This window comes from Rhodococcus sp. 15-725-2-2b (assembly GCF_002259075.1).
Lineage (GTDB): Bacteria > Actinomycetota > Actinomycetes > Mycobacteriales > Mycobacteriaceae > Rhodococcoides.
The window spans coordinates 56,442-287,127 of the sequence record NZ_NPFL01000004.1 but is presented as its reverse complement, the minus strand read 5'-3'; the positions used below and the strand labels follow the sequence as shown (position 1 = coordinate 287,127).

Below are 230,686 nucleotides of genomic sequence, written 5' to 3'. Positions count from 1 at the left end.
ACCACCTCGATCTGAGTTTGCGGTCGAGGCAGTCCCGCGTTCATGAGAGCCAGTCTGGTGCGTGTCTCCTGTGGTGATTCCGCACCAGCGTCGACCAGGGCGAGCACGGCCCTGAGCTGAACGATGCCGCGGGCACCTCGATGGTTCTCGGCAAGCCGGGCGATGTCGTGAACGCCGACTCCGGTGGCGCGGCACAGTGCATCCAGCCGTCCGACGGCGGTTCCGAACGGCCTGCGTCGGCCGAGGTCGTATGCAGTTCGCGCCGCTGTGGTGACGACCAAGCCGTCGACAGTCTCGGATTCTTCGGGCAACAGCTCGTCGAAGCCGATCCGAAGCCCGCCCAACTTCTGTCGATGTTCGGCCCAGATGAGCTCGGCATCGTGGTCTGCGGAGATCCAGCCCGATCCGTGCACCGCCGCGGCACTCAGGCCGGAGACCACTGCCTTGCCTCGCGAGTACAACCACGCTGCCCTTGCCTTGGTCGGCGCATCCAGTTCGGAACCCGGGTCGATGTAGACGTCACGATAGATTCGACGAAAGTGCTGCCGGAGCTGCTGGCGGGTGACCAACCCGTTTGCCAGTGCCTCGGATCCGACGAACGGTGCGCTGTCCATTCATGCACAGTGGCATCGGATTCAGGCGAATAGTGGGCCGAGCGCCGGCTGTGGATGAACAAAATTGTTGTCCACAGTTATGCCGCTGTGATCAATATCGGTCCGAGATGTGTATCGGCTGCCGAGCTCGAAGTTGTGGACAAAATTCGCCCGATTTTCGTCCATAACTTCGAGCTCGGCAGAACGGGTGTTCGTCACTGCATGGCAGCATCGGCCAAACGCTCGTAGCGTGGAGAAGTGACCTCTACCAAACCTGGCATCTCCACACTCGGCGAACTCAAGGCATCCGGACATCGGCAGCGGTCGATCAAGGAAGAGCTGCGGGAAAATCTTCTGAAGGCATTGCGTGACGGCACCGATCCGTGGCCGGGGATCGTCGGTTTCGGATCGACGGTGTTGCCGCAGTTCGAGCGCGCGATTCTGGCCGGTCACGATGTTGTGCTGCTCGGCGAACGCGGTCAGGGCAAGACGCGTCTGCTGCGCACCCTGAATCTTCTGCTCGACGAGTGGGTGCCGGTGATCGCCGGAGCGGAACTGGGCGAGCATCCGTACGAGCCGATCACCCCCGCCAGCATTCGCAAGGCCACCGAACTCGGCGACGACCTGCCTGTCGAGTGGCGTCATCGCAGCGAGCGGTACGCCGAGAAGCTCGCGACCCCGGATACCTCGGTGGCGGACCTCGTCGGCGACGTCGATCCCGTCAAGGTGGCCGAGGGCCGCAGCCTCGGCGATCCCGAGACGATCCACTTCGGACTCGTGCCCCGCAGCCACCGTGGCATCGTGGCGATCAACGAGCTGCCCGACCTCGCCGAGCGCATTCAGGTCTCGCTGCTCAACGTCATGGAGGAGCGCGACATCCAGGTCCGCGGCTACACGCTGCGTCTGCCTCTCGACGTCATGCTGGTGGCGAGCGCGAACCCCGAGGACTACACCAATCGCGGACGCATCATCACCCCGCTCAAGGATCGCTTCGGCGCGGAGATCAGGACGCACTACCCCCTCGAACTCGATGCCGAAGTGGCCGTCATCGACCAGGAAGCGGAGCTGCAGGCAACTGTTCCCACCTATCTGCTCGAGGTGCTGGCTCGATTCACCCGGCTGCTGCGCGAGTCGCCGTCGGTCGATCAGCGGTCCGGCGTCTCCGCTCGCTTCGCTATCGCAGCGGCCGAAACCATCGCTGCCGCAGCCGTTCACCGAGCGGCGATACTCGGCGAGGCCGAGCCCGTGGCGCGGCCGGTCGATCTCGGCACCATCATCGAGGTGCTGCGCGGCAAGGTCGAGTTCGAGTCGGGTGAGGAAGGCCGCGAAATCGAGGTCCTCGAGCACATGTTGCGCCGGGCGACTGCCGACACCGTTCGAGCTCACCTCGGCGGAATCAACCTCGCAGCGCTGGTGACGGCGGTCGAGACGGGTGAACCCATCGTCACCGGCGACCGCATCACCGCCAAGGCGTTGCTCGACGAGTTGCCCGACGTCGAGGTGATCGGCGACATCCACGAGCGACTGAACGCCACCTCGGACGGCGAGAAGGCCGCCGCGGTCGAACTCGCACTCGAAGGGCTGTACCTGGCGCGACGGATCTCCAAGGATCCCGACGACGACGGTCAGACGGTGTACAGCTGATGCGTCGCTCCAGATACGGGCGCTATCACGACGGACCGGATCCCCTTGCGCCACCAGTGGATCTGCGCGAGGCACTCGACGCCATCGGTGAGGACGTGCTCGAGGGCGCGTCGCCCCGTCGGGCACTGCAGGAGATGCTGCGCCGCGGGACCAAGAACATGCGAGGGCTCGACGACCTGGCAGCCCAGGCCGCCAAGCGTCGACGAGACCTGTTGAAGAAGAACAACCTCGACGGCACCCTGCAGGAAGTGCGGGAGTTGCTGGACAAGGCAGTGCTCGAGGAGCGCAAGGCCTTGGCGCGCGCTCTCGACGACGACGCACGGTTCCAGGAGATGCAGATCGGTGACCTGTCACCGTCCACAGCGCAAGCAGTGCAGGAGCTTTCGGACTACGACTGGCGTTCGTCGGAGGCACGCGAGAACTACGAGAAGATCAAGGATCTGCTCGGACGCGAGATGCTGGACCAGCGTTTCGCGGGTATGAAGCAGGCCCTCGAAGGTGCTACCGACGAGGACCGTCAGGCCATCAGCGAGATGCTGAAAGACCTCAACGAGTTACTCGACGCCCACAACAAGGGCGAGGACACCGATGAGCAGTTCGAGCAGTTCATGGACAAGCACGGGCAGCACTTCCCGGAGAATCCGTCGAGCGTCGAGGAGCTGTTGGACTCCCTGGCCCAGCGAGCCGCGGCCGCCCAGCGGCTCCGTAATTCGCTGAGTCCCGAGCAGCGGGCAGAGCTCGATGCGTTGGCGCAGCAGGCCTTCGGGGACTCGAACCTTCTCAGCCAGCTCGATCAGCTCGATCAGAATCTGCAGCAGGCCCGGCCCGGTGAGGATTGGGACGGCTCGCAGAACTTCCGCGGCGAGAACGGGATGGGACTCGGCGACGGCACCGGTGCACTCCAGGACATCGCGGACCTCGAGAACCTGGGGAATCAACTCTCACAGCAGTACAACGGGGCTGCCCTGGACGACATCGACGCCGATGCGTTGCTGAAGCAACTGGGGCCGGAGGCCGCGGCCGATGCGCGGATGCTCTCCGAGCTCGAAAAGGCGCTGCAGCAGCAAGGTTTCATGGACAAGGGTGCCGACGGTCAATGGCGTCTGTCGCCGAAGGCGATGCGGCAGTTGGGGCAGTCGGCGCTGAAGGATGTGGCGGGAAAGCTGTCCCGACGCGGCGGCGAGCGAGACACGCGCAAGGCAGGCGCGATGGGTGAGCCCACCGGTGCGTCGCGGGCGTGGGAGTTCGGTGACACCGAGCCGTGGGACGTCACCCGCACGGTCAACAATGCGGTACTGCGTTCAGCAGCAACAGGATCCGGTTTCCCGGTGCAGTTGCAAGTGACCGATGTCGAGATCAGCGAGACCGAGACGCGAACGCAGGCTGCCGTGGCACTGCTGGTCGACACGTCGTTCTCGATGGTGATGGACGGTCGTTGGGTGCCCATGAAGCGCACGGCACTTGCACTCAATCACCTGGTGAGCACTCGATTTCGCGGAGACGATCTGCAACTGATCGGATTCGGCAGGCACGCACAGACATTGACGGCCTCCGAGCTGGCCGGGTTGGACGGTGCCTACGACCAGGGCACCAATCTGCACCACGCGCTGATGCTTGCGGTTCGGCATCTGCGACGTCATCCCAATGCGCAACCGGTGGTGTTGATCGTGACCGACGGTGAGCCGACGGCGCATCTCGAGCCCGACGGCCACGCGTACTTCGACTATCCGCCGTCGTCGAAGACCCTCGGGTTGACCGTCCGCGAACTCGATACCGTCGCGAAACTCGGTGCGCAGGTAACGATCTTCCGGCTCGGCGACGATCCAGGCCTCGCGCGAGTGGTGGACAAGATGGCCGAGCGGGTGGGCGGACGCGTCATCGCGCCGGATCTCGATGGACTCGGTGCTGCGGTGGTGACCGACTACCTCAAGCGTCGGCGATCGTAGCTACTTCTCCGCTGCCTTGATCTCCACCGACACGCCACCCCAGAAGGCGAAACCGGTGATGATCACGCGCGGCGCGCCGGGGTGCGTCGCGCTGACGTGTTCGAAGCCGCCCATGATGCCCATGCCGCGGACTTCGACGCTCACTCCGGGTGGCACGGTGACCTCGATGCCGCCCATGATGGCGACGCAGTTGATGGTGGTTTCTTCTGCGGCGAACGACGCGCGGCGTAGGTCGAGTTCGATACCGCCCCAGAAGGCGAACGCGTCGATGCGCGCCGCGGGGGTCCACTGTCCTTTCCGCACGGCACCGCTCATGATCGCGATCACGCGGTCGTTCGAGGAGCCACCGGGCGGTGCGGCCGCAGGGGGAGGCGAGAGAACCAGGTCGCCGGTCAGCAGGTCGAGTTCTCCGTAGGTCTTCGCCTGGTACACCGCGGCGGTGCGCTCGTCGTATTCGCTCACGGTCAGTTGGCCGTTCGCGAAAGCGTCGCTCAGCAACTGCGCGACGAGGTTCCTGTCCGCATCGGCTGCGCGAATCCGGCTCCGATCTCGGTCGGGGAGATGATCGCTCACTGGCCGGACACTACCGAAGCCTGGGTCAGGCCGCATTCAGGATGGTGCGGCTCCCGAGGGGTGACGCGAGAGTTATCTGCATGGTGGCGTAGACGGCAACCATGATGCAGGACTTGTCCGCGGCATCGGGCCGGGTGCCGGTACGCAGTTCGATGGTGACGGTGGTGTCGGTCTCGGTGACCGACGCGTCGGCTCCGTAGCACTCGGGAGTGCCGGTGACGAAGTGGACCGCGATGGTGTTGGGGGAGATCTGGCTCCACGACTCGAACGGGGTGGTGGTGGCGCGGATCAGATCGGCCGTCGGCTCGAACATCGTGCCGACGTCGCCGACGGGCACCTCGTGCGGAACCGGAGGGGCGCTGGGTTGCTGGGCGAACCCCACAGGGGAGGTGGAACCGACTGTCGGGGTTGTGTCCTCGTCGCCACCGGAGGCGGTGCTGCAGCCGACCAGCAGCAGGCACAACATGACACCTGCAGCGAGAAACCTCATGAATCCAACGTAGCGCCGGGAGCTGAGGAGAACCTTTGTGTTCGGCTCATGCGAGGAAGACCGTCACGAGCGCTATGACGGGGATCGAGACGAGTGTGGTCACGAACGCGGTGTCTCGGGCGAGCACAACACCGCGCTGGTAGCGGCTGGCGAAGACGAACACGTTCTGCGCTGTCGGTAGTGCCGACACCACGACGATGGCGAACAGATCGTGCCCGTCCAGACCGAAGACGAACCGGGCCATGAGGTAGCCGAGCAGGGGCTGGAGTGCCATCTTGAAGACCGTGGCCAGAGCGACGTCCCGCCGCGGGCTGATGCCCTTCTGCAGCACCCGGGCACCGTAGAGGGACAGGCCGAAGGCGAGCAACGCGCCGGGGACCGACGCATTCCCGACGAGTTGGAACGGCTGCATCAGTGCCTCGGGCAGCTGGAGTCCGGTGATCGACAGCACCAGTCCCGCTGCGCCGGCCAACACGATCGGGTTCCGGAACGGCGTCGTGACGGTCTTGAACAGGGAAACCTTGTCGACCTTGGTGGAGATGTCGAGAATCGTCACCGCGATCGGGGTGTAGATCATGATCTGGAACAGCAGCAGAGGAGCCACGAAGTTCGCGTCGCCCAGCACGAACACGGCGATCGGGATGCCCAGGTTGGCGGCGTTGACATACGAACTTGCCAGTGCGCCGACGGTCGCGTCGGGCACGGTCCGTTTCAGGGCGAGCTTGGCTATGACGAAATAGATCGCTCCGACGAGCAGTGCCGTGGAACCGGCGACGGCCAACACGGGCGAGAGGATGACCGACAGGTCCGAGTTCGCCAACGTGACGAACAGCAACGCAGGGGTCGCGACGAAGAAGACGAGACGGCTGAGGACGAACTGGCCGTGCTCGCCGAGCACCTTCAAGTGGGCGAGGAGGTAGCCCAGGGCGATGACGACGAAGATGACGGTGAAGCCCTCGAGGACGCCGGACATCTACGGACTGCTCATCTCTGGATCGGGAACGACAGAGAGGCCACGTAGCCGATGGCTACGTGGCCTCTCCGAAAGAAAGTGTGGATCAGCGGCTGGTGAACGGCAGCAATGCCATTTCACGAGCGTTCTTCACCGCGACAGCGACCTGGCGCTGCTGCTGCGGGGTGAGCCCGGTGACCCGACGGCTGCGGATCTTGCCGCGGTCCGAGATGAACTGACGAAGGAGGTTGATGTCCTTGTAGTCCACCGTGGTCACCTTGGCGGCGTTCAACGGGTTCTTCTTCGGTCGACGGCCTGCCTCTGCGCGGACCTTCTTCGACGGTGCTCTCTTGACTGCCATCTGAAACCTTTTCCCTTTACCAGCTCGACTTGTGGACGCCTGGCAGTTCCCCGCGGTGAGCCATCTCGCGCACTTTCACGCGGGACAGCCCGAATTTCCGAAGGTAACCGCGCGGACGTCCATCCGCAGCGTCACGATTGCGTAATCGTACCGGACTCGAATCGCGCGGCAGACGCTGCAGTGCTGCTCGAGCCTGCGCACGCTCGGAGTCGCTGCTCGAGGGCTTGCGGATGGTGTCTTTGAGCTCTGCTCGACGCGTTGCCCACCGGGCGACGACGATCTTGCGTTGCTCGTTCTTCGCGATCTTCGACTTCTTCGCCACTGTCTACCGCTCCTCTCGGAAATCCACGTGCTTGCGCACGACCGGGTCGTACTTCTTCATCACCAGTCGGTCGGGATCGTTGCGACGGTTCTTGCGGGTGACGTAGGTGTAGCCGGTACCGGAGGTCGACTTCAGCTTGACGATCGGACGAACGTCCGTGCTCTTGCCCATCAGATCTTCTCCCCGCGTGCGCGCAGTCTTGCCACCACGGCGTCGATGCCGTCGCGGTCGATGGTCTTGATGCCCTTGGTCGAGAGCGTGAGGGTGACGCGTCGGCCCAGGCTCGGCGCGTAGTAGGTCTTGCGCTGGATGTTCGGGTCCCACCTGCGGCTGGTTCGCACGTGAGAGTGCGAGACCGATTTTCCGAATCCGGGGGTGCGGCCGGTGACTTGGCAGTGCGCTGACATGAGCACTCCTTTCTTGCCGTTATGACAATCGCTTTCGACAAAGCGTGTTCTCGAATGTAGCGTGCATTCGCAGGTAATGACAATCGTTGTCGAGAAGAAGGGTGCTCGTGAACAACTCACCGGACGATCGAACCCCGATGGTCCTCGTCTCCGGCTGGACCGGAGCCATGGACGCGGTCGTGACATCACTGCTCGCGCCGGGCACCGTCGCGGTCCGCCACGATCTGAGCCGCGTCGCCGAAGGAGTCGTGCGTCGCACACTGTCCGTACTGGGGGAGGAACCGCGCGAGAGCATTCTGGAGCTGGCGCACGGCTGCGTCTCGTGCACCCTTCGGGAGGATCTACTGCCACTGTTGCGGGCACTGTCGACGCGCAGCAACGTCGATCGCATCGTGCTCGCTATGGACCCCGCGCTCGAGCCCGAGGCACTGTGCTGGGCCGTGGACAACGTCGTCGTCGCGGGTGTCGTCGGGCGGATCGACGGCCCCGCCTCGCGTGACGTTCGCATCGAGGCAGTGGTCGACTGCCTCGATGCCGCAACCTGGCTGGCCGACGCCACCGGCGACGACGCGATGGCCGACCGAGGCGTCGTCGCCAGTGGCGACGATGATCGAACCGTCGCACAATTGGTGGTCGGGCAGGTCGACTACGCCGATGCACTCGTCGTGACCGCGGGTTCCGACGTCGACGCGTGGGAACGCGCCCGACTCGCCGCAGTCCTGGCGCGGTTGGCCCCGAATGCTCCTGTCGTCTGGGTGTCCCAGGACGCACTGGTCGATGCCCCGACACTTCTCGCGAGTGTCCCTGCCGATGCGCGACGCGGTGCGATCAGCGACGCGCACTCACCGCTGTTGCGCGGACAGCCGCCACTGACCGTCGATTGCGGCATCACCCTGGTCGAGTTCACCGCCACGCGGCCGTTCCATCCCGAGCGGTTCCACGAGGCGATCGACGTATTGCTCGACGGCGTCGTCACCGCACGGGGGCGGGCGTGGGTGGCCACTCAGCCCGACGAAGCTCTGTGGATCGAATCGGCAGGCGGCGGCCTTCGCGTCGCCAGCGCCGGAAAGTGGCTTGCCACAATGACTCCGGAGCAGCAGGACCGCGTCGACGCCACCCGTCGGGCAATGTCGGCGCTGCGGTGGGACGAGAAGTTCGGTGATCGAGACACGTCGCTGGTCATCCTCGTCCACGAGGCCGACCCCACCGAGATCGACCGAACCCTGCAGTGGGCGTTGGTGTCCGACGACGAAATGGCAGACCCTGCGGCCTGGTCCACCTGGAACGACCCATTCGGTCATTGGCACGAAGACCCCTGCGAGAGCAGCGAATCCCCGTACGCAGAACAATCACGAGAGGCAACAGAATGAAATCAGGCATCCACCCCGACTACCACCCGGTCGTGTTCCAGGACTCGAGTACCGGCAACAAATTCCTCACCAGATCCACCGTCACGTCCGCCCGCGAGACCGAGTGGGAAGACGGCAACACCTACCCGCTGATCGTCGTCGACGTCTCGTCGGAATCACACCCGTTCTGGACCGGAGCCGCCCGCGTGATGGACACCCAGGGACGCGTCGAGAAGTTCGAGAAGCGATACGGCCGACGAAGCCGAAAGGACTCCTGAATCATGGCTGTTCCGAAGAGAAAGATGTCGCGCTCGAACACTCGGAGCCGTCGCGCGCAATGGAAAGCCGTTGCTCCCGATCTGGTGACCGTGCGTTTTCAGGGCCGAGAGTTCAGGGTGCCGCGGAGATTGGTCAAAGCAGTGCAGACCGGGGTGTACGACCCGAGCTGACTCGCGACGGGTCTATCTTCACTTTCATGAACGATGGACCCAGTGCGCGAGATGTGAAGCGGTGGCGCCAGTACCTCGCCGACGAGCGAGCCGAGGCCGCCGTCTATCGCGATCTGGCAGGCCGACGCACCGGCGAGGAGCGCGAGATCCTGCTCGCACTCGCCGATGCGGAGGGCCGCCACGAGCAGCATTGGCGAAATCTGCTCGGTGATCGGGTCGGAATGCCGCTCAAAGGTGACATCCGCACCCGCATCCTCGGGGTGTTGGCACGTCGCTTCGGTTCGGTGTTCGTACTCGCGCTGGCCCAACGAGCGGAAACCCGTTCGCCGTACGCCACCGACGCCGACGCGACGGAGGCGATGACGGCCGACGAGCAGATCCACGCGGAGGTCATCAGGGCACTGGCGGCCCGCGGCCGCAATCGATTGTCCGGAACGTTCCGGGCCGCGGTGTTCGGTGCCAACGACGGACTGGTGAGCAACCTCGCTCTCGTTCTGGGTATCAGCGGCTCCGGGGTGTCCAATCAGATCGTCCTGGTCACCGGCCTCGCGGGACTGCTCGCCGGCGCGCTGTCGATGGGGGCGGGCGAATACGTCTCTGTCCGTTCACAACGCGAGTTGCTCGAGGCGTCGTCGCCGGACAGTGGGGCGCGCGACGCAGTCCAACACCTCGACGTGGACGCCAACGAACTGGCCCTGGTCTACCGAGCCCGAGGGATGACCCACGAGGAGGCCGACGCCAAAGCGGCGGAAGTGCTGCGAGTACTCCCTGCCGACGAGATGGCCCCCGACGTCGACCAGCACGAGTCCATCGGAACCGGCCTCGGTGCCGCCGGCGCCAGCTTCTGCTTCTTCGCCTCCGGTGCCGTCATCCCGGTGTTGCCGTATCTGTTCGGCCTCGAAGGCTTTGTGGCCCTTGCCGTTGCCGCCGTCCTCGTCGGAATCGCGTTGATCTGCACGGGCCTGGTGGTGGGACTGCTCAGCGGTGGGCCGCCGGTCAAACGCGCTCTGCGACAACTGGCAATCGGCTACGGCGCAGCCGGGGCGACGTATCTGTTGGGCTTGGCATTCGGTGGTGGTGTGTAGGGCCCGGCGTTCTGAGTAATTCGCTCGCGTGGACGAGGGATCGATCGATAGGGTTCCGGTCATGCGTGCAACCGTTCTGTCCGGTGCCGCTCTCGACACGAGAGTCGGTGTGAGCCTTGTGCTGCGCGCGTATTCACCGGAGCGATGCGCCGCTCTTTGCGGCAAACAAGCTCGGCTCGTGAATCGACCCATCGAATAGCGCCCTCTTGTGCAAGGGGGCAGGAAGGAACATCATGCCCCCGAACAAGGTGGGCTTGCGTTTGCTCAATTGGGCTTCACAGCTCGAGGACAAGACTCTCGAGCAGGCCCGTGAAACATCGTCGATGCCGTTCGTGCATCCGCACGTCGCGCTGATGCCCGACGCTCACAGCGGTATGGGAAGCGCAGTGGGAACGGTGATTCCTACGCTGGGCGCTGTCATTCCGGCCGCCGTCGGCGTCGACATAGGTTGCGGAATGATCGGCGTACGAACAGAATTCACACTCGACGACGTCGACGGCCGTAATCTGACTGACCTGCGACTCGCCATCGAGGCAAGCATCCCGCTGTCGCCGGGCAACTACAACGTCGGCGTCGACCGGTGGAATTTCACCGCTCCGAAGCTACTCGAACTCGAGGAGTTGGCGGCCACGGACGGTGTCGAGCTGAATCATTCACCGCAGTGGCGCGAGCAGCTCGGTTCGTTAGGCGGCGGCAACCATTACATCGAACTGTGCCTCGACGAAACCGATCGGGTATGGCTGTTTCTGCACAGTGGGTCGAGGGGCGTCGGCAACAAGATCGCCAAGAAGCACATCGCGATCGCACAGCGATTGTGCGCGCAGTGGTGGATTCCGTTGCCCAACAAGGACCTGGCATACCTGCCCGAGAGCTCCCGTGAATTCGGGCAGTACCTCCGAGAATTGAAGTGGGCGCAGCGGTTCGCATACCTGAACAGGGCCGAGATGATGGACCGGTTCAGTGCGGTATTCGCCGAGTGGATGGGAACCGACGACCATCGCGAGGTCGAACGGATCAATTGCCATCACAACTACACGGTGAAGGAGAACCACTTTCAGAAGGACGTGTGGCTCACCCGAAAGGGCGCGGTCGACGCACACGAGGGTGTCAAGGCGATCATTCCCGGGTCGATGGGAACTCGTTCGTACGTGGTCGTCGGCAAGGGCTCGAAGGCGGGGTTGTGCTCGGCGCCTCACGGTGCCGGTCGACAGTTCTCTCGGACCGAGGCCAGGAAGCGGTTCACTCACGAGAACCTGCGGGAGCGGATGGTAGGGATCGAATTTCGCGACAGTGCAGACTTCATCGACGAGATTCCCGACGCCTACAAGCCGATCGATGTCGTGATGGAGGACGCCCGCGACCTGGTGAGCATCGAGCACGAACTGCGGCAGATCCTCAACGTCAAGGGGACCTAGATCGACCTCCCGTCGTGTATGGAAATTCGTAGTGGGTTACGAAGATCCGTGCACGACGGGATTGTCCGCGTTCGTCCCGTTGTGCATCGGTGTTCTCGTGTTGTTCACCCAACAACTTCGCTTGGTTAACGGATAGAGAGAGCGTCACCGTCACCATCGAGGCATGACGCTCAATCCCGCAGGCGAAACCGTCGCGACCGGAATCCCGGGCACGCTCGCCGAGAACATGACCATGGCCGAGCAGCACGATTGGCATCGGTCGTTCCTGCGGCGGCACCCCGTCAGTCGACGCAACTTCCTGGTGGGAGCCGCCGCGACGGCCGCCGCGGTAGGCGTCGGGAACTCGGTGTTCGCGCGAACCGCGTACGCGCAGGACGCCCCGCTGGCCGTGGCCGGACGGCACATGGGCTTCGGAAACGACCCGGCGACGCAACTGCGGTTCTCGGCACAGCTCTCTCGTAATCCCGGGCTCACCGGTGTCTTCCTCGATCACGGCCCCACGCCCGCACTCGGCGCTACGACGTCGGCCGAGGTACGAAACCTGATCAGTCAGGTTCCACAGACCGACGGCGGAATTCTGTCGGCGGAGCAGTACTACGTACATGTGCCCGTCGACAATCTGACGCCCAAGCTGCCGCACTACTATCGCTGGCGCACCGCCGACGGCTTCGTCAGTGACATTCGGAGTGCGTCCCCGGCCCTGCCGACCGGTCGCATCGCACCGTTCCGGTTCACGATGATGGGCGATCAGGGCGTAGACGAAACACCCTCGCAGCCGCCAGGTTTGGTTGCCGGCGACTACGACGACCAGTACTACAAGGCGGACAACGAGCCGTCGGTCAAGCACGCGCGCAACATCAATCGGCAGATCGAGGCCTCGCACCCGGACTTCCACATCCTCGCCGGCGACATCGCGTACGCGGACCCGTCGGGTGCCGGTCTGCCGCCGCAGTTCGCGAAGCACGGTCAGACCCCACCGAAGGGATTCGACAAGTTCAACCCGTTCGTCTGGGACGGCTATTTCCAGGCGATCGAGGCCAGTGCATCGACCGCGCCGTGGTTGTTCGCCACCGGTAACCACGACATGGAAGCGCTGTACAGCCCCAACGGCTACGGCGGACATGCCGCGCGGCTCGATCAGCCGACCAACGGACCCACGGGATGCCCGTCGGCGTACTCGTTCGTCTACGGCAACACTGCCGTTCTCTCGCTCGACGCGAACGACGTCAGCTACGAGATCAAGGCCAACACCGGTTACAGCGGTGGAGCCCAGAACACCTGGGTGGAACAGACATTGGCGAAGTACCGTGCCGATCCGAACATCGACTTCATCGTCTGCTTCTTCCACCACTGCGCGTATTCGACCACGTCGACGCACGCGAGCGACGGCGGCGTCCGCGACGCGTGGGTTGCGCTGTTCGACAAGTACCAGGTGGATGTAGTGCTTCAAGCCCACAATCACGTCTTCGAGCGCACCGATCCCATTCGTGGCAACCGTGCGACGCGGGTCGCCGGTGACAACGCAACGGTCAACGGAAAGACCGACGGCACCGTGTATTACACAGTCGGCGGTGGTGGTCGTCCACGCTATACGTTCCAGGACGGTGAGGGCGTGAGCTACCGCGGCAACGAGTTGCCCGACACGGCAGTTCCGAACAGTTACGTATGGGCGCCGGACGGCACCAAGTCGGCCGAGTCCATCACCTGGTCTCGGGTGCGATTCCTCAACTACTCGTTCGTCAGAGTCGATGTGGTGCCGGGTATTCCGGGCATCACCGCCAGCAGGATGACGATCGGTGCAATCGACGAATACGGTAACGAGTTCGACCGTCTGACCTTCGAGCGAGACATCCCTGTGGGTCCGGTGTTCGGTTCGTCCTAGTGCCTGCGGCAGTGGTGTGGCTGAGTGCCGTGGAGGGCACCTAACCGCACCACTGCGCGGAGCGCACTACAACCACTTCTGACGCTTGAACACCACGAACAGTGCAGTGGAGCAGATCACCATGGCGATCAGAGCCATCGGATAGCCGAGCTGCCACGTCAGTTCCGGCATGTCCTCGAAGTTCATACCGTAGATGGCGGCGATCAGCGAGGGCGCGAAAAGTATTGCGCCCCAGGATGAAATCCGTTTGACCTGTTCGTTCTGCTCCAGGCTGGCCACCGTCATGTTGCGCATCTCCTCGTTCTGCTGCTGCGCAACGATGGTCGAGTGCACGGTCAACGCATTCTGCAGGTTGGAGCGGAAGGACTCGATGCGGTCGGACACGCGGATCGCGTGATCGTGCACGTCGCGCAGGTATCGCTGCAGTTCCACGTCGACGTTGTACTTGTCCGAACCGCGCTTGAGTGATTCGATCATCTCGACGAGTGGTTTTGCGGCACGGTCGAATTCGGACACCTCACGGAGCAGTGAGTAGATGCGACGCGATACCGACGGGTCGCCGGTGAACAGCTGATCCTCGATCTCGTCGATGTCGTTCTGCAATCCGGTCACCACCCGGACGTACTCGTCGACCACTTGATCGAGGATGCCGTAGAGGATCGCCTCGGGGCCGAGTTGGAGCAGTTCGGGAGATCCTTCGAGCCGCTTGCGCACCATTGCCAGATCGGGGGATTCGGCATGGCGAATGGTGACGACGAAATCGGGTCCGAGGAATATGTGCAATTCGCCGAATTCGACCTTTTCGGTCTCGTCGATGTATCGAGCGGGTCGGAGAACGACGAACAGTTGCTCGGCGTACCGTTCCAGTTTCGGTCGCTGATGGGCTGCAATGGCATCTTCCACGGCGAGGCGGTGCAGACCGAACTCGCCTGCTACAGCATTGATTTCGCTGATCTCGGGGCGGTACAGGCCGATCCAGGCCATGCCGTGCCGCTCGCGCATCAACTCGAACGTGATGTCGAGGCTCTCGGGATTGGCAGTGCGTTTGCCGTCGACGTAGACGGCATTGTCGATGATCGGCACCTGTTCGTTCACCTCGGCTCGAGAAGGAAATGTGCCGGACGGCATCACGACCGAGACTATCTCCTGCGAAAATGGGGCGGTGTTTTTCGGCGCAGCCATCACCGCGGGTGCGACGCCGATCACGACGCCGCATCCCTCATCGGCCGCCGGTTGTCACGCTCAGGTGGCAGACCCCAACGGGGTGATCCGGGAATCTGCCACACCTCGAGGTGGCCGTGCGGCTGGTCTAGTCGCTTATGACGATCACTTTGATCTCCGCGTTCTCGCTGACCTTCACCCCGACCGGGAAGTTGAGGCCGATCACGCGGGCGTCGGGGCGGTCGTAATTGACGGTGACGTTGTCGAAGCCTGCGTCCTCCAGGGCCGCGATGGCCGCAGATTGGGACATTCCGATCACGTCTGGAATTCTTTCGCGATCCGGAGCAGCTTGAGCGACTGCGCCGCCACCGAGCGCGATGGCTCCCGTCAATGCAACAGTGGCGACGGCTTTCTTGAATTCGATACGCATGATGTTCTCCTCGGGTGAGCCGGAATCTTCGAACACGACGGTGCCCCTCGATTCTAGGTCCGACCTCGGGTTTTGCTGTGAGGTTTCTGTCAGCACCATGACATGCTGATCCGATGCTTCTCGACGTACTCGGTTTGATCGGTATCGCGGCCTTTGCGGCGTCGGGTGCGTTGATCGGAGTGCATCGCCGGTTGGATCTGTTCGGGGTCTGCGTCGTCGGAATCACGACGGGCATCGGCGGCGGAATCATTCGCGATCTGCTGCTCGGCATCCACCCACCGACGTCCCTGGACACGTGGCCGAACCTCACGGTCGGCTTGTTCGCCTCGCTGGTCGTGTTCGTTGCGCACCGACAGATGGGCAAGGTCCGGCGCGGTGTTCTGGTGCTCGACGCCTTCGGGATGGGCCTGTTCGCATCGACCGGTGCGACGATCGCGTTGGCTGCCGGCGGTAGCGCGTTGGCGGGAGCTCTCATCGGCACCACGACGGCGGTGGCAGGCGGGGTGATCCGAGACGTGCTGGTCAACGAAGTTCCCCTGCTGCTGCATCGGGACCTGTATGCCCTGCCGGCCATGCTCGGTGCGACGGCCGTCGTGTTGGCCGATGCCGCGACCCTGCCGGAGAACGTGGGTCTGGTCGCGGGAACCCTGCTCGCGACGGGGTTGCGCCTGCTCGCGCTGTGGCGAAAGTGGAACCTCCCGCTGGCGAAGCACCTACCGACGCTCTAGGTCGAAATCCGCACCCCTCTCAGACATATCTCAGTCGACCAGGACAAACTGTACGAATGCGGATATTGGTGGTCGACGACGATCGGGCAGTGCGTGAGTCGCTGCGCAGGTCGCTGACATTCAACGGGTACACCGTGGACCTGGCGGTCGACGGGCTCGACGCGCTCGAGCAGGTCGCGGCGGCACGTCCCGACGCCCTGGTGCTCGACGTGATGATGCCTCGCCTCGACGGCCTGGAGGTGTGCCGTCGATTGCGCAGTGTCGGTGACGACCTGCCGATTCTGGTGTTGACGGCACGGGACTCGGTGTCCGAGCGTGTTGCCGGCCTCGACGCCGGTGCCGACGACTACCTGCCCAAGCCGTTTGCGCTCGAGGAGCTGCTGGCTCGCCTGCGCGCTCTGCTCCGGCGTACCGCGATGGAAGCGGGCATCGACTCGGAGACCATGACGTTCGCGGACCTGTCGTTGGACCCGGTCACTCGTGAGGTCTCGCGCGCCGAACGCTCGATAAGCCTCACCCGGACCGAATTCTCGTTGCTCGAAATGCTGATGACCAATCCGCGTCGAGTCCTCACCAGAAGTCGCATCCTCGAGGAAGTCTGGGGTTACGACTTCCCGACGTCGGGCAACGCGCTCGAGGTGTACGTCGGGTACCTGCGGCGCAAGACCGAGGCGGAGGGGGAGTCGCGGCTGATCCACACCGTTCGCGGTGTCGGGTACGTCCTGCGCGAGACGCCCCCGTGATGGTCGCTTCGTTCGGGCGCAAGTCGGCCGACAATGTCGGCTCCTCGCCGACTGCGATGCGGCCACCGATGCCACTGACACGGTCGGTGTCGCTGCGGTGGCGGGTGACCTTGCTCGCGGCCTCGGTCGTCGCAATTGCGGTGGCGGTCATGGCCATTGCCGCGTACACGGTGGTATCCCGAGCACTGTACGGCGATGTGGACACTCAATTGCGTTCGCGTGCTTCGGCTCTGGCGGAGTCCAGTCTGGTGTCCTACGACCCGCGGTTCGTCGCTGGGGCAACGTTGTACAGCACCGATGTCAGTGTCGCGCTGATCTATCCGGACATGTCCAGCTACAACCCGCCCGGGCCCAAGGTGCCGATCGGCGATGCCGAACTCGCTGTGGTGAGCGGAGAGCAGGAATCGTCGCTACGCACACTCGACGATCAGCGGGTACTGGCGCTACGCACCAAGGACGGCAGCACTCTCGTCGTCGCACAGAGACTATTGCCGACCGGAAAAGTACTCGACCGTCTGGCGTGGGTGCTGCTGATCGTCGGTGCCTGCGGCGTGGTGCTGGCGGCTGGAGCAGGTATGGCCGTGGGGCGCACCGGTTTACGCCCGATCGCCCGACTGACCGCGGCTGCCGAACGGGTGGCACGCACCGACGACCTGACGCCGATCCCGGTGACCGGCGACGACGAGTTGGCGCGTCTGACCGAGAGTTTCAACACGATGCTCCGGGCACTTGCCGAATCTCGCGGCAGGCAGAGCAGATTGGTCGCCGACGCGGGCCACGAACTTCGCACCCCGTTGACTTCGCTGCGGACCAACATGGAGTTGCTCATCGCGGCGGGACGCCCAGGAGCGCCGTCCATCCCGGACGAGGACATGGCCGAGTTGCGGACCGACGTGGTGGCGCAGATTCAGGAATTGTCCACCTTGGTGGGTGATTTGGTCGATCTGGCGCGAGAGGACGCGCCGGAGACGGTGTTCGAGCGAGTCGATCTCGCCGATGCCGTCGAACGCAGTCTCGAACGAGCACGCCGCCGTCGCAACGAGATCGACTTCGAAGCGACGTTGATGCCGTGGTTCGTCTACGGCGATCAAGCAGGACTCTCGAGAGCCGTGCTGAATGTGCTCGACAACGCGGCCAAATGGAGTCCCAGCGGTGGTGAGGTGCGAATCGCGATGCGGCAGATCGGCGATGGCCTGCTGGAATTGACGGTCGACGACGCGGGCCCCGGTATCCCCGAGGAAGATCGCGAGCTGGTGTTCGAGCGCTTCTATCGCTCGACGGCGTCGCGTTCGATGCCCGGATCCGGTCTGGGACTTGCCATCGTGCGGCAAGTGGTCGTCAAGCACGGCGGCACCATCGGAGTGGAGGTGTCCGAGCGGGGCGGCGCGCTGATACGAATCGTGTTGCCCGGCGAGGGTGCTCCTGATCCCACCACACTCTCGGCAAACTGATAGCCGGATCTCAGCGCGCTCTCAGTCCCGCCCTGCACAGTGAGTAGCAAGAAGGCGGGCGGACCTCGGATACCGAGGTCTCTACTGAAGGAAGCAGCAACGATGAGCGACGACCGTAACGAATCCGAACAGAGCGGACAGGGTGCCGGTGGCGAGCAGCATCCGGCGGACCGGGCTTCGCGCGGCGACGAGCAGAACTACTCGGCCCAGCAGCATCCGACTCAGCAGCATCCGACTCAGCAGTTCCCGCCGCAGCAGGGTTACCCCCAGCAGTACGCCGGCTACGGACAGGGGGCCTACCAGCCCGGCTACGGCCCGTACGGTCAGCAGGGCGATCCGCAGCACACCCAGGCTCACCACGCACAGCCCCAGCACGTTGCGCCGCAGTCCGATTCGGCACCGACTGCGGTGAAGTCCCGCCCGGGTCGGTCGGTACTGGTGGCCGGAGCCATCGCGCTCGTTCTGGTCGGTGGCGGAATCGGCGGCGCGGTCGGTGCGATCGCCACCAACAATGCCAACGGCAACGGCGGGGGAGTGACCAACTCACTGAATTCCACGGTCACTGCAGCTCAGCCTGCCGCCAATTTCCCCGACGGCTCGATTCAGGCAGTAGCGAACAAGGTTCTGCCGAGCGTCGTGCAGATTCAGGTGAAGGGCTCTCAGGAAGAGGGTGAGGGCTCTGGCGTCATTCTCAGCAGCGACGGCCTGATCCTGACCAACAATCACGTCGCGACGGGTGCGGGTGCCAACGGCAAGCTCACCGTCGCGTTCTCGGACGGATCGGTGGCCGACGCGACGATCGTCGGTGCCGACTCGGTCTCGGACATGGCCGTCATCAAGGCCGAGGGCAAGTCGAACCTGACGCCGATCGAACTCGGATCGTCCTCGAACCTCGAAGTGGGCCAGCAGGTCATCGCGATCGGCTCCCCTCTGGGCCTGGCCGGCACGGTCACTACGGGCATCGTCTCCTCGCTGAACCGGCCCGTGTCGACGTCCGGCGAGTCCGGCAATCAGAACTCGGTGATCGACGCCATCCAGACCGACGCTGCGATCAACCCGGGTAACTCCGGGGGCGCACTCGTCAACACCGACGGACAGCTGATCGGCATCAACACTGCGATAGCCACGCTCGGCGGAAGTCAGGGGTCCGCGCAGAGCGGCTCCATCGGGCTCGGGTTCGCCATCCCGGTGGATCAGGCCAAGCGCATCGCCGACGAATTGACCACGACGGGCAAGGCGACCCAGGCCATGATCGGCGTTCAGGTGCCGTCGCAGGACGACGCCAACGGAGCAACCGTCGTCGAGGTCACCGAGGGAGGACCGGCAGCAGCTGCGGGCATACCGAAGGGTGCGGTGATCACCAAGGTCGACGATCGCATCGTCGCCAGCGGTGACGCGTTGATCGCAGCGGTGCGGTCACACGCACCGGGCGATTCGGTCACCATCACCTACACCGACGGCGGCAGCGAGAAGACCGCGACCGTGACGCTCGGCACCGCCGAGCCCGCAGCGGCGCAGCCACAGACTCAGCAGCAGGAACAGCAATTGCCGTTCCAGGTCCCGTCGTTCCCCGGTGGTCGCTGATGTTCGGAGAAGCGGGCAGACAGAGCACGGTTGCAACGATTTACGCACAGCGTGAGCCGGGTGGAGGCCTTACTACTACGGTGAGCGGTATGGAACTCGACGCACCACTGGCAGGGCGCGCGTTGGTCGTCATCGTTGACGACCGAACAGCGCACAGCACCGAGAAGGATTCGAAGGGCCCACTCGTCACGGAGCTGCTGACCGAGGCAGGCTTTCTGGTCGACGGTGTCGTCGCAGTGACGGCGGACGAAGTGGACGTGCGCAACGCACTCAACACCGCGGTGATCGGCGGCGTCGATCTGGTGGTCTCCATCGGTGGCACGGGCGTCTCACCGCGCGATGTCACTCCGGACGTCACCGCGGAGGTCCTCGACCGTGAGATTCCGGGCATCAGTGAGGCACTGCGATCGTCGGGGCTGGCAGCAGGTTCGTTGGACGCAGGTCTGTCCCGCGGGCTGGTCGGTGTGTCCGGAAGCACCCTGGTGGTGAATCTGGCCTCGTCGCGGGCTGCGATTCGAGACGGAATGGCGACGCTGACGCCACTGGCGAGTCAGGTCATCGCCGAGCTGTCTGGATTGGACGCATAGCGATACCCATGAGCGACGAGCCGAACGACGATCGATCGGCCGAAGACGACGCGAGCCGGGCCCGAGCAGAACGGGCCCGGCTCGCTCGCATCTTCGGTGAGGTGCTGCCGGAGACGACCGGAGACGAACGGGGTGAGGGTTCGGGTGTCGAGAACGGCGGGTCGGCGTCGGACGAATGGTTGAAGCAACAGCGACCACCCCATTACTTCTGATGTGATCCACGACACATTTATTTGGCCTGAATGACAGGTCTGTTAGTTACTCGTTTACCTGCCGTTAGCGACGCGCGACCGGGGTGCGGGTGGTTGGGGGACCGCACTGCTTCCGCTCAGTGTGGCGTGAGAAGTGACGATTCGCCCGTAACGGGCGGGCCGGTCCGAGCGTCTTCCCACATCAGAGCGGTTTTGCGGATTTGCGCAATGTGTAACGGTCTGGTCACGTAACCGGATAGTGTGACGCGCATTACCACCTAATAGGGTGTGAAAGTTGTTCACGCCGTTGAAACACATCACGCCGAGGCAACGATGTGGTCCCGATCGTAGGGATTGTCACGATCGGGCAACTCCTCTAATGTTCCCCTCAGCTTCCAGAGACCAGAGCGTGGGACCAACCGGTTCCGCGCTCTTGACCTCGGAACAGTGTGATCAAGGATGTGGCCTTCGCGGCCACATCCGGCTCGGGCTCGCACACATCGTTGAGTGCGATCTAGTTCGAGGGTGAAAGCCACAAGCTTCCCCGTGCGACACCGCGCTGGGACTGAACATGATGAGGAATAAATGACGGAGATCCAGAAGTCGCGGCGCAGCCGGGGACTCAAGTCCATGAGCGTTGCAGTTGCTGCCAGCGCTTCGGTAGTCGGCCTGGTGCTCGGTACCGGAACGGCTTCCGCCGCTGTCGACAGCTCCAACTCGGTTGTCGACGCCGACGGCAACACCATCACGGTGACGCTGTCCGACACCTTCATCAACGGTGTCGCTCCGCTCGACGGCAACCCGCTCACCCGTGAGTGGTTCGCCAACGGCCGGGCTTCCTACGACGTCCAGGGCCCCTCGGCCGACGACTTCGAGGGCACCCTCAAGATCGGTTACCAGATCGGCTACCCGATGAGCCTCAACGGTGGCGTCGAGATCTCCTGGTCCTCGCCTTCGGCTGAGTTCAACCTCGGCTCGGGCAACGAGTCCACCGTGACCGGTACGTTCCCTGTTCTGCCCGGTGGAGACCCCGAGATCGAGCTCGGTGGCGTTGGCACCTCCAGCACCGGCCTCGATGTCGGCGTTCAGCTGATCCCGCAGGCCACCGGCACGATCGCACTGGCCAACGGCCCCGGCGTCGTCCAGTCCGAGAGCGCATACGCAGTGCTCAACGAAGAGGCCGACATCACCTCTTCCGAGGGTGACGCAGCGGGCACCAGCGGATCCATCCAGGTCGCGAACCTGCACGGCACCGCCACCGGCATCCTGGGCAACGTCACGATCCGTCCGTACGTTTCGCTGACCAGCGGAACGGGCGACACGGCCATCACCTACGGCGTCCCGGTTCGCCTCAACTGATTTCCGAATCGGTTGTAGCTCGGTGACGTAACGTCACCTGCTGAAATTCGAGACAAGTTCAGGCCCGTACGGATAACTCCGTACGGGCCTGAACTATGTTCTGCACAGAAGTAGTTCGACGTACACAGAGAGGCACTGAACCGAAGATGCACTCGAAAGCCCGTTTCACGGTCGTCGCCGCGGGAGCGCTCGTTGCTCTCGGCCTCGCCGCCGGTTGTAGCAGCGACGAGTCCGCGGCCTCCGGCGAGAACACGGATGTCTGCAATACCTTTGCCGCCGACCACAACGCGTTCGTCGGACTGGCGGCAGCAGGACCCGGATCGGCCGAGAACATCGACAAGTGGACCGCCGACAAGCAGGCAGCTGTCGACAAGCTGAAGGCGCTGCCCGGCACCGCCTCCGGTGATGTCGCCAGTTCGTTGACGACATTCGTCGATGCGTTGCCCGCGGATACGCTGGAGCTCTCGACCACCGACAGTGAGGCCGGCAAGGCCTTCGTCGACAACGGGGCGGCCGTTGCCTCGGCGTGCGAGGCAGACGGCACGACGATCACGCTCGACGCGCTTCCGCTCTCGACGTTCACCAACTGAGTGGGGCCGGCCGTGTCTCGGCCCTCCCCCCTGAACGAATGAATGCGCCATTCACGCTGTCAGACAGCGTGAATGGCGCATTCATTCGATAGGTGACCCGACTGGCTCGGGTGAGCGAATCAGTCCTTGGAGTGCTTGCCGAGATCCGGTGCCGCGTCGATTGCCTCGCCGCTACCGCCGGTGGTGTCGGCTGAAGTCGAAAGCTTCTGTCCCGCTTCGGTTCCCCCCGCGAGGATGTCGCGAATCTGAACCAGCACGTCGACGTCGCTCAGTTCCTTCTCCGGCTGACTGACGAAGCGCTTCTTGGCCGTGTTCACCGGGAGAATCAGTACGAAGTAGACCGCTGCCGCGATGATGACGAAATTGATGACCGCGGTGATGACTGCGCCGACGTTGACGAACGATTCCGGCGACGACGTGATCTGAAACCCGAAGCCGTATTCGTTGCTGCCACCGAGCGCTGCGACAAGGGGGTTGATGACGTTCGTCGTGAATGCGGTGACGATGGCGGTGAAAGCCGCGCCGACGACGACCGCGACTGCGAGATCCACGACATTGCCGCGGAGTAGAAAGTCCTTGAAGCCCTTCAGCATGAGCCCTTCTCCCAACGTTCGGTTTGTTCTGTCTCGACAGACGTTAGTGCAGGGTGACGGTGATTGCGCTGACCAACGAGGCGGCCGCAACCGTTGTTGCATCGTTCGTCGGTAGAGCCAGTAGTACGACGCGGTCTCGCTGCCTGCTGCCACCGGCGTCGGCGGAGACGAGCACGACCATCGCTCCCGACGCGAGAACCCGGGCCGCGGGGACTGCATCGGGGTTCTCCTGAGACTCGACCGTCAACACGTCGACGCGGTCGCCTTCCCGCAGCAGGTCGGTCACCGCGGCATCGGCCAGATGCACCGGTACGACGCGTGCCTCGGTCCCCAGGGCCGTCGTGGCGGTCCGAGATCCGAGTAGGCGTACGTCGGTGAGCAATTCACCCGACCGGACCGGTCCGGTGAGTGTTCGACCGTTCACGGCCTCGGACTCGACGAGTGCGCCCTCGGGGACGTTCGCCCGGTCCCACTCGGCCGCCGCCACATCGGCGGAGGTGAGTACGGTGCCGGGTGTCAGGTCGCGCCCGGCCGTGATCACTCGTACGCGGTCGTCACCGGCGGTGTCGTCGACGAACAGAACGGCGGCAACGGCGACCAGAACTCCCGCTGCGATCCGTCTGAATTTCGTGGATCCGACCCACGCCGGACGCACGGTGATGCGATCGAGCAGCGTCGAGTCGAGTCGATTCTTGCCGGCAGCCATGGCCGAAACGCTATCGGTGGGAGTTCCGGTACAGGCACCGAAAAGGCCGGGCTGTGGATAACGGCCCGGCCTGTGGATGAAGCGGAAAGTTACTGGCTGGCAGCAGCTTTCGTGGTGGACGAGGAAGACGAAGAGTTCGACGACGACGAATCGGAAGATTTCTTCTCTGCGGGCTTGGACTCGGACTTCGAGTCCGACTTCGCAGCGGCCGCATCGGACTTCTTCTCGCCCGCGCCCTCGCTGGAGGTGCCCCCGCCGCCGCGGCTGTCGGTGCGGTAGAAGCCGCTGCCCTTGAAGACGATGCCGACGGAGTTGAACAGCTTGCGGAGCTTGCCCGAGCACGCGGGGCACACCGTCAGTGTGTCGTCGGTGAAGGACTGAACGATGTCGAAGCGGTTGTCGCACTCGGTGCATGCGTATGAGTAAGTGGGCATCGTGTTTCCTCCGCGCTGGTCACCGAGGAAATTCGCCACTCTGCTGGCCGAGGTCGAACACCGCCGGTGTCTTGTCTGTTCGTCGAAACTGTCGAAACTGGGGAGAGCATTAGCACTCTACAGTCAGGAGTGCCAACGAATCGAATCGTAGCGTTATTCCGTACCCAAGCGTAGGAGTCCGCTGCCGGGGGTCAACACGTGCGTCACCGGTCTGTCGTGCGGTTCGGCGGGTAGGCGATCGACCAGTTCGTTCTCACGCACCACCGCGACCAGCATGGCGTCGCGCCTGCACAGATCGAGGGTGCGGTCGTAGAAGCCCGCGCCTCGGCCCAACCGGGTTCCGCGCCGGTCTACGGCCAGCGCCGGAATCAGCACCAGTGAGCAACCCGACACCGCATCGGGATCGAGCGTCGGTCCGCCCGGTTCCAACAGCCCGAACGGGGCCGTCACCAACGACTCTCGTCCGGCGTACCGAGCCCAGCGCAACGGACCCGGCTCGTGTGCACTCGGAAGCAGAACGGTCGACCCGGCCGCGGCCATGGCGTCGAGCATCTCGATCGAACCGGGCTCCCGGCCGACGGGAACATATGCGGCGATCACCGAGTGTTCGGCCGCCAATTCGCCCAGGACGTGACAGAGTGCGGAGGACTCCATTGCGCGTTGCGCACCGTCGAGCAGTCGGCGTTCGGCGAGAACATGCTTTCGCCATCGATCCTTGGACGTGTTCTCCGTGAATTCGGGAACGGTCACAACGGTTCGTCCTCCCTTCCTGTGCTGTCCTTCAACGATATGCACTCGGGGGTAAAACGCAGCACACGGCAAGCAGATCACCAGAAACCATGGATAGGGTGAGCACCATGACAGAAGCCGTTACAGCGACGACCGCCGCCACGCCCGTGCATTTCCGCACGGCCATCGTTCCCGCAGCGGGCATGGGTACCCGGTTCCTGCCGGCCACGAAAACCGTTCCGAAAGAACTGCTTCCGGTGGTCGACACTCCCGGCATCGAGCTAGTCGCAGGCGAAGCAGCAGATTCCGGCGCGCAGCGACTCGTGATCGTCACGTCCCCCGGCAAGGACGGCGTCGTCGCCCACTTCGTCGAGGACCTCGTCCTCGAGAACAAGCTCGAGGCCAGCGGCAAGCTCGAGATGCTCGAGAAGGTTCGAGTTGCCCCCGGTCTGCTCGACGTCCAGTCGGTCATTCAGCACGAGCCGCTCGGACTCGGACATGCCGTCGCCTGTGCCGAAGAAGTCCTCGACGACGACGAGGATTCCGTTGCCGTTCTGCTTCCCGACGATCTCGTGATGCCCCGCGGTGTGCTCGACGTCATGGCCCGCGTGCGCGCCAAGCGCGGAGGCTCGGTGCTGTGCGCCATCGAGGTCCCCGACGACAAGGTCTCCTCCTACGGCGTCTTCTCCGTCGAGATCGTGCCCGACGCGGTCAACCCGAACGTCCTCAAGGTCACCGGTATGGTCGAAAAGCCCAAGCGGGAGGACGCCCCGTCCAACCTCGCTGCCGCGGGCCGCTATCTGCTCGACCGGGCGATCTTCGACGCCCTGCGCCGGATAAAGCCCGGTGCAGGCGGCGAGCTGCAGCTGACCGACGCCATTGCGCTGCTCATCGAAGAAGGCCATCCCGTGCACGTGGTGGTGCACCGTGGATCGAGACACGACCTCGGAAATCCCGGGGGATACCTGCGCGCTGCGGTTGACTTTGCTCTACAACGTGACGACTACGGTCCGGCGCTGCGCGAATGGCTGAACGAACGCTTGAGCGACAGCTGGGCACCGGAACTGACCACGTACGAATAGCATCGCGGGTCGATGCATAGAGGAAGGGCCAGATGCGCTCGGTCGAAGATCAGCAGACCAGGGTGACCGCCGCGGCGGTGGCTCCACGGCCTGTCCGGGTCGCCATCTCGGAAGCACAGGGCCTGCTGTGTGCAGAAGAAGTGGTCACCGAGCGTCCCCTTCCCGGTTTCGACCAGGCAGCGATCGACGGCTACGCGGTACGGAGCGTCGATGTGGCGGCCGCGGGCACCGACCTGCGCAACGAGGACGACGAACGCATCGATCTGACGCTTCCCGTCGTCGGCGAGGTGTCCGCCGGATCGCGTCAACCCATCCGGTTGCAACCGCGTCAGGCGGTACGAGTCGACACCGGCGCGCCGCTGCCCACACTGGCCGACGCCGTGTTGCCCCTGGATCGAACCGACAGCGGTCGTGCCCGCGTCAAGGTGTTCCGTCCGGTGCGGTCGGGTGACTACGTCCGCAAGATCGGCGACGACGTGCAGCCCGGTGACGTCGCGGTTCGCGCAGGCACGATCATCGGCGCGGCTCAGGTGGGGCTGCTCGCCGCCGTCGGGCGCGACAAGGTGCTGGTGCATCCTCGGCCGCGACTGTCGGTGATCTCCGTCGGTGGGGAACTGGTCGACACCGATCGGACCCCGGGGCCTGGTCAGGTGTACGACGTCAACTCCTACGCGCTCGCCGCCGCAGCGCGCGACGCCGGGGCCGACGTCAACCGAGTCGGGATCGTCAGCACCGATCCCAAGCGACTACGCGAGGTGGTCGAGGGCCAGCTCATTCGATCCGAGATCGTCGTCATCGCCGGAGCGGTAGGCGGCGGCGCATCGGACGGTGTGCGCGAGGCGCTCGGCGAACTCGGCGACATGGAAGTGGAACGAGTTGCCATGCACCCCGGGTCCGTCCAGGGCTTCGGTCAACTCGGACGCGACGAAGTACCCACCTTCCTGTTGCCTGCCAACCCCGTCAGCGCGTTGGTGGTGTTCGAGGTCATGGTGCGTCCGCTGATTCGGATCGCTCTGGGCCGACGGCAGCCGATGCGACGGACCGTGACCGCTCGAACCGTCGCGCCGATCACCTCGATCGAGGACCGTAAAGGATTTCTGCGCGGCCAGCTCATGCGCGACGAGGGAACCGGTGAATACCTGGTGCAGGCGCTCGGCGGCGCACCAGGATCGTCCTCGCACCTACTCGCGACACTCGCCGAGGCGAATTGCCTGGTCGTCATCGATCCCGAGGTCACCGAAATCCGCACCGGCGAAGAAGTGAAGGTCTCGTTCCTCGCTCAGAGAGGCTGACGCCATGTGAGCGGTAGTTCGTAGTGGGCTACGAGTTTCCGCTCACCTGCGCGTAGCGCATAACATCGACGGATGCCGCGAACGTGGTCGAGCCACCCAGGTTGGCCGGCGAAATTGGGTCCAGTGAGAGTCGCCGCCGGAACCGTCACCGTGCGGCCGGTACGGATGCGCGACGCGGCCGCGTGGAGCCGGATTCGCACGGAGGATCGCGCCCACCTCGAACCCTGGGAGCCCAGCGGAGAGGGCAGCTGGAATTCGCGGCATCACATCTCCTCGTGGCCGACGCTGTGCTCGGGCCTGAAGTCCGAGGCGCGCAAGGGGCACATGCTGCCGATGGTGATCGAAGTCGACGGTGAATTCTGTGGCCAGATCACCACCGGAAACATCGTGCGGGGAGCACTTCGATCGGCCTGGATCGGGTACTGGGTGTCCAAGGAGGTCAATGGCAAGGGTGTGGCCACCGCGGCCTTGGCGCTCGGGCTCGACCACTGCTTCGGTCCGGTCGGACTGCATCGCGTCGAAGCGACGGTGCGACCGGAGAACCTGGCCAGTCAGGCAGTGCTGCGCAACGTCGGCTTTCGTGAAGAGGGGCTGCTCTACAAGTACCTCGATGTCGACGGCGAATGGCGCGATCACAAGCTCGTCGCGATCACCTCGGGTGAGGTGCAGGGAACCGTCGTCGAGCGGTTGGTTCGCGCGGGCCGGGCTGCGTGGGCGTGATCTTCGCGGCCGCGGCGCGAGTACTCGTGTTGTCAAAGTGACAGGAGTGTAATTCGGGTCGGCGCGTCTGCGTCGTTCTCGTTCTTCCTCCGCATAGCCTGAGGACGTCTTTCACTGTCGCCGTCGTCCAAGGGGAGGAGAACAACGCCGATGCCGAACTCGATCATCTGGATCGGTCTCGTAGCCGTCTGGCTCTTCGTTCTTCTGCCCATGCTCATGACCAAGCGTCCGCAGATCATGCAGACCACGGACGCTGCCCTCGCCACCCGCGTGCTGCATCGGGGTGGCACCCAGCGAAAGCAGCGCGGCCCCGCGACCGGGCATCGCAGCGATCCCGACTGGCGACCGGAAGACGACCTGCGAGTCTCCGCGCCGGCCCGAGAGATCTTCGGTGCCGCGATCGCGACCGTTCGTCCAGACTCACCCGATCTACCCGGTACCGCGGAGGACCCGATGGACACTCACGCTGCAGACAGCGACCTCGACAGCGAGGCACCGGACACGGAAGCACCGCGCGGAGGTTCGCCCGCGCACGAACCCGGTGTCGTCGACGACGATTTCGTTCCTCGCCGACGTGGACGCGGTGGTTTCGATCCCGAGGCCGATGCGATCGCCAGGGCCGCGCGGTACGCATTCCGACAGCGCGCCGTCCTCGGCCTGGTCTTCGCGGCGATCACCACCGCAGCCCTGGCCTTCATCATCTCCCCGGCGGTCTGGTGGCTGTGCGGACTGTCCGTCGCTGTCCTCGTCGGTTACCTGTACTACCTGCGTCGTCAGGTGCAGATCGAGGAGGAGGTGCGCAGGCGTCGGCTCACTCGGATGGGCCGATCACGTCTCGGCGTGGAATCGGAAACCGACGAAGAGTTGGAGCTCGTCCCGCAGCGACTGCGTCGCCCCGGCGCGGTGGTGCTCGAGATCGACGACGAGGATCCCGAATTCGAGCACCTCGACCACTACGAGGAGCCGTTCCAGGCCCGTCGTGACGACGACCGGGACCTGCGCAGAGCCCAGGGCGCGTAACCGACACCCGAAGCGGCTTTGCTAGAGTTACTTAGCCGGTCGGCATGACGGCAAAGGGGCTGTGGCGCAGTTGGTAGCGCGTCTCGTTCGCATCGAGAAGGTCAGGGGTTCGATTCCCCTCAGCTCCACCGACACGAAGAACCGTCACTCACGCGAGTGGCGGTTTTTTCGTGGTCCCGGCAACTGCGGAGGCACGTGTTACTGCGAAGTGAATTCGAGATGGATTCATATCGAACGAATTGGGTGATCGGTTCGGGATTCGATTTCAGAAGGCTGTTTCGCAAACTGCAGTTGCACAATTGCCGCACAAAACCGTCGATTCGATTGTTTGAAGCGATGCGACCCGACCGAACGAACCTTTCGAGCCAGTGAGCTGCGGATATGCAATTCGGGGCAGCTTTAGGCAATTCTTGGAACATGTCGTAAGTTCGAATTCGTGGCTGAGCTGTATTCAATGTCCGAATTTGTCAGGGGATCGCGATGAACACTCTCAGTGTGGTAATTCCGGTGCTCGACGAGGTCGATCATCTGGGTGAATGTCTGACGCTGCTGCTCGATCAGGGCGACGACATCGACCGCATCGTCGTGGTGGACAACGGGTCGACCGACGGCACGCTTCGGTTGGTGAACGACATCCGGGCGGTCACGAACAAGGTCATGTTGGTCCACGAGCCCAACCGCGGCGTGGTCCACGCTCGCAACACCGGATTCGACCTGGTGGACTCGTCGATCATCGGTCGAATCGACGCCGATACCCGTGTTCGGCCCGGGTGGGCGCGCTCGATCGTCGACTTCTTCGACGAGCATGCCTCCGTCGCCGCCACCGGTGGCCGGACGTTCCTCTACGAATCACCCTGGGCTCGGCCCCTGGCGTGGATGCATTCGCGCGCCGAACGACGTGAGCCGGCGGTGCGCGCCGCCCTGGCGGTATCGGGCAACAACTTCGCGATTCGCGCATCAGCCTGGCGCACGGTTCGCGATGCGGTCAGTGAGCGAACCTGTGTCCACGAAGACATCGATCTGTGCCTGTGCCTGGCTGCCGAGCGCTTGCCTGTTGCCCAGAACGGGTCGATGAAGGCCGCAGTGTCCGGTAGGCGCGCAACGACATCGCCGGTGAAATACGTCCACTATGCGTTGGCGGGCTACCGCTCCTACCAGGAGCACGGTCTGGCGTCGCGCAAGCTCGGACGCATCGTGGCGATGGATTGGCTGATGCACACACTGCGGTGGCCGATCTCGCGACTGTTCGCCGCAGTACCGTGCCGGGCATTGCCGGTCGACGATCGTGCCGAGTCCGACGAACGGATGCGAGCCGCCGCGTGACGGCCGGCTCGCGTGTCCGCGACTGGATGCGCAATCCGTCGGACGTCCGCTGGGCCCTCGCTCAGATGCGTCAGGCGACTGTCGTCTCGTTGGCGAATGTGCCCTTCTTACCCGCCGTGCTGCGCGCATCGGTTCTACGCCCTGCGGGTCTACGGACGACCGGTCCGTGCCTGATGTACGGCGGTTCCATGATTCAGGGGCAAGCATCGGTTCGATTGGGCACCGGCGTGTTCGTGAACTTCGGCTGCTACTTCGACACCGTTGCCGACATCGTGATCGGTGATCACGTCTTCATCGCGGATCACGTTCGGATCCTCACCAGTACCCACGAGACCGGGCCCTCGCGGCATCGCGCAGGCGCCCTGCGGGGAGAGTCGGTGGTGATCGGTCCGGGAACGTGGATCGGGTCCGGCGTGGTCGTGATGCCGGGCGTGCACATCGGGGCCGGCTGCATCATCGGGGCGAACTCGCTGGTGACGGCAGATTGCGAACCGGACGGTGTGTACGTCGGGTCTCCGGCGCGCCGTCGCCGAGAGTTGAACGACCTTCCCGCAGCGCAGCAGTGGATCGGGGAGAAGGCCGATTTTCGTGATCGGGAAGCAATGCACAGATTGGTAATTCCTCCGAATTCCGAATTCTGATTCATAAAGTCCGAATAATTCGACGGGTTCTTTTCTTGAAGTAATGATGTAGCATCGTCAACGTCAGCGGCTCGAATTCAAATGCGTTCAGCGCCAATGGGTATCGAGCTACACGATTGCCAAAAATATGTCAGGGGTTGGCGTTGTGAATACTCTTTCCATTGTTGTGCCTGCGTTCGACGAGTCGGCTCACATGCGCGAATGCCTGGATGCATTGCTCGTTCAACGCGAACGCATTCACGAAATCATTGTCGTCGACAACAATTCGACCGACGACACCGCGGCCATCGTCGCGGAATACGCGCGGCGATTTCCGCAGGTGGTGCTGCTGCGGGAGTCCGAGCGCGGCGTCGTGCACGCACGCAACACCGGTTTCGATCACGCCCACGGATCGGTCATCGGCCGCATCGACGCCGATACCCGTGTCCAGGCCGGCTGGGTCGACTCGGTACTGGATTTCTTCGATCGCCGACTCGACTATGGTGCAGTCACCGGCCCGATCTACCTCTACGACTCTCCGTGGGCGCGCCCGTACCGGGCATTCGTCAACCGTTCCGTGCGGAACAGGCCTGCTGAGCAGTGGGTTTCTGCCGCATCGGGCAACAACTTCGCTATCCGCAGATCCGCGTGGGAAGCCGTTCGCGACAGTACGAGCCTGCGAACCGACCTGCACGAGGACATCGATCTGTCGCTGTGTCTGAACAAGGTCGGTCTGCGGATCGCGCAGATCGAGCCGATGCGCGTCGAGGTGTCCGGCCGTCGGTTACTGACGCCGCCGCTCGAGTATCGGCATTACGTCCGGAGCTCGTATCGCACGTGGGCCCATCACGGTCTGGCCAGCGGCTGGTTGCGCAGATTACTGATTTCGGACCTGGTTCTGCACACGGTGCATTGGCCCCTGACGCGAATTCTGTCGTCGTGCGAATCTCGGATTCTCCCGGTCTCGCATTCCGGAGCGAGCAACACGCCTGTGCGTGATCTGTCGGATATTCACGGCGAGAGTTACGTTGCCGCAGCGCACGGAAAGTAGATACTTCGGCGCTGTGTTCGTCCTCCTTCTTGCGTGAGGAATGCGGGCAGGGTCGCCGAAGCAGGTCCTTCGAGTACGGACGGTCCGTGCCGGATTCGTGTCGGCGATCGACCGGAGCCGGCGCGGCCCGCAGAACCGGGGGATCGAGCACGCACGGGTGGGCCGCAGTGACCGATGCGATGCAGGGGGTCCTGAGCTTCGAGGCAGAAACTGTCGGCAGCTGTTGCGGCGATCGAGACGGGTGCGAAGTTCGGTTGATCGTTCGACGATCCACCTACCAGTCGCGCCGGTAGATTGACGGGCGATATTGTGATCGGGCCGGTTCCGAACACAGGATCTGCCCCTGCAACTTCTCTACGGAGTGTGAATGTCGTTCGAGATCGTCGACCTTGACGAAACGTGGGTCGCTGGTCTTCCAGTTCGCAGCCCCAAACGGGCGCTCGGTCGCCTCAACGACCCGGCGCTCGATCAAGCATGGTCCGCTGTTCTCAATCAGGAGACCTCCGGTCCGCTCGCTTCCATTTATACGGACTACGCCCCCGGTATCGGTTCGTACAATACACAGGTAGTCGGTTATCTGTGTTCTTCACTCGGTCAGGTCGAGCGTGGACATCTGGTTGCGAAAGTGCCCGCGGCCAAATACGCGCGTTTTTCCGCGGTGGGGTATTTCCCCGAGGTTCTCACTCGATTGTGGACTCAGATCGATCATGCCGAAGAGCAGGGCGAGATCGTGCGATCGTTCACCGGCGACTACGAGTGCTATCCGCACGCGTACAAGATCGATCTCTATCTGGCGATCACTGCGCCCGGCGGTTCGTGATGACCTTCCGTGTCACGGCACGCAGCGCGGAGCTGTTCAGTGGGTTGGTGGCACCGCGGGTGGAGCCCGGCGCGGAATCGAGCGGTAGCGAGTGGATGCGATTCCTGCGAGATCGTGTGCGCGAGAAGCACATCGACGCAACCCAGGTGAGCACGGTGTACGTTCCGGATCCGCACGGCACGGTCAATGCGGTGGTCGCGGTCTCGGTGGACTCGCCGAGTGATGTGGCTGTGGGCGATGTGTTCGTTTCGATACCGACCGGTGTGTTCGCAGTATTCACGCCCAGTGGCGCACTGGCGGATCCGATCGAGGACGTATGGGCTCAGGTCGACGAGTGCGTTTTGTCCGGATCGATATTTCGCGCCTACAAAGAGGAAGTCGAAGTCGTTACAAATGCCGGAGAGGTGGAACTTTTCATTTCAATCGTTTTGTAAACGAGCCGTTCTTCATGTAATTGTCACTTTCGAATCACAAAGTCGCCACCGGACCGGTTACTATTGTCCAGCGCTGGCAGCTCGATATGGCGAAGTGAATTCCACGTTCACCTCGATCGGCCGACGGGCAGGCAGCGCGCACAGAGCGTCGATGTCATGGCAAGGTCGACAGAGCAGGGGTGTTCCAACATGGTGAGACAACTCAGAGCAGAAGCCACACGAGCGGCCGCACTGCGCGCTGCAGCAGACCTCTTTCTCGAGGTGGGGCACGCGAATGCCACGCTGAGTCAGGTGTCGGCGCAGTCGGGCGTGACCAAGGGCGCGCTGTATTTCCACTTCGCATCGAAGGAGGAACTGGCCCGCGCGATCGTCGACGAGGGTCATGAGCGCGTGTCCACGGCGTGCGCGGGCATGGTCGACAGCCGCAGTCCGGCTCTCGAGTCGGTCATCGGAATCTCGTACTCGGTACTCGAGCTGGCCGCCTCGGACCCTCTGGTGCGCGTCATGTACCGGTTGCAGATGGAGATCGACGGATCCGACACCGCCCGCGGCAGCGTGTTCGGTACCTGGGGAAACATCTTCGAGCATCTCTTCGAGCGAGCCATCGAGCACGGTGATGTCGCCGACCATCTGGACGCGGGCAACGCGGCGCTGTTGATCTGCGAGATGCTGGCTGGCGTTCTGATGGTGTCCGAGGCACAATCCCGTCTCGAAGACGCGCCGTCGCGCATGGAGAAGGTCTGGAACACGGTCCTTCCCTCGCTGGTGCCGATCGACAAGCTCGCCTACTTCCGTGAGTTCGCGGCGCGAAGTCTGTCCAGTTTCGTACGCGAGAACATCACGTCGGGGTCCGTCACCGTCTGATCGTGTTCGTGATCTCGATGTGCTTGCCGCGCTTCGGGCCGCCGGGCACACTGTGTGACATGGAACACATCACGCACGATCGAAAGATGTCGGACAACGAGCTCCGGAAAGCGATCGGCACCCTGCAGCAACGCGCGGACGATGCCCGCAAGCGGGGTGCCGCCGATGACGCTGCCCGCATAGAGCGCACCATCGCGGACTATCGAGACGAGATGTCGCAAAGATTGTGACGCCCCTCTCGGTCGTCACCGCGTAGGGTCGAAATCGAACTGACACGTGTCGACCGGTGGGGGATACAGGTTTCGATGGCTACATACGATCTGCGCGGCAAGAAGACGTTGATCACCGGAGCGGGCAGCGGAATCGGTCGGGCAACGGCCGTCGCTGCCGCCGAGGTGGGAGCCGAGCTCTTCCTCACCGACATCAACGCCACCGGTTTGGCGGAGACGGTGGACATGGTGGGTCGCGCGGGCGGCACCGTCAGCCACTCGTTGCCGTTCGATGTGTCCGACTTCGAGGCGGTCACCGCCTTCGCGGACGACATCCATGCCGAGTTCGGCAGTCTCGACGTCGTGATGAACGTCGCGGGAATCTCTGCCTGGGGAACCGTCGAGAACCTCGAGCATCGGCACTGGAAGTCGATGGTCGACGTCAATCTGATGGGCCCGATCCACGTCATCGAGAAGTTTCTGCCGCCGATGATCGAGGCCGGTCGCGGTGGTCATCTGGTCAATGTCTCGTCTGCTGCCGGTCTGATCCCACTGCCGTGGCACGCTGCCTACAGCGCCAGCAAGTACGGGCTGCGCGGAGTGTCCGAGGTACTCAAGTACGACCTCAAGCGCCACGGAATCGGTGTCAGTCTCGTGGTGCCCGGTGGCGTGAAGACCGGATTGGTGCAGACGCTTCAGATCGCCGGCATCGATCGTGACGATCCGCGCGTACAGAAGTTGCAACACCGATTCGAAAAGCGCGCCGTGGAACCGTCGGTCGTCGCCGATGCCATTCTCGCCGGCATCGCCAAACGCAAATACCTCGTCTACTCCTCCAACGACATTCGCTTCGGGTACTGGGTCGCGCGAAAGTTCGCCCCGCCCTACGAGTTCGTGCTGCAGAAGGCGAACGATCAGTTCTCCAAACTGCTCGAGCCGCGTCGAGTCGAGGGTTCGTCGAAATCGACATCCAGCGTGCGCGCACCCGGCCCCGAATAGGACAGCTCGTCGTGCGGATTGGCCAGCGCACAGCCGGCCAACGAAAGACAACCGCACCCGATGCACCCGGTCAAGTTGTCCCGAAGTCGGATCAATTGTTCTATCCGAGAATCGAGTTCGCGATGCCACCGCGTCGAGAGCCTGGCCCAGTCCTCGCGCGTCGGCGTCCGCTCGTCCGGTAGTTCGCTCAATGCCTGACGTATGGTCGCCAGCGGGATCCCCACCTTCTGCGAGATCCGGATGAAGGCGACCCGTCGCAGAGTTTCGCGATGGAATCTGCGTTGGTTACCCGAGGTGCGGCGACTGCTGATCAGCCCCTGCTTCTCGTAGAAGTGCAACGCCGAGACCGCAACTCCACTGCGCTCGGACAGCTGGCCGGGGGTCAATTCGCGGACGTTCCACTCGGGCATCGGCACGACCTCGACAATACTTCAGGTCCTGATGCCGGCGGCGACCGACGAATGGGTTTACCGTTCGTTCATGAGTGTCGATGCGGCTGCAGGCCCGTTGGGTGCCGACTCGGAGGTGGGGGTGCTGCGCACCGTCATGCTGCACCGGCCGGGCGACGAGCTTCGACGCCTCACGCCGCGAAACAACGACCAGCTGCTGTTCGACGGTCTGCCGTGGGTGGATCGCGCACAGGACGAGCACGACGCGTTCGCCGATCTGCTGCGTGGTCGCGGGGTGACGGTGCTGCTCCTCGGCGAGCTTCTCACCGAGGCCATGACGGTCAGCGGCGCAGCGCGAATGCAAGGTATCTCCGCCGCTGTCGATGCCCGACGGCTCGGCCGGTCGCTCGCCGAGGACCTCGCCCAACACCTGCGGGGTGTCCCCGCGGCCGAATTGGCGCAGATCCTGATGGCGGGCATGACATTCGACGAACTGCTCGAGGCGGAGACGGGGGAGCCGCAGCTCAGTGGGGCATCGCTGGTTCGGCGGATGCATCACGGTGGGGACTTCGTCATCGATCCGCTGCCGAATTTGTTGTTCACTCGCGACTCGTCGTTCTGGATAGACGATCGAGTGGCGATCACCTCGTTGGCTCTGCCTGCCCGGGTGCGGGAGACATCGTTGACCGATCTGATCTACGCGTTCCATCCGATGTTTCGGGGTGTGCGGCGCGCGTACGAGTCGCGGACCGCACCGGTCGAGGGCGGTGACGTGTTGCTGCTCGCTCCCGGTGTGGTGGCTGTCGGAGTGGGGGAGCGCACCACGCCCGCCGGTGCAGAAGCGCTGGCGCGCAGCCTGTTCGAGGACGGTCTGGCACACAGTGTGTTGGTGGTGCCGATCGCGCAGGAGCGCGCGTCGATGCATCTGGACACGGTGTGCACCATGGTCGATACCGATGCGGTGGTGATGTATCCGGCCATTCAGGACACGTTGTCCGCCTTCACCATTCGCCGCGAGGACACGGGAGTCAGTATTCGAGGTGCCGACCCGTTTCTCGAGGCGGCCGCCGCTGCGATGGGAATCGGCAAGCTGCGGTTGATCGATACCGGACTCGACCACGTCACCGCCGAGCGCGAACAATGGGACGACGGTAACAACACGCTGGCCATCGCGCCGGGAGTCGTCGTCGCGTACGAGCGCAACGTCGAAACGAACGCACGACTCGAGGCGTCGGGCATCGAGGTGTTGCGGATTTCCGGATCGGAACTCCGCTCGGGACGCGGCGGTCCGCGGTGTATGTCGTGCCCGGTGTCCCGCGAGAGGTTGTAGCGCTCTACAGGACGGTGTTCACCTTGTCGGCCGGTCGGGCGAGCACAGTGCCCTTGTCGGTCACAACGATCGGGCGTTCGATGAGAATCGGATGCTCGGTCATCGCGGCGATCAACGTGTCGGCGTTCGCGCCCGCGAGCCCCAGTTCCTTGTAGATGCTCTCGCGAGTCCGGATGGCCTGACGGGGTTCGAGACCGGCATCGGCGAGAAGTGTGCGGAGTTCGTCCTCGGTCGGAGGCGACTCGAGGTACCGGATCACACGTGGAACCACACCGGCTTCCTCGATCAGTTTCAGCGCTGTGCGAGAGGTGTTGCACCGCGGATTGTGGTAGATGGTCGCCGAGCCCGATGGGTCGTTCCGCAGGCTCCTCTCCCCAGGGACGGTCATGTTTGCAATCTTGCCACGCGGGTAGCCAACCCGACAGATTCACGTCAGGAACGGAGTATTCGATATGACCGACAAGCGCATTGTCATTGCAGGTGGCCACGGCCAGATCGCCCAACATCTGACTCAGGTGCTCACCGCCCACGGAGACCGCGCGGTGTCGCTGATTCGCAACAGCGACCACGTCGATGCCGTCACTGCGCTCGGCGCGTTGCCGCAGGTGATCGATCTCGAATCGGCTTCGGTCGACGATGTGGCCGCAGTGTTGGCCGGTGCCGACGCCGTCGTGTTCGCGGCGGGTGCGGGCCCCAACAGCGGTCCCGAGCGCAAGGACACTGTGGACCGCGCGGGCGCGGTGCTGCTGGCCGATGCCGCCGAGAGGGCCGGTGTCCGCCGCTACGTGCTGATCAGCTCGTTCGGTGCGGGCGAGCCGGTCGCCGAGGATCTCGACGACGGTTGGAAGGCCTACATCAAGGCCAAAACTGCTGCAGAAGAAGATGTTTCGGCCCGAGATGGACTGGACTGGACGATTCTGCGTCCGGGCAAGTTGACCGACGAGGACCCGACGAACTCGGTGGCACTGACCGAACCGCCGATGGACTCGGGTGAGGTCACCCGGGCCGACGTGGCCGCAGTGATCGCGCAGCTGCTCGACACCGGCGCGGCTGTACGCAAGACTTTGATGCTCACGTCCGGCTCGACGTCGATCGTCGACGCAGTCGACGCTCTCGGATAAGGCACCTACTGTGCGCGTGCATATCGATTCGTCGAACACGACCCCTGTGTTCGAGCAATTGCGGATGCAAATTCTCGGGTTGGTGCGATCGGGCGATCTCATTGCCGGGACCAAGATCCCGACGGTTCGCGGCTTGGCCGAGGAGCTGAAGATCGCGCCGAACACGGTCGCGAAGACCTACCGCGAGCTCGAGCAGCAGGGCATCATCGAGACGCGAGGTCGGTCCGGGTCGTTCGTCGCGTCGGGCGGTGACCCGTCGCGTGACATCGCGGCCCGGGCAGCGACGGAGTTCGTCAGAACCGTGCGATCCATCGGTCTGGACGACGACCAGGCCCGTTCGTTTCTCGAATCCGCGCTCAAGGGTGCCAGCGGCAACTGAGTTGACGCTTCAACCTACTTCTGTCAGGGTGGTGCTGCCCGTACCGCCCTGCCAGAAGGATGTGTCATGAATTCCACCGTCGTCCGCGACGCCGTCGCCCTCGTTGCTCGAATCGGACTGGGAGTCGTCTTCATCGCCCACGGGTGGCAGAAGCTCAACACCTACGGTCTCGATGGTGCCGCCGCGAGCTTCGAGGCGATGAACATTCCGCTGCCCACCGCGTCCGCGTATTTCGCGACGTTCGTCGAACTCATCGGTGGCGGAGCGCTCGTGCTCGGGATCTTCACCCCGATCGCTGGGCTGCTGCTGTTCCTGGACATGCTCGGTGCTGCCGTCTTCGTCCACTTCGAGAACGGCGTCTTCGCTGCGGACAACGGTTACGAACTGGTCGTCGCGCTCGGCGTCGGTTCGCTCCTGCTCGCTGCATTCGGTGCCGGACGCATCAGCATCGACGGCGTCACCAAGGGCAAGACGGCACTGCTGGCATAGGTCGTTCCGCAGGCTCTGCTTCGGCCTGGCCCGACCGCCCTACCGCCAGCTCGGTAACCACAACTGCTCCTGCCACATCTGTGGCGTGATCGGCATTGCGGTGAGAATCGGCCAGAGCCAGACGAAGTTCGCTATCACCACGGCGAGGTACAGGGACACCAGCAGTAGTCCGGTACCTCGCCGTTCGGCCGATGCGGTGGCCTTGCCGATGATGTCGCCCAACACCAACGCGAAGCCCATCACCATGAACGGGGCCAGTGCCACCGCGTAGAAGTAGTACATCTGCCGGTCGAGCGTGGTGAACCAGGGCAACAAGGCTGCGGAATAGCCGACGAGCACGGTGGCGTAACGCCAATCGCGTCGGACGAGCACCGACCAGATCACCCAGGCCAGCATCGGCAGTGCCAACCACCACATCGCGGGAGTGCCGATCAGCATGATCGCCTTCACGCACGAGGACGCCGAGCACCCGGATACGCTCTCGCCGTCGGCGAAGTAGTACAGCATCGGCCGAAGGCCCATCGGCCAGGTCCACGGCTTCGATTCCCACGGGTGCCGATTGCCTGCCGAATTGGTCAGGCCCTCATGGAATTCCAGTACGTTGCCGCTGTAGTACCAGAGCGAACGCAGCGCTTCGGGAAGGAACGAGAACGGCCCGCCTGCACCGATTCCGTTGCCGACCTCGTGCCGGTCCACGCCGGTCTCGGAGGTGAACCACGCCCAGTAGGTCATCAGATACACCGCGATCGGAACGACCACCAGCGCGTACAGCGCAGGGCCGATGTCGCGCAACGCCGTTCCCCGCCACGGGCGTCCGACGCCGTACGAGCGCCGCGCCGCCACATCGAATGCCACGCTCAGCAATCCGAGGAACGCGATGAAGTACAGACCCGACCACTTGGTGCCGCAGGCGAGACCCAGCATCACGCCCGCCCCGAATCTCCACCAGCGCACCCCCATTCGTGGCCCCAGAACGCTGGCGTCCATTCGGCCGTCGGCGCGTACTCTCGACAGTCGCCGCCGCATGTCGTCGCGGTCGACTACCAAGCAGCCCAGTGCCGCGGTGACGAACAAAGCGAGAAAGATGTCCAGCATGCCGATCCGGCTGCTGACGAACGTCACGCCGTCGACGGTCAGCAGAATTCCCGCGATCGCACCGACGAGTGTCGAGCGAGCGAGCCGGCGCACGATCCGAATGACCAGCAGTACCAACAGGGTTCCGGCCACGGCCGAGGAGAAACGCCAACCCCACCCGTTGTAGCCGAACAACGCCTCTCCGACGGCGATCAGCTGCTTGCCGACCGGTGGATGCACCACCAGCCCGTACGCCGGATTGTCCTCGAGCCCGCCGCCGGTGAAAACCTGATACCCCTGAGGCGCGTAGTGCTTCTCGTCGAAGACCGGGGTTCCTGCATCGGTGGGGTACCGCAACATCGTGAAGCGCGTGATGGCGCAGATGACGGTGATGACGACGGTGACGATCCAACCGCGGCGGACATCGGTGTCGTGGAACCAGTCGCGCGCGGCAACGGTCGGCCCGGGACTGACCATCGACCGGTCGCCGGAGCGCTCAGAGGTCAGCAAGGTCACGTACCGATCGTAGGCGTTGATCGGTAGTGCCCGACAAACCGCTGCACCGCGTACGGGACACTGGAGCCATGCTCATCCTTGCCGCCACCCCGATGGGCGACGTCGGTGACGCCTCGCAGCGCCTGCGCGACGCCCTCGGCAGTGCCGATGTCGTCGCCGCCGAGGACACCCGGCGCACCAAGCAACTCGCCTCCTCGCTCGGCGTGGTGATCTCGGGCAGGGTCGTCAGTTTCTACGATCAGGTCGAGACGACTCGCCTGCCGGCGCTGGTCGAGGCCGTGGCAGAGGGCAAGACGGTGCTGTTGGTCACCGACGCCGGGATGCCGTCGGTCAGCGATCCCGGCTACCGCCTCGTCGCGGCGTGCGTCGACGCCGATCTGCCGGTGACCTGTCTGCCCGGTCCGTCCGCCGTGACGACCGCACTCGCACTGTCCGGTCTGCCCGTCGAACGGTTCTGCTTCGACGGGTTCGCGCCACGCAAGCAGGGGCAGCGTCGCAGCTACTTCCAGTCGGTGCTCGCCGAACCACGCGCCATCGTCTTCTTCGAGGCACCGCACCGCCTCGTCGCATGCCTCGAGGACGCCGTCCACGTGCTCGGTTCCGACCGCCGCGCCGCGGTGTGCCGGGAGCTGACCAAGACCTACGAGGAAGTCCGACGCGGTGGCCTCGGCGAGTTGCTCGAATGGTCGAGGGCAGGCGTACGCGGCGAGATCACCGTCGTGCTCGAAGGAGCCGTCGCCGTCGCCGAGGAGCCCGAGGATCTCGTTGCCGACGTGGAAGCGCTGGTGGCGTCGGGCATGCGGTTGAAGGACGCCTGTGCCCAGGTGGCGGTCGACGGCGTCTCCAAGCGTGAGGTCTACGAGGCAGTGCTCGCTGCGCGCAAGGAGCAGTAGCGCGTCAGCCGACGACCTGCTGACGCAGGCCTTCCGTGGCGGCCTCGAGGATCGTCTTGGTTCCCTTCTTCACCAGGAATCCGGGAAGCGGGACCTTCGGGTCGACGGTCAGCTCGAATTCGACGTGGGTGGCGTCGCCCTTCGGAGTCAGGGTGTACCGGCCGTCCTGGGCCTTCTGTTGGGTGCTCTCCACGAGAGTCCAGGACACCTCGTTGTCCGACCACGTGTACTCGACGAGCTGTTCGTCGTTAACTCCGATGATCGAGACCTGCATCTTCACGTGGTGCGGCTTGCCGTCGTCGAACCGATCGACGACCTCGCACTTCTTGTGTACCGGGGACCACGAGGGAATGCCCTCGACGTCGGCGAGAACCTCGAGTACTGCCGCTGCATCCGCGTCGATGTCGACGGACTTGTTCACTGTGACTGCCATGGGGAGAACGTATCTCAGCTTTCTCTGCGGGGGCTGACGTTCCGCGCGAACTCGCCGATGGCTCTGAGCGCGCGGCGGGCCTCGGGGACGAAATCGGCTGCCTGGAACACATGAACCTGGTCCTCGTACACCTGCAACTCGCAGTCCACTCCGGCGACGGCGAGTCGCTGAGCCATGAGTTCGGCGTCGGCATAGACCATTTCGGTCGAACCGACCTGGATCAGCACCGGCGGAAGGCCGGTCAGATCTCCGTCGACCGGTGACACCCGCGGACCCACGTCGCCGTCGACGACGATGCGCGCATCGACGCGATCGGCCAGTGCAGTGAGTGCGGGAACCGCATTGGACGGGAAGACCGAACACTTCGACGCGTTCTCGTGGTCGAGTTTGCGGGTGGGGTCCATGTCGGTCAGGGGGGACATGGTGAAGATTCCTCCGGGCGCGGGCAAGTCGACGGTGCGCAGCGCCAGGGTGACCATGAACGCGAGGTATCCGCCTGCCGAGTCGCCGCCCAGGATGATCTGCTCCGGCCGGTATCCGGAATCGAGAAGGAAGCGGTACGCGTCGACACCGTCCTCGACCGCGTGGCTGATCGGATTGCGCGGCATCATGCGGTAGTTCACCGACAGCACCGCTCCGTCGACGTGTTTCGACACTCGCGAGGTCATTCGCCGATGGGTGCGCAGCCCGCAGCAGACGAAGGCACCGCCGTGCAGGTAGAGCACCACGCGATCGGACCCGGTGCCCTCGGCTCTGATCCATTCGGCGTCGCACTCGGCGAGCATGACGCGGCTGCGGGTGGTGCCGCTGATCTGGGGGACGAGCAGTCCGGCGTAATCGACCAACCCCATGGGCCACGGAAGTGACGGTGTCTGCGCCCAGATCGTCAGGAACGGTCGGACAGTGAGCTGTAGGCCCTTGGACAGAATCTGCGACTGCAGGCTTGCGCCGCGGACGTAATGCCTGCGTGCGGTGACTGCTGGGTCGGTCGATTTCACTACGGTGAGCGCCGGATTCATAGCCGTCGCCTCCATCCCCGTCGTCGGTGCACGGCGCATCTGCGCCGTGCGTCGGAACCCCGCTCTTGTTGGAACCCCTGGTAACGGACAATAGCGGGTAGCTTTTCGTGACCGGACGTAAGGTCGTGTTCTGAGTCACATTCGGTGCCGTACCGTGACCGAAAACAAATGGAAAAGGGACAGCTCATGGCACTCATGCCCATCACGGAATCGATGTTTCTGATCGCCGAGTCACGGGAGCACCCGATGCACGTGGGCGGTCTGGAGTTGTTCGTCCCGCCCGGTGATCCGCACGACTTCGCCGAGGAGGTACACCGCAAGTTCACCACCGGTGAGGTGCACGAGCTCTTCCGTAAGCGCCCTGCGCGTCCGGTGCAGATCATGGGAAATCTGGCCTGGGCCTTCGATCCGGACGTGGATTTCGAGTACCACGTTCGCCGCACTGTGCTGCCTGCTCCCGGTCGGATTCGCGAGCTGTTCCAATTCCTCTCGCTCAATCACAGTGCACCGCTGGATCGGTATCGACCGATGTGGGAGCTGCACATCATCGAGGGTCTGGCGGACGGCCGAATCGCGTTGTACACCAAGGTGCATCACTCGCTGGTCGACGGCGTCAGCGCATTGAAACTGATGCAGCGCACGCTCTCCACCGATCCCGACGACCGAAGCGGAGTCGCCACCTGGGACCCGTCACTGTTCGGTAAGCGCAAGAAGCAGGGCGTCGAGGAGCAGCCGGGACGGCTTGCTCAGCTGGGCAGTGGGCTCTCGCTGGGACGCAAGATCGCGGGCGACCTCGTCGATTTCGCTCCGGCCTCAGCACGAATCGGATTGCGCGCGTTGAAGAAAGAAGGGGCTCAGCTGCCGTTGCAGGCACCGCGCACCATGTTCAACGTGCCCATCGGCGGCGCGCGCCGCTTCGCTGCCGAGAGCTGGTCGATCGAGCGGATCCGCACGGTCGGAACGGCTCTGGACGCCACGCTCAACGACATGGTGCTCGCGATGTGCGCCGGGGCTCTGCGCGCGTACCTCATCGATCGCAACGCGCTGCCCGAGGAACCGCTGATCGCGATGGTTCCGGTGTCGCTCCGCAAGGAGGGGGACGGCAAGGACGCCGGGAATTCGGTGACGACCATCCTGTGCAATCTCGCCACGGACGAATCCGATCCGCTCGTGCGGCTGGAACGAATCAAGGATTCGACCGTCAAGGGCAAGCAGATGATGAGCGAGCTCAACACCCTCGAAGCGCTCGCCGTGGGAGCAGTCACCATGGCTCCGTTGCTGTTCGGGCCGGTGCCGGGATTCGTCGACTACACCCCGCCGCCCTTCAACGTCATCATCTCCAACGTTCCCGGATCCAAGGAGGATCTGTACTGGAACGGCGCGAAACTGGACGGCATCTACCCGGCGTCCATCGTGGCCGACGGGCAGGCTCTCAACATCACGGTCGCCAGCAACGGCGACTCGCTGAACTTCGGACTCATCGGATGCCGACGCAGTGTGCCGCACCTGCAGCGAATGCTGACGCATCTGGAGAACACGTTGGAGGAACTCGAGAAGACCTTGTGAGTGCGGCTTCGCCGCATGTGAGCGAAACTTCGTAGCCCACTACGAAGTTTCGCTCACATGCGTGGAGCGCTCTACTCGTACTTGGGGAACACCGGCGTCGGGGTCGGTAGTGCAGTGCCGGGCGCCGAACGTGTTGCGATGTCGGTGAATTCGCGGTTCTGTACGCCGAGCAGGTCGAGGATGCGCGACGCGGAATCGGGCATGACGGGCTGCGTCAGGATGCTCACGATGCGCAGCACCTCGATCGTCACGTACAGCACGGTGGCCATGCGATCGGGATCGGTCTTGCGCAGTACCCACGGCTGCTGCAGCGAGAAGTAACGGTTGGTCTCACCGAGCACCGACCAGATCGCTTCGAGCGCGGAATGGATTGCCTGCACGTCGAATTCGCGTCGGCAGAGCTCGAGGAGTGCATCGGCGCGGGCCAGCATCGCGTCGTCCTCGGCGGTGAATTCTCCCGGTGTCGGGAGAGCTCCGTCGAGGTTCTTGGCGACCATCGTCAGCGAACGCTGCGCGAGGTTGCCGAGTTCGTTGGACAGGTCGGCGTTGACGCGGGCGACGATGGCCTCGTGGCTGTAGCTGCCGTCCTGACCGAACGAGACCTCGCGGAGGAAGAAGAAGCGCACCGGGTCGAGGCCGTAGTTCTCGACCAACGATTTCGGGTCCAGAACGTTGCCGAGAGACTTGGACATCTTCTCGCCCTTGACGTTCAGGAACCCGTGCACGAACACTCGCTTGGGCAGTTCGATGCCCGCGGACATCAGGAACGCCGGCCAGTAGACGGTGTGGAAGCGGGTGATGTCCTTGCCGATGATGTGCAGATCGGCAGGCCAGAATTTCCGGAACGACTCCGACTCGACGTCGGGATAGCCGGCACCGGTGAGGTAGTTGGTGAGCGCGTCGACCCACACGTACATCACGTGCGCCGGATCGCCGGGCACCGGTACGCCCCAATCGAACGTCGTTCGAGAGATCGACAGGTCGCGCAGGCCGCCCTTGACGAAGTTCACGATCTCGTTGCGACGGGTGCCGGGCGCGATGAAGTCCGGCGACGCGTCGTACAGCTCGAGCAGTTTGTCCTGGTACTGCGACAGCTTGAAGAAGTACGACGACTCCTCGGTCCACTCGACCGGAGTGTTCGTCTCCGTCGCGACGCGTGAGCCGTCCTCGGCGAGGGTGGTCTCGGCCTCGGTGTAGAACGCCTCGTCTCGTACCGAGTACCAGCCGGAGTAGGAGTCGAGATAGATGTCGCCGTTCGCTTCCATCCGCTTCCACAGTTCTTGGCTGGCGGCATGGTGATCGGCATCGGTGGTGCGGATGAAGCGTCCGTAGGAGATCTTCAGCAGGTCCTGAGCGGTCTGGAATGCGTCGGAGTTGCGCGCGGCGAGCTCACGGACGTCCACGCCCTCGGTCTGGGCGGTCTGCTGCATCTTCAGGCCGTGCTCGTCGGTACCCGTCAGGAATCGCACGTCGTAGCCGTCGAGGCGTTTGAAGCGCGCGATGGTGTCGGTGGCGATGTACTCGTAGGCGTGTCCGATGTGCGGAGCGCCGTTGGGGTACGCAATCGCCGTGGTGACGTAGAACGGTGGCCGTGGGGCATCAGCTGGCGCAGTCATGGTGCGCCTACTCTAACCAGCGTGAGCAGAGACCGTCCCGCACCACCGTTGCCCGAGTCCGTCGGCACTCTCGTCGACGCGCACACCCACCTCGATGCGTGTGGGGCGACCGACGCGGCGAGTGTGGCCGCGATCGTGGACAAGGCCGAGTCCGTCGGTGTCACGCGGGTGGTCACGATCGCCGACGACCTCGATGCCGCGCGCTTCGCCGTCGACGCGGCGTCCTGGGATCCGCGGGTGTGGGCCGCGGTGGCGATTCATCCCACCCGCGCGAACGTGCTCGACGACGACGCCAAGGCCGAGATCGAGCGGTTGGCGTCCGATCCTCGCGTGGTGGCGGTCGGGGAGACCGGACTGGACTACTACTGGCCGGGCAAGCTCGACGGGTGCGCCACGGTGGCCGAGCAACACGAGGGATTTCGCTGGCACATCGACCTCGCGAAGCGCCTGGGCAAGCCGTTGATGATTCACAATCGCGAGGCCGACGAGGATTTGCTGGCCGTTCTGACGGCGGAAGGTGCGCCCGAGACGGTGATCTTCCACTGCTTTTCCGGTGGTCCCGAGACCGCCAAGGCCTGCGTCGACGCCGGTTACGTTCTCAGCTTTTCGGGGACCGTCAGTTTCAAGAATGCGCACGCGTTACGGGAGGCCGCGGTTCTGGTACCGGACGAGCTCGTGCTGGTGGAGACCGACGCGCCGTTCCTGACGCCGCATCCGTATCGAGGTGCACCCAACGAGCCGTACTGCCTGCCGTACACCGCGCGGGCTTTGGCCGAGGTTCGCGGCCAGGATCCCGCAGCGCTCGCTGCTCACGCCACTGCCAATGCGGAGCGGGTGTACGGCCTCTAGCTGCCGAAGTTGCGACGTGGGTGCTAATTCGTTACCGTACCGTGACCGAACTCGGGCGTTTCGACGCCGAAGTCACGCTCGCAACCGCCAGGAATACGAAACTTGTCGACTATCAGACGCCTCAACTCCGCCCGCTCGACCACTCTCTACCTGGTCATCGCGGCCCTGTTGATGACGCTCGTCGCCGGTGGTGTGATGGCCGTGAGCCGTCACAAGACCGTGACCATCGACGTCGACGGCGACATGATCTCGCTGAGCACGATGAAAACCGACGTCAGCAGTGCGTTGGCCGACGCCGGTTATGCCCCGTCGGACAAGGATCTGGTCGTTCCCGCTCCCGACTCCGGCCTGAGCGACGGCGACACCGTTGTCCTTCGCCGCGCCCGCGAGATCACACTGAACGTCGACGGCAAGCCCGAGGAGATCTGGACCACCGCACTGACCGTCGAGGAAGCACTGCAGCAGACCGGCCTCGCCGAGGACGTGCACGTCTCCGCCTCGCGCTCGGAGCGACTGCCGCTCGACGGCACCGAGTTGGACGTCGCACTGCCCAAGCAGGTCTCGCTCGTCGACGGCGGAGCCCCCGCCACCCCGATCACCCTGGCCGCACCGACCGTGCGCGAATTCCTCGATGCAGCAGGCGCGCCGCTCGAAGAAGCCGACACCGTCAGCCCCGATCCCGACGCGACCGTGACCGACGGCGCCGAGATCGTCGTCACGCGTGACCGCACCGTCACCAAGACCGAGACCACCGATACCGATGCGCCGGAGCAGCGCATCGAAGATCCGACGATGAACATGAGCCGCACCGTCGTCGAGAACCCCGGTGCCCCGGGCGTCTCCGACATCACCTGGAAGATCAACATGGTCAACGGCGTCGAGGTCGGTCGCGAGAAGGTCGACGAGAAGGTGCAGGTACCCGCGCAGCCGAAGACCGTCCGCGTCGGAGCAAAGCCCGGCACCGAGGTGCCGCCGGTGGAGAACGGTGCGATCTGGGACGCGCTCGCACAGTGCGAGGCAACCGGCAACTGGGCGATCAACACGGGTAACGGCTTCTACGGTGGCGTGCAGTTCGACCAGAACACCTGGGAACGTCAGGGCGGCCTCAAGTACGCACCGCGCGCCGACCTCGCCACCCGCGAAGAGCAGATCGCAATCGCATCGGTGACGCAGAAATCGCAGGGCTGGGGCGCATGGCCCGCCTGCACCTCGCGCCTGGGTTATCGCTGACTGCCTTGGGTCATTCCGCAGGCTCCACTCCTGCCTTCCTGGGTCATTCCGCAGGCTCCACTCCTGCCTTCCTGGGTCCTTCCGCAGGCTCCACTCCTGCCCACGTAGAGTTTCCGCCGTGTCCGAACATGTGAGGGGATCCGCGGCTCTGCTCGGTCCCGCCGAGGTCCGCTCCCTTGCAGCCGAGCTCGACGTGCGGCCCACCAAGCAGCTCGGACAGAACTTCGTGCACGACGCAAACACTGTTCGACGCATCGTCGCCTCCGCAGGCGTCGGCCCTCAGGACACGGTCCTCGAGGTCGGCCCCGGCCTCGGTTCGCTGACTCTGGCGTTGCTCGACGTGGCCGAATCCGTCATCGCCGTCGAGATCGATCCCAAGCTCGCAAACCGCTTGCCCACCACGGTGGCCGACCGAGCCCCGACCCTGGCCGATCGGCTGACGGTGATCGAGGCCGACGCGCTTCGCGTCCGAGCGGCGGACATCGCGGGGGAGCCGACTGCACTGGTGGCCAACCTCCCCTACAACGTCGCCGTTCCCGTGCTGATTTATCTGTTCTCGGAATTGCCGAGCCTCCGTGTCGCGGTGGTGATGGTCCAAGCCGAGGTGGCCGATCGACTCGCCGCGGTACCGGGCAGCAAGATCTACGGCATCCCCAGCGTCAAGGCCAGGTTCTTCGGTGACGTCAAAAGGGCCGGCGCGGTGGGCCGTTCGGTGTTCTGGCCGGTGCCCAAGGTCGAGTCGGGCCTGGTGCGTATCGATCGGTACGCCGAGCCGCCGTGGCCCACCGACACCGCGCATCGCAAGGCCGTCTTCGCGGTGATCGATGCCGCATTCGCGCAGCGACGAAAGACCCTGCGAGCGGCCCTCGCCGTCTGGGCCGGCTCCCCGGTGGCGGCCGAACGCCGGTTGCGTGAGGCCGGAATCGACCCGACGGCGCGAGGCGAAACCATCGACGCCGCAGCCTTCGTCCGCTTGGCCGCTACCGAAGCCTGAGGCCCCTCTACAGGTGGATGTCCGACAGTCGCGTCAGCTCGGTCCACTTCGACGCCTCCGCACGAGCGGCAGCCACCGGTGCATAGCGATCGGCTTCGATCAACACACCCAGCTCCAGGCCGGTCATCGACGCGATGTCGGCCACCGGAACCTGGTACGTCCGATACGGGCCGAGGGGCGGGGGATCGGTCTCGAGTCGTAACGGCTTGTCGAGGATCGGATCGAGGGACGGCGACTGGTCGAGAACGTATCCGGTGCATGCGGGAGTCGAATCCTGCGACCATGCCGCGATCTTGAAGAACTGCCGCGGAATGGCGACACCGCGGTAGATCGGATCGTCGTCGGCGAAGATGCAACCGCTGAACACCGAGAGCTTTCGGTCGTACTGCTCGGCGTTTCCCAGCACGTAGTCCTCCAGCCCCAGCCACAGCGTCTTCGACTGATTCAGGGTGGCCGTCTGTGGCGCGCACACGGTGTAATGGAACGTGTCCTCGTTGGCGCGCTCGGCCACCGCACGCTCACCCCACACCGGATCTCGCCTGCGAACCAGATGCCCGCGATCGAGGTCGTTGTTCTTGTACAGATCGTTGCCGGCCTGCTGCGCAGCCGGTAGCCGATCGTCGAGTCGCCAGTTGTCTCCCCGCCCGACATCCTGCAGGCTCGCGCCGTCGATGTTCACGCCGGTGACCGCGGCGAGGCGTCGGGCAGGGTCGATGGACACCGAGAAGTGCGTGTACGCAAGCACCACCACGTCGGCGCGATCGGGCAACGGAACGTCGATGTCGGCCAGGAATTTCGGGTCGAAACCGAGTGGTGTCGTCATCTGCCCATTGACTCACGGACCGGTTACCGGAGGGTGAACCGCCGCGAGGTATCGCTCGTTCAGCCTCGCGTGCCGCTCGGCCACGATGCGGCATTCCTCGCGCAGTTCCGGTGGATCGAGCACCGTGAAATCGGTGTCGAACGCCGCCAGCCACCGTGCGATCGAGGGCAGCGAATCCCCGGCCAACACCACCGCGCAGGTGCGGTCGTCGATGGATTCGAGTGTGCCCCACTGCTCGTCGATCATCGGCGCGATCGTCTCGATCGGGGCGTGCAACGCGATCCGCGCCTGAACTCTGGCGAACGCACGATCGATTCCCTTCGAGACGAACGACGCCGCGCCGCCCGGCGGCAGCGCCCGGGGCGTGAACCGCGGACCCGTCGGAATCTTCGGAGTCAGACGATCAACCCGATACGACCGCCAATCCTCCCGCAGTACATCCCAACCCAGCAGGTACCAGCGCGCTCCCGCCCGCACCAGGCTGTACGGCTCCACCTCGCGCCTGGACTCGGAACCGTCGTGCTTGCGGTAGTCGAACCGCAACCGCTCGTGTCCGTGGCAGACCGCTGCCACCGTGGACAGCACCGACGCATCCACCGCCGAACGGGGTGTCTTCTCCACCACGTCGATGCGCAACGCGTCGAGCCGATGCTGGATGCGCGAGGGCATCACCTGCCGCAACTTCGTCAACGCCCGCAACGACGCCTCCCCGATACCCGCGACCGAGCCCCCGGCGGCGGACTGCAACCCGAAGGCCACCGCCAGAGCCTCGTCGTCGTCGAGCAGCAGCGGAGGCATCTCCGCGCCGGGACCGAGCTGGTACCCACCGCCGACACCCGGCGTCGCATTGACCGGATAACCGATGTCGCGCAGCTTGTCCACGTCGCGCCGCAACGTGCGAGGAGTGACGTCGAGTCGCTCTGCCAATTCCGCGCCCGCCCAATCACGACGCGTCTGCAGCAGAGACAACAGTCGCAACAACCGAGCCGATGTTTCCTTCATGGGCCCACGATGCCACCGAATGCGGACATATTCGGTCCGCATCGCCCGATCATCCCCGCCCCCGAAGTCCACTGAATGTGACATCGACCGCCCAAAAGTCCACTGAACGTCACATCGAGTACCCACCGGAGGCCGCCCTGGTGGTGAACTCGGGCGTTGTTTCTCCACTACTGTGGTTACTCGTGCTGTCTGTCGTTCCCACACCCGTCGTCGTTCGGGCCCCGTCGAAGGTGAATCTGCATCTGTCGGTCGGTGACCTGCGTCCCGATGGCTTTCACGAGCTGACGACGGTGTTTCAGGCGCTCTCGCTCTCGGACGAACTGTCGGTGATTCCGGCCAAGACGCTCTCGGTTCGGGTGCGCGGTGACGACGCGAGGGTGGTTCCCACCGATTCGCGGAATCTGGTGTGGAAGGCCGCCGAGTTGCTGGGGCGTCGGGTCGGGCGAGAGCCGTCGGTGGAGATCACCATCGACAAGGGGATTCCGGTGGCCGGTGGGATGGCAGGTGGAAGTGCCGACGCTGCCGCGACCCTGGTGGCACTGAACGCGATGTGGCATCTCGATCTCTCGCGTGACGAGCTCGACGAGGTGGCGGCTCAACTCGGGAGCGACGTGCCCTTCTCATTGCACGGCGGGACCGCGGTCGGAACCGGTCGCGGGGAGAAGCTGCTTCCGGTGCTCTCGCGCAACAGTTTTCACTGGGTGCTGGCGTTGGCGAAGGGCGGTCTGCAAACGCCTGCCGTGTACAACGAACTCGACGAGTTGCGGGCCAAGGGCGATCCGCCTCGCCTCGGCGGCACCGAGGATCTGATGCATGCGCTGGCGTCCGGCGATGCGCGCGCGCTCGCGCCGTTGCTCGGCAACGACCTGCAGGCCGCTGCGGTCTCGCTGATGCCGCAGTTGCGTCGCACACTGCGAGCGGGAGTCACCGCCGGGGCATTGGCGGGCATCGTGTCCGGCTCGGGCCCCACCTGCGCGTTTCTGTGCGCCGACGCCGACGCGGCGGTGTCGGTGAGCGCTGAATTGTCCGGTGCCGGTGTGTGCCGCACCGTCCGTGTTGCGAGTGGACCGGTTCCCGGTGCTCGTGTTGTCACTAGTGAATCGATTGGTTTTTCCTGATGGTCAATCTCGTCAATCTCGAAAACGTCAGCAAGTCCTTCGGCGTCAAGCCACTGCTCGACGGCGTCTCGCTCGGCGTGCAGGAGGGCGAACGCATCGGCATGGTCGGTCTCAACGGCGGCGGTAAGACCACCACCCTCGAGGTTCTCGCCGGCATCGAACCGCCCGATTCGGGACGTGTCAGCCGGGTCAACGGCCTGCGCATGGCTGTCGTCACCCAGCGCGGCGTGTTGCCTCCGGGGTCGACCGTCGGCCAGGTGGTCCTCGACCCACTCGGAATGGCCGAGCACGAGTGGGCGGGTGACTCTCGGGTGCGAAACATCTTGACCGGCATCGGTATTGCCGACCTCGGGCCTGCGGGGAGTTCGGGACTCGACGCGTCGATCGACAACCTCTCGGGCGGCGAGCGTCGACGAGTTGCGTTGGCAGCGGCTCTGGTTCAGGATCTCGATCTGCTGGTGCTCGACGAGCCGACCAACCACCTCGACGTCGAGGGCGTGCAGTGGTTGGCCGCGCACCTGGTCAGCCGTCGCAGTGCGCTGGTGGTCGTCACCCACGATCGCTGGTTCCTCGACACGGTCGCCAATCGCACATGGGAAGTGGTCGGCGGCGGCGTCGAGGCCTACGAGGGCGGCTACAACGACTGGGTGTTCGCGCGCGCCGAGCGGTCCCGTCAGGCCGACGCGTCCGAGGAGCGTCGACGCAACCTCGCGCGCAAGGAGTTGGCGTGGCTGCGCCGCGGTGCCCCGGCTCGTACCTCCAAGCCGAAGTACCGCATCGAGGCGGCCGAGGCTCTGATCGCCGACGTTCCGGCTCCGCGTGACTCCGTCGCGTTGTCCTCGTTCGCTCAGCGTCGTCTCGGCAAGGTCGTCATCGAACTCGAGGACGCGCGCCTGGAGACTCCCGACGGCCGAGAACTGGTGAAGGACTTCACCTGGCGTCTGGCTCCCGGTGAGCGCGTCGGCCTGGTCGGCGTCAACGGTTCGGGCAAGACCACGATGCTCCGCACGCTCGCTGGTGAACTGCAGCCTGCTGCGGGTAAGCGCATCCAGGGCCAGACGGTCAAGATCGGTTGGCTCAAGCAGGAATTGGACGACCTACCCAAGAAGCTGCGTGTTCTCGATGCGGTCAAGGAAGTGGCCGAGCGGATCACGTTGGGTGACCGTGAGATCTCGGCCGGGCAGCTCGCGGAGCGGCTCGGCTTCACCCCGGCGCGTCAGCGCACCCCCGTCGGAGATCTCTCCGGCGGTGAGCGTCGTCGGCTCCAGCTGACGCGCGTGTTGATGGCCGAGCCGAACGTGCTGTTGCTCGACGAGCCCACCAACGATCTCGACATCGACACCCTGCAGCAGCTCGAGGACATCCTCGACGGCTGGGCGGGCACCCTCGTCGTCATCAGTCACGATCGGTACCTGATCGAGCGCATCTGTGATTCCACCTGGGCACTGTTCGGCGACGGCAAGCTCACCAATCTGCCCGGCGGGATCGACGAGTACCTGCGTCGCCGGTCGGTTCTCGCGGCCGAGGCCACTCCGGATTCGTTGACCACCGGCGCGGTGCCGAAGAAGGCGACCCGGGATGCGGCGTCCGAGCGCGCGGCCCGTAAGGAACTGAGCAAGCTCGAAAAGCTCGTCCTTCGGCTCTCCAAGCGTGAGGTCGAGTTGCATGCCGAACTCGTCGACGCGTCCACCGAGCAGGGCAAGCTCGTCGCCCTCGACACCGAGCTCAAGCAGGTCCTCGCGGACAAGGATGTCGCCGAGGAACGATGGATGGAACTGGCCGCCGAGCTGGAGTAGAGCCTGCGGCACGTGAACGGTAATTCGTAATCTGCTACGAAGTTTCGCTCACCTGCGCGCAGCGCATACTGGAGTCATGACATCGGTCGTCGCGAAAGTACTCGGTTCGGACTTTGCCCGTCTGCATCCCAAGGTTCAGTGGCGCTTCGGATTGCAGTCCTCGGACGATCTCGCCCAGTTCGGGGTTGGCGTGATGGAGGAGATGACGCATTCTCGGCTCGTGCCGCCGCCGTTGCTGTGGGCCGGCCGCAAGCGTGGACTCTTTCCCGCGGGTGTGGGCAAGGACGTGCCGTTCACCATCGCCAACTATGCGTATGTCGACGAACTGGGCCGCGAGACAATGTCTTTCGTGCGGCGTTTCGCTTTCGCCGGTCGCCCGCAGGGAATGAACTCGGTGATGGTGTCCTCCGCCGAGTCCGACGCGTATGCCTTGGACTACCTGGGTTTCTCGTCGGACATGGTGGTGCACACCAGGTGTGAGGTCGATGCCGATGGTGGACTGGTGCTCGAGAGCGAGGTTCCGCGATTCCTGCTCGGCCCTCTTGCGCCGAAGTTGCCGAAGCCGGCGTCGGCGGTGACGATCGGTCGCGAGTGGTGGGATGCGGCCGAGGAACGGCATCGCATCGAGATCGAGGTGAAGAGCCCGGTGCTCGGGCAGCTGTTTCTCTATCGTGGATGGTTCACTGCCGAGGAGCGGCCGTGTCCTCCCGCCGACATTCCCGCTGACGCGCGTCCACGGTCGGTCGAGTCTCGCGAATAGCGCTACTGTTACGCGTCGAACGAGGTGCGTGTGAAGGAGTCAACAGTGGCCGTTGTCGAAGCCGAGACCGTGGGCGGAGTGGGGCATATCGTCCTGAACCGGCCGGAGGCTCTGAACTCGTTGAACGGTGCGATGATCGACGGGATCCGCGCCGCACTCGATGCGTGGCGAGACGACGATGCGGTCACTTCTGTTCTGGTGACGAGCAGTTCACCTCGGGCGTTCTGCGCCGGCGGTGACATCAAGGCGATTCGGCAGGCCGTCGTCGACGGTGACCACGAGGCGGGCCCGGCGTACTTCGCGGCGGAGTACGACCTCGACGAGGTGATTGCCGGCTACCCCAAGCCGTACGTCGCCGTCATCGAAGCGGCGGCTTTCGGTGGTGGCCTGGGAATTTCGATTCACGGCAGCGTCCGCATCGTCACCGAGAACGCCGTGTTGGCGATGCCGGAGACGGCGATCGGTTTCGTGCCGGATGTGGGGTCGAGCTACTTTCTCTCGCGCCTGCCGGGCCATGCCGGACGGTACCTGGCGCTGACGGGAACTCGTATCACCGGAACCGATGCGCTCGCACTGGGATTGGCGACGCATTTCTGCCCGAGCGAGGTCGTGTCCGATCTGAAGGCGGACATTCTCGCAGGCATGGATCTCGACGAGGTATTGGATCGATACACCACTGCGCCGTCGACCACCGAACTGTCGTTCGACGCCGAGGCGGTGGCTGCAGTGTTCGAGAGGAGCTCACTGGTCGACATCATCGATGCGCTGGTGTGCGACACGCCCTGGTCGCGGACGACGAAGACTCAGTTGGCGACGCTGTCGCCCACGTCCCTGATGGCAACCGACGCGCTGATCACACGCGGGGCCGACAGCACGTTGCGTGAATGCCTCGATCGGGAGTTGCGGATGGCGACGTGGATCATCACCGAACCGGACTTCGCCGAGGGCGTTCGTGCGGTGCTGGTCGACAAGGACCGTGCGCCGCAATGGAAGCCTCTGGTACTCGAGATGGTGCGACCAGAGGCATTCCAGCAGCTGTTGTGACCGGTAGGGGTCAGCGGTAGCCCTTGGCGGGGTTCTGCAGGTCCAGCACGATGGTCTGGCCGTTGGAGCGAACGTGGATCTCGGGGTTCTGCAGGCCACCCGAGACGAGGTATTCGCCGAGGAGCTGGAGCAGCTCGTCGGGACCGACGGAGGTGTCGGGGGTGCGGATGTCGCCGGTGCGGCTGCCGAGCTCGTTCTGGGTCAGGCGGCCTGCGATGCGTACCGAGGCGACGCCCATGGCGGTACGACGGTCCGGTCCCTGGCCGCGACCGAGCGACGGCGAGGAGCTGGAGCCGTGAGACGTGGAGCGGCCGTTGGTGGGCAGGCCGTGTTCTGAGATCTGATCGCTTGTAGTCACTTCAACCTCGTTCGATTCCGTGGCGGGCTTCTCTGGACGACGTCGATCCGCGCGGGGGGTCGTTGAATCCGTGACGGACGACGTTGCTGGTGCAGGCGTTGTTGCGGACGCCTTATCGGTGGACGTGGCCACTGCCTCCGAATTCTCGGTGGTAGAGGTCTCGGCCGCCTTCTCGGCGGGCGCTGCCGCCGAAGAATCGGTGCGGCCACCGGCGGGTGAAGTGGAGTCGGACTTCGGCGGCGTCGCCAAACGATGCGCAGGAACGCCACCGACCTTGATCCCGGCCAATGGGTAGTTCGATCCCTTAGTCATGTCGTTTTCCACTTCATCGTGATCCCAGGTGGTTCCGCGCCGAGATGTCACGATCGGGCATCGATCAGGACGGGCTACTCGGCGTCGAGCACGCAGAAACGTACTCGAAGTTTGTTCGGACACGCTGAGAGTATCATCACGATTGTTTACGACGCCATTTTTTGACCGAAGTTCTTGTTCTGAACTCTGAACCACACGGCAAAACCCCAGGCCACGAACGCGGCATACACCAGGTAGAGAACCGCGGAGGGATAGAACCCGGCGACGATCAGCAGCGGAACGCCCACGATGTCCACCGCGATCCAGATCAGCCAGAACTCGGTGAGTCCACGAGCCATTCCGAAGGTCGCCAGCATGGATCCGGTGAAGATCCACGCGTCGGCCCACTTGCCGAACGAGCCGAGGTAGCCGAACAGTTGCGCGAACAGCACCGTGCCGACGATCGCGACGACGATCATCGCGGTCCGCTCCCGCGCCGTGCCCCACCGCGGTAGAACCGCTGCCCCCGACCGTTTGGAGTCCCGCAGCCAACGCATCAACCCGTAGACGCTCACCGCGATGAACATCAGTTGTCGCCCGGCCTGGCCGTACAGATCGAGAGCCTGCGGAGTGTGGAACACGCCGCCGAGGAAGACCGTGAACAGCAGCGCATTGCCGATGATCCCCACCGGCCACGCCCATACGACGCGCCGCATCCCGCCGATCGCCGAGAGCAAGCCGAAACCGTTGCCGACCACCTCACGCCACAGAATCGGGTGCCCCAGTACGGAGAACTCTGCGTCGAGCAGATCGATCAGCACGCCGGTGCTACTGATCACCCGCGGCGACGAGTGGTTCGAGAGTCAGCTCGGGCATCTCCTTCTGGATGTACTGCAGACGCCACTTGTCGCTCACCAGTGCCAGCAGCGCACCGTCGGTGCGGGTGAAGACCTCGACTCCGCGCTGGCGACCCAACTCGACGGCCGAGGCCGCGTCGGTGCGTCGGGCAAGGGAGTATCCGAGCGGTTCCATTCGGGCGTCGACGCCGAACTCGGTCTTCATTCGTGCGGTGACCACCTCGAACTGCATGGGTCCGACGGCGGCGAGCACGGGGGAGGCGTCGCCGCGAATGTCGTTGCGCAGCACCTGAACCACACCTTCGGAGTCGAGTTGCTCGACGGCCCGGCGGAACTTCTTGTACTTGTCGGCGCTGTCGACCCGCAGTGCCGAGAAGTGCTCGGGCGCGAACGACGGAATGGGCGGGAACTCGACCTTCTTGTCGGTGTAGAGCGTGTGCCCGGGGGCGAGTGCGGTCGCGTTGACGAGGCCGACGATGTCTCCCGGATAGGCGTTCTCGACGGTCGTACGATCGCGACCGAACACCGTCAACGCGTACTTGGTGGTGAACGGCTTCTTGGTTTGCGAGTGGGTGACGACCATGCCGCGCTCGAACACTCCGGAGACCACGCGCATGAACGCCAGGCGGTCGCGGTGCGCGGTGTCCATGCCTGCCTGCACCTTGAACACGACGGCGCTGAACGGATCGGTGACCTCGCGTACCCCGCCCGAGACGTCGTCGCGCGCGCCGGGGGCGGGTGCCAGAGCGACGAGGGTGTCGAGAATCTGCCGGACGCCGAAGTTGAGCATCGCGGAGCCGAAGATCACCGGCGACGTCTGACCGGCCAGGAACATCTCCTGATCGTGCTGCTGACCGCTCGAGATCAGCAGATCACTTTCCTCGACGGCGGTGTCCCAGTCGACGCCCTCACGTTCGGCGGCGGCCTCGGCCGTCATGAATTCCTCGGGCGCGATGGTGGCACCGCCGGCAGTACGGGTGAACCGGATGTAGCTGCCGTCCTGTACGTCGAGCAGGCCGCGGAAGTCGCCGGCGATCCCGACGGGCCAGTAGAGAGGCGTCGGAGTCAGGCCGATCCGCGACTCGATCTCGTCGAGCAGCTCGAGCGGCGACTGACCCGGGCGGTCCCACTTGTTGATGACGGTGATGACCGGGATGCCGAACTGGCGGCACACCTGGAACAGCTTGAGGGTCTGCGGCTCCAGACCCTTGGCGGCGTCGATCAGCATCACGGCCGCGTCGACGGCGGTGAGCACGCGGTAGGTGTCCTCGGAGAAGTCGGCGTGGCCGGGGGTGTCGACGAGGTTGATGACGTTGGTGATCTCCGCGTCGGGGGAGGTCTGGTAATTGAACTGCAGCGCAGTCGAACTCACCGAGATGCCACGGGCCTTCTCCATCTCCATCCAGTCGGAAACGGTGGAGCGACGGCCGGCTTTGCCGTGGATGGCTCCGGCCTCGGAGATGACGCGTGCATGCAGGGCGAGGGCCTCGGTGAGCGTCGACTTGCCGGCGTCGGGGTGCGAGATCACCGCGAATGTTCGACGCCTCGCGACCTCGGTCTCGAGCTCTGTGGCCCGGCTGCGGGTGGTTCCGGACTCGTCGAGCGCTGCCGGTCCGGACCCGTCGATCGTGGCGTCGACGTCGGGGGTACTGGACGGGGTGCTCACGAAAACCTCATTCTCCTAGCAAGGGCGGCACCGAATCGGGCGCCGGGGCAGAAATCAAGGATACGCGGCCTGTTGCACCCTTCGGTCGGGGCGGGACTGCCTACTGTGGACGGTGGGCCGGGATTCCCTCACGAGGAGACGCGCGTTGAGCAAGTTCACCGAAGAGATGTTCGAGACCGCGAGCACCAGCAAGCACGGTCTGATCACCGGCGAGCCCGACGAGGCATTGCGACAGTCCTGGGGTGAAATCCACGAGCAGGCGCGTCGGATGGCCGGTGCGTTGGCCGACGCAGGCGTCGAACACGGAGATGCGATCGGCATCCTGGCCGGTCAGCCGGTCGACATCGCTCCGGCGTGCCAGGCGACCTGGATGCGCGGGGGATCGGTGACGATGCTGCATCAGCCGACACCGCGGACCGACCTCGCCGTCTGGGGTGAGGACACCGAGACCGTCGTGCGGATGATCGAGGCCAAGGCCGTGATCCTCGGGGCCCCGTTCGACATCGCCGCACCCGTGCTCGAGGAGCGCGGCATCACCGTGCTGAAGATCGAGGACATGAAGACCGGTCGCGACATCGATCCGGTGCCCACGTCCGAGTCCGATATCGCGCTGCAGCAGCTCACCTCCGGATCGACCGGTTCGCCGAAGGCCGTACGGATCACGCACGAGAACTTCTACGTCAATGCCTACGCCATGATCGACCGCATCGAATTCGATGTCGAAACCGATGTGATGGTCAGTTGGCTGCCGCTGTTCCACGACATGGGCATGGTGGGCTTCCTGTCGGTGCCCATGCAGGTCGGTGCCGAGGTCGTCAGTATCACTCCGCTGGACTTCCTGCGCTCGCCGCTGTTGTGGGCCAAGCTGATTCACAAGTACCGCGGAACCGTTACGGCAGCACCCAATTTCGCCTACTCGCTGCTGGCGCGGCGGCTCGGTCAGGCGGAGGACGACCTGGACCTCGACCTGTCGACTCTGCGCTACGCCTGGAACGGAGCCGAGCCGGTCGATCCGGACACCATGATCGCGCTCGCCGAGGCCGGAGCCCGGTACAAGCTGAACCCGCTCGCACTGGCTCCGGTCTACGGAATGGCGGAAACGACTCTGGCAGTGTCGATTCCGGATCCCGATCAGGGGCAGGTGATCGACGTGGTCGACGCGGATCTGCTCGAGACCCTCGGTCGTGCCGTGCCCTCCACTCGCGGTAACACCCGATCGCTGGCAACGCTCGGCAAGTTCGTTCCCGGGTTGGAGGGCCGTGTCGTGGACAAGGAGGGGCAGGTGCTCACCGCACGGGGCGTCGGCATCATCGAGGTGCGAGGCAAGGCCGTCACGCCCGGATACATCACCGTCGACGGCCCGGTGTCGACGCTCGACGCGGACGGCTGGCTCGACACCGGCGACGTCGGCTACATCACCGAGGACGAACTGGTGGTCGTCTGCGGGCGAATCAAGGACGTCATCATCATGGGTGGCCGCAACATCTATCCCACCGACATCGAACGGGCCGCGGGCACCGTCGCCGGTGTGCGGCCGGGCAACGCCGTCGCCATTCGGCTCGATGCCGGTGACAAACGCGAAAGTTTCGCGGTGGCTGTGGAAACCAACGACATCGACAAGCCGGACGAGGTCAGGCGCATCGAACGTGAAGTGATCCATGCCGTGCATTCGGAGGTCGGAGTGCGGCCGCGAACCGTCGCGGTATTGGGGCCGGGCAGCATCCCGAAGACGTCGAGCGGCAAACTGCGGCGGGCGAATTCGGCGTCGCTGCTGAACTGAACCCGCAGGAGACCTCACGCCGTTTTTACGGGGTGCGCGCGTGCGTCAGGAAGCGAGAACGGGCGCGCACCTCAGAACAGGGGTGTGAGGATCAGCGCGGGTGCACCGTATTCTGTGCGGCCTCGAGTCCGGCCGAGAGCAGGAGCTCGGCGGCGTCGGCTGCTTCCTCGACCACGACGCCGAGGTCCTTGCGCTCGGCAGCGGAGAACGGCTTGAGCACGAAAGACGCCGGATCCATCCGTCCCGGTGGTCGCCCGACGCCGACGCGCACCCGCAGATAGTCCTTGGTGCTCAGGTGCTGCGAGATCGAGCGGAGGCCGTTGTGGCCACCTTCGCCGCCGCCGAGTTTGAGTCGTAGAGCACCGAAGTCGATGTCCAACTCGTCGTGCACCACGACGATGTTCGCAGGCTCGATCGAGAAGAAGCGCGCCAACGCAGCCACTGGTTGGCCCGAGAGATTCATGAAGGTGCGCGGCTTGGCGATGACCACCGAGCGACTGCCGAGACGGGCCTGCACGATGTCGGAGTTGGACTTCTTGTGCGAGGAGAACGCGGAACCGATGCGTCCGGCCAGGGCGTCGGCCACCATGAATCCCACGTTGTGACGGGTCTTTTCGTACTGCGGGCCGGGATTGCCGAGGCCGACGATCAGGGCCGGCGCTGCGGGATCAACACTCACGGTCGTCATTGTCTCATCAGGCCTTCGAAACGAACGACGCGCTGCTCCCGAGGGAAGCAGCGCGCCGTCGAGCGTGCAGGTGGAGAATCAGCTCTCGTCGGAGCTGTCCTCGTCCGAGGACTCGGCTTCTTCCTGAGTCTCGGCGTCGCCCTCTTCGGAGATGGGCTCGGTGCCTTCGCCGTCGGCCTCGAGGTCTTCCTCGGACGGAGCCTCGACGACGTTCACGAGCAGCGTCTCGCCGTCGGACACCAGCGTGACGCCGGACGGAAGGGCGAGGTCGGCTGCGGTGATCTGAGTACCGATCTGAGCCTCTTCGACGGAGACGACGAAGTTCTCCGGGATCTCCAGTGCGTCGGCCTCGATCTCGACCGCGGTCGAGTCGGTGGTGACCAGGGTGCCCGGTGCGGCGTCGCCCTCGACGATGATGTTGACCTCGACGGTGACGCGCTCGCCCTTCTTCAGGACGAGGAGGTCGGCGTGCTCGATGCTGCGACGGATCGGGTGCACGACGATCGACTTGGTCAGCGCCAGCTGCGATTTGCCGTCGATGTCGAGGGTCAGCACGGCGTTGGTGCCGTCGTTACGCAGCACGGCTGCGAACGCGCGAGCGTCCAGTGCGAGGTGCTGGGGGTCGGTGGCGTGTCCGTACAGAACTGCGGGAACGAGGCCGTCGCGACGGGTGCGGCGGGCGGCTCCCTTGCCGAATTCGGTGCGGACCTGTGCGGTGAGGTTGTTTACCTTCGATGCCATGGTGCTGGATGCTCCTGATAACTGTGGTTCGTGCGGCGTACTTCGTCGGGCGGTCAAGCTCGTCGGGGCGGACACGAACGAGCGCGGCCAACGGGGCCGAGCCGCGTCGATAACGGTGGATCCTGGGAATCTGGATCTACCCTCGCCGAGACAACCTGGGAAACAATACACGATGCCGCGCAGTGGCTTGGCTATGCGCCCCCTGGGGCACCTGTCCGCACCACTGCGAGCGCAGCGAGCAGATCGAACGCGATGCCCCGCGCGACCACGATCGCGTCATCGCGAGCTCCCGCTGTGCCCATCACCACCGCGCCCTCGTGCAGTACCGACAGTCGGGTTCCGAGCTGCTCGGCATCGGGGTAACCGGCTTCGGTGGCCAAACGCGCGAACAACGATCTCGTCCATTCCTTCTCGGACTCGATGATCGCGAGCACCGGGCTGCCGGTACCGCCGAACTCCGCGAAGGCGTTGACGAATCCGCAGCCGCGATGGTTGTCGCGCATCCACAGATCGAGGGCGTCGTACACCCCGAGGATGCGCGCGTCGCCGGATTCGAGGGATTCGACGTACCGGGTCACGTGATCGCACCACAGGCCGTATCGGCGGGTGAGGTACCGCTGCACCAGGCCGTCCTTGGAGCCGAATCGGTCGTACAGCGTTTTCTTCGTGGTGCCGGCCTCCTCCGCGATGAGGTCGACTCCGACGGCGCGAATCCCGCGGGCGTAGAACAGGTCGCTGGCGACGGTCAGGATGCGTTCTCCGGCGGGGGTGAGCGGCTTGTCGAGCATGGTTGCCTTTCGAAAGCGCTGGTGAGCGGCAGGTGCACTGCGAGTATACAGACCTGTATGTTTACATCGCTTCATGAGATCGAGAGTCGACGTCATTGCGGGTACAGCACTGGTGGTGTTGTGGAGTTCGGGCTTCATCGGAGCAGAGCTCGGAACCGCCGAAGCCCCGGCCCACACGCTTCTGGCCTGGCGCTACCTCGCCGCGGCGGCGTTGCTGATCGCGTGGTGCCGGTTCCGGAAACTGACCCCCACCTGGCATGCCATCCGAATCCATGCCGTCCTGGGCCTGTTCTGCCAGTTCCTCTACCTCGGTGCGACCATCACCGGCATCGGGATGGGCGTGCCACCCGGCGTCGCCGCCTTGATCGCCGCGTTGCAGCCACTGGTGGTCGCGATGGCGTCGAGCAGGATCTTCGGCGAACGCGTGGGACGACGGCAGATTCTGGGACTCGTCGTCGGGATCGCGGGTGTCTCGCTGGTGGTGGTCGGAGACCTGTCCGGTGCCGACCTCTTCTGGCCGGTCTACCTGCTACCGGCTGCCGGAATGCTGGCACTGTCGGTGGGCACGATCGGCCAACGCGTGCTGGCACCGAAGGAGCCGATCGCGCTGGCGATGGCGATTCAATGTTCCATCAGCGCAGTCGGATTCATGACGTGGAGTGCTCTGGCCGGGGACGTCGCGCCGCCGATGACGACCGGCTTTATCGCCGCCGTGGCCTGGACGGTGGTGCTCTCCACCTTCGGGGCATACGGCGCGTACCTGTTCGTGGTGCGTCGCAACGGTCCGACGCGCGCCAGCGTGCTGCTCTACCTGACACCGCCGACGACCATGCTGTGGGCCTTGCTGATGTTCGGCGACGAGATCACCTGGCTCGGGCTCGGCGGACTCGTGGTCTCCGCAATTGGCGTGGCTGCCTACCTCCGCGGAACCCATGTGAGCGACGGTTCGACGGGTCGTTCCGCCGGCTCCACTCCTGCCGACCCTGCTACGAAGTCTCACTCACCTGCGAGCGCAGCGAGCATCGCGTCCAGTTCGGCGAACGCGACGAAATAGTGCGGAGATGCACGCACGACGGCGTCGAGTCCCCGGCCCGTCATGTCCAGACGCGTGGAACCGCGATGGCTGACGGTGACCGTCACGTTTCGTTCGGCCAGTCGGTCACGCACTGCCACGGGATCCTCGCCGTCGACGGTGAAGGATACGATGCCGCTCTTACGGTCGCCGAGGTCGCGCACGGTCACCCCGGGAACCTTCCGAAGCCCCGAGCGGAGGTAGTCGGCACGTTCGACGACGGCGTCTTCGACTCGGTCGATACCGAGTTCGAGCAGGTAGTCGACGGCCGCACCGAGCGCGAGCCTGGCCGCGACGTCGCATTCCCAGAATTCGAAACGCGTGGCGTCGTCTGCCATCCGGTACGTCCGTCCATCGGTCCACTCTGCGCTGTGCAGGTCCAGGGCCGGCGGATGCAGCGTCGACGCCAATCCCGGACGCAGGTAGAGGAAGCCCGTTCCGCGTGGGCCGCGCAACCATTTGCGGCCGGTGGCCGAGAGGGCGTCGACTCCCAACTCCTCGACGTCGACGCGCAGCTGCCCGATGGACTGGCAGGCGTCGAGCAGGACCAGTGCACCGTGCCGGTGGGCGAGATCGGCCACGGCACGGGCGGGATTGATCAGGCCGCCGTTCGTGGGGGCGTGCACCACCGAGATCAGTTTCACGCGGTCGTCGAGCATCGATTCCAGCGCGTCCAGATCGATGCGTCCCGATGCGTCGCTCGGCATGACCTCGACGGTCGCTCCGGTGACTTCGGCGCGGTGGAGGGCGGAGATGGCATTGCTGGCGTACTCGGCCTGGCACAGCAGGATTCGGTCGCCGGCCGAGAGCGGCACCGAGTAGAAGAAGTCCGTCCAGGCCCGCGTCGCGGAATCGCTCAGTGCAATGCTCGACGCCTGCGCGCCGATCAATGTTGCAATCGAGGTCTTGACCGCGGCGAGGTCGTCGAGTCGTTCGTTCGCGGCCCGGTAGCCGCCGATCTCCGCTTCGCGGCGTAGATGCGCGATCGCGGTGTCGAGGACGACGGTCGGGGGCAACGAGGATCCGGCGCTGTCGAGAAACACGCGGGCCGACGCACCTGGGGTGTCGCGTCGAATGCGGTCGTGATCGAGCATCGGTCGTCCTTTCGGTTGCGAACTCTCGGGCACCAGAGTTCCACAATCGGTAGCCTCGACCGGACGAGGGATCGCGGCGTTTTCGATCCTCGCAGCTGGGTACGTTCTCCGAGCGGAGAACGTGTTGAGTGCGGAAAGAAGGAATGAGTGTCGTCCAACGAGAAGTCTCTCGGGCTGAGCTCGCGCCCGGCAGCAGAGGCATACGTGTCGAAGGTGTGTTTCAAGCTGGGGCCACCGGCACTCGTCGGTGCCGAACTCGAGTGGCTCACCGCCCTCGACGACGGAACCCGTCCGACCCTCTCGGCTCTGGCCGATGCGCTCGGTGTTCACTCCCCGCGCAGTATCGATCCCGAATCACCCGCCCTGTCGTTGCCGGGCGGAAGCATCGTCACCGTCGAACCCGGTGGTCAGGTCGAATTGTCCAGTTCGCCTTATGTATCCGTTTCTCGACTCGCACCGATGCTCGACGCCGATGCCCAGCGGCTGCGGAACATCCTCGGTGATGCCGGCATCGACATGGCGTCCGTTCCGGCCGATACCGCTCGGGCACCGGAACGCCTCCTCGTCCTCCCGCGGTACTGTGCGATGGAGAATCGGTTCACCACCATCGGCCCCTTCGGGAAGTTGATGATGTGCAACACCGCTGCGGCTCAGGTGAGCGTCGACGCCGGACGTGATCGCGCCGAGGTCGCCGCGCGCTGGCACATGCTCCACGTCATCGGTCCCGCCTTTGTGTCCGCGTTTGCCCGCTCTCCTGAACTCGCCGGAGCACCTGCCGGGGACTGGGCATCGCAGCGGATGCGAACCTGGCTCGAACTCGACTCCAGCAGAACCGATTCCAGCAGAACTGCGGTTCCGAACACCGGTGACCCGATTGCCGACTACGCACGCTGGGCACTCGACGTTCCATTGCTCTGCATCCAGGGCGTCACGCCGAACTGGGAAGCACCTGCGGGCACCACGTTCGCTCAGTGGATGGACGATCCCGGCATCGTCGGACGCGCGCCGACCTACAGTGACCTCGATTATCACCTGACCACCCTGTTCCCCAAGGTGCGCGCATGTGGGCACTTCGAGATTCGCTATCTCGATGCGCAGCCGGACGGTCAGTGGGTGGTTCCGGCCGCGGCGTTCGAGGCGCTGTTGTCCACACCCGAACTGGTGGCTCGCGCCACCGAGATCGGCGGCGGAACGGCGGGACGGTGGCTCGACGCGGCCCGCTTCGGGTTGGCCGACGACGACCTCCTTGCGGCGGCAACCGAATTGCTCCAACTCGCCGCGGAGGTCGGCGGCGAGTACTCCGAGTTGCTGTCGGCGGCATCTCGCCGATGCGGTGCGGGCGAGCCCCCCAGTGAATTCGACACGGCGACACGGGAATTTCGGACTCGAAAGGAATCGGTGTGAGCGCCGAACAACTCAGGAACAGAATCGAAACGGTCCTCACTCGCAGTCGTGCCCGCAGCGGCGCACTCACCGACTGTGTGGACGAGACCGAACTGATGGCGCAGCATTCGCCGTTGATGAGCCCGCTGGTGTGGGATCTCGCGCACATCGGTAGTCAAGAGGAACTCTGGCTCGTACGCGACGTCGGTGGCCGCGATCCCGTCCGTCCGGACATCGACGAGCTGTACGACGCGTTCAAGCACTCGCGGTCTTCGCGTACGTCGCTTCCCTTGCTCACTCCGGACGAGGCGCGCGTCTACGTCCGGACCGTGCGCGACAAGGCCTGGGATGTGCTCGATCACAGCACTTTCGAGGGTCGACCGGTCGAGAAGCACGGTTTCGCGTTCGGCATGATCGCCCAGCACGAACAGCAGCACGACGAGACCATGCTCGCGACCCATCAATTGCGTTCGGGGCCCGCGGTTCTCACGGCTCCTGCGCCACCGGCCTCGGTGGTGCCGGTGTCGGGTGAGGCCGTCATCGCGGGTGGCCCGTTCTCGATGGGGACCTCGCTCGACCCGTGGGCACTGGACAACGAGCGACCGGCTCATTCGGTGCACGTACCCACCTTCGCCATCGACCGGGCACCGATCACCAACGCGCAGTTCATGGATTTCATCGCCGACGGCGGTTACCGACGCCGCGAACTGTGGACCGAGAAGGGTTGGCAGCATCGCGTCGACGCGAACCTGACCGCGCCACAGTTCTGGGAGTCAGACTCCGACGGAACCTGGTGGCGTCGCAGTTTCGGGGTGTCCAAGAAGGTTCGCCCACAGCAGCCCGTGGTGCACGTGTGCTGGTTCGAGGCCGACGCCTACGCCCGCTGGGCAGGCAAGCGACTGCCGACGGAGGCCGAGTGGGAGAAGGCCGCGCGTTTCGACGCCGACACTCGCACCAGCAACGCGTACCCGTGGGGCGATGCCGAACCCACTCCAGCACATGCCAATCTGAATCAGCGGCATCTGGAACCGGCGGACGTCGGCGCGTATCCCGACGGTGCCTCCTCGGCAGGTGTGCATCACCTCATCGGTGATGTATGGGAGTGGACCTCCTCGGATTTCGAGCCGTACCCCGGATTCGAGGCGTTTCCGTACGCCGAGTACTCCGAGGTGTTTCTTCGTGGCGACTACAAGGTGTTGCGCGGCGGCTCGTTCGGCACCGACGAGGTGGCATGTCGGGGCACGTTCCGCAACTGGGATCACCCGATCCGACGCCAGATCTTCAGCGGATTCCGGTTGGCCCGCGACGTCGAGCCCAGCTGAATGTGCCGACATCTCGGGTATCTCGGCCCTCTCACATCGGTCGGGGGAGTGCTCACCGGCGGCGATCACAGTTTGCGGGTGCAGTCGTATGCCCCCGACGACATGCGCGGCGGGGGCACCATCAATGCCGACGGCTTCGGGGTCGCATGGTGGCAGGCCGGTTCGGTTCGCAGCTACCGCAACGCCATGCCGATCTGGACCGACCCCGCGGTCGACGATGTTCTGCCGCAGCTCGATTCGACGTCGGTGATCGCCGCCGTGCGATCGGCAACGGTGGGAATGCCGGTGGAGCGATCGGCCTGCGCACCGTTCACCGACGGCCGATGGGCATTCAGTCACAACGGAGTGGTCCGCGGCTGGCCCCACTCACTGACCGACCTGTGGTCCGAGGTGCCGCCCGAAGATGCACTCACGTTGCCGGCTCCGACCGACGCGGCCGCAGTCTGGATCGTTCTGCGGCAGTTGCTCGCAACCCTCGAACCGCCGGCAGCGCTTGCCGCTCTGGTTCGGCGTATCGAGGCGCGCGCACCGGGGTCCAGGCTCAACTTTCTCCTCGGCGACGGGGAGAATTTGTACGCCACCGCAGTGCATCACGCACTGTCCGTCCGCAGTTCCGGTGACGCCGTCACGATCGCGTCCGAACCCACCGACGACAATTCCGACTGGACGCCCGTCGACGACCGCAGTCTCGTCGTTGCCACGGCGTCCGAGTTCACCGTTTCCCGTCTCGACGAAGAGGAGCACACATGAGCACTGTCGAGGTACACCTCGCCGACACGGCACTGGTGGACGAATTGCGTAAGGACGTGCGAGACGGGTTGACGTCCACGCCGAAGTGGCTCTCGCCCAAATACTTCTACGACGCCGTGGGCAGCGAGCTGTTCGAGCGGATCACCGAGCTGCCCGAGTACTTTCCGACCCGCACCGAACGTGCCCTGCTCGAAGAGCATGCCCTCGACATCGCCGAGGCGACCGAATCCACCATGTTGATCGAGCTCGGGTCGGGCTCGTCGGAGAAGACGAAGATCCTGCTCGCTGCAGGGGCCAAGCACGGTTCGTTGAACACCTATGTGCCGCAGGATGTGTCGGTCACGGCGCTCGAGGGAGCCATCGAGCAGATCGCCCAAGAGTTTCCCGCTCTCGAGGTGCACGGCATCGTCAGCGACTTCACCGATACTCTGCACAATCTGCCCGGCGGGGGCGCGCGCACCATCGCGTTTCTCGGTGGCACCCTGGGCAACCTCATCCCCGAGGAGCGCGAGGACTTTCTGAAGGCGATCGCAGGCGCGCTCGATCCAGGGGAGCACCTGCTCCTCGGCGTCGGACTGGTCATCGACCCGGACGTGCTGGTTCCGGCGTACGACGACGCAGCGGGGGTGACGGCGCAGTTCAATCGAAACGTGCTGTCGGTGATCAACTCTCGCCTGGGTGGCACTTTCGATCCCGATGCGTTCGAGCACGTCGCGCTGTGGAACGCCGAGCAGGAGTGGATCGAGATGCGACTGCGGGCGACATCGACGCAGGAGGTGTATATCGCCGATCTCGATCTGCACGTGCATTTCGAGGCGGGCGAGGAATTGCGCACCGAGATCTCGGCGAAGTTCCGACCGGACGGCATCACCGAAGAACTGGCTGCAGCGGGATTCGGCGTCGAGCATCTGTGGTCCGACTCCGATTCCCGGTTCGCGCTGATTCTTGCGGGTCGAGTGTGAACGAGCCCTCGACTACTCGGAGGCAGTGACGCCCAGGTGCTGAGTACCGATGACCCCGAGCAGATTCAATTTCTCGCGGGCGTCGGTTCCCGGCTGCGGCGAATAGACCAGGAGATGCTGGCCCTCTCTCTGGGTCACGAGGGTCTCGCAGTGAACGGCGATCACGCCGAGTTCGGGATGCACGAAGCGTTTGGACGCCGACGTCTTGTATGCGACTCGGTGCTCGCTCCAAATCGTCTCGAACTCGGAGCTGGCGGCGCGTAGACGCTCGACCAGTACAGCGACCTCGGGATCGCCCGCTCGCCTGGCCGACACTGCTCGGAGATCGGCTACGTGTTTGTGGCCCATCCGATCCCAGTCCTCGCGGACGAAGTTGCGGCGCGTGCCGGGATCGGTGAACCACCGCCACACCACGTACCTGTCGAGCCCGGTGTACGTGCGCGGGTCCTCGGCCAGCGCGAGGTACATCGCGTTGTGCGCCAGGATCTCGCCGAGGTCTGTCACGACGCAGGCCGGAGTGTCGTCGAGCTTGGTCAGCAGGTGCATCAGGCCGGGCCCGACGTGCTTGTCCGCGCCGACACGGGTGGAGGGTGCCTGGCCGGCGAGGATGTAGAGATGGTCGCGCTCGTCGTCGTCCAATCTCAGCGCGCGGGCGAGCGAACCGAGAATCTGCGTGGACGGATGCGGCCCACGACGCTGTTCGAGGCGGGTGTAGTAATCGGTGGACATCCCGGCCAGCAGTGCCACTTCGTCGCGGCGCAGCCCCGGCGTGCGGCGGCGCGGTCCGGGTGACACACCGACGTCCTCGGGCGTCAGCAGCGCCCGTCGTCGTCGGAGAAAGTCGGCCAGTTCGTCACGTTCCACTCGCTCAGTGTCCACCGAATCGTCGAGCCGAACCAGGGACGGGCAGTCCCCTGACAACCGCTCTCTGGCGCGACAATCGCCACAGAGCACACAGTGGACGGCATGAACAGAACACGATTGGGAAATACCGGACCCACGGTGTCGCGCATCGGTCTCGGTGCCATGGGTATGTCCGGCGCATACGGCGATTCCAGCGACTGCGAATCGATCCGCACCATCCACGCTGCGCTCGACGCCGGCGTCGACCTGGTCGACACAGGCGACTTCTACGGTGCCGGCCACAACGAGATGCTCATCGGTCGGGCACTGAGCGAGCGCAACCGCGACGAGGTCGTGCTGTCGGTGAAGTTCGGGGCACTACGTGGACCCGACGGAAGCTGGCTCGGATTCGACGGCAGGCCGAACGCCGTCAAGAGCGCGCTGGGCTACACACTCGCACGGCTCGGCGTCGATCACATCGACATCTACCGACCCGCCCGACTGGATCCGCAGGTGCCGATCGAGGACACCGTCGGTGCCATAGCCGAGATGGTGGACGCGGGATACGTGCGACACATCGGCTTGTCCGAGATCGGGAGTGCGACGCTGCGTCGTGCCGCGGCGGTACACCCGATCTGCGACCTGCAGATCGAATACTCCATCGTCTCGCGTGGAATCGAGGACGACATTCTCGACACGGCCCGCGAGCTCGGTGTCGGTACCACCGCGTACGGCGTGCTTTCACGTGGGTTGCTGAGCGACACGTTCCGCACGTCTACTGTGTTGGCCGACAACGACTTCCGTGCACACAGCCCCCGATTCCAAGGGGAGAACCTGACGAGGAATCGCGAACTCGTGGAGTTGCTGGCCGAGCTCGCGGACGAGCGCAACGTCTCGGTCGCGCAACTGGCCATTGCCTGGGTCCTCTCCCGGGGTGACGACATCGTGCCCGTCGTCGGCGCACGAACCGTCGAGCGTTTGGCGGAAACCGTTGCTGCATCGGAGATCTCGTTGACCTCCGAGGAGGTGTCGCGGATCGAGAGTACCGTCCCGAAAGATGCGGTAGCGGGCGAGCGCTACGCCGAGGCGCAGATGGCGCAACTCGACAGCGAAGCCTGAGCAGAGGCGTCGGCCGGCGCGATGGTCTGTACCGCCGGGCCCTGGCAATCGCCGAGCGGTACAGACCTCGAGGTCAGACGTCCGCCAATGCAAGCACCGGTGAGATCTGATTGGCACGTCGCGCCGGAGTCAGTGACGCACCGAGGGCGAGGAGTCCACCGCACAGCACGGTTCCGGCGATGACGACCCACGGCAGAGTGGGGGCGGTGAGTCCACGCGAATCCAGCGAGCCCAGCAGCGATTGTGCTGCGGCCCAGCCGTAACCGATGCCGAGAATCAGACCGAAGCCCATCGACGCGACCACCATCTGACTGCTCTCCGAGACGATCATCGTCCGAATCTGCTTGCGGGTGAATCCGAGTGCCCGCAGCAGACCGATCTCTCGGGTGCGCTGCAGAATGCTCAGCAGCAGATTGTTCACCATCCCGACTGCCGCGATCACAGCCGAGAACCCGATCAGTCCGGTCATGATTCCCACCGTCACGGTGAGTACCTGGTCGACGGAGGCCTCGTCGTATTCGTCGACGAGCATCGACCGGTAGCTGTACATCGCGACGGCGAACGTGGTCACCAGCGTCACGCCGATCAGCAGTCCCACAGCGGTACGGGTACTGCGATCCGGGTAGCGAATTGCGTTGGCCGCAGCCAATCTTGCCGCGGGCCCCCGGCCGAACAGTCTTCCGACCAGCCTCAGCGTCGCGGGCAGTATTCGATAGGCACCGACCATGATTCCGGTGAACGACGCAACACCGCCGAGGAACGCCACCAGAACACCGGCCGGGTTCACCATCCCGACCAGGATCCCGAGCCCCAGCAGCGCCACTCCGCCTGCGATCAGCACGATCGACAGTGCCGTCCTGATACGCCGCGACCGCGGAGCCTCCACTCCCGTGTCGACGGCACCGCCGGTCGCCTGAACGGGTGTCACCTCCAGCACCTTTCGTGACCCGACATACGACGCGAGGGTCGTCGTCAGTACCACGATGACCACCGGCAGGATCACCAGCGGTTGAACGGACGTGTACTCCACATCGGGCAGCTGACCGGCCGAGACGGCGACCGCACGGGCCAGATGGCTGGCACCGACTCCGAGCACCGAACCGACCGCACCACCGAACAATCCGACGAGGAAGCCTTCCCTGGCCACCGATCGACGTAGGTCACGGGCCCGGGCACCCAGGAGTCGCAGAAGAGCAATGGTGCGCGTGCGTCCCGCGACGATCGTTGCGAACGTGTTCGAGGTGACCACTGCCGCGACATACAGCGCGAGACCGATGAACACCAGCGCCACGCTGTAGAGCGCGGTGACGGCAGCACCTTCCATGTCCCCGAAGATGTCGACCAGGAACGCCGTCGCCTGAATCAACACCACACCGAAGAACGACGCCAGCGACGTCACCAGAAGACTGGCGCCGTGCTCCTTCGACGCCCGGGCAGAAGTCACACCGTTCATGATGCGTGCTCCATTCCCAGCATGTAGCTCGAGATCTGCTCCGGCGTCGACCGTGGCAGTTCGTCGGCGATGCGGCCGTCGGCGAGGAAGATGATGCGATCGGCGTAGCTGGCCGCGATGGGGTCGTGGGTGACCATGACGATCGACTGACCGTACTCGCGCACCGCTGCGGCGAGTAGGCCGAGAACCTCACGGCCGGTTCGGGAATCGAGGTTGCCGGTGGGTTCGTCGGCGAAGATGAGATGCGGCCGCGTACCCAGTGCGCGGGCGATCGCGACGCGCTGCTGCTGTCCACCCGAGAGCTGATGCGGGCGGTGGTTCACTCGCCCTCGCAATCCCAGAGTGTCGATGAGTTGCTCTGTCCATGCGGCCTCCTCGGCGGTGGGGGCGCGGCCGTCGAGCTCGAACGGCAGCAGGATGTTGCCCCGAACATCGAGGGTGGGAACGAGATTGAACGACTGGAAGATGAACCCGACCTGCGTGCGGCGCAACGTCGTCAGTGCGTCGTCGTTCGCGTCGGTGATGTCGGCACCGGCCAACATCAGATGCCCGGTGCTGGCGTTGTCCAAGCCCGCCATCACGTGCATCAGAGTCGACTTGCCGGAACCGGACGGTCCCATGATGGCGGTGAACTGGCCGCCGTGAATGTCGAGAGAGACGTTGTCGAGGGCGCTGACCGGGTTGGACGAGTCACCGAAATACTTGCTGACCTGGAATGCCCGGGCGACCGGGGGGAGTGTTGTTGTCATGCCCACAACGCTATGAAGTGGGCGGACAGGAGTAATCAGGCGCGAGTCTTCGCCTCGTACATCGAGAGGATGACTTCGGTGTCAGTCTCCGGTGAGTCCGTGCTCGAATGCGTAGACCACCAACTGCACTCGGTCGCGCAACGCGAGTTTGGCGAAGATTCGACTGATGTGTGTCTTCACCGTCGCCTCGCTCAAGAATTCCATCGCGGCGATCTCGGAATTGCTCAGCCCACGGGCGGTGAGTCGAAACAGTTCCTTCTCCCGTGCGGTGAGGGTGGCGAACTCGGCGGGAACCTGCGGTACCTCGGGCGTAGGTGTGAAGTGCGCCAGCAGCCCCGTCGTGGCCGACGCGGCGATCACAGAGTTACCCGCATGGACCGTCCGGATCGCGGCGAGCAGAAATTCCGGGTCGGCGTCCTTGAGCACGAAACCGCTTGCTCCGGAGCGGATCGCTCGCGCGGCGCTCTCGTCGAGATCGAAAGTGGTGAGCACCAGAATCCGCGGTGGAGTATCGGACGCGGCCACGATCTGCTCGGTGGCGGCGATACCGTCGAGCACCGGCATTCGGACGTCCATGAGCATCACATCGGGCTTCGCCGTCGCGGCGAGCTCCACGGCCTCTCGCCCGTTGCCCGCTTCCCCGACGAACTCCAGGTCCGGCTGCGAGGAGATGAGCATGCGAATACCTGCTCGGAACAGCTGCTGGTCGTCGACCAGAGCCACCTCGATTCGATCTGCCATCAGTCGATTCCCTTCGTGGACGAGCCGGCAGCAGGAAGCCAGGCAGTCACGGTCCACGACGAGCCGTCGCCGGACGCGGTGCACATGCCGCCGGCGAGGCTGGCGCGTTCCTTCATACCGGCGATTCCGTGCCCACCCGATTCCGATGCCGAACGCACCGAACGCACCGTGTTGCGCACCGTCAATTCGATGCCCGCCGAGTCGGATTCGATCGTGACGCTGACGGGCTTGTCGGGATCACCGTGACGTAGGGCATTGGTCAGCGATTCCTGCGCGATGCGATAAAGCGCGAGGTGCGCACCGGCACCCAACGACACCGACGTGGTGTCGATCGAGGAGTCGATGGTCAGTCCGGTCGCGCGCACCTGGTCGAAGAGACGCTCGAGATCGTCGGGTGTCGGGTTCGGTAGATCGCCCTGACTGTGCCGGAGCTGTCCGAGCAACACCCGAACGTCGGTCAGTGCATCGCGCGCGGTGTCGGAGATGGTCGTCAGCGCAGTGTCGACGGCTGCAGGATCGATGGCGCGTACGTAGCGTGCACCGTCGGCCTGCGCGATCACCACGGCGAGCGAATGCGCCACGATGTCGTGCATGTCGCGAGCAATTCTGTTGCGCTCCTGCTCGATTGCCACTTCGTGTTCGGCGCGGGCCTGATGTACCTCGGCGAGCTCGCGTGCGTGTGCGGATTCGATGGCTGTGCGCCGGGCGTAGGCGAGACGGCCCAGTGCCCAGGACAATCCGAGCATGGCCCACAGGCCGGCGAGGAGCAGGGCGAACTGCGCGATTCGGGGTTCCTGGTAGCCCTCCTCCGTGGGCGGGCCGAAGGGATTGCCGTCCACGTACGCCAGGTACAGCGCGGCGATCACTCCGCCGCCGACGGCCGACGCGAGCCCGAAGCGTCGAACGACGCTGTCGCCGTACGCGGCCGAGCAGTACAGAATCGCGAAGATTGCGGTGTCCGCGGAGAGGGGGAGCACCCCGCCGACCATCTGCACGACGGCCAGCACCCAGGCCAGTGCCAACGACAATCTCGGTGAGCGGCGCCTGATGGCCAGCGCTACGCCGAAACCGACCAGCACACCCGCGCCGGAAGAACCGTACGGTCCGCTCAGCGTCGACGGCAGCAGGAGCAGAACGAAGACGACGGCGTAGGTGGCATCGAGCACCTGCCGTGAGATCGAACGCTTGCGCAGCACTCGATCAGACTACGTGGATCAGTTGGTGCGGCGACGAGCCTTCTCGAGCGCGGCCAGCGTCGACAGGACTGTGGTGCGTTGCCGTTCGAGATCCTTCATGCGTGCACGTGCCGGCAGGCCCTGCACGCCGTCGAGTGCGCTGATCTGCTCGTCGACGGAGGTGAGCTGGCCGAGCAGCTTCTGCACACGTGACTGCAGTTCGATCGCGTCGATTCCGGTGACACCGGCCTGCGACTTCTTCGTCGGTGCCTTCGCAGGCGCTCCGGACGTCGTCGAGGCCGGTGTGTTTCCCGCAGCAGCGGCCCTGGGACGCAACGCTTTGCGGACGGCAGCCGGATCGGGCAGCTTCTCGAGCCGAATACGGTTGAGCACCTCACGCGCATCCCGAGCCGTGACGCGGTACTCGCGCTCCTCCTCGTCCTCGGACGCCAGCGTGCCGCCCAGGGGCCGCAGACCGTACATCCCGATGAAGTGCTTGGCCTCGTCGATGACCGCTTCCTTCTCGCGGCACAGACCGCAGCGCGGCTCGTTTCGGAAGTCCTCGACGCTGTCGGTACTACCGCACCAGACGCACCCGCCCGGCGTCCATCGGGCAATTCTGACCGTAGTAGTTCCAGCCGGGCCGTGGGGAGAGTCTGCGTCGATCACGACGAGTCATCTTAGGTGACAACGAAACCCGCCCCGCACACCCCCGCCTCGCGAGCTGCATGTTCCGGTCACGGACGTGACGTAGTTCATGCGACGCGGACGGAGAGTGGGCGGGGCGGGGTGAAACAGACTGACTGTTATGCGCTGCCGTTGAAAAGGCTGGTGACGGAACCGTTTTCGAAGACCTCGCGAATGGTGCGGGCCAGCAGCGGCGCGATCGAGAGCTCGGTCAGCGTTGCGAAGCGCTTCTCGTCGCTGATCGGCAGCGTGTTGGTGACGACCACTTCCTTGGCACCGCAGTTCGCGAGGCGCTCGGCGGCGGGGTTGGACAGAACGCCGTGGGTTGCGGCGATGACGACGTCACCGGCTCCGGCCTCCTTGAGCACCTTCACGGCGCCGGCGATGGTGCCGCCGGTGTCGATCATGTCGTCGATGAGGATGCAGGTGCGGCCTTCGACGTCACCGACGACGCGATTGGACTTGACCTGATTGGGCACCAACGGGTCACGCGTCTTGTGGATGAACGCCAGCGGCGCGCCGTCGAACGAGTCGGCCCACTTCTCGGCGACGCGAACACGGCCGGAGTCGGGGGAGACCACGGTGATGTGCTCGAGGCTGTAGGTCGCCCGAATGTGGTCGGCGAGCTGGCTGTGTGCGTGCATGTGATCGACGGGCCCGTCGAAGAAGCCCTGGATCTGATCGGTGTGCAGGTCGACGGTGATGATGCGGTCGGCACCGGCGGTCTTGAGCAGATCCGCGACCAGACGAGCGGAGATGGGCTCGCGACCCCGGTGCTTCTTGTCCTGGCGGGCGTACGGGTAGAACGGCAGGATCGCGGTGATGCGCTTGGCCGATCCGCGCTTGAGCGCGTCGATCATGATGAGCTGTTCCATCAGCCACGTGTTGAGCGGGAACGGATGCGACTGCAGCACGAAGGCGTCCGACCCGCGGACCGACTCCTCGAAGCGCACGAAGATCTCGCCGTTGGCGAAGTCACGCGCGGTCTGCGGGGTGACGTCGATTCCGAGTTCCTTGGCGACCTGCTCGGCCAACTCCGGATGTGCTCGACCAGAAAACAACATCAGGTTCTTCTGGTTGTCGATCCAATTAGGGGTGGTCACTGCTCTTCGCCGTCCTTTTGTTCTTGCCGATCACGATCTGCGAGCGCCGCTGCTTTCGCAGCTTCGGTTCCGGGCCTGTTGTCCATGACCCAGCCTTCGATATTGCGTTGCTTGCCACCGGAGACGGCCAGTGCGCCGGGAGGAACATCGTCCCGAACCACTGTTCCTGCACCGGTGTAAGCGCCGTCGCCCACATGTACGGGAGCGACGAACGTCGAGTCGGAACCGGTCCGTACGTGGGATCCGATTTCCGTGCGGCTCTTGTTGACGCCGTCGTAGTTGGCGAAGACGTTGGAGCAACCGATGTTGCTGTGGTCACCGATCGTGGCATCGCCGACGTAGGTGAGGTGCGGGACCTTGGTGTTGCGGCCGATCGTCGCGTTCTTGGTCTCGACGTAGGCACCGAGTTTGCCGCCTGCGCCCAGCACCGTGCCCGGACGCAGATAGGTGAACGGTCCGACGGTGGCATCCGGTCCGATCACGGCCTGCTCGGCATGGGTCCGCACGACCGATGCTCGCTCGCCGATCTCGACGTCACGCAGCGTCGAGTCGGGCCCGACGATGGCGTCGTCGGCGATGTGAGTCTTGCCGTGGAGTTGGACGCCGGGTTCGATGCGGACGTCCGCGCCGAGGGTGACGTCGATGTCGATCCAGGTGGTCGACGGGTCGACGACGGTGACGCCGGCCCGCATGTGACGTTCGATGATGTGGCGGTTGAGCACGGACGTGACGTGCGCCAGCTGGACGCGGTCGTTGACCCCCACCACCAGATCGGGATCGGCGAGCTGAGTGCCGTACACGGCTTTGCCGTCCGCCTTGCTGATCTTGACGACGTCGGTCAGGTACAGCTCGTGCTGAGCGTTGGCGGTGCTGAGCTTGCCCAGGGCGGTACGAAGCGCAACGGCGTCGAACGCGTAGACGCCGGAGTTGACCTCACCGATGAGGACCTGAGCGGGCGTGGCGTCGGCGTGCTCGACGATCTCGGCCACCTCGCCGTCGTCGGTGCGGACGATGCGGCCGTATCCGTTGGCGTCGTCGGGCAGGAATGTCAGAACCGTGGCCGCGGCGGGCCGGGGGGCGCTCAGATGCTCGTCGAGCAGAGCTTTGAGAGTGTGGCCGTCGAGCAGCGGGACGTCGGCTGCGGTGACGAGGATCGTGCCCTCGAAGTCGTCCGGGAGGGCAGCGAGGCCGCACTGGACGGCGTGCCCGGTGCCGAGCTGGCGATCCTGGACGGCAGTGTGGATCGTGCGACCGAAGGTGGCTGCGAGGTCCTGGACGGCGTCCGTGACTCGTTCGCGATCGTGTCCGACGACCGTCACCAGATGGTCGGGGCCCAGGTCGGCGGCTGCGTGGAGGGCGTGCGCAAGCATGGTGCGACCGGCCAGGGGGTGCAGAACTTTCGGAGTCTTCGATCGCATTCGGGTACCTGCACCCGCAGCGAGAACGACCACGGCGGTCTGCACAGGCATTGAGCTCCTCAGGCGGTAACGCGAATGACGGCATGCGTGAATGATGTTGCTCGCTCCGCCGCCAGGACTCGAACCTGAACTATCTGAACCAAAATCAGAGGTGCTGCCATTACACCACGGCGGATAAACGGCCAGCGGTTTCATCAGTGGCCGACGAATCGAACGACGCCTTCGTCTGCCGCTGCGCTCCCACTGAGCGCAACGATCCTCGCACGCGAGGTAGTGGTGAGTCGAACCGCGGCGCACATGAGACCGTTCGAGTTGTTCTTGTCCCTGCACTCGCGACGTTCGAAACCGGATGGTTCGGACATGGTTAGGGTGAGGGAGACGTCGAGGGTGGCGTCTGACAATGCACACGGTCGGTGACGGAAGCGGTTTTCCATGACAGGCGCAGCCTCCGAGCAGGAACGCTCACCTCGGGTCCGGATGACGGGGACGCAACGGCGCGAGCAGTTGATCGAGGTGGGTCGGACGCTGTTCGCCGAACGCGGGTACGAGGCCGCGTCCGTCGAGGAGATCGCGGGACGCGCGAACGTGTCCAAGCCGGTCGTCTACGAGCACTTCGGCGGTAAGGAAGGTCTCTACGCCGTCATCGTCGACCGCGAGATGTCGACTCTGCTGGGAATGATCACCAGTTCCCTCGATCTCAACAGGTCGCGGATCCGTGTCGAGCGGGTTGCGCTGGCGCTGCTCACCTATATCGAGGACCGCACCGACGGCTTCCGCATCCTCGTTCGTGACTCTCCGGTCTCCGCCGAGGACGGCAAGTACTCGTCGCTGCTCAACGAGGCCGTCGGTCGCGTCGGGCACATGCTGGCAGGAGATTTCTCGCGCCGAGGCCTCGATCCCGAGTTCGCGCCGATGTACGCCCAGGCCCTCGTCGGAATGGTGTCGATGACCGCGCAATGGTGGCTCGATGTGCGTACTCCGTCGAAGGAAGTGGTGGCGGCGCACGTGGTCAACCTGTGCTGGAACGGGCTGACGAATCTGGAAGCGGACCCTCGATTGACCGAGGAATGAGTACACGGTTCGGTCTCTCCGCGGCGTATGAGGGGGTATCGTCCCCTTTGTCGGCCATGAGAGCTGTGTAACCTACGGCACAGTGCTTCAATCGGACCGATGCATGTTGGCACGAGACGTAAAGCCACTCAGTGGTACCGTTCGGGCGTAATTTGCGCAGTGGCAGTTCTTATTGCGAAGGCGGATCCCATGGTCAGGCAGGCCCGCGCTGAAATCACTCGCGACACCGTGCTGGCTGGCGCAGCGAACGTATTTCTGCGCCTCGGGTACGCGAACGCGAGCCTCAGCGAGATCATTTCTCAGTCCCAGGTCACCAAGGGCGCTCTGTACTTCCATTTCGGCTCCAAGGAAGAACTGGCACGTGCGGTCATCGACGAGGGCAACGCGCGTCTGACGACGGCATGCTCGCAGTTCAACGACGGTCGAATCCCCGCACTCGAAGCGGCGATCGGTATTTCCTACATCGTCGTCGACCTCTCGGTCAGCGACCCCATGGTCTCTGCCATGCTTCGGCTGAGCCATCAGATCGGCGATTACCGCGGCACCGAGGGCAACGTCATGGCCGGGTGGAGCGAGTCGTTCGACAGGCTCGCCGCCAAGGCCATCGCGCAGGGGGACATCGACCCCAACTCGGATTCGCGCACCATCGGATCTCTGGTCCTGGAAATCCTCACCGGCGTACACATGGTGGCAGTTGCCACCTCCACCACCGAGGAATTGCCGTCGCGCATGGAGCGCCTCTGGTACTACCTTCTCCCGGCGTTGGTTCCCGCCAACAAGCTCGACTACTTCCGCGAATTCGCAGCGCGTCGCGTCATCCGCTTCGGCCCGTAACTAGCGGTGCCGGCCCACGAAGTCGGCGATGTCGTCGCGCAATCGTTCCGGATACTCGCCGTTGACGGCATGTGAGGCGTCCGGGTAGAGCCGGACGGTTCCGTCGGGCAGTGTCCGCTCTGCCGTCGCGACTGCTTCCTGGGCGTCGTGCATCACCGACCTGCCCGCGATGATCGCCAGAACGGGCACATCGAGCGTCGCGAGTTGCTCGTCGGTAAAACGTGTGGGCTGTGGCAGCTTCAGCGAATAGCCCTGCATCCCGGCTTCGATCATGTCGGCGACGGGGACGTCCTGTACCTCTGCGCCTCCCGCGGTATGGGAATTGAAGCTGTCCCGCCAGGATTTCGGAAGCCACGGCACGGCGGCGGGGAGGGCCCGAATCGCGGTGCGCCAGGGAATATCGGCGAAAGTCTGGGCCGGGTCTATCAGCGTGAGAGTGGCGAGGTGCGTGCTGTCGTGCAGCGCCAGGTTCGCTGCGGTCCACCCACCGATCGACAGTCCGACGAGATGGACCTTGTCGGTCGGCAGAGCGGCGAGTGTCTGATCGAGCCACGTGGCCTGGTCCTCGTCGCTGGTGATCGGCCGTTCCTGAATGCTGCGACCCGGCTCGCCGAGCAGGTCGACGGTGTAGACGTCGCCGATCGTCAGCAGTCCGGGCAGGTTGGCTGCCCACACCGGTGTGGCCGAGGAACGGCCGGGGAGCAGGAGCAGAGGGTGGGTCGAGGTTCCGGTGCCCGCGAATCGATACACGCGCACGACGCCGTAGTCGGTTCTGATGTCGAGCGTCTCCGCCGGATCGGGCAGATCCTCGAATGCGCGGTCGTAGGCGGCGAGAAACCGGTCCTCGCTCGATGCGCTGTTCCACTGGCCCACCGGTGACGGAGACCGGAGCGCGAACGCGAGGGCGAGCACGCCGACGGTCGACGTCCAAGCGGCGATCTTCAGGTATCGACGCCACTTGTTCGGTGCTCGGTCGTCCATCGTGAATCTCCTAACCGATCGGTAAGTAATTCAACCGTACGGTAGGCTGGCGATCGTGGCAACGAGAGAACCGAGCTTCGTCGAGCGCGCGCGACGCGCTCAGCTGATCGACGTCACGATCGACTCGGTCGCCCGACACGGGTATGCGAAGGTCTCGCTCGCCCGCATAGCGGACAGTGCCGGAATCACCAAAGCTGCTGTGCTGTATCACTTCCGAACCAAGGACGCAGTGATCGACGCCGCGTATCGATTCGTTCTCGCGGCACTGGTGGAGGACGTGGCGGCCGCGGTCGAGGCCGTCGACGCCCGGGAGGGTCCACAGGCGTACGTGCGTGCGATGGTCGGCCATCTTCGCGACCACCCGACGCACACCCGCATGTTGGTCGAGGCGCTCGGCAACTCGGCTCTGGGCCACAGCCCGGAGGATCGATGGCGTCCGTTGGCGGACATCATCGACGCATCCGTTCGGGCTCGCGGGACGACAGGCGTCGATTCACGCACCCTGGCCGTCATCACCGGGGGTGGGATCGACGCGATCGTCACCGAGCGCCTGCACGACCCGGAGTACGACTCGGTTGCTGCTGCCGAGTCTCTCTCGACGATGCTCGACGCTGCTCTGACGTAGCCCGTCGTCTCCCGCTCGCCGGGCTGTCGGCGTGCTCCCATAGACTCGCTCGTGACTGTGTGTGAGCAGCCATCGCCTCGACTCGCTTGTAGGAGCATTGCTGTTGTCTTCCGATTCTCTGCCTGCCATTTCTTCATCCGGGCCGGCCCCGATCGTTCCCGACGCGGCGCTGCAACTCTCGGGTCTGGCCAGCGTCGCGCTGACCGATTTGGCCATGGTGGCCGTCGCCGACGCGATCGGAACCGCCGAACACACACTCATCGGACCGCACTCGGTTCGCCCGTTCGTCGCCGCCGCGATCGCGCAGCACACGCAACTGTTGATCGTCACCGCCACCGGGCGTGAAGCGGACGATCTCACCGACGAACTCCGCCAGATCCTCGGCGGCGGCGTGGTCATGTTCCCGTCATGGGAGACGCTTCCGCACGAGCGACTCTCGCCGAGCGCCGATACCGTCGGTAAGCGGCTCGACGTGCTCCGACGGCTCGCTCGCCCCGGCGACACCGATTACGGCGATCCTCTGCGCGTCATCGTCACCACCGTCCGCTCGCTGGTGCAACCGATGGCACCCGGTCTCGGCGAAATCGAACCCGTGACCCTCAAGGTCGGCCTCGACATCGACTTCGACGGCTTGATCCACCGACTCGTCGAGTTCGGCTACCTGCGCGTGGACATGGTCGGCAAGCGCGGCGAGTTCGCCGTCCGCGGCGGCATCCTCGACCTCTTCTCGCCGACGGCAGATCACCCGGTCCGCGTGGAATTCTGGGGCGACGAGATCACCGAGCTCCGCGCGTTCGCGGTCTCCGATCAGCGTTCGTTGCCCGATCACGAGGTCGATCTCGTCATCGCTCCGCCGTGCCGCGAACTGCTGCTCACCCAGGAGGTCCGCGACCGCGCCGCGGTCCTCGCAGCCGACAACGCCGGCGACACCGCGTTGGTGGAGATGCTCGACAAGCTGTCCGCAGGCGTCCCGGTGGAGGGCATGGAGGCGCTGCTGCCGCTGCTGCAACCGGGTGAGTTGCAGTTGCTCGCGGACACCCTCCCCGCGGGAACACACGTATTGCTCTGCGATCCCGAGCGAATCCGCACGCGCGCAACAGATCTGGTCCGCACCGGGCAGGAGTTCCTCGAAGCATCCTGGACGGCGGCGTCGATCGGAGGAGCTGCGCCGCTCGATACCTCCACTCTCGATACGTCCAGCCTCGAAGGTGCGTCTCTCGATCTCGGTGCCTCGGCCTACCGTTCACTTCGACAGGTTCGCGAATCGGCGCAGGTGCACGGTCGTCCGTGGTGGACCATCAGTCCGTTGGCATCCGGCAACGGTGAAGAAGTCGAACTCGCCGTCGATTCGGTCCCGGAGGTGCGGGGATCCGAGGAGGCGCTGACGGCCCTGTTCGCAACGTTGCGGGCGCACATCGCCACCGGTGGTCGTGCGGTCATCTCCGTCGCGGGTGCAGGTACCGCCTCCCGCATCATCGAACGCCTCGCCGAGGCCGAAGTGCCTGCGGCACATCTCGATTCCGGTGCGGTCCCCGTCGCCGACGTCGTGAACGTACTGTGCGGATCGTTGCACGACGGTCTGGTGTTTCCCGACGCGAAACTCGTGGTCGTCACCGAGAGCGATCTGACCGGCAACCGCGTGGCCGCAGCGGGCGAGGGGCGCAAGCTCCCGGCGAAGCGTCGTAACCAGGTCGATCCGCTCGCCCTCGTCGCCGGCGACAGCGTCGTGCACGATCAGCACGGCATCGGTCGATTCGTCGAGATGGTCGAACGCACCATCGGCGGCGCCCGACGCGAATACCTCGTGGTCGAATACGCACCGAGCAAGCGGGGCCATCCAGGCGACCGACTCTTCGTCCCGATGGACTCGCTCGATCAGCTCTCGCGTTACGTCGGCGGCGAGCTGCCGGCTCTGAGCAAGCTCGGCGGGTCCGATTGGGCCAACACCAAACGCAAGGCGCGCAAGGCAGTTCGCGAGATCGCCGGCGAACTCGTGCAGCTGTACGCTGCTCGTCAGGCAGCGCCCGGGCACGCTTTCGGCCCCGACACCCCGTGGCAGCTCGAAATGGAAGATGCGTTCGGGTTCACCGAGACCGTCGACCAGATGACGGCCATCACCGACGTCAAGGCCGACATGGAGAAGGCGGTTCCGATGGACCGCGTCATCCTCGGTGACGTCGGGTACGGCAAGACCGAGATCGCGGTTCGCGCGGCGTTCAAGGCGGTGCAGGACGGCAAGCAGGTCGCCGTGCTGGTCCCGACAACGCTTCTGGCACAACAACATCTGCAGACCTTCACCGCTCGGATGGCGTCGTTCCCGGTGACGGTGAAGGGGCTCTCCCGCTTCACTCACGGCTCCGAATCCAAAGAGGTCATGGCCGGGCTGGCCGACGGAACGGTCGACATCGTCGTCGGTACGCACCGCTTGTTGCAGACCGGTGTGGCCTGGAAGGACCTCGGTCTGGTCATCGTCGACGAGGAGCAGCGCTTCGGCGTCGAGCACAAGGAGCACATCAAGTCGCTCCGGACCCACGTCGACGTGCTGACGATGTCTGCAACGCCGATTCCGCGAACGCTCGAGATGAGCCTGGCCGGAATCCGGGAGATGTCGACCATCCTCACTCCGCCGGAGGAGCGGCACCCGGTGCTCACGTACGTGGGTGCGTACAACGACAAGCAGGTGGCCGCGGCCATCAGGCGTGAGCTGCTGCGCGACGGCCAGGTGTTCTTCGTGCACAACCGAGTCAGCTCGATCGACAAGGCCGCCAAGAAGATTCGTGATCTGGTGCCCGAGGCGCGGGTGGCGACGGCGCACGGTCAGATGAACGAGGAAACACTCGAACGCACCGTGCAGGGCTTCTGGCAGCGCGAGACCGACGTGCTGGTGTGTACCACCATCATCGAGACCGGTCTCGACATCTCCAATGCCAACACGCTGATCGTCGAGCGATCCGATTCACTGGGCCTCTCTCAGTTGCACCAGCTGCGAGGCCGAGTGGGCCGTAGTCGCGAGCGCGGTTACGCATATTTCCTGTATCCGCCGGAGAAGCCGCTCACCGAAACCGCATACGACCGGCTGGCGACCATCTCGCAGAACTCCGATCTCGGTGCCGGTATGGCCGTGGCGATGAAGGACCTCGAAATCCGTGGTGCCGGAAACGTTCTGGGCGCGGAGCAGTCCGGTCACGTCGCAGGCGTCGGCTTCGACCTGTACGTGCGGCTCGTCGGTGAAGCGGTCGAGGCGTACCGCGCGGCCGCCGACGGCAAGCCCATCACCACCGACGAGGCACCCAAGGAAGTGCGCATCGACCTGCCCGTCGACGCCAACATCCCACCCGACTACGTCACCAGCGATCGATTGCGGCTCGAGGGCTATCGAAAGCTCGCTGCGGCAGCAGATTCCGAGGGCATCGACGCCGTCATCGACGAACTCGTCGACCGGTACGGTCCGCTGCCCGAGGAGGTCGGCCGCCTGGTCTCCATCGCCAAGCTGCGCCTGATCGCCAAGGAATACGGTCTGACCGACGTCAACGTCGCCGGAACGCAGGTGAAGCTGGCCCCCATGGATCTGCCCGATTCCAAGCAGATCCGCCTCAAGCGGCTGTACCCGAGTGCTGCGTACCGGGCCACCACCGGTGTGGTGCAGTTGCCGCTGCCGCGCGTCGAGGGCGGCGGCGTGGGGGCGGCGCGCGTACGCGACGTCGAATTGGTCCAGTTCATCGCCGATCTCATCCTATCCTTGGACGGGAAACCATCTCGGTCGGTGTTGCTGGAGCAAACAGTGGGGGTGTAGCGGTGACGGTAGTTCTGCTCGACCCGGTCCGTCCCACGCAGGTCCCGGTGGACGCCGTCGAATTTCTGGGCGAGCCCGTGCAATTCACCGAAGAAGTGCCGGTGCGAGTGCGGTGGCTGTTCTCCGGAACCGCTGCGCCCGACGCCGTCGACGCTGTTCTGGTGAGCACCGACCCGGCCAACCCCGACGTTCAGGAACGGATCGGGCTCGGCGAACGCATCATCGCCGCCGAGAAGCTCCCCGGTGACGACCTCATCGCGGCGGTCCGGTTGATGGATCGCCTGCGCACACTCGGCGGCTGGGAAGCGCAGCAGACCCACGAGTCGTTGCGCGGGTACCTGCTGGAAGAAACGTACGAGCTGCTCGACGCCATCGCAGCGGGCAACTTGGTGGACCTGCGCGAAGAACTCGGAGACCTATTGCTGCAGGTGCTCTTTCATTCCAGAATTGCTCAGGATGCTGCCGAGAACGCATTCGACGTCGACGACGTCGCTGCGGGACTCGTCGCCAAGCTCACCCACCGCAGCCCGCACCTCGGTCGAACGGGCAACGGCCCCATCGACATCGCCGAGCAGGAGCGAGCCTGGGAAGAGCAGAAGGCTTCGGAGAAGGCGCGCGGATCCTGCGTCGACGGAATCGCACTGTCTCAGCCGTCATTGGCACTGGCACAAAAGGTGATCGGCCGCGCCACCAAGGCAGGCCTGCCCGACGAACTGATTCCCGACGGCCTTCGCGTCGTACACATCGGAGTCGATCACTCGCACGGCGGAGACAGTGCCGAGGACCTGCTTCGGCGTCGGGTATTGGATTTTGCATCCCTGATCCGCAACGCCGAAGCCTCGGCCCGCAACGCCGGCATCGCGCCCGGGGAGATGTCTGCACTCGACTGGATCGAGCACTGGGGTCTGCGGGGCTGAGGGTTCCCATCCAACCCTCGTACCTCGATCCGGACCTGCTACCTGCGCCAGAACAAATGATGCGTGACGCCGCTGCTGCTGGGGATCACCTCGTGTTCGAATCTGTCGTTCAATTCGTCGGGTGAATCCCACAGCTTCAGGCCCGAGCCGAATTCGATGGGCGAGACGGCGATGTGCAGGGTGTCGACGAGATCGGCGTCGAGGAATTCTCGGATGCTGGTGACGCCACCGCCGAGTCGCACGTCCTTACCGCCCGCGGCCTCCTTTGCCTGTGTCAATACCTCGGCGGGCTCGCCATCGACGAAGTGGAACGTGGTGTCGGACAGTGTGATCGATGGTCGCGCGTGGTGGGTGAGGACGAAGACGGGGGTGTGGAACGGCGGTTCGTCACCCCACCAGCCCTGCCATTCGTGGTCGGTCCACGGTCCGCGTTGGGGTCCGAACTTGTTCCGGCCCATGATCTCGGCACCGATGTTGTTGGAGAAGTCGCGGGCGAGGTAATCGTCGAGTCCGCGACTGCCGCCCGAACCGGCGTTTCCAGGAAAGCTGGCGGTGGCGAAGTACCACCTCATCAGTGCCAGATGGTCCAGACCGAACGGGTTCTCGAAGCTCTGGTCCGGCCCCGCAGCAATTCCGTCGCTCGAGATGGTGAAGTTCTGTACCCGAACCAGCTGTCCCATGTGTGCTCCCGAAGTCGATGACGATGATGTACGACGTATGGACCGAGCCGACCGTACTAACTCACCGCCCGCCTGTGTCAATGGACCCTTGCAGCGGTCAGACGTGTGCAATGCGCCATCGACGCAGGCCGGGGTCGTGCGTGAATGGACCATTGCAGCGGCCAGACGCATGCAAGGGTCCATTGACGCCGACGCGGGGACCGGTCTACTCGAACAGCGTCGAACCCCAGTAGTCCGATTCTCCGACGCCGGGAGGGCAGGCGAATACCGCAGAACCCACGTGTTGGATGTATTCGTTCAGGGCGTCCTTGCGGGACAGGGCCAATTGCATCGGCACGAATTGGGTCAGTGGGTCGCGGCAGTAGGCGATGAAGAACAGTCCGGCGTCGAGGTGTCCGAAGCCGTCGGATCCGTCGGTGAAGTTGTATCCCCGACGCAGGATCTGGACGCCGCCGAGGTTTTCCTTCGATGCCAGACGCACGTGCGCGGTCTTGTCGATGAAGGTGCCCTCGGGGCCCTGTGACTCGAAATCGAGTGCGTCGAACTCGTCCTTCTGGCCGAGTGGCGCGCCGGACCCCTTGCTGCGCCCGATCACTCGCTCTTGTTCCTTGAGCGTGGTGCGGTCCCACGATTCGATGAGCATGCGGATGCGTCGGGCCACGAGGTAGGAGCCGCCTGCCATCCATTCCTGATCGTCCTCGGGGGCAACCCACACGTTCTCGTCGAGCAGCGTCGGGTCCTCGGCCTTGAGGTTGGCGGTTCCGTCCTTGAAGCCGAACAGGTTTCGCGGCGTTGCCTGGGTGGTCGAGGTGGAAGAGGTTCGCCCGAAGCCGAGTTGCGACCACTTCACCGACACCGTGCCGAACCCGACGCGGGCGAGGTTGCGGATGGCGTGTACGGCCACCTGCGGGTCGTCGGCGCAGGCCTGGATGCACAGGTCGCCGCCGGAGCGGCGGGGGTCGAGATTATCGGCCGGAAAATGTTGCAGATCGGCAAGTGACGCAGGTCTTTTCGATGCCAGGTCGAATCGGTCGAACAGAGAAGGCCCGAATCCGATCGTCAACGTCAGCGATGACGCGCTCAGGCCGAGGGCCTCGCCGGTGTCCGACGGCGGGTTGTACTGGCCACCGTCGACCGCGCCGCCGTCGAACGTTTCCTCGCCCTTGGTGAGGCGTTCGGCCATCAGGGTCCACTTTTTCAGCAGCGCAACGAAGTCGTCGCGAGAATCGGTGGTGATGTCGAAGGCGACGAAGTGCATACGATCCTGCGCCGGGGTGACGATTCCGGCCTGGTGGTCTCCACGAAATTCGACGACATCCGAGGTGGGCACCTCGGCGCCGGAGGCCGTCGCATGTCCGGCGATTGCGCCGACTCCGACGAGCGCGGCACCGGTCCCGACGGCGCCGAAGAGGCGCCGCCGGGAGAACTGTCCGGTCTTATTGTCCGGCAACGACACCCTGCACCTGGCTCACTTCGGCGGACAATGCGTCGATCTTGTTGGACAGTTCCTGACGCTGCGGTTCGGTCACGGTGTCGTAGGAGACGAAACCGTCGCCGCTGCGGTACTTGGCGAGTTCGGCATCGAGTTCGGCGAAGCGCGCGTCGATGGCAGTGCCCAGTTCGGCGTTGCGCTCGTCGAGGATCGGACGAACGGCGGCGATGGCGGCCTGCGAGCCGTCGACGTTGGCCTGGAAGTCCCACAGGTCGGTGTGCGAGAAGAAGTCCTCTTCACCGCTGATCTTGGTCTTGGCGACCTCGTCGAGCAATCCCTGCGCGCCGCCTGCCACCTGGATGGGGTCGATGGTGAAGTCGTCGGCCTTGATCTTGTCGGCGAGCTCGGTGATGTCGGCCTGGAGCTGATCGGCCATCGCGTTCGTGTCGGGCTGCAGGCCCTGCGTCCACAGATCCTTTTCGATGCGGTGGAAGCCGGTCCATTCGGCTCCGGGCTCCACGTCGGGCTCACGCAGGTCGATACGCGGGTCGAGATCGTCGGGGAAGCTCTCGGCGACGGGCTCGATGCGCTCGTAATAGCTACGCGCAATGGGGAACTGCGCCTTGGCCGCGGCCATATCTCCGCTCTTGACGGCGGTGACGAACGCGGTGGTGGTGTCCTGCAGTGCGTCGATCTGGCTGACGACGTAGCGCTTGTAGCCCGCCGCGGCCTCGGCGAGCAGCCCGTCCTCGCCCGCCGAGCGGACCGACTCGCCGGTCACCACGAAGTCCGCGCGCACGCCGTCGCCCACCATGCCTGCCTTGCATGCGGTTTGGTACGTGCCCGGGTCGGGAAGGGCGACGATGAGCTGACGCGTCAGGCCGGGTCCGATGTTCTCCACCTCACCCATGACGCGGTCACCCTCGCCGTAGACGTAGAACTCGGTGACCTTGCTGCCGTTGTTGGTGATCTGGAAGGTCGAGTTGCCGGTGGTGCCCTCGGATGCGCTCACATCGCAGGAGGAGTCCGTCGCGGTGACGGCGATATCGCCCGATGCGGCCTCGGTGGAGGACTTTTCGGTGCATCCGGCCAATGCCATCGGCAGAACCGCGACTGCGGCCAGGGCGAAGGTGGAACGACGCATGGTGGTGGTGCCTTTCAGGAGTTCTGAAGTACAGGCTCGGGAGCCGCGGGAACGCGGACCGGGCGGAGGAAGAGGAACAACACGATCACGATGTAGAGCACCCACGCGATCGCCTGGAAAACAGTGGGCTCGGGACGGAAGTTGAAGATGCCGCCGAGCACGGTGCCGTACCAGCTCGAGGCGTCGAAGTGAGCGCTGATGTCGAAGGCGACTGCGCTGCCGCCGGGCAGAATGCCGCCGATCTGCAGTGCGCGGATGCCGTAGGCGAGGATTCCGGCGGCCACCACGATCAGGAAGATGCCGGTGTACTTGAAGAACACGGCGAAGTTGATGCGGACGGCACCGAAGTACAGGAACACCGTCAGCACGGCGGCGACGACGATGCCGAGCAGGAGTCCGAGCAGTGGCCACAGGCTGCCGTTGGTGTTCTCGGCATAGCCGACCATCAGCAATGCGGTTTCGACGCCTTCGCGCCCGACGGCGAAGAAGGACAGCATGAGTACTGCGGCGGGGCCGACGGTGAGTGCTTTCTCCATGTTCGCCCGCAGTTCGCCGGAGATGTTCTTGGCGGCGGTGCGCATCCACAGCACCATCGCGGTCACGATGACGACGGCCACGAGCGAGGCGGCTCCGGCGATTATTTCGGCGGTCAGTCCGGTGACGGTGGAGGTGCCGTAGTGGATCACGAAGAAGATGGCGGCGACCATGGCGACGGCCAGGCCGACTCCGAGCCAGACCCACTTGAGCGCGTCGCGTCGTTCGGCTTTGACGAGGAACGCGACGAGGATCATCACGACGATGCCGGTCTCGAGCCCTTCGCGCAGGCCGATCAAGCCACTACCGAACATCTGGGTGGCGATCGACGGCGCTGAACCGGCGGCGAGAACGACTGTGGACACGGGTGATGCTCCTGTGATGCGTCGAACATTGGTACGCCTTCCCTCGCAAAGGGTAGGCGACCCTCATGAATGAAGGCTGACCAGAACATACACCCTGCAACCCAACCCGAACACGCGTTGACCAGGGGTTATCTCGGCCTTTAGCTTTCTATTACCTTGCGTGTGCAGGATGGAGTGGTGATCTCCCGTATCTGCGTGCTCGCCACTGCGTCGGTCCTTCTTGCATTGACGGCGTGCGGTACCGGCGAACCGAAACGCGAGATTCCCGAGGGCATCCCGCCCGGACCCGGCACGGAAGTGCCGGCCATCGACTTCAACGCGCCCGGACGCACGGCCGACTTGTTGCTCGCCTGGGCCGAACCCCAGACCGACGCGTTGGGCATCTCGGTGACCGCCTTGGCGTCGTACGGGCACGCTGCGGCGATCATGACCGAGACGGACGCCGACTGCGGAATCGCATGGACCACACTCGCCGGCATCGGCTACATCGAGAGTCGCCACGGCACGTACCAGGGCTCGTCGGTGGCACCCGACGGTCTCGTCGCACCGCCGATTCGCGGAATCCCACTCGACGGCGGACCGGGCGTCGCCGAGATTCCGGACACCGACGGCGGCGTCATGGACGGCGACACCGAGTTCGATCGGGCCATGGGCCCCATGCAGTTCATTCCCGAGACCTGGAAGAAATGGGGCGTCGACGCCAACGGTGACGGCGTCGCCGATCCGGACAACATCGACGACGCCGCGCTGACGGCGGCGCGTTATCTCTGCGCCCGCGGCGGTGATCTGCGAACGGCGCAGGGCTGGGAGAGCGCGCTGATGGCGTACAACCTGTCGGGTCAGTATCTGCGGGACGTGCGCGATCGAGCGGCCGCGTACTCGGTGGGCACCAGGCCGTAGATCTCCGTGCATCGCGGGAGGTACGGGGAAGCGGCTAGTCTTGCACCCGGCACAGTCCGCCGGTCCCCGTTACTAGGAGAAGCATTCGTGGCCATCATTGAGCAGGTCGGAGCTCGCGAGATCCTCGATTCCCGTGGCAACCCCACGGTTGAGGTCGAGGTCGCATTGGACGACGGGACGTTGACCCGTGCAGCCGTTCCCTCCGGCGCATCCACCGGTGAGCACGAGGCCGTCGAGCTTCGTGACGGCGGAGACCGCTACGGCGGCAAGGGCGTCGAGAAGGCAGTCAACGCGGTCCTCGACGAGATCGCACCGGCGGTCATCGGCCTCGACGCCATCGAGCAGCGCACCGTCGACCAGGCTCTGCTCGATCTGGACGGCACGCCCGACAAGTCTCGCCTCGGCGCGAACTCGCTGCTGGGTGTCTCCCTCGCCGTCGCCAAGGCCGCGGCCGAGTCCACCGGCCTCGAGCTCTTCCGCTACCTCGGCGGCCCGAACGCCCACATCCTGCCGGTCCCGATGATGAACATCATCAACGGTGGCGCACACGCAGACAGTGGCGTCGACGTGCAGGAATTCATGATCGCGCCGATCGGTGCGCCCACGTTCAAGGAATCGCTGCGCTGGGGTGCCGAGGTCTACCACGCACTCAAGTCCGTACTCAAGGCCAAGGGTCTGTCCACCGGCCTCGGTGACGAGGGTGGCTTCGCTCCCGACCTCGCCGGCACCAAGGCCGCCCTCGACCTGATCCTCGAGGCCATCGGCAAGACCGGCCTCAAGCCCGGACAGGACGTCGCCCTCGCGCTCGACGTTGCGGCCACCGAGTTCTACACCGCGGGCACCGGCTACGCCTTCGAGCGCGAGACCAAGTCCGCCGAGCAGATGTCGGCCTTCTACGGCGAGCTCGTCGACGCCTACCCGCTGGTCTCCATCGAGGATCCGCTCGACGAGAACGACTGGGACGGCTGGGTTGCCCTCACCGAGTCGATCGGCGACAAGGTTCAGCTCGTCGGCGACGATCTGTTCGTCACCAACCCCGAGCGTCTCGAAGACGGCATCGTCAAGGGTGCGGCCAACGCGCTGCTGGTCAAGGTCAACCAGATCGGCACGCTCACCGAGACCCTCGACGCCGTCGATCTCGCGCACCGCAACGGCTACAAGACGATGATGAGCCACCGGTCCGGTGAGACCGAGGACACCACCATCGCTGACCTGGCAGTTGCCGTCGGCAGCGGCCAGATCAAGACCGGTGCTCCGGCTCGAAGCGAGCGCGTGGCCAAGTACAACCAGTTGCTGCGTATCGAAGAAGCTCTGGGCGACGCGGCGCGTTACGCCGGCGAGTTGTCTTTCCCCCGGTTCAATTACGAGGGATAGCGAACAGGCACGTATGGCACGAAGTGGAGAGTGAATGATGGCACGGCGCGGCAGGTCCGGGACCAGTCCAGGTGGACGTGATCCCCGACCCCGCGGCCGGTCCTCCACATCGAGTCGGTCCAAGGCCGGGGGCGTCTCTCGCGAGGAGAACGCCTCCGGCCGGCAGGCCACCCCACCGGAACCCTCGGATCAGGCGCGCGACGCCGTGGTCGGCGGTAAGGCCGCGCCCCGGCGCGTCGGTGTTCGTCGACCCAAGATGCCCGAGCGGACGTTCTTGGGACTGTCCACCGGCCGGGCCGTCATCCTCGGTGTCGTGGTGTGCGCGCTGGCGTTGACGCTGGCCGTGCCGCTGCGCACGTATTTCTCGCAACGCAGTGAGCTCGAGTCCGTGTTGGCCGAGCGTCAGACCCTGCAAGATGAGGTGGACGCGCTCCAGACCCAGAAGTCTCAGCTCGACGAGCCGTCCCGCATTGCGGCCGACGCTCGCGAACGGCTGCGTTTCGTCATGCCGGGGGAGACGCCGTATCAGGTGCAGTTGCCCGGCGATTACTCGCCGAGCTCCGCGGACCTCGCCGTGGACAACACGCCGACGGGACCGTGGTTCACCGAACTGTGGAACACCGCCGTCCAGCCGCAGGGATCGAACGAACCCCCGGAGCCGACGTCCGCACCCATGCCACTCGTACAGCCAGAACCTGCACCGGCCGCGCCGGCGGTGCCAGAACCAGAAGGAGGACCGGTCGGGTGAATTCCTCGGCAGTCTCGCAGGAAGATCTCGATGCGGTCGCAGCGCAGCTCGGACGTGAACCGCGTGGCGTACTCGAGATCGCGTACCGATCTCCGGACGGCAGGCCGGGTGTGGTGAAAACCGCCCCGAAGCTGCCCGACGGCACGCCTTTTCCCACTCTGTTCTATCTGACGGATCCGCGGCTGACGGCCGAGGCCAGTCGACAGGAATCGGCCGGGGTGATGCGGGAGATGACCGAGCGTCTCGGTACCGATCCCGAACTGGCCGCGGCATACTTGCGCGCCCATCAGTCGTATCTGGCCGAGCGTGACGAGATCGAATCTCTCGGAACGGATTTCACCGGCGGCGGTATGCCCGATCGTGTCAAGTGCCTGCACGTGCTCATCGCGCATTCGTTGGCCAAGGGCCCGGGCGTCAACCCGCTGGGTGACGAGTCGGTTGCGTTGGCAGCAGAGAACTCGTTGCGCGGCAAGGCAATTCCGGCCGATTGGCCGACCATCGAAGAACTACGTGCGGAGAAGCAATGACCAGGGTTGCAGCAATCGATTGCGGCACCAACTCGATCCGCCTGCTCGTCGCAGACAACAACGGTAAGTCACTCGCCGACGTCGCTCGCGAGATGCGAGTGGTACGGCTCGGGCAAGGCGTCGACGCCACCGGAGCATTCGTGCCCGAGGCCATCGAGCGCACCCGCGTGGCATTGGTCGAGTACGCGGAGATCATTCGCAAGACCGGGGCCACAGCAGTGCGGATGGTCGCCACCTCGGCCACTCGGGATGCGTCCAATCGAGAGGACTTCTTCTCGATGGTGCGTGAGGTGCTCGGCAATGTCATCCCCGGTGCCGAGGCCGAAGTGATCACCGGCGACGAGGAAGCGCGACTGTCGTTCGCCGGTGCAGTCGGTGAACTCGACTCTGCCGCAGGGCCTTTCCTGGTGGTCGATCTGGGTGGCGGTTCCACCGAGCTCGTGCTGGGCGACGCCAAGGGCGTCAAGTCCGCGTTCTCGGCCAACATCGGCTGCGTACGCCTCACCGAACGGTTCCTGCACAGTGACCCGCCCACCGTCGACGAGATCAACGGTGCGCGTGAGTACGCGCGCGAGAAGTTGGCGGAGGCGTTCGAGGAAGTGTCGATCGGTGACGCGTCGAGCTGGGTGGGGGTGGCCGGCACGATGACCACCATCGCGGCCATCGCCAAGGAACTACCCGAGTACGACGCGGACGCCGTGCATCTTTCGCGAGTGCCGTTCGATCAGCTCTTCGAGGTGTGCGAGCGACTGATCGGCATGACGCATACGCAGCGAAGCGCGTTGGGCCCCATGCACCCCGGACGGGTCGACGTCATCGGCGGCGGTGCAATTGTGTGCAGCGTATTGGCCGAGGAGTTCGAGCGACGCGGTGCCGTGAGCTCGTTGACGGTCAGTGAGCACGACATTCTCGACGGCATCGCGATGTCCATCAAGATCTGATCTGCATTTCTGCAGAGGCGGTCTGCGGCGATGTCGGTTGCATCGCTGCGTCATTCGGTGAAGCCTTACAGGTGCTGTGGCCCACGTCACGGCTCCCTTCGAGGTGAGGACCACCGATGACGTCACCCGCCGAACAGGCTGCGGCCGACCAGGCACCGGCCGAGAAAGGGCTGGCCCGCGTAGCGCAAGCGCTCGCCAAGGGGACCGAGAAGTGGTTTCCCGACGCGTACATCTTCGCTCTGGTCGGTGTGGTGGTCGTGGCTGTCGCTGCGTTCGCGAACGGGTCGTCTCCGCAGAATGTGGTCGACGCGTTCGGAAACGGCTTCTGGGACCTGACCGCCTTCACCCTGCAGATGGCGATGGTCGTTCTCACCGGCTACGTCGTGGCCACCTCTCCACCGGTCGCCAGATTGATCACACGGTTGGCGCAGGTGCCCAAGAGTTCAAGCAGCGCAGTCAGTTTCGTGGCACTGCTGTCCTGCTCGGTGTCGTTCCTGAACTGGGGTCTGAGCTTGGTGTTCGCCGGTCTGCTCGCCCGAGCCATCGCGCGGCGGGACGACCTGAGGACGGACTACCGAGCACTGGGGGCTGCGGCGTTCATGGGACTCGGGGCCGTGTGGGCGCTGGGAATGTCGTCCTCGGCCGCGCAGTTGCAGGCGACGGCAAGTTCGCTTCCGGCGACGCTGCTTTCGGTCACCGGTGTACTCGACTTCGGAACCACCATCTTCACGTGGCAGTCGTTGCTGATGTGCGTGATCATCATCGTGTTGACGGTCGTCATCGCGCACGTGTCCGCTCCCAAGGGGGCCGCGATCAAGACTGCCGCAGACATGAAGGTCGATCTCGACGACACCGTCGCCGAGCCTGCTCCGCGCAGTCGACCGGGCGAGTGGCTCGAGTACAGCAGAGTTCTTCCGCTCTTCGTCGGCGCAATGACCCTGGGATGGCTTGTCTCCCAACTGTTGACGCTGCCGGTGCTGTCGGTGGTCAGCAGTCTCAATGGATACTTGTTGGTGTTCCTCATGCTCGGGCTCGTGCTGCACGGCACCCCGCGGCGCTTCCTCGATTCGGTCAGCAAGGCAGTTCCCGCGACGGCAGGGATCCTGGTGCAGTTTCCGCTCTACGCCGCGATGGCGGCCATGCTGACCAAAGCGGAGGGCAGGGGAGGCGTCACGATCTCCGAGCATCTGGCGACCTTCTTCACCGAGATCGGGTCCGGTGGAGGCTTCGCGGTGGTCATCGCGATCTACACCGTCGTCCTCGGACTCTTCGTTCCCTCGGGCGGTGGCAAGTGGCTGGTCGAAGCGCCGTACGTGATGCAGTCGGCGACCGACGTGCAGATGAACCTCGGCTGGACCGTCCAGATCTACAACGTGGCCGAGGCGTTGCCGAATCTGATCAACCCGTTCTTCATGCTGCCGCTGTTGGCCGTCCTGGGCCTGCGAGCGCGAGATCTGATCGGATTCACGTTCCTGCAGTTCATCTTCCACTTCCCGGTGGTCCTGCTGCTCGTGTGGCTCCTCGGTATGACCTTCGACTTCGTGCCGCCGGTCATTCCGGCCCAGTAGCAGCCCGATATGATCGTCACCGCTGGAGCGATAGTTCAGCGGTGGCCCCTATAGCCCAATTGGCAGAGGCAGCGGACTTAAAATCCGCACAGTGTCGGTTCGAGTCCGACTGGGGGCACCGGAGTCCATATGGATCCAGATTTCTGGACCAGGACAGTGCTTTTCAGGTGGTAGCGTGGACTTCGGTGGTCTACCACGGATTTGAGTAGACAACCGAGACAGCGGATTTCAGATCCGCGCGGGATGCGCTTTATTCGGCGAAGCACCTTCGTATTCTTGCAGCTCAGGGCTGGGTTTCGTGTCGATTGGTGGTCTCGCAGGTGTCTCGTTGTCACGAGGCTGTCACAACTGGGGCTGTCCAACCTGTTCGAGACAAGCGACCTCTCAATTCCTCTTATCGAAAACATTGTGCTGAAACAGGTTTGGCAGGTAGGCGGGTGATATGACGAGAGCTACGCCCTGACGAAGCATTCTCGGAAGTCGCCTACGTAAATTGCGTTTCGCGCACCGACTCGTTGGAAACGCCAGCTCAGCGCAGTTCGACGCTGCGGCCATGTCGGCGACCTGCTCCATGTTGCCGCTTATGGACATGCGACCAGCCCGACCACCGCAAGCAACCAGAACGCCCTACTGGACCGAGTGAACGAGATCGGGTCGTCCCCCTGGGTGTTCGGTGCGTCACGGCTGCCATTTCAGAGCGATCGCTCTGATATGTTCGGGGTGTAATCCGGGTCTGGTAAACACAGGGGTATCGACTCGTCCGACTCGTCATCTGAGGTAGGCATGACTACTACGAACTTCGCGGAACTAACGGGGCTCGAGCTCCTACGGTGGGCCAGAGACCAACGGACCGAGGACATTCCGTCGATCGGACGCCTGTTGGGCATGACCTTTATCGATATCGAACACGGTCGAGTCTCGATGGAGCTGACCACGCAACCGGACTTCGCAAATCCTCTCGGCACCGTGCACGGGGGAATCGCTGCGACGCTCTTGGATTCGGTGATGGGCTGCGCCGTCCACACCACACTCGCTGCAGGGGTCGGCTACACCACCCTAGAACTCAAGGTGAACTACATCCGCTCGGTATCCACCGACCATCGAGCGCTCACGGCCCGTGGGTCGGTCATTCACGCCGGTAGGACAACGGCGACTGCCGAGGGGTCGGTCCGCGATGACCGGGACCGCCTGATCGCGCATGCGACCACAACCTGCCTGATCCTGGGCAACACGGGTTAGGTCTGCGCAGGCATGTCGGCAGAGCCGGAGCGAAACACCGCCGGACGATTGCCGCGCAGGTCGAACGGAATCCCGGTTCTGGCTGCCTGAACGCGCCGCAGTTGCCGGGGTCGCCCACGGTCGCGAGCGGCCGGTGCCGTGTTCGACGGTGCTCTGCCTGCACGCTGACCATGTGAAGTGGGCGCTACCATTGTTACAGAGCGAGCGCTCTGCTACCGTCGAGACGCGGACCACTCACCGGCACGCGGCGGGGAATCGGAACGGACGCTCTAACAACGAATGGGAAGCGCATGGCAATCAACACCAGCACCGAGACCGGCACCTGGCACAAGACGGCGTGCATCCTGTGCGAAAACAACTGCGGTGTACAGATTCTCACAGACCCCGCCCAAGGTGATCGAAAGTTCCTCAAGATACGGGGCGACAAAGACCACGTCTCGACGCACGGTTACACCTGCAACAAGGCGCTCAAGCTCGATCACTATCAGAACGGAAGCAGGCGTCTGACCACTCCGCTGCGGCGCGAGTCGGATGGGTCGTTCACCGAAATCGACTGGGACACTGCTATTCGTGAGGTGGCGCAGCGTTTCGCCGCAATCCGCGACACCCACGGCGGCGACAAGATCTTCTTCCAAGGAGGGGGAGGGCAGGGCAACCACCTCGGTGGGGCATACGCAGGACCGTTCCTGCGCGCCCTCGGATCCAAGTATCGCTCGAACCCACTCGCTCAGGAAAAGACCGGCGAAGCGTGGGTCGATGCGCACTTCACCGGTGGACACACCCACGGCGATTTCGAGCACGCTGAGGTCTCGATCTTCATGGGCAAGAATCCCTTTCAAAGCCACGGAGTCTCGCGGGCGCGCACCATTCTGAAAGAAATCAACAAGGACCCGGCTCGTAGCATGATCGTCGTCGATCCGATCCGCACCGAAACCGCCGACCTCGCAGACTTCCACCTGCAGGTCAAGCCTGGCACCGACGCATGGTGTCTGGCCGCGCTGCTGGCGATCCTGGTCGAAGAGAATCTACTCGATCAGGCCTTCATCACCGACCACACCCGCGATTTCGGGCAGCTCGCACCAAGTCTGAACGCTATCGACATCGCCGAGTACGCGACCGTGTGCGGCGTCGAGGAAGACTTACTGCGCCGAGCAGCCCGTCGCATCGGCGCAGCCGAGAGCGTCTCGACCTACGAAGACCTCGGTGTGCAGCAGAGCCCGAACAGCACTCTCATCTCGTATCTGAACAAACTGATCTGGCTGTTGACCGGGAACTTCGCGAAAAAAGGTGCGATGCAACCACATTCCGCGATGTTCCCGCTCGGTCAATACACCACGTCCGTCAGGACCACTCCGGTCACCGGTGCCCGCATGCCCGCCGGGTTGGTACCGGCGAACGTCATCGCCGAGGAGATCCTCACCGATCACCCCGATCGCTTCCGGGCGATGTTGATCGAATCGTCGAACCCGGCGCATTCGCTGGCCGACTCCAAGACCTTCCGCGAGGCATTGGATGCGTTGGATCTCGTCGTCGTCATCGACGTGACCCTCACCGAGACAGGTCGCTACGCCGACTACGTGCTTCCTGCTGCCTCACAGTACGAGAAGTACGAGGCCACCTTCTTCAACTTCCATTTCCCCTCCAACTCCTTCCACCTGCGGGCCCCTGTCCTCGATCCCTTGCCAGGAACGTTGCCCGAACCGGAAATCTATGCCCGCCTCACTCGCGCACTCGGCGCGGTCGACGCGCGCAGTCTCGCGGTGCTGCGCGTCGCCGCCAAACTGGGCCGAACGCCGTTCAAACTCGCATTCGCCGCCCTCGCAGCGATCGACAAGAACACCGTCCGCATGGCCCCGTATCTGCTGTACGAGACGCTCGGCCCGACACTGCCGGACGGTGCCAAAGCCGCCGCGGTGCTGTGGGCACTGGCTCAAGGCACCGCTCGATCGCACCCGGAAGCGATGAAGCGGGCCGGTCACGCCAATGCCGATGCACTGTTCGACGCGATCGTCGCAGGCCGGTCCGGTGTCGTATTCACCGAGAACACCCAAGCCGAAGCGTGGGGCTATCTTCCACACGAGGACAAGCGCTTTCCCTTGCTGATCCCGGAGCTACTCGGCATACTCGACGGCCTCGACGCCGCAGACGCACTGCAGACGAGTGAGGACTATCCGTTCGTTCTGGCCGCCGGACAGCGCCGAGCGTTCACCGCCAACACCATCATTCACGACGACAGCTGGCGGATGAAGGACAAGAAGGGTGCACTGCGCATCTGTTCCGTCGACGCCTCGAACCTCGGATTGGACACCGGATCGCTCGCGCGCATAGTGACCGCACGGGGAACCGCAACGGCGGAGATCGAGATCGACGATCGGATGCAGTCCGGGCATGCCGCGCTGCCGAACGGTTTCGGTTTGGACACCACCGGTGATCCATCCGGCGATGGCGGCGAACCGGTCACCGGGGTCCCGCTCAACCAGCTCACCGATGCCCGGCGGCGTGACCCGATCGCCGGCACACCATGGCACAAGAACGTGCCCGCCCGTATCGAATCGGTCGCCGAGGGCGCGGCCCGATGACGTACATCATCGCCGAGCCGTGCGTGGACGTCCTCGACAAAGCATGCATCGAAGAATGCCCCGTGGACTGCATCTACGAAGGCAATCGGATGCTCTACATCCACCCCGACGAATGCGTCGATTGCGGAGCCTGCGAACCGGTCTGCCCAGTCGAAGCGATCTTCTTCGAAGACGACGTTCCCGCGGAGTGGACCGGATACGTCAGCGCCAACGTCGACTTCTTCGACCAGATGGGCTCGCCCGGCGGAGCAGCGAAGCTCGGTGCCACCGGCACCGATGCACCGTTCGTCGCCGCACTGCCGCCGCGCCGGTGACAGCACAGCCGACGTTAGCGTCGGTTGACGATCACCGCCGACTCGTCGCCGGACTCGTCACCGACACACCGAATGTTCAGGCCACCCTGGCAGCCGCGGAAGGGTTGGTCCTGGCGGGAGCGGTGGATGCGCCGAACCCGTTGCCGCGCTTCGACAATTCGGCCGTCGACGGATATGCAGTGCATGCGGCAGATATCTCCGGTGCCCGCCGCGGCCAACCGGTCTCGCTGCCGGTCCGCCGCCACATCGCTGCGGGCAACTCGGCACCGACGACGTTGGCCCCGGGAACCACGGACAAGATCATGACCGGCGCGCCGCTCCCGGCGGGCGCAACGGGCGTGGTGCCCGTCGAGCTGGTCGACCGTTGCGGCCAGAACGCGCTCTTCGCGCACCTTGCCCGTGCCGGCGTCAACATACGTCGGCTCGGTGAGGACATCGAAGCCGGTCGCCGCCTGCTCGAACCAGGGACGACCCTACGGCCGCTGCACACCGGGATGCTGGCCGCTGTGGGGGTAGACCGCGTTCCGGTGCGGCGCCGGATTCGGGTCGCACTCGTGTCCACAGGTACGGAAATTGCGCACACGTCGGGCACCCTGGGTTTCGGTCAGATCTACGAGTCCAATTCGGTGATGCTCGCGTCCGCTGTCCGCCACTGCGGCGCGGACGTTGCGTGCGAGTCGGTGTCGGACTCGGTTCACCGGTTCCGCCTCGTCCTGGACCGAGTCTGCGCGGCGGCCGACGTGGTGATCACCACCGGCGGAATCAGCGCCGGCGACCACGAAGTCGTCAAGCACGCGTTGCAGTCCCGCGAGGGGATGCACTTCGGAGGCGTCGCCCTCTCGCCGGGCAAACCCCAAGGTGCCGGACGGATCCTGGGCGCAACCGTACTGGCTTTTCCTGGCAACCCCCTTGCTGCGTATGTCTCCTTCGAGCTGTTCGCCCGCCCGCTGCTGCGCCGGGCAATGGGCATGATCGACGACGAGCGCCCCACTGTCACAGCTCCGTTGGCGCACCCGGTCACCGCGACGACCGGACGAACCAGTATCTACCTGGCCCGCCGCGATACCGCCGGAACGATCACCCTCGCGACTGGACCGGCCCGACACGGTCTCCGCGGTGTCCTCGACGCCGACTGCCTCGTCCGGATCGATCGGGACACCACCGAGCTACCCGAGGGGCACCCCATCACCGCGAGATTGCTGTGACAGCCCGGTGACCGGTCATCCGCCGATTGCGCTCATCGGCCGCGCCGGCTGAAGGAACGTCGGATCGTCGATACCGTGCCCAGGTTGCTTCTCCCACATCGCCTCTCGCCACCGACTCGCGATCTCTGCGTCTGTGACCGAAGGACTCGACGAAGGATGCCGCAGCAGCGTCGCGAGGTCGGTCTCTTGCGCGGCGAACAGGCAGTTTCGCACTCGACCGTCGGCGGTCAGACGGCTTCGGTCGCAGTCACCGCAGAACGGCTGGGTGACCGAGGCGATGATGCCGACCGCGGCGGGCCCACCGTCGACGAGCCATCGCCGCGCCGGAGCAGCGCCACGTGGAGCAGGATCTACCGTCAGGTCGTGATGGGCTCGAAGCAGCCGGTGGATCTCGTCCGCCGTGATCATCTCCGAGCGCCGCCAGCGGTGATCGGCATCGAGCGGCATCTGCTCGATGATGCGAAGCTCGAAGTCCGACTCCAAGCAGTAATCCAGAAGATCACCGACACCGATGTCGTTGATGCCCCGGATCAACACGGCGTTGATCTTGATCGGTGTCAGACCGGCTTCCCGTGCTGCGCGCAATCCGGCCAGTACGTCGTCGAGACGGTCACGGCGCGTGATCGCGGCGTAGATGTCTCGATCGATACTGTCTAGCGAGACGTTGGTCCTGTCCAGCCCGGCGTCGGCGAGCATCTGCGCTTTGCGGTGGAGCCCGAGGCCGTTGGTGGTCAACGACAACGACGGTCTCGGCTCCAGCGCCGCTGCGAAGGCGACGAGTTCGGGCAGGTCCGCGCGGAGCAGGGGCTCACCTCCGGTGAACCGAATCTCTCGGACACCGAGATGCTCGACGGCGATCCGCATCAACCGCTGCATCTCCGAGGTGGACAGAAGCTCGTCGGTGGGTTGCCAATCGAGGCCCGCCTCGGGCATGCAATACGTACACCGCAGATTGCATCGATCGGTCAGCGAGATCCTCAGATCGGTGGCAACGCGGCCGAAGCGGTCGATCAACCCATCGGCTGCAGGCCTGTCGGACCCCGGCGCAGTCTTGGCACCCCTGAGGGTCGGCAGTCCCAGAGACGTCGGCGGCATCAGACGCGCGGTGACGTAGAAGCATCACCCGAGGCCCGGGATGCGGCCAGTATGTCCTCGCGTTCGACGACCTTCACGCGCTCGCGGCCCTCGGGCTCACCGAGTGAACGCTCGTGAGCGTCGAGGCGGTACCAGCCGTCCCAGGTGGTGAAGGGCACCTGCTTGCCTTCGAGGAACGAGGTGACGGCGTCGAGGTCCGGTTCGGCCGCACCGACGAAGCTCGGCGCATCCTCGAGCAGGTTCGCGACGGTTTCGTTGGCGTCGCCCTTGGTGTGACCGATGAGGCCGACGGGTCCGCGCTTGATCCAGCCGGTGACGTACGTGGCGGGGACGGGAGTGGTGGAGTGCGGTGACTCGACGACGCGTCCGGCTTCGTTGGGGAGAGTGCCTGCCTGCTCGTCGAACGGGAGCTGGCTGATGTTCTGGCTGAGGTAGCCGACCGCGCGGTAGACGGCTTGGACGTCCCAGTCGTTGTACTTGCCGGTGCCGCGCACGTTGCCGGTGCCGTCGAGTTCGGTGCGTTCGGTACGCAGACCGACGACCTTGCCGTCCTCACCGAGTACCTCGCTGGGCGACTCGAAGAAGTGCAGGAACAGCTTGTGCGGGCGGTTGCCGACGTCACGAATGGCCCAGTCCTGCAGGGTGTTGGCGACCATGTCGATCTGCTTCGAGCTACGCCGGGCCTGCTCGGAGCCTTCGTCGTAGTCGATGTCCTCGGGGGAGACGATGACCTCGATGTTCGGTGAGTGGTCGAGCTCGCGCAGCTCCAACGGGGTGAACTTGGCCTGAGCCGGTCCGCGACGTCCGAAGACATGCACCTCGAGGGCCTTGTTGGCCTTGAGGCCCTCGTAGACGTTGGCCGGGATCTCGGTGGGGAGCAGTTCGTCGCCGGTCTTGGCGAGCACGCGTGCGACGTCGAGGGCGACGTTTCCGACGCCGAGGACGGCGACCTTCTCGGCCTCGAGCGGCCAGGTGCGCGGCACGTCGGGGTGGCCGTCGTACCAGGAGACGAAGTCGGCGGCGCCGTAGCTGCCGTCGAGGTCGATGCCGGGGATGTCCAGTGCGCGGTCTGCGTTGGCTCCGGTGGAGAAGATGACGGCGTCGTAGAAGCGGCGCAGGTCATCGAGGTTGATGTCGGTGCCGTAGTCGATGTTGCCGAGCAGCCGGACCTGTGGCTTGTCGAGGACCTTGTGCAGGGCGGTGATGATGCCCTTGATGCGCGGGTGGTCGGGGGCCACGCCGTAGCGAATGAGCCCGAACGGTGCAGGCATCCGCTCGAAGAGGTCGATGCTCACGCCCGGTCCGCTGACATTGTGGTCGGACTTCATGAGCGCGTCGGCGGCATAGATGCCTGCCGGTCCGGCACCGACGATGGCGACGCGGACTGGTCTCGGTGGACTGAACATGGGTGGGGCCTTCGTCTCGGTGATGCGCACGCCGAAAGTGGAACTGCTCAGCGGCAGAGGGGAGTGCAGCTCAGATACGCCGCGCTCGTGCGTGACACGCGGTGCCACTGTTGTGGACAGCGATGCCCGGGGGCAGGTAGTGAATTCACTCGATGATGTGCGAGCCGCTATGCGGAATCAGGCGGCGGCAGTCGTGATTGCGACGGTATTGGCTACGGTGCAGGCTTTTTCGATACCCGCATGGTGATGCGGGCAGTGACGAACGCGGCGCCGTCGGAGTCGAGTACGTCCACTGGCACAACCAGTTCTGTTGGTGCGTCGGCGAACTCGGGGATTCGGTCCAGTCGCGCGACGGAGGTGACAGCCGTGGTGGCTTTTGCTTTGTATTCGACGGTCATACCCACAGGAATCCAGCGGTGAGTGGAGGGCACGGTGGCGTCGGTCATCATGCCAGCGGCCAGTTCTGCCATGTTGCACGAGGCGATGGCATGGTAGCTCCCGAGGTGGTTGCGGACTCCACGGCGGTTCGGGGCCTGCACGCGGCACAGTCCAGGTCGCATTTCAAGCACCAACGGATGGACGGTTCGGAAGTACGGTGCCTTGAAGCACAGGGCCTGGGTGAAGAGCCAGTTCCCGAAAGGAATGCGCTGCAAAGAGTTCCAGATCCGAAGATTGGCCCCGATGTGCTCGGTCACGGTGCTCATGCCGTGCGGCCCTGGCTCAATGCAGTCGACACCGAGGCGTACATGGTGGTCTTGATCGCGCCCAGTGTGCCGCGGTCCTTTCCGGCTATCGGGGTCAGGCGATCGAGAGCAGAGGCGATCAGTTCGCTCTCGGGGGCGGTGCCGTCGACAAGGCCGGCAGCAACGGCCTCGTCGGCACCGTAACGGTGTCCGGTAGTCATTGCCGTCGTTGCTGTTTGCGGGGAGAGTTTGGCTTGGATCAGCGCTGCCATGCCGGGAGTGAAGGGGATATTGATGTCGACTTCGGGGAAGCAGTAGTAGCCGCGGTCCTCGCGCATGAGGCGGTAGTCGTGCGCGATGGCGAACATTGCTCCCGCACCGAAGGTGTGTCCGTTCACGGCAGCGAGAGTGGGAAGGGGAAAGGTCAGGATCCGGTTGAACAACGCTTGCACCTGTCCGACATACCATTCGGCGCGATCGCCGTGGGACATGAGCCATTCCAGGTCGAGTCCGTTGGAGTAGAACTTGCCGGACCCGACCGTGATGAGCCCCCGGGCGTTGGACTCGATGTCGGTCAGGTGGGTGTCGACGGTCTCGAGCCATTCCGGCGAGAAACGGTTTTCGTCGTCACCGAGAGTGAGTACTGCGATGTCGTTGCTGATGTCCACTGTTGCGGTCATGTCGAATGTTCCTTACTTGTTTGCCGTCTGTGACGGTGTGTACGGAGGAAGGGGGACTGCCAGGACGGCACGGACAGCGGCAGCCAAACGTTCTCTGACGGCCGGATCAGGTGTGCGTTCACCGCGCAGCAGCATCGCGCCGGGCAACTCGACGATGCATTCGCGGATGACCGCGACCGCGACTCGGTCGGATCGGTCCCACACTGCGCGCGAGAGCCGAATGAGCAGGTCCGTTATCGAGGTGTCGAGTGCTCGTAGACTTTCGGCGATTTGCTCTGGTATGTCGTCGGAGCCGATCAGCTCGCTGCGCCGAACGGCCAACAGGAATCGTCCCGACTGCGGGTATTCGAGCAGGAAGGCTGCTGGGGCATCGGCCGCCGCGACAACAGCGTCCGAGGCGTCACGCGGCGGATGAGTGTCGAAAACGGAACCGACTGACGTGCTCTGTAGCGCGAGAAATCGTTGAGCGGCTCGTAGCCAGACACTCCCGACGAGGCCGGCCCGGGAACCGTACGCGTGGTAGATCGCTCCGTTCGACACCGACGTCGCCTCCGACAGTGCGCGCACAGTTACCGACGCCGCACCGGACTCGACAGCGAGCTGCTCGGCAGCATCGAGAAGTAGGTCGAGGTCATGAATTCTTGGACGCGGCATACGCCCACTTTAACAGAGCGGGTGCTCCAAAAGGAAGTGGTGTGTGGTGTGTCCAGGCGGCAGTTCCAAGCGCTTCGGGACCGAAAGCGCGAACAGCCCCCTCGTGCGCGTGCCGTGCGACAGCCTTTCGAACTCGTAGTACGGGCGACCTGTGAGCCGACAGGTGGCGTCACTGAGTATCACCGCGACGGCTTTCTCGGCCGGCTCCGCAAAACGAAGACGGACCAAGCGGGTCGCCGGGTGGCGAAATTCAGGCTGCGCAACGACAGCGACGAAACACGCCCGCTCGACACCGAATTGCGGTTGGGTCGCACAGACGCACCTGGCTACTGACCCAGGCCGATGTCGGTTTGCGACGAATGAGTCTCGTTGCCACGAGTCCGCACAGTCTGTCGATGCGGCATGGCGCTTTCCGTCCACCCGATACCGTGGCTGTCCGGCACCGATCGGGACTGTCCGGTGTCGGAGAGGCGGCGGCAGTTCGGTGTCACGAGAGTGTCACAAGTCGGTACGTTCGGGCATGGACTGGCCCGGACGGTGATGTACGAAAAGTGTTGCAAATAAACAAATATCGACTCCAACGTAGTTCAGGTGAATCCACTTCTAGGGACTTAAAATTCGCACAGTGTCGGTTCGAGTCCGACTGGGGGGCACCAGAGTCCATATGGATCCAGATTTCTGGACCGAGACAGTGCTTTTCGGGTGGTAGCGTGGACTTCAGCGGTCTACCACGGATTTGAGTGGACAACCGAGACAGCGGATTTCAGATCCGCGGCGGATGGCTCCTCTCGTCCGTTGCATCTCGCATTCGTGCAGCTCAGGGCCGATTTTCGCGTTGAATCGTTGTCTCTGCATGCGGCTCGGTGTCACGAGGTTGTCACAACTAGTGCCCGTTCACCGGTACTCGCCGAGGTCCTCGACACCGGCGAGATCATCGAAATCGAAATAGAAGAGCACGACGCATTCTGGGCGTGGGCGGTCATCGAGACGTTCCCGCAGAGGAATTCGTGTGGGAGGAACTCCTCGAACTCACCTACCTCGCAGTCGTGTCCTACGCGCTGCCATCGACCGGCGAGATCGTGCCCATGCTCCAAATCGTCCCGTCCAAGACCGGCGAAGAACGCCTGCTGCTGGTCAGCCCGGAACTCGCGAGCGTGCTCGCAACGATCATCGCGCGCCGCCGAACCGCCAACGACGGCGCAGTGCCCCTGACCGCGCGATACGACGGCCACGAACGCATCGCCGATCCTCCGCGACCGGATCTGTTCCAGCATCGAATGGAATGGCAATGGGCGGTCCCGGCACGGACGTTGATTCAAAAGTGGCTCAACCAAAACTTCTCCGCCACAGCGATAATCGACAACGAGGGCAAACCGCTCAGTTACACCGCGCACGATTTCCGTCGCATGTTTGCCACCGAGTCGGTCGGCAGCGGACTACCCATCCACATCGCCGCAAAACTGCTCGGGCGCAAGCATCTTTCCACAACTCAGATTGACACCGCCGTCTTCGGCGAGGAGCTCGTTCGCTCCTATCGAACGTTGCTCGACGCCCGCCGTGCGCAACGACCGGACGACGAACACCGCAGCCCCACCGACGCGGAGTGGAACGACCTTCAACAGCACTTCGAGCATCGCGAGCTCGAACTCGGAACCTGCGGTCGCCCCTACAACACTCAGTGCAAACACGAACATGCCTGCATCCGATGCCCCAGCCAGCAGGTCGACCCGACCGCTCGAACGAGGCTGACCGCCATCTTCGCAAACCTCCGCGACCGCATCGCCGAGGTACGAAACATTCGCTGGACCGGTCAAGCCGAAGGCCTCCAAACCAGCCTCACCGCGGCAGCGGCGAAGCTCGTCGGGCTCGACCGAACGGCACGCCCCAACGCCACGACATACCTCGGAAACCCTGCCGTGCCTTGACGGAGCTCCATCAGTTCCTACTCGCGCCGAAGACCGCCGACTCATCTGTTTGCGGCATCAACCGCTATCAGGTCATCGGTTCGCGGCACCATCCGGCGAAGGTGGTCGAGGGCTTCGGTGTCGGGTCTACCGCAATGATTCTTCGGAAATGGTGTCCGGTAGCCGGCTCCGGACGCGTCGATCAGCCACACCACCGGTGGGGGGGAGGTAATCACCCGAACACGAGTAGAGGATCGACACCCGGAACCGGTACGACGTGGCCGCGAAAGCTTCCGCCACCTCATCGATGCCGTCACCGGAATATGTCAATTGGCGCACCGCGTAGAACGGCACCTCGACCAACTGTTCACCAGGATTTCCACACACCATCACCGACGCGACCGTGAAGCCAGCGGGTCGGGAACCGAACTCAGGGCGAGGCGGAATGCTCAGCGTTGCCCCCGACAACACACCGCTCGACACTTCGCGGTCATCGACACACGACGGCACCGTCGCAATTGCCGCCTTCGGGGAGGGCTCAGGCCAGAAGTAGACAGACAAACCCACGACCAGAACTGCCACCACAGGCAGCACGATCAACCATCTCCGTCGGGTCACATCAGCTCTCCTCGGTGCGAGACCTTGTGGTGCAGTGCGTTTCGCTACGGGCATCGAAGGCAGCGGTCACAGCCGTCGTAGAGTCAGGGACAAACCCCACCGTCGAGGCCGAGACCCACCAGCACACCGTACGACCCGAACCACAATCTTCGGCTCGGCGAGTACCTCAAAGCTTCAGTGTGCGAGCTCGACGTCGTGCGGCTCCGGCCGCTTGCTGCTCGTGGGCGAACAGCAGGCCGTACGTGAAACCGTTCTCTGCGGGTCGGGTTCCTGCGGCAGCTCCGAGGCGGCGAAGAAACTCCGCGGCGACCAAGCTGTCTTGGTGTTCGCCGAGCACTTCCTGCACGTGTTTGTAGCGCCGGACCGTCTTCTTGGTGTGCTTCTTGCCGAGCAGCGGTGTCGCCAGTCCGCGGCGTACCGCGCACGCTTGAACGCTTTACGGGCTCTGTGCAGAGCTTCGTCATCGCCGGTCTCGCCTGCGATCGCAGCTTTCAGCCGGGTGCGGGCCTTCTTGCCGGCCTTGTTCGACAGTGACGTCACGTTCCTGCGTGAGAGTGACCGCACCGCGGTGTCGAGAGTGGCGAGGGCGCTGATCAAGGCGGCATACCGATCACCGGTGAGAACGGTATCGACGTCGGCTCGGTAGGTGCGCTGTTCGGCAGCAAGGGTGGTCTCGATGTCAGCAGCCACGGGACCGAGCACCCACTCGTCGGGGAGATCGGCCACGGCCTGCGCGAAGCGGGCACGCTGCACTTCGTGGTCGCGGACATGGCCGAGGATCCCGGCGTACCAGGACAGTTCCTCGTCCAGACCGGTGGCGACGCCCGGGTCGAAGGCGTCGGCGAACGCCCGTAGGGTGCTGCGGAGCCGCCGGATCGCCACACGTGTGGCGTGGATCGGATCTTCGCCGCGCCGAAGCGCGGCATCTCCTTCTCGGATGGCACTGATCTGCGCACGCACATAGGCGACGACGGGTGCTACGCCCGCATCTGGAGCTGATCGCGAAGATTTGGTCGGTGTAGTCATCGGTGTGGATGCCCCGAGTGCGTGCCGGTCGAAACCATCACAGTCGATCCGTCCACCCGATGATCGGTCCGTGGGTGTAGTTGGCTCGGTGTCCGTCGGCGTTCCGTGCCAGGGGTGTAGGCCCGTTCAGGGTGTTTGTTTAGAGTTCACTTTTCGGTTGCCTTACGGTTGCTTGCGGCGAGTGCGACGGTCGACGGGCCGGGTGATACTGCAGTCATGCCGCCGACACCCGACACCCCGCACGAGCGCGATCGGATGCTGGCGTTCGCTCTTCAGTGGATGCCGTACGGGGGTGGCGACGCCGAGGACATCATGGTCGCATTCGGGGTCCCGTCGGAGATGTATTTCCGCAGGCTGCGGCACCTGCTGGCCGACCCGAAGCAGCCGGTTGATCTCGATGCCCGGACCGTGGACGCGTTGTTGCATGTGTGCCGTCGACGCCTCGAACACAGCGCAGCATCCGTCGGCCGACCACAGGTCGGGCAATGACCACCACGAGCGCAGTGGGCACAGCCACGGGATCGGCGCAGTTCATCGCACATTCACCTGGAGCGGGACACTCTGTACGTTTCGGTGACCGGAAGATGAACGCACCCAGCACGAAGCCGACGTCACCGGCCGCATCCCGGAGACAGCCCGACAGCTCCGATCATGCGCAGGCACAGGTTTTCGCCGCAATGTTGACCGTCGAGATCGACGCCGTCTCAGCGCTCGTCGACGACGCCGAACAACTCGCCCACACAGCCGGGCGTATCGGCCAGGGCACCGCCCGGCTTTGGCACAACGAAGAAGCCCGGTCGCAGCGAAAAATGTTATACGAGCTGCACCGCCAACTCGACGCACTCCACACGCGGTTTCCCGATATGTCGGGGTAGGCACCGACGGCACGACCCCGAGACAGCGCAGGAACTCCTGTTGACCTCACCCCGAGAAGAGCGGATCGTTGGAACAATGACAACCACCACCGAACACGAGCACATCGATGCCGTCCGCGATCGCCTCGCAGCGCTGTTCCCCGATGTACCGGCATCGGTCATCGACGGCACCATCGCCGCCGAGCACGCCCGCTTCGAGGGCAACTCCATCCGCGACTTCGTCCCTCTGTTCGTCGAGCGCAAAGCCCGCAAAGCCCTCCAGACGAAATAGCTTGCACAGCAACGCTTTTCATTCTGCGCGAGCCGATTCGCTTGTTCGCAAGACGAATGCCGACTGTGAACTGCACCCAGCCTTGCACGGCCGACCGGTGGCCTAGCCATAGATGTGGTCGGCTCCCGTTCGCCTCGATTCCTCCAGCCATGCTCGGAACTGGCCTTGAGGGAGACCCTGCGGGGGAGCCCGTGCGGGAGCCAACCATGTTGCCATAGTCGCCGAACTGCAGCCCGCTGACGAGACAACTGCGAATCCCCATAATGTCCGTGAAATGAGAAGTATTGCGGTGCAACAATATGCGGTAGTTTGCTGGTGACTTTGAGTATTAATGTTCGCCGTGTTGCCTCCTGTCTGCATGGGTGGGCGAAACGCGTGTGATCTGTCGCCCGGCAGGTCGATGCCTGCAAACTTTGTCGCGCGTGATGTCGTTTTCGTCCAAGACCGTGGCCTTCTTTGCTTCTACAGTGATTCCGGCCCGAACGAAGTGTCCGGGCGGCCGATCAGCGGCCTTATCCGCACAGGAAGTGGAGAGCAAGATGCGCGAGTTGGTATGGACGGGTTTCGTGTCGGTCGACGGCGTGCTGGATTCTCCCGGCGGTGAAGCCGAGGGCCACCCGAGCGGGGGTTGGGTTGCCCGCACGGACTTCGTTCCCGAGGCATTCGCCCTGAAGGGTGAGGAGCTCTCGGAGACGACCGCGTTGATGTTCGGTCGACGCAGCTACGAGGCGTTCGCGCCGATCTGGGTGAACTCCGAAGACCACGCCGGCTACCGAGACCTTCCCAAGTACGTGGTGTCCTCGACGCTCGATGACGACGCTCTCGTCGAGGGGTGGGGCGAGACCACTGTTCTTCGTTCGGCTCAGGACGTAGCCGATCTCAAGAAAACCGACGGTGGTGCAATTTTCATCCACGGCAGCGGCGAACTGGCCCGCAGCCTTGCTGATTCAGGCTTGATCGATCGATACAACCTGCTTGTGTTCCCCGTCGTCCTCGGTGCGGGCAAGAATCTGTTCGCCCACTCACGCCGCCCTGAACAGCGGCTGGAACTACGCGAGTCCGCCGCGTACGCCAACGGGGTCATGAAGGTCGTCTACGACGTCGTTCGCTGACCCTTCGAGCGCGATCGGGCCACCGATTCCGTCGCGGAGTTGCCCCGCGGTGCGGCCGACGAAACGGCGCAGACCTCGTGCGAGGTGCGGTTCGTCGTAATAGCCGAGCGCTGCAACCACGCCGGCGACGTCGCTGCGTCCTGCGAGCATCTCGGCTGCGCGTCGCGCACGTCGGATCTGTTCGAGGCCGCCCCGAGTGAGACCTGTGGCGGCGCGGAATCGGCGTTCGAGTGTGCGACTGGCAACAAAGGTTGGGTTCCCGGCCAGGTATGCGGACACCAGTGAGTCGGCAATGACAACTCCGTCTCGGACCAGGCGCGCCACAAACGCTTCCGCGTCGTCGGGGCCAGGAATTTGCCACCGAGTGCCATCGAGCCAAAACCGTGCCGTAGTGGTGTCGGGCAACTCAATACCGGAATCGACGAGCATTGGTGTTGGTGCCATGCGCAAAGATGTGCCCACAGTGAACTGGATACCGGTGAACCGCGCGCCTTCGGGTACCGCGGCCGTGCTTGTTCGGGTTTCGGGGCCGACAACCGCTGCCGATCGTGTTCCGTCCTGCTCCCAGAACACCAGCCCCCACGTCTCGCATGCGACAGCCGTCATGTCGCTGACGTTGTCGCTGCGACTAGTCCACACCGACGAGATCCACGGCGAGTCCGACCAGCGTGTCTCATTGAGCAACCCCACGGTCCCCATCGTAGAGGCTCGAACTGCCCGGTTCTCTCTGGAGTGTGTCGAAGCGGCGCATCTCGCCAACCTGCACTGGGCAAGGTCGGATCGATTCCTCGAACCGTTGCAGGAGAACCGTTTCCGCTGGCGCTGGCATTTGCTGCACATCGAGGCTGGTGGGATTTGCACAGCTGGCCCGAATGCGGCTGTGTCACGGCTTCGACATGGCATGTCAGTCGGATGGGACACCAGCATCGACGAGGCTCATCGGGGCTGCTGCCATCACCGCGGCGAAATCCCTTCTCGGACAACGCTTCCTAGCTTCGACCTGACATAAGATCTGTTATCAGCAATGATTGTCGTTGTTAACAGGGGTGCCCGGAGAACGCGTCATGCTCGATGTGACAACAGTCGGTCATGGTGACGCCTCCCGTTGCAAATGCAGGCTTTACCGATATTTCTGCACGATCCCCAAGGCCTGCGGGCAGGGTTGCGGCTGGCCACAAATGGTCGCTCCTTCAGGATGAGTACTGGCATGGGCGTCCCAGTGCTCGAGCAGCGTTGTGCGGTCGCCAAACAGCCCGGAGAGACGCTTGTCGATCTGACTTTCAGATAGCGCCGAGTGGCCCGGCCCAGCAGCCGGGGCCCCACTCGACAGGGAGGCAATCTGTAGGTCGATGGTCTTGAGCGCTGAGTCGTGGGCTGTACTTCTTGGTGCAGTCATGGGTCGACGGTAGTGGCATTGACCGTGCTGCATCGGTAGATTCCCGTGTCGAGTTCGTAGCGCCGACAACTGCGCCGTTGCCGGTGGTAGACAACAGCCCAGCTCACCTCACGAGCTGAGCTGAGCTGGGCTGGGCTGGGCTGGGACGACTCCACGCTCTGGCCCGTGCAACGGCGTCTGCGTCGCTTGTTACGAATTTGCGTCCACAACAGGTGCAAATCCTTCGGGTGGATGCTCGTAGACGAGGACGTCGTTGTCGACGCCGGTGACGATGGTGAGATAGATCTTGCTGACGCCGTCGACCGAAACGAACGAGTTTACTGTTAGCCCTTGACGTCTAGGCACCCGAGGGAAGGGCGTCCGGCCGCCCTCGACTACGGCGTTCGGATGCAGCGCCCGTACTGTGTCGAGCACGGAGCTGACCCGGTGCCAGAGTTAGAACCCGAGGAGAACCTTCTGAGCACGAAGCCTCGACTCCTGGATTTCCGCTAGATCGGGCCGAAGCAAGACTTCTTTGAACGCTCTCAAGCCCAACGAAACCGCCTGGGATGCGTGATGCGCGACGGTGTCGATCGCCATCTTCTTGTCACCGACCTGGACTGCTCCATGGACGAAGCTGCTGCGCATGTCGTAGATTTTTCCGAGCTTTCGTTTCAGCTCAGCACGGTTGTCCATGTCATCTTTTTCGAGGAGTACGCACACGGCACCGGTCACTTGGAACTTGATTTCCGGATTTGCGCCGAACAGGCCTTCCCACGCTACGACTGCGTCGATCAGGCTATCGACGAGATCGCTTCGTTCGGCTGCAGCTCGCAGAAGCCTCCTCATGGAAAGAACAAGCTGGTCAGGCATGGCTTTTACCCTCGGCAACCAGGTATTGAGCTCTTCAGATACGCCCTCGGACAGTTCGACGGCGGAGGCGTTGTGGGGCAGATCGAATGGCTGGCCAGCCGATGCACCCACCATCGGATTGGAGACAACGCGGAACACCTCCGTCGTGACGATCTCCTCGTCCGGACCCGACGAAAGCAGGAATGCGAACCGCAGCCGCTCCATGAGATCGTCCTGTGCGCGTAGAGACTCCATGATCACCTCTGTGTCTTCCTCGCGCTGAGGCGTAAAGCCCGGGAATCCCGACTCATCTGTGGCGCTGTCCTGAATATCGTTGCGCAAGTGGCGAAACGGAGTATCGACTTCGAGCACAGTCCACACCTGTGTGGTCGCATTCAAGCACCCTGGATCGAGGGGAGTGCTGCGGCGCAACCTCATTCCCTCGAGTCCGATGACATCGTTTCCGTCACTGAGACGCACCCCGGCTAGACCTACATAGGTCGGAACAGATACCACTTCACCTGCAGATAGGGCTCGTGCGAGGCGAAGGTCAGCGACAGCAGCAGCTTGTACCTGCCCGATGCAATCATTGGCAGCGTATTTGGACACGCGCGCGTTGGTTACGAAGACACCGATCAAATCGTGAAACTGAAGTGTCTGCGACGTTCCGTCCGACCACAGGGGCAGCAGGGTCGCGTGCCACGGATGCGATACGAAAGGATCAGCGTCACTCTCTGGGAGACCCGCGAGAGCCTCCTCGAAGATGGCGACTAGCGATTTGTCACCCGCAAGCCGGTCCGCGAGCACCGAGTAACCGGGATGGCTGTCGAGCACAGCGTTTATATGAGTGTGAGTCGGCAGAAGTCGAAAGCCCAGAAGATCTCCAGCCAGCAGCTGCAGCGCCGACTCGGCACTCCCGTCGTCGATCAGATCGGGGACCGTCCCGCCGCATGATCGGTGCCAAGCTGTCGACCGCGTACTGGCGAGCTCGTCGACGTACCCTCCGAGCTCTCGTGCTGTGGCAATCCGGCGTTCATGGTGGTCGGCAATCTCGGCCAAAGCTTCCGAGCGCCGGTAGATCTCGGCGACGACAGTTCGCTGCTGCTCCGTGGGGACGACATTATGGAAGCCGTACTCGTAGTCGCATGCGCAGACGAAGTGCAGAAAGTCCGAGCCGTACCGTCGATCGAGCTCGTGAGCCTGGGTGCGGTATTCCACCCCCTGCTCTTCGACGAAGCTGTCCCAGTTCTCGAAGTCCTCCTGCGTTCTCATAGGACTACCTCTACAGGATGGCGCACAGGCAACTGCATTCACTCATCCATGCAAAAGAGTCCGTGGCTCTGACGCCGCCGCGACCCGTTGACGTGAACACAGTCTGCAGATGTTCGGATTGAAGCTTCTGCCCGACTCTTTGCGATCTCCGACGGCTACTGACGGCCCGTTGCCGGCCGTCAGGATGCGTCTCACGAGATCGACGGTTGGTTCCTAATCGGTGGCCAAACGTTCTCTGCACCGCGCGTGTCAGAGCCCTGGCAGCAATGGCTCACACCCAGTTCCGGGGTCTGGGCGCAACGCTCACACGGATGGGGATACGCCAGTACATCGGCCAACAGTGCCCAGCCGCCCACAACGCCGCCATCCGTCTTCATCGCGAAATACGTACGCGGAGAGGGTAACGAGCACTGGCTCGCCTCCCCTGCCCTTGCTTGCCGCAGGAATCTCCGGCTACTCTGTGGGCAGAGCCACGCCGTGTGGCTGACCCCGAGCCACTTGAGCGCCCGCATCGCTCTTCGGCACTCGAGGGCTAGGTCCTCTGGATCCGCGGCATACCTTCACCGTTGACGGCGGTGTGTGCGGGACATTGCCGATTGATCGGTAGAGGACGAACGATGACGAAAAACAATGCTCAGAAGAAGGCCGCACGCCTGCACCAGGCCGCCAATCGAGGTACGCCGTTCCCCTCCGCGATGCGGGCCGTAGACACCAGGCTCCCCGCGGCAGTGCCTGGAACTCCCTGGTTCCGAGAGCGGAAGCGTCGACTTGTCTGTTACTGCTGTGGCCACCCGAATCTCATCGCCTCTTTCGGCGATGAACGGGAGGACACTGCTCGGTTCGAACTGTACTGCGAGAACAGTGGCTGCGATGCCCGCGAGATCGCGGTGATTGCACTGAGCGGGAACATGATCGGCACATCCAGCAGAGCCGATGTCCGCACGCTCACACATTTCCCGCAGAGTGCCACGAGCCACCGCACAGTCAATGGAAGGTACGACGACTGGCTCGCCGGTTCTGAGCCATGGGTCCGAACCCAACGCGGAGAGGACTTTCCGTGCCTTTGGTGCGGTGAGATGGACAGCCGACTTTCGCAAAACGACGTCGCCACTGATCGTTCACGTTTTCACCTTCGTTGCCTGAACACCAGCTGCGTAGTCCGCGAGTACGCAGTGTTGATCGTCCGTGACGGAACACTGGGCACAGCTGATCGCCCTGATGTCATGGCCATCCAGTACATCGACACGCCACCCAGCTCCCGGCGAACGCCAGGCGACGCGAGTTACGACTTCGTGGCCATGCAGCGGGTCCTGGACGAAGACGACAAATTGGCTCGGCGACGATCCACTGGCCCCATCGACTGGTCCGCCGCTACCCGCATCCGCTAGGTTGCGTCGTCTGGCCTAAGGCGCGTCGTCGAATGGCCCGAATGTCGCTTCGTCCCAATGCTGTTCGAGCGCGTCGTTCCATTCGTCGATGTCCGAGGCAGAGAACAGGTGCATGTTGTGTTCGGTGAGTAAGAATCCGGTGTCGCGCCATGCTTGGAAGTAGGCGGGGTTCTCCCCTGCCGCGATGGCCTTGTCGATCAGGGAGTCCACGTCGGTCAACAGGGTCTCCTCGCTGATCCCCTGCGGCGTGTCGGCATCTGGGTCGAAGAACAACGGATCGTTGGGCCCGAGGTCTCGGCCGAATTTGTTCCGAAACGCCTGTCGCTGCTCTTCGAGAGAGTCGTTGAGCTCCGCACCACCCACCGTGTCATTGCTCCACGACAGGGTGCGCCCACCGTCGGCGTTGGTGCGCTGTTGCACAAACGAGGGATCGCCGCCGCGCTCGAGCACCAGCGCAGCATGCTGCTCACGTGAGACGCCTTGCGATCTGACTGCTCTGCGACGGATCGTGGTGGCGGCGGCACCAGTTCCTCCGCGGACTCTGCGCGCGTATTCCGAGCGTGGTATCAAGATGTGTCAGGGCTATGGTCTCACCGAAAGTGGTCCTGGAGCAACGATTCTCACCTCGGTCGACGCCGAACGGAAGATGGGAACGGCAGGCGTACCGCACACGTTCACCGACGTCAGAATCGTCGACGCCACCTCGCGCACGGTGGCACCCGGTGAACGAGGCGAGATTCAGATTCATGGCCCGAACGTGATGAAGGAGTACTGGGGTCGGCCCGATTCGACCGCGGACGTGTTCGACGACGGCTGGCTCCGCACCGGTGACATCGGTGTCGCGGACGACGAAGGGTTCGTCACGATCGTCGATCGCCTCAAGGATCTGATCATCTCCGGAGGAGAGAACATCTATCCAGCGGAAGTCGAGGCAGCGATACTCGAGCTGCCGGGTATCGAGGGCTGCGCGGTGTTCGGTGTGCCCGACGAGAAATGGGGCGAGTCGGCGTTGGCCGCAATCACGGTCTCGGCGGGCTCCACCGTCGACCCCGAATCACTCGCCTCAGCGCTCGGTGTCAACCTCGCCCGGTACAAGATCCCGAAGCGATATATTGTGTTCGAAGAAATCCCGCGTAACCCGACCGGAAAGATCCGCAAAGACGTACTCCGGGCTCAGTTCGCAAACGCTAATGTCGAGGTAGTAGCGCAGCAACCCGGCGAATGATCGAAGTAAGGCCCACCATCGACGCATGTGCCCAGTCACCGTCTCGGCTGGTCCCCGATAGTCTTCGCCCACGAGGTGGACATCGCAGCAGTTCCAACCAGCTATCAACTCGCCTACTTGCCGTCGCCGAGCTCGCTGGAGCGCCTGCGCACCGATACCTCCGACACTTTCATGCAATAGCTGCGAGGGGTTGCCAGAAGTACCCGCGGTCGCTCGTGCGACCACTCTCGGTACATTTCCTGATCGTCTGCGTGCTATGGCCGGTTGAAAACTCCGTTCGAAGTGCCGCTGTGCGTGGCTCAGTCAGGTGCCTCTCACTCTGTCGCGCAGGGCAATTCGTCGTCGATAGCTCGTCGAGCCCAATGCATCGGTGACCAGGAGATTCTGAAAGCTCGGGTGGCATTGACGCTTCGGCTCGGACTCCTGAAGAAGGCGATTAAAGCGTCGCATGTGCTGTGCTCGTGTCATCGGGCGGCTCGGTTGTACTGGCCAGGTCGTAGAGCGTGGTTGTTGCTTGCACGGCGCGGCGGAATGCGGCGGTGCCCTCTCGGTGGTCTTGCCGTCGTGATGCCAGGGCGATGATTGCGGGTGGCCCGTCGAGCGCGATGTAGCGGACGTCGGGGTTCGGAAGGTAGCGCCGTGCGGGCTCGGCGTACACCCCGATCGTTCCCGACATCGCTACTGCCGATGGGATGTTCAGTGGCGAGCGCACTTCGGCCCCGTGCAGTGGGTAGCGGCCCGCTGCCCACGCAGTGAGGCCGGGTTGTCCTATCGGTCTGATGCACGGCCGGTCGCGGATCTCATCGGGTGTGAGACGGGTTGCGTCTGCGAGTTCCGATTCGGTGGGAACGACGGCGCATCGTTCGATCCCCATCACTTGCTCGACTCGGAGGTCCTCGGCCCCCCCGACATCGTGCAGGATTGCCACGTCGACTTCTCCGGTTCGTACTGCGTCGTACTGGTTTTCCCAATCGAGCTCGACATAGGACAGCTGTAGCTGGGGGTGGTGCCGTTCGAGTAGTTGACGAGTCGCCGACCAGCTATCGGCCAGCCCGAATCCCAGGACGCCGACGCGCAGCACCGAATCTGCACGCTCACCCTCACGCACCGACATCAGGGCGTCGAGATCTGCGAGCACTCGATTCGCACGCGGAAGGAATCTCCGGCCGGCTGCAGTGAGTTCCACCTTGCGACTGGTGCGCAGAAACAGATCCGTCCCGAGTTCGCGTTCGAGTTCCTGGATGCGTCGACCGAACGGTTGCGCGCCGATGAAGTGAGCTTGGGCGGCGCGCCCGAAGTGCAGTTCCTCGGCCAGGGTCAGCGCATATCGAAGGGACCGTATGTCCACAGATGTTCACCGCCGAGTCCGTACCGTCGTGCGCCCTTCCGAGCCCAGGAGATCGCAACCTTTTTGCCTGATGATCTTCGCTGGTGCTGGTCAGCATACTTCGATGAAGACGCGCAATGCCGCAGATCACAATATCCACCAACTTCGCCGGAGGTCACAATGAGCACGCACCGCACCCTGATCCGCAACGGACGAGTCCTGACCATGGACCCCGCGCTCGGCGACTTCGACTCGGCAGACGTGCTGATCGAGGACGACACGATCGTCGCAATCGGACCGAACCTCGGGGTCGTCGACGCCGAGGTCATCGATGCCTCGAACCACATCGTGCTGCCCGGTTTCATCGATACTCATCGGCACACATGGCAGTCACTCTTCCGCGGCGTCTGCAGTGACTGGACCCTCGGCGATTACTACTTCGGTATGCGACTGGGGATCTCTCCGGCCTACACAGCCGACGACGTCCGGTTGGGCAACTTCTACGGCGCAGTCGACGCACTCAACAGCGGTGTCACCACTTTGCTGGACTTCTCGCACTGCAACAACACCCCCGACCACTCCGACGGTGCCGTTCAGGGCCTGCTGCAAGCAGGCATACGCGCATCGTTCTGCTACGGATTCTTCGAAAGTTCCCCCGCACAATCGCAATTCGGAGATCACACTGCACGTCTCGCAGACTTCCACCGCATCGCCGATACGTACTTCGCGTCCGACGGGCGACTCACACTGGGCGTCTCGTTGTCGGAGATCTTCGGCCTCCCATGGGCGGATACGGTCTCGGAACTGGCAGCCGCCCGTGAGCGAAAAGCCCTGCTGGTCAACCACGCCGGGTGCGTATTCGGCAGCGCCTTGTGCAACGGGATCCTCGAAATGGATCAACTGGGCTTGCTGGGCCCGGACATGGTCCACGTTCATTGCTGCAGCTTCGGCGACGACGAATGGGAAGCCCTGGCACGCAGCGGCGGCAAAGTGTCGATCTCGTCGCAGACGGAAATGAACATGGGCTTCGGTCGACCGGTCTTCCAGCGCTGCGAGCAACATGGGATCGCCCCCACACTCTCGGCCGACGTGATCTCCCTCAACAGCGGCGACCTGTGGCACGAACTACGATTCGGTCTCTCGTGCGCACGCGCGGACGCAGCCGACCCGATCAACGCAGCAGGACAGATGCCCGATGCAGTCGCGCTTCCCGCGCGGGAAGCGCTGAAATGGACCACCGTCAACGCCGCCGAGGCCATGGGACTCGGTGACCGCATCGGTTCATTGACGCCAGGCAAACGTGCCGATCTGCAGATCATCGGTGGGCCCGCTCTCGAACAGCATCCTGTGCTCGATCCTTATGCCACGCTGGTGTTTCAGACCTCTGCAGCTGATGTGCGCACGGTCATCGTCGACGGTCGGGTGGTCAAACGTGACGGGATCCTGACAGTGACCGATCGGACGTCGCTGACAGCGGAAGTCGATGCAGCGTCCGAACGTATCCTCGGCCGACTCAGGGATGCAGGTCGCGAACTTCCCGGGACCCCACCGGGTGCGTTCACCGCTATCGAGCCGCTCACGCGCAGTTTCCACGAACAGGCAATCCAAGCAACGGCAGTGGTGGCGCGGTGATGACAGAACAATGGCACTGCTCACCCGTGCATCGCTGCATCGATGCGGTGAATTCGACAGGGAGGGGGAGCCGGTGAAGTTCGTGACTTACGACGCCGGCAGTGGCCCGCGAACCGGAATCATCGACGGAGAGACCGTGCGCGGTCTCCGCGCCGGTGTCAGTTTGCTCTCGATTCTGAACTCCGGCGACGATGCCCTCACCGAAGCCGGCGAGTCGGCGAGACGATCCCCCGACGAAACCCGCGTGCTGGATCAGGTGCGATTGTTGGCACCGCTACCACGGCCTCCGTCGGTGCGAGACGGACTGTGTTTCCTCGACCACCTTCGCGGCTGTTATCGCGCGATGGGACGCAGCCCAGAACTGCACGAGGCGTGGTCGCAGATCCCGGCGTTCTACTTCTCCAACGCCGAATCCGTCCTTGGCCCTTACGACGACGTGCCGGTCGCCCCTGGCAGCACCATGTTCGATCTCGAACTCGAAGTAGGAGCGGTCATCGGCCGCGGTGGCCGCGACCTCGATCCGCACACCGCCGAAAAACACATCGTCGGGTACACATTGTTCAACGACTGGACCGCACGAGACCACCAGCTCCGCGATCTCGCCCTCGGCATCGGAATGGGAAAGAGCAAGGACAGTGCGCTCACCCTCGGGCCCGCTCTGGTCACCGTCGACGAGCTCAAGGATTATCGGCGCGACGGCCGGATCGCTCTCGAGCTGACCGCCGCGGTCAACGGTGACGAGATCACCCGCGGCACCCTCGATGAAATGGATTGGGACTTCGGCGAACTCGTGTCCTTCGTCTCGCGCGGGGTCGATCTGCGCCCGGGTGAGGTGGTCGGCTCGGGAACCGTCCCCGGCGGATGTCTGCTCGAACACGTCGGCACCCCCGAGCTCGCCGATTTCGGACGTTGGCTACGCCCCGGTGACGTCGTCACCCTGACCGGTCAAGGACTCGGGCAAGTGCGCCAGACGATTGTTCCCGGTGTCGACGTCCAACCGCTGTCATCGGGGTTCTGACGTGAAGACACCTCTGACACAACCGAACAGCGAGAAGTCCGGGAGAACGCCACCGACAGCGTCACCTCACGGTGCACGACCCACGTGGACCACTGATCGGCAGTGCCCACAGTGAATGAAAAGTCCGCAACTCATGATCTCGTGAACAATAAGGAACGACCGATGCGAAAACTGATCGACATCTCCGCGCCGCTTCAAACCGGAATAGCGTCCGATCCTCCTGGCTTCGGACCCCACATCGACTATTACACCCACGCAGACACCGTCAAGGACCTACTCGCGTTCTTTCCCGACGCGAGCAAGGAGGATCTGCCGGACGGCGAGGGGTGGGCATACGAATGGGTGCGCGCAACCACCCACAACGGAACCCACCTCGACGCGCCGTACCACTACTCCGCGGTGATGGACGGTGGGAAGCCGGCAGCGACCATCGACGAAGTGCCCCTCGACTGGTGCCTGCAACCCGGAGTCAAACTCGACTTCCGGCACTTCCCCGATGGATACGTCGCCACAGCGACCGACGTCGAGAACGAACTGACCCGCATCGGGCACGAACTGTCGCCGCTCGAAATTGTCGTCGTGAACACTTCGGCCGGCGCGCGCTACGGCCAAGACGACTACGTCGCCTCCGGTTGCGGTATGGGCCGCGATGCCACGCTCTACCTCTTGGAGAGGGGAGTACGCCTTACCGGGACCGATGCGTGGAGCTGGGATGCCCCCTTCGTGCACACCGCCGTCCGGTACGCCGCCGAACACGACCCGTCCATCATCTGGGAAGGCCATCGTGTCGGACGCGAAATCGGCTACTGCCATCTCGAAAAGCTCAACGGGCTCGAGCAACTACCTCACACCGGGTTCGAGATCTCGTGCTTCCCAGTCAAAATACAAGCTGCCTCGGCGGGATGGACGCGAGCAGTTGCCATCTTCGACTCTCCATCCGACTGAATGCATCGGAGGTAGATCCGATGTACAGCCGGGAGGCGGGTCTACCCGAGGCGTCCCAAGCTCGCATCGGCTGTTGGGGATTGTGACCGGGTGTTTTTCTGGATCGGGAATCACGAACGCTCGTCAGACGCGGGTGTCAGTAGGGAAGGAGCATTCCCGGTTGCGAGGCGATCGTGAGGCCTTGCCAGCGGCCGTCACGCGCGCTCGGCATTCGCGTCGCTGCGGACGAGCGCCACGACGTCGCCGCCCTGAGCGACGAGGGACGCTGGTCAGTCGAGCAGATGTGACCAGTTGCTCCGGTAAGAAGTACAGACATACACTTGCCAGCTCGGCGCGTTCCGCATCCGCGGCCGTGAGCGGCTGATCCCCGGATACTGGGGCGGCTTCGATCCGCCGACGTTCGTCGTCGACCCAACAGTCGAACAGTCCTCCGCCGATGCCCAGTTCACGGATGACCTCGGCGACGATGCGGCCGGAATCGATTGCCCTGCGTTCGGGCTCGGCCCTAACAAATCGGTGTCCGCCATCCGGCGTGAAACTCAGCATTGGCAACGGCGTGCTCTCGGCCCTCGAATGACGTCGGCGTTCGAGGGGTGCTAGAGGGGACATCTATCGGCGCTGCTCAGCGAGCTGAAATGACGTCACCGACCTGCACCGGATGCCGCCGCGTACGCGGCCACGATCTGATCGCGCAGTTCCCAACTGGCTCCTACGGCGAGGCGGAGAGACGGTTCGATTCTGCGGATCGAACTACCCGACGAACCATTCGCTGCGATGCCGTGAGAAGCCAGGGCGAGCAGCGAGGCGCGTTCGTTGAATACGGGCACGTTGACGCTCAATCCGTCGCCGGGGGAGACTGTGATGCCTTCGCGTGCAAACATCGCGGCCAACGTCTCGCGTCGTGCTCTGTACTCAGTTCTGGCTTCCGCGATCAGCTTTCGAGTATCACCGTCGGTCAGCATCCACGCGAGCGCGTTCTGTAGGAGTCGCGAGGTCCATCGATCGCCGAACTGGCGCAGATCGTGGGCGCGTCCGACCAGTTCACCGGCACCTCCGACAATCGCGAGGCGCAGGTCCGGTCCGTGCGATTTCGAGTAGGTACGGATCAGCACCGTCCGCTCGGGAAAAACCGGTCCGAGGCCGTTGTACATCGCGTCGGACACTTCCCCCATGTCGTCCTGCTCGATGATCGTCAGGTCCGTCTTCCTCAATATGCCGGCGAGCTCGTCTCTTCGCGCCGCGTTCACCGACACTCCCATTCGTGAACTCGCGCGGGGCTCGTACAGGAACGCAACCGGACGCCGTTCCAATGCCCGGCTCAGTGCCACCGGATCCGGCCCATGGCTATCGCACGGAATCGGGATCATCCGAGCACCGAGGTGGTCGAGTATGTCGAGAACTCTGGGCGCGGATGGATCTGCAACGGCGACGTAGTCGCCGGCCACCACGGTGGCACTGGTGACGAGCAGGAGGCCATGATATCCCCCGTTCACCGACACCAATGCGCTTGTCTCCCAGGGCCAACTGGGCGAGACCGCGTCTCGGAGTCGATCGGTGATGGACTCTTTTCTGTACGAGTTGAGACCCGGTTCGGTTCCAGACCGGTGCACGGCCGTCGCCAGGTCCGGTAGCAACGCCGGATCCGGTGGGGCAAGCGTCAGATCCAGCACCCCGGCACGCCACTCTTTGCCCACTGTTTCGTAGCGGGGCGGACCCACTTTGAAATGCCCGTCGACGACCCATGTTCCCTGCCGTCCGGATCCGTCGATCACGTTCTGGCGTCGCAATATTCCCCATGCCGTCGAGATAGTTGCGGGGCTAACGTGCATCCGGGAGGCGAGCGCGCGCACCGTCGGTAATGCGCTCCCTCGCGGAATGTCACCGGTTTTGACCAACCTGTGCACACAGGACGCGAGTTCGGGTGCGGACATCTCGGTCAGCTGCGCGCACAACCAGGCTGCGGAAACTGCGGGCTCATGTCCAGTCGGCACAGCGCTTCTCCTTTTTGATCAGTAACAAAACAGGCCTTTGTCATCGGACGTAACCTACCTTCATCAATCGAAGTTCAGCATTAAAGGAGGCCCGGTGCCCACAGTGAACCTTGCGTCACGGAGGTGGGATCACGTTGTTCCCGTCGCGCTCGGAGACGTGTCGATCGAGGGCGTTCGCCTCGTCCTCCAGGATCAGACGCCCGATCTCTGGCTCGATCCGACGATCGACGGCGGGGAGGCATCGTTGAGCAGATACATTCGGGCACGAGCGCTGGGCGACCACTCGATCACTGCACTCCCCATCTTCCTGATGACCGGCTTTCGCCATCGATGCATCATCACGTCGAAGTCGTCGCGCTTGGAATCGGCATCCGAACTGCGTAATGGGCGCATTGGACTCACCGGTTGGGCAGACACCGGGAACGTGTGGACGCGAGCGATCGTGCGGTCGGACGGCGTGGACATGTCCGAGGCCGAGTGGACGCTGGGGCGTCTCACCGCGGACCACCCGATTTTCGACCGTACAGGTGGCGTCGCCCTGCCCGCGAACGTGACGGACTCGATCGACGACGAGTCGCTGATGTCGCAGCTCGCTCGAGGGAAATTGGACGCAGTGATGACTCCGTTCATGCCCGGTGGCTTCTTCTCACGATCGTCGCAATTTCGGACCCTCTATCGAGACGTGGACGATGAAGAGGCCAACTATTACGCTGGAACAGGATTCGTTCCCGGAATCCATGTCCTCGGCATCAAGACCGAGATTCTGGACAGTCGACCTGGGTTTGCGCAGCAATTGGTGAACCTGTTCGAGCGTGCAAAACTGCTCAGCTTCGAGAGAAGGCACAAACTACAGGATGTGTTGCCGTTGCAGAATCAGGCGATCGCTCGATCCGTACAGACATTCGGCGAGGACTGGATGCCCTATGGCATATCGAGATCGCGAACCATGATCGACGCACTTCAGCGCGAATTGGTAGCTCAACAGTTGATGCCCGAACCGCTCGACATCAGCGAACTGTTTCCCTATGCACTCGATCCAGAACTGCAATCATCCAACCTCGAAGGACAATGATGAAAAGAATAGTCTCTGTATTGGCCGCACCGGTCGTGGGCGTTGCACTCTTGACCGGCTGCACTCAGCCTACTGGAGCAGAAAACGTGAACTCCACTTCCGGAACGAACGAGTCGGTCACCGTTTCCGTTGCCGAGTTCGATCAGAAACTGCACGACCAGTTGCCGGAGAATGTGCAGGCCTCCGGTCGACTTGTGTCGGTCAACACGGGTTCCTTTCCCCCTTACGTGATAATCGACGGTACGAATGTCACCGGCGCTACGGCAGATATGCAGACCGCGCTGGGGCAGGTGCTCGGAATTCAGATAGATCACCAAACGGTGGACGGAATAGCAACAGTTCTCGCCGGGTTGCAGGCAAATCGTTACGACATCGACCTCGGTCCTCAGGGGGATTTCGTGGAGCGGCAGAAGCAGGGCACCTTCATCGACTGGATCGAAGAACACGTTGTATTCGCTGTGAAGGCCGGAAACCCGGAAGGCATCACCGATCTCGACACGTCCTGCGGTAAGCGTATCGCGGTGCAGGCTGCGGGCTCCGCCGAGAAGGTGATCAATGGACAGTCGGTGAAATGCACCGATTCCGGCAAGAACGCCATCGAAGTGCAGTCCTACAAGGATCAGCCCAGTTCGATTCTGGCCGTTCAGTCCGGACGGGCCGACGCATTCTTTTCCTCTCAGGCACCGTTGACGTACTTCGTGGACCAGGCCGGTGGCCAGTTGGAGCTGGCGGGTGTCGGAAAGGGAAACGGATTCGACAGCTTGTATCAGGGTGCGATCACGCCGAAAGACTCGCCTCTGGCAAATGTCTTTGCTCAGGCCTTCGAGGTCCTGAAGGAAAACGGGATCTACGACGCGATCATGACCAAATGGAATCTGCAGGAAAACGCTGTAGAGAATATCGAGATAAATAGGGCCGTGAAATGATGGGCAGTCTGACGGACCGCAAGTCTTCACCGGGAATCGATTCGCCGCTCGATATTGTACACGCTGTGCCGCGAAGACACCCGTGGCGATGGGTCAGCGCAGCAGTCGTGGCTGTGCTGCTTGCACAGTTCATCCATTTCATCGTGACCAACCCGAATTTCGCCTGGTCGACGGTGGGGTTGTATGTCCGAAGCGAGGCCATTGTCAAGGGACTGGGCATCACCCTGGGTCTGACCGTCATCGCCATGATCATCGGCGTGGTGCTCGGCGTACTTCTGGCTGTCTGCCGAATATCCGAAAATGTTCTGCTCAAGTCCGTTGCCGGCGCGTTCATCTGGTTCTTCAGGGGAACTCCGACTCTTGTGCAGTTGATCTTCTTCTACAATCTGTCGGCTCTGCTGCCGAGAATTTCGATCGGTATTCCCTTCGGTCCCGAGTTCGCCGCGTTCGATACCAACTCCCTCATCACCCCGCTGTTCGCCGCGATCCTCGGGTTGGGCCTGAACGAAGGCGCGTACATGGCGGAGATCATCAGAGGCGGCATCCTTTCTGTGGGCCCGGGACAGTTGGAAGCCGGCCATGCCATAGGTATGACGCCGTCCAAGACGATGCGACGGATCATCCTTCCGCAGGCGATGAAGTTCATCGTTCCGCCGACCGGAAATCAAATAATCAGCATGGTCAAAGCGACGTCGCTCGTCAGCGTCATCGCACTGGCCGATCTGCTGTATACCGCTCAGTCCATATACAACAGAACATTCCAGACCATTCCCTTGCTCATCGTGGCCTGCGTTTGGTACTTGATCATCACATCGGTGTTGTACGTCGGCCAATCCTTCCTCGAAAAGCGTTACGGGCGCAGCGATGCCAGGACGTCGTCCAGCTGGTTCGATTTTCTCCGAATACGACCCAAGCGGTCTCGAGGTCGGGTCTAGTGTGCAATCGCAAAAAGCCAAGGGAGATATGCAATGTCGACTCATGAAGTGAGCCTCGAGCCCGCAGTGTCGCATCCAGGCGCGCCCGTGCTGGTAGCCAACTCGGTGCGCAAGCACTTCGGTGGCGTCGAGGTCCTGAAGGACATCAGTCTGTCGGTTCGTACCGGCGAAACCGTAGTGATTCTAGGGCCATCGGGGTCCGGAAAGTCCACTCTGCTTCGTTGTATCAACATGCTGGAGAAACCCACAGGTGGTCGAATCACGGTCGATGGAGTCGACGTGGGTTTCGAAGTGACCTCCAAAGGCGGCATGCAGGAGCGGTCGGACCGATCGAGAGCGCTGCAGATCAGCAAGATCGGAATGGTGTTCCAGCAATTCAATCTGTTCTCCCACATGACGGTCCTCGAGAACATCATCGAAGGGCCGGTCCATGTCAAACACATGAAACGCAAAGAGGCATCGATCATTGCGCGAGAGCTCCTCCAGCGGGTAGGTCTGCAAGGACGCGAAAACGCTTATCCGAGGCAGCTGTCCGGCGGTCAACAGCAGCGAGTGGCCATCGCCCGAGCTCTTGCGATGGAGCCCAAGTTGATGTTGTTCGACGAGCCGACCTCGGCCCTGGACCCGGAACTGGTGGGCGAGGTGCTGTCGACCATGAAGTCCCTTGCGCTGGAGGGCCTGACGATGATCGTTGTCACTCACGAAATCTCGTTTGCACGTGAAGTGGCCGATCGGGTGGTGTTCATGGATGGCGGAGTCATCGTGGAGCAGGGAACACCGTCGCAGGTCATCGACCATCCGTCCGAGCAACGAACTCAGATGTTCTTGTCCCGAGTCCGATGAATCGGCCTCTCAGGGTCCACCATGCGTAATCAGTAGACAAGAGTACGGGAGTAGTTTTCATGTCAGTGCCGGACCTGCAGAGGCTTCGCCGTTCGATTCACCACGAACCTGAGGTCGGTCTACACCTGCCCAACACTCAGAGGCTCATTCTGGACGCGTTGTCCGACCTCGATCTCGATATCGAGGTCGGGGCCGCCCTTTCATCGATCAGTGCTGTTCTCCGAGGGGGGAACATCGCAGCCGGGGCAGGTCGGCCGTCGGTTCTTCTCCGGGCCGACATGGATGCGCTGCCCCTCGTCGAGAAAAGTGGGGAGCCGTTTTCCGCTGACAACGGCGCGATGCACGCGTGCGGCCACGATATGCACAGTGCTGCCCTGGTCGGTGCAGCACACCTGCTGAGCGAGAACCAACACGAACTCGCAGGTGACGTGGTGTTCATGTTCCAACCCGGAGAGGAAGGAGGTGATGGGGCGCAACTGATGCTGGACGAGGGCATACTCGAACGGACTGGCTCGAGACCGGTGGCGGCGTATGGACTGCATATGGCACCGGACTCGCCGGCTGGAACGTTTCTCAGTCGTCCCGGATCCTATATGGCAGCGTTCACCAAGTTCGATGTCGTGGTCACCGGGGCGGGGGGACACGGTTCTCGGCCGTACCAGGCGCTGGATCCCATCGTCGTTGCAGCTGAAATGGTGACTTCCCTGCAGGTATTCGTGACTCGAAGGTTCAATGTCTTCGACCCAGTGATCGCTACTGTCGGAGAATTTCATGCCGGCTCGGCGCCCAATGTCATACCGGATCATGCACGGTTCTCCGCCGTCGTCCGATCCTTCTCGCCGAATGTACTCGAATCGGTGAATGATGATGTGCCGCAATTATTTCAGAACATCGCCCGAGCCCACGGACTGACTGCGGAGGTCACACGTGCGCTGGAGCTTCCGCCGGTGGTCAACGATGTCGCAAGCGCTGCGCATTGGCGACACACTGCGACGTCGCTCTTCGGTGAATCACGGTTCGAGGAATTGGAGAACCCACGCACCGGGTCCGAGGACTTCGCCAAAATTCTGGCGCAGGTCCCGGGTGCATTCGGACATGTCGGCGCGGGGGCACCGGAGACCAACGGGTCGAATAGGGCTCCGTTGCACTCGCCCGAGGCTCGCTTCGACGACAGAATATTGCCCGATGTGTCGAGGTTTCTGGCGAGCCTGGCCGACACACGCCTGAGAGACGAAGTGCCGCAGTCGGGCTCAGGTCCTGCCCGCGAGATGGGCCGGGAGCTCGTCGATCTGGACTGATCGGCGATCGACGCCGCCGCTGCTTCTGCAAGAACGCGTCGCCCTGTCTCCGCGCACGCAGACCGGGACTCGATGGCACATCGCCATCGAGTCCCGGTCTGTCATTCGAAGGTCAGGATCATTTCGACTTCCACCGGTGCATCGAAGGGGAGAACGGCCACTCCGACGGCGGAGCGCGCATGGACGCCTCGGTCGCCGAACAGATCTGCGAGCAGCTCCGAGGCACCGTTGATCACGTCGGCTTGGGCGGTGAAACTCGGATCGGAGGCGACGAAACCGACCACTTTGACCACCTGGGTGATCCGGTCGAGCGAGTCGACGGCGTTCTGGACCGCAGCGAGGGCGTTGAGAGCACAAATGCCTGCGTACCGTCGAGCATCCGCAGGGCTGACCAGACCCTGGGCGTCGCCGACCTTCCCTGTTGCAGGTAGGGCCCCGTCGACCATGGGCACCTGACCGGAGACATAGAGGTGGGTGCCATCGATGACGACCGGGGTGTAGGCGGCCAGCGGGGGTACCGCAGACGGCAACGACAGTCCGAGTTCGGCGAGCCGCGTACGAATCGAGTTCATAGGGATTGCTCCAATGTGTGTGAGTCGAGGAGAGCCAACCGTGCTTGGGTAGGTTGTCTCTCGAGGTGCTGGGCTGCAAAGGATTCCGGCGCACTTACGTCGATCATGCTGTGCGAGAAAGTATTCGCTGCACGGTGGCGTGTCACAGACTCACGTTGCCGTCGATGCACGTCACGCTCTCCCCTCCGACCCATAGTCCGTCGGACGAATCGGCCACCGAAATGATCCCGTGTCGACCCAGTACCGTCCCCTGCCGTGCCCGGTAGGAGGAGGGTGCCACCCCGCTGCGGATCAGCCATTGGCCGATGCCGGCGTTGAGGCTGCCGGTCACGGGGTCCTCGGGGATGCCGAGCGGTAGCGCGAAGCTGCGTACCTCGAATTGCTGGGCAAAACCATCGGGGTGAGGTCCGACGACGCCCAGTATCAGGTCCTTCATCAGCGTCTCGTCGGGTTCGAGTTCGAGTACTTCGGAGGCGGAGGACAGACGCACGGCAGCCCATCCGGGGCCGTTGTCCACCCACTGGTGATCGAGAATGCTGTCGCGGTGAATTCTCAAGGCAGCACAGATGTGTTCGAGGTATTCCTCGTCCAGCGGGCCGGACTTGACCGGGTTCGGCGCTCGAAACGACAATGCCGATCCGTCGCGCTTGACGGTCACCAACCCGACTCCACATTCTTGCACGATCTGACTTCGGTTCGACGAGTCGTCCGCGGACGCAAGCCAGGCGTGTGCGCTACCCAGAGTCGGATGGCCTGCGAACGGAATCTCCCCGCCGGGTGTGAAGATACGAAGTTTGTAGTCTGCGTCGCGCGTCGTCGCTGTCTGGACGAATGTCGTCTCGGACAGGTTCGTCCATTTGGCGAAACGCGCCATGGTGTCGTCGTCCACACCGTCCCCGTCGAGCACCACAGCTACCGGGTTACCGCGGTAGGGCTCGCTGGTGAAGACATCGACCTGCGCGAAGCGTCTCGTTCCCATCGTCATGGACACACTCACTTTCCGTTTCGTGACAGGCCGGGGTGGTGCCGGTCGTTGTCGGCATTCCGCGCTCGCGATGGGCTCGGGTCGGAATCCAGCAAGCTGTCCAGCAACACAGCGGTCAGTGCTGCACGTTCGATCATGCCGTTCAGGCTGACCCATTCCTCGCGCGCATGAGCTCCACCGCCGACCGCGCCCAGACCGTCTAGTACCGGCAGGCCCTGTGCAGCAGCGAAGTTGCCGTCGCTTGCACCACCCACGGCGGCCTCTCGCAATTCGAATCCCAACTCGGCCGCGGCCTTGCGCGCTTCGTCGTACAGTAGCGCGGTTCCCGCGGTTCGAGCCATGACGGGCCTGTTCCATTCGCCGCTCACGGTGATGCGGGCGGACGGCCTGGACGGGGCCAACGCGCTCAGTAGCTCGTCCACGCGGCGCGCCTCCTCGTTGCTGTCCACGCGCACGTCGATGTCCGCAGTCGCCGAACCAGCCGTCACGTTCGCGCGGCTGCCGCCGCTGATGGTCCCGACGTTCACGGTCGTTTCGGACCCCGCATCGTTGACATCGTGCAAGGCGCGCACGACCCTGGCCATCTCGTCGATGGCGCTCACACCCTTACCCGGATCCAGGCCGGCATGAGCTTCCACGCCATCCACCGTGATCGTGAACAGTCCGACGCCTTTCCTGGATGTCTTGACCGCCCCGTCGACGCTTGCCTCGAAGACCAGAACGGCCTCGGATCCGGCGACTTCCTCTTCGATCAACGACCTCGAGGTCGGGCTGCCGATTTCTTCGTCGCCGGTCAGGATCAGCCGCACGTTGGGGCGAGCCAGACCGCAGGTGTCGGCGCATTTGATCGCCCACACCAGTTGCACCAAGCCGGCCTTCATGTCGAACGCGCCTGGTCCGGTCAACATGTCGCCGTCGATTCGAACGGGCCACATCAGCCCGGTGCCGCGCGGCCAGACGGTGTCGTAGTGGCACAGCGCACTCACGAATCGATCCGTGAGTGTGGGCGACGGGATGTCTACGATGACAGCGTCGCCGAATTCTGCGCCATCCACGAACCGAATTTCGCTCGCGTCGGGTAGTCGCTCGGCAATCCATTCACGGACCCACGTCAGGCCCTCGTCGAGCAATTGCTTGTCATCCGAGGGAGTTTCGTGTTCCACGTACAGACGAAGATCGTCGACCATGTCGGTTCGTCGCTCTTCGAGCCAGGCAGACACCGACGATGCGGAACTCACTGAGCGCCCTGTGGTTGCGTTGCGACAAGCGAATCCAGATCTGCAAGATGCTGTTCGGACATCTCGAGAGTGCCGTTCTCCAACTGGTCGATCAGAGACAGCAGCCGCCGCAGAGCAGGCGCAGCGATGCCCTCACGATCGGCGATCGCAAGCACCGGTTCGTATTGTGGCCGTACTTCGGTGGGCCGCTTCTTCACAGCGATATCGCGCCAGACTCCCGACCGAGTCTTGGACTGACGCGAAAGCCATTGCACGAGTGCATCCGTGGCCTTCTTGTTGGCGGAGTGGGACGCATCGCGTCGGTAGGCGCTCGGGTCGAAAGCATCGAAGCTCTCCAGCGTGACCTCTTGCGTGCGCGCGATGTCGAACACTTCGGCGACCAGCGCGTTCATGGCCGGCCGGTGTCGGTCGACGAGCTCGCTCATGTCGACATCGGCAACTGCGGTCGCGATGAGCATTGCTGCGAAACCGAGTTTGGACCAGAGGTAGCCGTTGACATTGGTGCTGACGATGGGTTCGCCCCACAGTCTGAGATCGTGCGCGAGTCCTTGCACACGGTCGTTGCTCGCGGTCGTCATGTACTCGCCCAGTGCGATTGCCCCGGCTCCGCCGTCGACGACAACTCCTGGTTCGACAACGTCGGCGAACAGGTCGACGAACGCTGCGACTGTTCGCTCGGGCCCGACGATCGAGGCAATCAGCTCCTCGTTCATCCCGTTCTGCATCGATACGACGAATCCCTCGTGGGACAGCCGCGGGGCGATCCAGTTCACTGCACCGGCGGTGGCCTGCGTCTTGACGGCCAAGAGCACGGCACCGAGTTCCTCGGGTGCGTCGTCGAGGGTGAATGCAGGAATTTCGGTCCGTCTGGTGCCCTGTGGAGTTCGAAGTTCGAGACCCCTCGCGCGAATGGCCTCCACGTGGGCCACGTCGGCGTCGACGAGTTGAACCGGGCAGCCGGCGTCGTGCAGGTACGTGGCGAGAGTGCCGCCGATGGCACCTGCGCCGACGACGGTGTAGCGATGTGCGGTCACAGCTGAGTTACCTTCCATGGTGATGAATGCATTGTGATGAGAAGCGATCAATTCCAGTGCAGCGGTAGGTCGACAGCTCCGGTGGACGCACCACCGTCGACGCGCAGCACTTCACCGGTGATCCACTCGGCGTGCTGTCCGGAAATCCAGACGACCGCGTGTGCGATGTCTTCGGGGGTTCCGCTTCGGCCGAGAGGATTTCTCGAGACGGCGTCGGCGTAACGCCCACTGACAGGATTGACGTCGCTGGCGACGGCAACGAATCCAGGAGCCACGGCATTGACGCGAATACCATGCGGTCCGAGTTCGAGTGCCGATGCACGGGTGAGCATTTCGAGTGCCGCTTTGGAGCTGCAGTAGGGTGCTGCGCCGGGTCGTGCACGCAGCGCCGCGCCCGAAGAGATGTTCACGATCGAGGCGTGGGTCGATGCGGCGACGGCGTTCCGTGCCAGCGCCACAGTGGTGAGCATCGGAGCGCGAACGTTGAGTGCCTGCACCGAATCCCATGTGTCGGCGTCGAGATCGAGAAATGGGGTCGCCGGATAGATGCCCGCACAGTTGACGAGAACGTCGATCGCTCGATCCGTGAAGACGCCGTCGACGGTTCGGGTACACGCGGCGGCATCGGTGAGATCGACGCCGATCGTCCGGGTGTGCGCAGTGCCTGTCTCCGAACCGATGTCGGCGGCAGCGTTGGCGAGGGCACTGGTGGGTCGGTCGACCATCGTCACGAATGCTCCGTCGCGCGCGAACCGCGTCGCGATGCTGCGACCGATTCCGTTCGCTGCGCCCGTCACGAGAACGTGTCGCATCAGTCGAGTTCCTTTCCGGCTGTCTCGGGCATGGTGAGATAGACGAACAGGCCGACGGCGGCCGCGCACATGCAGTAGATCCAGATGTAGTTCTGTAGTTCGTTGGATCGGAACCATGTGATGACATACGGTGCTGTGCCACCGAATACCGCAACCGCGAGGGCATAGGGGACACCGATTCCGGTGGCCCTGATCGATACCGGGAACTGTTCGGACATGATGACGGCCGCGTTCGCGGAGTACCCCAGGAGGAAGAACGCTCCGATGAGCTCGATGATGAGCAGGTTCCAGAACTCACCGTTCAGGAAATGAAATGCGGGCCAGGAGAAGACGACGAACCCTGCTGCGAAGAAGGACATCGTGGGCTTGCGGCCGAGTTTGTCCGAGACGATGCCAGCGAAGGGGAGGCAGACGATGAAGGCTGTCAACGCGATGACGTTGGCAGTCAGTGCTCGGCTCAGAGGAATGTCGTAGTTGACCGAGACGTATACGGGGAGATAGGACATCCACAGGTAGTAGAGCAGCGTGCCGGCGATGGTGATGCCGAAGACCCGTGCTGTCGCGCGGGGGTGTTCTGCGAACATGGCGAATACGGCGCTGCGACGGGGGGCTTCCTTGGCTGCGTCGGCTTCGGCAGCGCGCTCGAATGTTTCGGTCTCCTCGGCCGTCGATCGCAACCACAGCCCTGCCAAGCCGAACAGTCCGGCCAGGACAAAAGCCAGTCGCCATCCCCAGGACGTCACTGCCTCCGGCGACATCGTCGAGGTGATGATCGCCCCCATCCCGGATGCGGTCAGCACGCCCAGCCCCACGGATGCCTGCTGCCAGGAGCCGGCGAACGCACGTCTCTTCGGTGCCGCCGACTCGACGAGATACGCAGAGGAGGAACCGAACTCGCCCCCGGCGGAGAAACCTTGAATCAGCCTGGCCACGACGAGAATGATCGGCGCAAAGATCCCGATGTGTTCGTAGCTCGGCGTCACTCCGATGACGATCGACGAGCCTGCCATCATGCCGATGGTGAGGACCAGGCCCTTCTTTCGGCCGTACTTGTCGGCATACGGTCCGAGAACCATCGCGCCGATCGGGCGCATGACGAACCCCACCGCGAAGACCGCCAGTGCGAACAACAGTGCGGCAGTGTCATTGCCGGGCGGAAAGAACAACGGCGCGAATATGGAGGCCAACGTCGCGTACAAGGTCCAGTCGAGCCACTCGACGGTATTACCCACCACTCCTGCGACGATTGCCTTCTTGCCTCGCCTGGTGAGTTTGGTGCTCTGCACTGCAGGGGCCGTGGCCGAATGCTGTTCGATCATCGCGGGATTCCTTCGTTCGAGAGGTTGGGGGCGAGGTGATCGACCAGCCCACTGTGAGTTGTGAACCAGACGTTGCTTGTGGCAACGATGTGTTCGACGAGTTGCGCGACTGCCCGCATGCGGGAACGGTGCCCGCTGATATGGGGATGCAGCGTCAATTGGAAGACCCCGTGCGACTGGTATGCCGCGTCGAACTCGTCGATCCAGATCTGTGCGACGTCGCGAGGAGAGGTGTAGGGCCGCAGGGCGGAGAATCGGTCCATCAGCAGGTACGGCGCGTCGTCTCGGATCCATTCCACCGGCACTTCGGCAATGCCGGTGGCTCGGCCCTCCGCGACGAGTTCGTACGGTTCGTCGTCCGCCATCAACGATGAGTCGTAACGAAATTCGAGCTCCTGCAGCACCCGCATCGTCGAATCGGAGAAGTCCCAGGACGGTGTGCGCATGCCGACCGGCCTGCTTCCGCTCTGGCGCTCGAGTACGTCGACAGCACGTGCGGTCAGGTCGAGTTCTTGCTCGAAAGTGAGCATTGTGGTGCGCTCGTGTATCCAGCCGTGCACTGCTACTTCATGCCCGTGCTCCACGTAGCGGGGCACCTCCGACGGTCGAAGCAGTGCACAGACGGCGGGGATGAAGAAGGTCGCCGGTATGTCGTACCGCTGCAGTAACTGCAGTATTCGGGGAACCCCGACACGCGCTCCGAACTCGCCCTGGGCCATCGATCCGGGAGTGGTCATGCCATCTCGAAGATAAGGCGTCTCGTGGTCGGAATCGAACGAGAGCGCGACGGCGCACGTTGCGCCGCCCGGCCAACGTGGGTGTGTATCGGCGTCGAGAAGCGAAGCGCCGGCTCGGACTTTTTCGACGTGGGATCGCCACACCGACTCCGGCCACTCGAATGGTTGCTGATCGGTCATGAGTAACTTTCTCTCGCTGTTCCGCTGAGCCTGTCCAGCGACGGGATTACCGCCTGAAACTGTGGCTTGGACCATAGTAAGCACGCATGTCGGCGTTTGTGGTCGATTCGTGCGTAAAAATCTGATTACGTGAACCGTTCGCGCATGGTCTGATTCTGGGTAGTGTCAGAGCATGGTCGTACCGCACGCGCAGATTCCACCGGCAGACACCGCACAGTCGCTGCTGACCCCAACCCAGCTCGACATCATCGCCGCGCTACAGGTGGCCCCACGTGCGCCACACAGTGCGCTCGCCGAGGTGCTCGACATCCCGCGCAGCACCCTCACACGACAGATACTGCACTTGATCGACAGCAAGCTGGTGCGCTTGATCGGACGCTACGACTGGCCCTTGGTGACCGACGGTATGCCCAGTCAACTGTGGATTCGATGCCATCCCGGGTGCACCCGCAAGGTGCTCGACGAGCTTCGTCGGTTCAACGAGATTCAGTTCCTGATTCTCACCACCGGCAGTATCGACATCTACGCCGACATCTACCCGCTTCGGGGTTCGGACATACAGAACCTGACGACGTCGGTCATTCCTGCCATCCCTGGTATCTCGTCGATTCAAACTCACCTCGTCCTGAAGACGACCAAGGTCGGTCAATCGTGGAGATTGAACAGGCTGAGCGAGGCGCAGGTGACGAAATTGGAGCAATTCTGCGAGCCTGTCGTTCGTGAACCGTTTGCCGACATTTCCGAACTGTCCGGCCTCGAGTATCGCATTCTGCGCCGGCTCGGCTCGGATATCCGGGTGTCGTCAGGGGAGTTGGCTCGGACCCTGTCGGTCAGCTCGTCCACGGTATACCGAACGATCCAGACGCTGTTGCAATCGGGTGCCGTCTCGCCACGGGTCGAGATCGAGCCGGCGGCACTGGGTTACGGCCTGAACGTCATCATCGCCATGCAAGTGGATCCGAGGGCCATCCCCGCGGTTCTGGAAGGCTTGACCGCGCATCCGTCCTCCCGCATGGTGTCCATGGTCACCGGGTCCGCGTCGGTGGTCTACAGCGGCGTCTTCCGAAACGAGAACGAGCTGGCGCAGTTCATCGTCGTCGGCTTGGGCGAACTCAACGGGATACGTGCCCTCGACGTCAGTGTGGGCCGGGACGTAGTGCGTCGCTACTGGATGGACAGGTCCGGAGTGCGGCTGGGCGAGCAGAAGATGATCTTGCCCCCGCATTCCGAAGAGCATTCGAACTGAGCGGTACCCGCGATCGGAAGGTGACGAACGTCGAATCGGAGCGGCTTTGGGTATTTCCGTCAGCGCACGGCCGGCGTCGAGCGTCCCCAACCGGACTGTGCCGTGATGTGTTCGAGCAGCGGTTGGACTCGGTACGGGGTCGGTGTCGCCACCGAGAATTCCGAAGTCGTCTTTCGCACGCCGTCGATATCGACGATGGATGCGGTCAGCACCTGTAGTGCTGCAAGCGAACTGATGGCAACGTGTGCCACCACGTCTTCGCGACCTGCTTGGATCTTGACCTCGAGAACTTCCGGCAGCTCGGTGAGTCCCTCGACCACCGTCGCCAGCTTGCGCTGATCGATCTCCAGGCTGATGGACGCCTGGACCGGCACCCCCACTGCGGACAGATTCACGATGGGACGAAATCCCGTCAGAATGTCGTGTTCCTCGAGCCTTCGCAGACGCGTGTGTACCGTCGCCCGGCTGATACCCAGCTCGGTCGCAATGTCCGCCACGCCCGCCCGGGCATTGGTGGTCAACATCCCGATGATTTCGACGTCGAGACGATCGATGCTGTTCACCTTGACAACCTCCCTGTGCGCTATACCTGAAGTAGCTATCCGAAAAGCTATGTTACTCCGTAATGGCTTGACCACAGCGCGTCCAATCAGCATGATCGCAATATCAAAGTGCAAACCTACCCGGTCAGCACTGACCCGCCACACCGCACCACGGGAGGCGCGTCGACAGAAAGGATCGTCGTGACCCACGACAGTGAAACCCAGCTCGTGTCGCGTCGGAAGGCCTCGTCGGGACGAATGTTCTCGATGCGGCAGACAGCGAAAGAATCACGGTTCTCCGAACCATGTTCTCCCTCGCCGCGTTCGTGGCCGATCACCGCCTCATCTCCCGGGGTCAGGGCGCCATCGAGCGCAGGCCAGACGGCGTGTAGCGCCCTCGCGCCGCGATCTCTGAATTGACGCCTGATGTCCAGCCACCGGACCTTTACGATCTCTGTCGAAATCTATTCCGACAGAACGAAATCCGATCTTCTATCGATGGCCTCGGTACTGCATCGGCGCGCGATCTCGCCGGACGAGGCTCATCTGTCCGCGCTCAGCGGCCCGCAGCGCATCTTCACGGCGACGTTCACGGCCGAGCGCTGCCAAGCCGACGTCGTGGCCAGAACGTTCCAGAGCATGCCATCGGTATGGTCGGTTTCCTTGTCGGAGATCGAACCTGTGGTGGCGGCGTGAGCACACACGTTCTGTGCCGCAACGGTTCCTGACGACTGTCCCGTCAGGGCGACAGGCCCCGAAACGGCCGCACGGCCGAACCTTCTTCGCATCATCTCCGATCCCGCACCTGCCAGTACGTTAGGACCATTCGATGAGTGACATCATCTCGACCGAGGACCGTCGTGAGTTGGAGGTCGAAACCCGGCCGAATACCGCGACGATGACGCAATTCGTTCGCGCTGACGGCAGCCTGACCAAGGCCGGTGTTCGCCACGCTGTCGATCCAGAAGTGGCGCGAAAGATGTACCGCGACATGGCAAGAGCGCGGAGGTTCGATCAGGAAGCGCTCGCCCTTCAGCGGCAGGGCGAGCTTGGACTGTGGCTGCAGAGCTGGGGTCAGGAAGCCGCGCAGGTTGCATCGATGTACGCACTCGACGATCGAGACTTCGTCTTCCCGTCCTATCGGGAACATGCCGCTGCCATGGTTCGAGGGATAACACCGACCGAAATCCTCAGCCAATGGCGAGGAGCGACGCACGCAGGCTGGGACCCCGAACGATACAACTTCCATTACAACTCGTTGGTTCTGGGCACTCAGACCCTGCACGCCAACGGATATGCGCTCGGATGCAAGCTGTCCGGCGGAAACTCGATCGTCGCAACATATTTCGGTGACGGCGCGGCAAGCCAGGGCGATGTGAGCGAGGCATTCAACTGGGCCGCCGCCCGCAGCCTTCCCGTCCTGTTCATCTGCCAGAACAATCAGTGGGCCATCTCCACCCCAACCGACCTCCAGTACGCAGCCCCCGTGCACCAGCGGGCAGCAGGTTTCGGACTGCGTACCTTTTTCGTCGACGGTAACGACGCGCTTGCGGTTTTGGAAGTGACTCGGGCCGCCGCGGACATCGTGCGTTCGGGCACGGGCCCGGCATTGATCGAGGCCGTCACCTACAGAATGGCAGGACATTCGACGTCCGACGACCCCCGGAAGTACCGCGAGGCAGCAGAACTCGACCTGTGGACCAGCCGAGACCCGTTGCATCGGCTCGGAGTTGTTGTGGCCGAACAGGGTGCCACCTCGGAATTCTTCAGCGAACTGGACGAAGAGCTTGACGCGCTGGCCATCGAGGTACGTGCAGCGTGCCGCGCGATCCGAGCGCCGGAGCTCGACAGCATCTTCGACAATGCTTATGCCGAACCTCATCCCGGCGTCCGAGCAGAGAAGCAAGCCCTCCGCAAGTACAACACCATGATGGCTGGAGAAACCTCCTGATGACCGCGACACTCGAAAGCAATCACCTGAGCCGGACACAGCCCGGCACGAGTACGACCACCCTCGGCAAGGCGTTGAACGCAGGACTACGGCGAGCCATGCTCGACGACGAACGCGTGATTTTGCTCGGCGAGGACATCGGCGTACTAGGCGGAGTCTTCAGGGTCACAGAGGGATTGCACAAGGAGTTCGGTGACGACCGCGTCATCGATACCCCACTGGCCGAATCCGCGATCGTCGGAACAGCGATCGGACTTGCCCTGCGGGGCTACCGGCCGGTGGTCGAAATCCAGTTCGACGGTTTCGTGTACCCGGCCTTCGATCAGATCGTCAGCCAACTGGCCAAGATGCGGGCTCGATCCGGCGGCCGGACGTCCCTGCCAATCGTGATCCGTATCCCGGTCGGTGGCGGTATCGGTGCGGTCGAACATCACAGTGAATCCAACGAGGCGTACTTCGCGCACACCGCGGGTCTGCGGGTGGTCTCCTGCTCCAGCCCGGCCGACGGCTATAGAATGCTTCGAGCAGCAATAGCCAGCGACGATCCGGTCATCTTCTACGAGCCCAAACGGCGCTACTGGGACAAAGGCGAGATCGACCTCGGTGCAGAACCCGCCTCGCTCGACCGAGCCCGCGTCTGGCGTACCGGCACCGATCTGACCTTGGTCGCCCACGGTCCGACCGTCAAGACGGCGCTCGCAGCGGCCGAGGCCGCAGCCGAGGACGGATACTCCATCGGCGTCGTCGATCTCCGTACCATCTCACCTCTCGACCTCGAAACGTTGAAGCGGTGCGCCGAATCGACAGGGCATCTGGTGGTGGTGCACGAAGCATCGACCTTTCTCGGAATCGGTGCCGAAATCGCCGCTGCCGTCACCGAGACCTGCTTCTATGCCCTCGAAGCCCCCGTCCTGCGGGTCGGTGCGTACAACCTTCCGTATCCGCCCGCAAAGGTCGAGGACGAGTTCCTTCCCGACGTCGACCGCATCCTCGACGCCATCGACACATCACTGAAATTCTGAGGCCAGGCATGAACAACATCCAGCAGTTCGCGCTCCCCGACGTGGGGGAGGGGCTCACCGAAGCCGACATCGGCACCTGGCACGTGAAGGTCGGTGACGCGGTCGAGATCAACGACGTACTGGTAGAAATCGAGACCGCAAAGTCCGCGGTCGAGTTGCCGTCACCCTATGCCGGGGTGGTGAAACGGCTACTGGCCGACGAAGGCGACACCGTCGCAGTCGGGACCGTCGTGATCGAAATCGGTTCGGAGGTAGATCGATCGGGCACACCGGGGGATCGCGAAATCGTCGTGCAGTCGCCGGATCGCGAACCGCAGACGTCGGTCGACGACGACAAGCCACAGGTTCTGGTCGGTCCGGGGCCCCACGAGCCGGCCGCCCGGCGACGAAGAATTGCGCCGCCGACGGCACCGGCGAATTCGGCTGCGTCGGGACCGTCGCACACTGCAGCCTCAACGGTTGACTTCCAGTCTCCGGTGGAAACCGACGATCTTCCAGACCGAAGTTCGGTCGCAGTACAACGCAGTCGAGCCAGGGCCACACCGGCCGTCCGACTGCTCGCCAAAAAACTGAACGTCGACATCGACTCGCTCGCAGTCGAGGGCGAACTCGTGACGGCGGAGCAGGTCCGATCCGCGGCGACTCCGCAACAGAACCAGAATCCAGTTCGTCCCACGGAGTCCGCCATACCTCGGGAAACACGGATCCCCATCAGGGGTGTACGCAAGATGACAGCGGAGGCGATGTGCAGTTCGGCCTTCACCGCCCCGCACGTCACCGAGTGGCTGACCGTCGACGTCACGGCGACGATGGATCTGCTTGCGCACATCAAGACCGACAAGTCGTGGGCCGGAGTCCGAGTCAACCCACTGGTGCTGGTGGCCAAGGCCTTCCTCCTGGCCGTGCAAGCGCATCCCGACATCAATGCAACGTGGGACGATTCAGCGCAGGAGATCGTGCTCAAGCACTACGTCAATCTTGGCATCGCAGCTGCGACGCCTCGGGGTTTGATCGTTCCGAACATCAAGGATGCGCATACCCTTGATGTACGTCGCTTGGCCGATGCGGTTGCCGATCTGGTCGCGGTAGCTCGGAGCGGAAAGACGCCGCCGGCCGACATGTCCGGTGGCACACTGACGATCACGAACATCGGGGCGCTCGGCGTCGACGCCGGCACGCCCATCCTGAACCCGGGCGAAGCGGCGATTCTCGCGTTCGGTGCCATCCGTCCTCAACCGTGGGTCGTCGACGGCCGAATCGAGATACGACAGGTTACGCAACTGGCGATGTCTTTCGACCACCGACTCGTCGACGGGGAACTCGGCTCCAAGGTGTTGACTCGAACCGCGGCAATTCTCTCCAACCCGGCGTCGGCATTGTTGACCGTGTGATCGAAGTTCACCGGAACGACAACCAACGAACGGTGCGCCCCCTGGACCACTGCCGGGGATGCACTGTCTCTCAAACGACATGGCGTTTTTCTGATTAACGGGCCACACCTGTGAGACGAGGGCGATTTGGGTTCGCGACGAATAAGTTTCGTTGTCACGAGTCCGCACAGAGCGTCGGTGCGCCGGACGCTCTCCGTCCATCCGATACCGTGGCTGTCCGGCACCGATCAGGACTGTCCGGTGTCGGAGAATCGGCGGCAGTTCGGTGTCACGAGAGTGTCACAAGTCGGTACGTTCGTGAATGGTCCGGTGCGGACGATGATGTACGAAAAGTGTTGCAAATAAACAAATATTGAGTCCATTGAAGTTCATGCGAATCCACTTTTAGGACTTAAATCCGCACAGTGTCGGTTCGAGTCCGACTGGGGGCACCGCATTTCCGTAGGTCACAGCGCTATGTTGCTTCGGCGAGCTAACCCGAACCGTTGGCGGCGAATTGTTCTGCGGTCCAACGTAACACGAATGGCAGCCCGGTCATGGCGCCGATGAAGTGGTCGCCTGCCACGGGCTCGTAGTGCACGTTGGCACCCTTGCTGCGCCACTGTTCGATCAGGGCAGTCACGCCGGCCTCGGGGATGAAGCGATCGCCGATCCACTTGCTTGCGGAACCGTGGAAGAACGCGACCGGCACCGACGGCGCGTCCGCGCCCGGACGGTTCGCGGCGATCACCCGCCGCGCGATGTCGGAGTCGAACGGGTCGGGTTCGGACGCCAAGTCCTCGATTCGCAGGCGTGCCAACCCGCCTAAGGCCAGGGGGAGGACGGACATGTCCTTGACCCAGGACGCCAACAGCAGCGCCTTGGGGCCGAACAGTTCGACCATCTCGGGGTGCTCACGCGCGAGACCCATGCTCGCCGCGCCCAGTAGCCCGGCCGCGACGGTGTCGTTCATGGTGTCGAGCAGCATCGAGAAGTCGGTGGGCGTTCCACCGGCGACGGCACCGGCCAACTTCACGTCCGGCGCGTACCTCGGGTGCAGTTGCGCCGTCCACGTGGTGGCGATCGCGCCGCCGCTGTAGCCGTAGGCCACCACTGGGCTGTCGGCGAGCTCCGGGGCGACGACTGTCATCCCGCGTAGCGAGTCCAGGACGGCATGCCCGGCCATCGTGCCTTCGGAGTACGACATCCGCGGGCCTTGGTGATCGGCGACGAGGACGGCGTATCCGCGGGCGAGCCAGAGCGGCATCACCGGCGGGAGGTCGGCACCGACACCGTGCACGAGCCGGTACGACGGCGTGCTCGTGGCTCCGAGTGAATCGATGGCCACGTTGTGGGCGACGACGGGCCGCGGTCCGCGCCCGGTCCACGGCCGTTTCGGGATCAGCAGCGAGGCGGTGACGCCGGCGGGGAGACCCCGTGCGTCGGTCGATCGAACCATGAACTGATGCAGGGCGGTTCGCGGCCTGGGCACCAGACCGCGGGTCGTGCGCTGTCGGATCACCGCGCCGGGTGCAAGGTCCTCGATGCCGGGAGGGGTGAGGAAGAAGTCGTCGTTGTCGATCGGGGTCGGGAGGATCGCGGCATGGGGATCGTCCGGAGGCTCCAGGGGCAGTCGTCGAGTCAATACGCGATCGAGCACACCGAACACAGTCATGATCCCCCGACATTCTTCTCCAGCCGTACCGATCCCCGCGGTCACCCTACAGCGGAGGCGGTAGGTCAACGCAAGAATGAAGACGTCCCCGCGGACCATCCCCGATGCCCCGTCCGGGTCGATGGTGACCCGGACACCGATCGGTTTGTCGCACTGGCGCAATGCCGTCACCTCGTCGTTGAGCGGCACAGCCAGCGCGCAGGCCAACGCGTCCGATGGGGGCGCACCACCCGTTGCCGGCGATCGCGCATCAACTCGAATCGGCCGCTACGCCCTTTGGGGGACTTCCTCGACAGTGAGGGCTTGCGGGGCGTCACACGTAAGCTCTAAGAGCATGGGGCATCGTCGCCCGCGTCTGCCACGGCGCTGCACCCATCTCACTGCAGGCAAGAAGATGGCCGGATTCGCTTGGGCCGAAGAAGTTTTCGCTATTCACGTCATGGCGTGAACCTCACCGGTCGGGTTCCTCGACCGAATGCACGGTCAGCTCGACGCGAACAGCCGGTTCGAGGTGATTGGCCACAACATCAGCGGTATGTTCGTCCGTGTAGTGGCCGATGATGATGCCTGTCCCGAGGCCATTGACCAGGGCCGCCAACCTCACGCACTCGCTGCGAACGAGATCGGGTGCAATCTCGTTCGCAGCGAGTGTGCCCTCGAGCACCCCGATGAGCTCGCTCTCGAGCCTGTCGACACCGCTGATGGACGGTTGCTCCGCGATCTGAGGGCTCGTAATTACCAAGACGGCGTAGGACATGCTCGGTTGATGAAATACCCGGCTTTTTTCGTCTGTGGGAAGGGCCTCGGACACGAACGCTTCGATTACCGAACGCGCCGGGCGCGACAGCGGGATGTCGGCCAGCCGCTGTGCCCAGCGTTCGTGACTACAGCGCTCGAGATAGTATGCCGGATGCCCAGGGGTCGTTCGAGTTGTTCCACGTAGTCTCGGGGGTGTTGACGCTGATGGCCGACGGCGAAGTTGCGACCGTCGGGACCGGGGAGTCTGCGAGGCTCAGAAGCGACCGGATATATCGGTACGTGAACGACGAATCGGTTCCGACGACGTTCTTCAGAACGGTCGTACTTGCTAGGTAGAGAATCGAACGGGGCCGAGATTCGTCGCTGCCAGACATAATGCCATCGTTGTTCGCGACCGGTATCGCAAGAGTGAGGACATGAGGAGGCGATCGAATGCGGACTTTGGGGCTCATCGGCGGAATGAGCTGGGTCAGCACCGCCGAGTACTACCGGCTCATCAACGAGATGACCGCCGACAGACTCCAGGGCTTGCACTCTGCGCACATCGTTCTGGAATCCGTTGACTTCGGTGAGATCGAAGCACTCAAGCTCGAGGGTGAGTGGGACGAGATCGGTGCCAGATTGGTCTCAGCAGCGCGCCGACTCGAAACTGCAGGGGCCGATGCGATTGTGTTGTGCACCAACACGATGCACTACGTCGCTCCGCAGATCGAGAAGTCGCTCCACGTGCCCTTTCTGCACATCGGCGACACTACGGCCGAGGCTGTGGCAGAGCATGGTCTTTCGAAGGTGGGCCTGTTGGCCACTGCGTTCACGATGGAAGAGGCCTTCTATCGCGAACGCTTCTCCGCACGCGGAGTGCACTTGGTGACTCCGGACGCTGCGGGCCGCGAGGCGGTCAGCAGCATCATCTACGACGAGTTGTGTCACAACATCGTCACGGAGCAATCGCGTGAAATCTACCTCGCGGTGGTCGACAACCTCATCGACGCGGGATGTGAAGGCATCGTCCTCGGATGCACCGAAGTCGAACTGTTGATACGACCGGATGACCTCGTCGTACCCACTTTCCCATCCACGCGTTTGCATGCCCGAGCGGCTGTGGACTTTGCGCTGCCCGCGCCACCGAATTCCGCTGACTTCGAGAATCTCAGCGCGCCAACGAGACACTGAGTTTTCTTCGCGGCCGAGCTCGAGACGCTATTCACCGCAACGTCCTTCCGGCGGGCACTGCGTGGCGGGCGGGGCGAACTGCTCAGATTGCTCGACAACAACGTCGAACCAGGCACCGATCACTCGAGTCGAATCACCGGCGGGGGAGACCAGCTGCCCGGCCGGGGTCCGTAGAGCCGGAGCATGAGTCGGAAGTCACCGCGTGGGCAGGGAATCCAATTGACTGTCGTTCCCGGTGCGGGACGGGTCGTTCGAATCACCACGGTCAGTGACCCGTCCTCGTTGTGTTTCAGGTCTGGTGTGCGGTCGGTGATGGCGTACCGGTCCAATTCGTTCGCGTAGAGAAGTCCTCGCGCGTGGTAGACCGTCATCGACCAGAAATAGTCTGCCGGAGGAAAGTGACCGGCCCGAAACGTGATGGCGTAGTTGTTCGCGCCGTTGAGTGGACGGCCATCCTCGTCCTGTTCGCACACGGGGTAGGACGCCTCGGCCGCCGGATTGATGTAGATCTGGGAGTAGGCGACCGCGGCTCGTAGAAGATGATCCGTGCCGAACTCCGCACCAGCGTCGTTGATGGCCCAGCCGTTGACGATTCGACCCATCGATTTCACCTGCACGGCAATGTCTTCGAGACCTGCCAGTAGCCCGTCGGCGATGTTTTGCTCGGTGGTGTCACGGTCGACTGTGGCCTCGAGTGCATCGACGAGACGGCGGTAGGTGAGCCTCACCCAGCTCGGTACGTCCGAATCGGCAAGGCCACCGATCGCGTGATCGAGGGCGGCGAGAAATGCGACGGGTCGCCGCTGTTCGTCGGAACGTTCGACGGTGCTCAGAACAAGGTCTGCATGTTCAGCCGTCGGTGAGGACGGGCCGGTCAGAACGATGAGGTTCTGCAACTGGTGGACCCTGTGCAAGTCTCCTTCACGAGATGGATCGACGAGAATCCGGATGGCGATCATGACGAATCTCGATCGACAGGCCACCCATCCGTCCGCAGCTGTATCCGCGGACCTGGATGTCCGCCGGAACAAGGTGATCGAAGGGACGCGAGACCCATGTGTCCTGTGCCCGAGGACCGTGTTCGTGGACGAGTCCGCCTCGCCGACCTGCACGCTGTAGTAGCGGTCGGCGAAGTCCGGCAACCGAAGCTCGAAGGTACCCGAGTCCAAGTCGACGAACGCCAGTGAGTAGAGGGTGTCGACGTTCGGGGCGACGCCCGCCGTCAGCGTGGGATCGGCCAATTCACGTTGGTGGCCCAGGTGATTCAGCGGGGCTCCGGCGGACGTGGATGTTCGCTGAACGTGGGGATCCGACGGAGAAGTGAAGCGCAGCCTCAGGCGTTGGGCAAAGACCACGGGGAACCCCCAGACCTGGAGTGCGCGCGCATCGTCGCGCAGATCGGGGTGTGTCGGCGTGTTCTGGTTCGTCATGTTGCCCCTTGAGATGAACTGAATTCACCTTGACTGTAGTCTGGAAACAGCATCAAAAGTCGTGATTCGAGAAGGTCCGGACGCAGCGAGGCTCCGGCTGCAGCGCAGTTCGAGAGGTCGAAGTGAAAGACGGCAGGCGTGGCAGATTTCCTCGGTCGGTCTATTCCGTTGGGAGCGAGCCTGATCCACGCTTCAGTCTGGCGAATGAGCGAACCTACCTGGCGTGGATTCGAACGTCGCTGGCGTTGATGGCGGCAGGGGTGGCCCTCCAGGTGTTCGGCATCGGTGGCGGCTCCGCTCCGAGTGTGGTGGCCTCGGTGATGCTGATCGTGGCGTCGATCGGGGTTCCGCTGCATGCGTGGTGGGGCTGGGCACGAACCGAGAAGAGTATGCGCAATTCCGAAGCGCTTCCGTCTCCTCGTATCGCTCTGCCGTTGGCGTCGGTCCTCGCAGCGGTCGGCGTTCTGGTTCTGTGGTCCGTCCTGTGACGATGCGGCGACGCCGACGGGAGCAACCGGCCGGGCGGCCGGGCGGCCAATTGGGCGACGGGGGATTGCAGGTCGAGCGAACCGAGTTGGCCTGGGCGCGAACGGAGTCGGCGGTTGCGGTGTGCGCGGTGATCGGTATCCGCCTGAGCGCGCACACCCGCCAGCCGGCGTTGGTTGCGCTGGCCGTCCTCGTCAGCTTCTGTGCGGCGGGGCTGCTGGTCTCGGGGTGGATCTCGCGAACGAGGTGCGGACGGACGGACGGGACCGAATCGACGGTGCCGCTCGCGTTTCCGTTGCGTGCCCATGTCATTGCAGCGTTGATCCCGACCCTCGGACTGATCGCCCTGACCTTCGTCATCTGGACCGCTGTTTCATGGTGACGTGGAAAAGCGCAGGCCGTGACGGTGCGATCCCGTCACGGCCTGCCCTCGATCTCGAGTAGCTGCAGAGTGCGCTACCCCAGGAACTGCTGTTCCCACTCCGCGGACTGTTGGTCGACGTACTGCTTGGTCAATTTCTCGGGGTCGGGAGCGTGGACATCGTGCGCGTCGGCGGTGGCCCCCGCAATTCCGGGCAGCGCTGTCGCTACTCCGATGGCTTGCGCGGTTTGCCCCTCCGCGCTGACGAGAAAGTCCGCGAGAAGCTGAGCCGCATTGGGATGAGGCGCAACCGCGGTGACATGTCCGTAGAAGGGGGTGCCCCACGATGGGGTCGGCAGAGCCCAGTTCACCGGCGCACCGGCCGCGACCTCTTGAACCAGCGGCTGCACCATCGGGGCTACGACTATTTCTCCCGACGTCAACGCCTGCGCGATTCCGAGGGCGCTGGGGTAGATCCTCGGCTCTTGCTCGGCGAGCCGTTCCTGGAAGTCGTCACCGAAATTCTTGCGGTAGAAATCGTAGAGATCGACATAGGACGCGATGCCCACAGGGCTGACAACGCCCACTCGCCCTTTGTATTCGGGGGCCAGAACATCTCGAGGATCGGTCAGGTCGGTTGTTACCGCATCGGTGTTCCACCCCATCCCGAAGGTGGCCGCCACGTTCAGGAACAACCGGTCGTTCTTGATGCTGGACTCCCGGTCGTACTCGGGGTTGTCGAAACTCGGGCCCCGCAGTTCCTGGGAGTAGCTCCCGGATTCCGCCGCGGAGGCGATCCATGCGGTATCGGTGACGACGTGAACGTCGGCGATCCCCTTCTTCGTCTTGTTCTCGACTTCGACCCGAGGGTTCAGGTCTGCGTCCGTGCCTCGAACGTATTCGAGAGTGATGTTCGGGTACTTCGCATTCCACGCGGCTTTGACGCTGTCGAGGATGGTGGTGTTCTGGCTCGAGTACAGAGTCACCGAGCCTTCTTGCTCGGCTGCCGCCACCACTTCTTCCCAGCTCCCATCCACCGACGCAGTCTCACCCGCCGACGAGCCGCAGGCGCTGAGTGCGGCAGTCGACACAGCGAGAAGCATCGCGGTGATGACGTGTTTTGACCGAAGCGAATATCGCATGACGTCGTCCTCCTAGTTGAACTGACCTCAGTTCACCAGGTAGGGTACGTGATGTCAATCACTTCCTGAGGGTGGTGTGATCGTTCGGCGAGAAAGGACTGTCCACCGATGCGTACGTACGACGCGAACTCGGCCGATCAGCTCACTGCAATCGATACGGCGGACATAGTCCCGTCGGACGCGGTGGACCGACAGGAATGGGCGCGTTCGTCGGTGCTGCAGGCCGTGATCTACGGCTTGCCGTCGGTGTACCAATACGCCGCCATGTGCTCCGCGTGTGCACCGCCCGGAAGCGACGACCCGTGGGCGCTCGACACGCTGGTTCACGAGCGAACGATTGCCGGTGCGGATTTCGAGGCCTTTCGGGTTCCCAACGTCGACACGCTGTATTCCAATGCTTGGCTGAACCTTTCGGACGGTCCGATTGCCATCGTCCTGCCCGATTTCGGCAGTAGGTACTACACGTTGAACTTTCTCGATGCCTACAGCAACGCCAGCAACGTCAGCAGGCGTACGCACCCCGAGCAGCCACGTGAGCTGCTTCTCGCGTGTGCGGACTGGACCGGCACGGTCGCGGACGGCGTGGAGGTGTTCCGGGTCGCGACACCGATCATGTGGCTGTTGATGCGGATTCAAACTTTCGGGGTGGTGGACCTGCCGACCGTGCACGGTCTGCAGGATGCGGTCACGATCGACGCACCTGCCCCGTCGGCGCGGGCGTGGCCGGTGGTCGATCCACGTGAGGTCGAGACCTCCGCGTCAGCGTTTCTGTCCGCCCTCGATGCGTCGCTGGCTCTGAACGGAGTGCCGTTCACCGACATATCCCACGTGCACCAATTCCGTCATCTCGGTGTGGGCACGGGCACCTTCTCTGTGAACGACCTCGACGAGGCAACACGTGAAGGCATGGAACAAGGTTTCGATACAGCGATGACCATGTTGTCCCGGTCTCGATCACTGCTGGGACGTCGCACCGAATCCGGCTGGACGCGGGTGCTCGGCAAGGGTGCCCACGGGCACAACTTCTTTGCACGTGCGGTCATGAACTACGTCGGTCTCGGTGCCAACGTTGTCGAGGAGAACTGCTCGTACAACACCTACGTCGACCACGAAGGACGCCCACTGTCGTGCGAAGGCGGAGACGATTACCGCATCGAGTTTTTCGCTTTACCACCGGCACAGGCTTTTTGGAGCATCACACTCTACGACGCGCAGACCGGCTGGTTGTACGACGCACCCGGGAAGAAGCATTCGGTGGGATCGGCGGTCAATGGAGGCGACGGAGCATCGGGACCGTCGACCATCACAGTGAGCGCATCGCCGTCCACGACCGACAGTCCCGATCACGCCTGGCTTCCGGCACCCCAACATCCGTTCTTTCTGGTCCTGAGGATCTATCAACCGGCCGAGGATGCCCTGAGCGAGAACTGGACGCCGCCGCGCGTCGTGCGGTCGAATGGCGGACTGCTCTGAACCGGTGCGTCTGGGTTCACAGTCGGCAGAGCGTCTTTCCGGTCGTTCGCCCGTTCAGTAGATCGACTAGTGCGGTGGAGGCGTGCTCGAGGCCGTCGTAGATCGATTCCTCGTGGATCAAGGTCCCGTCGGCCAGGCGGCTTCCGACAGTGGATCGCACTCTGTCGTAGAGATGGCCGAACGAGCCGGCTCGAAATCCTCGGACCGACAAGCTTTTCGCCGTGATCTGAAACAGATTCGACGGCAGCGTGTTCGAGGTCTCGTAGGTGGAAATTGCCCCGCACATCACGACGCGTCCTTCGGGGTTGAGTGCGTCGAGGGCGGCGATGAAGTGAGAACCGCCGACGTTGTCGAAGTATGCGTCGATCCCGTCCGGGGCGGCCTGTGCGAGCAGGCTGCCCACGTCGCCGTCGTGGTAATCGAACGAGCTGGAGGCTCCGAGGGCATCGACCAGGTGATCGGCCTTGCGTCGGCTGCCTGCGGACGCGATCACCGTGCACCCGTGGTGGGCGGCGAGCTGGGTAGCGATACTGCCGACTGCTCCCGCGGCGGCCGAGATCCAGACGGTATCGGACGGTCGGATGCCCATGACCTCGAAGAGGCCGACATAGGCCGTGAGGCCAGAACTACCCAGCGGGCCGAGATACCACTGTTGGGGCCAGTCGTGGGCGTCGATTCTGGTGAGGGTGCCCGCGCCGCCCAGCCCGCCGGCCGCGGCGGAGACCACTGCGAAGTCGCGGTAGCCGTGCATGTGCGACACCAGATCTCCGGGCCGAAAGTCCTCGTGCCGTGACTCGACGACGATGCCGAGTGCCAATCCCACCAGCGCATCTCCAATCCGGAGGGGTGGGAGATATCCGGACGGTGCCGATTCACCCAATCGCAGACGAATCGACGGATCGATCGAGAGCCAGGTAATTCGTACCAGCACTTCGCCATCGAGCAGTGGGGCGAGCGGGATGTCCGTCAGCTCCAGATGCTCGGTCGTGAGTTTCTCGCTGGGGTGGGCGGCGAGGCAGAGCGCTCGGCTGATCATGGTCGAGGTCGGGCTCCTTCGAGGCGGGTCGACGATTGTGAGGGGCCGAGCACCGCTCAGGTGAACTTGCTTTCCCACTCCTGTTGAAACTGCGAGACCTTCTCGGGCGTCAGCGAATCCGTATCGGGCAGTGGAATGTCCTGAGCCGACGCGACAGAGTTCTCGATGTCGGGCAGAGCGCTGCCGTAGCCTTTCGACAGAGCCCGCTGTCCGTCGGGGGTGACCATGAAGTCGGCCAACACTTGGGTGGCGTTGGGATGCGGAGCCGAGGACAACACGTGGGAATACCACGGGGTGCCCCACGCCGGATCGGGAAGCGTCCACTCCACCGGTGCTCCCGATTCCATTTCCCGGACGAGTGGCTGGACCATCGGTGACGCGGCGATCTCGCCCGAGCTCAGTGCCTGAGCCACGGCCAACGCGCCCGGATACACCCGAGGTTCCTGAGCGGCAAGCTTGTCCAGAAAGCCGCCACCGGCCCATTTTTCGTCGAAGAAGCGATACTCGTCGACGACTGCTGCAAACCCTGCCGGATTCACGACACCTATGCGGCCTTTCAGCGCCGGGTCCAACAGATCCTGCGGAGACGAGAGCCCGGCAGGGAGGGCGTCGGTGTTCCATCCGAGTGCGAATACCGCTGCGCTGGTGAGGAAGAACTCGTCGCCGAGGACACTGCTGGTCCGATCGTAAGCCGGGTCGTCGAACGCAGGGCCGACGATCTCGGTCGAATAGTTGCCCGATTCGGACGCGGTGGTGATCCACGCCGGGTCGGAGAGCATGTGTACGTCGGCTGTTCCGCGGTTCGTGCGGGCTTCAGTTTCTACTCGCGGGTTCAGCTCGACATCGCTACCGCGGGTGAATTCGAGATCGATGCCGGGGTATTTCGACTCGAAGGCAGCCTCGAGCGCCGCGAGGTTCTCAGGGTGTTGGGTGGAGTACAGGTGCACGCTCCCTTCGTCGTCGGCCGCGGCCACGACGTCGTCCCACGTTCCCTGCACCGGTGCGGAACCGGCTTCCTGCGACGACTGCCCGCAGGCCGCGGCGACGAGTGTCACCGCGACGATTCCGGCGGATAGCAGCGATCGACGTATTGTGCTCATGGCACACTCTTTTCGTTCAGGATGCGAGTGAGTAGACGCGCTGGCCGCGCGTCGCTTTGTCGACCAGGGACTGGGGCGGTTCGAAATGGGCTCCGTACTTCGACGCCAGCTCTCGGGCACGATCGACGAAACCCGGTAGCCCACCGTCGTATTGGTCGATGTACTGGATGACGCCCCCGGTCCAGGAAGGGAAGCCGATTCCCAGCAGCGACCCGATGTTCGCATCGGCGACGGTGGTCAAGACTCCTTCGTCCAGACATTTGACGGCCTCGATCGCTTCGGCGAACAGCATCCGTTCCTGCATGTCCAGGAGGGGGATCCGGCTGGAACCGGAATCGAAGGCGGTGCGTACGCCCGGCCAGATCCCACTTCGCACGCCCGAGTCGTCGTAGCTGTAGAAGCCGCCGCCCCCGGTTCGCCCGGAACGACCGAGTTCGTCGACCATCTTGTTCATCACCGCGTCAGAGCCATGGGTTCGAGGTGGCTTGCCCTCGCCGGCCGCCGCGCGTTCGTTCTCCTTGCGGATCTTCTGCGAGAGCGTGAGAGTCACCTGATCCATCAACTGCAGCGGCGGGACCGGATAGCCCGCCTGTGCGCCGGCCTGTTCGACGAAGACGGGATTGATGCCTTCACCGACCGCGGCCATCGCTTCGTCCAGGAATGCGCCGATCACTCGCGAGGTGAAGAACCCGCGGCTGTCGTTGGCGACGATGGGGGTCTTACCGATCTGGAAGACGAAATCGATGACCTTCGCGAGCGTCGAGTCCGATGTGCGCTTGCCGCGAATGATTTCGACCAGTGGCATTTTGTCGGCTGGTGAGAAGAAGTGGATCCCGATGAAATTCTCGGGTCGACTCACACCGTCGGCCAGAATGGAGATGGGGAGCTGGGAGGTGTTGGAGCCCAGGACGACATCCGCGGGAACGATACCGTCGAGCTCGCGGAAGATCTGTGTCTTGACATCTACCGACTCGAATGCGGCTTCGATGACCAGATCTGCGGCGGCGCAGTCGGCGGCGTCCGCGGTCGGCCGGATTCTGCCGAGCAGCGCCGCGGATTTCTCGGCGGTCGTCGACCCCCGCTCGAGGGCCTTCGCCTCCAACTTCTCCGCGTAGTTCTTTCCGCGATCGGCGGCGACCTGGTCGACATCCCTGAGCACGACCTCGACACCGGCCCGGGCACAGACGTATGCGATTGCGGCACCCATCATTCCGGCACCGATGATTGCCACGGTGCGGGTGGTGAACTTGTCGTGGCCTGCCGGGCGCGAGGTGCCGCGCTGGATGGTCTGCATGTCGAAGAAGAACGCGCGAATCATGTTCTGCGCGACGCGACCGGTCATCAGTGAGACGAAGTAGCGGGTCTCGATACGATCGGCCGTGTCCACATCCACCGACGCGCACTCGGTAGCGGCGGCGAGGATAGCCCTCGGAGCGGGGGCGGGTGCCCCTTTGAGCTGCTTGCGCAGCAGTGATGTTGCGACCAGCAGATTCTGGGCGACGGCCGGATCGGTCGGTGCGCCACCGGGGATGGTGAAACCCTTGACGTCCCACGGCTGCACCGCGGACGGATTGTCGGCAATCCACGCCTTCGCGGCCGGGACCAACTCGTCGATACGACCGACGGTGGCATCGACGAGACCGAGCTCGGTCGCCTCGGCCACCGAGTGCTGCTGACCCTTCGTCAACACCTTCGAAAGGGCGGCGTCGAGTCCCATCAACCGGACCGTTCTGACGATGCCGCCACCGCCGGGTAGCAAGCCGAGCGTCGCTTCGGGAAGACCGATTCTGGTGCCCGGCAGATCCACTGCGATGCGGTGGTGGGTGTGCAACGCGATCTCGAAACCACCGCCGAGGGCCGCGCCGTTGATCGCGGCCACCACGGGGCGCCCGAGAGTTTCGAGCCGTCGAAGCACGGTCTTGATGCCGTCGATTCGGTCGGTCAAGGCGCGGGCGACGTCCCGCTGGTCGACATCGCCCGGGTCGGCTGTCATGTCGTCGAGATCGCCGCCGGCGAAGAACGATTTCTTGGCCGACGTGATGACGACGCCTGTGATGTCGTCCTTTTCGGCTTCGAGTCGCTCCACTGCGGCTGCCATCGAGGCGATGTACGCGTCGTTCATCGTGTTCGCGCGCTTGCCTGCGTCGTCCATCGTGAGGACGACGATGCCGTCTGCGTCGCGTTCCCACCCGATCATGTTGTCGGTCATGTTCTCTCGTATTCCTGTGTGTCGACGATGGGCGGTTCAGAGGCGTTCGATGACGGTGGCAACGCCCATTCCGCCACCGATGCACAGGGTGATCAGGCCGTATCGGCCACCGGTTCGTTCCAACTCGTCCAGCACGGTGCCCACCAACATCGCGCCGGTGGCACCGAGCGGGTGGCCCATCGCGATCGCTCCGCCGTTGACATTGGTCTTCTCGTGCGGGATGTCGAGGTCTTTCATCCATTTGAGCACCACCGAGGCGAAGGCCTCGTTCAGTTCGAACACGTCGATGTCGTCGACGGTCAGGCCCGCTCGCTTCAATACCGCCACTGTGGCCGGGGTCGGACCGGTGAGCATGATGGTCGGTTCACTGCCGACCTGGGCCGTGGCCACGATGCGGCCGCGTGGAACCAGGCCCGCGCGCGAACCGGCCGCGGCACTTCCGATGAGAACCAGCGCAGCACCGTCGACGATGCCCGACGAATTCCCACCGGTGTGCACATGATCGATGCGTTCGACATCGACGTACTTCTGCAGAGCCACGTCGTCGAATCCTGCTGCCTTCCCCAGCGCGGCAAAGGCGGGCTTCAATCTGCCCAGGCTGTCCGTCGTGGTGCCCGGGCGGCGGTGCTCGTCGTGATCGAGCAGAGTGACGCCGTTGAAGTCCTCGACAGGAACGACGGACTTCTTGAAATAGCCTGCATTCCACGCTGCCTCGGCGCGTCGCTGGGACTCCACCGCGTACGTGTCGACATCGTGACGGGAGAATCCCTCGACCGTCGCGATCAGATCGGCACCGATTCCCTGCGGAACGATGTAAAGGTCGTAGGCGGTGGCCGGGTCGGTGAACAGGGCACCGCCATCGCTGCCCATCGGCACTCGGGACATGGACTCGACGCCGCCGGCGATCACCAGGTCGTCCCACCCGGAGGCGACCTTCTGTGCCGCCAGATTCGTCGCTTCGAGGCCCGACGCGCAGAATCGATTGATCTGGGTGCCGGGCACCGATTCCGGTAGGCCTGCCACCAGCGCGGCGGCGCGGGAGATGACCGCTCCCTGCTCTCCGATCGGAGAGACGACGCCGAGGATGACGTCGTCGATGTCGGACGGATCCATATCGGGGAATCGGGCGCGGAGTTCGGTGATCAGCCCCGCGACGAGGTTCACCGGCTTCACTCCGTGCAGCGATCCGTTGCGGCCCTTACCTCTCGGCGTGCGAATGGCCTCGAAAATCAGTGCGTGCTCTGACATCTCGCTCTTTTCTTCTCTGTTTCGCGAGCCGATCGGCTCCTAGTCGAACGCCAATTCCGGCGTGCGGGCGATGAGCAACCGTCGGACGTGCCCGTTGTCGTCGAGTTGGGCCGAGGCGTTGAACGACGCCTCGAAGGCTCCGTCGCGGGTGGTCCGTCCCAGCACCATCTCGGTGCCGTCGACGGATGCGCCGCGATCGAGATGATGGACCAGGGTGCTCTTCTCACGTTGCTGCAGGTATGCGACGAGACCGTCTCGGTCGCCGACGAACTCGGCTGCCTCGCCGAGTCCCTTGGAGAATTGGACCGACATACGAAAGTCCGCTGAAATCATGGTGAGGACCCGGTCCGGATCCTCGGAATCCATGTACTCGAACCAGCGGAGCAAGGTGGGCGTCGGGTGCGTGTTCGACGTCATCGTCGATCTCCTTCATCGGTATCGAGGAGGGTGAATTCGGCATCGAACGAGACCTGGTACCGGTCGATGAGGCCGTCCGGACGAACTCGCATGACTCCGACGAAGAAGCCCGTCGTTCGATCTCCCTCGGTCACCGCACCGTGCACGAATTGCAGGTCGTGGTCGACGGCCGATCGAAGAACTCGATGCTTGCGATCGACGGGGGGCCGGCCGGCCAGGTATTCGAGCATGGCGGCCCGCCCGGTCTTTCGATTCGCCCCGCCCGGCAGGATCATCGAGAATTCGACGTCCGCCGACAACATTGCCACCGCCTCGTCCAGGTGGCCGGCGTCCAGGGTGGCGTAGTACTCCACTATCTCCAGTGACATGAATTGAACTTAGTTCAGGCAAACCCTGTTTGTCGAGGGTTTCAGACGTTATGGTTCGAGAAAGAACTGAATTCAACTCGAGTGGAGCGACATGACATCATCACACCGCGACGCGCAAGTCCCCTGGCCTCGTTCGGAACCATCGGCGCTGACGCCCGGCAGTGAACAGGCCGAGATTCGCGAGACCATCCGTGGGGTTCTGGGCAAGTATTCGACGATCGAACAGGTGCGTTCCGCAGCGGACTCTACTCCCGGCTACTCGGTCGATCTGTGGAAACGACTGGTCACCGACATGTCGGTGACTGCCCTCGCCGTTCCCGAGGAGTCGGGCGGACTCGGCTACGGAATGGTGGAGCTGGGCATCATCCTCGAGGAGTGCGGTCGCGCTCTGGCCGTCGAACCCGTCTATCAGCATGCAGCCGTAGGTGTTCGCGCCGTGATGGAGGCGGGCAATTCGGACGTGTTCGAGGAACTTCTCGACGGCACCACGGTCGCTGCGGTGAGCGCGCTGACCGCCGAGTCCGACGACCTCGACGCTCACCGAATCGGCGACGGTTGGGTTCTGAGCGGACATGCACGCTTCGTGGTCGGAGGTGGTGGTGCCGATCTCATCGTTGTCAGCGCCCGCTGTCCAGAAGGGGCTGCACTCTTCGCAGTGTCGGCGAAAAGCGCTTCTGCAGTGCGTGATCGGCGTGTCGTCGACTCCACCAGGCGTCAAGCGGACATCTCGTTCGATGGAGCCGCGGCGACGCTTCTGGTTCCGGCCGATCGAGCAGCCGAGGCGATCGCACGAATACAGGACGTGTCGACTCTGGCGCTCGCGTGCGAGAACACCGGTATCGCCGATGCCCTGCTGCAGATGACGCTCGACCACGTCAAGGCGCGTCATCAGTTCGGCCGCCCCATCGGTTCGTTTCAGGCGATCAAACACCGCCTGGCCGACATGCTGATCGAGCTCGAGCGGGCCAGATCGGCCGCCCGATATGCCGCAGCGGTGTACGACGAGGATCCCGAGGAGGCCCGGCTGGCGATTGCCGTCGCGGGTGCGGTGTGCAGTGACGCCGCGGTGCACGCGGCCCACGAGGCCGTGCAGCTGCACGGGGGAGTGGGTTTCACGTGGGAACACTCGGCGCACAGCTACTTCCGTCGAGTTCTGGGAAACGAAGCACTGCAGGGTGATTCGCGGTCTCATCGGGCGCGGATCGCCGATTTGCTTGCCGTCTAGACCGATTGCCGCGGTCGCCGGGGATCGGCTATTGACGCCATCGCCTCGATGATCAATACTGAAGTGAATCCAGTTCAACTTGCACTCTCGAAAGGCTGTCACATGATCGACACCGACCACATTCTGTTGGAGAAGGACGGCGACGTCGCTCGCGTCTGGCTCAACCGCCCGCACAAGAAGAACGCTGTCACGGTGGAGCTGCTGCATCGCCTGGACGAAATCATCGTCGAGGTGGACAACGATCCGAACCTCAAGGTTCTCGTGCTCCGCGGAGTCAACAACACCTTCTGCTCGGGCTTCGACCTCGACGAATTGCTGTCGGACTTCATCGGCACCACCACCGCCATGGACGTCGCCGTCCTGTCGGCGAAGGTGTGCGATCGTCTGTACTCCATGAACACTCCGTCCGTTGCGGTGCTCGAGGGTTACGTCACCGCCGGTGGCTTCGAACTGATGATTTCGTGCGACTTCGCTATCGCGGCCGACGACGCAAGAATTGGCGACTTCCACATCCGCCGTGCATTGTTCGGTGGTGCCGGCCCCATCTACCGCCTGCCCCGCATGATCGGCATCCGCAAGACGAAGGAACTGATGCTCACGGGCAAGCTCCTCAGTGGCCAGGAAGCGGTGGACTTCGACCTGATCAATGCGTCCGCGCCGGCCGAGGACCTCGACAAGACCGTCGACGAGTTCATCGGGAACCTCACTGACAAGAGCCCGTTCATGATGAAGCTGACCAAGATGTGCATCGATCGCGGTCTGGATGCGGACATCCAGTCGCTCATGGTCATGGAGCATCTCGCAGTCGGCAATGCGCTCCAGTCCGAGGACGGCAAGGAGGGCGTCACCGCATTCCTCGAGAAGCGTGAGCCCAAGTGGGTCGGGCGCTGATCCGCTCCACGTCCGCGTTCTGACCGAACAGCCCGAAAGGCAGCATCAATGGAGCAGGCAACGGCCGTCGCACTCGAGGGCAGCAGGTGCACTGTGTGCAGAACCGTGGCTTTCCCCGCGAGTGCGATGTGCAGCAGGTGCGCCACACCCAGTGCGGAGAACATCACGCTGAGTACGCGAGGAACCCTGTGGGCCTATACGATTCAGCGTTTCGCGCCCAAGTCTCCTCCCTACGTGCCACCGGCCGGCGGGTTCGTTCCCTTCGCAGTCGGCTACGTGGAACTGCCCGAGGGCATCAAGATCGAAGCGATCATCGACTGTGAGAGCTTCGACGAACTGGATGGGGCACCGGTGCGTCTGACGTCCACCGCGCCGGTGCCCCGATTTGCTGTCGACGCACTCGGCACGCAACCGGAATCGACAGGAATCGCACAGTGACACAGAATGTTTCGATCATCGGTGCCGGCCTGTCGAAGTTCGGCCGCCAGCCAGGAGTGTCCGGCAGGCAGATGGCCGTCACCGCGATCGGCAACGCACTGATGGATGCAGGAGTGGCCTGGCCGGACGTGCAGGTCGCGTTCGGTGGCAGTGACGGCTCGGGTCTGGCCGACACTCTCGTCGCCGAATTGGGTTTCACCGGCATCCCGTTCACCAACGTCAAGAACGGTTGCGCAACAGGCGGAAGCGCGTTGTTCTCGGCGGTCAACGCCGTGCGCTCGGGCTCCGCGGACGTCGCTCTCGCAGTCGGATTCGACAAGCATCCACGTGGCGCGTTCGACCCACGACCGGCGGAGTGGGGACTCCCCGACGGCTACGGCGAGGCCGGTCTGATGGTCACCACCCAGTTCTTCGGTGCCAAGATCTCCCGCTACATGCGTCAGCACGACATCTCGAGTCGGACGCTGGCCCTGGTCGCCGAAAAGGCATATCGCAACGGAGTTCTCAACCCCAACGCCTGGCGACGCGAGGCCATGGATGCCACGACCATCGCCGAAGCCGACATGGTCAACGATCCACTCACGCGGTACATGTTCTGCTCACCGGGTGAGGGAGCGGCTGCCATCGTCGTGGCCGGCGAGGACTACGTCGCGCGAGCCACCGGTCGGCCCGTGAAGATTGCCGCCATCACCCACCGAACCCGCCGATTCGGATCCTTCGAGGTCTTCAGCCCCTCCGTTCAGGGGGCCGGCGAACCCACCAGTGTAAGCGCCGACGCGGCACGTGCGGCCTTCGAGCAGGCCGGCATCGCTCCGGGTGACGTCGACGTCGCGCAGCTTCAGGACACCGAGAGCGGTGCCGAAATCATGCACATGGCCGAATGCGGGTTCTGCGAGCCCGGCGAGCAAGAAGCCATGATCGCGGCCGGGGAAACCGACATCGGTGGACGCCTGCCGATCAACACCGACGGCGGTTGCATCGCGAACGGAGAACCCATCGGAGCCTCCGGTCTGCGTCAGGTGCACGAGATCGTGACCCAGCTACGTGGCGAAGCCGGCGAACGCCAGGTCCCCGGTACTCCGCGAGTCGGTTTCACCCACGTGTACGGCGCACCGGGCATCAGTGCCTGCACCGTGCTGACTGTCTGACCCGAGACGAACCAGAGGCAATACAGTGACACAACGAACGTTTCCGGACATCGACGAGTTCGGCGAGCAGGCGACCGCATGGTTGAAAACCGTTGCAGCGGCACGTACCGACTCGGTGTGGGGCGACGGGCCGGATACGGTCGCCGTCTTCGAGAACTGGACCGCGGAGGAAGAGCAGGCGCACACCGACCGGATTGCCGCGTACGAGCAGGCGAAGTTCGATGCGGGATGGGGCGCGTTGAATTCCCCGGTCGAGTACGGTGGCCGCGACCTACCGCTGTCGTACGTGCTCGCCTTCCGGCGCGTCGAGGACACGTTCGACGTTCCCAAGAGGACCGAGATGTTCTCTGTCACACAACAATTGGTGGCACCCACCATCGCGCAGTGGGGAACCGAACAGCAACGTACCCAGTACGTCCGGGCAATGCTCCGAGCTGACATCATTGCCTGCCAGTTGTTCTCCGAGACCGAAGCCGGTTCCGACCTGGCCGCGGTCCGGACGCGAGCAACCCAGGCGGAGGACGGGTCGTGGACGATCGACGGTCACAAGGTGTGGACATCGGGTGCCCGTGTCGCCGACTACGGAGTTGCGCTGTGCCGGACCGACTCCACCGTCGCCAAGCACGCCGGATTGACGATGTTCCTGGTTCCGATGGACGCGCCCGGGGTCGATGTGCGTCCCATTCGTCAGATGACGGGCGGAAGCTCGTTCAACGAGGTGTATCTCGACGGGGTACACCTCAGTGACGACTATCGGCTGGGTCCGGTCGGCAAGGGCTGGCAGGTTGCCCTGACTGTGTTGGCGGCCGAACGCCTGGACGGTGGAAATCTCGGGCTCGCGAATGCGGATCGCGCTGTGGCCCTTGCTCAGAACCTCGGCCGTGAGCTGACCGAGATCGAGCGCGACGCGGTTGCCGATCTGGTGACGCGTAGTTTCGTCCAGCGGATCGGCAACATGAGAGTGGCCGGTGCTGTCATCGCAGGCAACGACCCGGGGCCGGAGGCCTCGCTCGGAAAGCTTCTTGCCACCGACACGATGGCCAGAACTTCCGAGGTCGCGCGTCTGCTGCTCGGTCGTCATCTGACGTCCGACTCGGATCGCTGGGGCACCTTCGCCTGGTCCGAGCACCTGCTCGGAGCCCCGGGGTATCGAATTGCGGGCGGTACCGACGAGATTCAGCACAACATCATCGCCGAGCGTGTGCTCGGTCTGCCGAGAGAGCCGCGACCATGACCGAATCCTCCCTGCGCGCACGCGTGTCCGCCGCGCTGGACGCCGAGCTCGGCGTCACCGTCAGCACATTCGAACCGCTCCTCGGTGGACATTCCGGATTGACCTATCGAGTGAGCACGTCCGACGGCGACTTCGTCGTCAAGGCGGTCCCGGAGGGACAACGGTCGGTCGGGCGGCACGACATGCTCCGGCAGGCCTCGATTCTGCGCGCGCTCGCCGACACCGATGTGCCGGTACCGGCAATCGTGGCGGTCGACGAGCAGGAACCGGCGTGGTTCGCGATGGAGCTCGTCGTCGGAGAGTCGCTCGAACCGGTGCTCGACGACCCCGAGGTGGAACCGAGTATCGCGGCCGCGCGGATGCGGCGAGCCGCAGAAGTGCTGCCGGCGTTGCATGCCGTGCCGCTCGCCGACATTCCCGATACGGGCGACATCCTCTCGCCTGCGGATGAATTGGACCGGTGGTCCAAGACGCTCGCCGCGGTTCCGGTGGAACTCGTGGAGGGTGCCGACGAGTTGGTTCGACTGCTTCGCAGAGACATTCCGGCGGCGATCACACCCACACTCGTCCACGGGGACTACCGGTTGGGAAACATCATCTCCGACGGTCTCGAGCCGGCGGCTCTGATCGACTGGGAGATCTGGAGCGCAGGTGATCCACGCGTCGAATTGGGATGGTTTCTCGTCTTCGCCGACGGTACCAACTTTCCCGGTGTCGGCCGCGACGTGCCCGGTCTGCCCAGTACCGACGAACTGATCGCCTGCTACACCGGGAGCGGTCCGGCGCTGCCGGACATGACATGGTTCGACGCCCTGGGACGGCTCAAGATGGCAGCGATCATGGGCCACAACCTGCGTCGGCACCGCGAGGGGCGCCACATCGACCCGGATCAGGAAAAGCTGCCCGCGACCATCCGCAGGTTGATCGACACCGGCACCGCATTGCTCGCGCGCTGACGCACCATCACTCGACAGGAGCACACGGAAGTGGACTTTTCCTACTCACAGCGGACGGCCGAATTGTCGGCCACGCTCGAGACATTCATGAACGACCACGTCTATCCGGCCGAGAGTGTCTACGACGCTCAGATCGCCGCGAACGACAATCCCCACGAGCAACCGCAGATCATGCGGGATCTGCAGACACGCGCCCGCGAGCTGGGGTTGTGGAACCTGTTCATGACCCACGACGACCTCGGTGCGGGCCTGACCAATCTCGAGTACGCGCCGCTCGCCGAGATCGTCGGCCGTTCCATCATCGGCAACGAGGCGATCAACTGCTCGGCACCCGACACCGGAAACATGGAAATCTTGGCCATGTACGGCACGGAGGAGCAGAAGGAACATTGGCTGAAGCCGTTGTTGGACTGCACCATTCGCTCTGCGTTCGCCATGACCGAACCCGATGTCGCCAGCTCGGACGCCACCAACATCACCTCGACCATCACGCGTGACGGGGACGAGTACGTCGTCAACGGCCGAAAGTGGTACACCTCGGGCGTTCTCGATCCCGACTGCAAGCTCATGATCTTCATGGGGAAGTCGGATCCGGACAGTTCCACCTACCGCCGGCAGAGCATGATTCTCGTTCCGGCCGACGCCCCCGGCGTAGAAGTGGTGCGCGACCTGCCCATGTTCGGGTTCCAGGATCGGCTTGGCCACGGCGAAGTTCAGTTCACCGACGTGCGCGTGCCCGCCGCCAACATGCTGGGAGAGGAGGGCGACGGATTCGCCATCGCCCAGGGGCGACTCGGGCCCGGCCGCATGCACTACGCCATGCGGGCGATCGGCATGGCCGAGCGCGCTCTGGAAATGATGTGTCGGCGCTCGCTCGTTCGGCAGGCATTCGGCGGACCGTTGTCCGATCGAGGTGTGGTACGTGAGTGGATTGCCCGCAGCCGCATGGAGATCGACCAGATCCGGTTGTTGGTGTTGAAGTCGGCCTGGTTGATGGATACCGCCGGAAATGCCTCGGCTCGTTCGGAAGTGGCGGCCATCAAGGTGGCTGCGATGGAGGTGGCCCACAAGGTCGTCGACCGAGCGGTGCAGACCTACGGCGCGGCCGGAGTCAGCAACGACACCATTCTCGCTCGGCTCTATGCCATCACCCGAGCTCTGCAGATTGCCGACGGCCCCAACGAGGTCCATCTGCGGACCATCGCCCGACTCGAGGTCAAGAGGTACGCATGAGTACACCGAAATTGGACGGCAAGGTCGCCCTGGTGACGGGAGCGAGCCGTGGGCTCGGTCTGGCGATCGCACGCGGACTGAAGGACGCAGGCGCGACGGTCATCGTATCGAGCCGCAAGCTCGAGGCCTGCGAGAGCGCTGTCTCGAGCTTGGGTGACACGGGCCCGGGCAGTGCGCATCCGTACGCGCTGCACGTCGGACACTGGGAGAGCATCGAACCGGCCGTCGACGACATCATCGCGCGATTCGGGAGCCTCGACATCGTCGTCAACAACGCCGGGATCGCGCCGCTGGCGGAGAATCTCGTGTCGGTCACCGAGGGACTGTGGGACAAGACGATCGAGGTCAATCTCAAGGGACCGTTCCGGTTGATGGCCGTCGCCGGGGACAGGATGGCGGCTGCCGGAGGTGGGTCCATCATCAATATTTCGAGCATCGGTGCCGAGCGACCCAGCCCACCCGAGGCGATGTATGCGGCAGCCAAGAACGGGCTCAATGCGCTGACCCGCGCGTTCGCCCAGGAGTACGCGCCCACGGTGCGCGTCAACTGTGTGATGCCCGGCGGTTTCGCCACCGACATGTCCGAGAACTGGGACGACGAGTTCATCGGCAAGATCGTCGACCGGCTCCCGGCCGGACGGCTGGGGCGGCCCGACGAGCTCGCCGGCTTGATCACCCATCTCGCCTCGGACGACGCCGGGTACACAACGGGCGCGATCATCCCGGTCGACGGCGGTCGTACCGCCGTCTACTGACCGATCACTCGTATTGTCCGACAATCAGTTTGGAAGTGGACACATGACCCAGGACATGTTCTCGCTGACCGGTCGCGTCGCTGTGGTCACCGGTGCCTCGTCGGGGCTCGGCCTCGGTTTCGCCCGGGCTCTCGCCGCGGCAGGTGCCACGGTGTACGCCGCCGCGCGACGGCTCGACCGGCTCGAAGCGTTGTCGGCCGAGATCCCGGCCATCGTGCCCGTGCGGTGCGATGTCACCGACGACAGCGACCGGCGAGCTCTCGTCGATCGTTGCTTCGACGAACGCGGCCGGCTCGACGTCGTGATCAACAACGCGGGCAAGCCCGGCCCGCCCAACGCCGAGGACGAGACGCTGGACGGTTTCCAGTCCATCCTCGACGTCAACCTGATCGCCGGGTTCCATCTGGCCACGTATGCGGTCGGCAAGATGCCGAGTGAGGCAACAGCGTCGATCATCAACATCTCCTCGGTGATCGGGCTGGTGTCCACTGCGCCGATCGGCGGTGCCAGCTACGCGGCGTCGAAGGCAGGCACGCTCGGCCTCACTCGTGAACTGGCCGGTCAGTGGGGTCGACGAGGCATTCGCGTCAACGCCGTGGTGCCGGGGTGGTTCGATACCGAGATGACCGATGGCCTGTTCACCAACGACAAGTCCGCAGGGTGGGTGCGGCGGAACACCATGCTCGGACGCGGCGGCGTCGACGGCGAGATCGACGGTGCCGTGCTGTTTCTGGCCTCGGACGCCAGCTCCTACATGACCGGTCAGACCCTGGTGGTCGACGGCGGATGGACTGCTCGCTGATGTTGGCCGTGCAGGTCCTTCAGTGGGGGAGCGCACCGGAGTTCCGGGAGGTGCCGGACCCGGTGCCGACCGGGCACGAACTTCTGATCCAGGTGGACGCAGCCGGACTGTGCGGATCCGATCTGCACGTGATGAACTCGAGCGCAGAGGCTTTCGATTACGACCTGCCGCTGACGCTGGGGCACGAAGTGGCCGGAACGGTCGTCTCGGCTGGACCGTCGGCAGACCCTTCCTGGATCGGTCGCGCCGTGGTCGTACACGGAATCTGGAGCTGCGGAACGTGCCCGAACTGTCTGCGCGGCAGAGAGAACTACTGTCGCAGCCTCGCTCGGCGTCCCGACGGTCGGCTGGCCCCCATCGGAAACGGTCTGGGGTACCCGGGCGGCATCGCGCAGCTGATGCTGGTGCCGTCCGAACGCGTACTCGTTCCGATCGGTGATCTCGATCCTCTCGGTGCCGCGCCTCTGGCAGACGCGGCACTGACCGCGTATCACGCCATTCGCACCAACTCCGCCGTGATCGACGAGCGAAGCAACGTGGTCGTGATCGGAGTCGGCGGCCTCGGCCACCTTGCCCTGCAGATCCTGCGCACCATGGGCGTGCCGCACATCATCGCAATCGACTCCAAGGCCGACGCCGCTGCACTGGCCGAGTCCTCGGGAGCGCACGAGTTCTACGACTCCGTTTCCGCTGCGACGCAACGGCTCACGGCACTGGACGGTGCGGATCTCGTCCTCGACTTCGTCGGCGCGCCGACCACGACCGCCCCGGCGGCCGCCATGCTGCGGTCCGGGGGTTCTGTCGTGGTGGTGGGCAGTGCCGGCGGCCGACTGACGACCGGGAAGGATGTCGGTCTGGCCGCAGGATGGACGGTGGATGCCCCGTTCTGGGGTACCCGTGCCGATCTCGAAGCCGTCGTCGAACTTGCGCAGGACGGCTTGCTGCGCGCCGAAATCACCACCTTCCCCTTCACCGAGGCCATCTCTGCATACGACCGGTTGCGGGGCGGATCCGTCACCGGCCGTGCAATTCTCGACATGAGCGCATCACGAACCAGGAAAGAGTCAGACCAGTGAAACGGCTTGCCCGCGAGATGCTCGTCCGCGCCGAACAGACCCCCGATGCCGTCGCAGTCGTCGACGAAGACGGCAGTCACACGATCCGGACCGTGGTCGAGGCGGCGACATCCCTCGCCGACGTGTTCGGCGGTATCGACCCCAGCCCGCCGACCGTGGTGATTCAGGCCGACAACACCTGGGGTGCCGTTGCGGCTGCTCTCGGTGTCGGTCTCGCCGGCGGTGTGGTCGCGGTGGTCAGCCCGCACGCCACGGAGTCGGAGTTCGCGCTGGCACTCGAGGACATTCGACCCGACGTCGTCGTGGGAACGCCCGAGGCCCTTCGTCATTGGAGTGTGTCCGACGAGCAATTTCCCGTGGACAAGCCCGCCTTCGGTTCGTACCGCGTGCGGGCGTCGGGTGGTGCGTTCGCCTCTGTCGCGCGATGGAACGGAGGTGATGCGATCGCGATGACCTCGGGCTCGACCGGTCGACCCAAGTGCGTGGTGCAATCCGAGGACGCGATCAGGTACGCGTCTCGATCCACCATCGATGCCGTCGGCCTCCGCCCGGGCGAGGCGATCGGTGCCTTCGTACCGCTGTCGTCGGTTGCCGCATTCTGCTTCGGAATGTATCTGCCTGCGCTACTGGGAGGTCCGATGGTCGCCATCGGGAAGTGGTCCCCGGAGGCGGCCCTGCGGGCAGCGAAGGAACACCGGATTGCCTGGACGATGCTGGTACCGACCATGGCGCTACAGCTCTCGGTTGCACCGAACTCCGAAGGCACACTGAACACGATGCGCGCGATGACGGTCGGCGGCGGACCGATGAACGAGCGCGCGCTCGCCAAGGCCGAACAGTGGTTGCACACCACGTTCCTCCGAGTGTTCGGCATGTCCGAGTGCTTGGGCCACACGACACCCGCTCTCGAGGACCCGGTGTCGATCCGCCTCGGACGCGACGGGCGGCCGTTTCCCGGCACCACCGTGCGAGCCGTCGACTCGGACGGCCGTCCGCTCCCCGCGGACGATATCGGTGCCGCCCAGGTCAAGGGACCGTCGCTGTTCGTCGGGTACGCCCGTGCCGGAACTCCGGTCCCGCCCGAGCTGACGCCCGACGGTTTTCTTCCGACCGGTGATCTGGTGGAGGTCGCGTCGGACGGCTCGATTCGCGTCATGGGTCGGCAGAAACAGATCATCATTCGCGGTGGCCGCAACATCGACATCAACGAGGTCGAGTCGGCAATCGCTTCGCTGCAGTCCGTCGTGCAGGTCTGTGTCGTGCCGGTACCGGACGACCTACTGGGGGAGCGCGCAGCAGCGCTCGTGGTCACCGGTGGTGAGGAGCTCGAACTCGAGGACGTCACCGCGCAGTTGGCCGAGGACGACTTTCCCAAGTCGAAGTGGCCGGAATACGTGTTCACCGTCGACGATCTACCGCAGAATCGCGTCGGAAAACTGTCCCGGCCCGATGCGACGGCACTGGCCAAGCAGCTTGCAGCCGCAACTGACTCGAATTCACATCGGAAAATGTAAACTCGAACGAGGCCGGAACACGTGCTATCAGTAGGGGCAACCATGACCGTAGGAACCGACGTCCGACGCGAGAGTCCGCGGTCCAAGCGAACGCGCATTCTGTCGGCGGCGATCGACCACTTCGGCAAGGTGGGATACGAGCACACCAAGTGGGCGTCGATCGCCGACGAGGTCGGTATCGGTCAGACCGCGCTCTACCACTACTTCGAGTCCAAAGCGCACTGCTTGTTGACCATCATGCGCATAGAACTCGCGGACTCCGCCGCCCGTTTCGTTGCGGCCACCGACGGCGTCACGCACGCCGAGGACGCACTTCGCGCCGCGATTGCCGCGTCCTTGGCGGCATCACCTCAGGACGCATTGGCCCGGCGCATTCTCCACAATCACATGGATCTGCTGGCGACCGAACGTCAGTCCGCCAAAGAAGAGGCCGAGCGAGTCGAGTGCCGTGAACTCGTGCAACGGATCGAGAAGAACTGGACCGCATTGATCGGGCGGGGGATCGAGGCGGGCCAGTTCGCGGAATCGAATCCGACGATGTCTGCGCGTCTGGTGCTCGCCCTGGTGGTCAGCGTATGGCGTTGGTACCGGCCGGACGGTCCTCTGAGCATCGACGACATCACTGCACTGGTCACGGACGCAGCCATCAGAGTCGTACGAAAGTAGTCCGCACGTCGTCGGCGCTGCCGATTCTCGACGGCCGGCGTAACTGAACAGAATTCACTTAGGAGAAAAATGTACAACCTGGTCCTCGTAGCCGCCCGTCCTGCCGAATGGACTCATGATCAGTTCATCACGTGGTGGCGCGGCGAGCATGCCGACGTCACCTACCCCCTGCCCGGGTTGCTCCGCTGGCAGCACACCGAACTGCTCGAAGCGTTCGGTGGCAGGTCCGAAGGGTGGGACGGCCTGTCGGTGCTCAGCTTCGAGTCGCGCGACGCACTCGAGGCCGCGCTGGCCAGTGACGAGTGGAAGGCCGCCGTCGACCACGTCGGAACCATGGGCGGTCGACGCATGATGTGGTACGGCGACGAGAAGACGATGGTGCCCCTGGCAGGCGACGCAGGATGACGTCGTCGTGGGCCGAGCCGGGCTGCTTCCCGGTGGCCGACGGCGTTCATCGCGTTCCGTTGCAGATGCCTCAGGACGGCCTGCGAGCGATCAACGTCTACGCGCTGGAGACGCATACGGGTCTGGCTTTGATCGACGGCGGTTGGCACCGCGCGTCCACCCATGACGAGCTCGTGGATGCATTACGCCTCATCGGGCGTCGACCGTCCGAGATCCACGACGTGTACGTCACTCATGTGCATCGTGATCACTACACGTTCGCCGTGGAGCTGCGGCGTCGATACGGCACCCGGGTGCATCTCGGTGCCGCAGAGGCACCGGGCATCGACGCCATCGGTCGATTGCGCAGCAACGTTCCGGTCAGCTCGATTCGTGAACTCGAGCGCGCGGGCGCGTTCGAGATCGCTCGCATCGCGCGCGAGAGCGGAAAGGCCGAACCCTTCGACGCAGCGGACTGGGAGCTACCGGACACCTGGCTGCAGCCCGGACCGCTCGATATTCCCGGTCATGCGGTTCATGCTGCGCACACACCTGGGCATACCAAGGGGCACATGGTGTTTCACGATTCCGACCGGAACGTGTGTTATACGGGCGACCACGTTCTGCCCACCATCACGCCGTCGATCGGGTTCGAGCTCGGTGAGTGGGACCTGCCGTTGGACAAGTATCTGACGTCTCTGACCGCGATGCTCGACGGGCCGGACCGGACGATGTTGCCGTCACACGGCCATCCGGGTGCGGGTGTGCACGAGCGCTGCCGGCAGCTGCTCGAACACCACGATCGCCGTCTCACCGCTACCGAGAGCGTTGTCGAATCTGCCGGCCGCGCAACCGGATCGGACGTGGCAGCCGGCCTGACGTGGACTCGGCACGAACGATCGTTCGCCACCCTGGACAGCTTCAATAAGATGGTGGCGACCTGTGAGACGCTTGCGCACCTCGATGTTTTGGTCCAGCGCGGCCGACTGTCGGCGCGGACCTCCAACGGGGTGGACTTCTTCACCACCTGCTGAAGCATCCGCCCCGACAGCCCTACCCGAGCGGTCAGTCGCAGGTCCATCCGCCGTCGACGTACAGCTCGGTCCCGGTGACGAACGTGGAGTCGTCGCCGGCCAGAAACGCAACCGCAGCAGCCACTTCGGCCCCGGTTCCCAGTCGACCCATCGGAGTGTGCGCAATCATGGCCCTGTGCCGTTCGGACCCCTCGTAGCGTTCGAGCAACTGCGTGGTGCCGATGAAGCCGGGGTGGATGGAGTTGACGCGAACCCCTTTGGTGGCCCAGTGCAGGGCAGCATTCTTGGTCATGGTGCGCACGGCACCCTTTGCTGCAGCGTAAGCGAAGCTGTTGCCGAGACCGCCGACGCTGCCGAGGATCGAACAGATGTTGACGACCGATCCTCCGCCCGATCGCTCGACATACGCCCCTGCGTGCTTCATTCCGAGCCACGTACCGGTCTGACTGACTTCGACCACGCGGTTGTAGCGGTCGAGATCTTCGTCGACCACCGTTCCGAGACTGCCGATCGCACCGTTGTTGACCACGGCGTCGAGCCGGCCGTACTGTGCGGCCACGGCCTCGACAGCGCTGTGCCACTGATCTTCCCGGGTGATGTCGAGTGCGATCGGGAGATGGCGTTCACTGTCGGCCTGGTCCGCCACGAGGGCTGCGCACGCGTCACCGTCGACGTCGGTCACCACGAGCACCGCGCCTTCCGAGGCCAGCCGCTCGACGATAGCGGTACCGATGCCCCCGGTTGCCCCGGTGACCAGAACGACCTTGTCCTGGAGCCGAGACTGCACGCCCGTCACAGCTTGCTCAGCACGTTGCGTCCGCCGACGAGCATCGCCGCGGCGACACCGATCGTAGTGACGGCGGTCATGAGCAAGGCCATCGCGGCGACGAGCGGATAGGAGCCGTTCTGCCACATGTCGAACAGCAACGTGCCCATCACCTGGGTTGTCGACGCGCGCACCAGAAGTGATGCGGCGAACTCGTGGGTCAACAGAATGAACATGAGCGCGACGGCGCTGAGGATCGTGGGACGCATCAGCGGCAACATGATTCGGAGATTGGTGACGATCGGCGATGCACCACTGGTGGCCGACGCCTCGGTGTACGTGTTTCCGAGCGACAGCATGGCCGTCATCTGCATCCTCGTCGAGAAGGGCAGCATCAGCACGATGTACACGAGGATGATCACCGTCCTGGTTCCGTAGAGGATCAGCGGCGGTTCGGTGTACGTGAGCAGGAATCCGACGCCGAAGATCACGGCCGGGATGCCCAGTGGCAGTGCCGTCATGAGGTCTGCGATCAGCGCGAGAATTCTGAACCGGCGTCCCCGCACGAGAAGGTTTGCCATGAGGTATCCCAGCGGGATGCAGATGGCCACTGCGCCGAGCGAGGTGAGCACACTGGTGAGGACCGACTCGACCACGGCCGTGGTGTCCATCAGTGCCCGAAAGTTGTCCAGCGTCAACAGACTCAGCGACAACGATCCCGACCAGTACGGCGTCAACGAGACGATGATCAGACCCACCAGCGGGATGACCAGGGCGAAGAGCGCGAACACGACGATGGTGACCGTGGCCCACGTGGCCTTACCCGTGGAGGGGGCGAATGCCTTGCCGCCGTGCGTGACGAAGCGAGTTTGGTTGCCCAGCAGCGCCTTCTGCGCCAGCACCAGCACCAATCCGAAGATCACCAGCGGAGACCCGGCGGCCGCTGCCGCGGCGAAGTCCGACGGGGACTCCGATACCCGGCGATACATCTCGGTGGTCAGCACCTTGACACCGGTGTTCGCGCCCAGCAGCAGGGGGCCGGTGAACTGGCCGAGACCGAGGAGCAGCGCGATACCGCCGCCGTAGATGAGAGACGGTCGAAGCAGCGGGAGGACGATCTTGAAAAAGATTCCCACCGTGGACGATCCGCTGACCTGAGCCGCTTCGAGATGCTCGGAGCTGATGTTCTGCATGCCGGAACTGACGAACAGGTACACGAACGACGTCAGACCGAAGCCGGTGAGGACGATGATCCAGGGGACGGTGTACACGTCGATCGGTCCACTGTCCGACCCGCTCCACCACGGCAACAGGCGAAGGAGCACGTTCAGGTAGCCGGGACCGGGGGAGAGCAGGAACGCCCAACCGACCACGCTGGCCACCGCCGGCATCACGATCGGCAGGATCGGAATGACGCGGAGCCAACCGAGCTTGGCGGGAAGCCTGCTCGCTGCGAATGCGAGCAGCGTTCCCAACACCATGGCGATGACCAACGAACCGAGTGCCAACGCCACCGTGGTTCGGAGCGTGACACCGATGTCGAAGCGGCCGTACTGACTTCGGTATCCGGCAGCGCCGTCCTCGAAGGCGAGCATCTGCAGTTTCACCATGGGAAGCACGACCAGATAGGCCAGAACGGCGAGGACGGCGGCGTAGCCGGTTCGTGCGCGCCAGCTCGACGGGATGGTCAGTGATCTTCTGCCGGCCGGCTCGGTGGACTCGGGACGCTCGACATCGACGAGAGTTGCCATCACGAGCTCTTTCCAGCGGATCCGACGAGCTCGGAGCTGGTGGCCGACGAGGCGTCGGGAAGCGCGTACACCCTCAGACACGACGGCGCGAAGCTGACGACGACGGGTCTTCCCGGGCTGCTACGCCGCAGTGCTGCACTGTGGTCGGCGGCTACGGCACGGAGTGTCAATTGCTCGTCACCGGTTCTGACTGCGACGTCGAAGTACCGACCTCCGTACTCGTACGTCACGAGCTCCGCGTGCAGGGCTACGTTTCCGGGTGGCACCTGGTCTGCGGTGTCGTGCAACAGCACGTCGTCGGGTCGGAACCTGGCGACGGCGCGGGTGCCCTCGTCGGCGCGCTCACGCACTGTGGCGGTCCGAAGATCGATGACGTCGGAGCCGCTGGTGACCCAGCCGTCGTGGCCGCGGCGGAGTTCGAGTCGATTACCCATCCCGATGAACGCCGCGACGTACTCCGATGCCGGGTTCTCGAACACGTGCTCGGGCTCGTCGTACTGTTCGATCTTTCCGGCCTTCATGATCGCGAGGCGGTCGCCGAGAGCGAAGGCCTCGGATTGGTCGTGCGTGACGAACACGGCGGTGAAACCGAGCTGTTGGTGCAGCTGGTGGATCTGAGATCGAACCTGATCTCGCAGACGCGCATCGAGGTTGCTCAGCGGCTCGTCGAACAACACCAGATCCGGTTGGGCCACCAACCCTCTCGCCACTGCGACACGTTGCTGCTGGCCGCCGCTGAGCTGTGATGGGTACCGGTCGAGCAGAGCGCCGCAGTCGACCATGTTCGCGGCCGTCTCGACCGCTCCGTCGGCAATAGCCTTCTTGAGCTTGCGAACGGTCAGCGGGTACCGAATGTTCTCGGCGACCGTCATGTGGGGCCACAGTGCATAGGACTGGAACACCATGCCGATGTTTCGCTTGTGCGCAGGCACGAGCACTTTCGAGGCCGCGTCGAACACTGTCCGACCCGCGAACGAGATCGAACCGCCCTGCGGTGTCTCCAGACCGGCGAGGCACCGCAAGGTCGTGGTCTTGCCGCAGCCGCTCGGTCCGAGCAGGACCAAGAATTCACCCTGCTCGATCTCGAGGTCAAGACTGTCGACGACGACGTTGGCACCGTAGGTCTTCGTCAGTCCGGAGACCGCGAATCGAGAGGTCATTGCATACTCACTTTCGGAGCATCGGTGTGTGTGCACCGGCGGTCGCTGTGCGTCGACCGTGGTGTTCGGCTCTGTCACATATCATTTCGTAGTCCGCTCGCAGATGCGGCGGTCCGGTTTTCACCGGGGATTGCCGTGGGTCAGCCCTGGAACAGGGTTTGCCATTCCTGAGAATATTGCTCGACCTTCTCGGGAGTCAGTTCGGCAATATCCGGAGATGCGATGTCCTGAGCTCGCGCGACCGCACCCTCGACGTCGGGCAGTACGGCTGCATAACCGCCGTTCAAGGCCTGCTGTCCCTCGGCCGTCACCATGAAGTTCGCGAGCACCTGCGCTGCGTTGGGATGCTGTGAGGCGCTCAGAACTTCCGAGTACCAGGGTGTTCCCCACGGCTTGTCGGGCAGAGCCCAATCGACCGGTGCGCCTGCGGCAACCTCGGTGACGAGCGGCTGCACCATGGGACTGACCGTTACTTCACCGGAGGTGAGGGCTTGCGCCACTGCGAGTGCGCTGGGGTAGACCCGCGGCGAGAGTTCGGCGATCTTGTTCCAGTAGTCCTCACCGAAGTTCTTGGCGTAGTACTTGTACAGATCCACGTACGACGCGAATCCGGTGGGGTTCACGATGCCGATCTTGCCCTGGAATTTCGGATCGATCAGATCTTGGGGCGTGCTGACGCCGTCCGGCACCGCTGCGGTGTTCCACCCGAGGCCGAATACCGCTGCGCTGGTGAGGAAGAACCGATCGTTGATCACACTGGCTGCCGGATCGAAGGCGGGTGCGTCCAGATCGGGCCCGACGAGTTCGGTGGAGAACTTGCCGGACTCTGCCGCGTTCTCGATCCAGGAGGCATCGGTGGTCATATGGACGTCGGCGATACCGGTTCCCGTTCGATTCTCCGTCTCGACCCTGGGGTTGATCTCGGAGTCGGTGCCACGGACGTATTCCATGTCGATTCCCGGGTACTTCGCCTCGAAAGCCGCTGTCAGTGCGTCGAGATTGGCGGGCTTCTGGCTCGAGTAGAGCATCACACTGCCCTCTTCCCTCGCAGCTGCGACCACAGCATCCCAGTCGCCCTCGACCGGAGCGGACGCGGAGGAAGACGACCCCCCACATGCGGTGAGGCCCACCAGCGCCGCCGCTGCTGCCACGGCAACCATCGTCGTCCTGAACTTGTTCATGCCTGCGTTCCTTTCGGGCACGTCGATAACTTTCCGCGGACTCGGTGAGCCGCCGGTGACGTGAAGTCGGTCGACATCCGCTCGCAGACTCGGCGTACGAATTCGAGCCAACGGCCTCATTCGCCAAACTGAACTGATGTCAGTTTGAAAGATAGCCGCCCTGCTCTGTGATGTCAATCACCAGGTCGGGTGAGCGGAGCTCGATGCCCCTCTTCGTTTGCGCGGTCCGCGCGTGACGGCGATTCGGGCGGGTGTTTCGACAAGGATGAGCGCCCGTGAGCGGAGAACTAGCTTGCGATCGGAAGGGAAAGGGAGGACGTCGGTTGGGCGTGCGAATTCTGACTCGAACGCCCGGGGTGGTGACTGGCAGGGCCGGCGCTCGATGACCGGCTTTCGCCCGATACCGGACAAGTCCTACTATTCTGCAGACGCGCACTGCGGAGTTCGTTGACTCGGATGGTGGCCTCTTCGGACGCGCACAGAGGATTGAGGTTTTCTCCAGATCGGGCACCGGGTCCACGTAGATACGGGAAGAAACATCCGCGTCCGAGTGGGTCCTATCGACTGTTCCCGTTGACACGAGAGTGACACAAGTCGGTACGGATCGGCATGGATCGGCGTGTACCCTCGTGTACGAAAAATGTTGTGCTGCAGGAAAATTTGGATTCATCGGAGTCCATTAGAATCCATCCCTCCGGACTTAAAATCCGCACAGTGTCGGTTCGAGTCCGACTGGGGGCACCAGGGTCCATATGGATCCAGAATCTTCGCCCGGGACAGCGGTTTTTGGGTGGTTCCGTGGACCTCAGTGGCCGACCATGGATCTGAGTGGACAACGGAAGCAGCGGATTCAGATCCGCGCGGAAGCCTTCTTCATTGGCACCGAATCTTGGCGTACGTGCAGTTCAGGGCAGGTTTATGTGTTCAATCGTCGTCTTCGCGTGAGGCTCGATGTCACGAGGCTGTCACAACTTGATCTGGCTGACCTCGTCGATACTCGCGACATCTCGGGCCGGTCATAGAAACGGTTGTGGCGAAACAGGTTTCGCATGTATGTCGGCCCAAGTGCCCAAGAGCTACGCCCTGACGAAGCATTCTCGAAAGTTGCCCACTTGAATTGCATTTTCCGGTAGTTATGTCATTTCAGCATGACGGTGCGGTAGTGCCGTTCGCGGCGTGAATGCGGCCCGGGCTAGGTGATGTTTGTGTATCGCGTGGTGCGTTACCTGCAGTACAGCCATGGTCGCCGATGGACGGTCATTGCGCCTTGGTCGAGCGTTTCTGTGTCTGCTCGTCGAGGCGTTGTCGTTGCCGGATCCCGTAGGCGGCGTCGGTGACGGCGGTGTCGTCCTCGAGTCCTGAACCGAGTGCACCGCCGATGGTGGCGATCGATGCCAGCAGCCAGGCGAGCGTGAGGTAGTCGGAGAAGCTGACCGCATGTCCGAGCGTGCTGGACAGCAGCGGAGGGGGTAACGCGATCGATGCGGTGAGCAGAAGCAACCCGAACAAGGCGACGTGGAGAACGAGGACACCGATGACCAGGGTGACGACGGTGGCGGTGTTGTACAGCACGGACCGCTCGCGCGCGTCCGGCGACGTGGGCCGCTCCCACAACTGGTGATCGAGGACCAGCCACAGAACCATGGCCGTGATCGACAGCAACGTTGCTGCGCTCATGCGCCATGGACCCATCGTGTCGGCGAACTGCCAGATCGTGTTCGTCGCCAAGGCGAACGCACCGGTGGCGAATGCGCCGACAAGAACTTTCGACAGCCCGGTGACCAGTCGCCACGGCCGGTTCGCACGCACCATCCCCGACAGCAACCGCAGCCGTCGCAGACCCCGGGGAGCGAAATATCGCGTACCGCTGTCGATCTGCTGGGAGGGAAATCGCCGCTGCGCACCGGCCGGCGCGAGTGTCGGTTCACCGAGGACGAACGCGATCGCGAGTTCGGCGACGGCACGCACCCGGTCCTCGATGCGAATCCCGCCGACGGCGGCGATGGAGACGAGCGCGAACAGATGTGCGGCGCTGACGTCGGCGACCACCGGCACGGTGTCGTCGCGCCGCGGTAGATCAGTGAGGTAGACGACGACATCGTCGTTCTCCGAGGACGGTTCGACTGCGTCGATGGCGTCTGCGAAGTCGGCCTGCTCATCGGAGAGGTACGGCTCGCTGCGCACGGACACAGTCCATCGGCGCTCGTTGCGGTCTCGGTGTCGCAGGCGTTCCGGCAGCCTTTTTGCGAGCTTGTGAGCGAGAGCTGTTGGTTTGCCGGGGTCGGCGATCAGCAGGACCGAGACCGCCTCGGCAATTTCAGGTGGTCCTGCTCGTGGCCCTTGATCGTGTTCGTTCGCCGACATCGTGTGAGCGTACGCGCGTCTACCGGCTGAGGGTGCGGAACTGCAGCAGGCGGCACACAGAGCTCGCGGGACACTGCCGTGTCCATGAATTCAATTGTTGCTTAGTGGGATTGGAGACGGTATCGGCGCATCCGGTATCGACTGGATATCTACGCGCAGCGCGGCTTACAGGTCATCTTGATGCCACACCACCGCCACAGATCCGTCCGCGTCAGGTACGAGATGCGGGCGGCGTCGAGAATCGACAGGTACCGCCCATTCGTCGTGTGTATCAGCATGTCGAGGTCGCCCGGCAGAACCCGAAATGTCGCGTCGATCGAATCCAAGACGAGCGCCGGCTCGCGGGAGCGCGACACCGGGATCATCGCCCGCACCCATCGCAGCGCCATCAGCACCTCGATCTCCCGTCGTCTTCGCTCACCCAGACTTTCGATGTCGTGTTCATCGTGGAGGACATGGACCGACGGCGACAGGGTCAACAAGACGCGTGAGAGGTGCGACCGGTCTGCACGGCGCGCACGTGCACTGGCGAGTCAGGGCATGCCGCGTTGGGCTCTGCGAGCGAGACGAACGCAGACACCTTCCACTTCACTGTGTGCAACGCAGACCGCAACCTCGAACCAAGCCTTCTCGCGCCTTCGATACTGGATTCAGGCAGGACTTTCTGTGCAGTGCGGAGGGACGGGATGGTGACGCGGCAAGACTTTGGTCCGTGAGAAACGATCAGTGATTGAGGAATTCGACCACACGGGGTGCGAACTGCTCGTGGAACTGAAAGATGCCGCCGTGTCCGGAGTCGGGGTAGATTACGAGTTCGCTGCCGGCGATGCGTCGGTGCATGTCTTCGGACAGGACGCTGGGCACCATACGGTCGTTGTCTCCGTTGGCAATCAACGTCGGTTGGGTGATCTTGGACAGATCGGACGGTGCCGACCGACCGTATTTCTTGATCGCGGACAGTTGCGTGCGAAACGCCGAGATGCTGACGTCCTTGTCGCGGTTGTGGGTGCGCTCTTTCAAGCGTTCGACGAAAGCCTTGCCCGCGCGCTTGCCGGTTGCGTTGCGGTTGAAGAACAAGAACTCTTTCGGGTCCGATCGGGTGAGTGTTGCGCGCAGGATGTCCCAGTAGGTGACGCCGGCGACCTTATCGATGTGCTGTCCACCACGGGGTCCGGTTCCGGTGAGGACGAGTTTGCGGACGAGTTCGGGATGTTCGACGGTGAGGTCCTGGGCGATCATTCCGCCGAGTGAGAAGGAGAAGACGTCGACGGTGTCGAATCCGAGTGCACGTATGAAGGTGTAGGCGTCGTCGGCGGCCTCCTCGATGGTGCTGGGGACCCTGCCGGAGGATGCACCGACGCCGGTGTTGTCGAAGGCTATGACGTGTCGATCCTGAGCGATGGGATCGACGATGCGCGGATCCCAGTTGTCGAGGTTCGCGGCGAGATGGACGAAGAACACGACGGGGATGCCGCCCGTCGGTCCGAGTTCTCGGTACGAGTAGGTGGTGCCGCCGGCGGTGACCGAACGGACAGGAGCGTTCGCGTAGGACCTGATGATCGAGGTGTTGTCGTTGCTCATTGGTCGTTGGCTTTCTGGTTGTGGGGGAGGGTGACGACGGTTTTGCCGCGGACGCCGCCCCGGCCGAGTGACTGCAGGGCCTCCTGCGTCTCCTCGAAGGGGTAGGTGGCTCCGACGACGGGGCGAATGGTTCCGTCGTCGACCAGTGCCGCGATACGGCGGAGCTGGTCACCATCGGAGTGCATGAACATGAACTCGTAGTCCACGCCCAGCTTTCGGGCCTGTCTGCGGATCTTCCGGCTCAGGGCTGCGATGGCAAGTCGGAGAACGGGATTGAGCCGAGCCTCGCGTGCGAAGGTCGGATCCGGAGGGCCGGTGATGCCGATGGCCTTGCCGCCGGGCTTCAATACGCGTAGAGACTTCTCGAGGTTTTCACCACCGAGACTGTCGATGACGAGGTCGAAGTCGGTGAGGAGGGTCTCGAAATCCTGGGTTCGGTAGTCGATCACGAGATCTGCACCGAGGTCCTGGAGGAAATCGGTATTCGCAGCGCTGGCGGTGGTGGCGACGGTTGCCCCCAGGTATTTCGCCAATTGGATCGCAATGGTGCCGACACCGCCGGCGCCTGCGTGGACGAGCACTTTGTGGCCGCTTCGCACGTTGCCCTTCCCGACGAGAGCCTGCCAGGCGGTGAGAGCAACGAGCGGGAGCTATGCGGCTTCGACTGTGGTCACCGTCGTGGGGCGCAGCGCCACCTCGGTCTCCGCTACCGCGACGCGTTCGGCGAGGGTTCCGACGTGGTCGGTGCCGACCCGAGAATAGATCTCGTCGCCCGCGGCGACGCTGCGCACTTTCGCTCCGACCTTCAGGACGGTGCCGGCGACGTCGTATCCGAGTGTGCGCGGAAGCGAATACGGCAGGATCTGTTTGAACTCGCCCAGACGGATCTTCTCGTCGAGTTGGTTCAGTCCGACGGCCTCGACGCGGACGAGGACTTCCCTCTCGCCGATGGTCGGCTCCGCGACGTCGCGGAGCTCGAGGGGCTGTTTGTACTTGGTGAGAACGAACGCTTTCATGATCGACTTCCTGGTCCGATTCCGCCGTTCGCGCCGGTCACGAATACGACTGAGTTGGAGAGTGTTGGCATGCTGTGTGCGTGAGTGAGTGCGCAATAATACTGACTATACTCATAACTGAGTGCAATCAGAAATATTCCTGGAGAGGTTGTCGATGTCGAGTCCCCACGACGGGCCTGTGAGCCGGCGGGAGCGGAACAAGCAGGACAAGCTCGCGCGCATCACCGCGGCGGCGAGCGAACTGTTCGCTGAGCGCGGGGTCGACGAGGTGACGACGCAGCAGATCGCCGAGAAGGCGGACATCGGGACCGGGACGTTGTTTCTGTATGCGAAGACGAAGGGTGAGCTATTGCTCCTGGTCCAGAACTCGACGTACGGTGAAGCTCTCGAGCGCGGTCAGGCGGCGGCGTCAGTCATCGAGGACACGCTCGATGCTGTGATGGCTGTCGTGCAGCCCGTTGTCGAGTGCAATCGGAAGCAGGTCGACAACGGGCGAACATACTTGCGCGAGATCGTGTTCGGTAATCCGGAAGAGCCGCATCACGCTGTCGCTCTGGGACTGATCGCGGAGACAGAGGGCGAGATAGCCTCGATCCTGACGCGCGACGGCACCGTCGACCCACAACGGGCGGCTCTGGAAGCCCACGTCGTGTCCGCCATCATGTTCGCCGCCATGGCCGCGACGATCAACGTCGACAAGTCGGTCGAGGACGTGGTAGCCGAGATCGAGGCCCAGGTCGCTGTGCTCCTGACCTGAGCAACCCCGTCCGCGGAGATTTCGTCTGTATCGATGGATATTTAACATGTATTTACCGAGACCAGTCGCACAGCCCTGCGGACACGGCTATGCAGGCCGCGATCCGGCGGTGACTTATCGGCGTGGATATTGTCCGTATCCCCATGATCATCGTTGCCGGATACCTCACCGTGAACCCGACCGACCGCCAGCACTTTCTCGACGACTGCGCCGAGGTGGTCCGCCTCGCTCGCGCCGCCGCCGGGTGCATCGACTTCGCACTCGGGGCGGACCTCGTCGAACCAGCTCGAATCAACGTGTACGAACGCTGGACGACCGAGCAGCAGATGCACGACTTTCGCGGATCCGGTCCGGACCCCAAGCAGACCGCCGCGATCATCGCCGCCGACGTTCGCGAGTTCACGGTGCTCGACGCATAGCTCGCTCCAGCCGGCTTCGAGTCACTCGGCCACCGGACGATCCATGCTTCCGACGTCGAAGAGAATGTAACTGGGCCAACGCAACCAAACAACGAAAACTGCTGCAGCACAGAATATGCAGACGTCTGCGTGACATTATCCGTCGTATCGGCAGTCTCTTCTAGTCGGTCGTGCGTACTCGCCTCCAGGATGTGATGACGGTGCGCAAACTGTCGTCTCCGCGATGTCGTGGGCACCATCTGGTCGGTGTTGAAGATTAGTTAATCGTTCGGCTTCGCCGGCATCATCGCCGCCAGCAAATTCCCAACCTCCTTTTTGACATCGCTGTGTATCACCGCGACGGCCTCGTGGTCCGGCTCCGAAACTTCAGGACGGATCGCGCAGGTAGCCGGGTCGTGAAATCTCGGCCGCACAGCGGCAGTGACGAAACCTGGCCATTCGACACCGAAATGCGCAAACACGGTGGAGCCTGCAGTTGCACGGTCCTAGTGACTCGAAGGCGATGTGGGTTCGTGACGAATGAGACTCGTTGTCACGGGCCCGCACGCAGCCTCGATCGTCAGGACGCTCTCCGTCCACCCGATACCGTGGCTGTCCGGCACCGATCGGGACTGTCCGGTGTCGGAGGATCGGCGGCAGTTCGGTGTCACGAGAGTGTCACAAGTCGGTACGTTCGCGCATGGACGGGTTCGGACGTTGATGTACGAAAAGCGTTGCAAATAAACAACTATCGAGTCCAGTGTAATTCAGGTGAATCTACTTCCAGGGACTTAAAATCCGCACAGTGTCGGTTCGAGTCCGACTGGGGGCACCAGAGTCCATATGGATCCAGATTTCTGGATCGGGACAGTGCTTTCGGGTGGTTACGCGGACTTCGGTGGCTTCCCGCAGATCTGAGTGGACAACCGAGACAGCGGATTTCAGATCCGCGTACTCACTTTCCATCGTAAAAACTTCGTATTCGTGAAGCTCAGGCCTAGTTTCCTGGCGGACCGTTTTCTTCGCGTGTGGCTCGGTGTCACGAGGCTGTCACAACTGGACCTGGCTGAACTGGTCAACCTGCTCGACACCCGCGGCCTCTCATCTTCCCTCATCGAAGAATTTGCCACTGTTCCCGCCACGGTAAGCACGAACCCAGCGCGGATGATCCATGACGCGCAGCCGAGGCGTACGGAATTCCACGCCGATGCGACTGCGGCAGTTCGCGATTGATTGCCGGTACGGCTGAGCCATCGAGCGGATCGGGGCCCGCTGGATGGCTCAGGAGGGTCAGATGGTGCAGCGCGTACCTTCATCCGGTAGTTCGAGATCTATCAGGTAGTCGGCGATCGCTCCGTCGACGCAGGCGTTGGCGGAGATGATTGTCCCGTGCTGGTTGGCCTCGACCGTGAGCAACCGCGCCCCGAGGGTGTCGGCCAGGCTGATGCCTCCTCCGTGAGGTGTCACGGGGTCTCCGGTGGCAGAAACCACGAGCACCTCGGGAAGCCCGTCGATGTCGGTGGCGTAAGGGTATCCGAGTGTGGGCTCGGCCGGCCAGAACTCGCACCCGTCCTGCACAGGGGGAGTGGATCCGGGGTCGAGGAATGGCACTGCCTCGTTGAGATCGTGGCCGAGCTGGGTCATCTCTTCTTCGGTGAACCGTTCCTCGTCGAGGCAGTTGATGGCGAAGAGCGCCTCGAACGAATTGGTGTACTCCCGATTGTCGGACCTGCCGTAGTACCCGTCGCGAATAGCGAGGAGGGCGTCGGGTCGCCCGGCTTCGAGCTCCGTCAGCCCCGCGACGATGGCGGGCCAGCTGGCTTCGGAGTAGAGGCCGGAGACAATTCCTTCGCTGGCGGCGAGGAAGCCGACCGCTCGTCCGTCGGCGGCCACCAGCGGTTTTTTGTCGAGAGGCTGGAGGAGCTCCTGGGCTGCAGCGGTCGCCTGCGCCGGGTCGGTTCCGAGCGGGCACGCGGCCTGAGTCACGCAGAAGTCGGCGAAACGCTGGAACGAGGCCTGCAGTCCTTCACTGAGCTGGATCCTGCGATCCGCGGTGTCCATGAGCGGATCCACCGCACCGTCGAGAACGAGAGCACGGACATTGTCGGGGAACATCTCGGCGTACACCGAGCCGAGTCGAGTGCCATAGCTGACTCCCGCATAAGTCAGTTTGTCGTCGCCGAGCGCGGAGCGGAGCACATCCATGTCGCGAGCGACATCCCGGGTCCCGAGATGGGCGAGTATTTCTTCGCTTCCGGAGCCGTCGGCGCATTTGTCGACGATGGCGCGCGCGGATTCTTCGGTCCACTCGCCGAGAGCCGACAGGGGTGCGTCGGCGTCGCGCTCCTCATCGGAGTAGCAGTCGATTGCCGGTTGGCTGAGACCGACTCCGCGGGGATCGAAACCGACGATGTCGAAGCGCTTGGGTATCGGGCCTCCCGTCCACAGGGCATTGACGAGCGGGGCGAGCGTCGTCCCCGCCGCTCCGGGACCGCCCGGGTTCAGCAGGACGGAGCCGATCGGGTTGTCGTCGGTGGCGGAAATGCGCGAGACGGCGATCTCGATGGTCGTGCCGTCGAGGTTCTCGTAATCCATCGGCACCGTGAGCATCGCGCATTCCGCCTTCTTTGCCGCCTCAACGATCTCGGGAACGGGAGGCTGGGAGTCCACGATGCCGGCATCGCACGCCCCGAACTCGAGCTCCTGCTTCATGAACCGGTCAAGGCCCACCTTGCTCTCGCTGTCAACATTGTTGGGTGCCACACCGGAGCATCCGGCGAGCAGGAGCACTGAGGCAGCAGCGGCAGCCGCCGCCATCACCGGCTTCGGCCATCGCCGTCGTTCGTCGTCCTTCGGTCGGACATCTGTGGGAGTCCTGTGGGTCATGGTGGTGTTCCTTCGGTTGGGATCAGCTCGCGAGTTCGTCGATCCAGCTCGATCGCATCCGTAGAGCTCGCTCAGTGCTGCCGATGACAGCGGCAAATCCGATGAGCAGGTTGACGTGGAGCGGCAGTCGGATGGGTGAGGTGAACACTCCGATCGAGTCGGCGATGGGGGGAATAAGAGAGAGGGATGCGATGATCTGCGGCACCTCCACGCAGAGGCCGCCGATGACGAACACGATCGAGATGAGACCGATGACGCGGCTCGGACCGGGGTGCCGGTGGTGCAGTCGAGCGCGGCGCCCCTCTGCGGATGCGGGATCGGGAGTCAGCTGCTGTTCGGTGCCGTCCTCACGCACGTAATGGCAGCGCTTGAGCCCGAATCCAGTGGCCGCGACCTCGATGCGTCCTCCGGGGACGGGGAAGCGGGTCGGCATTTTCGCGTACGACTGCAGTGCGCCGTCGACGTAGAGGCGAGCGCGCACCTCACCGTCCTTTGCGTCACCCATGTGCCGCACATCGACTGCGTAGACCGACGTCGTGCTGTCGGGTGCGGTGAGCGTGATCGACCGGAGCGATCTGCCGAACATCTGCCACCAGCGGTACCGGCGGAGCGGTTCACCCGATCCGGCGCGAATGCGGCGGTAGCGCCACTGGTTGATTCCCATCTGCTCGATCCTCGATCTTTCTAGTACAGCGTGATAGTCGATGATGACGCTAGCACACTGTGATGGAAGATGGTCGCGGAAATGCAGACGCGAACGCTGAGGAGGAGCAACCAGGCGCGTGTCCAGATCCGCTGGGCCGCAGCGATGCTGGGCGAGACACCCACGGTGTGCTCGAGTATGGCTCTACAGAGCGCAACGTAAGTCGCCGTGGTCGGCAATCACGTAACCGAGCGGTACTTCGAGCGTCGTGCATTCAACCCTGGCGTCGGCAGTGCCTGTGGCAGCAGGGTCGCACGAAGAGAAGTCGAGCATTTGCTGTTCGTAACGTGTCGGTGCAGGCGAAGGCTGCGGCTCGACCGGGGACGGTGCGCTGCACGAGGTGAGTGCCCGGAAACCGGCCATCGTCACTGTGGCGGTTTCGAGCATTGCCGTCCGGCGGCCCCGATCCTTCTGGCTCCGGTGAGATCGACTGTGAAGCATCGTAATTCCTCCCTCAGATGCTCGGCGGCGTAGGTGCGAGCGCTGTGTGGTTCTCGTCCAACGACGCCACTAGCACAGCGTGATAGATGGCTTGAGGTATCACGCTGTATTAGGGTCGGGAAGGTGTCGGACAATGTGGAAACTCGAAACAGCGAACCCAGCACCAAGGACCGAATTCTGATCGCAGCCGCGACGATGGTGTCCGAGGATCCGGGTACCCGGATCAGCGTCCGAGCGGTCGCCGCGCGAGCAGGGGTCAGTACCGGATCACTGCGTCACTTCTTTCCCACGCAGCGAGCGTTGATGGACGAAGTCGCCGCGGGAATCACCGGACTGGTGGCGAGCAGAAATGTCATCGAAGACGTCACTGTGCCTGCCGAGGAGCGACTGTTGGCGTGTATGCAGCAGGTGTTGTCGGCCACCGGGACCGGTGAGCAAGCCCGAGATACGTGGCGACGGACATTCGGCACCTACCTCAGCGCGGAGCTCAACGCCGATGCCATCGACACGTATCTCGCTTTCAGCGCGGCCGGACTCCGGCACATAGAACACTGGCTGGACGTCCTCCACAAAGAAGGTGCCCTGCCGCCGGGTGATAACACCCAGCGCGCCGCCTATCTCAACGTGATACTGGACGGGCTCTCCGTAGCACGAGCCCTCCCGACCGACGCTGCTCGACTTCGCTCGGAAAAAGACGTTCTGCACCACGCCATTTCGATGCTTTTTCACACCGCTGCACCCATACCGAAGGGCGACTCGGACTGACTTCGACGACGAGCTTCCGATCCACATCCACTGTGCTTCCGCATCATTGCTGACTGCGGCCGCCGAGGTGTTGGGCGAGAAATTCTTCCACCGCGCGGTAGTAGCGAATACTGTTCTCCGGGTTGACGAATCCGTGGCCCTCGTCGTCGAACACGAGGTAGTCGACGTCGACGCCACGTGACCTCAGGCGCTCGACGACGTTGTCCGATTCTGCCTTGACGACCCGAGGATCGTTGGCACCCTGTGCAATCAGGAGTGGCGCGCGTATCGCGTCGAGCTTGGAGATGGGGGATCGTGCGAGCATGTCGGCCAGCTGATCGGGGTCGGCGGGGTCTCCGACGAAGCGGTGCCAGCTGTTGATGATTCCCGGGCCGATGAAGGCCGGTTGGGTGCGCATGAAGTTCGACAGGTCCGAGATGCCGACGCAGTCGATCGCCGCGGCAAACGTGTCGGGGGTGAACGATGCGCCCACCAGCGCCGCATAGCCGCCGTAGGAACCACCCATGATGGCCACTCGCTCGCGATCGGCGTATCCCGCCTCGACCGCCCAGTTCACTGCATCGATCAGATCGTCGTGCATCGCGCCCGCGAATTGGCCGACCCCGGCGTTCGTGTGCGCTGTGCCGTATCCGACGGACCCGCGAAAGTTGACCTGCAACACTGCATATCCGCGGTTCGCCAGCAATTGCGCGATGGGATCGAAGGTCCACGAATCCCGATACCAGGGGCCGCCGTGCACCAACAGAACCATTGGCAGACTCTCGGGTTCCACGCCTACCGGAAGCGTCAGATACGACGGCAGAGTCAGCCCGTCACGCGCCTGGACGTTCACCGGTGCCATCGGGGCCATGTCTCCGGGATCCAGGTGTGGGTAGGGGCGGAAGAGTCGGCGACTCGATCCGGTGTTGTGATCGTAGTAGTAGGTGACGGACGGATCGCGGTCGTGGACGAAGCTGACAATCCACTTCTGTCCGCTCTCGTCGGAGGACAGTGCTCCGATGTCACCGTCGAACAGTTGCTCCAGATTCTTCAGGATGTCTGCGAAACCCGGTTCCAATGCATGGATCACCTGGCGTTCTCCCAGGTACCGAACACCGATGAGCTCTCCGGTTGCACTGTCGCAGATCAGCGGTGGCGAGGTCTGCTCGACGGCTCGTCGCGCACCGTCGAGTTCGAGTGTCGGGTGACTGTCGACGACGGTCTCCTCGCCGGTCTCCAGGTCGAGTCGAATCAGATGGGCCAAGTCGCGCCCGCGGTTGGACCCCAGCCACATGCCGGTACCGTCCGCAGTGATCTGCATCGGGCTGATGCCCATCGGGTAATCGGTGCCATCGAACGAGGCCACCGTGGCTTCTGCACCGGACTCGTCCAACCGGGTGATGTCGATGGTGCCGTCGGCGGTCATCGCGAAGACGAACACCTTGCCGTCGGCACCGAGCATCGGATACCGGCCGACGCCCGGGCTCTGCCGGATCATCGTCAGTTCACCTGTGGCGATCTTGATTTCGTACAGATCGAACTCGGCGATGCTTCTCGCATTGATCAGGACGGTATACACCCCGGCCCGACCCCGCACCGGTTCGATGGCCACTGCGCGGGAACCGGGAAACGGCGTCAGATCTACTGCCGCGGCATCGGAATCCTCCAGGTCGACGCGGAACACGTGACTGTTCTCGTCACCACCGGTGTCCTGCAGATACAGCAGCCAGCGGGGGTCGTCCGTCCACCGGAAGTCGTGCACACTGCGAGTCTCGTCGGCTGTGACGCAGCGTGGTTCGCTTCCGGGCAAGAGGTCCTCGATCCACACGTTCAGACGGTTCTTCCACGGCGCGAGAAACGCCATCCTGGTGCCGTCCGGTGACAGCGTGGCACCGGAGCGAACGGGTGGGCCGAAGAAGTCCTCGACCGCGATCAGTGGGGGTGCAGTCATGATTCGTCCTTTCGTTCGGCTGCTACAGAGCGCAGCGAGCCTCTGCTGGTGGGGATTGGAGATCGACGAGGTAGTTCTCGACGATGTCGTTGACGCAGGTGCTCGTTGCGCCGAACGCCACGGTGTGTTGGTCGCCGTCGACGGGGAGTAGCGAGCCGCCCAGGGTGTTCGCCAAGTTGACGCCTCCCTCGTACGGTGTGGACGGGTCTCCGGTGATCGAGATGGTCAGTGTGTCGGGTAGTCCGTCGATGTCGGTGGCGTAGGGGATGTCGAGAGTCGGTTCCGCAGGCCAGAATTGGCAGGGGTCTCGTGCGCCGTCCGGTCCGAGGCCTGCGTCGGTGAACGGTGCTATCTTCTGGATCTGGCGCTTGAGGTCCACTTCTTGTTCTGGAGTGTTGCGCTGTTCGTCCATGCAGTTGATCGCGTAGAGCGCCTCGGAGAAGTTCGGGACGGTGCCGTCGGCGTCGCGTCCGCCGAAGATATCGTTGATCTTGAGAAGCGTATCGGCCTGTCCTGCTTGGAGTTCGGCGATGCCCTTGGTGATGACCGGCCATGCCGAGGAGTCGTAGAGCCCCGCGATGACGGCCCCGTAGGCGGCGTCGAAGTCCATGATGCGGCCATCGCCGGTGACTATCGGATTGTCGATCAACGGTCTGACGATCTGTTGAAAGTTGTCGACGGCCTTGCTCGGGTCGGTGCCCAGCGGGCAGTCCGGTGCGCTTGCGCATGCGGCGGCCATGTCGTCGAAAGCTTTCTGGAAGTTGGCGTATTGGTAGATCCTGCGCTCTGCGGTGCCCTGGCCCGGATCGATTCCGCCGTCCAGAACCATCGCGCGCACGTTCTTCGGGAACATCTCGGCGTAGACCGCACCGAGTCGCGTTCCGTAGCTCTGGCCGAAGTAGCTCAGGGTGTCGTCGCCGAGCACGGCCCGGAGAATGTCCATGTCGCGGGCAGCATCTCGGGTGCCGATGTGTTCGAGGACGTCGTCGCCGCCGGATCGTTCGGAGCATTGGCTCACCAGCTGTCGTGCACTGTCCTCGGTGAGGGTTCTCGAGCCGGTGAGGACCGTGGTGTAGGCCTGTCCTGCCTCGTGTTCCTCGTCGGTGAAGCAGTCGATGGCCGGTGTGGACGCACCGACGCCGCGGGGATCGAATCCAATGAGGTCGAATCGTTCGGTGAGAGGGCTCTGCGCCCAGGTGGACGTCGCACCTGATGCCGCCATGCTCATTCCCGGCCCACCTGGTCCGCCGGAGTTGAGCAGGAGCGAGCCCACTTTCTCGCCGCGTGCGGGTGCCTTGAGCAGTGCGATCTGCGCCGTGCGCCCGTCCGGATCGTCGTAGTCGAGTGGCACGTCCACGCGGGCGCACTCGAATCCGGGGTCACTGGAAAACAGTTGCTCGTCGGTCGTGGTGGTGCCGTAGCCTTCGCACGGCTCGAATGTCACGCTCTGGTCGTAGAACTGCTGCAGATCGGCCGACAGCTCAGAGTCGGCGTGCGGTTCCGGCGGCGACTGGCTGCAGGCACCGAGCAGAAGCATCGACGCTGACGCTGCAGCGAAGAGTTTCGCTCTCCTGTTGTCGAATAGGGGCATGGTCGGTCGACTCCTGTCGAATTGTATTGTGCTGATGTACTATTCGGGATCGGTAGCGTTGAGTGCCGCGACCTGTCGCAGTACGTCGCGTTGGGCGGGGTTGTACAGGTCTTCCACGGCGACTGCGAGTGCGTGAGTCACCCGTTGCCTGTCGCCGCCGGTTTCTGTGTCGGCGAACAGGGCTGGGAAGCGAGTAGCCAGCCGGCGAACGTGCGGGGCCATTCGTTCGGCAAGATCCCGGGTGGTGGCGCTGTCGGCGTCGGCCGGCAGGTCGTCGAACTCTGGATCTGTGGGCAGCTGCGGAGTGGACCGCAGTAGGTCATGGTAGGCGTCGAGGGCCGTGGGGCTCAGTACGGTGCTGGCGAAGGTGATGAACTGCCGGTCTGCTGTCGTCAGATGTGCTGCAGCAGGACCGAGTTCGGGCGGCAGATCGGTCGGAAGGGAGTCGTGGAGAAGCATCGCGATCTCCAACCGTGCTCTCTGCAGGCGCTCGATCGTCGCGCCGAGTTCTGCATCCAGGGTGCGCAGTGCCTGTTCCGGATGGTCGCGTCCGTCACCCTGAGCGGCTATGTCGGCCAACGAAAATCCCAGTGCGGACAGGCGTTTGATCTGCAGCAGCCGTACGAGATGCGTGACGCTGTACTGTTTGTAGCCGTTCGAGGCACGCTCGGGCTCATCGATTAGTCCGACATCGTGGTAGTGCCGCACCGACTTGAGGGTGACGCCGGCGAGATCGGCGATCTGCCGAGTGCTCCAGCCCATGTCGCTCTCCTCCGGTTCGATCAGGTCGCAATCAGTGTCGACTGTGACCTAACGGCATAGTCAAGGGACAACTCGTCCTGCAGGGGCTACGCAGGGTTCGAGTGAACCAACTGCGCTGTGGAGCGACGGAAGGCCCAGACGGTCACGAGCACTGCTGCTGCAAGTAAAGGGGTGCCCATTGCGATCCGAGCAAACGCGAGCCACCCGGTGGCATCGGTGTCGTACAACCAGTCCTGAACGACGTAGCGGGCACCGAACAAAACGGTGAATGTCGATGTCGCGATGTAATGGGCGCGGGCGACCGAGCGATTGGACCGCCACGTGTACTCGTTGCCGTGCAGCGCATTCCATAGCAGTCCGGTCAACGGTCGTCGTGCCAGTATCGAGGCCAGCATCAGCGCTGCGCCGGCCAGGCTCAGCCAGATTCCGATGAGGAAGTAGCCGCCTGCCGAACCTGTCCAGGCGGCGATACCGCCTGCGACGACGACACCCAGCAATCCGCCACTGGCCTGCGCGAACGGCTCGCCTCGTCGGACGCGAAGAACAGTGATCACCAACGCGATGGCGATCGCGACGCCAACGGCGATCGGAAGGGACACCAGAGCGTTGGCGGTGACGAAGGCCACGACCGGAATCGCGGTGTAGATCATTCCGTTGGTTCCGCCGAGTCCGTCGAGCAGAAGCTCTGTGGCATTGACCTTTTCAGTGGTCTTGCGACCGGGAACTGTCTGCGTCTCGTTTTTGTCGTCCGATGTCGATTCCGGCCTGTTCATGGTGACCTCCTCGTCGATGCTTCGGTTCGCTCTGTGCATCCCCTACTGTCGTCTCGGCGACCGGGGCACAACAGTGCACACAAACATTGGAAATGGTGACAACATCACTGCCAGGACATGACAGATGTCATGTCCTGGCAGTGTGACCATCAGGTCGGTGGCCCGAGAACAGCGTCGACTGTGCAAGAGAGCGTTGTGGTTTTGCCTGAACCGCCAGAGGAACTTCAGGCGGTCCGCGGCTCGGCCGGGTAGCGAAACCCGGCCGTACAAGGGCAGCTACGACACTTGCCCTTTCGACGCCGAAGTGCGCTGATGCGAAGTTGTCGCGGTGTAGCCCGCAGTTGCACGGTCGTACTGACTCGGGGGCGATTTGGGTTCGTAACGAATGAGCCCCGTTGTCACGAGTCAGCACAGAGCGTTGGTGCGCCAGGACGCTCTCCGTCCACCCGATACCGTGGCTGTCCGGCACCGATCAGGACTGTCCGGTGTCGGAGAATCGGCGGCAGTTCGGTGTCACGAGAGTGTCACAAGTCGGTACGTTCGTGCATGGACTCGTCCGGACGACGATGCACGAAAAGTGTTGCAAATAAACAAATATTGAGTCCTTTGAAATTCATGCGAATCCACTTAAAGGACCTGAATCCGCACAGTGTCGGTTCGAGTCCGACTGGGGGCACCGCATTTCCGTAGGTCACAGCGCTATGTTGCTTCGGCGAGCTAACCCGAACCGTTGGCGGCGAATTGCCTTGCAGTCCAACGTAACACGAATGGCAGCCCAGTCATGGCGCCGATGAAGTGGTCGCCTGCCACGGGCTCGTAGTGCACGTTGGCACCCTTGCTGCGCCACTGTTCGATCAGGGCAGTCACGCCGGCCTCGGGGATGAAGCGATCGCCGATCCACTTGCTTGCGGAACCGTGGAAGAACGCGACCGGCACCGACGGCGCATCGGCACCCGGACGGTTCGCGGCGATCACTCGCCGCGCGATGTCGGAGTCGAACGGGTCGGGTTCGGACGCCAAGTCCTCGATTCGCATGCGTACCAGCCCGCCTAAGGCCAGGGGGAGGACGGACATGTCCTTGACCCAGGACGCCAACAGCAGCGCCTTGGGGCCGAACAGTTCGACCATCTCGGGGTGCTCACGCGCGAGACCCATGCTCGCCGCGCCCAGTAGCCCGGCCGCGACGGTGCCGTTCATGGTGTCGAGCAGCATCGAGAAGTCGGTGGGCGTTCCACCGGCGACGGCACCGGCCAACTTCACGTCCGGCGCGTACCTCGGGTGCAGTTGCGCCGTCCACGTGGTGGCGATCGCGCCGCCGCTGTAGCCGTAGGCCACCACTGGGCTGTCGGCGAGCTCCGGGGCGACGACTGTCATCCCGCGTAGCGAGTCCAGGACGGCATGCCCGGCCATCGTGCCTTCGGAGTACGACATCCGCGGGCCTTGGTGATCGGCGACGAGGACGGCGTATCCGCGGGCGAGCCAGAGCGGCATCACCGGCGGGAGGTCGGCACCGACACCGTGCACGAGCCGGTACGACGGCGTGCTCGTGGCTCCGAGTGAATCGATGGCCACGTTGTGGGCGACGACCGGCCGCGGTCCGCGCCCGGTCCACGGCCGTTTCGGGATCAGCAGCGAGGCGGTGACGCCGGCGGGGAGACCCCGTGCGTCGGTCGATCGAACCATGAACTGATGCAGGGCGGTTCGCGGCCTGGGCACCAGACCGCGGGTCGTGCGCTGTCGGATCACCGCACCGGGTGCAAGGTCCTCGATGCCGGGAGGGGTGAGGAAGAAGTCGTCGTTGTCGATCGGGGTCGGAAGGATCGCGGCATGGGGATCGTCCGGAGGCTCCAGGGGCAGTCGTCGAGTCAATACGCGATCCAGCACACCGAACACAGTCATGATCCCCCGACATTCTTCTACAGCCGCACCCATCCCCGCGGTCACCGTACAGTGCGCGGCGGTCGGTGAACGCAATATTGGATAAGTCCGACAACAGGTGTCAGTGCCGGGCGCTCAGAAGCACGGCACCGAGCTCCCCGGCCGACAGCATCGGCAGCATGTGGTGACTGCAGCCGGTCAGGACGACGGTGTGTGCGTTCGGGAGAACCTTCCCGACAGCGTCGGCAGCACGAGAACTGTTGTGCACCTTGCTCTCGCAGGCAGAGACGACAATGACGCGCGCGGACAGCGTCGACCATCGATCTGAATTGGGGCGCCGTGGAACCACCTGGCTTCGCCTTCACGGCGACGGCGGCAGCACTCGTGTTGCTCGGGATGAACCGGGGGGGCGGGCGAGTCGTGGCGGACCTCCAGGCCCGGAGGCACAGTGACGACCTGCAGGCCGTGCTTTCGGTCGGCGGTGGGTCAGCCGGCCTTGACGCGCAACCGCTCGACTTCCGAGCGAGAGTGGCGCACGGCCTCGGTGTCCGATCCCTTGTCATGGGCCAAGTCATGCGCGAGGTCGAGAATTGCCCGACGTAGGTGCTTGCGTGCTCGACGGGACTTGTGGTGGGGCGCGGACTTGATGAACGCCTTGCGCGCTTTCTTGTCCAGGATGCCGTCGACCTCGGCGTCGGTCACGGTTCCTGCTTCGACTTCGGGGGCGAGGATGTCGCGGACGAACTGGTACTCGCGCGGTGCTGCTCGCCGGAACGCGATCGTCAAGACCGTGAACCCGAGCACGATGGAGCCGAGCATGACGGGGAAGGTGAGGATGCCGCCTCGGCCGAGACCGCCGGCGTCGTCCCAGGTGAAGTGCAGAAACATTCCGACCAATACGAATGCCACACCGCGGCCGATCCGGCGTGGCTGGGCCGCCGTGCCGAGGATGTAGATGACACCGGTGCAGACGAGGGCGCTGAACAGCGGGTGGGAAACGAAGCTGACCGCTATGCGCGTGAACGACATCTGTACGGCGTGGTCGACCGGATCGGTACCGAAGGCCTGAGCTGTGGAGTTGGCGGCGTAGAGGAAGTCCTCGAAGATCGCGAATCCGAGCCCGATGAACGCGCCGACTATCAGACCGTCGTTCGCGGTCCGAATCAACCGCGGCGCAAGGCTCATGAGGAGTATGAATCCGCACAGCTTCGCGGCCTCTTCGGTGATCGGTGCGGTGGCTCCGGCTGCCCAGTTGGCACTCCACACTTGACCGAAAAGCTTGTTGTAAATGCTGATCATTGCGTTGTTCGCGGTGAGGGCGAATGCAAAGGTGGCCGGAATTGCGCCCCACAGGAGCGCGGCGAGGATGAGTCGGCCCGGTTGGCGTTCCCATCGGTCGATATGACGGAACCAAGCGAACCACGCCAGCCCGCACAATCCGCACAGCACTGCCGAGATCGCGAAGGCGTCGGCGTACAACCCGGTTTTGGGTGCGAAGTACGCCCACACCTGGAACGCGCCGATGCCGGTCAGCACGACGAACACCCAGAAACACAGATTGTGGGGTTGCACGAAGTGGAAGCGTTCACCCCAGCCGGAGATCTCCATTGCTCTGGCCTGCCGTTGGCGGGCCTCGGAGCTGTGTGTGGTGTCGGTGCCGGTCTCGCTCATGAGTTGTTCCTGTCGACGGTCCGGATGCTGGCGATCATGGTCTGGATGTTGTCGACGGCCGCGGTCATCTGAGCGGGAGGCCCGTAGGCGGTGATCTTCAGCCCCCTGCCGGCGATGACGAATGCTGCAACCACACCGTCCCCGGTCACGCTGCTGTATGGCTGTGCGACACCGCTCTCGCCTGACGTCGTGGTGAGAGTGGTCCTGTCGCCGTCGACTCTGAAGGTCGGGTCGTCGGTGCGGGAGGTGACTTTCTCCACTTGATCCAGCAATTCATCCGGTGTGCCCTCGAACGTGTCCGACGAGACCTGGAACGTGACGCCCTTCCCGGCGACGGTGGCGTCACCGGAACGACGGCTTTCGTCGTCGACACGAAAGCCGGCCTCGACATCCCAGCCGGTGGTCGGTGTGAAGACGATGGAGTCCGTCAGCGCGAGTTGCTCACCGGCGAGAACCGGGTCGTCCCAGCCGATGGCCGCGTCGACACGGGGAAGGATCACGGTCAAGACGACGAAGATCGCGACGACGAAGAGTGCCGGTGGAAACGTGCGACGGTCGAGACCGAGCACACGGTGCTCGGCCGGGACCCGATGTCGTTGTCTCGCAGCAAGAATTTGTGTCACAGTTACTCCTCGGCCCTCGGTGTCGATCACGGCGTGACGCGTACCTCGGGGGCGGAGCAATTCGAAAACAGTTCGACGAGCAAAGCAAGGCCGTAGAGGTGCGATGGCTTGTTTCGGTTGCGCGGCATCCTGATAAGCTCAACACGTATTACTTCTGGGTCGATGATATTCGGAGTCGGCCTGTCTTCTTGCCGTTAATCAGCTAAAAAGACCGAAACCGGATTCTCCGCGATCAAACCGGAAGATTGCTCGATCACGGCGCGAATTCGGGATGGGGCGTCGGCATCGTCTCTTGCACAGCTGTTCCGGGACCGTCGGATCCGAAATTCGTTGCGCGGTTGTGGAGTCCGGCGGCACAGCGCACCGAATTCACATCGATGGTGACGAATGTCGATGCGGTTCGTCGATGGACGCTCCAGTGCCTCGACTCTTCGGTCCGGCGTGATCGGCACGCTGATATGAGGTCGGTGGCCAGGCCTGCAAGCAACGAATCTGTTCGTGGCACTACTCGCCTTCCGTCACCGTTCACACGACGGTGGCAGCGTATGCCACGAACACCACGAACATGGCCGTGCCTCCGAGAGCTGCGCCGATCATTGCCTCGCGGCCGTTGGTCGCCATGCCCTTCTCGTCCCGGCTGACCCCGACCCACCCGCACACGACGGCGGCGACACCTGTTGGGACAGCGACGAAGTCGCCGATGAAAGGTACGAACGCGCAGACCAGGGCCACGATGCCCAGGATCATCGCGGCGCTGCCGGCACCGTTGCGAAACAGCGGCCGTGTGCTGTATTCCTCGGCCATGCCGCCTCCCTCTGTGCGGTCTTCGTACTCGTCGCATACGGCGCGACGAGCAGACCTACCGAAAAGATACCTCGACATACGGCGAGGCACGATGGCACCGATGCACTGCATCTCGTCGCTTCTGTGCTCTCGGGCCGAGCGCGCCAGCTAGGCTCGTTCGGTGACGGACTCAACGTGGGACGGGTACGTCCGTGTGCGCGGCGCTACCGAGCACAACCTGGCAGCTGTCGATGTCGACATACCCCGCAATGCCTTCGTCGCGTTCACGGGGGTGTCGGGGTCAGGAAAGTCGTCACTGGCCTTCAGCACCCTGTACGCCGAAGCGCAACGACGCTATTTCGAGTCGGTTGCCCCCTACGCCCGCCGCCTGCTTCAGCAAGTGGGCGCACCTCATGTCGCGTCCATCACCGGCCTTCCCCCGGCCGTTGCGCTGCAGCAACGCCGGGGGTCGCCGAGCTCGCGCTCCAGCGTCGGCACCATCACCACGATGTCGAACCTGCTGCGCATGCTCTACTCCCGGGCCGGTACCTATCCCGACGGTGCGCCCATGCTCCCGGCGGAAGCGTTCTCACCCAACACCGTCGCCGGTGCCTGCCCGAGATGCGGCGGTTTGGGCGAGTTCCACGATGTGACAACGGAATTGCTGGTTCCCGACCCGTCGCTGAGCATTCGGGAGGGCGCGATCGCGGCGTGGCCGGGTGCCTGGCAGGGGGCGAACCTGCGCAGCATCGTCGCCGGCATGGGGATCGACATCGACGTGCCGTGGCGCACGCTGAAGAAGAAGGACCGGGAGTGGCTCCTGTTCACCGACGAGCACCCCAAGGTGTGGATCGAACCGGAGGAGGGACGAGTCGACCACAGTTACGAAGGCAAGTTCTGGAGCGCCCGCAGCCATGTCATGCACGTTCTGACCGACTCGAACAGCGAGCGCATGCGAGAACGCGCTCTGCAATTCACCGAGACCGTTCGCTGCCCGATGTGCTCCGGCAGCGGACTGCGTGCCGACGCGTTGGCCGTCACCATTGCCGGCCGGTCGATCGCCGAGATCAATGCGCTCTCGCTGACAGAACTTGCCGCATTACTGCGCCCCATTGCCGAACAGTCGGGGGAGACCACGGAGGTGGCGGTACGCATCACCGCAGATCTGCTGGCCAGGATCGACGTGTTGCTCGATTTGGGCTTGGGATATCTGGCGCTCGGGCGTAGCTCGACGACTCTGTCGCCCGGCGAGACGCAGCGGTTGCGAATTGCCACTCAGCTCCGTTCGGGTCTGTTCGGGGTGGTGTACGTGTTGGACGAACCGTCCGCCGGACTGCATCCCGCGGATGCCGAGCCGCTGCTCGACGTCCTGGACCAGCTGAAGGCGTCGGGAAACAGCTTGTTCGTGGTCGAACACGACATGGACGTGGTCCGGCGCGCCGATTGGGTGGTCGATATCGGACCCGCGGCCGGTGAGGGCGGCGGACGGGTGCTGTACAGCGGCCCCGTCGCAGGCTTGGAGGAGATCGAGGAGTCGGTCACCAGCAGGCACCTCTTCGGTCGAGCGGAATCCGTGCAGCGGCAGGCGCGCCCCACCCAGGGCTGGCTCACGCTGGCCGGGGTCACCCGGCACAATCTGCGGGAGTTGACGGCGCAGTTCCCACGCGCGGTCCTGACGGCGGTGACGGGTGTGTCGGGCTCCGGTAAGTCGACACTGGTCAGCCAGGTCCTGTTCGAGGTGGCGCGCCACCGACTCGAGACCGCGGCAGACGACGATGACGCACAGATCGAGGTCGACGTGGCCGAGGTCTCCGGAATCGAGTCGTTCACCCGCCTGGTCCGGGTGGATCAACGCCCTATCGGCCGAACCCCCCGATCGACTCTGGCCACCTACGTCGGAATGTTCGACGTCGTCCGCAAACTGTTCGCCGCCACCGACGAGGCCAAGGCCCGCGGATGGGCACCCGGACGGTTCTCCTTCAACGTCGCGGAGGGACGATGCCCCACGTGCCAGGGCGACGGTTTCGTCGAGGTGGAGCTGCTGTTCCTCCCCGGCACCTATGGCCCCTGCCCCACCTGCCACGGTGACCGGTACAACCCGGAAACTCTCGAAATAACCTGGCGCAAAAAGACAATTGCCGAGGTACTGCACATGTCGGTGGACGAGGCAGCGATGTTCTTCGCCGATATCGCGGCAGTGTCCCGCAGTCTGGAGACGTTGCACGACATCGGGCTCGGCTACCTTCGACTCGGTCAACCCGCCACCGAGCTGAGCGGCGGCGAGGCGCAGCGCATCAAGATCGCGACCGAATTGCAGCGCACCCGTCGCGGTACTGCCCTCTATCTACTGGACGAACCGACCGCAGGGCTCCATCCCGCCGACGTCGCCCTGCTCATGCGCCAGCTGCACTTGCTTGTCGATGCAGGCAACACCGTGGTGATGGTGGAACACGACCTGGATGCCATAGCCTCCGCCGACTGGGTCATCGATCTCGGTCCCGGCGGCGGCGACAACGGGGGCACTGTCGTTGCTACCGGAACGCCCGCCGAAGTCGCGTCGTCCCCGGACAGCATCACGGGACCGTATCTGGCCCGACGGCTCCGATCCGGGACTGTTGCCGCGTCGCGTTGAGCCCGAGCAGCAGCCTCACCGCTGAGGCTCGGGGCGTGGTTTGTCTACGCGTTGTGCCACGGGCGAGTCGAGCCCATGAATGGTCTTTGTGCTCTCTACAAACCGCAGTGTGGATGCCATCGTGGTTTGTCACAGTGAGACGCAGAATCGACCGTTGGGGAATGCCATGGAACCGCCGCCTTCGCTCGTCAAGTTGGTCGTGGTCTCCGGACTGTTCGTGACCTGCCTGTTCGTGGGCGCGCCGCTGCTGTTGATCGTCGCTTTCGGACTGTTGGCGGCCGCACAGTGTGTGCTGGTTCTGACCGATGTCGGTTCGGGATGGCAACAGTGAGCGGGCGACTCGGGCCGGTCTGACACCGCAGCGGGTGGGACGGTCCATGCCCGGACCTCCGCGAATGGGGACTTTGTGCTCTTTTTCCTCCTGCCGGCCCGGACCATCCTGTGGATACACCAGTCTTCGCCGCCCGATCTTTCGACGGAGGTGCCCGATGCACAACTCTGGATCGTTCGATTCTGTGCGAGCCGATCCCGTACCGGACGTCGTCTGGCGCGACCCTAGTCCGCTCGAGCCGTGGTGGGAGAGCGTCATCGGTCCCGCGCGCTCCCGTCGGCCGACACCACCCGCGCAGGAAGCCGATGATCGCGATGGGTACAAATGTCGATTCGGTGCCTCCGCGCGCGGGACGGGGTAGCGTCGTTCGCTGCTATCGGTCGGCCCGGTGCCCTCCGGTGGCGTCCGTACACGGTCGATACACGACAGCGCCGAACCCGACAGGCTCGGCGTTCTCGTGTTCCGCGCGGACGGCTACCGTCCGCTGCGATGCATACCCGTGAAGCGTCCTGTGCCCATGGCCGTTGCAACTGCGCCGAGCCCGAGCACGACGATTCCGACCAGTACGTTGGACCAGATCATGCCGTTCGTGCGCTCGAGATCGGCGATGATCCATGGGGACACGATCAGCCAGATCCCCAGGAGCGGTACCACGAAGGACACCCCGTGGATTCGTCCGTACGCGGCTCCGAGTGCAAGCGCGAGGACTGCGATCGCAGAACCGGTGATCAGGTTGGTCATGGCGAACGCGGCACGGCCGTCGGCGGCTGTACTCGACAGCGGCGCGACACCGAGAATCCAGGCCGAGCTCGCCGCGTACAGACCGGCCAGCAGTAGCAGCCCATCTGTCACTTGTCCCACGGGCCTGTTGAACACCGCGTCGTAGCGATCGCGCAGTGCAGCGATGTCGGGATGTGCGTGCATGGACTCACTGGTCGTTGTGGACATTGTTCGAGTCCTTTCGAGTGAGTAGGTGAGTGTCGATGTTCAGGGGCCGCGGTGCTCGCCTGTAGGCCGCGGTTCATCCGACTACACGGTTCGGGCCGACGGACGGCGGCGCCCTCAGTTGGTTCCGACCCCGTTGGGTTGGACCCCGTTGCTCCTGACCTCGATGTGGCGGACAGGCGTGTCCGGCTCGGATCCGGCAAGTGTCACATCGACCGTCAGAATCCCGTTGTCGTAGGTGGCTTCGATTGCGTCGTCCTTCGCTCCGGCAGGGAGATCGATCGTGCGGTGGAAGCTGCCGTAGCGGAACTCCGATCGCGTGCCCTCCGTCTTCTGCTCTGCACGTTCGGCTTTGATGAAGAGCTTGCCGTCGTGCACGCTGATGTCCACGTCCCGTTCTGGATCGATACCGGGCAGCTCCGCCCGGAGCACGTATCGGTCGTCCTCCAGGGTTTCTTCGACCCGAATCATGTGACCTTCCAGCGCACTCCACGGCGGCATGGCCTCGAATCGTGCCATCAGGTCCGACCAGTCCGGTAGCGCCGGCCACGACGGAATCAGTGGCGTGCGGTTGGCGAGAACGGTCATCGTACATCCTCCTCGTGTTCGTGAATGTGTACTCGATCGACCCGTCGGGCCGACCCACTGACAACTACAACACCGTGACGAACTGCCGGGTAGAGCCCAAAGTCACTGACCGACAAAGCGAAAGACGAACGGGAACGGATCGCGCCCACCTCGGGACTTCGAAGAGCGAGCCGTTGCGATTGCGCCCCGAGTTCGCCGCCTTCTCGGCTGCACCGGTTTCACGAGCGAAGGATGCGCCCAGGTGAGTCGGGATGCCGTTATCCAGGTTGTCCGGCGTTCGCAGGCACGAAGACGACCGGGACTTCGGCGCGACGAAGCACCGTACGGCTGGTCGATCCGACGAACAGCGGCGAGGTCGCACCGCGGCTGCATGCACCCACCACGACGAGCTGTGTATCGATCGCGTTCTCGAGCAGCGCGTGTGACGGGCGGTCGTGTGCCGCATGAGTCGTGACCACGACGTCGGGGTACTTCTCGGACCACGAGGCAACGAGGCGATCGATCCAACGCTGTGGGGCAGAACTCCGACGAATGCGTGGACCGAGATCGATGTGTCGGACGAACCCGGCGCGTGGTTCGGTGGCCTCGTACGCGTGCACCGCGTGCAGCGGGACCCCGAGTCGTGCAGCCTGGTCGAAAGCGACGGCGAGGACTGCGTCGTCCTTCGGGGAACCGTTCACACCCACCACCACAGCTGCGGCAGCGTCGGGCACGGTCGTTGCTCGGGTGAATCCGTGCGGAACGACAACAACGGGGCACCGGGCGCGAGTGACGACATCGGTACTGACCGAACCGTGTACTGCGCGTGCGACGCTTCCCTTCCGACGCGACCCGAGGACGAGCATCCGGGCAGTGTCGGCGTACTCGTTCAGGACCTCGTCCGGTGGTCCGGGTTCGAGTACTGTCTCGACGTCTGCGTCGTCACCCAGAACGGACTCTGCGACAACTCGCGCGGCGGCGAACGCAGACCGTGCGCGAGCGCGAGCACCCGACGCGGTACCGCCGTGCGCATTGGCTGCTCCGGCTCGTGCGATGTCTCGATCCACGCCTGCACAGACGAGGAGCAGCGTGGTGTTTCGACCGACCGCGTCGGCGGCGGCCCATCCCAGAGCATTTCGCGACGATACAGAGCCGTCGATACCGACGACCGTCAGATTCCTTCGATTGTCGACAGAGCTGGTCATGCATCGATTCTCGGTGGTCGGATCGACCGGAAACAGGGCCTTCGGACCCTGTTCACACTGCACAGGGCTCGAATTGGGCACGGGTTACGGCCGGCACCGAGGCGCTCGAAGGTCCAGGTGATCGAGAACAGAATGCTCTGGCAGACCGAGTTGTCATCGGATGCAATCGGTTGGATTGCTGCGCGGAGTTCACGATCGTGGACGCGACCGATCGGACGACCTGGTGGAGGAGACGTCCGCTGCGGGAGTGTCACGGCGGCCCGCCGGAATCAGAATCGTCACCGCGGCTCCGATGATTGCGGGCAGGGCGAAAGCCAACAGCTGAGTGCTGGTACCTGCACCGGCGGCGACGAACATTCCACCGTAGGTGGGGCCGACGATCGCGCCGAGTCGCCCCACCGCGAGTGCGACGCCCAATCCTGTTGTCCGGCAGGCCACGGGGTAGTAGCCACCGATGAAGGTGTTCAGCAGGATCTGCGTCCCGGTCGTACCCATTCCTGCGATCAGTACCAGAACGTACACGATGCCGATCGGGGGAGTGGTCGCGATCAAGGCCAACGATACTGCTGCACAGACGAATCCGAGGGTGGTCACCGGTTTGATGCCGTAACGATCGGCCAGGTGAGCACCGCCGAGAGCGCCTACTGCACCGCCCACATTGAGCACCAGCAAGAAGGACAGCGCGGCGCCGAGTGGGTATCCGGCCGACCTCATGACAGCGGGCAACCAGGTCGCGACACCGAACAACACGAGCAGGCACAGCAGGGTCATCACCCAGAAGGACAACGTCACTCGCGCACGGTTCGCGGTGAACAGCGCGCCGATTCCGCGATCCGTCGATGTCGGGTCGCCACCGGCACTCTCCGATGCTTCCTCGAGTCCGTAATGGGTCGAGATCCTCTGTGCTGCATCCGTCCTGCCTCGCGAGTTGAGGAACGCGGGTGATTCGGGAAGATGTCTGAGCATTGCCGGCAGAATCAACAACGCTGGGATCATCCCTGCTGCGAACATCGCTCGGAAGCCGAACGCCGGGACGAGCCACAGCGACAGGATCCCCGCCGCGATACCGCCGACACTGGTGCCCACGAATCCCAGTGCGACCGTTCGTGCTCTCGTGTCCAGTCGGGAGAATTCGATCAGCATCGATGCAGCGGTCGGCATCAACACTCCTGCTCCGACGCCGACGACGAATCGCGCTGCTCCGAAGATCTCGGGTGAGGGTGCAATCGCACAGCATCCCATCGCGGCCGAGAACAACGCGACTGCGGCGATCAAGGCGCGTCGCCTACCCCAGCGATCCGCGATGCTGCCCGCGGCGAGTGCCCCGGCGAGCATGCCGACTCCCACCACGGATCCGAGTACCCCGACGGTCGCCGGATCCAGATCCCACGGCTCGTACGCCAGGAGCGACGGAACCACCGTGCCGTACATCAGAAGGTCGTACCCTTCCAGCGTCAGCGCCGCCAGACAGAGTGCGACCACGGGAGAAAAAGTGTTACGTGACATGTGTTTCCGCTCGCAAGAGGGTCAGATGAAGTGGTCGGACAACCAGGCACCGATATCGGCGGCGGCCAGAGAAGCGCCGGTGGGCGCCCCGTCGCGAATGGGGCCGCCGAAGTGGGTGCCCTCGATCGCCACACGAGACTTGTCGATCGAGCCCAGAGCCTCGACCATCCTCGACGCGTCCTCCGGGAAACACGCCTGATCGCCGTTCAGTTCGACGAACAACGACGGGACCGTCACCGACGGTGCGCACCGAACGAAGTCGGCGTTGGAGCTCAGACCGGACCACGTCGACAACCAGGCATCGGGCGTGGACAGGCGCGCGAAACCGACGAGCCCGTAGTTCGTCAGATCCGGCCGTCGGCCGAACAACGAACCGTACGGTCGAGCGTTCGGACTGAGCGAGAGATCGGTGAATCTCAGGTCCGCGTCGGTACGATAAACGGTCAATATGCGCGGCGCCAACGCATCTCGACGGTCGGCAGGATCACCGCTTGTCTTGAAACGCCGTCGGGCCTCGGATGCTTCGGCGACCCGTGACCGCGCGAGCGCGTCCAGCCGAGCGACGCGCTCGTGCTGCGCGGCGCGATACCGATGAACGAAGTCCTCCGGATACGACGAACTTTCCGGTGCGTCGACGAATCCGTTGGCTGCATCGAAGGGATCGAGCGACGGGTCGATGGACATGGGGTCGGATTCGTCGACGACGGAAGGATCGATCAGTCGCAGCAGCAGCGCACCCTGTCCGGGGTGCGGAGCCATGAAGATCGCACCGTCCGGCACCGGCATCTCCGCCGACGCGAGATCGATCGGCCGACCGGACGGGGTGGCCGTCAGTCGATGCTCCGGCGCAAGACCGGCCTGCTCGTGGTAGAACGCGAACAGGGTGCCGCCACCGGAGTGTCCCAGCGTCACAACGTGATCGAACGACCGTGAACGCAGGAATACCTGCCCGGCGGCTGCGTCGAGCAATGCCTGCTCGTGTACCAGGGAGATGTCGTTGTTCACCGAACGCGTGCCCTGGGTCCACACCGCATATCCGCGGGCGAGGAGTTCGGGCACCAGTACGTGGTGCGTCAGATCCTGTCTCGGGTGCATCAACGCCACGACGACGTCGGCACCGGGAACCGTTCTCAGCACTCCGCTGACCTTGGCGCCGTCTGCGGTGGTCAGCTCGTGGGTAGAGGTGACGGTGTTGCTCGGTGCCTCGGCGGCGTCGATGTAGCGACCGGCCCCGAGACGGGCCGCAGTCATGATCCCTCGACGCGCAGAGCGTCTTTGTCCCACTGTGTGATTCGAGAGTCGGACAGGCCCGAGACACTGCTGTACCAGACTGCGTGCCTGCATCCGGTCGCCCGACGATCGATCACGATGTCCCCGTCCGAGACTATGCGGAAGTACGGGCCGACATGGTCCACGCGCACGGCCGGATCGATGTCCGCAACCGACGCGATCGTCGTGTTCTCCGGAATGTCGAGGACGTACAACGTGGTCACGACACCCCCACCTCGTTCTCGGCCGACCAGTCGGCCGCACGCTCGACGATCAACTCGGCCTTGCGGGTCAACAGGTTCGCCATACTCGGGTCGGGTCCGCGAACGACGTCGATCAGGGCGTCGATCGTCAGATTCGCGTCGAGGTCCTCCTGCGGCGTGACCGGACGCATCGCGCGGGTGAGCTCGATCATGTAGCCGTTGGGATCGTGGGTGTAGATGGACTCGATCGTCTCGTGCTGGATCTGCATCTCCACGGGCCAGTCGCTGCCGTCGAGCCGTCGTCGATACTCCATCAGGTCTTCTTCGCTGTCGACGTGAATCGCCAGGTGACGCGAGCGGATGAAGAAGATCGGTACGTCCTCTGCGAAGCGTGAATACGCGTCACCCTGTGGTCCACCCTCGAACGGCTCGAGACCGAAATAGTAGAAGAATGCGAGGCGATCATCGTTGCCGATGTCGAAGAAGAAGTGGATGAAGTCCGGATGCTTCTCCGGTCCCCACCCCGCTGCGCAGATGGAATGGACGACGGGGAACCCGAGCACGTCGCGGTAGAACTCGACCGTCGCGGCGGGATCGAACGTGGGATAGGCGACGTGGTCGACGCCCCGAACCTTGTGTGGCAAGTCGGACATGGAGATTTCCTCTCTACGAAGTGACGATCTACGACGCGACGACGGCGTCCGCGCGGAGCAACGAGCCGCTATCCGGTAGATCGACGGACAGGTCGAGCGCACGGAGCAGGCTGTAGGCACCTGCCGTGGCGGCCGAGAGCACGGGAATCCCGAACTCGTCCTCGGCAGCCTGGACGAGAGGCAGGGACGGCATCTGTACGCACGCGGAGATCACCAGTGCGTCGGCACCGGTGAGATCCAAAGATCTGGCCGCGTCCATGACTCGTTCGCCAGGGATGCAGCCGACTTCGGCGTTGTCGGAGACTTCGAGGGCACGCCAATCGAGTACGCGAATACCTTCGGCCTCGATGTACTCGACCACCTTCTCCGCTAGTGGTCGCATGTACGGCGTCACGAGAACGATGTTGCTCGCGTCCAGAGCGCGCAGGCCTTCCACGAGGGCTCCCGCGCTCGACCGGACGGCTGCATCGGATCCGCCCGTGGCGAGTTGCTCGGCCACCAACCCCTCGACGCGTTGGTGTTCCCCGGGCCCGGCGACCATCAGGGCGACGAGGCAGGCATAGAGAACGGCGTCGATCCCGGCATCACCCAATTCGAGGATGCACCGCTCTCGCTGGGCGTTCATCGCTCGCAGTTGCTCCGGTGACACGGCCTGCATGCGCATCCGCGAGGAGTGGAACGAGAACCGCGCGTGTCGATGTCGCGCCAACAGGGCCGGCATCTCCGTTTCCACGGTGACGTTGGAGCTCGGAACGACCAAGCCCACACGGTGAATGCTCATGCACTGCCTTTCGGTATTTGACGTTGATGACGAGTATTCGACGTTTGCGATGATTCGTCAAGTGGTGTCCACCAGCGGAAGTGAACGGCAGTATCGAGTCGGACGGAATCGAGGGAGGTGACAGCACTCACATTCGTGCTTGACATGTCGTCGGTCACGTCGAATACTCGACGCAGACGTAAGCAGTGTTCGAGGGTGCCTCGCTCTCACACGCCAGAACGTCTTCGACTCGGACCTAAGGAGCACACCGGCATGACCTATGTGATCGGAGTGGACGTCGGCGGAACGTTCACGGATGCAGTACTCGACGACAGTTCCGGCACCGTGGTCGCGGCCAAGGCGCCCTCGACTCCACCCGACTATTCCCAGGGCGTCATCGACGTTCTCGAAGCGTTGGCCGAGCAGCTCGGATGCCCGGTGCAGGAGATGCTCGCGAACACCCACCACATCGCGCACGGCACCACGTCCTCGCTCAATGCTCTGGTGATGGGCAACGTCCCGCCGGTCGGGTTCCTGACCACCAAGGGGCATCGGGATTCGATCTACATCATGAACGTCGAGGGCCGGTACCTCGGTGGCTCTCCCGAGCAACTGCAGAACGTGTTGGGACAGAGCAAGTCCCACGGTCTCGTCCCCAAGCGACACGCACTCGAGGTCACCGAACGCCTCGACCGTGACGGCACGGTCGTCGTCGCGCTCGACGAGGAGTCCGCGCGCGTCGCCATCCGAAGCCTGGTCGACGACGGTGTCTCCGGAATCGCGGTCTCGCTGCTCTGGTCTTTCCGTAACCCTGTGCACGAGCTGCGCATTCGTGAACTCGTGCACGAGATCGCGCCCGACATGTTCGTTTCTTTGTCCTCCGAGGTGAGCCCGCGCATCCGTGAGTTCGCGCGTAACGCGACGACGATCATGAGCACCCAGATCGGACCGGGACTACGCGACTACCTGGGTTCGTTGGAATCCAAGCTGCGTGCACTCGATCTCGCCGGCCCACTCCTGGTGATGCAGAGCAACGGCGGTGCCGTTGCCGCAGCCGAGGCACCGAAGAACGCCATCAGCACAGTCGGGTCCGTCCTCACCGGCGGCGTGGTCGGTGCGGTGTCACTCGGAAAGCAGCTCGGTCACAAGAACATCATCGCCACCGACGTCGGCGGCACCACCTTCCTCGTCGGCCTCGTCGTGGACGGTGAGCCGGTGCGTGCGTCGAGCACCATCATCAATCACCACCCGATCAACGTGCCCACCCTGCAGGTGCACGCCATCGGCTCAGGTGGCGGTGCCATCGCGTGGGTGGATGCCGGCGGCAACCTCCAGATCGGGCCGCACAGCGCTCAGGCGGTGCCCGGACCTGCGTGTTACGGACAGGGCGGCACCGAACCCACCAATGCCGACGCCAATCTCGTCCTCGGCATCCTCCCCGAACGCGGATTGCTCGGTGGTCGCAAACCACTCGACAAAGAGCTTGCGCGAGAGGCCATTCGTCGCCGCATCGCGGAACCGCTCGGTCTGTCGATCGAGGACGCAGCCGCCGCGATCTATGCCGTGCAGAACGCACAAACGGGCGACCTCCTGCGCAAGACCGTCGTCGAAGCCGGACACGATCCGCGCAACTTCGTTCTCTACGCATTCGGTGGAGCCGGCCCATCGCATTGCGCTGCCTATGCCGCCGAAGTCGGCGTCAAGGAAGTCATCGTTCCGCTCGGGCAGGTGGCATCGGCGTTCTCGGCCTACGGTCTTGCGTCGTCGAACATCGTCCTCGCGGCCGAGCTGTCCGACCCGGCGGCGATGCCGCTCGATCCTGCTCGCGCAGAGGCGAATTTCGACGGCCTCGAGAAGCGAGTCCGTGAAGCCCTCGGTCGACAAGGACTCAATTTCACGTCTGTCCAGGTCGAACGTGAAATCGACATGCGGTACACGATGCAGTTGGCAGAGGTTGCCACCACCATTCCCGAAGGCTCGCTCGACTCGTCGAGCGTCGCACACGCGTCCGACCTCTTCGAGCAGCGCTACGCAGACTTGTACGGGAAGGACAGCGGTTTCCGTGAAGCAGGTATTCAGGCGATCACCTACCGCGTGCGTGCAACCGGCGTCCTGCCGTTCTCGCCGACGCTCCCCGAGCTGAAGTCGGCCGACTCCGCCGACGCCTCGGTCGCCCGCATCGGCACCCGAAAAGTCAACTTGGACGGTCGAATCGGATACGTCGACACCGACATCTACGACTACAGCAAGCTCGCCGCCGGGCATGTGCTCGCCGGCCCCGCAATCGTCGAAGTCCCGACGACCACAGTCGTCGTCCCGCACGGCACCACCGGAACTGTCGACCGCCTCGGCAACCTCAACATCGTCGCCGGCTGAGACCACAGGAGAACCGCACCATGACATCAGCAATTCCCGGGTCCGAGATCTTCTCGTCCCGCCCCGTCGATCCCGACGCTCTCGCGCGCACCCTCCCACCGACCCTGCCGGTGCACACCGTCACGCAGCAGCAGATCGACGACCTCGATCCGTTGACCTACGAGGTCATCCGGCACCGACTCTGGTCGGTCACCGACGAGATGGGCGAGGCACTCAAACGAATGTCGGGCTCACCCATCGTCACCGACGCGAACGATTTCGACTTCGCGATCAGTGACGAACTGGGACAAGAGGTTCAGGTCGGCCTGTACAACACCATGCTCGTCGGAGCCGTGGACCTGGCGATCTACTGGACGCTGCAACATCGCGCCGCCAACCCCGGAATCGCGCCGGGTGACATGTTCCTGTGCAACGACCCATGGGTCGGCGGGGGACTGCACCAGAGCGACGTCATCGTCTACCAACCCATCTTCCACGAGGGCAAGCTGTTCGCCTGGACCAGCGCGATCTGCCACGAACCCGACCTCGGCGGTTCCGGACTCGGGTCGTTCGACCCGTCCGCGAAAGATGTGTTTTCCGAATCGCTTCCGACTCCACCGGTCAAGGTCGTCCGCGACTACGAACTCCAGCGCGACATCGCCGATCTCTGGGTGCGACGCTCCCGAGTTCCGATGCTGGTCGGGCTCGACCTGCGGGCGAAGATCGGTGCGAACAGCGTCGGACGCAATCGCATGCTCGCCGTCATCGAGCAGTACGGTGCCGACACCGTCAAGGCCGTCATGAAGCGCATGATGACCGACGCCGAAGGCCGACTGCGCAGCAAACTCTCGTCGCTGCCCGACGGGACATGGAAGGCCACCGGCTACCAGGACCAGTCGCACACCGGTGATCGCGACGTGCACAAGATCACCGTCGCGATGAGCAAGACCGCCGACCATCTCACGTTCGATTTCACCGGCACCGACAAGCAGACGGGCGTCATCAACTGCACCTACGCAGGAATGCGCGGCGGCGTCATGCTCGCCTTGCTTCCGATCCTCGCGGGTGACATTCCCTGGTCTGCAGGCGGATTGATGCGATGCTTCGACCTGGTCTCCGAAGAGGGCACCATCAACAACGCGAGCTTCCCGGCGGCGGTCAGCCGTGGTCCCATCGGACCGGCGTGGCTGACCGGAACCCTCATCGCCGAATGTCTGTCGCAGATGCTCGACCGATCGGTCGACCTCGGCAAGAGCGTGCAGGCTGCGTGTTGCGGCACCTGGGACACCGCCGTGATCGCAGGCCTCGACGAACGCGGAGAACAACCCGTTCCGTTCCTCAACATCATGATGGAACCGATGGCAGGCGGTTACGGCGCACGCCCGACCGCAGACGGCATGGATACCGGCGGACTCTTCTGTATTCCGATGGGGCGCATCCCCGATACGGAAATGACCGAGTTCCTCTACCCGCTGCTCACGCTGTGGCGTCGTGAAGAGCCCGACTCCGGTGGACCCGGTCGTCAACGAGGTGGCGTCAGTGCATCGCTCGCTGTCACGCCGTACGGCACCTCGCTCCCGATGGGCCTCGTGCTTGCGTCTGCGGGTAAAGCCGTGGCGCAGAACAACGGTCTCGCCGGCGGATACCCGGGTAACACCGGACTCGAAATCCTGGCACGCAGTACCGACGTCATCGAGCAGTTCGCAGCAGGAAAGATTCCCGGGGCCCTCGAAGAGCTGGGCGGCGGAAAGGAATTCGGCGCGTGCTACGCCGAAAGCTACGTCGCTCCGGGTGAAGTGCTGTACATGCACTGGCAGGGCGGCGGCGGTTACGGAGATCCGTTGCATCGCGATCCGGAGGCCGTCGTGGTGGACCTACGCGAAGGCAAGGTCACCGCGGAGGGCGCGAACATCGTCTACGGCGTGGTGATCGACGGGGGAAAGGTGGACGAGGCAGCAACTGCGCGGCGACGTCGGGACATGATCGACGAACGACGCACGCGGTCCACCCAGCATTCCGACGCACCCATCATGGATCTGTCGCTGGCCAGGCGGCTCGACGACAACCTGTCCGAGGTGACCGTCGGGGACGTTCGGGTCATCGCCTGCGCACAGTGCGGGCGACTGCTCGGTGACGAGAAGAACAGCGGTGTACTGGATCTGGCTCGCTACGAGGGTCCGTCCTCGGCGGCCGGACCGCAGGTGACCTCGGATCCGGCCGAGTACGTCGACACTCCCATCGTCTTTCGCCAACTGTGCTGCCCCGGATGCTGGACGGCCGTCTACTCGGGAATCGTCCCGGCCGACCACCCCGATCATTCGTTGGAGATCTCTCGATTGCTTCCAGCGGTGGCTCAGCGATGACGGTGACCACCGAGGCGACCCACTCGGACTGGGACGGCAGGCTGGTGCGGTACCCGCAGGACCGAGCACAGCACTATCTGCAGAGCGGTTCGTGGAGTTCGCTACCGACCAGCCGACGGTTCCGCGACATCGCTGTCCGGTATCCCGACCGGCTCGCCGTCATCAGCGCCGAGGGGTCGATGACCTTCGCCGAACTCGACCGTCGTACCGACGCCATCGCCGCCGGATTGGTTCGACTGGGTCTGCTGCGCCTCGATCCGGTGCTGTTCCAACTGACGAACCGGCTGGAGACGGTGCTGGCGTGGTACGGCTGTCTCAAGGCCGGGCTCGTTCCGGTCGCCACACTGGCCGCGCACCGGATGCACGAGATCGCGCACATCGGTGCCGCGGTGGGTGCGGTCGCGCATGTGGTGGAGGCCGGTCTGCCGTCGTTCGATCTGGTCTCGTTCGCCCACGAGCACGCCGCGGGCAGCCAGACCGTTCGCCATGTTGTGACCGTCGGAGCAGCAGAGGGTGGCGAGCTGCGCCTCGAGGACCTCGGGCAGGGCATCGACCGCACCGAGGCCCGAGCAGTCGTCGAAGCCATCGAGGCCGAGACCGATCCCGAGGACGTCGTTGCCTTCCAATTGTCCGGCGGGACAACGGGAGTACCGAAGGTCATTCCGCGGATCCATGCCGAGTACTGGAACAACGCACTCATGTACGCGCAGCGGCTCGAGTGGACATCGGACAGCCGCGTCGCCCATCTGATTCCCATCGTCCACAACGCAGGGATTGCCTGCGGTCTGCACGCCTCGCACTCGGTCGGCGCGTGTCTCGTACTCGCCACCGCCGACGTCCGATCGGCGTTCGACCTCATGGAACGCGCGGAAGCCACCGAGGTGTTGATCGGCCACGGTCACTACCAGGCCGTGTCGAGTCCCGAGTTCGATCGCGTGCGTGAGCGTCTGCGGCACGTGATCCTGTCCGGTGCCAAAGTGTCACCGGCACTGATGGACCGCGTCGACGACGGTCGAGATCATTGGGCGGGTCAGTTGTTCGGAATGTCCGAGGGGTTGCTCACCGTCACCCCGGTCGCCGCTCCCCGCGACGCCCGGATCGCCACCGTCGGCACCCCGGTCTGCGCGGAGGACGAGGTGCGCATCCTCGATCCCGGTACGGAGATCGAGCTGCCCGACGGGGATGTCGGGGAACTGTGCTGCCGTGGTCCGTACACGATCACCGGGTATTTCGGTGCCCCCGAGCACAATCGAACTGCCTTCACTTCCGACGGTTTCTACCGGACCGGCGATCTGGCGTCGATCTCCGTCGTCGCAGGCGAGCGGTACGTCACGATCGAGGGGCGGATCAAGGACCTCATCAACCGCGGCGGCGAGAAGATCAACGCCGAGGAGGTGGAGCTGCTGCTGCTCGATCACCCAGCCGTTCGTTCCGCGGCCGTGGTCGCGATGCCCGACCCTCGACTCGGCGAGAAGACGTGCGCGTATCTCGTCACCGACGGGGTGCCATTGACGATGGCCGACGTACAGGAACACCTCACGGGGCTCGGCGTGGCCAAGTTCAAGTGGCCCGAACGTCTCGAATGGGTGGACGAGCTTCCCCGAACCAACGTCAACAAGATCGACAAGAAGCGTCTGCGGCTCGACATCGCCGCGAAGCTCGAAAGGCAACGATGAAACTCGACCGCGTCGTAGTCATCGGCGGAGGCCCGGGCGGGCTCTACGCCGCACGGCTGTTGAAACTGTCCAATCCCGACGCGGAGATCACGGTCTACGAACAGAGTTCACCGGATACCACGTTCGGCTTCGGAGTGGGGCTGGCGTCACGGACGCAACGCAACCTTCGGCAGGCCGACGCCAGATCCCTCGATGCGATTGTGGCCGAATCCTATTCGCACGAGATGTCCATGCAGGTCGGCGACAGCACGGCCCGCTTGGCCCACGGCGATCTTCTCGCGATCGGCCGCGCCCGACTGCTGTCCGTGCTGCAGCAGCAAGCACACGACGCCGGGGTTCGACTCGTGTTCGGCGAACGTCACCGAGCGCACGAATTCGATGCCGACCTCGTGATCGCATCGGACGGAATCAACAGCGCGACACGCACGGCCGACGACCGATTCGGTGCGGACATCACCACCGGAACCGGCCTCTACCTCTGGTGCGGAACGGATTTCGCACTGCCGAGTGCCATCTTCGTGCCCGTCACCACCGAGCACGGCACGTTCGTCGCTCACGCGTATCCCTATGCGGCAGATCGCAGTACGTTTCTGATCGAGACCGATCTCGACACGTGGCACCGGGCGGGCTTCGACGTCACGACAGCTGCCACGGATCCGGCCGACAGCGACGAGGCGTCGTTGCGCTACCTCGAGAAGGCATTCTCCGAGACACTCCAGGATCACAGCCTCATCGGCAACCGGACCAGGTGGATGCAGTTCCGAACCGTCAAGTGCCGAAAGTGGGCGGTGGACAACACAGTTCTTCTCGGGGACGCCGCCCACACAGCCCACTACTCGATCGGATCGGGAACGAAGCTCGCCATGGAGGACGCCATCGCCCTCGATGCCGCACTGGCGTCGGCTGCGACGGTCGACGAAGCCCTCACCGAGTACGAACGGGTGCGTCGCCCTGCGGTGGACCACCTCCAGCAGATCGCGGTGCGAAGTGAACAGTGGTGGGAGTCCTTCCCGCAGCGGATGGATCTACCCGTGGACCAGCTCATGGTTGCGTACATGACGCGAGCCGGGAAGGTCGGTCTCGAGCGGTTTCTCGACTCCGCCCCCGAGGTGGCGTGGAAGGGAATTGCCGGCTACGCACAGGTCCCGGCCGACTCGGAGGTTCCCGTCGACGTATCTCGGTGGATCCTCTCGCGGCCCATCGACCACGGTGGGCGGTCGTTCCCCGACCGATTCGCCCCGTCCGATCTTCGCGACGATCCGACGACGACGGTGGTCTCCGTGGACGTCGAGTCAGCGTGGAACGAGAAGGCTACGGCCGTCGTCGACGAGGCCAAGGCGAGCTCAACGGTGTGGTTGACCGGGTCCGAGGAGCGTGATCACGTCCTCACCCGTCTCGATGTCGCGGAGCGAATGATGCGCAACACCAGCGCACTCGTCGTCGTCGATGTGCCGAAGGAGTGCATGCCCGACGCGGTGGCAGGTCTCGTCGGTGCGCGCACCCACCTGGTGTCTGTCGGTCCTTGACGAGAGCGACGGTTATTCTTCGGTCATGACACGCGAGGACTCACCACGGGGATCGGCGCGCAACCCGCGTCGGGAGCTGGTCGAGAAGCAGATTCTCGACCAGGCCACGCGGTTGTTCGCCGAGAAGGGATTTGCCAGTACCACCCTGCAGGACATCGCGGACGCCACCGGTCTCACTCGGCCGGCGCTGTACCACTACGTAGCGAACAAGGACGAGTTGCTCTCGCGACTGATCAGCGAGAGCACCGAGACGCCGGCCGCTGTTCTGCACGAGATCAACGAGCGATCCGACCTCGGTCCCACGGAGAAGCTACGGAAGATGGCGACCGCGATCGCGTTGAATCAGGCCCAGAGCGCCGATCGCTTCAAGCTCATCATCAGATCGGAAGCCGATCTCCCCGAGGAGATGTCGCACACCTACCAGCAGAGTCGCCGGCACGTGCTCAAGGAGTTCGTGACGGTCGTCGAAAGTGGTGTCAAGGCAGGGGAATTCCGGCCGGTCGATCCGCGCACTGCGGCACTCGGCATCATCGGCATGCTCAACTGGGTCGCGTGGTGGCACCAGAGCGGTGACCCCGACGCCGATCGGAGCGTGGCCACTCAACTCGCCGACATGGCACTGCGCACCGTTGCTCAGGACAGCGGCAAGCCCGTCGTACCCGAGGGGCCCGAGCGGGCCATCTCGATGCTCCGCGAGGACCTCGACTACCTCGAACGCATCCTGGCTCGGGATCGAACCCAGTAGAGCGTGAGGAGGCCGTTTCGTGTCGACGGCTCGAATCGGGCAGTCATTCGCCTCCTAGAGCCTGATCGACGGTCGCTCCGACGGCCGCGGCACCGACCGAGGTCATGATCGTCCCGGCGTGATCGAGTCCCGGCATCGCGGTGATGGACGTCAGGTCGAGCGCGTCGACGATCTGGCTCGAGTACATCGGCGCGGAATCGGCGCCAACGCTCCACTGCGCGTGCAGGAATCGAATCGGCATCGTCAGTTCCCGGAACCGCGAGGCACCGAAGAAGACGTCCGTGGCGTCCGCGACGACCGCATCGGACGACAGCCGGACCGATCCGTCGACCAGATCGTGTTCGGCGTACGTCCGCAAGAGCGGATCGGCGGGGTCGAGTAGCGGCAACGACGTCGAGACCAGGAATTCGATGTAATCGCCGATGTCGTTCCAGTGCTGCCGAGTTCGATCGATCCTGTCCGCGAAGACCGCGGCAACGTTCTCCTGCGTGAGGCCGGCGGGCGGAGCCACCGGCACGCCCCCGTCGACGAGGACGAGACTCTTCACCCTGGACGGGTACCGGGCCGCGAACTCGACCGCCACGAACCCACCCATTGACATCCCGCACACGTGCACAGCGTCGTGCCCCAATGCGTCCAGGACGGCGTCGAGGTCGTCTGCGTGCTGGGCCAACGAGGACGGTCCCGTGACGTCGACGCTGTCACCTCTGCCGCGAAGGTCCGGGGCGACGAGTGTCAGGTGCGGCGACTCCGCGCGCAGCCAGCTCCAGAGCATGCGCTGGCTGGAAACACCGTGCACCACGAGGATGGGCTCGCTGGTGCCGGTGTGTATTTCGACGGCGAGGTGCCCGCCGGATACCGGTACTCGATCGATGGTCATGGTGCCGACAGTATGGGAAGCAGGCTTCGGACGGGATGGATTGGATCCCCACTGTGCACGTCGAAATGTGGATGGATCATCTGTATCGCAGTGTGGTCTCCGTCACTATCGTCACCTTTCGACGCTGCAGTAGGCAGCGGGACCGAGCCAACCGAAGGTGATCGATGATGACTCCACTGCGCCGACATGTCCGAACGCGATCGATTGCCGCGACCGCGGGGGTCCTCCTGGCGCTGACCGCCACCGCATGCGGTGGAACACAAGCCGCGCCTGCGGCGTCGGAGAACGGACTGACCACCGTCCGTCTCGGCAACGTGCAGTTGTCCGACTACGCCGCGGTGTTGCTGGGCGTGGACCAGGGCATCTTCGAGCGCAACGGATTGAACATCGAACTCGTCGACATCACGCCGGCGGACCTGGTCGGTGGTCTCCTCAGCGGTCAGGTCGACATGAATCCCAATACCGGTCCCGGCACCGTGATGGCGGCCGGAAAGGGGATACCCCTGGCTGTCGTCGGCGGCGTCTCCACCTTCGAAGCAGGCCCGGACGGACGCACCGGATCGACCCTGCTGGTCGAGGCGGGGAGTCCGATTCGCACTGCTGCCGACCTCGAAGGCAAGACGGTCGGAGTGAACCTGCTGGCATCGGCATCCGAGTACGGGGTCCGCGGTGTCGTCGACCAAGCCGGCGGCGACGGCAGCGACGTGTCGGTCATCGAGGTTCCGTTCTCCGCCATGGGCGAGTCACTCACCGCCGATCGGATCGACGCGGCGCTGGTCGGCGATCCCTACGCCAGCCTGCTGTTGAAGACCGGACAGTTCGAGGCACCGATGGGCGACCCCATTGAGCAGGTCTTCGGCCCCGCGCCCCGGGTCGTCGTCACCGGCACCCGCGACTACGTCGAGACCAACCCCGAGGTGGTCGACAAATTCCAGACCGCACTCGACGAGTCCGTGGAGTACGCCGACTCGCACCCCGACGACATGCGGGCCGCCATGGTCGAACATTTCGGCACCCCAGCCGACACCGTCGGGGACACGGGGTACCCGGCACTCGAAAGTCGCGTCGACGCAGCGGGACTGGACGACATCGCCACGATTCTCCGGGAGAACGGGGCGCTCGATTCCTCGGCCGACATCAGTGGGCTCACCCGATGACCAGTGCGGCGCTGCGCACCGCGCCAGTGCTCCGAGTACGACCGGCGATGCCCTCCGCGGCGCAGACGGCCATCGCTCCGGTGCTACTCATACTCGGCTGGGCCGCCCTGTCGTCGTCCGGCCTGTTCGCCGCGGACACGATTCCCGGGCCCGTTCCGGTGGCCGCGAGAGTGCTGGACATGGCGACGACGGCGACGTTCTGGACCGATATCGCGTCGACCATGACCGGCTGGGCCTTGGGCCTGCTGTACTCGACCATCATCGCGGTGCCGTTGGGAATTCTGCTCGGGACGAGTGACTTCGCCTACCGCAGTTGCCGATTCGTCATCGAGTTCCTTCGATCGATTCCGACGTTGGGGATCATCCCTCTCGTCGCGCTCATCTACGGAACCACCCGTCAGACCGAGCTGACGGTGGTGGTGGCAGCCTGCGTGTGGCCGATCCTGCTACAGACGATGTACGGGGTCCGGGACGTCGACGGTGCAGCACTCGAAGCGGCTCGGTCGTATCGCCTGAGCAGATTCCAGGTTATCCGCTTCGTCATCGTGCCGTCCGCTACTCCGTTTGTGGCCACCGGCTTTCGTATCGCCGCAGTGATGGCGATGCTCCTCGCGATAGGAATCGAGCTGTTGGCCGCAGTACCGGGAATCGGAAAGACGCTCGCGCAGGCTCAGATGAACGCGCAGATGGTCGATGTCTTTGCCCTGACTCTGGTGACCGCCCTCATGGGTGTCGCCGTGCTGTATCTGTTCGCCGCGGCCGAGCGCCGGCTGTGCCGCTGGCACCCATCGCAGAGGATTCCGTCGTGACCCGTATTCGTTCTATCGCCGTCGAGGCCTGGCTTCCGGTTCTTCTCGTCGGACTGTGGTGGTTCGTGTCGAGCAGTAGTTCCTCGTTCTACTTTCCACCGCTGCGCGAGATCATGACGCGGTTCGCAGACCTGTGGTTCTCCGATCAGTTCGCCGTCCACGTGGTGCCGAGCCTCCGAAACTTCGGCATCGGGTTCCTCCTCGGCGTGACAATCGGAATTCTGTGCGGGCTGGCGCTGGGTTCGATGCCGCAGACGCATCGTGCGCTGTCCCCGACACTCGAATTCATCCGAGCCACACCGGTTATCGCCCTGGTTCCGCTGACGATCGTGTTACTCGGCACGGACGTCGTGCAGAAGGTCGCCATCATCGCCTTCGCCTGCATGTGGCCGACGTTGCTCAACACCGTCGACGGAGTTCGCGCGGTCGATCCTTTGGTACGCGATGTCGCGAGGAGTTACCGTCTCGGCCGGTGGGATTCGAGCATGCGCGTGTTCCTGCGTTCCGCCACACCTCAGATCATCGCGGGAATGCGAACCAGCGTTGCCGTTGCAGTCGTGGCCATGGTGGGCAGCGAGCTGTTCGCCTCGTCCGAGGGGATCGGCTACTTCGTCCTGCAATCTCAGCGCACCTACGCCATGACGGACATGTGGGCAGGACTCATCATGCTCGGACTGCTGGGCTACGGACTCAATCTACTGTTCGCTCTATTGGAGAGAAGGACCCTTCGGTGGCATCGTCTACGACTCGAAACGACCGCAGCGCAATGAACGAACACAGCGCAGTGAACGAACACAGCGCAGTGAACGACCGACCCGCGCCCGCGGTGGCCGTTCGGAAGCTGTGCAAGACCTACGCCGGTGCAACCAGGCCCGTGCTGGAAGACGTCGACTTCACGGTGGACGAACGTGAATTGGTCTGCATCGTCGGCCATTCGGGCACAGGCAAGTCGACGTTGCTTCGCGCCGTGGCCGGACTGACATCCGCAACGGGTGAGGTGTCGATCAACGGCACGAAGGTCGACGGCCCACCGACTGATCTGGCGGTCGTCTTCCAGGACTACGGTCGCTCGTTGTTGCCGTGGATGCGTGTCAGAGAGAACGTGGAACTTCCGTTGCGTCGGACCACGGGAAAATCGGAGCGGCGTCGACGCGCCGAATCCGCTCTCGAATCGGTCGGACTCGAAGGCCGCGGTGACCTGTACCCGTGGGAGATGTCGGGCGGAATGCAGCAGCGCGCGGCTATCGCGAGGGCGCTCGCATTCGAGCCCCGGGTCCTGCTGATGGACGAGCCGTTCGCGTCCGTCGACGCTCAGACCCGTGCCGATCTCGAAGACCTGACGATGAAAGTGCAACGCGAGTTCGGGATGACGGTCATCATCGTGACCCATGACGTCGACGAAGCGGTCTACATGTCCAACAAGGTGATCGTTCTCGGCGGAGCCCCGGCATCGGTGACGGCTACCGTTCCAGTGCCACTGCCGGATGCACGAGATCAGTTGAGCACCAAGAGTTCGGAACTCTTCGGTGCTCTGCGCATGGACGTACTTCGGCGCATTCGTCCCGACCTTGCCGGTCCGGCCGTCTCGGTCGCCTGACCAGAACCGAACGAAAGGCGAATCGATGACGGACTCTGCCGACACGAACGGACCGCGGACACATCGGAGGCTTCCTCGGTGGCGAGAGGTGGCACCGTTTCTCGAAATGCGAGCGACGAGAAGCGATCCCGTCGACAGGCGTCTTTCTCGAGCGCACACCATCGGTGACCTCGCCGAGATCGCTCGTCGGCGCACCCCGCGTTCGGTCTTCGAGTACGTTTCCGGCGGTGCCGAGGGCGAGGTCGGCATCGAGCGCGCTCGGGCGGCGTACGGACGAATCGAGTTCAGACCGCACGTGTTTCGAGACGTGAGCGCAGTCGATACCTCGACGTCGATTCTGGGTCGGACAGCGACGCTACCGTTGATCCTTGCCCCCACCGGTTTCACCAGAATGATGCAGCACGAGGGCGAAACTGCGGTGGCACGCGCGGCAGCGGCGGCCGGTGTGCCGTACGCGCTCTCGACGATGGGTACCGCAACGATCGAGGATGTGACGAGTACGGCACCGACCGGTGCCAACTGGTTTCAGCTGTATCTGTGGAAGGACAGGGCGGCCAGCCGGGACCTCGTCGAACGGGCGGCGCAGGCGGGGGTCGACGTACTCGTTCTCACCGTGGACACACCCGTTCCCGGCAACCGTCTGCGCGACGTGCGCAACGGTATGACGATCCCGCCGACTCTGAACATGCGAACCCTGGCCGACATGACACGGCACCCCAGCTGGTGGCTGAATCTGCTGACCACCCAACCGCTCGAGTTCGCAAACCTGACGTCCTTCGAGGGTACCGTCGGTGAGCTGGTCAAGAGTATGTTCGACCCCGCGCTCACGCTGGCCGATCTCGAATGGTTGCGCTCCGAATGGCCGGGAAAGCTTGTGGTGAAGGGAATTCAGGACGTCGCCGACGCGCGTGACGTCGTCGACGCAGGCGCCGATGCGCTGGTGGTGTCCAATCACGGAGGTCGCCAGTTGGACCGCGCACCGACGCCTCTCGAACTTCTCCCCGAGGTGGTCGATGCGGTCGGGTCCGGCGTCGAGGTGTACGTCGACACCGGAATAACGACCGGATCCGATCTGATAGCCGCGGTGGGGTTGGGAGCCACGGCTGGGATGGTGGGGCGCGCGTATCTGTACGGGCTCATGGCCGGCGGACAGAGAGGTGTGACATCCGCCCTCGACATCTTCCGATCGGAGGCAACCCGGACGATGCAGTTGATGGGTGCACAGACGCTGACGGACCTTCGGGGGCGGGTGACACTGCGGAGGTAGGCCTCAGCGGCGAAGATCTTTTCGCATGATCACCCGTGGGATACCGCCGGATACCGACGTCGTCTCGGCTGCGAACTCGAAGCCCGCCGACTCGAACAACCCGCGGGTGCCGACGTAGGCCATCGTGAGGTCGACCTTCGCACCCTTGTTGTCCACCGGATAGCCCTCGATCGCGGGAGCGCCGCGACCGGCTGCGAACCGAACCGCGCCGTCCAGCAACGCATGCGCGATGCCGCGTCGGCGGTGTCCGGCCTTGACTCGGAAGCACCAGGCCGTCCAGACCGGCTGATCGTCGACGTGCGGAATCTTGTTGGACCGCGCGAACGGTAACTCCGCGCGCGGCGCGACCGCAGCCCAGCCGACCACCTCGTCTCCGTCGTAGGCCAACACACCCGGCGCGACTTTCCGTCGCGTCAGCTTCTCGACGTACGCGGCGCGTTCCGGGCCGACGAGTGACCTGTTGGTCGCGGAATCGATGCGGTGACTCAGGCACCAACACACCGACGAGGTCGGATTCTTCGGGCCGAGAATCACACGCACGTCCGCGAACGACGTCGCAGGCCGTACCGAGAAGCTCACCCGCCGACCATACCCAGCGGCGGTGCTGTACTACTGGTCCAGCAGGCGGTGTGTTTCGAGACGGTACGGTCGAGGGCGTGAAAACGTCGATCGTCGGCACCGGTGCCGTGTGAACATCTCCGCGAGCGACCGTGCATTCCTGGCCCGGGCCGTGGATCTGGCAACGGACGCAGTGCGAACGGGCAACGATCCGTTCGGCTCGCTGTTGGTGTCGGACAGCGGTGAAGTGTTGGCCGAGGACAGGAACAGGGTCGGCGACCTGAACGATCCCACCCAGCACCCCGAGATCGCACTGTCGCGGTGGGCTGCGACCAACCTGGACGCCGATCAGCGGCGATCGGCGACGGTCTACACCTCCGGTGAGCATTGCGTGATGTGTGCTGCGAGCCACGGAATCGTCGGACTCGGTCGCATCGTCTACGCCACATCGACGGCTCAATTGCTCACGTGGCTCGAAGAATTCGGTGCTGCACCACTGGCAATCACGGCGTCGCCCATCGAACAAATCGTGCCGGGCATAGTTGTGGACGGTCCGGTGGCCGAGTTCGGCGACACCGTTCGCGAACTGCACAGACAACGTCACGCGTCTGCTGGGTAGCGCACTCGCGAACGAAGAGGGGAAGACTGTGCCGTACGGCATCGAGGGCGGATCGGCGCGTCCTACTAGAGCGATGACGACTGCGCTCGCGGCCACCGGCGGCGTCGGCGTCGTACTCGCGTGGCTCGAGTTCGTCCTCATCCGGCAGCAGCTCGCGGTGGGATTGTGGGTCATCGCCGTGGCTGTCGTGTCGATCGCTCTGGTGCGCGTGTCCCGCGCCGGTAAGCCCGCCGCGCTGGGAACCGCGCTCGGCGGTGTCGTCGTGGTCGCTCAGGCGGCATGGTTGGTGACGGGCCTTCACGCACTGTGGGTCACGACCTTGACCGCGGCAACGGCGCTCGGCTTCTTCATGCTCGCGTCGGCATGGGCAGGCCGTTCGAGGGCCTCCACGCGGAGGGTGGCCACCGCAATCCCGGTCAGCGTCGCTGCAGCTGTTGCATTGCTGGTCTCGGCGGTGGTCGTCGGCACGGCGGCCAGTCCGGCTCCGCTGATTCGATCCCTGCATGCAGTGGGGCAGAGCAATTCCTTCGAGGCCGACGCCCGGACTGCGACGACAGTGGTCGACGGTGCGCGCCTCACCAACGACGTCGAATACGGCTCGACGCTTCCGAATTCGTTCCTCGACATCTACATCGCCGACGACGATCCATCGGTCGGCCGGCCCACATACATCACGATTCACGGTGGTGGCTGGATCGTCGGCGACAAAACGGACGGTGCTCCCAGCGCAGATTCCGCCGGTGCGTCGTGGGCCGGCCCCATGCTCGACGCCGGCTACAACGTGGTGTCGGTGAACTACGCGTTCGCACCGAGTTACCGATTCCCCACGCAGACAATACAACTGGGCCAGGCCATGCAGTTCCTGGAAACGAACGCCGACCGTTACGGACTCGACATGAGTCGCGTCGTGCTCGCCGGAACCAGCGCGGGTGGTCACATCGTGGGCAATTACGCCGCCGTGCAGACCAACTCCGAGTACGCGCGAGCACTGGGTATCGAACCCACCATGGACCGAAGTGCTCTGAAGGCGATCGTGTTCGAGAGTGCAGCCCTCGACGTCGGTAGAGCGGGCGCACCGCAATCACCGAGCCCGTCGAACGGTTTCTTCTTCGACATCGCCGCCCGAAGCTATCTCGACACCACCGACACCGCTTTGCTTGCGCAGGCGAACATCATCGACAATGTCACCGCCGACTTTCCACCGAGTTTCATCTCCGACGGCAACACCGGGACTTTTCCCGACCAGGCAGCCGAACTGAGCGCCCAGCTGGACAGAATGGGCGTCGCCAATCGTCTGAACCTGTACAGCAAGAATCAGGCGAGACTCGACCACTCGTTCATGTCGGTGGATTCACAGTGGACCGACGACTACAGCCGCCTCAAGATCGAGTTTCTCCGCGGCATCGTCTGATTCATCGCCCTTCAGCTCGGTCCGAAACGTTCCGTTCGGATGTTCGCGGCCGAGTGGCCCCGCTCCACCAGCATGTCGGCCACGGTGTCGACGAAGCTCGTGGGACCGCAGATGTAGCAGCGTGGTTCGAACTCCGCCGGCCATCCGTGGGCGTCGAGGTCTTCGATCGTGATGCGGCCGAGGGGGCGTGCGTTACCTGCAGGAGCGCGCCGCGTGTGGATCATGGTGATGTCCACGCCCGCCGGAGGGCGAGCCCACTCGTCCGCGAAGTAGACCTCCGCGGGCTCGCGCACCGAATACAGCACCCGGAACGGCACCCGTCCACCCGTTGCGGACGCCTGCGCGCGGACCATCGCGCGGAGCGGGACGATGCCGGAACCGCCACCCACCAACAGGATCGGCGGGGACGGTCTCTCGGAGGGCTGGGACGGCCGCCAGACGAACCATCGGCCCACCGGACCGCGGATTTCGATGCGATCACCGGCTTCGACGACGTCGACCAGGTAGGGCGATACCTCGCCGTCCGCGACGTTCTGCACCGCGATCTCGATGCGCGACGTGCCGTCGGGTGCCGACGCCAAGGAGTAGCTTCGCTGTGCGCTGTAGCCGTCCTCGGCGGTGAGCTTGACGTCCACATGCTGCCCGGCAAGGTGGCCGGGCCAACCGTCGACGTCGAGAACGAGGGTGGACGCAGTGGGTGTCTCACGCCGCACGGCCGCCACCGTGGCAACGAGCCAGGGTTTCGCCCCGGCCGCCGATGTCACGTCAGTCGCCCTGGTATCGCTGCTCGCGCCACGGATCTCCGTAGTCATGGTATCCACCACGCTCCCAGAAGCCTTGTTCGTTCTCCAGCGTGAGCTCGATGCGTGAGATCCATTTCGCGGATTTCCAGAAGTACAGATGCGGAACGAGAAGCCGTGCGGGACCGCCGTGTTCGCGAGCCAGGGGAGCGCCGTCGAACTCGGTGACCAGCCAGGCCTTCCCATCCCTGAGGTCTTCGAGGGGGAGGTTGGTGGTGTAGCCGTCGAAGCCGTGCACCACGACGTACCCGGCATCGGTGTCGAGTCCGTCCAACAGAACGTCCAGGCTCACGCCTTTCCACGTCGTATCGAGCTTCGACCACTTGGTGACGCAGTGGATGTCGACGGTCGGGCTCTCGTGCGGAAGTGCCGCGAATTCGTCCCAGGTCCAGCTGCGACTGTCGCCGCGTTCGGTGGTGATCGAAAAGGACCACGTGTCGGTCGCGACCACGGGCGCGGGCCCGATCGCGAGGACGGGAAAGTCCTTGGTCAGGTACTGACCGGGGGGAGTGCGCCCGTCGTCGCCGCGTCGTCGGCCCACGAAGCCCTTCGAGATCAATGCCATGGTGCCAAATTGTGCGCTCGTGGTCGGGAGTCTGACAAGTCGGAGCACCGAACTACGTCTGCGCTTTTGTATGTTCTGCTGCCCATGATCCAAGGAGGCGAATGCGCTCCGCGCTCGGCGAGCCTGGCTCCGCGGTATAGATCATGAGGAAGGATCCGGGATCAGCGGTGATCGCAAGCGCCTCGTACGCGAGGTGGACCTCGCCGACGACCGGGTGGTTGAAGCGCTTCATGCCCGCCCCGTGGGTCCGAACGTTGTGGGCACCCCACAACTTTCGGAATGTCTCGTCGCGCGTGGAGAGTTCACCGACGAGGTCTTGGAGTCCTTTGTCATGGGGGTCGCGGCCTGCTTCGGCGCGCATGATGGCCACGCACATTTCTGCGAAGGTATCCCAGTCGGGGTAGAACTCTCTGGACGACGGATCCAGAAACTGGAATCGGGCGAGATTGGGTGTTCGTCCACCGTCCCCGATCAACGGAGCGTAGAACGCTTTTGCGAGTTCGTTGGTCGCCAAAAGGTCTTGACGTTGATTGCGAACGAAGGCAATTCCGTCCGTTATCGAGTCGAGGGCCCACTGGAGGCTGATCCTCTGAGTTGCAGGGCGCGCAGCCTTCCGTCGCGGACGTCCTGAGGTCGGGACGCCGTCCACGGCTCGGGCGAGGTCGAGAAGGTGTGTGTGCTCGGTGTCGTCGAGTTGTAGTGCGCGCGAGAGTGCGTCGAGTACGGACGCCGATGCACCGCCGATGGCACCGCGCTCGATGCGCGCGTAGTACTCGACGGACAGTCCTGCGAGTGCTGCCACTTCACTTCGTCGTAGTCCGGGGACTCTGCGACGGTTGCCTCCGCCCGTGATCCCGGCCGCATCCGGGGTGAGCCTGGCTCGACGCGTCATGAGGAACTCGCGCACCTCGGCCTTGGTGTCCATGCGTTCAAGGGTAGGACTGTCCGACGAATCGAGCGATGCCCTGCTGATACACCCTTCAGGACGACAGGCCGGCCGAATCCCGATGCAGAAAGACCGCCGTTGCCAGCACATCGCGTGCGTGCAACGGCGGGCTAGTTCTGCCCTGTCCTGCGATGATCAGACCAGGGTCGAGGTATCGATGACGAAGCGGTAGCGAACGTCGGAGGCGAGCACCCGCTCCCACGCGTCGTTGATCTTGTCGGCAGAGATCACTTCGATGTCGGCACCGAGATGATGCTCGGCGCAGAAGTCGAGCATTTCCTGAGTTTCGGCGATCGAACCGATGGCCGAGCCGGCAAAAGTCCTGCGGTGGGGGATGAGCGAGAAGATCTGCACCGGAAGCGGTTCCGCAGGAGCACCGACGTTGACCATTGCGCCGTCGACGGCGAGCAAAGACAAGTGGGCGTTCAGGTCGATCGAAGCGCTGACGGTGTTGATGATCAGATCGAATGTGGACGCGAGTTTCTCGAACGTATCGGGGTCGCTGGTTGCGTAATAGTGGTCCGCTCCCAGTCGGAGTCCGTCCTCTTGCTTCTTCAGCGACTGCGACAGCACGGTCACCTCGGCTCCCATGGCGTGGGCGATCTTGACGGCCATGTGGCCCAGTCCGCCCATGCCGACGATAGCGACCTTCTTGCCGGGTCCGGCTCCCCAGTGGCGGAGGGGTGAATAGGTGGTGATGCCGGCGCACAGCAGGGGTGCGGCGGCGTCGAGCGCGATGCCGTCGGGGATCTTGACGACGAAGTGTTCGGTGACGACGACCTGCTGAGAGTAGCCGCCCTGGGTGGTCGTGCCGTCGCGGTCGGTGCCGCCGTAGGTCTGGATGTTGCCGACGAGGCAGTACTGTTCGAGTCCCTTGACGCACTGGGCGCATTCGCCACACGAGTTGACCATGCAGCCGACTCCTACTCGATCGCCGACGGCGTGCTTGGTGACGGCGGATCCGACCTCGGCCACTGTTCCTGCGATTTCGTGGCCGACGACCAGCGGGTATGGCACCGGGCCCCACTCGCCTCGTGCGGTGTGTATGTCGGAGTGACAGATTCCCGCGAACTCGATGTCGATCCGGACGTCGTGCGGTCCGACATCGCGGCGCTCGATGGTGGAAGGAGACAGGGGCTGATCAGCTGCGGTTGCGGCGTATGCCTTTACAGAAGTTGTCATGACTCGATCCAACATGGGCAGACCGGGCCGAAACAGTCTCTGGTGAGAGGTGTACCGAAAAGGCACCCCTCGTCAGACCTCGTCGTCGAACGTCAGAATACGCGCCCGCCCTCGTGCTACCGGCGGGGTCCGATCGTATCGTCGAACCCGAGACGCGATTCGACGGCGGAGGGAGAAAACGAATTCGACCGCCTCCCAGTACAGAATCCCGACGACGATCGACAGGGCGAATGCCAGCCAGGGATGGTCGTCGCGCAGCGGCAGATAGACCTGGAAATGGGTGAGGTAAATGAAGAGGGAGGCGCTCGCCAGAACTCCTGCCAACCGGCCCAGCAACGCGGGGAACGGAACCGACGACAGCCATACCACCATGCACAGGCCGATGGTGACGATGATTTCTCGTTGCGTGTCTCCGAAGAAGAACCCGGGAACCGTGGCCGCGATGGCTACCGTCACCCACAGTCGTTGCCGAATCGTATTTGCCTGCGCCGCAGCCCAACCCAACGCGAACAACCAGAAGACCACCGACGCGGTCAGGATGCGGTTGGGGCTGTCGTCGATGTCGACCAGCCCGTACCGGGTGAGGAGTCCGAGGCCCACGAGGCCCATCGGGAACCAGAACGCGTGACGACGTTCGAGCCGATCGAGCCACGGAACGGACAGTGTCGCGGCAGCGGCGAGCACGATGTACACGATCGCCTCGACGAACCAGTATCGCCATTCCGCGGACCACCCGTCCGGGCCGAGGATCCCGTTGAGCAGAAATGCACTGGTGATTCGATAGTCCCCGGTGAGGGCAATGACGAGTCCGATCCACACCATGCTGGGGATTGCTATCCGCGCGACGCTTCGGAGCACACGTCGTGTTCGTTCGGTGCGATCTGCAGCCCCGAGGTGAAAGCGGGCGAAGTTGTAGCCGGCAATACCGAGAAGCACGTGAGCCCCGCCGAGTACCGCGAACAGGTGAATGTGCGAGCCGACGATCAGCAGGATCGCGAGGGCGCGCAGCAGAACGTTCGTCTCCACTCGGTGCCAGCCTCGGCGTGAGCGCGGACCTCGATCGAAGTCTCGCACCGGTGTGGTGTGCCAGTTCTCGGGCAGATGGCCGAGCATGGCCTCCAGCCGCAGGGACATTCGGACGTACGACAGCGAGTCACCGCCGAGACTCACGAACGTGCTGTCGTCCTCCACCTGTGAGCAGTGCAGGATCTCGGCGAACAGAGCCTTCACATCGGCGGTAGGTGGGACGGTGTCCGATGTGACGAGATCCTGCCGGGCAGCGATGTCCGCCACCGCTCGCAGATCGGGTTTGCCGGTGGGCGTTCGCGGCACTCGGTCGACGAGACACACCCGAACCGCTGCAGCGGGAAGACCACTGGTGTCCGCGGCTGTGCGGCGGACGGCGTCGATGTCTCCGCCCTCCATGACGACGACCAGCTCGTCGACACCACCGGCGCAGCATGCCGTGAACCCACGTTGCGCGAGCGCTGACTCGACGCGCTGCAGGTCGATACGCAGGCCGAAGACCTTCGCGAATCGACTTCGGCGGCCCACCACCTCGTAGAATCCGTCGTCCGTGAGTCGCGCGAGATCGCCGGTGTGCAGTTCGCCGGCGAGGGTGTCACCGAGGCGAAGGTCGTCGGGACTCTCGGCGTAGCCGAGCATGACGTTCGGCCCCGAGTAGACGAGTTCGCCTGTCCCACTGGGACAGTCGTCGACCGTCTCCAGTCGGAAGGCTCCCCCGGGAATCGGACGGCCGATGGTGTGTGGGTGAGTGACGGCCAGATCGGATGGCAGATAGGCCATTCGGGCCGTTGCCTCGGTCTGCCCGTACATGACGAAGAGGTCCCATCCCCGACGTCGACCGAGCTCTGCGTATTTTCGGACGCGGTCCGGCGGCATCTTGCCGCCGGCCTGCGTGATGTAGCGCAGATCGGGCAGATCCAGCTGATCGAACCCCATCCGGTCGAGCAGATCGAAGGTGTACGGCACACCCGCGAACGTCGTTCCGCGCTGAGTCCGCACGAGGGTCCAGAAGTCGGGATCGGTGACGGACGAATCGGTCAGAATCAGTGCGGCACCGCGCAGGAGGTGGCTGTGCACGACCGACAATCCGTAGCAGTAGTGCATGGGCAGGGTCGTCACTGCTCGGTCGGTGGCCCGGATGCCGAGATATTCGGCGATCGACTCGGCGTTGGACTGCACGTTTCGGTGTGAGAGTCGGACGAGTTTGGGTGAACCGGTGGAGCCGGACGTGCTCAGAAGCAACGCGAGG

Annotated in this window: 224 protein-coding genes, 3 tRNA genes and 2 pseudogenes (2 of these 229 only partly in view); 122 read left to right on the top strand and 107 right to left on the bottom strand. The window is 63.9% G+C overall.

Annotation, left to right across the window (positions count from 1 at the left end; translation table 11 throughout):
* Positions 1–614, bottom strand: partial view of a DUF559 domain-containing protein gene (locus CH306_RS03140; RefSeq protein ID WP_094645646.1) — the 5' portion only. 250 nt of this gene lie to the left of the window's left edge; the window shows 614 of its 864 coding nt (coding positions 1–614); the start codon lies at positions 612–614; its stop codon lies off the left edge, out of view.
* A gap of 237 nt (positions 615–851) precedes the next feature.
* Here CH306_RS03140 and CH306_RS03135 point away from each other — a divergent pair, with 237 nt between their 5' ends.
* Together CH306_RS03135 and CH306_RS03130 are read left to right on the top strand one after the other, a co-directional pair.
* Positions 852–2,237 (top strand): ATP-binding protein, encoded by a 1,386-nt coding sequence (locus CH306_RS03135; RefSeq protein WP_032395759.1) that lies wholly within the window; start codon positions 852–854, stop codon positions 2,235–2,237.
* Positions 2,237–4,183 carry a vWA domain-containing protein gene (locus tag CH306_RS03130; RefSeq protein WP_094645645.1) on the top strand — a complete coding sequence of 649 codons (1,947 nt, stop codon included), beginning with the start codon at positions 2,237–2,239 and terminating at the stop codon, positions 4,181–4,183. The genes CH306_RS03135 and CH306_RS03130 overlap by 1 nt, the downstream gene beginning before the upstream one ends.
* Here the strand turns inward: CH306_RS03130 and CH306_RS03125 are convergent, their stop codons facing one another.
* From CH306_RS03125 to rpmB, 7 genes are all read right to left on the bottom strand, one after another.
* Positions 4,184–4,756 (bottom strand): DUF1707 SHOCT-like domain-containing protein, encoded by a 573-nt coding sequence (locus tag CH306_RS03125; protein ID WP_094631224.1) that lies wholly within the window; start codon positions 4,754–4,756, stop codon positions 4,184–4,186.
* 25 nt (positions 4,757–4,781) lie between these two features.
* The gene (locus CH306_RS03120) at positions 4,782–5,246 is read right to left on the bottom strand and encodes a hypothetical protein (RefSeq protein ID WP_032395756.1); all 465 of its coding nucleotides are present in this window, start codon (positions 5,244–5,246) and stop codon (positions 4,782–4,784) included.
* Between the two features lie 46 nt (positions 5,247–5,292).
* Positions 5,293–6,219 (bottom strand): AEC family transporter, encoded by a 927-nt coding sequence (locus CH306_RS03115; protein ID WP_094645644.1) that lies wholly within the window; start codon positions 6,217–6,219, stop codon positions 5,293–5,295.
* Between the two features lie 85 nt (positions 6,220–6,304).
* Positions 6,305–6,559, bottom strand: a complete 255-nt coding sequence (gene rpsR / locus CH306_RS03110) for a 30S ribosomal protein S18 (RefSeq protein ID WP_008719028.1) — start codon at positions 6,557–6,559, stop codon at positions 6,305–6,307.
* A 16-nt stretch (positions 6,560–6,575) separates the two neighbouring features.
* Complete coding sequence (gene rpsN, locus CH306_RS03105; RefSeq protein WP_094645643.1) at positions 6,576–6,881, bottom strand: 30S ribosomal protein S14; 306 nt, start codon at positions 6,879–6,881, stop codon at positions 6,576–6,578.
* Positions 6,882–6,884: 3 nt separating this feature from the next.
* Entirely contained in the window at positions 6,885–7,055 is a 171-nt protein-coding gene (rpmG, locus tag CH306_RS03100; protein WP_179272728.1) for a 50S ribosomal protein L33, read from the bottom strand.
* Positions 7,052–7,288 carry a 50S ribosomal protein L28 gene (gene rpmB / locus CH306_RS03095; RefSeq protein ID WP_094631225.1) on the bottom strand — a complete coding sequence of 79 codons (237 nt, stop codon included), beginning with the start codon at positions 7,286–7,288 and terminating at the stop codon, positions 7,052–7,054. Before rpmB ends, rpmG begins: the two co-directional genes overlap by 4 nt.
* A 137-nt stretch (positions 7,289–7,425) precedes the next feature.
* Here rpmB and mrf point away from each other — a divergent pair, with 137 nt between their 5' ends.
* The 6 genes from mrf to CH306_RS03065 all read left to right on the top strand — a co-directional run bounded on the left by mrf (position 7,426) and on the right by CH306_RS03065 (position 13,468).
* Complete coding sequence (gene mrf / locus CH306_RS03090) at positions 7,426–8,658, top strand: ribosome hibernation factor-recruiting GTPase MRF (RefSeq protein WP_094645816.1); 1,233 nt, start codon at positions 7,426–7,428, stop codon at positions 8,656–8,658.
* On the top strand, positions 8,655–8,915 hold the full coding sequence (locus tag CH306_RS03085; RefSeq protein WP_094645641.1) for a type B 50S ribosomal protein L31: 261 nt from the start codon (positions 8,655–8,657) through the stop codon (positions 8,913–8,915). Before mrf ends, CH306_RS03085 begins: the two co-directional genes overlap by 4 nt.
* 3 nt (positions 8,916–8,918) lie before the next feature.
* The gene (gene rpmF, locus CH306_RS03080) at positions 8,919–9,086 is read left to right on the top strand and encodes a 50S ribosomal protein L32 (RefSeq protein ID WP_032388658.1); all 168 of its coding nucleotides are present in this window, start codon (positions 8,919–8,921) and stop codon (positions 9,084–9,086) included.
* A 26-nt stretch (positions 9,087–9,112) separates the two neighbouring features.
* Positions 9,113–10,171 carry a VIT1/CCC1 transporter family protein gene (locus tag CH306_RS03075; RefSeq protein ID WP_032395751.1) on the top strand — a complete coding sequence of 353 codons (1,059 nt, stop codon included), beginning with the start codon at positions 9,113–9,115 and terminating at the stop codon, positions 10,169–10,171.
* Between the two features lie 233 nt (positions 10,172–10,404).
* Complete coding sequence (locus CH306_RS03070) at positions 10,405–11,586, top strand: RtcB family protein (RefSeq protein WP_094631288.1); 1,182 nt, start codon at positions 10,405–10,407, stop codon at positions 11,584–11,586.
* Between the two features lie 163 nt (positions 11,587–11,749).
* Positions 11,750–13,468 (top strand): metallophosphoesterase, encoded by a 1,719-nt coding sequence (locus CH306_RS03065; protein WP_094645640.1) that lies wholly within the window; start codon positions 11,750–11,752, stop codon positions 13,466–13,468.
* Between the two features lie 66 nt (positions 13,469–13,534).
* On the opposite strand, the gene CH306_RS03060 is transcribed toward CH306_RS03065, so the two are convergent.
* Positions 13,535–14,551: a magnesium and cobalt transport protein CorA gene (locus CH306_RS03060; protein ID WP_094645815.1), complete on the bottom strand. Its 1,017-nt coding sequence runs from the start codon at positions 14,549–14,551 to the stop codon at positions 13,535–13,537.
* Between the two features lie 226 nt (positions 14,552–14,777).
* A complete protein-coding gene (locus CH306_RS03055; protein WP_032395749.1) occupies positions 14,778–15,095 on the bottom strand; it encodes a PASTA domain-containing protein in 318 nt (105 codons plus the stop codon).
* Positions 15,096–15,172: 77 nt separating this feature from the next.
* Here CH306_RS03055 and CH306_RS03050 point away from each other — a divergent pair, with 77 nt between their 5' ends.
* From CH306_RS03050 to CH306_RS03015, 8 genes are all read left to right on the top strand, one after another.
* Positions 15,173–15,787, top strand: coding sequence for a trimeric intracellular cation channel family protein (locus CH306_RS03050; protein ID WP_032395748.1), 615 nt, complete (start codon positions 15,173–15,175; stop codon positions 15,785–15,787).
* A gap of 56 nt (positions 15,788–15,843) precedes the next feature.
* Positions 15,844–16,530, top strand: coding sequence for a response regulator transcription factor (locus tag CH306_RS03045; protein WP_032395747.1), 687 nt, complete (start codon positions 15,844–15,846; stop codon positions 16,528–16,530).
* Entirely contained in the window at positions 16,530–17,981 is a 1,452-nt protein-coding gene (locus tag CH306_RS03040) for a HAMP domain-containing sensor histidine kinase (protein ID WP_032395746.1), read from the top strand. Before CH306_RS03045 ends, CH306_RS03040 begins: the two co-directional genes overlap by 1 nt.
* Positions 17,982–18,083: 102 nt before the next feature.
* Positions 18,084–19,565, top strand: a complete 1,482-nt coding sequence (locus CH306_RS03035; protein ID WP_082322504.1) for a trypsin-like peptidase domain-containing protein — start codon at positions 18,084–18,086, stop codon at positions 19,563–19,565.
* Between the two features lie 89 nt (positions 19,566–19,654).
* Entirely contained in the window at positions 19,655–20,152 is a 498-nt protein-coding gene (locus CH306_RS03030; RefSeq protein ID WP_037191958.1) for a MogA/MoaB family molybdenum cofactor biosynthesis protein, read from the top strand.
* An 8-nt stretch (positions 20,153–20,160) separates the two neighbouring features.
* On the top strand, positions 20,161–20,364 hold the full coding sequence (locus CH306_RS03025) for a hypothetical protein (RefSeq protein WP_032395744.1): 204 nt from the start codon (positions 20,161–20,163) through the stop codon (positions 20,362–20,364).
* Between the two features lie 564 nt (positions 20,365–20,928).
* Positions 20,929–21,702 carry an MspA family porin gene (locus CH306_RS03020; RefSeq protein WP_094645638.1) on the top strand — a complete coding sequence of 258 codons (774 nt, stop codon included), beginning with the start codon at positions 20,929–20,931 and terminating at the stop codon, positions 21,700–21,702.
* A gap of 146 nt (positions 21,703–21,848) precedes the next feature.
* On the top strand, positions 21,849–22,292 hold the full coding sequence (locus CH306_RS03015; RefSeq protein WP_032395743.1) for a hypothetical protein: 444 nt from the start codon (positions 21,849–21,851) through the stop codon (positions 22,290–22,292).
* A 119-nt stretch (positions 22,293–22,411) separates the two neighbouring features.
* Here CH306_RS03015 and mscL read toward each other — a convergent pair whose 3' ends face one another.
* The 4 genes from mscL to CH306_RS02995 form a co-directional block, all read right to left on the bottom strand.
* Positions 22,412–22,885 (bottom strand): large conductance mechanosensitive channel protein MscL, encoded by a 474-nt coding sequence (mscL, locus tag CH306_RS03010; protein WP_094645637.1) that lies wholly within the window; start codon positions 22,883–22,885, stop codon positions 22,412–22,414.
* A 43-nt stretch (positions 22,886–22,928) separates the two neighbouring features.
* A complete protein-coding gene (locus tag CH306_RS03005) occupies positions 22,929–23,591 on the bottom strand; it encodes an SAF domain-containing protein (RefSeq protein WP_094645636.1) in 663 nt (220 codons plus the stop codon).
* 89 nt (positions 23,592–23,680) lie between these two features.
* Complete coding sequence (locus CH306_RS03000) at positions 23,681–24,025, bottom strand: FmdB family zinc ribbon protein (protein WP_032396238.1); 345 nt, start codon at positions 24,023–24,025, stop codon at positions 23,681–23,683.
* Positions 24,026–24,178: 153 nt separating this feature from the next.
* Positions 24,179–24,775, bottom strand: coding sequence for a 5-formyltetrahydrofolate cyclo-ligase (locus tag CH306_RS02995; RefSeq protein ID WP_094645635.1), 597 nt, complete (start codon positions 24,773–24,775; stop codon positions 24,179–24,181).
* Positions 24,776–24,882: 107 nt separating this feature from the next.
* Between CH306_RS02995 and CH306_RS02990 the strand changes: the two genes are divergently transcribed.
* The 13 genes from CH306_RS02990 (at position 24,883) to CH306_RS02925 (ending at position 35,188) form a co-directional block, all read left to right on the top strand.
* Positions 24,883–25,836, top strand: a complete 954-nt coding sequence (locus CH306_RS02990) for a UTP--glucose-1-phosphate uridylyltransferase (protein WP_032395738.1) — start codon at positions 24,883–24,885, stop codon at positions 25,834–25,836.
* 32 nt (positions 25,837–25,868) lie between these two features.
* Positions 25,869–27,128, top strand: a complete 1,260-nt coding sequence (glp, locus tag CH306_RS02985; RefSeq protein WP_032395737.1) for a molybdotransferase-like divisome protein Glp — start codon at positions 25,869–25,871, stop codon at positions 27,126–27,128.
* Positions 27,129–27,200: 72 nt separating this feature from the next.
* Complete coding sequence (locus CH306_RS02980) at positions 27,201–27,848, top strand: GNAT family N-acetyltransferase (RefSeq protein WP_032395736.1); 648 nt, start codon at positions 27,201–27,203, stop codon at positions 27,846–27,848.
* A gap of 150 nt (positions 27,849–27,998) precedes the next feature.
* Positions 27,999–28,868 (top strand): divisome protein SepX/GlpR, encoded by an 870-nt coding sequence (gene sepX / locus CH306_RS02975; protein ID WP_032395735.1) that lies wholly within the window; start codon positions 27,999–28,001, stop codon positions 28,866–28,868.
* 55 nt (positions 28,869–28,923) lie between these two features.
* Positions 28,924–28,996, top strand: a tRNA-Ala gene (locus CH306_RS02970).
* A 352-nt stretch (positions 28,997–29,348) separates the two neighbouring features.
* Positions 29,349–30,191, top strand: coding sequence for a glycosyltransferase family 2 protein (locus tag CH306_RS02965; RefSeq protein ID WP_052683774.1), 843 nt, complete (start codon positions 29,349–29,351; stop codon positions 30,189–30,191).
* Positions 30,188–30,832: an acyltransferase gene (locus tag CH306_RS02960; RefSeq protein WP_256981020.1), complete on the top strand. Its 645-nt coding sequence runs from the start codon at positions 30,188–30,190 to the stop codon at positions 30,830–30,832. Before CH306_RS02965 ends, CH306_RS02960 begins: the two co-directional genes overlap by 4 nt.
* 145 nt (positions 30,833–30,977) lie before the next feature.
* A complete protein-coding gene (locus tag CH306_RS02955) occupies positions 30,978–31,862 on the top strand; it encodes a glycosyltransferase family 2 protein (protein WP_179272717.1) in 885 nt (294 codons plus the stop codon).
* Positions 31,863–32,229: 367 nt separating this feature from the next.
* A complete protein-coding gene (locus CH306_RS02945) occupies positions 32,230–32,682 on the top strand; it encodes a GyrI-like domain-containing protein (protein ID WP_032395733.1) in 453 nt (150 codons plus the stop codon).
* The gene (locus CH306_RS02940) at positions 32,682–33,116 is read left to right on the top strand and encodes an effector binding domain-containing protein (protein ID WP_045200225.1); all 435 of its coding nucleotides are present in this window, start codon (positions 32,682–32,684) and stop codon (positions 33,114–33,116) included. The genes CH306_RS02945 and CH306_RS02940 overlap by 1 nt, the downstream gene beginning before the upstream one ends.
* A gap of 189 nt (positions 33,117–33,305) precedes the next feature.
* Positions 33,306–33,980 carry a ScbR family autoregulator-binding transcription factor gene (locus CH306_RS02935; RefSeq protein ID WP_176459156.1) on the top strand — a complete coding sequence of 225 codons (675 nt, stop codon included), beginning with the start codon at positions 33,306–33,308 and terminating at the stop codon, positions 33,978–33,980.
* A 59-nt stretch (positions 33,981–34,039) separates the two neighbouring features.
* A complete protein-coding gene (locus tag CH306_RS28955; RefSeq protein WP_155290802.1) occupies positions 34,040–34,210 on the top strand; it encodes a hypothetical protein in 171 nt (56 codons plus the stop codon).
* A 75-nt stretch (positions 34,211–34,285) separates the two neighbouring features.
* A complete protein-coding gene (locus CH306_RS02925) occupies positions 34,286–35,188 on the top strand; it encodes an SDR family oxidoreductase (RefSeq protein WP_045196424.1) in 903 nt (300 codons plus the stop codon).
* Here the strand turns inward: CH306_RS02925 and soxR are convergent.
* Complete coding sequence (soxR, locus tag CH306_RS02920) at positions 35,104–35,604, bottom strand: redox-sensitive transcriptional activator SoxR (protein WP_082073774.1); 501 nt, start codon at positions 35,602–35,604, stop codon at positions 35,104–35,106. The genes CH306_RS02925 and soxR overlap by 85 nt on opposite strands.
* Before the next feature lie 64 nt (positions 35,605–35,668).
* Between soxR and CH306_RS02915 the strand changes: the two genes are divergently transcribed.
* Complete coding sequence (locus tag CH306_RS02915) at positions 35,669–36,907, top strand: arginine deiminase (protein ID WP_094645813.1); 1,239 nt, start codon at positions 35,669–35,671, stop codon at positions 36,905–36,907.
* A gap of 4 nt (positions 36,908–36,911) precedes the next feature.
* Here CH306_RS02915 and arsC read toward each other — a convergent pair whose 3' ends face one another.
* A complete protein-coding gene (gene arsC, locus CH306_RS02910; protein WP_094645632.1) occupies positions 36,912–37,295 on the bottom strand; it encodes an arsenate reductase (glutaredoxin) in 384 nt (127 codons plus the stop codon).
* A 64-nt stretch (positions 37,296–37,359) separates the two neighbouring features.
* Here arsC and CH306_RS02905 point away from each other — a divergent pair, with 64 nt between their 5' ends.
* The 3 genes from CH306_RS02905 (at position 37,360) to CH306_RS02895 (ending at position 38,896) form a co-directional block, all read left to right on the top strand.
* Positions 37,360–38,028, top strand: coding sequence for an SDR family oxidoreductase (locus CH306_RS02905; RefSeq protein WP_094645631.1), 669 nt, complete (start codon positions 37,360–37,362; stop codon positions 38,026–38,028).
* 10 nt (positions 38,029–38,038) lie between these two features.
* Complete coding sequence (locus tag CH306_RS02900) at positions 38,039–38,407, top strand: GntR family transcriptional regulator (RefSeq protein WP_045196418.1); 369 nt, start codon at positions 38,039–38,041, stop codon at positions 38,405–38,407.
* Positions 38,408–38,473: 66 nt separating this feature from the next.
* Complete coding sequence (locus CH306_RS02895; protein WP_032395726.1) at positions 38,474–38,896, top strand: DoxX family protein; 423 nt, start codon at positions 38,474–38,476, stop codon at positions 38,894–38,896.
* Between the two features lie 39 nt (positions 38,897–38,935).
* Here the strand turns inward: CH306_RS02895 and CH306_RS02890 are convergent, their stop codons facing one another.
* Positions 38,936–40,447, bottom strand: a complete 1,512-nt coding sequence (locus CH306_RS02890) for a dolichyl-phosphate-mannose--protein mannosyltransferase (RefSeq protein ID WP_094645812.1) — start codon at positions 40,445–40,447, stop codon at positions 38,936–38,938.
* Positions 40,448–40,554: 107 nt separating this feature from the next.
* Between CH306_RS02890 and rsmI the strand changes: the two genes are divergently transcribed.
* Entirely contained in the window at positions 40,555–41,379 is an 825-nt protein-coding gene (gene rsmI / locus CH306_RS02885) for a 16S rRNA (cytidine(1402)-2'-O)-methyltransferase (RefSeq protein WP_094645811.1), read from the top strand.
* A gap of 4 nt (positions 41,380–41,383) precedes the next feature.
* Here the strand turns inward: rsmI and CH306_RS02880 are convergent, their stop codons facing one another.
* Together CH306_RS02880 and CH306_RS02875 are read right to left on the bottom strand one after the other, a co-directional pair.
* Entirely contained in the window at positions 41,384–41,812 is a 429-nt protein-coding gene (locus tag CH306_RS02880; protein WP_032395725.1) for an SRPBCC family protein, read from the bottom strand.
* A 14-nt stretch (positions 41,813–41,826) separates the two neighbouring features.
* Positions 41,827–42,846: an alpha/beta hydrolase gene (locus CH306_RS02875; protein WP_032395724.1), complete on the bottom strand. Its 1,020-nt coding sequence runs from the start codon at positions 42,844–42,846 to the stop codon at positions 41,827–41,829.
* A 171-nt stretch (positions 42,847–43,017) separates the two neighbouring features.
* On the opposite strand from CH306_RS02875, the gene CH306_RS02870 reads away from it, so the two are divergent.
* On the top strand, positions 43,018–44,397 hold the full coding sequence (locus CH306_RS02870; RefSeq protein ID WP_094631239.1) for a WS/DGAT/MGAT family O-acyltransferase: 1,380 nt from the start codon (positions 43,018–43,020) through the stop codon (positions 44,395–44,397).
* Between the two features lie 71 nt (positions 44,398–44,468).
* Here CH306_RS02870 and metG read toward each other — a convergent pair whose 3' ends face one another.
* On the bottom strand, positions 44,469–46,013 hold the full coding sequence (metG, locus tag CH306_RS02865) for a methionine--tRNA ligase (protein WP_094645630.1): 1,545 nt from the start codon (positions 46,011–46,013) through the stop codon (positions 44,469–44,471).
* Between the two features lie 21 nt (positions 46,014–46,034).
* Between metG and CH306_RS02860 the strand changes: the two genes are divergently transcribed.
* From CH306_RS02860 to rsmA, 3 genes are all read left to right on the top strand, one after another.
* Complete coding sequence (locus CH306_RS02860; protein WP_094645629.1) at positions 46,035–46,862, top strand: TatD family hydrolase; 828 nt, start codon at positions 46,035–46,037, stop codon at positions 46,860–46,862.
* 102 nt (positions 46,863–46,964) lie between these two features.
* Positions 46,965–48,092: a resuscitation-promoting factor gene (locus CH306_RS02855; protein WP_094645628.1), complete on the top strand. Its 1,128-nt coding sequence runs from the start codon at positions 46,965–46,967 to the stop codon at positions 48,090–48,092.
* A 118-nt stretch (positions 48,093–48,210) separates the two neighbouring features.
* Positions 48,211–49,086: a 16S rRNA (adenine(1518)-N(6)/adenine(1519)-N(6))-dimethyltransferase RsmA gene (gene rsmA, locus CH306_RS02850; RefSeq protein WP_094645627.1), complete on the top strand. Its 876-nt coding sequence runs from the start codon at positions 48,211–48,213 to the stop codon at positions 49,084–49,086.
* A gap of 7 nt (positions 49,087–49,093) precedes the next feature.
* Here rsmA and CH306_RS02845 read toward each other — a convergent pair whose 3' ends face one another.
* Both CH306_RS02845 and CH306_RS02840 read right to left on the bottom strand, forming a co-directional pair.
* Positions 49,094–49,909 (bottom strand): DNA/RNA non-specific endonuclease, encoded by an 816-nt coding sequence (locus tag CH306_RS02845; RefSeq protein ID WP_094645626.1) that lies wholly within the window; start codon positions 49,907–49,909, stop codon positions 49,094–49,096.
* A 12-nt stretch (positions 49,910–49,921) separates the two neighbouring features.
* Entirely contained in the window at positions 49,922–50,911 is a 990-nt protein-coding gene (locus CH306_RS02840) for a helix-turn-helix transcriptional regulator (protein WP_032395717.1), read from the bottom strand.
* A 182-nt stretch (positions 50,912–51,093) separates the two neighbouring features.
* Here CH306_RS02840 and CH306_RS02835 point away from each other — a divergent pair, with 182 nt between their 5' ends.
* The 4 genes from CH306_RS02835 (at position 51,094) to CH306_RS02820 (ending at position 55,629) form a co-directional block, all read left to right on the top strand.
* The gene (locus CH306_RS02835) at positions 51,094–52,029 is read left to right on the top strand and encodes a 4-(cytidine 5'-diphospho)-2-C-methyl-D-erythritol kinase (RefSeq protein ID WP_032396229.1); all 936 of its coding nucleotides are present in this window, start codon (positions 51,094–51,096) and stop codon (positions 52,027–52,029) included.
* Entirely contained in the window at positions 52,029–53,825 is a 1,797-nt protein-coding gene (locus CH306_RS02830; protein ID WP_032395716.1) for an ABC-F family ATP-binding cassette domain-containing protein, read from the top strand. Before CH306_RS02835 ends, CH306_RS02830 begins: the two co-directional genes overlap by 1 nt.
* Before the next feature lie 76 nt (positions 53,826–53,901).
* Positions 53,902–54,585, top strand: coding sequence for a DUF4166 domain-containing protein (locus CH306_RS02825; RefSeq protein ID WP_094645625.1), 684 nt, complete (start codon positions 53,902–53,904; stop codon positions 54,583–54,585).
* A 45-nt stretch (positions 54,586–54,630) separates the two neighbouring features.
* Positions 54,631–55,629 carry an enoyl-CoA hydratase/isomerase family protein gene (locus CH306_RS02820; protein WP_094645624.1) on the top strand — a complete coding sequence of 333 codons (999 nt, stop codon included), beginning with the start codon at positions 54,631–54,633 and terminating at the stop codon, positions 55,627–55,629.
* Positions 55,630–55,639: 10 nt separating this feature from the next.
* Here CH306_RS02820 and CH306_RS29445 read toward each other — a convergent pair whose 3' ends face one another.
* Positions 55,640–55,987, bottom strand: coding sequence for a hypothetical protein (locus CH306_RS29445; RefSeq protein WP_230596808.1), 348 nt, complete (start codon positions 55,985–55,987; stop codon positions 55,640–55,642).
* Between the two features lie 70 nt (positions 55,988–56,057).
* Here CH306_RS29445 and CH306_RS29440 point away from each other — a divergent pair, with 70 nt between their 5' ends.
* A complete protein-coding gene (locus CH306_RS29440; protein ID WP_230596806.1) occupies positions 56,058–56,282 on the top strand; it encodes a hypothetical protein in 225 nt (74 codons plus the stop codon).
* 163 nt (positions 56,283–56,445) lie between these two features.
* Here the strand turns inward: CH306_RS29440 and pnuC are convergent, their stop codons facing one another.
* Positions 56,446–57,099 carry a nicotinamide riboside transporter PnuC gene (pnuC, locus tag CH306_RS02810; protein WP_032396227.1) on the bottom strand — a complete coding sequence of 218 codons (654 nt, stop codon included), beginning with the start codon at positions 57,097–57,099 and terminating at the stop codon, positions 56,446–56,448.
* Positions 57,100–57,106: 7 nt separating this feature from the next.
* Positions 57,107–58,801: a peptide chain release factor 3 gene (locus CH306_RS02805; RefSeq protein ID WP_094645623.1), complete on the bottom strand. Its 1,695-nt coding sequence runs from the start codon at positions 58,799–58,801 to the stop codon at positions 57,107–57,109.
* Positions 58,802–58,946: 145 nt separating this feature from the next.
* Between CH306_RS02805 and CH306_RS02800 the strand changes: the two genes are divergently transcribed.
* Complete coding sequence (locus CH306_RS02800) at positions 58,947–60,581, top strand: fatty acyl-AMP ligase (protein ID WP_094645622.1); 1,635 nt, start codon at positions 58,947–58,949, stop codon at positions 60,579–60,581.
* Between the two features lie 91 nt (positions 60,582–60,672).
* On the opposite strand, the gene pth is transcribed toward CH306_RS02800, so the two are convergent.
* From pth to CH306_RS02785, 3 genes are all read right to left on the bottom strand, one after another.
* A complete protein-coding gene (pth, locus tag CH306_RS02795) occupies positions 60,673–61,260 on the bottom strand; it encodes an aminoacyl-tRNA hydrolase (RefSeq protein WP_230596804.1) in 588 nt (195 codons plus the stop codon).
* A gap of 87 nt (positions 61,261–61,347) precedes the next feature.
* Entirely contained in the window at positions 61,348–62,010 is a 663-nt protein-coding gene (locus CH306_RS02790) for a 50S ribosomal protein L25/general stress protein Ctc (RefSeq protein ID WP_094645621.1), read from the bottom strand.
* A 191-nt stretch (positions 62,011–62,201) separates the two neighbouring features.
* Complete coding sequence (locus tag CH306_RS02785) at positions 62,202–62,798, bottom strand: TetR/AcrR family transcriptional regulator (RefSeq protein WP_045196400.1); 597 nt, start codon at positions 62,796–62,798, stop codon at positions 62,202–62,204.
* Positions 62,799–62,871: 73 nt separating this feature from the next.
* On the opposite strand from CH306_RS02785, the gene CH306_RS02780 reads away from it, so the two are divergent.
* On the top strand, positions 62,872–63,852 hold the full coding sequence (locus CH306_RS02780) for a DMT family transporter (RefSeq protein WP_094645620.1): 981 nt from the start codon (positions 62,872–62,874) through the stop codon (positions 63,850–63,852).
* On the opposite strand, the gene CH306_RS02775 is transcribed toward CH306_RS02780, so the two are convergent.
* Entirely contained in the window at positions 63,795–64,964 is a 1,170-nt protein-coding gene (locus tag CH306_RS02775; protein ID WP_094645619.1) for an aminotransferase class V-fold PLP-dependent enzyme, read from the bottom strand. The two genes, CH306_RS02780 and CH306_RS02775, sit on opposite strands and share 58 nt — an antisense overlap.
* A 147-nt stretch (positions 64,965–65,111) precedes the next feature.
* On the opposite strand from CH306_RS02775, the gene egtA reads away from it, so the two are divergent.
* From egtA to egtD, 4 genes are read left to right on the top strand one after another with little or no spacing between them, the layout of a single operon-like run.
* On the top strand, positions 65,112–66,368 hold the full coding sequence (egtA, locus tag CH306_RS02770) for an ergothioneine biosynthesis glutamate--cysteine ligase EgtA (protein ID WP_094645618.1): 1,257 nt from the start codon (positions 65,112–65,114) through the stop codon (positions 66,366–66,368).
* A complete protein-coding gene (gene egtB / locus CH306_RS02765) occupies positions 66,365–67,669 on the top strand; it encodes an ergothioneine biosynthesis protein EgtB (RefSeq protein WP_179272716.1) in 1,305 nt (434 codons plus the stop codon). Before egtA ends, egtB begins: the two co-directional genes overlap by 4 nt.
* On the top strand, positions 67,670–68,419 hold the full coding sequence (gene egtC, locus CH306_RS02760) for an ergothioneine biosynthesis protein EgtC (RefSeq protein WP_032395706.1): 750 nt from the start codon (positions 67,670–67,672) through the stop codon (positions 68,417–68,419).
* On the top strand, positions 68,416–69,381 hold the full coding sequence (gene egtD / locus CH306_RS02755) for an L-histidine N(alpha)-methyltransferase (RefSeq protein WP_094645616.1): 966 nt from the start codon (positions 68,416–68,418) through the stop codon (positions 69,379–69,381). Before egtC ends, egtD begins: the two co-directional genes overlap by 4 nt.
* 12 nt (positions 69,382–69,393) lie before the next feature.
* Here egtD and CH306_RS02750 read toward each other — a convergent pair whose 3' ends face one another.
* Positions 69,394–70,245: a helix-turn-helix transcriptional regulator gene (locus CH306_RS02750; protein WP_094645615.1), complete on the bottom strand. Its 852-nt coding sequence runs from the start codon at positions 70,243–70,245 to the stop codon at positions 69,394–69,396.
* A 102-nt stretch (positions 70,246–70,347) separates the two neighbouring features.
* Here CH306_RS02750 and CH306_RS02745 point away from each other — a divergent pair, with 102 nt between their 5' ends.
* A complete protein-coding gene (locus CH306_RS02745; protein WP_094645810.1) occupies positions 70,348–71,343 on the top strand; it encodes an aldo/keto reductase in 996 nt (331 codons plus the stop codon).
* Between the two features lie 73 nt (positions 71,344–71,416).
* Here CH306_RS02745 and CH306_RS02740 read toward each other — a convergent pair whose 3' ends face one another.
* From CH306_RS02740 to CH306_RS02705, 8 genes are all read right to left on the bottom strand, one after another.
* The gene (locus CH306_RS02740) at positions 71,417–72,796 is read right to left on the bottom strand and encodes an ABC transporter permease (protein ID WP_045196388.1); all 1,380 of its coding nucleotides are present in this window, start codon (positions 72,794–72,796) and stop codon (positions 71,417–71,419) included.
* Entirely contained in the window at positions 72,793–73,545 is a 753-nt protein-coding gene (locus tag CH306_RS02735) for an ABC transporter ATP-binding protein (RefSeq protein WP_094645614.1), read from the bottom strand. The genes CH306_RS02740 and CH306_RS02735 overlap by 4 nt, the downstream gene beginning before the upstream one ends.
* A gap of 81 nt (positions 73,546–73,626) precedes the next feature.
* Positions 73,627–74,286, bottom strand: a complete 660-nt coding sequence (locus tag CH306_RS02730) for a response regulator (protein WP_094645613.1) — start codon at positions 74,284–74,286, stop codon at positions 73,627–73,629.
* Positions 74,286–75,482: a sensor histidine kinase gene (locus CH306_RS02725; protein WP_094631259.1), complete on the bottom strand. Its 1,197-nt coding sequence runs from the start codon at positions 75,480–75,482 to the stop codon at positions 74,286–74,288. Before CH306_RS02725 ends, CH306_RS02730 begins: the two co-directional genes overlap by 1 nt.
* Positions 75,483–75,500: 18 nt before the next feature.
* Positions 75,501–76,130, bottom strand: a complete 630-nt coding sequence (locus CH306_RS02720) for a hypothetical protein (protein ID WP_230596802.1) — start codon at positions 76,128–76,130, stop codon at positions 75,501–75,503.
* Between the two features lie 137 nt (positions 76,131–76,267).
* Positions 76,268–77,251 carry a ribose-phosphate diphosphokinase gene (locus tag CH306_RS02715; protein WP_032395699.1) on the bottom strand — a complete coding sequence of 328 codons (984 nt, stop codon included), beginning with the start codon at positions 77,249–77,251 and terminating at the stop codon, positions 76,268–76,270.
* Positions 77,248–78,720, bottom strand: a complete 1,473-nt coding sequence (glmU, locus tag CH306_RS02710) for a bifunctional UDP-N-acetylglucosamine diphosphorylase/glucosamine-1-phosphate N-acetyltransferase GlmU (RefSeq protein WP_032395698.1) — start codon at positions 78,718–78,720, stop codon at positions 77,248–77,250. The genes CH306_RS02715 and glmU overlap by 4 nt, the downstream gene beginning before the upstream one ends.
* Before the next feature lie 53 nt (positions 78,721–78,773).
* Positions 78,774–78,844, bottom strand: a tRNA-Gln gene (locus CH306_RS02705).
* Between the two features lie 257 nt (positions 78,845–79,101).
* Between CH306_RS02705 and CH306_RS02700 the strand changes: the two genes are divergently transcribed.
* Both CH306_RS02700 and CH306_RS02695 read left to right on the top strand, forming a co-directional pair.
* On the top strand, positions 79,102–79,740 hold the full coding sequence (locus tag CH306_RS02700; protein WP_082073772.1) for a TetR/AcrR family transcriptional regulator: 639 nt from the start codon (positions 79,102–79,104) through the stop codon (positions 79,738–79,740).
* 189 nt (positions 79,741–79,929) lie between these two features.
* A complete protein-coding gene (locus CH306_RS02695; RefSeq protein ID WP_032395696.1) occupies positions 79,930–80,574 on the top strand; it encodes a ScbR family autoregulator-binding transcription factor in 645 nt (214 codons plus the stop codon).
* Here CH306_RS02695 and CH306_RS02690 read toward each other — a convergent pair whose 3' ends face one another.
* Positions 80,575–81,555, bottom strand: a complete 981-nt coding sequence (locus CH306_RS02690; protein ID WP_094645612.1) for an alpha/beta fold hydrolase — start codon at positions 81,553–81,555, stop codon at positions 80,575–80,577.
* A gap of 55 nt (positions 81,556–81,610) precedes the next feature.
* Between CH306_RS02690 and CH306_RS02685 the strand changes: the two genes are divergently transcribed.
* The 3 genes from CH306_RS02685 to CH306_RS02675 all read left to right on the top strand — a co-directional run bounded on the left by CH306_RS02685 (position 81,611) and on the right by CH306_RS02675 (position 86,890).
* Positions 81,611–82,180, top strand: coding sequence for a TetR/AcrR family transcriptional regulator (locus CH306_RS02685; protein WP_094645611.1), 570 nt, complete (start codon positions 81,611–81,613; stop codon positions 82,178–82,180).
* Between the two features lie 214 nt (positions 82,181–82,394).
* Positions 82,395–85,973, top strand: coding sequence for a transcription-repair coupling factor (gene mfd, locus CH306_RS02680; RefSeq protein WP_235387239.1), 3,579 nt, complete (start codon positions 82,395–82,397; stop codon positions 85,971–85,973).
* A 2-nt stretch (positions 85,974–85,975) separates the two neighbouring features.
* Entirely contained in the window at positions 85,976–86,890 is a 915-nt protein-coding gene (locus tag CH306_RS02675) for a MazG family protein (protein ID WP_094645610.1), read from the top strand.
* A gap of 38 nt (positions 86,891–86,928) precedes the next feature.
* Here the strand turns inward: CH306_RS02675 and CH306_RS02670 are convergent, their stop codons facing one another.
* The 4 genes from CH306_RS02670 to efeU all read right to left on the bottom strand — a co-directional run bounded on the left by CH306_RS02670 (position 86,929) and on the right by efeU (position 90,994).
* The gene (locus CH306_RS02670; RefSeq protein ID WP_094645609.1) at positions 86,929–87,570 is read right to left on the bottom strand and encodes a dihydrofolate reductase family protein; all 642 of its coding nucleotides are present in this window, start codon (positions 87,568–87,570) and stop codon (positions 86,929–86,931) included.
* A 205-nt stretch (positions 87,571–87,775) separates the two neighbouring features.
* On the bottom strand, positions 87,776–89,026 hold the full coding sequence (gene efeB, locus CH306_RS02665; protein ID WP_094645608.1) for an iron uptake transporter deferrochelatase/peroxidase subunit: 1,251 nt from the start codon (positions 89,024–89,026) through the stop codon (positions 87,776–87,778).
* Positions 89,007–90,146 (bottom strand): iron uptake system protein EfeO, encoded by a 1,140-nt coding sequence (gene efeO / locus CH306_RS02660; RefSeq protein WP_094645607.1) that lies wholly within the window; start codon positions 90,144–90,146, stop codon positions 89,007–89,009. Before efeO ends, efeB begins: the two co-directional genes overlap by 20 nt.
* A gap of 14 nt (positions 90,147–90,160) precedes the next feature.
* A complete protein-coding gene (gene efeU, locus CH306_RS02655; RefSeq protein ID WP_094645808.1) occupies positions 90,161–90,994 on the bottom strand; it encodes an iron uptake transporter permease EfeU in 834 nt (277 codons plus the stop codon).
* 228 nt (positions 90,995–91,222) lie between these two features.
* Here efeU and CH306_RS02650 point away from each other — a divergent pair, with 228 nt between their 5' ends.
* The 11 genes from CH306_RS02650 to CH306_RS02600 all read left to right on the top strand — a co-directional run bounded on the left by CH306_RS02650 (position 91,223) and on the right by CH306_RS02600 (position 102,440).
* The gene (locus tag CH306_RS02650) at positions 91,223–91,945 is read left to right on the top strand and encodes a lytic transglycosylase domain-containing protein (protein WP_094615823.1); all 723 of its coding nucleotides are present in this window, start codon (positions 91,223–91,225) and stop codon (positions 91,943–91,945) included.
* Between the two features lie 87 nt (positions 91,946–92,032).
* Entirely contained in the window at positions 92,033–93,319 is a 1,287-nt protein-coding gene (gene eno / locus CH306_RS02645; RefSeq protein WP_008718800.1) for a phosphopyruvate hydratase, read from the top strand.
* A gap of 34 nt (positions 93,320–93,353) precedes the next feature.
* Positions 93,354–94,067, top strand: coding sequence for an FtsB family cell division protein (locus CH306_RS02640; protein WP_256981019.1), 714 nt, complete (start codon positions 93,354–93,356; stop codon positions 94,065–94,067).
* On the top strand, positions 94,064–94,594 hold the full coding sequence (locus CH306_RS02635; RefSeq protein ID WP_032395686.1) for a DUF501 domain-containing protein: 531 nt from the start codon (positions 94,064–94,066) through the stop codon (positions 94,592–94,594). The genes CH306_RS02640 and CH306_RS02635 overlap by 4 nt, the downstream gene beginning before the upstream one ends.
* Positions 94,591–95,535, top strand: coding sequence for a Ppx/GppA phosphatase family protein (locus tag CH306_RS02630; RefSeq protein ID WP_094645605.1), 945 nt, complete (start codon positions 94,591–94,593; stop codon positions 95,533–95,535). The genes CH306_RS02635 and CH306_RS02630 overlap by 4 nt, the downstream gene beginning before the upstream one ends.
* Positions 95,536–95,651: 116 nt before the next feature.
* On the top strand, positions 95,652–97,103 hold the full coding sequence (locus CH306_RS02625) for a short-chain fatty acid transporter (RefSeq protein ID WP_094645604.1): 1,452 nt from the start codon (positions 95,652–95,654) through the stop codon (positions 97,101–97,103).
* 44 nt (positions 97,104–97,147) lie between these two features.
* Positions 97,148–97,221: transfer RNA gene (locus CH306_RS02620), tRNA-Leu, on the top strand.
* Between the two features lie 665 nt (positions 97,222–97,886).
* Positions 97,887–98,342: a PaaI family thioesterase gene (locus CH306_RS02615; RefSeq protein ID WP_094645603.1), complete on the top strand. Its 456-nt coding sequence runs from the start codon at positions 97,887–97,889 to the stop codon at positions 98,340–98,342.
* Between the two features lie 290 nt (positions 98,343–98,632).
* The gene (locus CH306_RS02610) at positions 98,633–100,921 is read left to right on the top strand and encodes a molybdopterin-dependent oxidoreductase (RefSeq protein WP_094645602.1); all 2,289 of its coding nucleotides are present in this window, start codon (positions 98,633–98,635) and stop codon (positions 100,919–100,921) included.
* Entirely contained in the window at positions 100,918–101,235 is a 318-nt protein-coding gene (gene fdxA, locus CH306_RS02605; protein ID WP_094645601.1) for a ferredoxin, read from the top strand. Before CH306_RS02610 ends, fdxA begins: the two co-directional genes overlap by 4 nt.
* Positions 101,232–102,440, top strand: coding sequence for a molybdopterin molybdotransferase MoeA (locus tag CH306_RS02600; protein WP_179272715.1), 1,209 nt, complete (start codon positions 101,232–101,234; stop codon positions 102,438–102,440). Before fdxA ends, CH306_RS02600 begins: the two co-directional genes overlap by 4 nt.
* 15 nt (positions 102,441–102,455) lie before the next feature.
* Here CH306_RS02600 and moaA read toward each other — a convergent pair whose 3' ends face one another.
* From moaA to CH306_RS02575, 5 genes are all read right to left on the bottom strand, one after another.
* Entirely contained in the window at positions 102,456–103,535 is a 1,080-nt protein-coding gene (gene moaA, locus CH306_RS02595; RefSeq protein WP_094645599.1) for a GTP 3',8-cyclase MoaA, read from the bottom strand.
* Positions 103,535–104,941: an FAD-dependent oxidoreductase gene (locus CH306_RS02590; RefSeq protein ID WP_094645807.1), complete on the bottom strand. Its 1,407-nt coding sequence runs from the start codon at positions 104,939–104,941 to the stop codon at positions 103,535–103,537. Before CH306_RS02590 ends, moaA begins: the two co-directional genes overlap by 1 nt.
* Before the next feature lie 212 nt (positions 104,942–105,153).
* The gene (locus CH306_RS02585; RefSeq protein ID WP_179272714.1) at positions 105,154–105,645 is read right to left on the bottom strand and encodes a hotdog fold domain-containing protein; all 492 of its coding nucleotides are present in this window, start codon (positions 105,643–105,645) and stop codon (positions 105,154–105,156) included.
* On the bottom strand, positions 105,642–106,304 hold the full coding sequence (locus CH306_RS02580; protein WP_094645598.1) for an enoyl-CoA hydratase/isomerase family protein: 663 nt from the start codon (positions 106,302–106,304) through the stop codon (positions 105,642–105,644). Before CH306_RS02580 ends, CH306_RS02585 begins: the two co-directional genes overlap by 4 nt.
* A gap of 12 nt (positions 106,305–106,316) precedes the next feature.
* Positions 106,317–106,958, bottom strand: a complete 642-nt coding sequence (locus CH306_RS02575; RefSeq protein WP_094645597.1) for a TetR/AcrR family transcriptional regulator — start codon at positions 106,956–106,958, stop codon at positions 106,317–106,319.
* A 971-nt stretch (positions 106,959–107,929) separates the two neighbouring features.
* Here CH306_RS02575 and CH306_RS02570 point away from each other — a divergent pair.
* A complete protein-coding gene (locus tag CH306_RS02570) occupies positions 107,930–108,883 on the top strand; it encodes a site-specific integrase (RefSeq protein ID WP_256981018.1) in 954 nt (317 codons plus the stop codon).
* A gap of 126 nt (positions 108,884–109,009) precedes the next feature.
* On the opposite strand, the gene CH306_RS02565 is transcribed toward CH306_RS02570, so the two are convergent.
* Together CH306_RS02565 and CH306_RS02560 are read right to left on the bottom strand one after the other, a co-directional pair.
* Positions 109,010–109,480, bottom strand: coding sequence for a hypothetical protein (locus tag CH306_RS02565; RefSeq protein WP_094645596.1), 471 nt, complete (start codon positions 109,478–109,480; stop codon positions 109,010–109,012).
* 166 nt (positions 109,481–109,646) lie between these two features.
* A pseudogene (locus tag CH306_RS02560) lies at positions 109,647–110,506 on the bottom strand (CHAD domain-containing protein).
* Positions 110,507–110,722: 216 nt separating this feature from the next.
* Here CH306_RS02560 and CH306_RS02555 point away from each other — a divergent pair.
* The 4 genes from CH306_RS02555 to CH306_RS02540 all read left to right on the top strand — a co-directional run bounded on the left by CH306_RS02555 (position 110,723) and on the right by CH306_RS02540 (position 112,764).
* Positions 110,723–110,995, top strand: a complete 273-nt coding sequence (locus tag CH306_RS02555) for a hypothetical protein (protein WP_256981017.1) — start codon at positions 110,723–110,725, stop codon at positions 110,993–110,995.
* Between the two features lie 95 nt (positions 110,996–111,090).
* On the top strand, positions 111,091–111,381 hold the full coding sequence (locus CH306_RS02550) for a hypothetical protein (protein WP_143544503.1): 291 nt from the start codon (positions 111,091–111,093) through the stop codon (positions 111,379–111,381).
* Positions 111,382–111,457: 76 nt separating this feature from the next.
* Positions 111,458–111,652: a three-helix bundle dimerization domain-containing protein gene (locus CH306_RS02545; RefSeq protein WP_094645594.1), complete on the top strand. Its 195-nt coding sequence runs from the start codon at positions 111,458–111,460 to the stop codon at positions 111,650–111,652.
* Between the two features lie 539 nt (positions 111,653–112,191).
* Positions 112,192–112,764, top strand: a complete 573-nt coding sequence (locus tag CH306_RS02540; protein ID WP_094645804.1) for a dihydrofolate reductase family protein — start codon at positions 112,192–112,194, stop codon at positions 112,762–112,764.
* Here CH306_RS02540 and CH306_RS02535 read toward each other — a convergent pair.
* From CH306_RS02535 to CH306_RS29430, 3 genes are all read right to left on the bottom strand, one after another.
* Positions 112,702–113,370: a helix-turn-helix domain-containing protein gene (locus tag CH306_RS02535; RefSeq protein ID WP_256981016.1), complete on the bottom strand. Its 669-nt coding sequence runs from the start codon at positions 113,368–113,370 to the stop codon at positions 112,702–112,704. The two genes, CH306_RS02540 and CH306_RS02535, sit on opposite strands and share 63 nt — an antisense overlap.
* 1,225 nt (positions 113,371–114,595) lie before the next feature.
* On the bottom strand, positions 114,596–116,263 hold the full coding sequence (locus CH306_RS02530) for a HEPN domain-containing protein (RefSeq protein ID WP_094645592.1): 1,668 nt from the start codon (positions 116,261–116,263) through the stop codon (positions 114,596–114,598).
* A gap of 1,403 nt (positions 116,264–117,666) precedes the next feature.
* Entirely contained in the window at positions 117,667–118,101 is a 435-nt protein-coding gene (locus CH306_RS29430; RefSeq protein ID WP_256981036.1) for a hypothetical protein, read from the bottom strand.
* Between CH306_RS29430 and CH306_RS02515 the strand changes: the two genes are divergently transcribed.
* Entirely contained in the window at positions 118,016–118,876 is an 861-nt protein-coding gene (locus CH306_RS02515) for an AMP-binding protein (protein WP_256981033.1), read from the top strand. The genes CH306_RS29430 and CH306_RS02515 overlap by 86 nt on opposite strands.
* Positions 118,877–119,312: 436 nt before the next feature.
* Here the strand turns inward: CH306_RS02515 and CH306_RS02510 are convergent, their stop codons facing one another.
* Positions 119,313–120,224, bottom strand: a complete 912-nt coding sequence (locus CH306_RS02510; RefSeq protein WP_094645588.1) for a LysR family transcriptional regulator — start codon at positions 120,222–120,224, stop codon at positions 119,313–119,315.
* A gap of 159 nt (positions 120,225–120,383) precedes the next feature.
* Here CH306_RS02510 and CH306_RS02505 point away from each other — a divergent pair, with 159 nt between their 5' ends.
* From CH306_RS02505 to CH306_RS02495, 3 genes are all read left to right on the top strand, one after another.
* Positions 120,384–121,835, top strand: coding sequence for an amidohydrolase family protein (locus CH306_RS02505; protein ID WP_094645587.1), 1,452 nt, complete (start codon positions 120,384–120,386; stop codon positions 121,833–121,835).
* A gap of 73 nt (positions 121,836–121,908) precedes the next feature.
* On the top strand, positions 121,909–122,853 hold the full coding sequence (locus tag CH306_RS02500; RefSeq protein WP_094645803.1) for a fumarylacetoacetate hydrolase family protein: 945 nt from the start codon (positions 121,909–121,911) through the stop codon (positions 122,851–122,853).
* Positions 122,854–123,015: 162 nt separating this feature from the next.
* Entirely contained in the window at positions 123,016–123,798 is a 783-nt protein-coding gene (locus CH306_RS02495; protein WP_094645586.1) for a cyclase family protein, read from the top strand.
* 641 nt (positions 123,799–124,439) lie between these two features.
* On the opposite strand, the gene CH306_RS02490 is transcribed toward CH306_RS02495, so the two are convergent.
* A complete protein-coding gene (locus CH306_RS02490; protein ID WP_143544507.1) occupies positions 124,440–125,789 on the bottom strand; it encodes an aminotransferase class I/II-fold pyridoxal phosphate-dependent enzyme in 1,350 nt (449 codons plus the stop codon).
* 94 nt (positions 125,790–125,883) lie between these two features.
* Between CH306_RS02490 and CH306_RS02485 the strand changes: the two genes are divergently transcribed.
* From CH306_RS02485 to CH306_RS02465, 5 genes are all read left to right on the top strand, one after another.
* The gene (locus tag CH306_RS02485; RefSeq protein WP_143545346.1) at positions 125,884–126,861 is read left to right on the top strand and encodes a GTP-binding protein; all 978 of its coding nucleotides are present in this window, start codon (positions 125,884–125,886) and stop codon (positions 126,859–126,861) included.
* 20 nt (positions 126,862–126,881) lie between these two features.
* Entirely contained in the window at positions 126,882–127,787 is a 906-nt protein-coding gene (locus CH306_RS02480; RefSeq protein WP_218829656.1) for an ABC transporter substrate-binding protein, read from the top strand.
* A gap of 65 nt (positions 127,788–127,852) precedes the next feature.
* Positions 127,853–128,722 (top strand): amino acid ABC transporter permease, encoded by an 870-nt coding sequence (locus CH306_RS02475; protein WP_256981015.1) that lies wholly within the window; start codon positions 127,853–127,855, stop codon positions 128,720–128,722.
* Between the two features lie 33 nt (positions 128,723–128,755).
* A complete protein-coding gene (locus tag CH306_RS02470; protein WP_094645582.1) occupies positions 128,756–129,565 on the top strand; it encodes an amino acid ABC transporter ATP-binding protein in 810 nt (269 codons plus the stop codon).
* Between the two features lie 59 nt (positions 129,566–129,624).
* The gene (locus CH306_RS02465; RefSeq protein ID WP_094645581.1) at positions 129,625–130,863 is read left to right on the top strand and encodes a M20 metallopeptidase family protein; all 1,239 of its coding nucleotides are present in this window, start codon (positions 129,625–129,627) and stop codon (positions 130,861–130,863) included.
* Positions 130,864–130,964: 101 nt separating this feature from the next.
* On the opposite strand, the gene CH306_RS02460 is transcribed toward CH306_RS02465, so the two are convergent.
* The 7 genes from CH306_RS02460 to CH306_RS02435 all read right to left on the bottom strand — a co-directional run bounded on the left by CH306_RS02460 (position 130,965) and on the right by CH306_RS02435 (position 137,740).
* Entirely contained in the window at positions 130,965–131,435 is a 471-nt protein-coding gene (locus CH306_RS02460; RefSeq protein WP_094645580.1) for a RidA family protein, read from the bottom strand.
* Positions 131,436–131,577: 142 nt separating this feature from the next.
* Entirely contained in the window at positions 131,578–132,414 is an 837-nt protein-coding gene (locus CH306_RS02455; protein WP_218829657.1) for a PhzF family phenazine biosynthesis protein, read from the bottom strand.
* 14 nt (positions 132,415–132,428) lie between these two features.
* Positions 132,429–133,658 carry a M20 family metallopeptidase gene (locus CH306_RS29340; protein ID WP_218829655.1) on the bottom strand — a complete coding sequence of 410 codons (1,230 nt, stop codon included), beginning with the start codon at positions 133,656–133,658 and terminating at the stop codon, positions 132,429–132,431.
* Positions 133,655–134,692, bottom strand: coding sequence for a ketopantoate reductase family protein (locus CH306_RS29335; RefSeq protein ID WP_218828428.1), 1,038 nt, complete (start codon positions 134,690–134,692; stop codon positions 133,655–133,657). Before CH306_RS29335 ends, CH306_RS29340 begins: the two co-directional genes overlap by 4 nt.
* Before the next feature lie 47 nt (positions 134,693–134,739).
* Positions 134,740–135,504 carry an SDR family NAD(P)-dependent oxidoreductase gene (locus tag CH306_RS02445; RefSeq protein WP_094645579.1) on the bottom strand — a complete coding sequence of 255 codons (765 nt, stop codon included), beginning with the start codon at positions 135,502–135,504 and terminating at the stop codon, positions 134,740–134,742.
* The gene (locus CH306_RS02440) at positions 135,504–136,823 is read right to left on the bottom strand and encodes an MFS transporter (RefSeq protein WP_094645578.1); all 1,320 of its coding nucleotides are present in this window, start codon (positions 136,821–136,823) and stop codon (positions 135,504–135,506) included. Before CH306_RS02440 ends, CH306_RS02445 begins: the two co-directional genes overlap by 1 nt.
* The gene (locus CH306_RS02435; protein WP_094645577.1) at positions 136,820–137,740 is read right to left on the bottom strand and encodes a polysaccharide deacetylase family protein; all 921 of its coding nucleotides are present in this window, start codon (positions 137,738–137,740) and stop codon (positions 136,820–136,822) included. Before CH306_RS02435 ends, CH306_RS02440 begins: the two co-directional genes overlap by 4 nt.
* 172 nt (positions 137,741–137,912) lie before the next feature.
* Here CH306_RS02435 and CH306_RS02430 point away from each other — a divergent pair, with 172 nt between their 5' ends.
* Positions 137,913–138,986 (top strand): Lrp/AsnC family transcriptional regulator, encoded by a 1,074-nt coding sequence (locus CH306_RS02430; RefSeq protein WP_094645576.1) that lies wholly within the window; start codon positions 137,913–137,915, stop codon positions 138,984–138,986.
* 59 nt (positions 138,987–139,045) lie between these two features.
* On the opposite strand, the gene CH306_RS02425 is transcribed toward CH306_RS02430, so the two are convergent.
* Positions 139,046–139,549: an Lrp/AsnC family transcriptional regulator gene (locus CH306_RS02425; RefSeq protein ID WP_179272713.1), complete on the bottom strand. Its 504-nt coding sequence runs from the start codon at positions 139,547–139,549 to the stop codon at positions 139,046–139,048.
* Positions 139,550–139,954: 405 nt separating this feature from the next.
* Here CH306_RS02425 and CH306_RS02415 point away from each other — a divergent pair, with 405 nt between their 5' ends.
* From CH306_RS02415 to CH306_RS02400, 4 genes are all read left to right on the top strand, one after another.
* Positions 139,955–140,224, top strand: coding sequence for a hypothetical protein (locus CH306_RS02415; RefSeq protein WP_143546494.1), 270 nt, complete (start codon positions 139,955–139,957; stop codon positions 140,222–140,224).
* Positions 140,225–140,357: 133 nt separating this feature from the next.
* Complete coding sequence (locus tag CH306_RS02410; RefSeq protein ID WP_256981014.1) at positions 140,358–141,479, top strand: thiamine pyrophosphate-dependent enzyme; 1,122 nt, start codon at positions 140,358–140,360, stop codon at positions 141,477–141,479.
* The gene (locus CH306_RS02405; protein WP_094645572.1) at positions 141,479–142,501 is read left to right on the top strand and encodes an alpha-ketoacid dehydrogenase subunit beta; all 1,023 of its coding nucleotides are present in this window, start codon (positions 141,479–141,481) and stop codon (positions 142,499–142,501) included. The genes CH306_RS02410 and CH306_RS02405 overlap by 1 nt, the downstream gene beginning before the upstream one ends.
* A gap of 8 nt (positions 142,502–142,509) precedes the next feature.
* Entirely contained in the window at positions 142,510–143,892 is a 1,383-nt protein-coding gene (locus CH306_RS02400; protein ID WP_094645571.1) for a dihydrolipoamide acetyltransferase family protein, read from the top strand.
* A 472-nt stretch (positions 143,893–144,364) separates the two neighbouring features.
* On the opposite strand, the gene CH306_RS02395 is transcribed toward CH306_RS02400, so the two are convergent.
* Positions 144,365–145,546 carry a lipase family protein gene (locus tag CH306_RS02395; RefSeq protein WP_094645799.1) on the bottom strand — a complete coding sequence of 394 codons (1,182 nt, stop codon included), beginning with the start codon at positions 145,544–145,546 and terminating at the stop codon, positions 144,365–144,367.
* 451 nt (positions 145,547–145,997) lie between these two features.
* Positions 145,998–146,303, bottom strand: coding sequence for a hypothetical protein (locus tag CH306_RS02390; RefSeq protein WP_373453962.1), 306 nt, complete (start codon positions 146,301–146,303; stop codon positions 145,998–146,000).
* 146 nt (positions 146,304–146,449) lie between these two features.
* On the opposite strand from CH306_RS02390, the gene CH306_RS02385 reads away from it, so the two are divergent.
* Complete coding sequence (locus tag CH306_RS02385) at positions 146,450–146,641, top strand: cupin domain-containing protein (protein ID WP_094645569.1); 192 nt, start codon at positions 146,450–146,452, stop codon at positions 146,639–146,641.
* Positions 146,642–146,737: 96 nt separating this feature from the next.
* Positions 146,738–147,478 (top strand): aspartate/glutamate racemase family protein, encoded by a 741-nt coding sequence (locus CH306_RS02380; protein WP_094645568.1) that lies wholly within the window; start codon positions 146,738–146,740, stop codon positions 147,476–147,478.
* A gap of 119 nt (positions 147,479–147,597) precedes the next feature.
* Here the strand turns inward: CH306_RS02380 and CH306_RS02375 are convergent, their stop codons facing one another.
* Positions 147,598–148,908: a DUF1254 domain-containing protein gene (locus CH306_RS02375; RefSeq protein WP_094645567.1), complete on the bottom strand. Its 1,311-nt coding sequence runs from the start codon at positions 148,906–148,908 to the stop codon at positions 147,598–147,600.
* 122 nt (positions 148,909–149,030) lie between these two features.
* On the opposite strand from CH306_RS02375, the gene CH306_RS02370 reads away from it, so the two are divergent.
* Together CH306_RS02370 and CH306_RS02365 are read left to right on the top strand one after the other, a co-directional pair.
* Positions 149,031–149,396, top strand: coding sequence for a YidH family protein (locus CH306_RS02370; RefSeq protein WP_094631457.1), 366 nt, complete (start codon positions 149,031–149,033; stop codon positions 149,394–149,396).
* Between the two features lie 2 nt (positions 149,397–149,398).
* Complete coding sequence (locus CH306_RS02365) at positions 149,399–149,776, top strand: DUF202 domain-containing protein (protein WP_256981031.1); 378 nt, start codon at positions 149,399–149,401, stop codon at positions 149,774–149,776.
* Between the two features lie 74 nt (positions 149,777–149,850).
* On the opposite strand, the gene CH306_RS02360 is transcribed toward CH306_RS02365, so the two are convergent.
* Entirely contained in the window at positions 149,851–150,897 is a 1,047-nt protein-coding gene (locus tag CH306_RS02360) for an ABC transporter substrate-binding protein (protein WP_256981013.1), read from the bottom strand.
* Between the two features lie 108 nt (positions 150,898–151,005).
* Here CH306_RS02360 and CH306_RS02355 point away from each other — a divergent pair, with 108 nt between their 5' ends.
* The gene (locus CH306_RS02355; RefSeq protein WP_094645566.1) at positions 151,006–152,370 is read left to right on the top strand and encodes a DUF1254 domain-containing protein; all 1,365 of its coding nucleotides are present in this window, start codon (positions 151,006–151,008) and stop codon (positions 152,368–152,370) included.
* A 16-nt stretch (positions 152,371–152,386) separates the two neighbouring features.
* On the opposite strand, the gene CH306_RS02350 is transcribed toward CH306_RS02355, so the two are convergent.
* The 6 genes from CH306_RS02350 to CH306_RS02325 are packed head-to-tail and all read right to left on the bottom strand — an operon-like array spanning position 152,387 to position 158,748.
* The gene (locus CH306_RS02350; RefSeq protein WP_094645565.1) at positions 152,387–153,406 is read right to left on the bottom strand and encodes an NADP-dependent oxidoreductase; all 1,020 of its coding nucleotides are present in this window, start codon (positions 153,404–153,406) and stop codon (positions 152,387–152,389) included.
* A gap of 56 nt (positions 153,407–153,462) precedes the next feature.
* On the bottom strand, positions 153,463–154,506 hold the full coding sequence (locus CH306_RS02345; RefSeq protein ID WP_094645564.1) for an ABC transporter substrate-binding protein: 1,044 nt from the start codon (positions 154,504–154,506) through the stop codon (positions 153,463–153,465).
* A gap of 16 nt (positions 154,507–154,522) precedes the next feature.
* Entirely contained in the window at positions 154,523–156,715 is a 2,193-nt protein-coding gene (locus tag CH306_RS02340) for a 3-hydroxyacyl-CoA dehydrogenase NAD-binding domain-containing protein (protein WP_094645563.1), read from the bottom strand.
* Positions 156,716–156,751: 36 nt separating this feature from the next.
* Positions 156,752–157,963 (bottom strand): acetyl-CoA C-acetyltransferase, encoded by a 1,212-nt coding sequence (locus tag CH306_RS02335; protein WP_094631464.1) that lies wholly within the window; start codon positions 157,961–157,963, stop codon positions 156,752–156,754.
* 39 nt (positions 157,964–158,002) lie between these two features.
* The gene (locus CH306_RS02330) at positions 158,003–158,380 is read right to left on the bottom strand and encodes a hypothetical protein (protein WP_094645562.1); all 378 of its coding nucleotides are present in this window, start codon (positions 158,378–158,380) and stop codon (positions 158,003–158,005) included.
* Positions 158,377–158,748: a nuclear transport factor 2 family protein gene (locus tag CH306_RS02325; RefSeq protein WP_094631466.1), complete on the bottom strand. Its 372-nt coding sequence runs from the start codon at positions 158,746–158,748 to the stop codon at positions 158,377–158,379. Before CH306_RS02325 ends, CH306_RS02330 begins: the two co-directional genes overlap by 4 nt.
* A gap of 91 nt (positions 158,749–158,839) precedes the next feature.
* Between CH306_RS02325 and CH306_RS02320 the strand changes: the two genes are divergently transcribed.
* From CH306_RS02320 to CH306_RS02255, 14 genes are all read left to right on the top strand, one after another.
* On the top strand, positions 158,840–159,973 hold the full coding sequence (locus tag CH306_RS02320) for an acyl-CoA dehydrogenase family protein (RefSeq protein WP_094645561.1): 1,134 nt from the start codon (positions 158,840–158,842) through the stop codon (positions 159,971–159,973).
* A 102-nt stretch (positions 159,974–160,075) separates the two neighbouring features.
* The gene (locus tag CH306_RS02315; RefSeq protein WP_094645560.1) at positions 160,076–160,864 is read left to right on the top strand and encodes an enoyl-CoA hydratase/isomerase family protein; all 789 of its coding nucleotides are present in this window, start codon (positions 160,076–160,078) and stop codon (positions 160,862–160,864) included.
* Between the two features lie 48 nt (positions 160,865–160,912).
* Positions 160,913–161,302, top strand: a complete 390-nt coding sequence (locus CH306_RS02310) for a Zn-ribbon domain-containing OB-fold protein (protein WP_094645559.1) — start codon at positions 160,913–160,915, stop codon at positions 161,300–161,302.
* Complete coding sequence (locus tag CH306_RS02305) at positions 161,299–162,450, top strand: thiolase family protein (protein WP_094631470.1); 1,152 nt, start codon at positions 161,299–161,301, stop codon at positions 162,448–162,450. Before CH306_RS02310 ends, CH306_RS02305 begins: the two co-directional genes overlap by 4 nt.
* A gap of 25 nt (positions 162,451–162,475) precedes the next feature.
* Positions 162,476–163,684, top strand: coding sequence for an acyl-CoA dehydrogenase family protein (locus CH306_RS02300; RefSeq protein WP_094645558.1), 1,209 nt, complete (start codon positions 162,476–162,478; stop codon positions 163,682–163,684).
* Positions 163,681–164,640 carry a phosphotransferase family protein gene (locus CH306_RS02295; RefSeq protein ID WP_094631472.1) on the top strand — a complete coding sequence of 320 codons (960 nt, stop codon included), beginning with the start codon at positions 163,681–163,683 and terminating at the stop codon, positions 164,638–164,640. The genes CH306_RS02300 and CH306_RS02295 overlap by 4 nt, the downstream gene beginning before the upstream one ends.
* Positions 164,641–164,670: 30 nt before the next feature.
* On the top strand, positions 164,671–165,873 hold the full coding sequence (locus CH306_RS02290) for an acyl-CoA dehydrogenase family protein (RefSeq protein ID WP_094645557.1): 1,203 nt from the start codon (positions 164,671–164,673) through the stop codon (positions 165,871–165,873).
* A complete protein-coding gene (locus tag CH306_RS02285) occupies positions 165,870–166,628 on the top strand; it encodes an SDR family NAD(P)-dependent oxidoreductase (protein ID WP_094645556.1) in 759 nt (252 codons plus the stop codon). Before CH306_RS02290 ends, CH306_RS02285 begins: the two co-directional genes overlap by 4 nt.
* Positions 166,629–166,671: 43 nt before the next feature.
* Positions 166,672–167,430 carry an SDR family NAD(P)-dependent oxidoreductase gene (locus tag CH306_RS02280; protein ID WP_094645555.1) on the top strand — a complete coding sequence of 253 codons (759 nt, stop codon included), beginning with the start codon at positions 166,672–166,674 and terminating at the stop codon, positions 167,428–167,430.
* Entirely contained in the window at positions 167,430–168,506 is a 1,077-nt protein-coding gene (locus CH306_RS02275; RefSeq protein WP_094645797.1) for an alcohol dehydrogenase catalytic domain-containing protein, read from the top strand. The genes CH306_RS02280 and CH306_RS02275 overlap by 1 nt, the downstream gene beginning before the upstream one ends.
* Entirely contained in the window at positions 168,503–170,020 is a 1,518-nt protein-coding gene (locus CH306_RS02270) for a class I adenylate-forming enzyme family protein (protein ID WP_094645554.1), read from the top strand. Before CH306_RS02275 ends, CH306_RS02270 begins: the two co-directional genes overlap by 4 nt.
* A gap of 42 nt (positions 170,021–170,062) precedes the next feature.
* Complete coding sequence (locus tag CH306_RS02265) at positions 170,063–170,686, top strand: TetR/AcrR family transcriptional regulator (protein WP_094631477.1); 624 nt, start codon at positions 170,063–170,065, stop codon at positions 170,684–170,686.
* Positions 170,687–170,755: 69 nt separating this feature from the next.
* Positions 170,756–171,091: an EthD family reductase gene (locus tag CH306_RS02260; RefSeq protein WP_094645553.1), complete on the top strand. Its 336-nt coding sequence runs from the start codon at positions 170,756–170,758 to the stop codon at positions 171,089–171,091.
* Entirely contained in the window at positions 171,088–172,104 is a 1,017-nt protein-coding gene (locus CH306_RS02255; RefSeq protein WP_094645552.1) for an MBL fold metallo-hydrolase, read from the top strand. The genes CH306_RS02260 and CH306_RS02255 overlap by 4 nt, the downstream gene beginning before the upstream one ends.
* 31 nt (positions 172,105–172,135) lie before the next feature.
* On the opposite strand, the gene CH306_RS02250 is transcribed toward CH306_RS02255, so the two are convergent.
* The 8 genes and pseudogenes from CH306_RS02250 to CH306_RS02215 all read right to left on the bottom strand — a co-directional run bounded on the left by CH306_RS02250 (position 172,136) and on the right by CH306_RS02215 (position 181,923).
* Positions 172,136–172,900, bottom strand: coding sequence for an SDR family NAD(P)-dependent oxidoreductase (locus CH306_RS02250; protein ID WP_218829654.1), 765 nt, complete (start codon positions 172,898–172,900; stop codon positions 172,136–172,138).
* A complete protein-coding gene (locus CH306_RS02245; protein WP_094645551.1) occupies positions 172,897–174,621 on the bottom strand; it encodes an ABC transporter permease in 1,725 nt (574 codons plus the stop codon). Before CH306_RS02245 ends, CH306_RS02250 begins: the two co-directional genes overlap by 4 nt.
* Positions 174,621–175,781, bottom strand: a complete 1,161-nt coding sequence (locus tag CH306_RS02240) for an ABC transporter ATP-binding protein (RefSeq protein WP_094645550.1) — start codon at positions 175,779–175,781, stop codon at positions 174,621–174,623. Before CH306_RS02240 ends, CH306_RS02245 begins: the two co-directional genes overlap by 1 nt.
* A gap of 140 nt (positions 175,782–175,921) precedes the next feature.
* A complete protein-coding gene (locus CH306_RS02235; protein WP_373453961.1) occupies positions 175,922–176,962 on the bottom strand; it encodes an ABC transporter substrate-binding protein in 1,041 nt (346 codons plus the stop codon).
* Between the two features lie 1,257 nt (positions 176,963–178,219).
* Positions 178,220–179,326, bottom strand: coding sequence for a hypothetical protein (locus tag CH306_RS02230; protein ID WP_094645549.1), 1,107 nt, complete (start codon positions 179,324–179,326; stop codon positions 178,220–178,222).
* A gap of 149 nt (positions 179,327–179,475) precedes the next feature.
* On the bottom strand, positions 179,476–179,715 hold the full coding sequence (locus tag CH306_RS02225) for a hypothetical protein (protein ID WP_143545344.1): 240 nt from the start codon (positions 179,713–179,715) through the stop codon (positions 179,476–179,478).
* Positions 179,716–180,049: 334 nt separating this feature from the next.
* Positions 180,050–180,907 carry an alpha/beta fold hydrolase gene (locus tag CH306_RS02220; protein ID WP_094645547.1) on the bottom strand — a complete coding sequence of 286 codons (858 nt, stop codon included), beginning with the start codon at positions 180,905–180,907 and terminating at the stop codon, positions 180,050–180,052.
* A pseudogene (locus tag CH306_RS02215) lies at positions 180,904–181,923 on the bottom strand (NADP-dependent oxidoreductase). Before CH306_RS02215 ends, CH306_RS02220 begins: the two are co-directional and overlap by 4 nt.
* Positions 181,924–182,077: 154 nt before the next feature.
* On the opposite strand from CH306_RS02215, the gene CH306_RS02210 reads away from it, so the two are divergent.
* The 3 genes from CH306_RS02210 to CH306_RS02195 all read left to right on the top strand — a co-directional run bounded on the left by CH306_RS02210 (position 182,078) and on the right by CH306_RS02195 (position 184,311).
* A complete protein-coding gene (locus tag CH306_RS02210) occupies positions 182,078–182,680 on the top strand; it encodes a TetR/AcrR family transcriptional regulator (protein ID WP_094645546.1) in 603 nt (200 codons plus the stop codon).
* 122 nt (positions 182,681–182,802) lie between these two features.
* Entirely contained in the window at positions 182,803–183,099 is a 297-nt protein-coding gene (locus tag CH306_RS02205; protein WP_306436748.1) for a putative quinol monooxygenase, read from the top strand.
* A gap of 897 nt (positions 183,100–183,996) precedes the next feature.
* On the top strand, positions 183,997–184,311 hold the full coding sequence (locus CH306_RS02195; RefSeq protein ID WP_094645543.1) for a hypothetical protein: 315 nt from the start codon (positions 183,997–183,999) through the stop codon (positions 184,309–184,311).
* A 57-nt stretch (positions 184,312–184,368) separates the two neighbouring features.
* Here CH306_RS02195 and CH306_RS02190 read toward each other — a convergent pair whose 3' ends face one another.
* Both CH306_RS02190 and CH306_RS02185 read right to left on the bottom strand, forming a co-directional pair.
* Entirely contained in the window at positions 184,369–185,964 is a 1,596-nt protein-coding gene (locus tag CH306_RS02190; protein ID WP_094645542.1) for an alpha/beta hydrolase, read from the bottom strand.
* 22 nt (positions 185,965–185,986) lie between these two features.
* Entirely contained in the window at positions 185,987–186,628 is a 642-nt protein-coding gene (locus CH306_RS02185; protein ID WP_045196239.1) for a hypothetical protein, read from the bottom strand.
* Between the two features lie 603 nt (positions 186,629–187,231).
* On the opposite strand from CH306_RS02185, the gene CH306_RS02180 reads away from it, so the two are divergent.
* A complete protein-coding gene (locus CH306_RS02180) occupies positions 187,232–187,873 on the top strand; it encodes a TetR/AcrR family transcriptional regulator (protein WP_218829653.1) in 642 nt (213 codons plus the stop codon).
* 43 nt (positions 187,874–187,916) lie between these two features.
* Here the strand turns inward: CH306_RS02180 and CH306_RS02175 are convergent, their stop codons facing one another.
* The 9 genes from CH306_RS02175 to CH306_RS02135 form a co-directional block, all read right to left on the bottom strand.
* Entirely contained in the window at positions 187,917–189,803 is a 1,887-nt protein-coding gene (locus CH306_RS02175; protein WP_094645541.1) for a S9 family peptidase, read from the bottom strand.
* A 22-nt stretch (positions 189,804–189,825) separates the two neighbouring features.
* Entirely contained in the window at positions 189,826–191,394 is a 1,569-nt protein-coding gene (locus CH306_RS02170) for an alpha/beta fold hydrolase (protein WP_218829652.1), read from the bottom strand.
* 39 nt (positions 191,395–191,433) lie between these two features.
* The gene (locus tag CH306_RS02165) at positions 191,434–192,156 is read right to left on the bottom strand and encodes a MerR family transcriptional regulator (RefSeq protein ID WP_094645540.1); all 723 of its coding nucleotides are present in this window, start codon (positions 192,154–192,156) and stop codon (positions 191,434–191,436) included.
* Positions 192,157–192,242: 86 nt separating this feature from the next.
* A complete protein-coding gene (locus CH306_RS02160; protein ID WP_256981012.1) occupies positions 192,243–192,929 on the bottom strand; it encodes a DUF3159 domain-containing protein in 687 nt (228 codons plus the stop codon).
* 717 nt (positions 192,930–193,646) lie between these two features.
* Entirely contained in the window at positions 193,647–194,828 is a 1,182-nt protein-coding gene (locus CH306_RS02155) for a lipase family protein (protein ID WP_094645538.1), read from the bottom strand.
* 100 nt (positions 194,829–194,928) lie between these two features.
* The gene (locus CH306_RS02150; RefSeq protein WP_094645537.1) at positions 194,929–195,156 is read right to left on the bottom strand and encodes a hypothetical protein; all 228 of its coding nucleotides are present in this window, start codon (positions 195,154–195,156) and stop codon (positions 194,929–194,931) included.
* A gap of 137 nt (positions 195,157–195,293) precedes the next feature.
* Positions 195,294–196,478 (bottom strand): PrsW family intramembrane metalloprotease, encoded by a 1,185-nt coding sequence (locus CH306_RS02145; RefSeq protein WP_094645536.1) that lies wholly within the window; start codon positions 196,476–196,478, stop codon positions 195,294–195,296.
* The gene (locus tag CH306_RS02140) at positions 196,475–197,101 is read right to left on the bottom strand and encodes a hypothetical protein (protein WP_143545343.1); all 627 of its coding nucleotides are present in this window, start codon (positions 197,099–197,101) and stop codon (positions 196,475–196,477) included. The genes CH306_RS02145 and CH306_RS02140 overlap by 4 nt, the downstream gene beginning before the upstream one ends.
* Positions 197,102–197,626: 525 nt before the next feature.
* On the bottom strand, positions 197,627–197,905 hold the full coding sequence (locus CH306_RS02135) for a hypothetical protein (RefSeq protein ID WP_045196226.1): 279 nt from the start codon (positions 197,903–197,905) through the stop codon (positions 197,627–197,629).
* A 160-nt stretch (positions 197,906–198,065) separates the two neighbouring features.
* On the opposite strand from CH306_RS02135, the gene uvrA reads away from it, so the two are divergent.
* Together uvrA and CH306_RS28950 are read left to right on the top strand one after the other, a co-directional pair.
* On the top strand, positions 198,066–200,516 hold the full coding sequence (uvrA, locus tag CH306_RS02130; RefSeq protein ID WP_094645535.1) for an excinuclease ABC subunit UvrA: 2,451 nt from the start codon (positions 198,066–198,068) through the stop codon (positions 200,514–200,516).
* 166 nt (positions 200,517–200,682) lie between these two features.
* Positions 200,683–200,847 (top strand): hypothetical protein, encoded by a 165-nt coding sequence (locus CH306_RS28950; RefSeq protein WP_155290795.1) that lies wholly within the window; start codon positions 200,683–200,685, stop codon positions 200,845–200,847.
* A gap of 474 nt (positions 200,848–201,321) precedes the next feature.
* On the opposite strand, the gene CH306_RS02125 is transcribed toward CH306_RS28950, so the two are convergent.
* From CH306_RS02125 to CH306_RS02090, 8 genes are all read right to left on the bottom strand, one after another.
* Positions 201,322–201,795, bottom strand: a complete 474-nt coding sequence (locus CH306_RS02125) for an SPW repeat protein (protein WP_179272711.1) — start codon at positions 201,793–201,795, stop codon at positions 201,322–201,324.
* 114 nt (positions 201,796–201,909) lie between these two features.
* Entirely contained in the window at positions 201,910–202,380 is a 471-nt protein-coding gene (locus CH306_RS02120; RefSeq protein ID WP_045196189.1) for an Hsp20/alpha crystallin family protein, read from the bottom strand.
* A gap of 257 nt (positions 202,381–202,637) precedes the next feature.
* Complete coding sequence (locus CH306_RS02115; protein WP_143545342.1) at positions 202,638–203,564, bottom strand: universal stress protein; 927 nt, start codon at positions 203,562–203,564, stop codon at positions 202,638–202,640.
* A gap of 189 nt (positions 203,565–203,753) precedes the next feature.
* Positions 203,754–205,046 (bottom strand): MFS transporter, encoded by a 1,293-nt coding sequence (locus tag CH306_RS02110; protein ID WP_256981011.1) that lies wholly within the window; start codon positions 205,044–205,046, stop codon positions 203,754–203,756.
* A 45-nt stretch (positions 205,047–205,091) separates the two neighbouring features.
* Positions 205,092–206,321 (bottom strand): alpha/beta hydrolase, encoded by a 1,230-nt coding sequence (locus CH306_RS02105; RefSeq protein WP_094645532.1) that lies wholly within the window; start codon positions 206,319–206,321, stop codon positions 205,092–205,094.
* Entirely contained in the window at positions 206,318–206,563 is a 246-nt protein-coding gene (locus CH306_RS02100) for a hypothetical protein (RefSeq protein WP_032394846.1), read from the bottom strand. Before CH306_RS02100 ends, CH306_RS02105 begins: the two co-directional genes overlap by 4 nt.
* On the bottom strand, positions 206,560–207,195 hold the full coding sequence (locus CH306_RS02095) for a VOC family protein (protein WP_094645531.1): 636 nt from the start codon (positions 207,193–207,195) through the stop codon (positions 206,560–206,562). Before CH306_RS02095 ends, CH306_RS02100 begins: the two co-directional genes overlap by 4 nt.
* 28 nt (positions 207,196–207,223) lie before the next feature.
* On the bottom strand, positions 207,224–207,976 hold the full coding sequence (locus CH306_RS02090; protein ID WP_094645530.1) for a maleate cis-trans isomerase family protein: 753 nt from the start codon (positions 207,974–207,976) through the stop codon (positions 207,224–207,226).
* Positions 207,977–208,228: 252 nt separating this feature from the next.
* Between CH306_RS02090 and CH306_RS02085 the strand changes: the two genes are divergently transcribed.
* From CH306_RS02085 to CH306_RS02065, 5 genes are read left to right on the top strand one after another with little or no spacing between them, the layout of a single operon-like run.
* Entirely contained in the window at positions 208,229–210,331 is a 2,103-nt protein-coding gene (locus tag CH306_RS02085) for a hydantoinase/oxoprolinase family protein (protein ID WP_094645529.1), read from the top strand.
* 20 nt (positions 210,332–210,351) lie between these two features.
* On the top strand, positions 210,352–212,673 hold the full coding sequence (locus CH306_RS02080; protein ID WP_094645528.1) for a hydantoinase B/oxoprolinase family protein: 2,322 nt from the start codon (positions 210,352–210,354) through the stop codon (positions 212,671–212,673).
* Positions 212,670–214,349, top strand: coding sequence for a (2,3-dihydroxybenzoyl)adenylate synthase (locus tag CH306_RS02075; RefSeq protein WP_094645527.1), 1,680 nt, complete (start codon positions 212,670–212,672; stop codon positions 214,347–214,349). The genes CH306_RS02080 and CH306_RS02075 overlap by 4 nt, the downstream gene beginning before the upstream one ends.
* Positions 214,346–215,875: an FAD-dependent monooxygenase gene (locus CH306_RS02070; RefSeq protein WP_094645526.1), complete on the top strand. Its 1,530-nt coding sequence runs from the start codon at positions 214,346–214,348 to the stop codon at positions 215,873–215,875. Before CH306_RS02075 ends, CH306_RS02070 begins: the two co-directional genes overlap by 4 nt.
* Before the next feature lie 25 nt (positions 215,876–215,900).
* Entirely contained in the window at positions 215,901–216,620 is a 720-nt protein-coding gene (locus CH306_RS02065) for a TetR/AcrR family transcriptional regulator (RefSeq protein ID WP_045196172.1), read from the top strand.
* Between the two features lie 43 nt (positions 216,621–216,663).
* Here CH306_RS02065 and CH306_RS02060 read toward each other — a convergent pair whose 3' ends face one another.
* Positions 216,664–217,500, bottom strand: a complete 837-nt coding sequence (locus CH306_RS02060; protein ID WP_094645524.1) for an alpha/beta fold hydrolase — start codon at positions 217,498–217,500, stop codon at positions 216,664–216,666.
* A gap of 164 nt (positions 217,501–217,664) precedes the next feature.
* On the opposite strand from CH306_RS02060, the gene CH306_RS02055 reads away from it, so the two are divergent.
* The 5 genes from CH306_RS02055 to CH306_RS02035 all read left to right on the top strand — a co-directional run bounded on the left by CH306_RS02055 (position 217,665) and on the right by CH306_RS02035 (position 222,330).
* Positions 217,665–218,657 carry an ABC transporter substrate-binding protein gene (locus tag CH306_RS02055; RefSeq protein ID WP_094645523.1) on the top strand — a complete coding sequence of 331 codons (993 nt, stop codon included), beginning with the start codon at positions 217,665–217,667 and terminating at the stop codon, positions 218,655–218,657.
* A complete protein-coding gene (locus CH306_RS02050; protein WP_094645522.1) occupies positions 218,654–219,466 on the top strand; it encodes an ABC transporter permease in 813 nt (270 codons plus the stop codon). Before CH306_RS02055 ends, CH306_RS02050 begins: the two co-directional genes overlap by 4 nt.
* A complete protein-coding gene (locus tag CH306_RS02045; RefSeq protein WP_143537921.1) occupies positions 219,463–220,236 on the top strand; it encodes an ABC transporter permease in 774 nt (257 codons plus the stop codon). The genes CH306_RS02050 and CH306_RS02045 overlap by 4 nt, the downstream gene beginning before the upstream one ends.
* A complete protein-coding gene (locus CH306_RS02040; protein ID WP_094645521.1) occupies positions 220,233–221,063 on the top strand; it encodes an ABC transporter ATP-binding protein in 831 nt (276 codons plus the stop codon). Before CH306_RS02045 ends, CH306_RS02040 begins: the two co-directional genes overlap by 4 nt.
* 106 nt (positions 221,064–221,169) lie before the next feature.
* Positions 221,170–222,330 carry an alpha-hydroxy acid oxidase gene (locus CH306_RS02035; RefSeq protein ID WP_094645791.1) on the top strand — a complete coding sequence of 387 codons (1,161 nt, stop codon included), beginning with the start codon at positions 221,170–221,172 and terminating at the stop codon, positions 222,328–222,330.
* A 3-nt stretch (positions 222,331–222,333) separates the two neighbouring features.
* Here CH306_RS02035 and CH306_RS02030 read toward each other — a convergent pair whose 3' ends face one another.
* Positions 222,334–222,909, bottom strand: a complete 576-nt coding sequence (locus tag CH306_RS02030; protein ID WP_094645520.1) for a GNAT family N-acetyltransferase — start codon at positions 222,907–222,909, stop codon at positions 222,334–222,336.
* A gap of 109 nt (positions 222,910–223,018) precedes the next feature.
* Between CH306_RS02030 and CH306_RS02025 the strand changes: the two genes are divergently transcribed.
* Both CH306_RS02025 and CH306_RS02020 read left to right on the top strand, forming a co-directional pair.
* The gene (locus CH306_RS02025) at positions 223,019–223,507 is read left to right on the top strand and encodes a nucleoside deaminase (RefSeq protein WP_094645519.1); all 489 of its coding nucleotides are present in this window, start codon (positions 223,019–223,021) and stop codon (positions 223,505–223,507) included.
* A 73-nt stretch (positions 223,508–223,580) separates the two neighbouring features.
* Positions 223,581–224,918, top strand: coding sequence for an alpha/beta hydrolase (locus CH306_RS02020; RefSeq protein ID WP_094645518.1), 1,338 nt, complete (start codon positions 223,581–223,583; stop codon positions 224,916–224,918).
* An 11-nt stretch (positions 224,919–224,929) separates the two neighbouring features.
* On the opposite strand, the gene CH306_RS02015 is transcribed toward CH306_RS02020, so the two are convergent.
* The 5 genes from CH306_RS02015 to CH306_RS01995 all read right to left on the bottom strand — a co-directional run.
* Positions 224,930–225,730 carry a ferredoxin reductase gene (locus CH306_RS02015; protein WP_256981010.1) on the bottom strand — a complete coding sequence of 267 codons (801 nt, stop codon included), beginning with the start codon at positions 225,728–225,730 and terminating at the stop codon, positions 224,930–224,932.
* Entirely contained in the window at positions 225,684–226,283 is a 600-nt protein-coding gene (locus CH306_RS02010; protein ID WP_094645516.1) for a sulfite oxidase-like oxidoreductase, read from the bottom strand. The genes CH306_RS02015 and CH306_RS02010 overlap by 47 nt, the downstream gene beginning before the upstream one ends.
* 52 nt (positions 226,284–226,335) lie before the next feature.
* Positions 226,336–227,208: a helix-turn-helix domain-containing protein gene (locus tag CH306_RS02005; protein WP_094645515.1), complete on the bottom strand. Its 873-nt coding sequence runs from the start codon at positions 227,206–227,208 to the stop codon at positions 226,336–226,338.
* Between the two features lie 156 nt (positions 227,209–227,364).
* Positions 227,365–228,411, bottom strand: coding sequence for an NAD(P)-dependent alcohol dehydrogenase (locus CH306_RS02000; RefSeq protein WP_094645514.1), 1,047 nt, complete (start codon positions 228,409–228,411; stop codon positions 227,365–227,367).
* 72 nt (positions 228,412–228,483) lie between these two features.
* A protein-coding gene (locus CH306_RS01995; protein ID WP_094645790.1) for an AMP-binding protein crosses the window boundary here: on the bottom strand, positions 228,484–230,686 show its 3' portion. The gene runs 374 nt beyond the window's last position; the window shows 2,203 of its 2,577 coding nt (coding positions 375–2,577); the start codon falls outside the window, past its right edge; it ends in the stop codon at positions 228,484–228,486.

Excerpts from the sequence above, each read along its gene's own strand:
- CH306_RS02125 (WP_179272711.1), bottom strand. The coding sequence starts at position 201,795 with ATGTCCACAACGACCAGTGAGTCCATGCACGCACATCCCGACATCGCT.
- CH306_RS02240 (WP_094645550.1), bottom strand. The coding sequence starts at position 175,781 with ATGACCTCTCGATTCGCGGTCTCCGGACTGACGAAGACCTACGGTGCC.
- CH306_RS02070 (WP_094645526.1), top strand. The coding sequence starts at position 214,346 with ATGAAACTCGACCGCGTCGTAGTCATCGGCGGAGGCCCGGGCGGGCTC.
- CH306_RS02185 (WP_045196239.1), bottom strand. The coding sequence starts at position 186,628 with ATGGGAATCAACCAGTGGCGCTACCGCCGCATTCGCGCCGGATCGGGT.
- fdxA (WP_094645601.1), top strand. The coding sequence starts at position 100,918 with ATGACGTACATCATCGCCGAGCCGTGCGTGGACGTCCTCGACAAAGCA.
- efeU (WP_094645808.1), bottom strand. The coding sequence starts at position 90,994 with ATGTTCGGTAGTGGCTTGATCGGCCTGCGCGAAGGGCTCGAGACCGGC.
- CH306_RS02065 (WP_045196172.1), top strand. The coding sequence starts at position 215,901 with ATGACACGCGAGGACTCACCACGGGGATCGGCGCGCAACCCGCGTCGG.
- efeO (WP_094645607.1), bottom strand. The coding sequence starts at position 90,146 with ATGCGTCGTTCCACCTTCGCCCTGGCCGCAGTCGCGGTTCTGCCGATG.
- CH306_RS02155 (WP_094645538.1), bottom strand. The coding sequence starts at position 194,828 with ATGACTGTGTTCGGTGTGCTGGATCGCGTATTGACTCGACGACTGCCC.
- CH306_RS02905 (WP_094645631.1), top strand. The coding sequence starts at position 37,360 with ATGACCGACAAGCGCATTGTCATTGCAGGTGGCCACGGCCAGATCGCC.
- CH306_RS03065 (WP_094645640.1), top strand. The coding sequence starts at position 11,750 with ATGACGCTCAATCCCGCAGGCGAAACCGTCGCGACCGGAATCCCGGGC.
- CH306_RS02465 (WP_094645581.1), top strand. The coding sequence starts at position 129,625 with ATGTCAGTGCCGGACCTGCAGAGGCTTCGCCGTTCGATTCACCACGAA.
- CH306_RS02320 (WP_094645561.1), top strand. The coding sequence starts at position 158,840 with ATGACATCATCACACCGCGACGCGCAAGTCCCCTGGCCTCGTTCGGAA.
- CH306_RS02325 (WP_094631466.1), bottom strand. The coding sequence starts at position 158,748 with ATGTCACTGGAGATAGTGGAGTACTACGCCACCCTGGACGCCGGCCAC.
- CH306_RS03085 (WP_094645641.1), top strand. The coding sequence starts at position 8,655 with ATGAAATCAGGCATCCACCCCGACTACCACCCGGTCGTGTTCCAGGAC.
- CH306_RS02945 (WP_032395733.1), top strand. The coding sequence starts at position 32,230 with ATGTCGTTCGAGATCGTCGACCTTGACGAAACGTGGGTCGCTGGTCTT.
- CH306_RS02280 (WP_094645555.1), top strand. The coding sequence starts at position 166,672 with ATGACCCAGGACATGTTCTCGCTGACCGGTCGCGTCGCTGTGGTCACC.
- CH306_RS02470 (WP_094645582.1), top strand. The coding sequence starts at position 128,756 with ATGTCGACTCATGAAGTGAGCCTCGAGCCCGCAGTGTCGCATCCAGGC.
- CH306_RS02080 (WP_094645528.1), top strand. The coding sequence starts at position 210,352 with ATGACATCAGCAATTCCCGGGTCCGAGATCTTCTCGTCCCGCCCCGTC.
- CH306_RS02330 (WP_094645562.1), bottom strand. The coding sequence starts at position 158,380 with ATGACGTCGAACACGCACCCGACGCCCACCTTGCTCCGCTGGTTCGAG.
- CH306_RS03040 (WP_032395746.1), top strand. The coding sequence starts at position 16,530 with ATGGTCGCTTCGTTCGGGCGCAAGTCGGCCGACAATGTCGGCTCCTCG.
- CH306_RS02990 (WP_032395738.1), top strand. The coding sequence starts at position 24,883 with ATGACAGAAGCCGTTACAGCGACGACCGCCGCCACGCCCGTGCATTTC.
- CH306_RS02235 (WP_373453961.1), bottom strand. The coding sequence starts at position 176,962 with ATGAACAAGTTCAGGACGACGATGGTTGCCGTGGCAGCAGCGGCGGCG.
- CH306_RS02625 (WP_094645604.1), top strand. The coding sequence starts at position 95,652 with ATGACGTCACCCGCCGAACAGGCTGCGGCCGACCAGGCACCGGCCGAG.
- CH306_RS02315 (WP_094645560.1), top strand. The coding sequence starts at position 160,076 with ATGATCGACACCGACCACATTCTGTTGGAGAAGGACGGCGACGTCGCT.
- CH306_RS02740 (WP_045196388.1), bottom strand. The coding sequence starts at position 72,796 with ATGAACGGTGTGACTTCTGCCCGGGCGTCGAAGGAGCACGGCGCCAGT.
- CH306_RS02935 (WP_176459156.1), top strand. The coding sequence starts at position 33,306 with ATGGTGAGACAACTCAGAGCAGAAGCCACACGAGCGGCCGCACTGCGC.
- CH306_RS03075 (WP_032395751.1), top strand. The coding sequence starts at position 9,113 with ATGAACGATGGACCCAGTGCGCGAGATGTGAAGCGGTGGCGCCAGTAC.
- CH306_RS02775 (WP_094645619.1), bottom strand. The coding sequence starts at position 64,964 with ATGCTCGATCACGACCGCATTCGACGCGACACCCCAGGTGCGTCGGCC.
- CH306_RS02050 (WP_094645522.1), top strand. The coding sequence starts at position 218,654 with ATGACCAGTGCGGCGCTGCGCACCGCGCCAGTGCTCCGAGTACGACCG.
- CH306_RS02550 (WP_143544503.1), top strand. The coding sequence starts at position 111,091 with ATGAACGCACCCAGCACGAAGCCGACGTCACCGGCCGCATCCCGGAGA.
- CH306_RS02145 (WP_094645536.1), bottom strand. The coding sequence starts at position 196,478 with ATGAGCGAGACCGGCACCGACACCACACACAGCTCCGAGGCCCGCCAA.
- CH306_RS02875 (WP_032395724.1), bottom strand. The coding sequence starts at position 42,846 with ATGGAGGCGACGGCTATGAATCCGGCGCTCACCGTAGTGAAATCGACC.
- CH306_RS02285 (WP_094645556.1), top strand. The coding sequence starts at position 165,870 with ATGAGTACACCGAAATTGGACGGCAAGGTCGCCCTGGTGACGGGAGCG.
- CH306_RS02695 (WP_032395696.1), top strand. The coding sequence starts at position 79,930 with ATGGTCAGGCAGGCCCGCGCTGAAATCACTCGCGACACCGTGCTGGCT.
- CH306_RS02730 (WP_094645613.1), bottom strand. The coding sequence starts at position 74,286 with ATGGCAGATCGAATCGAGGTGGCTCTGGTCGACGACCAGCAGCTGTTC.
- CH306_RS02460 (WP_094645580.1), bottom strand. The coding sequence starts at position 131,435 with ATGAACTCGATTCGTACGCGGCTCGCCGAACTCGGACTGTCGTTGCCG.
- glmU (WP_032395698.1), bottom strand. The coding sequence starts at position 78,720 with ATGCCTGTGCAGACCGCCGTGGTCGTTCTCGCTGCGGGTGCAGGTACC.
- CH306_RS02095 (WP_094645531.1), bottom strand. The coding sequence starts at position 207,195 with ATGTCCGACTTGCCACACAAGGTTCGGGGCGTCGACCACGTCGCCTAT.
- CH306_RS02580 (WP_094645598.1), bottom strand. The coding sequence starts at position 106,304 with ATGACCGCAACAGTGGACATCAGCAACGACATCGCAGTACTCACTCTC.
- CH306_RS02380 (WP_094645568.1), top strand. The coding sequence starts at position 146,738 with ATGCGGACTTTGGGGCTCATCGGCGGAATGAGCTGGGTCAGCACCGCC.
- CH306_RS02310 (WP_094645559.1), top strand. The coding sequence starts at position 160,913 with ATGGAGCAGGCAACGGCCGTCGCACTCGAGGGCAGCAGGTGCACTGTG.
- rpmB (WP_094631225.1), bottom strand. The coding sequence starts at position 7,288 with ATGTCAGCGCACTGCCAAGTCACCGGCCGCACCCCCGGATTCGGAAAA.
- rpmF (WP_032388658.1), top strand. The coding sequence starts at position 8,919 with ATGGCTGTTCCGAAGAGAAAGATGTCGCGCTCGAACACTCGGAGCCGT.
- rpsR (WP_008719028.1), bottom strand. The coding sequence starts at position 6,559 with ATGGCAGTCAAGAGAGCACCGTCGAAGAAGGTCCGCGCAGAGGCAGGC.
- CH306_RS02925 (WP_045196424.1), top strand. The coding sequence starts at position 34,286 with ATGGCTACATACGATCTGCGCGGCAAGAAGACGTTGATCACCGGAGCG.
- CH306_RS02445 (WP_094645579.1), bottom strand. The coding sequence starts at position 135,504 with ATGCGACACGTTCTCGTGACGGGCGCAGCGAACGGAATCGGTCGCAGC.
- CH306_RS03000 (WP_032396238.1), bottom strand. The coding sequence starts at position 24,025 with ATGCCCACTTACTCATACGCATGCACCGAGTGCGACAACCGCTTCGAC.
- arsC (WP_094645632.1), bottom strand. The coding sequence starts at position 37,295 with ATGACCGTCCCTGGGGAGAGGAGCCTGCGGAACGACCCATCGGGCTCG.
- glp (WP_032395737.1), top strand. The coding sequence starts at position 25,869 with ATGCGCTCGGTCGAAGATCAGCAGACCAGGGTGACCGCCGCGGCGGTG.
- egtC (WP_032395706.1), top strand. The coding sequence starts at position 67,670 with ATGTGCCGACATCTCGGGTATCTCGGCCCTCTCACATCGGTCGGGGGA.
- CH306_RS02175 (WP_094645541.1), bottom strand. The coding sequence starts at position 189,803 with ATGACTGCACCCCCACTGATCGCGGTCGAGGACTTCTTCGGCCCACCC.
- CH306_RS02190 (WP_094645542.1), bottom strand. The coding sequence starts at position 185,964 with ATGACCCACAGGACTCCCACAGATGTCCGACCGAAGGACGACGAACGA.
- CH306_RS02055 (WP_094645523.1), top strand. The coding sequence starts at position 217,665 with ATGATGACTCCACTGCGCCGACATGTCCGAACGCGATCGATTGCCGCG.
- CH306_RS02040 (WP_094645521.1), top strand. The coding sequence starts at position 220,233 with ATGAACGAACACAGCGCAGTGAACGAACACAGCGCAGTGAACGACCGA.
- CH306_RS02435 (WP_094645577.1), bottom strand. The coding sequence starts at position 137,740 with ATGACCGATCAGCAACCATTCGAGTGGCCGGAGTCGGTGTGGCGATCC.
- CH306_RS03045 (WP_032395747.1), top strand. The coding sequence starts at position 15,844 with ATGCGGATATTGGTGGTCGACGACGATCGGGCAGTGCGTGAGTCGCTG.
- CH306_RS03025 (WP_032395744.1), top strand. The coding sequence starts at position 20,161 with ATGAGCGACGAGCCGAACGACGATCGATCGGCCGAAGACGACGCGAGC.
- CH306_RS02455 (WP_218829657.1), bottom strand. The coding sequence starts at position 132,414 with ATGGGAACGAGACGCTTCGCGCAGGTCGATGTCTTCACCAGCGAGCCC.
- CH306_RS02430 (WP_094645576.1), top strand. The coding sequence starts at position 137,913 with ATGGTCGTACCGCACGCGCAGATTCCACCGGCAGACACCGCACAGTCG.
- CH306_RS03120 (WP_032395756.1), bottom strand. The coding sequence starts at position 5,246 with ATGAGGTTTCTCGCTGCAGGTGTCATGTTGTGCCTGCTGCTGGTCGGC.
- CH306_RS02870 (WP_094631239.1), top strand. The coding sequence starts at position 43,018 with ATGGCACTCATGCCCATCACGGAATCGATGTTTCTGATCGCCGAGTCA.
- CH306_RS02830 (WP_032395716.1), top strand. The coding sequence starts at position 52,029 with ATGGTCAATCTCGTCAATCTCGAAAACGTCAGCAAGTCCTTCGGCGTC.
- CH306_RS02535 (WP_256981016.1), bottom strand. The coding sequence starts at position 113,370 with ATGACGGCTGTCGCATGCGAGACGTGGGGGCTGGTGTTCTGGGAGCAG.
- CH306_RS02630 (WP_094645605.1), top strand. The coding sequence starts at position 94,591 with ATGACCAGGGTTGCAGCAATCGATTGCGGCACCAACTCGATCCGCCTG.
- CH306_RS02000 (WP_094645514.1), bottom strand. The coding sequence starts at position 228,411 with ATGACAACTTCTGTAAAGGCATACGCCGCAACCGCAGCTGATCAGCCC.
- CH306_RS02840 (WP_032395717.1), bottom strand. The coding sequence starts at position 50,911 with ATGAAGGAAACATCGGCTCGGTTGTTGCGACTGTTGTCTCTGCTGCAG.
- CH306_RS02980 (WP_032395736.1), top strand. The coding sequence starts at position 27,201 with ATGCCGCGAACGTGGTCGAGCCACCCAGGTTGGCCGGCGAAATTGGGT.
- CH306_RS02395 (WP_094645799.1), bottom strand. The coding sequence starts at position 145,546 with ATGACTGTGTTCGGTGTGCTCGATCGCGTATTGACTCGACGACTGCCC.
- CH306_RS03015 (WP_032395743.1), top strand. The coding sequence starts at position 21,849 with ATGCACTCGAAAGCCCGTTTCACGGTCGTCGCCGCGGGAGCGCTCGTT.
- CH306_RS02365 (WP_256981031.1), top strand. The coding sequence starts at position 149,399 with ATGCGGCGACGCCGACGGGAGCAACCGGCCGGGCGGCCGGGCGGCCAA.
- CH306_RS02965 (WP_052683774.1), top strand. The coding sequence starts at position 29,349 with ATGAACACTCTCAGTGTGGTAATTCCGGTGCTCGACGAGGTCGATCAT.
- CH306_RS02160 (WP_256981012.1), bottom strand. The coding sequence starts at position 192,929 with ATGAACAGGCCGGAATCGACATCGGACGACAAAAACGAGACGCAGACA.
- CH306_RS02135 (WP_045196226.1), bottom strand. The coding sequence starts at position 197,905 with ATGGCCGAGGAATACAGCACACGGCCGCTGTTTCGCAACGGTGCCGGC.
- CH306_RS02345 (WP_094645564.1), bottom strand. The coding sequence starts at position 154,506 with ATGAGCACAATACGTCGATCGCTGCTATCCGCCGGAATCGTCGCGGTG.
- CH306_RS02505 (WP_094645587.1), top strand. The coding sequence starts at position 120,384 with ATGAGCACGCACCGCACCCTGATCCGCAACGGACGAGTCCTGACCATG.
- CH306_RS02545 (WP_094645594.1), top strand. The coding sequence starts at position 111,458 with ATGACAACCACCACCGAACACGAGCACATCGATGCCGTCCGCGATCGC.
- rsmI (WP_094645811.1), top strand. The coding sequence starts at position 40,555 with ATGCTCATCCTTGCCGCCACCCCGATGGGCGACGTCGGTGACGCCTCG.
- egtD (WP_094645616.1), top strand. The coding sequence starts at position 68,416 with ATGAGCACTGTCGAGGTACACCTCGCCGACACGGCACTGGTGGACGAA.
- CH306_RS02375 (WP_094645567.1), bottom strand. The coding sequence starts at position 148,908 with ATGACGAACCAGAACACGCCGACACACCCCGATCTGCGCGACGATGCG.
- CH306_RS02530 (WP_094645592.1), bottom strand. The coding sequence starts at position 116,263 with ATGAGAACGCAGGAGGACTTCGAGAACTGGGACAGCTTCGTCGAAGAG.
- CH306_RS02700 (WP_082073772.1), top strand. The coding sequence starts at position 79,102 with ATGACAGGCGCAGCCTCCGAGCAGGAACGCTCACCTCGGGTCCGGATG.
- CH306_RS02780 (WP_094645620.1), top strand. The coding sequence starts at position 62,872 with ATGAGATCGAGAGTCGACGTCATTGCGGGTACAGCACTGGTGGTGTTG.
- CH306_RS02940 (WP_045200225.1), top strand. The coding sequence starts at position 32,682 with ATGACCTTCCGTGTCACGGCACGCAGCGCGGAGCTGTTCAGTGGGTTG.
- CH306_RS03030 (WP_037191958.1), top strand. The coding sequence starts at position 19,655 with ATGGAACTCGACGCACCACTGGCAGGGCGCGCGTTGGTCGTCATCGTT.
- moaA (WP_094645599.1), bottom strand. The coding sequence starts at position 103,535 with ATGCCGCCGACGTCTCTGGGACTGCCGACCCTCAGGGGTGCCAAGACT.
- mscL (WP_094645637.1), bottom strand. The coding sequence starts at position 22,885 with ATGCTGAAGGGCTTCAAGGACTTTCTACTCCGCGGCAATGTCGTGGAT.
- CH306_RS02015 (WP_256981010.1), bottom strand. The coding sequence starts at position 225,730 with ATGACTACGGAGATCCGTGGCGCGAGCAGCGATACCAGGGCGACTGAC.
- CH306_RS02670 (WP_094645609.1), bottom strand. The coding sequence starts at position 87,570 with ATGGGACAGCTGGTTCGGGTACAGAACTTCACCATCTCGAGCGACGGA.
- CH306_RS02400 (WP_094645571.1), top strand. The coding sequence starts at position 142,510 with ATGAACAACATCCAGCAGTTCGCGCTCCCCGACGTGGGGGAGGGGCTC.
- CH306_RS02020 (WP_094645518.1), top strand. The coding sequence starts at position 223,581 with ATGACGACTGCGCTCGCGGCCACCGGCGGCGTCGGCGTCGTACTCGCG.
- CH306_RS02790 (WP_094645621.1), bottom strand. The coding sequence starts at position 62,010 with ATGGCATCGAAGGTAAACAACCTCACCGCACAGGTCCGCACCGAATTC.
- CH306_RS02880 (WP_032395725.1), bottom strand. The coding sequence starts at position 41,812 with ATGGCAGTCACAGTGAACAAGTCCGTCGACATCGACGCGGATGCAGCG.
- CH306_RS02590 (WP_094645807.1), bottom strand. The coding sequence starts at position 104,941 with ATGTTCAGTCCACCGAGACCAGTCCGCGTCGCCATCGTCGGTGCCGGA.
- CH306_RS02010 (WP_094645516.1), bottom strand. The coding sequence starts at position 226,283 with ATGGCATTGATCTCGAAGGGCTTCGTGGGCCGACGACGCGGCGACGAC.
- CH306_RS02165 (WP_094645540.1), bottom strand. The coding sequence starts at position 192,156 with ATGGGCTGGAGCACTCGGCAGATCGCCGATCTCGCCGGCGTCACCCTC.
- CH306_RS02005 (WP_094645515.1), bottom strand. The coding sequence starts at position 227,208 with ATGGACACCAAGGCCGAGGTGCGCGAGTTCCTCATGACGCGTCGAGCC.
- CH306_RS02610 (WP_094645602.1), top strand. The coding sequence starts at position 98,633 with ATGGCAATCAACACCAGCACCGAGACCGGCACCTGGCACAAGACGGCG.
- sepX (WP_032395735.1), top strand. The coding sequence starts at position 27,999 with ATGCCGAACTCGATCATCTGGATCGGTCTCGTAGCCGTCTGGCTCTTC.
- CH306_RS02825 (WP_094645625.1), top strand. The coding sequence starts at position 53,902 with ATGACATCGGTCGTCGCGAAAGTACTCGGTTCGGACTTTGCCCGTCTG.
- CH306_RS02220 (WP_094645547.1), bottom strand. The coding sequence starts at position 180,907 with ATGAGCAACGACAACACCTCGATCATCAGGTCCTACGCGAACGCTCCT.
- CH306_RS02170 (WP_218829652.1), bottom strand. The coding sequence starts at position 191,394 with ATGCCCCTATTCGACAACAGGAGAGCGAAACTCTTCGCTGCAGCGTCA.
- CH306_RS02085 (WP_094645529.1), top strand. The coding sequence starts at position 208,229 with ATGACCTATGTGATCGGAGTGGACGTCGGCGGAACGTTCACGGATGCA.
- mfd (WP_235387239.1), top strand. The coding sequence starts at position 82,395 with ATGGTGGCCGTCGCCGACGCGATCGGAACCGCCGAACACACACTCATC.
- CH306_RS02350 (WP_094645565.1), bottom strand. The coding sequence starts at position 153,406 with ATGATCAGCCGAGCGCTCTGCCTCGCCGCCCACCCCAGCGAGAAACTC.
- CH306_RS02340 (WP_094645563.1), bottom strand. The coding sequence starts at position 156,715 with ATGACCGACAACATGATCGGGTGGGAACGCGACGCAGACGGCATCGTC.
- metG (WP_094645630.1), bottom strand. The coding sequence starts at position 46,013 with ATGACTGCGCCAGCTGATGCCCCACGGCCACCGTTCTACGTCACCACG.
- CH306_RS02915 (WP_094645813.1), top strand. The coding sequence starts at position 35,669 with ATGAGTGTCGATGCGGCTGCAGGCCCGTTGGGTGCCGACTCGGAGGTG.
- CH306_RS02275 (WP_094645797.1), top strand. The coding sequence starts at position 167,430 with ATGTTGGCCGTGCAGGTCCTTCAGTGGGGGAGCGCACCGGAGTTCCGG.
- CH306_RS02405 (WP_094645572.1), top strand. The coding sequence starts at position 141,479 with ATGACCGCGACACTCGAAAGCAATCACCTGAGCCGGACACAGCCCGGC.
- CH306_RS28955 (WP_155290802.1), top strand. The coding sequence starts at position 34,040 with ATGGAACACATCACGCACGATCGAAAGATGTCGGACAACGAGCTCCGG.
- CH306_RS02890 (WP_094645812.1), bottom strand. The coding sequence starts at position 40,447 with ATGGTCAGTCCCGGGCCGACCGTTGCCGCGCGCGACTGGTTCCACGAC.
- CH306_RS02585 (WP_179272714.1), bottom strand. The coding sequence starts at position 105,645 with ATGAGCACCGTGACCGAGCACATCGGGGCCAATCTTCGGATCTGGAAC.
- CH306_RS02060 (WP_094645524.1), bottom strand. The coding sequence starts at position 217,500 with ATGACCATCGATCGAGTACCGGTATCCGGCGGGCACCTCGCCGTCGAA.
- CH306_RS02230 (WP_094645549.1), bottom strand. The coding sequence starts at position 179,326 with ATGTCGGCGAACGAACACGATCAAGGGCCACGAGCAGGACCACCTGAA.
- CH306_RS02615 (WP_094645603.1), top strand. The coding sequence starts at position 97,887 with ATGACTACTACGAACTTCGCGGAACTAACGGGGCTCGAGCTCCTACGG.
- CH306_RS02575 (WP_094645597.1), bottom strand. The coding sequence starts at position 106,958 with ATGCCGCGTCCAAGAATTCATGACCTCGACCTACTTCTCGATGCTGCC.
- CH306_RS02120 (WP_045196189.1), bottom strand. The coding sequence starts at position 202,380 with ATGACCGTTCTCGCCAACCGCACGCCACTGATTCCGTCGTGGCCGGCG.
- CH306_RS02440 (WP_094645578.1), bottom strand. The coding sequence starts at position 136,823 with ATGATCGAACAGCATTCGGCCACGGCCCCTGCAGTGCAGAGCACCAAA.
- CH306_RS03020 (WP_094645638.1), top strand. The coding sequence starts at position 20,929 with ATGACGGAGATCCAGAAGTCGCGGCGCAGCCGGGGACTCAAGTCCATG.
- CH306_RS02785 (WP_045196400.1), bottom strand. The coding sequence starts at position 62,798 with ATGCTCGACAAGCCGCTCACCCCCGCCGGAGAACGCATCCTGACCGTC.
- CH306_RS02245 (WP_094645551.1), bottom strand. The coding sequence starts at position 174,621 with ATGGCAACTCTCGTCGATGTCGAGCGTCCCGAGTCCACCGAGCCGGCC.
- CH306_RS02225 (WP_143545344.1), bottom strand. The coding sequence starts at position 179,715 with ATGGCGCTGCGATGGGTGCGGGCGATGATCCCGGTGTCGCGCTCCCGC.
- CH306_RS02735 (WP_094645614.1), bottom strand. The coding sequence starts at position 73,545 with ATGACAACAACACTCCCCCCGGTCGCCCGGGCATTCCAGGTCAGCAAG.
- CH306_RS02495 (WP_094645586.1), top strand. The coding sequence starts at position 123,016 with ATGCGAAAACTGATCGACATCTCCGCGCCGCTTCAAACCGGAATAGCG.
- CH306_RS02540 (WP_094645804.1), top strand. The coding sequence starts at position 112,192 with ATGCGCGAGTTGGTATGGACGGGTTTCGTGTCGGTCGACGGCGTGCTG.
- CH306_RS02260 (WP_094645553.1), top strand. The coding sequence starts at position 170,756 with ATGTACAACCTGGTCCTCGTAGCCGCCCGTCCTGCCGAATGGACTCAT.
- CH306_RS03005 (WP_094645636.1), bottom strand. The coding sequence starts at position 23,591 with ATGGCTGCCGGCAAGAATCGACTCGACTCGACGCTGCTCGATCGCATC.
- CH306_RS02895 (WP_032395726.1), top strand. The coding sequence starts at position 38,474 with ATGAATTCCACCGTCGTCCGCGACGCCGTCGCCCTCGTTGCTCGAATC.
- CH306_RS02555 (WP_256981017.1), top strand. The coding sequence starts at position 110,723 with ATGCCGCCGACACCCGACACCCCGCACGAGCGCGATCGGATGCTGGCG.
- CH306_RS03070 (WP_094631288.1), top strand. The coding sequence starts at position 10,405 with ATGCCCCCGAACAAGGTGGGCTTGCGTTTGCTCAATTGGGCTTCACAG.
- CH306_RS02255 (WP_094645552.1), top strand. The coding sequence starts at position 171,088 with ATGACGTCGTCGTGGGCCGAGCCGGGCTGCTTCCCGGTGGCCGACGGC.
- CH306_RS02410 (WP_256981014.1), top strand. The coding sequence starts at position 140,358 with ATGAGTGACATCATCTCGACCGAGGACCGTCGTGAGTTGGAGGTCGAA.
- CH306_RS28950 (WP_155290795.1), top strand. The coding sequence starts at position 200,683 with ATGGAACCGCCGCCTTCGCTCGTCAAGTTGGTCGTGGTCTCCGGACTG.
- CH306_RS02090 (WP_094645530.1), bottom strand. The coding sequence starts at position 207,976 with ATGAGCATTCACCGTGTGGGCTTGGTCGTTCCGAGCTCCAACGTCACC.
- CH306_RS02210 (WP_094645546.1), top strand. The coding sequence starts at position 182,078 with ATGTCGAGTCCCCACGACGGGCCTGTGAGCCGGCGGGAGCGGAACAAG.
- CH306_RS02355 (WP_094645566.1), top strand. The coding sequence starts at position 151,006 with ATGCGTACGTACGACGCGAACTCGGCCGATCAGCTCACTGCAATCGAT.
- CH306_RS02415 (WP_143546494.1), top strand. The coding sequence starts at position 139,955 with ATGTCCAGCCACCGGACCTTTACGATCTCTGTCGAAATCTATTCCGAC.
- CH306_RS02390 (WP_373453962.1), bottom strand. The coding sequence starts at position 146,303 with ATGTCCTACGCCGTCTTGGTAATTACGAGCCCTCAGATCGCGGAGCAA.
- CH306_RS02690 (WP_094645612.1), bottom strand. The coding sequence starts at position 81,555 with ATGGACGACCGAGCACCGAACAAGTGGCGTCGATACCTGAAGATCGCC.
- CH306_RS02075 (WP_094645527.1), top strand. The coding sequence starts at position 212,670 with ATGACGGTGACCACCGAGGCGACCCACTCGGACTGGGACGGCAGGCTG.
- CH306_RS02640 (WP_256981019.1), top strand. The coding sequence starts at position 93,354 with ATGATGGCACGGCGCGGCAGGTCCGGGACCAGTCCAGGTGGACGTGAT.
- CH306_RS02845 (WP_094645626.1), bottom strand. The coding sequence starts at position 49,909 with ATGACGACACCACTCGGTTTCGACCCGAAATTCCTGGCCGACATCGAC.
- CH306_RS02035 (WP_094645791.1), top strand. The coding sequence starts at position 221,170 with ATGCGAGCGACGAGAAGCGATCCCGTCGACAGGCGTCTTTCTCGAGCG.
- CH306_RS02385 (WP_094645569.1), top strand. The coding sequence starts at position 146,450 with ATGCCGGATGCCCAGGGGTCGTTCGAGTTGTTCCACGTAGTCTCGGGG.
- CH306_RS02335 (WP_094631464.1), bottom strand. The coding sequence starts at position 157,963 with ATGTCAGAGCACGCACTGATTTTCGAGGCCATTCGCACGCCGAGAGGT.
- CH306_RS03115 (WP_094645644.1), bottom strand. The coding sequence starts at position 6,219 with ATGTCCGGCGTCCTCGAGGGCTTCACCGTCATCTTCGTCGTCATCGCC.
- CH306_RS03130 (WP_094645645.1), top strand. The coding sequence starts at position 2,237 with ATGCGTCGCTCCAGATACGGGCGCTATCACGACGGACCGGATCCCCTT.
- CH306_RS02265 (WP_094631477.1), top strand. The coding sequence starts at position 170,063 with ATGACCGTAGGAACCGACGTCCGACGCGAGAGTCCGCGGTCCAAGCGA.
- CH306_RS02745 (WP_094645810.1), top strand. The coding sequence starts at position 70,348 with ATGAACAGAACACGATTGGGAAATACCGGACCCACGGTGTCGCGCATC.
- CH306_RS02295 (WP_094631472.1), top strand. The coding sequence starts at position 163,681 with ATGACCGAATCCTCCCTGCGCGCACGCGTGTCCGCCGCGCTGGACGCC.
- CH306_RS03035 (WP_082322504.1), top strand. The coding sequence starts at position 18,084 with ATGAGCGACGACCGTAACGAATCCGAACAGAGCGGACAGGGTGCCGGT.
- CH306_RS02105 (WP_094645532.1), bottom strand. The coding sequence starts at position 206,321 with ATGACTGCGGCCCGTCTCGGGGCCGGTCGCTACATCGACGCCGCCGAG.
- CH306_RS02115 (WP_143545342.1), bottom strand. The coding sequence starts at position 203,564 with ATGACCAGCTCTGTCGACAATCGAAGGAATCTGACGGTCGTCGGTATC.
- CH306_RS02360 (WP_256981013.1), bottom strand. The coding sequence starts at position 150,897 with ATGCGATATTCGCTTCGGTCAAAACACGTCATCACCGCGATGCTTCTC.
- mrf (WP_094645816.1), top strand. The coding sequence starts at position 7,426 with ATGGTCCTCGTCTCCGGCTGGACCGGAGCCATGGACGCGGTCGTGACA.
- CH306_RS03050 (WP_032395748.1), top strand. The coding sequence starts at position 15,173 with ATGCTTCTCGACGTACTCGGTTTGATCGGTATCGCGGCCTTTGCGGCG.